This is a genomic window from Pseudomonas sp. TNT2022 ID642 (assembly GCF_028656995.1).
Taxonomy (GTDB): Bacteria; Pseudomonadota; Gammaproteobacteria; order Pseudomonadales; family Pseudomonadaceae; genus Aquipseudomonas.
The window spans coordinates 342,473-513,985 of record NZ_JAMDGW010000019.1 but is presented as its reverse complement, the minus strand read 5'-3'; the positions used below and the strand labels follow the sequence as shown (position 1 = coordinate 513,985).

Sequence of the window (171,513 nt, the reverse complement as noted above, 5' to 3'; positions counted from 1 at the left end):
CGCGGGCGCAAATAGAGCAGATTTTCCGTAAGGGATACTTGGGTAAATCTGCCTCCCCCGCAAACCTGAATGACTCAAGGAAGAACACATTGAACCGTTTTGTTTTTACCCTGCTAGCCGCGCTACTACTGCCAGTTTCAGCTGCCTATTCGCAGGACGACTGCAGCCATATCACCTCAAGTCTGGAAATGGTGCCCTGCTCGGAGGCGGTGAAGAAGGCTGCCGATACGCAGTTGAATGTCAGCTACAAGCAGCTGATGACGCGACTTGAGTCTGACTATCGAGCAGATCCGGCATTGGGCGCGGAGTACGCCGCGAAGGTCAAAGAGTCGCAACGTGCGTGGTTGAAGTTGCGCGATGCGAACTGCCCTTTGGAGGCATTCGAGATCGAGACGGGGATGCCAGCGCATGTGTTTGCCGTTAACTCGTGTATCGCCAGAATGAGTCGTGAGCGTTCGGCGTACCTGGACAAGATTGTCCCTGCTCTTGCATCCGACAAGAACGCTTCGATGGCTCCCACCAGCGACGCTTGCCCCTCGGAGGAGTTCGCGCCTTTCCTGACTGCGTTTTCCGCCAACAGCGAATCACAACGCCGTCTCACTGCAATGACGGTCAAGTCGCTGGTGTTGAAACCGGTAGCCGGGAAGGATCGAAGTACCTTTGAGCCTTCGACCTCGGGAGTTAGTGGAACAACGTTCACCTATCCGCTGATGGCTGCAATCACACCCGGTAAGACACCTGGAGTCGAGATCGAAGAGGTCGACGACAGTCACGTCAACGTTGTGGATAAACGGGCGGGTAACAGCAATGTGAAAATCTTCAACTTCTCTCGTCAGGCGTGCTGGGTGCTTGAGGGGATTGAGGATTGGTCGATCAGTGAGAAGGATCTTGTCGCAACAGATAACCCGGGAATGAGCCGCGCCGAGAACTTCTGTTATCAACGTGCAGAAGCGTTGGGCGGGCTAGGGTTTCTTGAGCAATACCCGCTGACGGTGGAGTTGATTGAAGCGTCGCTGGAAAATTTTGTCTGTGCTGCAGAGTCGGGTGACGCGCAGGCGAGCCTGTCGGCGGCAAGCCTGAGCCTTTCGCAAATGGCGTCTCAGTTGGAAACGAGCAAGGTAGAGGCGTTGTTCAAAGCGGCCTCGAAAATACCGAGTGGCGCGTTGGCCTATGCCACGTTTTTTTGCGTCGGAAACTCCACCGACTATAGCGGCCCTTGCCTCCATCCCGAGCAGGCAAAAGAGCAGGTTATTCGTGCTATTTCCATGGGCTCCGCTGATGCGATGAATTATCTGGCCTCGACCTTTGAAGGTGGCGAGTTTGGAACGAAGGATATGTCCCGGGCGTTAGCCTGTTATCAGATGGCGGCTGACAAAGGTAATCAGTTGGGCATCTTCAACGTGGGGCGATTGGGATCGCAGGGCGCTGAACCTATCAAGGCCAGTCACTGCATCTGAAATGCCGGGTCATGTCTGATGCGTTTTCGCAGTCGTTGAGTCTGAATACGTCCGGTAAAACGTTTAGTTTTTGAGCATCTGACGACCACCATTTTCCTTTAAACTCCCCACCCCCAAGGAATGCGCTCAGGACACGGAATGCCAGCCCCTTCGATCTCCCTTCGCCCAGCGCTAGTGCTCTGGCTATACGCCGCCGCAATCGTGCACATTCTCGCCGGTCTCACCCTGACCTGGGCCGGTCACTCCGGCTTACTCGACGGCTATCTGCACACCCTCGAACTCACATTCTGGGGCGCCGACCCGGTGCCCGTCGCCGGCCACGACCAACAAGTCTGGTGGCTCGCGCTGTTCGGCGCGACGTTGCAAAGTTATTCGCTGTACATGCTCGCGCTGGTGCACTTGGGCAATCGCTCGAAAGCCCCGGCAGTGTGGGTCTGGTTGATCGCCGGCATCCTGTTATGGGCGCCGCAGGACATGTGGCTCTCGGCGCAACAACAGGTCTGGTCGCACCTGTGGCTCGACGGTTTTGCGTTGCTGGTGTTGTTGCCGCCGCTGTTCTGGTTGTATCGGCATGACCGCCGAAAATCCCCTTCAGTAAAGGCACCGAGCCAATCCAACCCGTTTGCCGATGGCGCTTTCAAGCGTGTGCTGATCACCGGCGGCACCGGGTTCATCGGCGAAGCCTTGGTCAATCAATTACTCGACGCGGGCCACTCGGTCAGCGTCCTGACGCGCGATCCGTTGAACGCGGCCAATCTATTCAATGGCCGCGTCCGCTGTGTGCATTCGCTCAGCGAACTCAGTCATGACGAAGCTTTCGACGTGGTGATCAATCTCGCCGGCGCCCCTGTCGCCGGCCCACGCTGGACTCCCAAACGTCAGGCGCAACTGCTCGCCAGTCGAGTCGGCACCACCGAAGCGCTGATGACCTGGTTGCAGAACACCAAGCAAAAACCGGCGCTGTGGATTCAAGCCTCGGCCATCGGCTTCTACGGCGTGCGCGACGCCAGTGAAAACCTCGACGAAAGCGCCAGCAAGGGCGACGGCTTCATGGCCGAACTCTGCGCGCGTTGGGAAGCCGCCGCGCAACCGGCCACTGAGTTTGGCGTGCGTCAGGTGGTGCTGCGCCTAGGCGTAGTGTTCGGCCCGGGTGGTGCGTTGACGCCGTTGCTGCTGCCGTTCCGCCTGGGTTTCGGCGGGCGCATGGGCGATGGTCGGCAGATCATGAGTTGGGTGCATCGCGACGATGTGCTTCAGGTGATCGCGCGGGCTTTCAACGACGACACTCTGCGTGGCACCTACAACATGGTCGCGCCGGAAACGGTCAGTCAGGCAGCGTTTGCCGAGCAGGCCGGCAAGGTCCTCAAGCGTCCGGTGTGGTTGCACATTCCCGCCGCGCCAGTGCGTGCATTGGCGGGAGAGATGGCGCAGTTGTTCTTCGACGGTCAGCGCGTGGTGCCGCAGCGTTTGACCGAGGCCGGTTACACATTCCGTTATCCAACCCTCGACGCCGCTCTGCGCGATCTGACCTGAGGATCGTCCATGAGCAAGCCGTTGATGTACCTGCTGGCCGGCAACGGCAGCGCCGCCGATTGGTGGGACGACGCACTGCCGCACTTCCAGCGTTACGAAGTCGTGCCGATGGAGTTGCCGGGCTTCGGCGCGAATCCACAACCGCCCTGCGAGGATCTGGCGGACTACGCGCAGACCTTGTTGGCGATGACGCAGAAGGGCAGCGCGATCATGGCAGTCGGGGTCAATGCGTTGCTGGTGTTGCATGCGTTGCAACGTTGGCCCGGGCACTTTTCCCGCAGTGTTTTGCTGGCGCCGGTCGGGGCGTTTCTGTGGCAGCGGCGCTTGCCGGCACTGATGTCGCCGCTGCCGATTCGCAAGACCATTCATTGGCTGCTGTCGAACAAACCCACGCTGTTCGCCCGCAAGTTCTCCAACCAGACCTGGACGCCCGCGCAGTACCAGCGCATGGGCGCCGGCTATGCGCGCTGTCGTGCATTCGTGCCGCACTGGGATCTGATTCGTGCCGATACTGCGCTGCCGCTGCTGGAGTGGATCAGCGATCCGGTCGAGTTGGTTTGGGGTGATCAGGACGCGGTGCTCGGCATCGAGCAAGCGGCGGCGTGGTCGGCGATTCTAGCCCGCGCCGATCTGAGCATCAGCCTGAAACCCGGTTGGGGTCATTACCCGTGGATCGACTCGCCCGCGCAGTTCGCGCAGTGGCTGGAGTCGGGCGAGCGTGGGTTTGTCGCCCACACCAAGGGCGGTCGTTTGCGCCTGGCTGAACTGGCGCGGCAAGCGGTGCCGGCGGCGCTGACTCTCAACGATTGCACTGACCCGCGTCTGCCGGCATTTCTCGCCGCCCAACCTGATGTGACCTGGGCGGTGCGCTCCTCCAGTTATGGCGAAGATCAGGCCGACTCCGCGAATGCCGGTTTGAGCACCACCTATCTGCGCGAGCCGACCGCCAACGTGCCAACACGCATCGCCGAACTGACGGCCGAAGGTGTCGAGGAAGTGGTGGTGCAGCGCTTCATCACGCCGGTCGTTTCCGGCATCGCTTTCGTGCGCCATCTCTCGGTAGAACTTGAGTGGGTGGAAGGCCATCTCGAATCGCTGGCCGACGGTCACGTCAGCCCCTCGCAGGCAACGCTTTCGCGGCTCGGCGATGCCTGGCGCAGCGGCATGTTCACGTCGTCCCATGGTTTGACCGAAGACCTGCTCTGGCGCTTTCTGCAAGACGTACTGCGCGTGTTCCACTACGTGCCCGGCGATGTCGAATGGGCCTGGGACGGCTCACAGCTGTGGCTGCTGCAATACCGGCCGATCAGCGATTACGGCTGGCGCCGCCACCTGACCGCCGCCAATATCGCCGAGATCCTGCCGCCGCAACCGAGCGTGTTGGTGGAATACGCCCAGCGCCGCGCGGCAGCGAGTATCCCGGCGATCATGGCGCGTTGGGATGCGCGGGTGTTGCAGGACAACGAACCGTTCACCGCGGTGTTCGGCGGCGCGTCCTACATCAACAATGACCTGTTTCTCGCTAGGCTGGCCGACTGGGGCATCAGCGCCAGCAACTACGCCGGTGAAGTTGGCGGGGCGACTCCGCATCTGCCGTGGCAACCGCTGAAGATGCTGCGTTCGTTGCCGCTGTTTTTGCGTATGCAACGCAAGGCTCGCGGCCATTTGCTGAATCTTGAAAGCGGCTTGCAGCGCTTCGATCGGGAACTGGCCGAACTCGTCGCCCAAACTGCCGATGGCCAACAACTCGCGGACTGGTTCACCCGGTTTTACGTGTTCGTGGTGCAAGGCAATCTGTGCATCGCCACGGCGCTGGCCAGCAGCGGCGGTGATTGGCTGGGCCGCCCGCCGACCGCTTACGACAATCTTGAAAACAGTCCGCATCGATTGCCGTGGGAAACTGATCCGGCCACCCCTCGACCCGCGTCGAGCGAACTGCCGCTACAGCCATTCCCGCAATGGTCAGGGCTGATCCGCTTCGCGCATTCGACCGGCCTGCCGGGCCTGCGCGGCTACTACCTGCAAGTGCGCGAGTGGTACCGCGACAACCTGATGCGCATCTTCTTCCGCCTGCACCACGCCACGCCGTTGGCCGACCGCGAACACTGGTTCGCGCCGCATCCGGATGTGCGCGCCCGCGACGGCAGCTTCTGGCAGGACGGTCGCGAAGGTGCTGAGCAGGCCACCGGGTTCATGATTTATCCGGGGCAGGTGCAAGGCATCCTCGGCGAGGACATCTTGCTCGAAGATACCCTCGATCCGGGGCGACATGCGCATTACCAAACCGCGCGGGCAGTGATTGCGCGGATGGGCGGACGCTTGTCGCATGGCTCGACGTTGCTGCGGGAGCTGCGCAAGCCATCGGCGGTGATACCGCAGGTGGATTCGGCGTGGGTGGGGTGTGAGGTGGTGTATCGGGATGGTGAGTTGGAATTGATCAATTCGAAGGATGCGAAGTGAAACGACTGTTGTTGATGTGTTTGGCCTGGTTGCCGATGGTGAGCATGGCAACGGATCTGTGCAATTCGGAGACCGATACGAAGAATTTTCTCTCGCAATGGGTGGAAAGACCCGATTACGTCCTGGACATACATTCAAGTTTTCAAACTGATGGATTCAGTCTGGAGGAGGGCAAGGTGGTGTATCGCGGCGATCTCAACGGCGACGGTCAGGAGGACTTCATTTTCACCTCCTACTCAAGCCGTGGTTCAGCGGGTGACTCGACCTTCGCCTTCCTTATCCAGTGCCACGGTTACTTGAAGCATGTCGGCGGCGATTACTTCGCCGAGGTCAAGGTACTGGACGGACCGCCCAAGAACGGCGGCGATGTAAAAGACATCGAGATCTACTCCTACATCCGCGATAAGCGCGACCAGATCCGCTACAAGGGCAAAGAGGCCATGACCCGGCCCCATCTGTGGCAATTCAATCCGCAGACACAGCTTTATGAAGGGCAGTCTGAGTAAGTCGACGGTCCCCACTGCATTTACGGAGTTATTACGTGAAAGGATTTTCAGTTCTTCTCGGCAGCTTGATATTGGCTGCCGCGTCCATGGCATTCGCTGCCGATCCAGCCTTCAAGGATTACACCGTCACGCCAGTTTTCACGGGCCCCAACCATAAACTGGTGCCGCAGGAAAACAGCAGCCCAATGATGGATCAGGCACGGGTGCTAGCCCTGAAAGGCAAGGTCAACTTCGCCGGCCATTACATCCTGCACAGGCTCGGCTGTGGCGGTAGCGCCATTTGCGGCGAAGTGCTGGACGCTCAGACCGGTGAGGTTGTTGGCGGTCTGCCGAATGCTTACGACGGCAGCACGTTCGGCATGGTTTACCAGCCCGACAGCAGCTTGATCATCGTCTCCGGCATCACGCTCGACGGCGAAGAAGATGCGCAGGGGAATGCTTTGGAAAGTGGTAATCGGGATCGTTACTACGAGTTTGTGAACAATGAGTTTCGGCTGCTGAGCATGACCGACGTGGAATCGTCGCCGATGGATGAGGAGTGAGTGGATGAACTGGTTTTTCATTCGGCCTGTGCTGATTGCGTTTTCGCTTTTACCTCATTCACTGCCCGCGACTGCCAGTGAAGGGAGTTGCTACGGCTACCTTACTGAGCTTGTCAGGAGCAGCGATTTTCCGTTTCGTTATGACGGCAAGGACAAGGTCAACCTGCTGATCGACGAGGACGACGGTGAAGTAGTGCGCGCTCAGCTGTTTTTCGACACCGACGGCACCGGCACGATTGGCTGGATCAAATACACCCCGGCTACTCACAAATTGCTCAACACCTCGGCCGAGCTGGATGAACCGGTGGCGTTGTCATTCGATGCCAAGTTTGCGGACGGCTATGCAAAGTGCCTGACAAAACAAAAGGCCGGCTAACGGCAAAAAGGATTAGCTATGGCCAGCCTTAAGTGGATGTTGATGATTGGCAGTTTGTTCAGCGCTACCAATGTCTTTGCCGTTGACCCGCCAATAGTGGGAGCCGCCGGAAACACAGTTACGTTCCAGGCAAAAAAATGGACATCACCCGTCGTGGAATCTACCACTGCCTGGTTCAACGCGAATGGAAAAACGTTCCCGTTGTTTCATGCCGGCATTGGTGCCCAGGCTTATCCTGAATGGCTCAGCCCTGACAAAAAATTTCTACTGGCGACTGCGGTGGAGTACGGCGTAGTCATAGGTGAGAACGGTGAGGAAATAGCGACATCACAAGGGCATTGCGATGTGATCTCGATGGAAACCGGTTGCGTGCTTGCTGAGAGTTACGAGCGGTTTTGTGAGGGAAAATGGGTAGGCAAGCAATGGGTTTCCGAAGAGGGCGGGGTGCTCAATCCTGTCTTGGAGACTAAGTCACCCAAGGACCTGCTGAAAAATGCTTCGAGTATCGAGCCGGTACAGTCCCGCGCAGAGTCCATCGAATCGAGCCTGAACTTTCTAAGTCCAGAGTCCTACATGGCGTGCCATCCCCCGGCGCAAAATATTCGGGTCTACAACGACCTCGGTTTTTATCTGGCCGAGGGCGGTAGAGATGAGCTGGCGCTGAAGTTTTATCGCGGCGTTGAGGCCGTTGGTAAACGCACGGTACTGATGTTGAACATTGCCGACTCGCTCTGGCGCCTTGATCGGAAAGGCGAAGCGCAGCGCTATTACAGCCAATACCGCGACGCAATGAGTGCCGCCGGCAAGGCGCAGAAAATACCTCAACGTGTCGTTGAGCGATCCGTCATTCAGGGAATGAAAAATTGAACATGTTTGCGCGTTTTATCGCGTTGTCCTTTGGATGCCTGTTTGCCTCCTGCGCGATGGCCGAGGACGACTGCAAAGAAATCACCGTGAGCGCCCAGGTCGATCGGTGTGTGGAGGCGGCCCGCAAGGAAGCCGACACGCTACTCAATGCCAACTACAAGAAACTGTTGGGACGGTTTGAGGCTCAACAGCGGCGCGACCCTGAGCAGGGTAAGGCGCTGGTCGCCATGGCCAGAGAATCCCAGCGCGCCTGGATCAAGCTACGCGACACCACGTGCCCGCTTGAAGCCACGGAAATCGAGCCAGGAGTGGCAGCGCATGTCACGACGATCAACAACTGCATGGCCAGAATGAGTCTGGAGCGTGCGGCTTATCTGGACACGATCGTCGCTGATGAGCCGGGTAATGTGGTTGATCTCAACAAGGTGTACCTGTCCGGCTCCCAGCGCTTCGGCGATGTCGTGGCACGTTATGTCAGCACCTTTGGCAGCCCATGTCTGACGGTCCAAATACTGGCGCCCAACGGCGGTTGGAGGGTGCTGTCCTCCAAGCGGTTCTGCCGTTTCGAGGGCAAGGCATTTTGGACGGATTATGCCGATGCCGGGTTTGAGGATCATGTGTTTGCCGAGGATGGGTTGCACGTGACGCTCAGTTTGACGGAGCTTCGTGGGCTCGGAGAGAAGCGCCTTGCATGTGTGGTTCCGATTCAGCGTGAGCAAATCAAAGAGCTGAAGTGCGGCGCGCTTGAGCCTGGGGCATAACAGGCCAGAGTAATTTGCTGATACCCCTGAAACCGCTAAAGGAATGTTCGGTTTGAAATTTTCGTCTGCATTGTTTTCCGCGTTGCTCGTTTTCGTTCCTCTGGCGGCTCATAGCGAGGTCACGACCGAGGTTTTTTGCTTCCGCTCCTACGAAGGCAAACCCATAAATTTTGAATTCCGAACCTATTACGACTCTGTCGCCAAGTGGAGCGGTGCTGGCGTCAAATACAGCAAGTCAAAAAAGGCTATTGGGCTGGTTCATCGCAGTACTGAACAAGAAGAACTCGTGTATGGCCGGCCCTACCAGTACACGACAACTTGGGTTGAAGTAGTTGATGGTGCACTGACAGGTGAGTATCAGATGGTCACTCAGGGTGGCCGGGTTGATGCGATGTCGTATACGAATTACAAATCCGCAAAGAAGTATTCGTTTGAAAACGATTACAACGTGGATTCGAAACCTGAAACAGGTTGCCAGTGGTGAGGCAGAGAATATTCAGGAAGGGGACTTAACGTCCCTTTATGGGTAGTCAATCCCGTCTCGCCGATGTGTGATGAGTCAGCGACAGGGATAGAGCCTGCGGTTTGCTTCGATCAGATAATCAATGTCGGAGTGTTTCCGGCGGCTATTCAAGAGCTTTCAAATATCGCTACTCTCTCGACCTTCAAAATTGCCATTGATTATCTATGTCCAAGAATCAAGGGGGCGGGTGGCGCCGGAAGACAGGGCGAACCAGTCAAATTTCGAGACCCGAGAGGTTTCCATGAAAAAGTCCAAACATGAACCCAAGCCTATGATGGCTGCCCGGTTCCAGGCCGAAGCTCGTGAAGTTTTGGCCAAGCGCTCTGGTAAGCGCAGCCGCTTTCTGGATGTTGCTCTGTCCAATGGCAGTGACTTCGAGCCAGTCGGTCGACTGGCTGGCTGAAGGTTTCGGATTCTCAAAAAAGCTGCCGTGATTAGCAGCTTTTTTGTGTCTGGATTTCTACAGGTAGTTGCAGAAAGGGGACTTAACGTCCCCTTTTTTCATCCACAGACTTCGCTACGGCTTGGCCGCCACGCTTCGCACTTCAATCTGGTCGAGCGTCCCTTCCACCATCAATCTCACGCCGTCCGCCATTCTGCTCAGGGCCAGCGCCACCGAGCGGCGGGAGCCGTGGAGGTCGTCGGCGAGGTCGCAGGCGATGACGCTGATGGACAGGAGGTCTTCGGAGGCGTTGGCCATGAGGGCTTCGGCGTCGGTGCCGGGGGAGAGTTTGAAGAGGCCGTTCTCGCGTTTGGGGTGTGGTTCGACGGCTGGTTTGAAATGGTGGTCGAGGGCGCGTTCGGCGGCTTCGTGGAATTTCTTTGATTCCAGAGATTCGTAGGGCGAAATATCCGGGTTTTCTGGGGGATTGGGTGTTGGTTTGATCATTCGGTCTTACTCCAGTTTAAGGAGCCGACACCGTTTCGCTCGCACTTCGAAAGTGGTGGCAGCTGTGCATAGGTGTGCAAGACCGGTGGAGTAACCCGGCAGACCCGAAGGCCTCCCATACACAGCCGCCATAACGATCCGCGAGCATAGGAAAACGCTCGGCGAATTGCCATAACCAATGTGTACTCCAACCGGACTTGCACGTCCGTATCGCCAATCTGCGGCGACACACAGAGCCTATCGATAGCCAGCCAACTCGCCTAGTTCATGGACAGCACCGCACTTTGCAGGAAATTTCCCATAGATTCGCGGGGCGGAAGATCAAAAGATCGCAGGCTTCGCCAGCTCCTACAGGGATGTGTTTCAACAGGTGTAGGAAAGGTGAGTGGTGAGACGCGGAGCGTCTCGGGATGCATTCCCACGCGGAGCGGGGGAACGATCAGTGGGCGAGCGCTGAATCGTGACTTGGCGGTCATCGTGCGGGAAATTGGCTGCATCATCTTCCAATAACGTCAGATACTGGCGTTATCGTCCGAATCCCTTACACTGCCCCGGCCGTTCATTTTCCTTTTGAGGCTGTGCGCATGAAATTTCGTTTTCTTCTGTGGATGATGGGTTTGTTGATGGGTAAGGCCAGCCGGACAAATCCTGCGTTCCAGCAGCAGTTGGGTGACAAGGATCTGGTGTTTCAGCTGCAGACGCTGGACGGGAAAGTGGCGCGGCATTTTGTGGTCAAGGATCAGCGCATCACCAGCAAGTCTGGCGTGGTGGCAGAGCCGGCGTTTGCGATTGCGTTTAAAGATGCCGGTTATGGCTTTGCCACGATGCAGGCGAAGAACAAGCAGTTGGCGTTTATGCAGGGGATTCAGGACAAGTCGATCCAGCTCAAGGGCAATCCGGCGCTGGTGATGTGGTTTCAAGGGTTGATGAAGTATTTGAAGCCGAGGAAGGCAAAGCCGAATAAGGCCTGAAATTCTTGAAGTCATTCAGTTGATGAAGCTGGCCCGCAAAGCCACTGATTTGGCTCTATACACCATACGTACCTGTCATAAGTGACAGGTGTTTTTATTTGCATTGTGGTGCTCCATGGAAAAGGTCCAGCGATAAAGGACTTAACCCGTTTGGAGAATAATCATCATGACATTACTGCCCGGTACATTAGATCCCGCTTTCGCCGATGCCGGCGTACTCAATTGGGATTTTCCTGAGTTCGCCAGCATTGCCCCTCAAGCTGTTCTTTCTTTACCCGACGGCAAGTTGATTGCCGTAGCGACTGAGCCGGGCTCTCCCCGTGGTTTCGTAGTTGCACGCCTTACTGAAAAAGGACGTCTCGATGTGGGCACCGGCTTCGGAGAAGGCCAACAAGGCTTTGTGCGGATACTTACCCCAGAAAAACACGTGGCTGAGATTTCAGGTGCCAGCCTGCTGAGTGATGACGGGATGCTGATTATCGTCACTTATATATGGCCACCCGATAAAAGTGGTTTTATTGTCGTTCGTCTACTTGAAGACGGTCGTCTCAATAATGGGTTTGGCAAGGGTGGTGTACTGGATTTCCCATACGGTGCAATTCCCGCGACTCTAAGTGGTCGGACAATGAACGGTATTCCCGCGAGCCGAAGTGCGGGCCAGCAGTCGGAGCCTGTTGTTCAGGGCGGTGCCAATTCGGGGATGTCCGGTATCGAGTTGCCAGACAAAAAAATCGCCTTGGCCAGTTTTGGATATGTTCCTTCCACAGGACAAACCAGGGGCTTGATCACGCGCCTCAATCCTGATGGCAGCTTTGACAAGGATTTTAACCAGACAGGTTCGGCCAGCGTTGATTTGGGAATAGCGGGTGATAGCCTTGCGCGTGGGGTGGCAGCTCACACGGAGGGTGGTTTGCTGGTCTACGGTGACTTCCATGATGAAGGTATTTTTGGCTCCTATGCCGTGCGCTTCACGAAGGATGGCGCGCAGGACAACACGTTCAAGACTGTGAAGTTTTCTTCTGATCGGTTCCCGGCTTTTTACGATGTTGCCGTGAGGAAAAGGGACGGAATAATTGCGCTGGCAGGAGGTCAGGCCGGTGAAGGTGCCTTCCATGGTGTCGGTATTATTTTCGTGCTCAAGGGCGACGGTTCGAATCATCCGCTTTTCAATAACGGCCAACCGTTAATCAAAAATGTTTTGCCCGAGACTGGTCAGCTTTGGACGTCTTGCGCCTTTGGCGGAAAGGATGAAGACACGTTAATCGTGTCCGGTACCAGTGGCGACGTGTTTCTTACCGACGATACGCATGCGGTCTGTGCACGCTATTCACTGACCGGCGAGCTTGATACGTCATTCAACGGTCAGGGATGGGTGATTTTTGATCAGTCTGATCGGCTGGAAGTGGCGCGTGATATGACCGTCACGGCACAGAACCGTATCGTCATCTGCGGTGATTTTCATAAAGACCGGCAAAGCTTCGCCAATAGCGGTTGGATCGCACGCTACCTTGCTTGAGAGATGAGCAACAGGCTAATGAACACCCGCTCTCACAGATCGAACTGATCCAGTGAGCGCGGGTTTTTTAGGCCTGGCTGAACTGCGAGGCCAGTTCACGCAGCAGCACTTCAGCCTCAAGCACTTTGCTGACAACGTCGTTGGCTTTGTCGCGAGTCAGGCCCACACGTTCAAGCAGCGCATCCGGAATGTCTTCATCCGGCCCAGAGCCAATCCCGCGGCTGCGCAGCAGACGCACGGCCAAACACACGAGGTTCGGGTATTCGGCGTAGGCGCCGTCGTAGCTTGGGTCGTGCTGGAAGCGCAGGGCGGTGGCCAGTTCATCGGGCATGTCCCAGTAGCGCATCAGCCACGAGCCGATCTGTTCGCGGCTGATACCGAGCAGGTGTTGCTCGATGTAGCTGTGGCACAGGTGCGGGTTGACCTCCAGGTGGCGGCAGATCAGCGAGAAGTGCGGCGGGAACACGTGGGCCAGCAGCAGGTAACCGAAGTTGTGCAGCAGACCGGCCAGATAGGTCAGGCCGGCTTCCGGGCGCTGGGCGCGCGGCATGGCGCGGGTCAGGCCTTCGATGACGGCGGCGGTGTAGATCGACTGCTGCCAGTACGGCGTGGTGTGTTGCGGGTGGTCTTTGGGCAGGCTCAGGGTCTTGCCGAGGGCCAGGCCCAGCGCGAGGTTGATCACCAGATCGAAACCCAGCACGCGAACGATCGCGTCTTCCACCGAACGAATCTTGCCCGGCGAGGCGTAGTACGGCGACGCCGCCCAGCTCACCACTTGTGCGGCCAGTGCCGGGTCGGTTTCAACCACGCCGGTGATGTCGTCGATGGTGGCGTTGGGATCGACACGCAGCTTGATGATTTTTTGCGCGGTTTCGGCCAGCGGCGGAATCTCGATGGTCGCTTCCAGACGCTGCTGAATGCGCCGCGCGGTGAACGCTTGCATGGCCTGGGTGATTTCCTCGCGGTCATCGTCCGGGCGGTCGAGGTTCGGGCGGATGCTGCTCAGGGCTTCGCCGAAGTTGGCGGCGCTGGCCTTGGTCAGCATGGTCTTGAAGTCTTCGCTGGCGATTTCCAGCAGCAGGCCCGGCTCGCCGGAGTTGATCAGCAGCTTCGGTTCGCGCAGCAGGCTTTCTTCGTATAGGCACGGCGAGCTGGTCAGCGCCGGCAGGCCTGGCAGCAGGCTCAGGCTGTGTTTGCCGAGCATCTTTTCCAGGCGCTCGGTGGACACGGCGGTCAGGCGACGGCCAGTCAGTTCGGCGAGGCGGTTGAGGTCGAGCAATTGGCTCTGCGGAAACAGCACCATCAGCGCGCCGACGGCGTCGTCCAGCAACACGGCTTGTACCTTGCGCGATGCATTGAGGCCGTGGTGGTCGAGCACTTCTTCGTAGGCGATCCCGAGTTTGCCTAGCAGCAGCCGAATGACAGACGGCGCGTGCGGGGATTCGGGGGCGAGAGCGGCTTCGGTCATGATCTGTATCCGTTTTTGAAACAATGGCAGGAGTATAACCAGCTTGATCAGAACGATCTGTCAGAAACTGCGACGGTGCTCACACTTGGCCGTATTGCTGCCCGTGACGCAACCAGCGATCGAGTAATGGACTGACGTGGGTTGGCCAGCGCTCCAGCAGGGCTTGCGCGGCGTCGCGGACGGCGGGCAGCAGGTCGGCGTCGCGCATCAGGTCGGCGACTTTGAATTGCAGCAGGCCGGTCTGGCGAGTGCCGAGCATTTCCCCGGGGCCGCGCAGTTCGAGGTCTTTTTCGGCGATGACGAAACCGTCGTTGGTCTCGCGCATGATGCCCAGGCGCTGGCGACCGATCTGCGACAGCGGCGGATGGTAGAGCAGCACGCAATGGCTGGCGGCGCTGCCCCGGCCAACGCGGCCGCGCAACTGGTGCAGTTGCGCGAGACCGAGGCGCTCGGGGTTTTCGATGATCATCAGGCTGGCGTTGGGCACGTCGACGCCGACTTCGATCACCGTGGTGGCGACCAGCAGTTGCAGGTTGCCGGCCTTGAATTCGGCCATGACGGCGGCCTTCTCGACGGGCTTCATGCGCCCGTGAATCAGCCCGACTTTCAACTCGCCGAGGGCAAGAGTGAGGTCTTCGAAGGTGGTTTCGGCGGCCTGGCAGGTCAGCTCTTCGGATTCTTCAATCAGCGTGCACACCCAATAGGCCTGACGGCCCTCGGCGCAGGCACCACGTACGCGTTCGATGACTTCGACGCGGCGGGTGTCGGTGACCAGCACGGTGTTAACCGGCGTTCGTCCGGGTGGCAGTTCGTCGAGGATCGAGGTGTCGAGGTCGGCGTAGGCGCTCATCGCCAATGTTCGTGGAATCGGCGTGGCGGTCATGATCAGCTGGTGCGGGCACATGCGCCCGCCGACGCCTTTCTGCCGCAGCGCCAGACGCTGCTGCACGCCGAAGCGGTGCTGCTCGTCGATGATCACCAGCGCCAGATTCTTGAACTGCACTTCGTCCTGGAACAGCGCGTGAGTGCCGACCACCATCGGCGCGCCGCTGGCGATCTGTTCCAGCGCGGTAACGCGGTTCTTGCCCTTGAGCTTGCCGGCCAGCCATGCGACTTCAATGCCCAGCGGCTCGAGCCAGCGCTTGAAGGTGATGAAGTGTTGCTCGGCGAGGATCTCGGTCGGCGCCATCAGTGCGACCTGATAACCCGCCTCCAGCGCTTGCAGGGCGGCGAGGGCGGCGACCACGGTTTTACCCGCGCCGACGTCGCCCTGAATCAGTCGCAGCATCGGTTCGTGCTGACTGAGGTCGTAGGCGATTTCATTGCCGACGCGCTGTTGCGCACCGGTCGGGTTGAAGCCGAGGTTGGCCAGATATTTCGGCGGCAGCTTTTTCGCTTTCGGCATGGCTGGCGCGCGCAGCGAACGCATGCTTTCGCGCAGACGTTGCTGTGAAAGTTGGTGCGTCAGCAGTTCCTCGAAAGCCAGACGATGCTGCGCCCAGTGATGGCCGAGGGCGAGTTCATCGACGTCGGCATCGGCGGGCGGGTTGTGCAGATAGCGAATCGCATCGGCCAGTGGCGCCAGTTGGTAGTCGCGGGCCAGTTCGGTCGGCAGCCAGTCGGGCAGGGTGTCTGGCTTGAGCATCGTCAGCGTCTGCAGACACAGCTGGCGCAGACGCGCTTGGGTCAGGCCTTCGGTGAGCGGATAGACCGGGGTCAGGGTTTCATCGACTGGCGGCGGTTCGTCACCGGTGATGGCGCGGTATTCCGGGTGGTAGATTTCCAGGCCGGACGCACCGGGCCGGGCTTCGCCGTAGCAGCGAACCCGCGTGCCGCGCTTGAGGCCTTCTTTCTGCGCGTTGCTGAAATGGTAGAAGCGCAGGCTGAGACCACCGGTGCCGTCCTGCAAGCGCACAACAAGGCTGCGCCGGCGGCCCATGACCACATCGGCGCCGCTGACGGTGCCTTCGACCACGGCGTCCTGTCCCGGCCGCAGCGCGCCGATCGGCACCACGCGGGTGCGATCCTGATAGCGCAGCGGCAGGTGAAACAGCACGTCCTGCAGATTCTCCAGACCGACCTTGGCCAATTTCTCGGCCATGGCTTCGCCGACACCCTTGAGTGCCGTCACCGACACTTGCGACAACTCCGTCATGACGCTCGCTTAACCGGCCGTAACCGGTGCCGCTGGCTTGGCCACCGAACACAGGCGAATGGAGTCGGCGAGGATCTCGATGGCTTTCGGCCGTGGGAAGCTCGCGCGCCAGGCAATGGCCACGGTGCGGAACGGCACCGGCGGCGACAGTGGGCGCACTTCGATCACGCCCGGGGCGTAGTGATGGCTGTCGACCGCCGACAACGGCAGGATCGAGATGCCCAGACCGGAGGCGACCATGTGGCGGATGGTTTCCAGCGAGCTGGATTCGACCGTGGTGTGTTTGGCGCCGTCGTTGCCCTTGGTCAGGGTCGGGCAGGCTTCCAGCACTTGGTCGCGGAAGCAGTGGCCCTCGCCGAGCAGCAGCAGGCTCTTGTCGTTGAGCAGGCCAGCGTCGATGGTTTCTTTTTGCGTCCACGGGTGCTGGGCCGGCATCAAGACGTAGAACGGCTCATCGTAGAGTGGCAGGGTCAGCACGTCGGCTTCGTTGAACGGCAGGGCGATGATGATCGCGTCGAGCTCGCCGTTGCGCAGTTTGTCGCGCAGCACGTGGGTGAAGTTTTCTTCGATGTACAACGGCATCTGCGGGGCGACCCGGTGCAGTTGCGGAATCAGGTGCGGGAACAGGTACGGGCCGACGGTGTAGATCGCGCCGACTTTCAGCGGCGCAGTCAGCTGGTTCTTGCCGGCCTGGGCCAGTTCGCGGATGCCTTGGGCCTGCTCAAGGACTTTCTGCGCCTGGGCGACGATGCCTTCGCCGACCGGGGTCAGGCGCACGGCGCTTTTGCTGCGTTCGAAAATCAGCACACCGAGTTCGTCTTCAAGTTTCTTCACGCCCACCGACAGGGTCGGCTGGCTGACGTGGCAACGTTCGGCGGCGTGGCCGAAATGCTGCTCTTGGGCGAGGGTAACGATGTAGCGTAATTCTGTGAGGGTCATAGCAAGCGTCCATGAAGATGCGGGCCAAGCATACCGGCTGCAATCGATAGACGCACGTTATCAGACTGAGTGCTCAATGCGACTACTGCAAAAAGCAAAAGATCGCAGCCTTCGGCAGCTCCTACAGGGAAGTACATTCCAATGTAGGAGCTGCCGAAGGCTGCGATCTTTTGATCTTGCTACTTAACGGCGGCGTTCGAGGGAGTAAACAAACGGCGCAACAATTTCGATCGAGCCGTTGTTCAGCATGTCGGCCGGTGGCTTGGGCAGCGGTTGTGCGCGGCGGATCATTTCCAGGGTCGCCCGGTCCAGATCGGCGTTGCCGGAGCGGCCCACCAGTTCGAACGACAGCACATTACCTTCGGCATCCACCACGAAGCGCAGTCGGTTCAAGCCTTCCTTGCCCCGTGCCTGAGCACTGGCCGGGTACTTTTTGTACTTGGCCAAATGCGCGAGCAGGGTGCCTTGCCAACTGGCCTTGGCAGCCATCTGAGCAGGCGACGGACCCGGTGCAGGCTGGGCGGATTTCTCCGTTGGTGCCTGAGTCGGTTGGGTGTCGGCCGGTTTCTCCTCGGAAGGTTTTTCCTTCGGTGGATCAGGCAGCTTCTTCTCGACCGGCTTCGGCGGTTTAGGCTTGGGCTTCGGCTTGGGTTTCTGCACCGCGATTTCCGCTTTCGGTGCTTCGGCCAGCTTCGGAATCGGCAACTCTTCCACCGGAGCCGGTGGCTGCGGCGGTGTGACGACTTTCGGCGGAGCAGGCGGTGGCGGGGCCGGAACCGGGGCCAGCTCGACCATCATTGCCTGCGGCGGCAATTCGATGGGCGGGCGGGCGGTCCAGTTCAGCGCCAGCGCGATGGCCAGCGCGTGAACGCCCAGCACCACGGCCAGGCTACCGCTGTAACGCGTCAGCTTATGGCGCGTCGTGATCATTTCTTGGCTGCCGTCTCAAGTCCGACCAGACCGACCTTCAGGTAACCGGCGCCGCGCAGCTTGTCCATCACGCTCATGAGGTCGCCGTAATCCACGCCTTTATCGGCCTGGAAGAAGATGGTGGTGTCTTTCTTGCCCTGAGTCTTGGCGTCGAGCACGGCGCCAAGGGTTTCGGCTTTGACTTCCTCGTCGCCGATGTAGAGGCGCTGGTCAGCCTTGACGCTGAGGAACACCGGTTTCTCTGGCCGCGGCGCCGGTTTGGCGGTCGAGGCGGGCAGGTCGACTTTGATGTCCACGGTGGCCAATGGAGCCGCCACCATGAAGATGATCAACAGCACCAGCATCACGTCGATGAACGGCGTGACGTTGATTTCGTGGTTCTCGGCCAGATCGTCGTCTGCGCCTTCTTTCAAATGCAGGCCCATGGCCGATTACCCCACTTTCACCATGTGCGGTTGCGAGCTGCGCTCAGGCTGGTGGTCGAGGTCACGGCTGACCAGCAGCAGCACTTCTGCCGAGGCGTCGGAAACCTGCGCCTTGTAACCGGCGATGGAGCGGGCGAAGACGTTGTAGATCACCACGGCTGGAATCGCGGCAACCAGACCCAGTGCGGTGGCCAGCAGTGCTTCAGCGATACCCGGTGCCACGACGGCAAGGTTGGTGGTCTGGGTTTTGGCGATGCCGATGAAGGAGTTCATGATGCCCCACACGGTGCCGAACAGACCCACGAACGGCGCGGTGGAACCGATGGTGGCGAGGACGCCGGTGCCGCTGCTCATGTTGCGACCGCAGGCTGCAACCAGGCGCTCGAGACGGAAGCTGACGCGTTCCTTGATGCCTTCTTTCTCGCGGCTGTTGACCGACAGGCGCATCTCTTCGAGCGCGTCGTGCACCAGCAGGTTGGCGAGGGTGCCTTCCTTGCCGGCGGTGGCGCTGGCTTCTTTAAGGGTAGTGGCCTTTTTCAGCGCGGCGATTTCGCCTCGCAGACGACGCTTGGCGCCCATCAGCTCGAAGCCTTTGGCGATCCAGATGGTCCAGGTGATGATGGAAGCGATGGCCAGACCGATCATCACGATTTTCACGATGATGTCGGCGTTCTGGTACATGCCCCACGGCGACAGGTCGTGGGCCATGCCCAGGCTGTTGTCGGCTTCGAGAACTTCAGGGACGTCGGCAGCGTCAACCGCTTGCACCGGATCGGTAGCGGCCGGGGCAGCCGGAGCGGCGGCCGGTGCGCTTTGCTCGGTGGCGGCTGGCGTTGCAGGCGCCTGGGCGTCGGCGAATGCAGCGGTCGGCGCCAGCATCAGGCTGAGCAGCAGTGCCGCCACTGCGCTCCAGGCGCGAGGTCGATTGGTTGGCGAAGCGGAGGTTTGATTACGTGTCATGCTGGCCGGACCTGAGATAGAAAAACGTTGATGCTCTTCCAGGCCTCGTGAGGCCGAGAACAAAAGTGGCGTGCATTATTGCAAGTAATTCTTGTTAACAAAAGTAATAGAGTATCTTTTTTTCCTGCATTGCTAGCCGCTCGTCCTGTCCCGAGGCTAGTCTGTGTCTTTCCGATGGGAGTTTTTTAATGTCCGCGCCTTCTGTTTTGATTGCCGGTTGTGGTGATGTCGGCAGTCGTCTGGCCAAGCAATTGCTGGCGGCTGGCTGGGAAGTTCATGGCCTGCGCCGGGACGTTTCGAAGCTGCCTGATGGTGTGATCGGCGTTGCCGGCGACCTGTTCAACGAAGAGTGCCCGGCGACCTGGCCGGTAGGCGCCGTGGACTATCTGGTGTATTGCGCCGCAGCCACTGATCACGATGAAGCCGGTTATCGCGCGGCTTATGTGCAGGGTTTGCAGAATGTCCTGAGCTGGCTGGATGACTACGGGCAGGTGCCTGAGCGGCTGATCTTCGTTTCCAGCAGCAGCGTTTATGGACAGCAGGAGGGTGAGTGGGTCGATGAGAACTCAGAGACCATCGCTGCCGGTTATTCCGGGCGATTGATGCTGGAGGCTGAGCAGGTCGCGCTCAACAGCGGTATTCCGGCAAGCATTCTGCGTTTGACCGGCATCTATGGACCGGGCCGCGAGTGGCTGCTGACTCAAGTGCGTCGCGGCTATCGCGTGGCGGTCGAGCCGCCGCTGTATGGCAACCGGATTCATGCTGACGACGCGGCAGGGTTGCTGGCGTTCCTGTTGGAGAGAGATCGGCAGGGCGTGAAACTGGAGGATTTCTACATCGGCGTCGACGACGCGCCAGCACCCTTGGCCGAGGTGGTGGGCTGGTTGCGTGAGTATCTGGGCGTGACCGAATGGTCGGAAGACGCCAGCGTGCGCCGAACCGGCAGCAAGCGCTGCAGTAATGCGCGGGTGAAGGCGTTGGGCTGGACGCCAACGTACCCAAGTTACCGCGAAGGTTACGCCGCGATCCTTGAAGGTAAATGCTGACTTCCTGACACCCCAAAACAACTGTAGGAGTGAGCCTGCTCGCGATGAGGTCATAACATTCAACACTTGTGCTGACTGTTACACCGCTATCGCGAGCAGGCTCACTCCTACAGGGGATATCTGCGAATTCAGAAGCGGGTTACTGCTTCTCCAGCAACCACTTGCGCTCGCCCGGCGTGTATTGCGGCATTTCATCTGCCAGCGCGGTGTTCACCGCCTGGAAAATCTCCAGCTCCTTGCCCTTGCGCGCAAAGATGTAGGCATTGCCCTGACCGTTGAGCTGCAACCACATGTTGTCGTTGGTGCTGCTCATCGAAGCGCAATCACCTGCCAGGCACAAGGCATAACGGTCGGCCCCCGGCAAACCGGAAACCTGGCCATCAGCCTGGAACTGCACGGTGCTGCCTTCGCCTTGACCACTGGCGATTGTCCAGCTGCCGCCCATGTACGCGGAATACAGTGCACGTTCGAAACTGGCGCCAATCGGTGCGCCTTCCGGCACCGGAATTTGTGCGCGGTCGAACACCTGCTCGGGTTCGTTCTCGCTGGCGGCTTGCTGCAGTTGCCCGCCGTCGCGTTTCAGCTCGCTGGCAGAACTGCCATAGAAGTCGACTTTCCAGGCGCCGGATTTTTCACCCAGCAGCCGTCCTTCGACGTTCTCAAAACCGTTGGTGTAGCGGGCCTGACTGGCCTTGGTGTTGACGTCCCACTCAAGGTTCGGGCCGTAGGCCTGAAGCGCTTCGCGCAGGGGGCCGCCCTTGGCTGCGGCATCGATCGCCACCTGATTGATCCAGGTGCCGCTGATGTCACGGTCGGCAGGGTTGCTGGCGCAGCCGCCGAGGAAAATGGCGAGCAGCGGGAGAGCTAGCGCTTTGCGCATGGTGGAATCCTTTCAAAACCTTTTCTTGCAGCAACCGGCGCGGCGTTTGAAGGCCGCGCCGTGCGCATCACTCGATGACCAGAATGGCATCCATTTCAACCTGCGAACCCTTTGGCAGGGCAGCCACGCCGATGGCGGCGCGGGCCGGGTATGGCTGGTCGAAGTACTTGCCCATGATCTCGTTGACCTTGGCGAAGTGGCTCAGGTCGGTGAGGAAGATGTTCAGTTTGACGATGTCCTTGAACGAACCGCCAGCGGCTTCAGCCACGGCTTTGAGGTTCTCGAACACCTGGACGGTCTGGGCTTCGAAGCCTTCAACCAGTTCCATGGTTTTTGGGTCCAGAGGAATCTGGCCCGACATGTAAACGGTGTTGCCTGCCTTGATCGCCTGGGAGTAGGTGCCGATGGCGGCCGGGGCCTTGTCGCTGGTGATAACAGTCTTGGTCATGTATGACTCCTTGTAATGGTTGAGTTATGCACGCATGCGGGTGATGCGAATCACCCCGGTCAAGGCGCGCAGCTTCTTGATCACGCGGGCCAGGTGCACACGGTCGTGGACGCTGACCACCAACTGGACCACGCTGATGCGACCATCGCGTTCGTCCATGCTGATTTTCTCGATATTGCCGTCGGCTGCGTTGACGCTACTGGCCAGCAGGGCGATCAGGCCGCGCTGGTGTTCCAGCTCGACACGCAGTTCGACGTTGAATTCGCCGGTGACATCCTTGGCCCACGAGAGCTGGATGCATTTTTCCGGGTTGTGCCGGATTTCGCTGATGTTGCGGCAGTTGTCGAGGTGCACGACCATGCCTTTGCCTGCCGACAGGTGCCCGACGATCGGGTCGCCCGGGATCGGCGTGCAGCATTTGGCGTAGCTGAGCACCAGACCTTCGGTGCCGCGAATCGCCAGAGGGCCTTCCGGGCTTGGCAATTGTTCGCCTTCGCCGAGCAGGCGGCGGGCGACCACGTAAGCCATGCGGTTGCCCAGGCCAATGTCTTCAAGCAAATCTTCGATCAGTTCGAGGCGGTATTCGGTGAGCATGGCTTTGACGCGTTCGGCCTGGATCTTCTCCAGCGAACTGTCGAAACCATTGAGAACCTTGTTCAGCAGACGTTCGCCGAGGCTGATGGACTCGGAGCGGCGTTGCAGTTTCAGCGCATGACGGATGTGCGTGCGCGCCTTGCCGGTGACCACGAAATTGAGCCACGCCGGATTCGGTCGCGCGCCGGGAGCACTGACGATCTCGACCGTGGAACCGCTTTGCAGCGGCTCGGACAGCGGTGCGAGGCGACGGTTGATCCGGCAGGCAATGCAGCTGTTGCCGACATCGGTGTGGACCGCGTAGGCAAAGTCGACCGCCGTGGAGCCTTTCGGCAGCTCCATGATCCGGCCTTTGGGCGTGAACACGTAGACCTCGTCCGGGAACAGGTCGATCTTCACGCTTTCGATGAATTCCAGCGAGTTGCCGGCACGCTGCTGCATTTCCAGCACGCCTTTGACCCATTGGCGGGCACGGGCGTGAGTGCCTTTCGGCTGCTCGTCACCGCTGGATTTGTACAGCCAATGGGCGGCGATGCCGTTGTTGGCCATCTCTTCCATTTCGCGGGTGCGGATCTGGATCTCGATCGGTACGCCGTGCATGCCGAACAGGGTGGTGTGCAGCGACTGATAGCCGTTGGCCTTGGGGATGGCGATGTAATCCTTGAAGCGCCCCGGCAACGGTTTGTACAAATTATGTACAGCACCCAGCACGCGGTAGCAGGTATCGACCTTGTCGACGATGATCCGGAACGCGTAGACGTCCATGATCTCGTTGAAGGCTCGACGCTTGCCGCGCATTTTCTTGTAGATGCCGTAGAGGTGTTTCTGGCGACCGCTGACTTCACCCTGGATGCCGTCGATAGCGAGGCAATGGCCGAGGGATTCTTCGATCTTGTTGACGATTTCCTTGCGGTTGCCCCGGGCGCGTTTGACCGCCTGGTAGATCCGCGCGGAGCGCATCGGGTGCATGGCCTTGAAGCCGAGGTCTTCGAATTCGATGCGGATCGCATGCATGCCCAGCCGGTTGGCAATGGGCGCGTAGATTTCCAGGGTTTCCTTGGCGATCCGACGGCGTTTTTCGCCGGATAGCACTTCCAGCGTGCGCATGTTGTGCAGGCGGTCGGCGAGTTTGACCAGGATCACGCGAATGTCGCGCGCCATGGCCATGGCCATTTTCTGGAAGTTTTCGGCTTGGGCTTCGGCCTTGGTCTCGAAATTCATCTGAGTCAGTTTGCTGACCCCGTCGACCAGTTCGGCCACGGTTTCACCGAACTGCGCTTGCAGCGCTTCTTTGGCGATACCGGTGTCTTCGATCACGTCATGCAGCATCGCGGCCATCAGGCTCTGATGGTCCATGTGCATGTCGGCAAGAATATTGGCCACGGCAAGAGGATGCGTGACGTACGCCTCACCGCTGCGACGGCGCTGACCGTCGTGGGCTTGTTCGGCGTAGAAATACGCTCGGCGGACCAGGTTTACCTGGTCGTTGCCGAGGTAGGTCGATAAGCGATCGGCGAGGGCGTCTATGCTCGGCATGATGATTCCTGCCGTAGGTTGTGACCCCGCGCCGTGCTACGTCGACCAGGCATAGGCTTAGACGGCCTCGTTGGACTCGTCCTCGAACGCTGCGAACAGCGGCTCATCCTGGACGATTTCCTGCTCGGCGATGAACTCGTAGCTCATCAGGCCTTCAGCGATTTCACGCAGCGCTACAACGGTAGGCTTGTCGTTTTCCCACTGAACCAGTGGCTCTTTGCCGCCGGTGGCCAGTTGACGGGCACGCTTGGTAGAGAGCATGACCAGCTCAAAGCGGTTTTCCACGTGGTTCAGGCAGTCTTCAACGGTTACGCGGGCCATGGTATTCCTCGGAGCGAATGCAATATGCGCGCTGCCCGGTTGGGCGAGCGGACTGAACAGTTTAAAAAATCACCAGCGATTAGGGAAGCGCTGATTTTTTGACCAAGCCCTTCAACGCGCTGCAAGCACCAATGTAAAGCGCTTGCAGCTGTTTTGGGAAGTGCTGTTTTACCCGAGCAATTCGGCCAGCAATTTGCCGAAACGTACTTGCTGACGTTTCTGTTGGAGTTGATTGGCGCGGAAAATCGCCTTCAGATCGTCCAGTGCGTGAGCAAAATCGTCGTTGATGATCAGATAGTCGTACTCGACATAGTGACTCATCTCGCTGACCGCTTCGCGCATGCGGCCGTCAATGATCTCGTCGCTGTCCTGCCCGCGGTTGGTCAGGCGCTGGTGCAGGGCTTGAAGCGACGGCGGCAGGATAAAGATCGAGCGTGCTTGCGGCATCAGCTTGCGCACTTGCTCGGCGCCCTGCCAGTCGATTTCCAGAATCAGGTCGTGACCTTCGTCCAGCGTCTGCTGCAGGCGGCTTTGCGAGGTGCCGTAGAAGTTGCCAAAGACTTCGGCGCGTTCGAGGAAGTCGCCGTGCTCGCCCATCTTCACAAACTCTTCGCGGGTCACGAAGTGATAGTTCACGCCGTCCACTTCACCCGGACGCATGGCACGAGTGGTGTGGGAAACCGAAACGCGAATTTCCGGGATGGCGTCGGTCAACGCCTTGACCAGACTGCTCTTGCCCGCGCCCGATGGCGCGGAAATGATGTACAGGGTGCCGGTGCTGTGGGTCATGTCAGGGGTAGCCTTACTCAATATTCTGCACTTGTTCGCGCATCTGCTCGATCAACACCTTGAGGTTGACGGCGGCTTGGGTGCTGCGCGGGTCGAAGGCCTTGGAGCCCAGTGTGTTGGCTTCGCGGTTGAGTTCCTGCATCAGGAAATCGAGGCGGCGTCCGGCCGCACCGCCGGATTTGAGCACCCGGCGCACTTCAATGATGTGGGTACTCAGGCGATCCAGTTCTTCGGCCACGTCGCTTTTTTGCGCGAGGATGACCATTTCCTGTTCGAGGCGCTGCGGGTCCAGTTCGGCCTTCATGTCGGCGAAGCGGTCGAGGACTTTCTGGCGCTGGGTTGCAAGCATTTGCGGCACCAGTTCACGCAGGGTCACGACGTCTTCTTCGATAGAGGTCAGACGCTCGTTGATCAGGCGTGCCAGCTCTGCGCCTTCGCGCTCGCGGCCAGCCTTCAACTCTTTCAGGCCTTGATTGAATAACGCCAGTGCGTCGGCATTCAGCGCCTGCGGGTCGCTCGCATCGCCCACCAGCACGCCGGGCCAGGCCAGCACTTCCAGTGGGTTTAGAGCGGCAGGGTTTTTGATCAGGCCGGCAACGGTCTCGGCTGCTGCGACCAACTGCGCGGCGCGCTCGCGATCGACTTGCAGGGTTTTGCCGGTGCTTTCTTCGGTGAAGCGCAGGGTGCATTCGAGTTTGCCCCGCGACAGGCCCTGACGCAGCGCCTCACGCACTGCGCCCTCGAGGTCGCGAAACGACTCCGGCAGGCGCAGGTGGGGTTCCAGATAGCGGCTGTTGACCGAGCGCAGTTCCCAGCTCAGGGTGCCCTGTGCGCCGGCTTTTTCGACGCGGGCGAAGGCGGTCATGCTGTGCACCATGGCGGTGACCTCGCAAATGCAGATCGGCGCGAAACCTGTGTTCCGCAGGCGCGATATGTATGAATTTAAGCCGACTGGCAGCAAAGGCGCAGGATTGTAGCGCAGTGCGGCGAATGCGCCCAAACACACGGTGTGACAAAGGGCTGCAGCCCGTCGGTAATGGGTGTTTCAGAGCCTTCGGTCGTCGCCCGGGATTTTTAACGAGTGCCCAGGTGCGGTGCAGCGCTCTATAATGCTCGGCAGTTTTCCGTCCCCAGTACAGGTATTCCCTATGAAACGTCCAAGTGGTCGCGCTGCCGATCAGCTCCGCTCGATCCGCATTACCCGCAACTACACCAAACACGCCGAGGGATCCGTACTGGTCGAATTCGGTGATACCAAAGTCATCTGCACCGTCAGCGTCGAAAACGGCGTGCCGCGCTTCCTCAAAGGTCAGGGCCAAGGTTGGTTGACTGCCGAGTACGGCATGCTGCCACGCGCCACTGGCGAGCGTAACCAGCGTGAAGCGAGCCGTGGCAAGCAGGGCGGTCGCACCCTGGAAATCCAGCGTCTGATCGGTCGTTCCCTGCGCGCTGCGCTGGACATGTCCAAGCTGGGCGACGTGACCCTGTACGTCGACTGCGACGTGATCCAGGCTGACGGTGGTACTCGTACAGCTTCGATCACCGGCGCCATGGTTGCGCTGGTTGATGCATTGAAAGTGATCAAGAAGCGTGGCGGCCTGAAGGGCGGCGATCCGCTCAAGCAAATGATCGGTGCCGTATCGGTCGGCATGTATCAGGGCGAGGCCGTGCTGGATCTGGACTATCTTGAAGATTCCGCTGCCGAGACTGACCTCAACGTAGTGATGACCAGCACCGGTGGTTTCATCGAAGTGCAGGGCACTGCCGAGGGCGCGCCGTTCCAGCCTGAAGACTTGAACGCCATGCTGGAACTGGCCAAGCAAGGCATGAACGAAATCTTCGAACTGCAAAAGGCTGCACTGGCCGACTGAGCAGGTTCATAACCGCAAGGAGGACGCGATGAGTGACGAGCAAGAGCTGCTGCCCAAACCGAGCCAGGAGGTTCGCCAATGGGCGATGTTTTGTCACTTGTCCGCCTTGCTGGGGATCTGGATTCCGTTTGGCAATCTGATCGGACCGTTGATCCTCTGGCAGATGAAGCGCGAAACGGACCCGTTCATCGATGCTCAAGGTAAAGAGGCGCTGAATTTTCAGATCACCGTCGCTATCGCATCGTTGATCTGCTTCCTGCTGATGGTGCTGATCATCGGGTTCTTTCTGCTGGGAATACTGGCTATCGGCGCACTGGTTTTGACGATCATTGCGGGGGTGAAGGCTAATGAAGGCTTCCCGTACCGATATCCGTTTACCTGGCGGTTGATCAAATAAAAGCTCGCCAAGTTTAAAAAATGCCCTGAAATGTCAGGGCATTTTTATTTACGCAACTAAAGTTATCTCTTCGGTATGTAGGAATAATCTTGTTGCGATGAGTGGCAAGTAACATTTTATATCAATGGCGTAATTACACTTTTGGTCACAACTGTTGTGCCTTGGTTCTGGTTCATATCCTTGGAATCACAGATGGCGATTGTTAAAGTTGCCGGGCTAATATTTCTTCTGAAATATTAAGATATATTCAAGCCATCGAAGGCTCTTGAATTCCACAGTAATCAGTGTTGAGACAATCAGCCGGTTCATGAGGCGGGTGCAGGTAAAAAGCGCGCCTCTGAATATATAGCCAAGAATAATCCCAATGATTCAGCTCGATTTTTACGGAACACTTGTGGCCGCTTCCTTAGTGCTTCTATTAGGGCGCGGGCTCGTTACGCGTGTTGGTTTCATGCGAAGTTACAATATCCCTGAGCCTGTAGCGGGTGGTCTGGTAGTTGCCTTGCTGTTGTTGCTGCTGCGAACGTTCGATATTGAAATTCGTTTCGATACTTCTCTGCAGACACCTTTGATGCTGGCCTTTTTTGCCACCATTGGTCTTAGCGCAGACTTTGCCAGCTTGAAGAAAGGTGGCCGGATAGTGGGGATATTTCTCCTGGCGGTCACGGGGCTGTTGGTGGTCCAGAATGCGATGGGGATCGGGCTGGCAAAAATGCTCGGTCTCGATCCATTGATGGGGCTGCTGACCGGCTCGATCACCCTGGCGGGCGGTCACGGTACCGGTGCTGCGTGGGGCACGGTATTCAGTGAGAAGTATGGTCTGGCCTCTGCCTCCGAACTGGCGATGGCCTCTGCGACGTTTGGTCTGGTACTGGGTGGTTTGATTGGCGGGCCGGTCGCGCGGTTGCTCATCAAGCGAGTGAAAGTGCCCGGCGGCCAGCAACTGGATGCGCCACGATTGCCAAAAGGTTTTGAGCAGCCGAACAAGGAGCGCTCAATCACGCCATTTTCGTTTGTCGAAACCCTCGCGTTGATTGCAGTGAGTCTGCTGGTCGGTAATCTATTGAATGGCCTGCTGCAAGGAACCGCGTTCGAGTTGCCGACGTTTGTTTGTGTCCTGTTTATAGGCGTGGTGCTGCGCAACGGTCTTTCCGCGTTGGGCTTGTACCAAGTGTTTGAGCGTGAAGTCTCGGTGCTGGGCAATGTCAGCCTTTCGCTGTTTCTGGCGATCGCCCTGATGTCGCTCAAGTTGTGGGATCTGGCCGCACTGGCGTTACCGATCTTCATCATTCTGGCGGTGCAGGCACTGGTCATGGCGCTGTTCGCGATTTTCGTGACGTTCCGGGTGATGGGCCGCAACTACGATGCCGCCGTGCTGGCAGCAGGGCATTGTGGTTTCGGATTAGGTGCGACGCCCACGGCCATCGCCAACATGCAGGCGGTAACCCAGCGTTACGGCCCTTCGCAGATCGCGTTTCTGGTGGTGCCGATGGTCGGAGCGTTTTTCATCGATATCATCAATGTCATCGTGATCAAGCTGTATCTGGCGTTGCCGTTCTTTGTCGCGCTCTGAGGCTCGAGTTGCTTAAAACACGCGCACAAAAAATGCCCGTATCTTGCGATACGGGCATTTTTTAACTCCGACACGACGCTTAGATGGTCAGCGTCCAGTCGTAGTCGACAATCAGCGGCGCATGCTGCGAGAACCGTGGCTGACGCGGCAGGCGTGCGCTGCGCACGAAGCGCCGCAGGCCCGGGGTCAGGATCTGGTAGTCGAAGCGCCAGCCCAGATTGAGCATCTCGGCCTGTTCGTTGTCCGGCCACCAGCTGTACTGATCGCCTTCGCGGCTGACTTCGCGCAGGGCATCAACATAGCCCATGTTGCCGACAATCTCGTCCATCCAGGCACGTTCAGGCGCCAGGAAGCCCGGGGATTGCTGGCTGTCGCGCCAGTTCTTGATGTCGAGCTTCTGCTGCGCCACGTACAGCGAGCCACAATAAATGTACTCGCGACGTTTGCGTCGCTGTTTGTCCAGATACTTGCCGAAGTCGTCCATGAGCTTGAACTTCTGGTTCAAGTCCTCATCGCCGTTCATCCCCGAAGGGAGCAGCAAGGTGGCAATACTGACTTTGTCGAAATCTGCTTGCAGGTAGCGCCCGTAGCGGTCGGCCGTCTCGAAACCGAGACCGCTGATGACAGCCTTCGGTTGCAACCGCGAGTACAAAGCCACGCCACCTTGGGCGGGGACTTCAGCATCGCAGGCATAAAGGAAGTAGCCATCCAGTTGGAAGGCTGGGTCATCCAGTTCAAAGGCGGAGGCACGGGTGTCCTGCAGGCAGATGACGTCGGCATTCTGTGCTTGCAGCCAACTGAGCAAACCACGCTCGACTGCAGCCTGAATACCATTGACGTTCACACTGATGATCCGCATAAATGGCCCCAAAAATCGCGTGCGTGTATGATACACGGCGTCAAGCTAATTAGCTAAATCCGTGGTATTTGGGGTTTTTTTCATGCAAGCGTATCAGCGCGATTTCATTCGTTTTGCCATCGATCGCGGCGTTTTGCGCTTCGGTGAGTTCACCCTGAAGTCCGGGCGCACCAGTCCTTACTTCTTCAACGCCGGCCTGTTCAACTCGGGTTCGGCTCTGGCGCAGCTGGGGCGTTTCTACGCGGCAGCCATTGCCGAGAGCGGCATTCCTTTCGACGTTCTGTTCGGTCCGGCCTACAAAGGCATCCCGCTGGCGGCCACTACCGCCGTCGCGCTGGCCGAGCATCACGACCGTGATCTGCCATGGTGCTTTAACCGCAAGGAAGCCAAGGCCCACGGCGAAGGCGGCAGTCTGGTCGGCGCACCGCTGACCGGTGACGTGCTGATCATTGATGACGTGATTACCGCCGGTACGGCAATCCGCGAAGTGATGCAAATCATCGCTTCGCAGGATGGCGCCAAAGCTGCGGGCGTGCTGATCGCGCTGAACCGTCAGGAGCGTGGCAACGGTGAGTTGTCGGCGATTCAAGAAGTCGAGCGCGACTTCGGCATCCCCGTCATCAGCATTGTTTCTCTGAACCAGGTGCTGGAATTCCTCGCTGACGACCCGCAACTCAAGCAGCACCTGCCAGCCGTGGAAGCCTACCGCGCCCAATTCGGCGTCTGACACACCTTCTCTGTAGGAGCTGCCGAAGGCTGCGATCTTTTGATTTTGGCATTTGCGAGCAAGATCAAAAGATCGCAGCCTTCGGCAGCTCCTACACAGGAGAGGTGCAGAAGTCTGAGGTTGCAGGCAAAAAAAGACCCCGCTCAGTCAGGCTGAGCGGGGTCTTTTTGTTTGCGTCTGCGCTTACGGACGCTTGCGATTGCTGATCAGCGTGCCAACACCGGTGTCGGTGAAGATTTCCAGCAGGATCGCGTTCGGCACGCGACCGTCGATGATCAGCGAGCTGCCCACGCCGCCCTGTACCGCTTCCAGCGCGCAACGGATCTTCGGCAGCATGCCGCCGTAGATAGTGCCGTCGGCGATCAGGTCGTCGACCTGCTGGGTGCTCAGGCCGGTCAGTACGGTGCCCGACTTGTCCATCAGGCCGGCGATGTTGGTCAGCAGCATCAGCTTCTCGGCTTTCAGCGCCTCGGCGACTTTACCGGCCACCAGATCCGCGTTGATGTTGTACGACTCGCCGTTCTCACCCACGCCAATCGGTGCAATCACCGGAATGAAGTTGCCTTTGACCAGCAGGTTCAGCAGTTCGGTGTTGATCCCGACCACTTCGCCCACCTGACCGATGTCGATGATTTCCGGCTGGGTCATCTCCGGTGTCTGGCGGGTGACGGTGAGCTTCTTCGCACGAATCAGCCCGGCATCTTTACCGGTCAGGCCGATGGCGCTGCCGCCATGGCGGTTGATCAGGTTGACGATGCTTTTGTTGACCTGGCCGCCGAGGACCATTTCCACCACGTCCATGGTTGCTGCGTCGGTAACACGCATGCCATCGACGAAGTGGCTTTCGATCGACAGGCGCTTGAGCAGATCACCGATCTGCGGGCCACCACCGTGCACGACCACCGGGTTGATGCCCACAGCTTTCATCAAGACGATGTCGCGGGCGAAGCCGGTTTTCAGCTCCTCGCTTTCCATCGCGTTGCCGCCGTATTTGATCACCAGGGTCTTGCCGACATAACGTCGGATGTAAGGCAACGCTTCGGACAGGACCTGGGCGGTATGGGCGGCGGCTTCGCGTTCGAGGGTCATTCAGGGCTCCGGGTGGATCAGAACGGTAGTTGGAGATCAGGTGCAACACGTTTCAATTGGGCGTGGAACACATCCTTGATGCGTTGCAATTCAGCCTCGTCATCGGCCTCGAAGCGCAGCACCAGCACCGGTGTGGTGTTGGACGCGCGCACCAGGCCCCAGCCTTTGGCGTAATCGACTCGCACGCCGTCGATGGTGGTCAGGTCAGCGCCTGCGCCCCACTGTGCGTCGTGCAGTGCATCAATGATGCTGAATTTGCTCTCTTCGGTCACATGGATATTGATTTCCGGCGTAGAAATATCGTTCGGGAAGGTCGCAAACAGCTCTTCCGCAGTGGATTTTTCCTTGCTGAGGATCTCCAGCAGCCGTGCGGCGCTGTAGATACCGTCGTCGAAACCGAACCAGCGCTCCTTGAAGAAGATGTGCCCGCTCATTTCACCGGCCAATAGCGCACCGGATTGTTTCATTTTCTTTTTGATCAACGAATGACCGGTCTTCCACATTAGCGGACGACCACCGTATTCCTTGATCAGCGGCACCAGGCGGCGGGTGCATTTGACGTCGAAGATGATTTCCGCGTCCGGGTTGCGCGCCACCACGTCACGGGCGAACAGCATCAGCAGGCGATCGGGGTAAACGATGCTGCCGGTGTTGGTCACCACGCCGACACGGTCGCCGTCGCCGTCGAACGCCAGGCCGATGTCGGCGTTGGTTTCCTTGACCTTGGCGATCAGATCGACGAGGTTTTCAGGCTTGCCCGGATCCGGGTGGTGGTTCGGGAAGTTGCCGTCGACTTCGCAGAACAGCGGGATGACCTCGCAGTTCAGCGCTTCGATCAATTGCGGGGCGATCACGCCGGCCGCGCCGTTGCCGCAGTCGACCACGACCTTCAGGCGACGGGCCAGTTTGATGTCCTGAACGATTTCGGTGTTGTAGCGGTCGAGGATCTCGACCTGGGTGACGCTGCCGGTGCCGCTGCTCAGGTTGTTGGTCTTGAGGCGCTCGTGCAGGGCCTGGATCTGTTCGTTGGCGAGGGTGTCGCCGGCGATGACGATCTTGAAGCCGTTGTAGTTCGACGGGTTGTGACTGCCGGTGAGCATTACCCCGGACTTACCGGCCAGGACGTTGGCGGCGTAATACAGTGCCGGCGTCGGCACCAGGCCAACGTCGCTGACGTGGCAGCCGCTTTCGGCGATACCGCGAATCAGTTCTGCAACCAGCTCCGGACCGGACAAACGGCCGTCGCGGCCGACGGATACGTTCGGCTCACCTTGGGCCAGGCTCTGCGAACCGATGGCGCGGCCGATCCAGTAAGCGGTCTCGGCATTAAGGAATTCCGGCACAGTGCCACGAATGTCATAGGCGCGGAAAATGCTGTCAGGCAGCTTCGGGGCAATCTTGGCTGGGGTGCTCATCTACGGAAATGCTCCATCTCGAAAGTGGCGGGACAGACCGACGAATCGTTCGACGGCAGGCTCAAACTGAAGGGTATGACGGCGTTTTCCACAGAGAGTTCGTGGTATGAAAGGGCCATGATGCCTCGGCGGGCGTGGCTTTCGGCCGGCAAAACCTTGATTTTCGGTGTTAAAACCTGCCGCTGAAAATGCACAAATTTCTCCTGTAGGAGCTGCCGAAGGCTGCGATCCTTTGACTTGGTTTTTTAAGATCAAGATCAAAAGATCGCAGCCTTCGGCAGCTCCTACAGAAGATGACTCCGGTTACTTGGTGCCGGTATGGCCAAACCCGCCGGTGCCGCGTTCGGTTTCAACGAACTCTTCAACCATTTCGAAGTGCGCCTGCACCACCGGTACCAGCACCAGTTGCGCCAGACGTTCGCCGACGGTCATGGTGAAATCGGTCTGGCCACGGTTCCAGCAGGACACCATCAGCGGGCCCTGGTAATCCGAATCGATCAGGCCGACGAGATTGCCCAGCACGATCCCGTGTTTATGGCCCATGCCCGAGCGCGGCAGGATCAGCGCGGCGAGGTTCGGGTCGCCGATGTAAACCGACAGACCGGTCGGGATCAGCACGGTTTCACCCGGTTTGATCACAATGTCCTGATCCAGCATGGCGCGCAGGTCGAGGCCGGCGGAGCCTGGCGTGGCGTATTGCGGCAGCGGGAATTCGGTGCCGATGCGTGGGTCGAGGATCTTGGCTTGCAAAGCGTGCATGTAAATTAAACCTGGTTCAGACGTTCGGCGATAAAAGTGACCAGTTGGCGAGCGATCTTGCTCTTGCTGGTCTGGGCGAAAACCGTGGCGTGCAGCTCACGGTCAATCACGCTGCAGGCGTTTTCTTCACTGTTGAAACCGATGCTCGGGTTGGCGACGTCGTTGGCGACGATCAAATCGAGATTCTTGTCCTTCAGCTTGCGTGCAGCGTAGTCGAGCAGGTGTTCGGTCTCGGCGGCAAAGCCGACACTGAACGGACGGTCGGGACGGGTCGCGATGGTGGCCAGGATGTCCGGGTTACGCACCATTTGCAGGACGAAGCCGTCACCGCTCGTAGGATCTTTCTTGAGTTTTTGCGGGGCAACGACTTCCGGGCGGTAGTCCGCGACCGCTGCAGAGGCGATGAACACGTCGCACGGGATCGCCGACTCACAGGCCGCGAGCATGTCGCGGGCACTGACCACGTCGATACGGGTGACGCGATCCGGCGTCGGCAGGTGCACCGGGCCGCTGATCAATGTGACACGGGCGCCGGCTTCTACCGCTGCTTCGGCGAGGGCAAAGCCCATTTTGCCGGAGCTGTGGTTGGTGATGTAGCGCACCGGGTCGATATTTTCCTGGGTCGGGCCAGCGGTAATCACCACGTGTTTACCGGTCAGCGCCTGCCGCTGGAAGCAATCCGCCGCGCATTGCGCCAGATCGGTGGCTTCCATCATGCGGCCCATGCCGACGTCGCCGCAGGCTTGGCTGCCGGAGGCCGGGCCAAAGGTCTTCAGGCCACGGCTTTCGAGGAGTTGCAGGTTGGCCTGGGTCGCCGGATCGCGCCACATCGCCTGATTCATTGCCGGAGCAACGGCGACGACCGCGTCGGTGGCCAGCACCAGCGTGGTCAGCAAATCGTTGGCAATGCCTTGGGCCAGGCGGGCGAGCAGGTCGGCGGTGGCCGGGGCGATCAGCACCAGATCAGCCCACTTGGCCAGCTCGATATGGCCCATCGCGGCTTCTGCGGCCGGGTCGAGCAGGTCGAGGTGCACAGGGTGGCCGGACAGCGCCTGCATGGTCAGCGGGGTGATGAACTCGGCGCCACCGTGGGTCATGACCACACGCACTTCGGCGCCCTGGTCGATCAGGCGACGAACCAGATCAGCGCTCTTGTAGGCCGCGATGCCGCCGCCGACGCCCAGAACGATGCGTTTCCGATACAGCCGCTGCATAGGTCTGCCTTTCATTTCGTTGATGACTGCGATGCGATGCCCCTCCCCAGGGTTGAATCGACCGCAAAAAAGATGGGCTACGATATCACAGCGACCGCTACGGAACAGCGGCGCCCACAGACAGGGAATGTGTATGAGTATTCGCGATTGGCCTGCGGCGGAACGGCCGCGGGAAAGGTTGTTGGAACACGGGGCAGCGAGTCTTTCGGACGCTGAGTTACTGGCGATTTTTCTGCGCACCGGATTGCCCGGAATAAGCGCTGTGGACCTGGCGCGCAATCTGTTGACTCAATTCGGCAGCCTGCGTTTGCTGCTTGAGGCCGATCAGGACGCATTCAGCAAACAATTAGGGCTCGGGCCGGCGAAGTTTGCGCAACTGCAGGCGGCTCAGGAAATGAACAGGCGGCATTTGGCTGAGAAATCACGGCAGAAACCAGCCTTGGAAAACCCTCAGGTCGTTCGCGATTATCTGAAAGCGATGCTGCGTCACGAGCCGCATGAGGTGTTTGGTTGCCTGTTTCTTGACTCCAAACATCAAGTCCTGAATTTCGAGATACTGTTTCGCGGCTCGATCGACAACACCAGCGTGCATCCGCGCGAGGTTGTGAAGCGATGTCTGGCCAATAACGCGGCGGCGTTGATCCTGTGCCACAACCATCCATCGGGGAACACTGACCCCAGTCAGGCTGATCGATTACTGACCAAGCGTCTGCAAAAGGCGCTGGAGCTGATTGACGTGCGGGTGCTCGATCACTTCATCGTTGGCGATGGAGAGCCGCTGTCGATGGCGGAGTGTGGCTGGATGTAAAGTTCAGGGGAAAAACGCTAAACCCCTGTAGGAGTGAGCCTGCTCGCGATAGCAATTTTCCAGTCACCGAGTGGGTTGACTGAAATGACGCCATCGCGAGCAGGCTCACTCCTACACGTTATGTGCAGGGCAGGTTATTTCAGGTTTACCTTCGAATAGTCCTGGCGGCCAAACGGGCTGACGGAGTAACCCTGCACGTCTTTGCGTGTGAGCGCATAGGCGGTCGGGTGCGCCAACGGCAGCCACAGCGCCTGCTGCTGAATCTGCGTCTGCGCCTGTTCGTACAGCTTGGTGCGCACACCTTGCTCACTGGTGGTCTTGCCGGCACTGATCAGCTTGTCCAGATCGGCGTTGCAGTACCGCGCGAAGTTGGTGCCCGATTTGACCGCCGCGCAGGAAAACTGCGGTGTGAGGAAGTTGTCCGGGTCGCCGTTATCGCCGGCCCAGCCCATGAACAACAGGTCATGCTCGCCGGCTTTGGCGCGGCGAATCAGTTCGCCCCACTCGATCACGCGGATTTCCGCCTGAATGCCGATTTCCGCCAGATCTGACTGCAACATCTGCGCACCCAGGCTTGGGTTCGGATTCAGCAGGCTGCCGGAAGGACGCGTCCAGATGGTGGTCTGGAAACCGTCCTTCAACCCGGCCTTGGCCAGCAATGTCTTGGCTTTGGCGACATCGTGCGGGTAGCCCGGCAGGTTCTTCGCGTAGCTCCAGGTGTTCGGCGGGTAAGGGCCATTGGCCGCTTCGGCGGTGTCTTCAAACACAGCCTTGATGTAGTTGGCCTTGTCGAACGCGAGGTTGATCGCCTGACGCACTTCCGGCTTGTCCAGCGGCGGATGCTGGCTGTTGATGCCAACGAAAGCGGTCATGAATGCGTCAGTTTTTTCGACTTTTAGCGTCGGCTCTTTCAGCGCGGCCTGTACGTCCAAAGGTTTTGGCGACAGGGCAATCTGGCATTCATTGCGTCGCAGCTTTTGCAGGCGCACGTTGGCGTCCGGCGTGATGGCGAAGATCAACGGGTCAACCGAAGGCTTGCCGCGGAAGTAATCCGGGTTGGCCTTGTAGCGGATGGCTGCATCTTTCTGAAAGCGGTTGAACACGAACGGGCCGGTGCCGATTGGCTGGCTGTTGAGCTTGTCCGTGGCATTGGCTTTCATCAGTTTGTCGGCGTATTCGGCGGAGTAGATCGATGCGAAGCCCATGCTCAAGGTTGCCAAAAACGTCGAATCTGGATGATCAAGGGTGAAACGTACGGTCAGCGGATCGAGCGCGTCGATCTTCTTGATCAGCGCGGGCAACTGCATCGATTGCGCATGGGGGAAGCCGCTCTGGGCGACCTTGTGCCACGGGTTGGCCGGGTCGAGCATGCGGTCGAAGCTGAATTTGACGTCTTCGGCGGTCAGTTCGCGGCTCGGCTTGAAGTAGTCGGTCGTGTGAAACTTCACCTGCGGGTGCAGCTTGAACACGTAAGTCAGGCCATCGGTGCTGACTTCCCAGCTGTCGGCCAGGCTCGGCACGACTTTGCCGCTGGCGGTGTCGAAGTCCACCAAACGGTTCATCAGCACGTCGGCCGAGGCGTTGGTGGTGGTCAGTGAGTTGTATTGCACCACGTCGAACCCTTCCGGGCTGGCCTCGGTGCAGACGCTCAGCGCGGCGGCCTGGGCCAGGGGGCTCAGCAGGAGCGGGGCGAGCAACAGGGGTAGGGCAGCGAGGCGCATGGTCGGTTTCCTTTTACAGATCGAAGGCCCATCTGCAAGTGCAGTCTGGAAAAGGCCTACCCTAGAGGTCTGGATTACAAATGACTATCCCCTTTTTGCTTTTTCGGGGCACAGTGATGGCCGTTTTTCAGACTGCGGCGCGCGGTAAAAAGTCTGGATTGCCTGTAAGGACGATTTTCTGCGACGAGTGGTAAAAATCGATGCCAGCCTTTATCCAAGGCGTTCGCAGGCTGAAAAAGCACCTTTTTGTGGATTGATTGCACACCGATTGTTGTTGCTCCGAAGTCTTTCTGGTATAAAGCAGCGCTCTTTTCTAGGGGCCCGGTTCCTTCACTGTAGGTGTAGCCGGTAAGACCTCTAAAGAAACGCGGCGCCTGGCGCCAAATGACTGAGAGATTAAGCGGCCAACCCATGCCGGGTTGGGCATGTGGTTTTAGAGGGCTGAGGCATGTCGAGAGTATGTCAAGTTACCGGTAAGGGTCCGGTGACTGGGAATAACATTTCCCACGCAAACAACAAAACCCGTCGTCGTTTCCTGCCGAACCTGCAGCATCACCGCTTCTGGGTTGAAGAAGAGAAACGTTTTGTGCGTCTGCGCGTATCTGCCAAAGGCATGCGTATCATCGACAAGCGTGGCATCACTGTCGTGCTCGCCGAACTTCGCCGCGATGGCAAGATTTAAGGGAGCTAATCATGCGTGAATTGATTCGTTTGATCTCGAGCGCCGGTACTGGTCACTTCTACACTACCGACAAGAACAAGCGTACTACCCCGGACAAAATCGAGATCAAGAAATATGATCCGGTTGTTCGCAAGCACGTGATCTACAAGGAAGGCAAAATCAAGTAATTGATTTTTCCCGACTTACGAAAAAGGCCCGTATCTCACGATACGGGCCTTTTTTGTTGCCCCGATATCTGCACGCGGTCTGTGTAGGAGCTGCCGAAGGCTGCGATCTTTTGATCTTGTTTTTAAGGATCAAGGGCAAAAGATCGCAGCCTTCGGCAGCTCCTACAGGGGTCGTTCGATCAAGTCTTTTGCTCGAAGATCACATAGACCTTGCGGCAAGCCTCCAGCACTTCCCAGGTACCACGGAAACCCGCCGGAATCACAAACCGGTCGCCAACACGCAACGTCTTGGCATTGCCATCGCTGTCACGCAGTACCGACACACCTTGCAGAATCTCGCAGTACTCATGCTCGGTGTAATTCACCGTCCACTGCCCGACCGCACCTTCCCACACGCCAACGCCCATTTGCCCACACGGGCTGTCGTACTGATGGAACACAGCTTGTTCAGGGTCGCCCTTGAGCACTTTCGCCGGATCCGGGCGATAGCGTTCGGCTTCGCTGCTGGTCAGGCTGATGTCGACGACGTTCTGGATGTTCATTGTTGTTATCCCCCGTGAATACGGCGCGATTGGCTGGAAAGGGCCAAAGTCTATGTTGATTAAAATCAACACCGCAAGGCCGTATGGCCACCTTATGTCAAATATATTGAAACAACCCCGGCCGCTGGTTTAGGGTGGCGGGTGCCTCTGGCCGAAAAACCGGCTGGCCGGGCAGAATTCTTGAGGACGCTGGCGAAGATCGCGCGGCGCTCGTATTCAACAAGCGGAGGACACTCGAAATGACCACCCTGACTCGTGCCGACTGGGAACAACGCGCCCGCGACCTGAAAATCGAAGGCCGCGCCTACCTCAATGGCGAATACACCGACGCCGTCTCCGGCGAGACCTTCGAGTGCATCAGCCCGGTCGATGGCCGTCTGCTTGGCAAGATCGCCAGCTGTGACGCCGCCGACGCCCAGCGCGCCGTGGAAAACGCCCGCGCCACCTTCAATTCCGGCGTCTGGTCGCGCCTGGCGCCAACCAAGCGCAAAGCCACCATGATCCGTTTTGCCGGCCTGCTGAAGCAGCACGCCGAAGAACTGGCCCTGCTCGAAACCCTCGACATGGGCAAGCCGATCAGCGATTCGCTGTACATCGACGTCCCGGGCGCGGCGCAAGCGCTGAGCTGGAGCGGTGAAGCGATCGACAAGATTTACGACGAAGTCGCGGCGACTCCGCACGATCAACTGGGTCTGGTGACCCGCGAGCCAGTCGGTGTAGTCGGTGCCATCGTGCCGTGGAACTTCCCACTGATGATGGCCTGCTGGAAACTCGGCCCGGCGCTGTCGACCGGTAACTCGGTGATTCTCAAGCCGTCGGAAAAATCCCCGCTGACCGCCATCCGCATCGCTGCGCTGGCCGTTGAGGCCGGTATTCCGAAAGGCGTGCTCAACGTGCTGCCGGGCTACGGTCACACCGTCGGCAAGGCGCTGGCCCTGCACAACGATGTCGATACGCTGGTGTTCACCGGTTCGACCAAAATCGCCAAGCAACTGATGATCTACTCCGGCGAATCGAACATGAAACGCGTCTGGCTGGAAGCCGGCGGCAAGAGCCCGAATATCGTCTTCGCCGATGCGCCGGATTTGCAAGCCGCTGCCGAATCTGCCGCCAGCGCCATCGCCTTCAACCAGGGCGAAGTCTGCACCGCCGGTTCGCGTCTGCTGGTCGAGCGTTCGATCAAGGACACATTCCTGCCGATGGTGATCGAGGCGCTGAAAACCTGGAAACCGGGCAATCCGCTGGATCCGGCGACCAACGTCGGTGCACTGGTCGACACTCAGCAGATGAACACCGTGCTGTCTTACATCGAATCCGGGCATACCGATGGCGCCAAACTGGTCGCTGGCGGCAAGCGCATTCTGCAGGAAACCGGTGGCACCTACGTTGAGCCGACGATTTTCGACGGTGTGAGCAACGCGATGAAGATCGCTCAGGAAGAGATTTTCGGGCCGGTATTGTCGGTTATCGCCTTCGATACTGCCGAGGAAGCTATCCAGATCGCCAACGACACGCCTTACGGCTTGGCCGCTGCGGTCTGGACCCAGGATATCTCCAAGGCACACCTGACCGCCAAGGCTCTGCGTGCCGGCAGTGTGTGGGTCAACCAGTACGACGGCGGCGACATGACCGCACCGTTTGGCGGCTTCAAGCAGTCGGGCAACGGCCGCGACAAGTCGCTGCACGCGTTCGACAAGTACACCGAGCTGAAAGCGACGTGGATCAAGCTGTAAGCCGTTAGCGAGGGTCTGGTCGCGAGAGCAGATCCTCCAGACGAAGCAGATCCCCTGTGGGAGCGAGCCTGCTCGCGAAAGCGGTGTATCAGTCAGCCCATGTGCTGAATGTGCAGCCGTATTCGCGAGCAGGCTCGCTCCCACATTTGTTTGATGTGGCCTCTAAAAATAATTATCCACAGGAGCGTGGAACATGCGGTGGGCGACGTATTTCGCTGTGTTGGCGTCTGTCTTGAGTGTCGGCCTGGCCCTGGGAGTCAGCATGCCGTTGGTGTCGCTGCGTCTGGAGGGTTGGGGTTATGGCGCCTTCGCCATCGGCGTGATGGCGGCGATGCCGGCGATTGGCGTGTTGTTGGGCGCGAAAATTTCCAGCCATCTGGCGGCACGTTTCGGCACGGCGAACCTGATGCGCCTGTGCCTGTGGGCTGGGGCATTGTCGATCGGTTTGCTGGCGCTGTTGCCGAGCTATCCGATCTGGCTGGTGCTGCGCCTGATGATCGGGGTGATCCTGACCATCGTGTTCATCCTCGGCGAGAGCTGGATCAATCAGTTGGTGGTCGAGCACTGGCGCGGACGATTGGTGGCGCTGTATGGCAGCAGCTATGCGTTGAGCCAACTGTCGGGTCCGTTGCTGTTGGGCGCGTTGGGCACTGAACATGATTACGGTTTCTGGGTCGGTGTCGGTTTGCTGTTGGTGTCGCCACTGTTGCTACTGGGCCGCAGTGGTGCGCCAAGCAGTGAAGCGAGCAGCGTGACGTTCCGCGACCTCTGGGGCTTCGCTCGCGAGCTGCCGGCAATTGCCTGGGCGGTGTCGTTGTTCGCCGCGTTCGAGGCTATGATCCTGACGTTGCTACCGGTGTATTGCCTGCAACAGGGCTTCACCGCTGAGATCGCCCTAGCGATGGTCAGCACCGTGGTGGTCGGCGATGCGTTGCTGCAGTTGCCGATTGGCGCGTTGGCCGATTACCTGTCGCGGCGTACGTTGTTTGCGGGTTGCGCGGTGGTGTTGATGGTGTCGAGTCTGGCGATTCCGTTGTTGCTCGATACGCTGCTGATCTGGCCGTTGTGGGTGCTGTTCGGGGCGAGTGCCGGTGGTTTGTTTACGCTGTCGCTGATTCTGATCGGCGAGCGTTATCGCGACGATGCGCTGGTGCGGGCGAATGCGCATATTGCGCAGCTGTGGGGCGTGGGATGTCTGGTCGGGCCGCTCGCGGCCGGGGCGGGCAGCCAGTGGATCAATGGGCATGCGTTGCCGTTGTTGATGGCGATTGGGGCGTTTGGTTTGGTGATTCTGCTCTTGCGCCAAGGGGCATTCGGACCGATAACCGAGCCTGCCTAAGATCAAAAGATCGCAGCCTTCGGCAGCTCCTACAGTTGAAATGCATTCGTTCTGTAGGAGCTGCCGAAGGCTGCGATCCTTTGCTTTTTTAAAGCATTCGCTCAAGCCCTACCGTGGTGCTGAACCACGCGTTGAACCGCCGCCACCAACTCCCCGGCTCTTTGGTCAGGGTATGCATCTGGCCGTTGTCTTCGGTGACCCAGACGATCTGGCCATCCTGTAATTTCGCCTGATAACTCAACGCTGGCGCCATGCCTTGCAGGGCCAGTTCACGCACATGTTCGGCCAGCTCAGGGCTGTCGACCAACACCCCGACTTCGGTGTTCCACAGTACCGAGCGCGGGTCGAAGTTGAATGAGCCGATAAACGATTTCTGCCGATCAAAGATCATTGCTTTGCTGTGCAGGCTTGAGTCCGAGCCACGAAACGACTTGCTGTAAAACACATGCGGGCCGCTGCCATAGTTATCCCCAGGCTGACGGCGCAGTTCATACAACTTCACGCCATGCTCCAGCAACGCTTTGCGATACGGCGCATAGCCGCCATGCACCGCCGGTACATCGGTGGCCTCCAGCGCGTTGGTCAGCAGGCTCACCGAGACGCCCGCATCGGCGCGACCGGTCAGGTAAACCAGCCCCGGCTGGCCCGGCACGAAGTACGCCGAAATCATGATCAGCTCTTTGCTCACGCCTCTGAGCTCGGGTGCCAGTTGCGTGGTCAGCAGCAATTGCGGATCCGGCTCGCCCTTGGCCAAGACCTTGCTCGGCGCGTCCCACAGCGCCTGATTCCATGCCCAGATCAGCTCTTTGCGCCAGATGTCCATGCGCGGCGCAGTCTTGAACGTCATCAACTGTTGATACAGCGCATGATTCTGTTTGCGCGTGTCTTCCAGCGATTCTTCCAGGCGCGTGCGGGTGTTCTGCAGGTCCTTGGCGGTTGGTTGGCTGGTGAGGAACTCGTCGATCGGTTTGCTCAGCGCGCTGTTCCAGTACTGGTCGAAACTGTGGCCCAGTTGCTCGGCCACCGGGCCGACGCTGAGCATGTCGATGTCGGTGAAATTCAGGTTTGGCTCGGCGTCGAAATACTCGTCCCCCAGATTGCGCCCGCCGACGATGGCCATGCTGTTGTCCGCCAGCCACAGCTTGTTGTGCATGCGCCGGTGTTGCAGCGACAGATTGAACAAGCGGCCTGCCGCACGGGTGACGCCGGTGCTACGGCCCAGGTGCAGTGGATTGAACAGGCGAATCTGGATCTGCGGATGCGCCGCCAGTGTCGCGATGATCTGGTCGAGGCCATCGCTGGTGGTGTCGTCGAGCAAGATGCGCACGCGCACGCCGCGATCAGCGGCCTTGAGCAGTTCCTCCACCAGCATCCGCGTGCTGATGCCGTCGTGGACGATGTAGTACTGCAGATCGAGACTGGTCTGGGCGTTGCGGATCAGTTCGGCGCGTGCCGTGAATGCCTCGCTGCTGTTGGACAGCAGGCGAAAACCCGAACGGCCCTGATAGGGCGCCGCTTGCGCCTGAATCGAACGGCCGAAGCTGGAATCGGAAGCCGGCAACGCCTGACTCGGCTCGCGCGGGACATCGAAACTGGCACAGCCGCTCAGGAACGAGGCGAGTAACAGCAAAGCGAGAAGGGGCTGTCTGAAGCTCACGTAGGATCATTCCGATTGGCGGCTAGGGTCGGCATATGGACGCGGTTCTCTGGAAAAAGGTCAGTCGGCTTCGGCCAGCAATCTGACGGCTGTCTCGCCGACTTTGCGCACCGCCTCTTCGATCTGCGCTGTCGGTTTGGCAGCGTAGTTCATCCGCAGGCAGTTGCGGTATTTGCCCGAAGCGGAAAAGATGCTGCCGACGGCAATCTGTACGCCTTGGTCGTGCAACTCACGATTCAGTTTCAGGGTGTCGAAACCTTCCGGCAATTCGACCCACAACATGAAGCTGCCTTGCGGCCGGCTGGCGCGGGTACCTGCCGGGAAATAGCGGGTCACCCAATCGATCATCAGGTCGCGGCTGCGCTGATATTGCGTGCGCATGCGCCGCAAGTGCGGTTCGAAGTGGCCGGCCTTGAGGAATTCGGCGATGGCGATCTGTGGCTGCGGTGCGGTCGATCCGGTGCTGATGTATTTCATGTGCAGCACGCGCTCGAGGTAGCGGCCCGGCGCTACCCAGCCAATACGCAGCCCTGGCGCCAGGGTCTTGGAAAACGAACTGCACAGCAATACGCGGCCGTCTTCGTCGAAGGATTTGATCGTGCGCGGACGCGGGTAGGTGTAGGCCAGTTCGCCATACACATCGTCCTCGATGATCGCCACGTCGAAGCGCTGCGCGAGGGTGAGCAGGGCGCGTTTGCGCGACTCCGGCATGATGTAGCCGAGCGGGTTGTTGCAGTTCGGGGTGAGCTGGATGACTTTGATCGGCCATTGTTCGAGCGCCAGTTCCAGCGCTTCGAGGCTGATCCCGGTGAGCGGGTCGGTGGGGATTTCCAGGGCTTTCATGCCCAGGCCCTTGAGGGTCTGCATGGCGCCGTGGAAGCTTGGCGAATCGACCGCGACGATGTCGCCCGGCTCGCAGATCGCGTGGATGCTGGTGGACAGCGCTTCGTGACAACCGGTGGTGATCACCAGGTCGCTGGCGCTCAACTGGCAGCCGGAGTCGAGCATCAGTCGAGCGATCTGTTCGCGCAGCTCGAGGGTGCCGTGAATGTTGTCGTAATACAGACCGGGCATGTCCTGACGGCGGCTGATTCGTGCCAAGCCGCGCAGCAACGGTTTCATGGTCGGCGAGCTGATGTCGGGCATGCCGCGACCCAGTTGCACGACATCCTTGCGCGGCACCGCGCGAATCAATTCCAGCACTTGATCCCATTGCGAAATCTCCACCGGCCGCTGGGCCGGGCGGCCAACCGCGGGCAGCTCGGGCAGTTCGCGCCCGACCGGTACGAAGTAGCCGGATTTGGGTTTCGGCGTGGCCAGGCCACCGTCTTCAAGCACGCGATAAGCCTGCTGCACCGTGCTCAGGCTGACGCCGTGTTCGACGCTCAAGGCGCGCACCGATGGCAACCGATCGCCGGGACGATAGAAACCTTGTTCGATGCGCGTGCCGAGCAATTCGGCGAGGTTTACGTAGAGGGTCATGGCACAGCCTCGATGCAGGGATTCGATAAACCAGTACAGATACGGCAGAAATCGACAATTCAGTCTTCAAAGCGGTAAATCTGTATGGAATTAATACAGCTGCTTTGAATCTGTAACGATTTTGTCCGTCCGCGCATCATGGAATCTCTGGCTACCCAAGTAAACAGGAGCATTGAAAAATGAACGGCTTGAGCGATGTGCGGCTGACGTTACACAGTCAGGAACTGGAGGCAGGGCAGAAGGATCGTGCGCGCAATGAGACTCTGCGTAATGCACCGTCCGACCTGAGCCACTGGGATCTGTTCTGGCATCGTCTGCACACGCGCAGGGCGTTGCTGGCGCTGACGGCGGATCAGCTCAAGGACATCGGACTGACCCGTGAGCAAGCGCAGGAGGAGGGGTTGAAGCCGTTCTGGCGGATCTGACAACCACTGATCGTTCCCACGCTCTGCGTGGTAACGCCGCCCCGGACGCTCCGCGTCCGCTGTGACGCAGAGCGTCACTGGATGCATTCCCACGCAGAGCGTGGGAACGATCAATCAGACCAGCTCTTTCATCCGGTGCCACAGCATCCCCAGCGCCAACAACGGCGAACGCAAATGTTTGCCGCCCGGGAAGGTGATGTGCGGCACCTTGGCAAACAGATCAAAGCCACCGCTGTGCTGCCCGCTGATCGCCTCGGCCAATAATTTGCCCGCCAGGTGCGTGGCATTCACCCCGTGCCCGGAGTACGCCTGGGCGTAATACACGTTCGGCTGATCATTGAGCCGGCCGATCTGCGGCAAGCGGTTGGCACCGATGCCGATCATGCCGCCCCACTGATAATCGATCTTCACCCCGGCCAGTTGCGGAAACACTTCGAGCATCTTCGGTTGCATGTACGCGGCGATGTCTTTCGGATCACGCCCCGAATAATGGCAGGCACCGCCAAACAACAAGCGCCGATCCGCCGAGAGCCGGTAGTAATCCAGCGCGACACGCTGGTCGCAGACCGCCATGTTCTGCGGCAGCAGGTTGTGCGCCTGTTCTTTGCTCAACGGTTCGGTGGCGATGATGTAGCTGCCGGCGGGCAGAACCTTACCGCTGAGCTGTGAATTCAGATCGTTGAGATAGGCGTTGCAACCGAGCACCAATGTTTTGGCGCGCACCGAACCCTGAGCTGTGTGGACTTTCACTTCAGGGCCGTAGTCGATGCGAGTCACTGCCGAATGTTCGAACAGCTTCACGCCCAACTGCTGCGCCGCTGCCGCTTCGCCTAATGCGAGGTTCAGCGGATGCAGATGCCCCGAACCCATGTCGATCAAACCACCGACATAGCGCTTGGAACCGACCACCGTGTGCATTTCGTGGGCTTGCAGCAGACGGGTTTCGTAACGATAACCGAGGCCCCGCAGTTCCTCGGCGTCTTCGGCGAAACCTTCAAGGTCGGCGGGCTTGTTGGCGAGGTCGCAGTAGCCCCAGGTCAGATCGCAGGCAATCTGAAAGTGCTCGACGCGCTGGCGGACGATTTCCACCGCTTCCAGGCCCATGAGTTTCATCTCGCGCACGCCGTCGCTGCCGATGACATTGGCGAACTGATCGAGACCGTGACCGACGCCGCGAATCAACTGCCCGCCGTTGCGGCCGCTGGCGCCCCAGCCGATCTTGTGCGCTTCCAGCAGCACCACGCTGAGGCCACGTTCAGCCAGTTCCAACGCCGTGTTCAACCCGGAAAAGCCACCGCCGACCACGCAGACGTCGGCCAGCACTTCACCTTGCAGCACTGGATGGTCGGGCTGCGGCAGGCTGCTGGCGGCGTAATAAGAGTCAACGTGGGGTTGGCTCGCGGAAGTGAAGGCGCGGGCAGTCATGGGCGTCATCCAACGGCTAAGGTGTCGAGAAAATTTGACGGAGCATAAGCCGCACGCCCGAACGTGGGCAACATTGGTCGGCCTGCGGTGTCTGGATCACGGCTTTTGCGGCACAATTGGTGCCTATTCCACCTTGGTCACCGTTTCGATGAGCTGCAATAGCCAGACAGTCCGCACCTTGCGTCAGCAGATCCCCTCGTTCGAGTGTGTGCCCGGCTGCCACGATTGCTGTGGACCGGTGACCACCTCGCCGGAAGAAATGGCCCGCCTGCCGCGCAAGACCCGCGCCGAGCAGGATGCGGCGATGGAGGAGCTGAACTGTGTGCATCTGGGGCCGAATGGCTGCACGGTGTATGAAGAGCGACCGCTGATTTGCCGGTTGTTCGGTACGACCAAAACCTTGCCTTGCCCGAATGAGCGGCGGCCGGTGGAGCTGATTCATCCGCGCGTGGAGAAGCAGATATTCGAGTACATGGCGGCGAATCGGCAGGTGTTGGTTTAAAAGATCGCAGCCTTCGGCAGTTCCTACAGAGATATGCATTCCCATGTAGGAGCTGCCGAAGGCTGCGATCTTTTGATCTTCAAAAACTCAATCCGGAATAGGTAAGCTCAAGCTCTCCTTCACCTCTTCCATCACGATATAACTCTTCGACTCGCGCACATGCGGCAGTTTCAACAAAATGTCGCCCAGCAGCTTGCGGTACGAGGCCATCTCGGAAATCCGCGCCTTCACCAGGTAGTCGAAGTCCCCTGACACCAGATGACATTCCAGCACGTGCGGCAACTTCAGCACCGCGCGTCGGAACTCCTCGAAAGTGTCGCCGGATTTGTAGTCGAGGCTGATCTCGACAAACACCAGCAAGCTACCCTTCAAGTGCTGCGGATTCAGCCGGGCGTTGTAGCCCATGATGATTCCTTCGCGCTCCAGACGTCGCACGCGCTCGGTGCACGGCGTGGTGGATAGACCGACCTTTTCGCCCAGTTCGGTAAAGGAAATCCGCCCGTCCGCCTGCAGGATCCGCAAGATGTTGCGGTCGATCTTGTCCAGCTCACGTTTGGTCTGAGTGTTGGTACGCATAGGGGATGCGCCTCCGTGAAAAGGGTTTTTGCCGAGAATTGTCGCCAAATATAGGCGCTTATATAGTGAAAAGCACTGGCATTTCTTTTTTACACTGCGCGCATCATTGCTCTAACAACAGACGTACGCGGCCCTGCCGCGATGAGGGATACAAAAATGCGCGTAATGGTCTTGGGTAGCGGCGTCATCGGTACCGCCAGTGCTTACTATCTGGCCCGTGCCGGGTTTGAAGTGGTGGTGGTCGACCGGCAGCCCGCTGCGGCCATGGAGACCAGTTTCGCCAACGCCGGCCAGGTCTCGCCGGGCTACGCCTCGCCGTGGGCCGCGCCGGGCGTGCCGCTGAAGGCGATCAAGTGGCTGCTGCAACGCCACGCCCCTCTCGCGATCAAGGCCACTGCCGACATCGACCAGTACCTGTGGATGGCGCAGATGCTCCGCAACTGCACCGCCAGCCGTTACGCGGTGAACAAGGAGCGCATGGTGCGTCTGTCCGAGTACAGCCGCGACTGCCTCGATGAATTGCGCGCCGAAACCGGCATCGCCTACGAAGGCCGCAGCCTCGGCACGACTCAGCTGTTCCGCACCCAGGCACAACTGGATAACGCTGCCAAAGACATTGCCGTGCTGAAAGAATCCGGCGTGCCGTTTGAAGTCCTCGACCGCGCCGGCATTGCCCGCGTTGAGCCAGCGCTGGCAGGTGTCACTGACATCCTCGCCGGTGCCCTGCGCCTGCCAAATGACCAGACCGGCGACTGCCAGATCTTCACCACCCGTCTCGCCGAAATGGCCGTGAAACTCGGCGTCGAATTCCGCTTCGGCCAGGACATTCAGAAACTCGACTTCGCCGGTGATCGCATCAACGGTGTGTGGATCGACGGCAAGCTGGAAACCGCTGACCGCTACGTACTGGCGCTCGGCAGCTACTCGCCGCAACTGCTCAAACCGCTGGGCATCAAGGCCCCGGTGTATCCGCTCAAGGGTTACTCGCTGACCGTGCCGATCACTAACCCGGCAATGGCCCCGACCTCGACCATTCTCGACGAGACCTACAAGGTCGCGATCACCCGTTTCGACAACCGCATCCGCGTCGGTGGCATGGCCGAGATCGCCGGTTTTGACCTGTCGCTGAACCCGCGCCGCCGCGAAACCCTGGAGATGATCGTCAACGACCTTTATCCTCAGGGCGGTAATCTGGCCGAGGCGAGTTTCTGGACCGGTCTGCGTCCGACCACCCCGGACGGCACGCCGATCGTCGGTGCCACACCATTCAAGAACCTGTTCCTCAACACCGGTCACGGCACGCTCGGTTGGACCATGGCGTGCGGTTCCGGTCGTTTGCTGGCCGACCTGATGGCGAAGAAAAAGCCACAGATCAGCGCCGAAGGCCTCGATATTTCCCGTTACGGCAACAAAATTCAGGAGTCCGCAAAACATGGCAATCCAGCGCCAGCTCACCAATGAGCGCATGAGTCAGATCGTCAGCCACAACGGCACCGTGTATCTGGCCGGGCAGGTCGGCGACGACTTCGACGCCGGGATTGAACAGCAGACTCGCGAAGTCCTTGCCAATATCGAGCGTTTGCTTGATCTGGCCGGCACTGACAAACAACACCTGCTGTCGGCGACGATTTACCTGAACGACATCGAGGCGCACTTTGCCGGGATGAACTCGGTGTGGGACCAGTGGCTGCCAAAAGGTGCTGCCCCGGCCCGTGCCACCGTCGAAGCGAAAATGGCCAAGCCGAGCATTCTGGTGGAGATCTCCATCGTCGCCGCGCTGCCGTAAGCCGTTGTAAAGATCCCTCTCCCGGCGCTGTTGGCGGTTCACGTCGTCAGTCGGCGCCGGTTTTTCTTCCCATGACCGCCTAGAAGTCTGCCGCCATGCGTCCTGCCCGTGCCCTGATCGACCTAGAAGCCCTGCGCCACAACTACCGAATTGCCCGCGAAGTCACCGGCGCCAAGGCGCTTGCGGTGATCAAGGCCGATGCCTACGGCCATGGCGCGGTGCGTTGCGCGCAGGCGCTGGAAGCCGAGGCCGACGGGTTTGCCGTTGCCTGCATCGAGGAGGCTTTGGAGCTGCGCGCCGCGGGCATTCGTGCGCCGGTGTTGCTGCTCGAAGGTTTCTTCGAGGCCGATGAGCTGGCGTTGATCGTCGAACATGATTTCTGGACGGTGGTGCATTCGCTGTGGCAGCTCGAAGCGATCGAGCAGGCAACACTGAGCAAACCGATTACCGTGTGGCTGAAGCTCGATTCCGGCATGCACCGCGTCGGTTTGCATCCAAAGGATTATCCGGCGGCTTACCAGCGTCTGCTGGCCAGCGGCAAAGTGGCAAAGATCGTCTTGATGAGCCATTTCGCCCGCGCCGATGAGTTGCACGCGCAGAGCAGCACCGAGCAGGTCGCGGTGTTTGAAGCGGCGCGTCAGGGTTTGGCCGCTGAAGTCAGCCTGCGCAACTCGCCGGCGGTGCTCGGTTGGCCGCAGATTCACAGCGACTGGGTGCGTCCGGGCATCATGCTTTACGGCGCCACGCCGTTCGAAGAAGCCAACGCCGTCGCCGATCGTTTGCAACCGGTGATGACCCTCGAATCGAAAGTCATCAGCGTGCGCGAACTACCGGCCGGTGAGCCTGTGGGTTATGGCGCCAAATTCATCACCGACAAGCCGATGCGCATCGGCGTGGTCGCCATGGGTTACGCCGACGGCTACCCGCGTCAGGCGCCGACCGGTACGCCGGTTTTGGTGGCGGGTAAACGCAGTCGCATTCTCGGTCGCGTGTCGATGGACATGCTCTGCATCGATCTCACCGATGTGCCGGAAGCAGGCGTCGGTTCGAGCGTCGAACTGTGGGGCAAAAACATCCTCGCCAGCGAAGTGGCGCAGTGGGCGGACACCATTCCGTACCAGATCTTCTGCAACCTGCGTCGAGTGCCAAGGCTCTATTCCGAGGGTTGACGCCACTGCGGGGGCCAAGTGTTGTAAATACTGAACGCTGTCGCCATGATAACGCTCAATATTCTTACAACATCAGGAGGCTCCCGCCTTGGACGTCGGTGAACGACTGCAATCGATCCGCAAGCTCAAAGGGCTTTCCCAGCGTGAACTCGCCAAACGCGCGGGCGTCACCAACAGCACCATTTCGATGATCGAAAAGAATAGCGTCAGCCCCTCGATCAGTTCGTTGAGGAAGGTGCTCGGCGGCATTCCCATGTCCATGGTCGAGTTCTTTTCCGAAGAAATCCTGCAGGAAGTCCCGACCCAGATCGTCTACAAGGCCAACGAGCTGATCGACATTTCCGACGGCGCCGTGACCATGAAACTGGTCGGCCGCGCGCACCCCAGCCGCGCCATCGCGTTCCTCAACGAAATTTACCCGCCGGGCGCCGATACTGGCGAAGAAATGCTCACCCATGAAGGCGAAGAAACCGGGATTCTGGTGGAAGGTCGTCTGGAACTGGTGGTGGGTCTGGAAACTTTTATTCTCGAAGCCGGCGACAGCTACTACTTTGAAAGTACCAAGCCGCATCGTTTCCGTAATCCGTTCGACGCACCTGCGCGACTAATCAGCGCAGCCACGCCGGCGAATTTCTAGATCAAGAGGCGCCAGGCCATTACGGCGAAGGCACCCGGACTGTTTTACCGATGCGCAACAAGACCCCTTTAAAAATGGGGTTGTTTCAGTGTGGCGGGCTACCCGCTATACTTGCGCCCGCCTGCGAACCGTGGCCGCAGGCGTGAATAGCCACCATTGAGGGTGAACGCGTGAATCTAATTATGAAAATGCTGGCTGCACCAGCAACCGTACTGGCCCTCTGGGCTGTCAGCGCTCAAGCTGCGACGAATGACGACATTGCCAAACGCCTCGAGCCTGTCGGCCAGGTGTGTGTTCAAGGGCAGGAATGCAAAGGGATGGAAGTTGCCGCTTCCGCAGGTGGTGGTGGCGGGGCGAAAACCCCGGACGAAGTGATTGCCAAACATTGCAACGCTTGCCACGGCACCGGTCTGTTGGGTGCGCCGAAAATTGGTGACGCGGCAGCCTGGAAAGAACGCGCCGATCACCAGGGCGGCCTCGACGGCATCCTGGCCAAGGCCATCACCGGTATCAACGCCATGCCGCCTAAAGGCACCTGTGCCGATTGCTCGGATGATGAGTTGAAGGGCGCGATCCAGAAGATGTCCGGCCTGAAATAAGCCGCGTCTCTGACCAAAAAAACCGTCTTCGGACGGTTTTTTTGTGCCTGCGATTCAAGAGCCCCTCACCCCAGCCCTCTCCCAGAGGGAGAGGGGGCCGACCGAGGTGTCTGACGCTCTACATCGACCTGAAAGACCTTAGCGATTATGGATTCAGCACATCACTTTCACGTCGGCGTATCTTCACAGCAACCCCCAATCAGTCCCCTCTACCTACGGGCGGTCCGACGTTTCGGGAGGGCTAGGGTGAGGGCAACAATTTCAAGTCGGAAAAACATTTCAAGAACAGCGCACACTCACTCTGAAGCTGTTCATTGCAGCAAACTCAAGGCAATCTCGGTCTACCCCTATTCACGGAACGGGCAGGAGGCTTCAGATGGTGCAGTTGTGTTCGATCGAACAGGCAGTGGACGACGTGCTGGCGCGCTTGCCGGCGCATATCCACATGGGCATGCCGCTGGGCCTGGGCAAACCCAATCACTTCGTCAACGCGCTGTACCGGCGGATCAAAGGCCTGCCCCAGCGGCAACTGACGGTCTACACCGCGCTGTGCCTCGGCCGCCCGGCGTTGGGCGATGGTTTGCAGAAGCGCTTCATCGAACCCTTCGTCGAGCGCGTCTTCGGTGACTATCCGGAATTCGATTTCCTCGCCGACCTGCACCGCGACAGCCTGCCCGCCAACATCCGCATCGAACAGTTCTTCATGCAACCCGGCAGCCTGCTCAACAGCGCGCCGGCCCAGCAGGATTACGTCAGCAGCAACTACAGCCACGCCGCCCGCGACATCAACGCCGCCGGGCTGAACCTGGTGGCGCAATTGCTCGCCAGCAGCAGCGAACACCCGGATCGCCTGAGTCTGAGCTGCAACCCGGACATCACCCTCGACCTGTTGCCGATGATCGCCAAGCGCCGCGACGCCGGGGAGACCATTTTGCTGGTGGGCCAGGTGCACACCGATCTGCCGTATATGCCCGGCGATGCCGAAGTCGACATCGACACCTTCGACCTGCTGATAGACGCGAAGGACAGCAGTACGCTGTTCTCCACGCCGAACATGCCGGTGGGGTTTCAGGACCACTTCATTGGTTTGCACGCGAGTACGCTGGTGCGCGACGGCGGCACATTGCAGATCGGCATCGGCTCGATGGGCGATGCGCTGACCGCTGCGTTGCTTGCTCGTCAGGCGGATAACGCCGGTTACAAGGCGTTGCTCGACGACATCAACCTCAGCCAATGGGCGCAATTGATCAACCGCGAGGGCGGCACCGGGCCATTCGCCAAAGGCCTTTACGGCTGCAGCGAAATGTTCGTCAACGGTCTGCTGGTGCTGGCAGATGCCGGGATCATCCGGCGCAAGGTCTACCCCGATGTGCTGACGCAGGAACAGGCCAACGCCGGCACCCTCGACGAGTCGGCGCAGACCGACGGCATCTCGGTGCACGGCGGCTTCTTCCTCGGTCCGCGCAGTTTCTACGAGCGCCTGCGTGAGTTACCGCAGAGCAAACGCCTTGAATTCAACATGACCCGCATCAGCTACATCAATGAGCTGTACGGGCAGGAAGAGCTCAAACGCTTGCAGCGACTGGATGCGCGATTCATCAACACCGTGTTCACCATGACGTTGCTGGGTGCAGGCGTGGCGGATCAGTTGGAGGATGGTCGGGTGCTCAGCGGTGTCGGCGGGCAGTACAACTTTGTTGCCCAGGGGCATGCGTTGCACGATGCCCGTTCGATTCTGATTCTGCGCAGTTGGCGTGAGTCCGGTGGTGACGTCAGTTCCAACATCGTCTGGGAGTACGGCCACTGCACGATCCCACGGCACCTGCGCGACATCGTCGTGACCGAATACGGCATCGCCGATCTGCGCGGTAAATCCGACGCGGTGGTGATCGAGTCGCTGCTGAACATCAGTGACTCCCGCTTCCAGCAAGGCTTGATCGAGCAAGCGCAAAAGGTCGGCAAGCTGCCAAAGGATTTCCGCCTCGACCCACGCTTCGCCGAGAACACACCACAGCGTTTGCAAGCGATCGCCGCACGGCATCCGAACCTGTTTCCGGAGTATCCGCTGGGCTGTGATTTCACCGCGATCGAACGGGATCTGCTGCGGGCGCTGAACTGGCTGAAGAGCAAATTCAAGCTGACCGAAATCCTCGAGCTCGGCAAAGCCGCCCTCGACGCCCCCGAGGCATCGCTATACCCCGAACACCTCGAGCGCATGCAACTCACAAACCCGGAAGGCCTGAAAGAAGACCTCTTCCAACGCCTGCTCCTCACCGGCCTGAAAGCCACCCCCCAATAACCCCCTGACCCAAAACAACTGTAGGAGTGAGCCTGCTCGCGATGGCGGTGTTTCAGCCGACGAATATACCGACTGACACTACGCTATCGCGAGCAGGCTCACTCCTACATATTAAGCGCATTCTAGCGAATGAGTTGGATGGACGCTCACGGATGGGCTAAGAAAATCTATGTGGTAGCCAGAGGAACCATCACCAATAGCTAAATGAACACCGCTGACTCCCTCGTTCATTTGGGAGTTGATTTTGTAATCGATTTTGTTCGAGATGGATTCGTTAACACCGATGGCAAATTCCGTAAGTTTCAGTCCGCGTTTGCCTGCAGCCAGATCCAGAAGCTTTATATGTTCTTCGTTATTTATTCTTAATGAGGTTATATTGTTTTCTTCTATTGTGAGCAAGGTCTCTTCGTTTGATATCCGATCGCTTAGCCATTTTAGAGATGTTTTTACACCGGCAGGTAATTCGGGGTTAGGCTTTCTGAGTACAGTCAGTATTCCGGAAATATTCAACGTGCCTGAGAATATAAAAGGGCAGGGCTCTAATGGGTTCATATGTGCGTAATGAACTTCAAAAAATTCTGCGACGGACTGTACGAAGTTTTCGGTCACATCTTCGCCAAGTAATGCATAAGGCTGTGCATGGGGAAGAATAGATACGGTTGCATTGGATTCGTTGCCAGATAACGAAAAGGTCCGGTGGGAGTTAAGCATATTCAATACAGCTCGCTGCGAGCAGAGCGATTGCTGAAAATCGCTGCCCATCAGAAGCCTTAGGCTGTATAGCGCGGCGGCTAAGGATGGCTCAAATACTTGGGTTGCGCAGAAGATGATTTTTTTGCGCTCTGTTTTTTTGGCGATCTCAAATGTCATTTTTGCAGCTTCGTTGCTGAAAGAAAAAACGATGCTGTTTTGTGGGAATGTCTCTAACTGAGCAATATTGGCCGTTGCGAAACCCAAGAACTCGCATTCTCTAAGGAATTCATTCGAGTCGGCGATAATCGAAAATTTTTCATGATTGAAGAGCGTCGACGCTATATTTGGCGGTGACATAAAACCCTCCTTATTCTGAAGTGCGCGGCATGGGCGGTTGCCGCGCGGTGCTTTCAATTAATCTTCAGTGTGCGCCCAAGCTAACGGTGCCCACCCGAAATTTTCCGGGCCAGAAGTGATTCGATTAAGATTTTCTTTTATGGTTTTTTCAGTTTGCATTTTATTTTCCTTTTTCTGATTTTGTTGTGAACCCCGATGTTGCATGGGGTGAGCGGATTAATGCATGAGTTTGTGATCGTGTTAAATAATTATTTTTGCTTTTTAAGAATCATTTCATCTGTCTTGTTTTGTGAGGTGTGTGGTTCGGTTATTTGAGTGGATTGCGTCTGTAGGCCTAATCTGAAAATTGTAAATTCAAGGTTTTTAAATTGTGGTGAGAGGTCTTGTCTGGTTAGGTTTTATTTATGGGTCTTGTTTTTTTGGGGTTCATGACAATCATAAATACAGGGGTACAAAGTGCATATATCAAAGAAATACCTGACAGATGTATCTGTCCATCAAGCCTTACTTCTGACTGACTTAACCGAAAAGAACCAACCCGACCACGCTGTCCGACTAATACTGAATGAAGTCCTTCAGGGACTCGAAGAAAAGGGCTGGCCCCGAGCCCAGTTGCAGGTTGGACCAAGGATCGTATCTGCCGAAGAAAACTACGGTTTGCTCGGTTACGACCCGGCAGAAATCACCCTCGGCAGTGAGCACACCCGTTGGGTCGATGAGCATTCGCTTTTGCGAACACAGACCACTAGCCAGATTCCTGCGGTGCTTCAGCAGGCCGCCGAGGTTCGTCAGCCGGGACAAACCATTTTGCTGGCAGCGCCGGGCATTACCTTCAGGCGTGATAGCCGAGATCGTTGGCATTGCGCCGAGCCGCATCAAATGGACATTTGGGTGTTGGGCGACCCGGAGTTGGCATCCCATGAGCATTTGCTGCGTCTTGTTGGCGATATTTTGCAGTTGGCCGTTCCTGAAAAATCCTGGGTTTATAGCGATAGTCCACATCACTACACCGAGGGCGGGATTGAAGTGAATGTGTTGAATGATGGCGTGCCGGTCGAGGTTCTTGAGTGCGGGCGTATCGCGAAGTCGCTATTGCAGCGTTTGCAGATTGATCCTCTGCGCCATGGCGGGCTGGCTTTAGGGATGGGGCTGGATCGCCTGACGATGTTGCGTAAAGGCATTCCTGATATTCGTTTGTTGCGTGATCAGAATGTGCGCGTGCAGGCGCAGATGCATGATCTGGATCCTTGGACTGCGGTATCTCGTATGCCGTCGATTGCCCGCGATATCTCGTTGGCGGTAACGCCGGGATTGAGTGAAGAGGTATTGACCGAGAGGATGTTGCAGGCGGCAGGGGATTGTTCTGGATGGATTGAGGAGATGCGAATCAAGGGGCGTTGGCAGCGTTCGGATTTACCGGCGCAAGCCATTGAGCGACTCGGAATGTTGCCGGGTCAGGAGAACGTGCTTTTGCATGTGGTGCTACGGGATTGTTCGCGCTCGATTACTACCGGCGAGGCGAATGCCTTGTACGCGGATATTCAAGCTGCGATGCATGAGGGAGTGCCGGGGGCAGGGTACAGAATGGATTTGTCGAAGGCTTGAGACTTACCTGTGGGAGCGGGCTTGCTCGCGAACGCGGTGTGTCAGTCAAAGAATGTATCGACTGACACGACGCGTTCGCGAGCAGGCTCACTCCTACAGGGGGACTGCGGTGCGGTTGGCTTATTCGATGAAGGTGACTACGCCACCTGTCAGCGATTTCACGCGGGCCAGCGATTCAACACGGTAGCCTTGCGAATCCAGTTCGGCGCGGCCGCCCTGGAACGACTTCTCGATGACGATGCCCAGACCGGCGACGGTCGCGCCGGCCTGTTTGATGATCGAGATCAGTGCTTGCGAGGCCTTACCGTTGGCCAGGAAGTCGTCGATGATCAGCACGCGGTCGCTGCTGGTCAGGTGACGCGGGGAGATGGCCACGGTGCTTTCGGTCTTTTTGGTGAACGAGTAAACGGTCGCCGACAGCAGGTTTTCAGTCAGGGTCAGGGACTGTTGCTTGCGGGCGAAGATCACCGGCACGCCGAGGTTCAGACCGGTCATGATCGCTGGGGCGATGCCCGAGGCTTCGATGGTGACGATCTTGGTGATGCCCGAATCCTTGAACAGCGAGGCGAATTCGTCGCCGATCAGCTTCATCAGGGCCGGGTCGATCTGGTGGTTCAGGAAGGCGTCGACCTTCAGGACCTGGTCGGAAAGCACAATGCCTTGTTCGCGGATTTTCTGGTGCAATGCTTCCATGAAGCTGTCCTCTTTTGGCGCTTTGTGCGCCGAAGGTCTAGTAAAAAAAGTGGTCAATTCTAGCGCTTTAACATCGCGCGTATATCAGCCAATGCGCTATTGCCGCGCACGGCTTTGACTTCGGTCGGTGTGTCGTCGTTGCCTTCCCAGGCCAGATCGTCCGGCGGCAGCTCATCGAGGAAGCGGCTCGGCGCGCAGTCAATGATCTCGCCGTACTGCTTGCGCTTGGCGGCGAAGGTGAAGGCCAGGGTCTGGCGCGCGCGGGTGATGCCCACGTAGGCCAGGCGGCGTTCTTCTTCGATGGTGTCGGCTTCGATGCTGGAACGGTGCGGGAGGATTTCCTCTTCCATGCCCATGATGAACACGTAGGGGAATTCCAGCCCCTTGGACGCATGCAGGGTCATCATCTGCACGCCTTCGGCGCCGTCCTCTTCTTCCTGCTGACGCTCGAGCATGTCACGCAGGACCAGCTTGCCGATGGCGTCCTCGACGGTCATTTCGCCTTCTTCGTCCTTCTCGAGGGTGTTTTTCAACGCCTCGATCAGGAACCAGACGTTGCTCATCCGGTAGTCGGCAGCCTTGTCGCTGGAGCTATTGGTGCGCAGCCAGTTCTCGTAGTCGATGTCCATGACCATGCTGCGCAGCGCCGAGATCGGATCCTCGCCGGCGCACTGTTCGCGGACCTTGTCCATAAAGCGCTTGAAGCGCCCCAGGCGATCGGTGAAGCGGCTGTCCAGATGCTCGCCGAGACCGATTTCGTCGGTGGCGGCGTACATCGAGATCTTGCGTTCGGTGGCGTAGTTGCCGAGTTTTTCCAGGGTGGTCGAGCCGATTTCCCGGCGCGGCACGTTGATCACCCGCAGGAAGGCGTTGTCATCGTCCGGGTTGACGATCAGGCGGAAGTAGGCCATCAGATCCTTCACTTCCTGGCGACCGAAGAAGCTGTTGCCGCCGCTCAAGCGGTACGGCACCTGGTGGTGCTGCAGCTTCAGTTCGATCAGCTTGGCCTGGTAGTTACCGCGATAGAGAATCGCGAAATCGCTGTACGGGCGGTCGGTGCGCAAGTGCAGGCTGAGGATTTCCATGGCCACGCGCTCGGCTTCGGCGTCCTCGTTGCGGCAGCGGATCACGCGGATCTCGTCGCCGTGGCCCATCTCGCTCCACAGCTGCTTTTCGAACTCGTGCGGGTTGTTCGAGATCAGCACGTTGGCGCAGCGCAGGATGCGGCTGGTGGAGCGGTAGTTCTGCTCGAGCATCACCACTTTCAGGGACGGATAGTCGTCCTTGAGCAGCATCAGGTTTTCCGGCCGCGCGCCGCGCCAGGCGTAGATCGACTGGTCGTCGTCGCCTACCACGGTGAACTGGTTGCGCTTGCCGATGAGCATTTTTACCAGCAGGTATTGGCTGGCGTTGGTGTCCTGATATTCGTCGACCAGCAGGTAGCGCACCTTGTTCTGCCACTTTTCGAGAATGTCGGCGTGTTCTTCGAAAAGCTTTACCGGCAGCAGGATCAGGTCGTCGAAGTCCACCGCGTTGAACGCTTTCAGCGTGCGCTGATAGTGGGTGTAGACGATGGCGGCAGTCTGTTCCTTGGGATTACGCGCGTTCTCCAGCGCCTGAGGCGGCAGGATCAGGTCGTTTTTCCAGGCACCGATCATGTTCTTGATCTCGTCGACGCCGTCGTCGCCCGCGTATTCCTTCTGCATGATGTCGGTCATCAGGGCTTTTACATCGGTCTCGTCAAAAATCGAGAAACCGGGCTTGTAGCCCAACCGCACGTGTTCCTTGCGGATGATGTTCAGACCGAGGTTGTGGAACGTGCAGACGGTCAGGCCGCGACCTTCGCCGGCGCGCAGCAGGGTGCCGACCCGCTCTTTCATCTCGCGCGCGGCCTTGTTGGTAAAGGTCATGGCGACGATGTACTGGGCGCGGATGCCGCAGTTCTGGATCAGGTGCGCGATTTTGCGCGTGATCACGCTGGTCTTGCCGGAGCCAGCACCGGCGAGCACCAATAGAGGGCCGCCGACGTAGTTCACGGCTTCTTGCTGCCGGGGATTGAGTCGGGACATACGAAAATTCGGGAGTCGTTGACGAAATGGGCCGGCATTTTAACAGGCTCAGCGATTTGTGCTGCTCTCTCCGACTTGTGACGTACCACGCGATTCAAATTTGCCGGTTTTGTTACTTTCGCGGAGGATGCGCGGTGATTTTGCGGCTAATGTTCTCATTCGTGACACAAAATAACGTTTTGATAACCGTTGTCATTTGGTCATTGAACGGCGCAACGGCATAATGCCCCGCCCACATCATTGCAGAGTCTAGGGAGCTAGCTTGTCTACGCCTGTCGAACCCTTGCGTTTGCTGCTATTGGCCGAAGAGCCAGCGTGGACAGCGTTATTGCGCGAGTGTCTGGCTCCGATGGGGAGCGCGGCGGTGCTGATCAGCGCGCCGAGCTGGGACTCGGTCAGCAGTTTGTTCGAAGACAACCGCCACGCGGTGTTGTTGACGATTCCGGCGTTGCAACCGGCACCGGGCCGTTGCAGCCTGCCGACGGTCTTGCTGCTGGAACACGAACCGGACACCGCACCGGTTGGCGTCAGCGACTGGCTGGTGTTCGATGCCCTCGACGCCGGCATGCTGCGCCGTTGCCTGCGCCATGTGCGCGAACGCGGCGTTCTCGAAAACACCCTGCAACGCCTCGCCGAACAGGATCCGTTGACCGGCATCGCCAATCGCCAGGGCTTCCAGACCTTGCTCGCCGCCCGTCTCGCCGAAAACGACGGACGCGGCCTGGCCCTCGGGCATCTTGACCTCGATAACTTCCGTCACGCCAACGATGCCCTCGGCCACCAGGCCGGCGACCGCTTGATCCTGCAAGTCGTCGCGCGGCTGAAAAGTCAGCTGGAGGCCGGTGATCAACTGGCGCGGCTGGGCAGCGACGAATTCGCTCTGTTGATAGACACCCGCCGTGCGCCGCAGCGCGCCGAGTGGATGGCTGAACGCATCACCGAAGCCCTTGCCGAACCTTACTGGGTTGATGGCGAAAGCCTGCTGATCGGCTCCAGCCTCGGCATCGCCCATGCCCGTGCGCAGGGCGGTGCCGATCCGTTGATGTGGCACGCGCACATCGCCATGCAGCAGGCCAAAAGTACCCAGGGCTGCACCTTTCATATCTTCAACGAACGTATCAACCGCAACGCGCGGAGCATGGCTGATCTGGAAAGCGAGCTGCGCCGGGCCTTGCGTCGCGATGAGCTGGAGCTGCATTACCAGCCACGCCTGAATCTTGCGGACGGCCAGATCGTCGGCCTCGAAGCGCTGGTGCGCTGGCGTCATGGCGAGCGCGGCTTGCTGCCACCGAGCGAATTCGTGCCGCTGGCTGAGCAGAGCGGGTTGATCGTGCCGCTGGGCTATTGGGTGATCTCGCGGGCCCTGCGTGACATGCAGGCGCTGCGCGAGCGCGGGTTGCCGGCGCTGCACATGGCCATCAACTTGTCATTTCGCCAGTTTCAGGACAGCCAGTTGTTGCCGACGCTCAGCCGCTTGATCGCCGAGCGCGGTGTTGAAGCGCAGTGGCTGGAATTCGAACTGACGGAAACGGCGGTGATGCGCCGCAGCGATCTGGTCAAGCAGACCATGGATGCGCTCGGCCGCCTCGGTGTGCGCTTCTCGCTGGACGACTTCGGCACCGGGTTCTCGTCGTTCGTGCACCTCAACAGCCTGCCGATCACTTTGCTGAAGATCGACAAGAGCTTCGTCGGCGGCATGGAGCAGCGCGAAGAGAACCGCAAACTGGTACACGCGATGATCAATCTTGCGCACAACCTGCATCTGGAAGTGGTCGCCGAAGGGGTCGAGACACCGGAGCAACTGGAACTGCTGCGCGGGTTTGGCTGCGATCAGGTGCAGGGGTATCTGATCAGCCGGCCGTTGCCGTTGGCGGAGTTGGTTGAATACCTGACGTTTGGCTCAAGCCAACAGGTTTCTGTGGAGGCTGTTTAAAAGATCGCAGCCTGCGGCAGCTCCTACACCGATTCATGTAGGAACTGCCGAAGGCTGCGATCTTTTGATCTTAATCCGCGCGAACAGCCTCGAACCTCGGTGACACAGGCTCCAGCCGAATCATCCGCTTCATCTTCCACTCGAACGCCAGCGTCAGACTCACCGCCGCACACGCCAGGCCCAGCGCCAACCCCCACCACACGCCCGTCGGCCCCCAGTTCAAGTGGAACGCCATCCACCACGCTGCCGGCGCACCAATCAGCCAATAGCAACCGAGCCCGACCAGAAATGTGGTTTTCGCATCCTTGAGCCCACGGATGCAGCCCATGGCAATCGTCTGTGTGCCATCGAACAACTCGAACCATGCCGCCACTGCCAGCAGGCTCACCGCCAAACGAATCACCTCGGCAAATGCCGGATCATTGTGATCGAGGAACAACCCCACCAACTGGTTCGGCAACAGCCAGAACACCATGGCGAAACCCAGCATCACCACCGCGCCAAAGACGATCCCGACCCGCCCGGACATCCGCGCATCGTTCAATTGCCCGGCGCCGTAATGCTGGCCGACGCGCATGGTGATCGCGTACGACATACCCGCCGGCACCATGAACGCCACCGAGACGATTTGCAGAGCAATCTGGTGTGCACCCAACTGCGTGCTGCCCATGGTGCCCATGCACAGCGCCGCGAAGGCGAACAAACCGACCTCCACCGCGTAGGTACCGCCAATTGGCAGGCCGAGGCGCCACAGCTCTTTCAGGTACTGCCGATTCGGCCGTGACAGGCCCGCGCGCAAAGGGTAAGCGTCATAAGCCGGATGCCGACGGATGTGCCAGGCCAATGCCAACGCCATGCAGTTGGCGACAATCGCCGTGACCAGGCCGATGCCCGTCAGGCCCATTTTCGGCAGACCGAACATTCCAGTGATCAGCGCATAGTTGAGCAGGAAGTTGGCCACGGTGCCGGCCAGGCTGATGACCATCACCGGCGTCGCTCGGCCAATTGCACTGGTGAAGCCGCGCAGGGCCATAAAGCTCAAATAGCCGGGCAGGGCGAAGGGCAGGGCGATGAGGAATTGCCCGGCGGCGTTGACGTTGGTTTCGGTCTGGCCGAACAGCAGCAACACCGGTTTCAGGTTCCACAGCAATAAGCCGGCGCCCAGCGCCATCAGCCACGCCAGCCACAACCCGGCCTGAGTCAGCCGTGCAGCGCCGATGATGTCGCCGGCACCCTTGCGAATCGCCACCAGGGTGCCGACGGCCGCAATCACGCCGATGCAGAAAATCGATACGAACGAATAGGTCGCCGCCCCCAGTCCGCCCCCGGCCAGCGCCTCGGGACTCAGGCGCGCCATCATCAGGGTGTCGGTCAGCACCATCAACATGTGCGCCAACTGTGAAGCAATCAGCGGCCCTGCCAGCCGCAGGATGGCCCAGAGTTCGGTACGCACAGGATGCTGCATGGTCATCACCACTCGATTTTCAGAGGGAACAAGAGAGCGTCGATTCTCGGCGCTTGGCAGGCTTAGCACAAAGGGATAAAAAGGATGGGTGGCATGAGTAAAACTCATCCTTGATTGAATTTGTCCATTTCGCTGGATCCCGCTGCAGGAGCCTTGTGCATGTCCCGTCGACTTCCTCCGTTGTATGCCCTGCGCGCATTCGAAGCTGCAGCACGGCACAGCTCTTTCACGCGTGCGGCCGAGGAGTTGTCGATCACCCAGAGTGCGGTGAGCCGGCATATTCGTACGCTCGAAGATCACTTTGCCTGCAAGCTGTTTCACCGCAGCGGTCGCCACTTGCAGTTGACCGAATCGGCCCGCCTGCTATTGCCGGGCATTCGCGAGGGCTTCACGGCGCTGGAGCGAGCCTGCAATACCTTGCGCGCCGAAGACGACATCCTGCGCATGAAAGCCCCATCGACCCTGACCATGCGCTGGCTGCTGGCGCGATTGAGTCGCTTCCGCCATTTACAGCCAGGCAACGAAGTGCAACTGACCAGCGCGTGGATGGACGTCGATTCGGTGGACTTCAACGATGAGCCTTTCGACTGCGCGGTGCTATTGAGTGACGGCCATTTTCCGCCGGACTGGGAAGCGAGTCTGTTGTTTCCCGAGGAGCTGATTCCGGTCGGCGCCGCGAATCTGCTGAACGATCAGCCGTGGGACGTGGCACGGCTGGCCAGCGCCGAGTTGCTGCACCCGACGCCGGATCGCCGCGACTGGCGCAGTTGGCTGGAATGCATGGGGCTGTCCGATCAGGTGTCGCTAAAGGGGGGGCAGGTGTTCGATACCCTCGAACTGGGCATGATCGCGGCGGCACGCGGTTACGGGGTGTCGATGGGCGATCTGTTGATGGTCGCCGAAGATGTCGCGCAAGGACGGCTGAGCCTGCCGTGGCCGACCGCCGTCGCCAGCGGACTGAATTATTACCTGGTGTGGCCAAAAACCCGTCCGGGAGGTGAACGTTTGCGCCGCCTCAGCGACTTCCTGCAAGGCGAAGTCCGCGCCATGGAACTTCCGGCTGTAACACGCTTGAGCTGAAACGTTCGAGCCGCCACAATGCCGGCCTTGTGCCATAACCCTGCTGCTCGCTCAAGTATTCCGCTTTACCGCCGAATACGTGCATGTGGAACCGTCGTGCCGGTATCCACGATTCACCCCCACTATTAAAAATTATCCGAGCTGCGATCAAGGAGGATCGGAAAGTTCGGCCAGGAGCTGTCATGTCTCAACCTCGCGCTCGGATCGCCTCACAGTTAGGCCTCGCCCTCGCCGTGATACTGGCGATAGTTATCAGTGGCAGTACGGTGTTCGCCCTGCGTTCGCTGGATTCCGCCAACCTCGCCACCCGTGAAGAGCATCTGGCCAGTGAGGCGCGGCTGTTGGCCGACCAACTGAGCACCTTTCACGGCACGCTGCGTGAAAGCACCCAACGCCTGAGCGGGTTGTTCGAAAAGCGCTTCAGCGCGGGTTTGAGCATTCACCCGAGTGAACCGGTGGCCGTGGCAGGCACCCAGACCCCGGGCCTGCACCTGGGCAGCGAAGTGCTGAACAACAACTTCAAGGAAGTCGACGAGTTCAAGCAAATGACTGCCGGCGTCGCCACGTTGTTTGTGCGCAGCGGCGAAGACTTCGTGCGCGTCAGCACCTCGCTGACCAAACAGGACGGCACTCGCGCCATCGGCACCTTGCTCGATCACGCGCACCCGGCCTACGCGAAGCTGATGGCAGGACAAAGCTACGTCGGTCGCGCCTTGTTGTTCGAACGCTCCTACATGACCCAATACACCCCGGTGCGCGATGGCAGCGGCAAGGTGATTGCGGTGCTGTTCGTGGGTTTCGATTACACCGACGCGCAGAACGCCCAGTTCGACAACCTCAAGCGCTTCCGCATCGGCCAGACCGGTTCGCTGGCGTTGCTTGATGAACAGAACAAATGGCTGGTTGCGCCGGCGGGTGTGCAGGCGGTGGATCAGGCGATTCCAGTGATCAATGGTCTGGCCAAGACGCCGGGCAAAGGTCAGTTCTGGGACGACAAGTCCGAGGATTTCTACAGCGTTGCCGTGCCTTTCGACGGCGGGCCGTGGTCGGTCGTGGCGAGCATGCCGAAAGCCGAGATCCGCGCGGTGACCTGGAGCGTCGGTACGCAACTGGCCATTGGCAGCTTGCTGGCGATGTTGCTGGCGGTCGGTTCGGTGGTCTGGCTGCTGCGCAGCAAACTGGCGCCACTGAGCGATCTGGTACGTCAGGCCGAAGCCTTGGGCGCTGGCGATCTGAGCGTGCGCCTGAACGTGTCGAGCAATGACGAGATCGGCCAGTTGTCGCGCGCGTTCAACCAGATGAGTCAGGCTTTATCGACCATGGTCGAGCACATCCGTCGCGCCTCGCAAGAAGTTAACAGCCGTGCGCAGGCGTTGTCCGGTTTGTCCGGCGGTGCGTACGAAGGCATGGAACAGCAGTCCGGCGAAATCACCAGCATGGCCGGTGCGGTGGAAGAGTTCAGCGCTACGTCGTTGAACATTGCCGACAACATGGGCGCGACCCAGCGTCTGGCCCAGGAAAATGCTCAGCAAACGCAGATTGGCCGCAGCTCGATGGAAGAAGCGTCGTCCTCGCTTGAGCAAATCGCTGGCGCTCTGAACAGTACCGCGACCGTGATCAACACTCTCGGTCAGCGCTCCCAGGAAATCGGCGGCATCGTCGGCGTGATTACTTCGATTGCCGAACAAACCAACTTGCTGGCGCTCAACGCCGCTATTGAAGCCGCCCGTGCCGGCGAACAAGGTCGCGGCTTTGCCGTGGTAGCGGATGAAGTGCGCAGCCTGGCCTCGCGCACTCGTCAGGCCACGGATGAAATTTCCAGCATGATCCACAGCATCCAGCAGGAAACCGGCAACGCGATCAGCACCATGGAACAGGGCAATGTGCTGATGCAGGAAGGTCTGTCGCGTAACGCCAATGTCGCCTCGGCGTTGGCGCGCATCGATGAGCAGAGCCGTTCGGCGGGTCAGCAGTTTGCCGCGATTACCACAGCGACTCAGGAGCAGAGCAGCACAGCGACCTTGCTGAGCAGCAACCTGCAAAGCATTGCCATGGCTAACAGTGAGCAGCGCGAAGTGGTGTCGAATCTGGCCGTGACCGCCAAGGAGCTGGAAAGCCTGGCGGCCGAACTGCGTCAGGAGGTTGACCGGTTCCGTTAAGGCGCCGGTGCCTTATTGATACACCGAGAGGTCTTCACTGGAGTCGACCTCTCCCCATTCGCCGGTGTAGGCGACCGCTTCAATCGGCACACGACCGGCATCGATAACGCGTTGCAGGGTGTTGGTCATGTGCATGCTGTCGCGTTGCTGCGGCGACAGTTCGGCGCGCAGCCGCACGACTTCCGACCAGCCTTCGGGAGTGAAACGCAAAAGCCCCATGTACTGCCCCTGAACATCGTCCACCGATTGCGGCTTGTTGCCGATTTCGGCCAGCGTGTGCGCGGCGGTCAGGCGAAAGGTTTCGGCATCCAGCAACGGGTCGCCGAAGCGTTCGGTCCACAGCTGCAACCAGTTGGGGTCGTAGGTGACGGCCAGCGTTGCGTCGCTGTTGATCAACGACTGTACGGCCACAGGGCTGTAGAAAATATCCGAATAACTGACGATGCACGGCTCGCCCTGAAGCCAGGACTCGGCGCAGGCCAGTGACGAAACCATGTTGGTCTCGGCCCAGCGCGGGTTGTGAAACTCGCTCAAACCACGCTCTGCCAGCAGCTCGCGCTTGTAGCCGGTGACCACCGCGATGTCGCTGATACCCGCTGCACGCAACGACTCCAGCTGCCATTCCAGCAGCGGTTTACCGCGCAATTCGACCAGACATTTTGGACGTTCATCAGTGAGGCTTTTCATGCGACTGCCACGTCCGGCAGCCAGAATAATGGCTTTCACAACAGGTCTATCCCGTGAGTTCTTCAGTGGATTCGGCTTCGCCAAACAGTTGCTGCAGACGCTGAAGGTCGTGCGCTGCGAAATCGCTCTCGCGCTCCGGGTGCCACATCCAGCCCTGCCACGGTAGTTGAAGGTGGCGGATCGCTTCGATTTCGCCGTCCTCGCTGCGCGCCAGCACTTCGAACCCGGGCGGGCAATCGGCGAGGGCGAGGGTGTGATAGCTGTTGACCTCGGCGGCGATCTGCCCGGACAACTGATGCCGGGTGCGTACATGGCCGGTGACCGGTTTCAACGAGATACCGAACCCGTGCGCCAGCATCTGCATACCCCGGCAAATTCCCACCAGCGGCAGATGGCGCGCACGGGCGTGTTCCAGCAGTCTGCTTTCAGTCAGATCACGGGCCGGGCACTGACCGATGTCATTGCCACCCGACAGCATGATCGCTTGCGGGTTAACCGCTGCCAGCCAGCGATCGAGGTCATCCGGGGTTTGCCAACGGTTGGGGACCGGCACGGGGATAAAGCCTGCCGCCAGCACAAACGCGATCAGGCGCTGATCCAGCGCATCACGGCTTTCGCCGCGCTCAGGGTGGGTGTCGACACGCTGACTGATCACGACCACTTTCATGACATCAACTCCACACGGCGACCCGGGCAATCGAGGTGAAGAATATCCGCTGTCGACCAACGCCGGTAGAGTACTTCGCCCGCGCCAATGACCGCCGGCAGGCCAAGCTCACCGGCACGGATCGCCATGTGCGAATTGGCGCCGCCCCACGCGGTGATCAGCCCGGCAATCGGGTAGGCGAACAGCCAGTCAAACCCCGGATCGGCATTGGGAATACAGACGATCGCCCCAGCGAGCTTTTCCCTGTCATCACACAGCACCACCGGCGCGGTCACGCGTTTTTGCGTGATGAAGTTGGGCGCCGTTTCCGGCCACTCGAAACACCAGACATCTTCCGGGCAGGTGATCACCGGCGGTAGCGACACCTTCAGCGTTTCGGCGTAACGCGCCTTGCCCTGTTCGATGCTGCGCATCAGCACTTCCTTCGGATCTGCTGCGGCTACATGCAGTTCCTGGAAGGCGCTGATGTCGCAATAGGCCAGATCCTCGCGATCAATGCCGTACTGCGCACCGACCTGGGCGATCAGGGCCAAGGCATCGGAAAGGTTACGCGTGAAGTGAAACTTGGCCAGCTCGCGCAGCTCGATGCCGTTCTGCAGGAAGTCCAGCAGCCCCACCGGATCAGGCTGCAGGCCATGGGCTTCGAGCTGTTTGACGATTTCGCGCATCTGCGGCAGCGTCAGGGAAAACGGTCGCAGCGGTTCCGGCGCGGCGGGGCTTTGCGTCCAGTCGAAATACAGCTCTGGCGCCTCGTCGTAACGCGGCGAGAGGATGTCGTAAGTGCCCGGTCGCAAATGCCCGTAACGGGCGAGGAAGGTGGTTTTGTCGAGGGTGGCGCGGTCACGCGCCAACTGCCCGCTGACCGTGGAAACCCCGGCCATGAACGCATCGTAATCCGCCTGCGAAAACACGCCGACGTTGACCAGCGATCGAAGCATCTGCACGGCAACAAACCCGGCGCGGGCCAGGCCGGCGAAGGGCAGGGTGCCGTAACGCTTGGCATCCTCAAGCAGCCAGTAGATGCGTTCGAGCGGATCGGCATTGGAGGCCAGCAGCTCTTCGCGACGAGCGTTGAGCACCTCGAGCTTGTTGGCATCGCTGCGCCACAAACCGTCCTTGGGGTGCACGATGCGGTTGGTCAGCTTGCGCAGGCTGGTGCTGATGGCGTCCAGTTCATGCTCAAGAAAACCGGCACTGCGCAAACGCTCCAGTTGCTGCGACAAATCGAGGGTGTAGCAGGAGAAAACGATCTCGAACTCTACCTTGTCGTGCAGCGTCGGTTCCGCGAGCAAGCGATCGATGTAGTAGTCGACCAAACGCCCCGCCAGTCCTTCATCAAGATCGGCCGGGATAAACGAGTTGAACGACAGACGCACGTCGATATACGGCAGACCGAAAAAGTGCGGCATCAGCGGGAAGCTGCGCAAGTTACGGTAGCCATAGTTATGACGCTGGTAGGCCCAGATCGAGTCAGTGACCAGATCCCGATACAGCGAAAGCGCCAGCGGTTTGGGCCGGATGCCGATGATCTCGGCCGGGTTCCAGTCGGGCATCACGCCGTACACCGTGCGCTGACCGATCAGAAATGGGTGCGGGCGCATGCCCCGTTCGACTTTGTTCTGAATGCTTTGCAGGCGAGCGAACTGAGTGGCCGCAGACTCAGGCACCGTCGGCAGAATCAGTGGCCGGGCTTGCAGCAGCCAGAGTGTCTCGCCTTCAGCATCGCGGGTGACCGCGAACTCGCAGTCGATCGGCCGATCACCAAACAGGCTGAGCAATTCCTCGAGCAAGGCCACCACCGGTGCGAGCGACGCGGGCGCTGCCACTTCACTGTGCGCCGCCTGCTGCCAGAGCCGTCCACCCATGCCGCCAGTGACTGCGGCGGTGTCATCGCCCTCCGACCAATTCACCACGCGATACGGTGCGCAGGTGTTGGGGTCGTGGGAGAAGGCTACGCCGGAGCGCGCCACATTGCCGAGCATTGGCTGAATCAGAATCTCGTCGGTCAGGTACACGTCGCCGTAACTGGCAATGACCTGTTCGATCGCCGAGACCAGTCCAGCCTCATCGACATTCGGCACCGACAGGAAGGCGCCGGCGAACGACGCCTGCGCACTGTCCTCGCGCCCGCAACTGGAGCGTACGATCCACGGAGCGGCTGGCAGCCGACGCTGGATGTTCTCAACGCAGGCGCGCTGATCCAGTTGCCAGTCCGCCACAGTGAACGCCAGCAACGGCGCAATGTGCGCCGAGGCGAGTCGCCCTTGCAGGCTGGTCAGGGTGCCGGCCTTGGTTGAGAAATGCAGGGCCATCAGCGGTTATCTCAGTTGAGCAACCCAGATGTTGGTCGAGTAAGGGATCTGGATCGACGGCGTCTGCAGGCTTTTCAGGTAGTCGTCGATGGCGGCGATCACTTCATGGAAGCTGGCGCCAGCCTGACGTTCCAGCGTGGCGTGCGAGCGCCAGGCTTCGAGGCATTCTTCGATCGACTGCTGGTGAATCACGCGGGCATCCAGATGCACGACCGGGCCGAACAATTCGCTGGCATCGATCACGGCGGTCTGGTCTTCGCGACGGGTGCCGTAGCCATAACCGGCCACGCGCTCTTTGATGATCGCTTCGATGCGCGCCTGGATCGGATCTTCCAGGTTGCGGTGGTTCCACATGCAGGCGAACCAGCCGCGCGGCTTGAGAATGCGCGCGGTTTCCTTGAGGGCCTGCTGACGGTCGCAGACGTTGAAGGAGCTGCCGAACGTGACCATGTCGAACGCTTGCGCCGACTGGCCGGTGGCTTCACCGGTGCCTTCGTGCCATTTGACGTTTTGCAGTTCTGCGGTGCGCTTGATGCCATTGCCGCGCATCGCATCGTTGGGTTCTACCGCTGTGACATCAAGGCCGCGGGCGGCCAGCATCAGCGTCAAGTGCGCAACACCCGCGCCGACGTCGCAGAACTTGTCGCCTTGCTCGGCACCGGCAATCGACAGCATGGCGTCGATGGCCGCGTCGGCGTAGTCAGGGCGCTTCAAATAGGCATCGGCCAGGGTGGTGTAGTCCCATTCGGTTTTCATAGTCAGTTCCTTCGAAGAATTTTAGGGAGCAAATCATCGGCCAGGCGTTGGCTGGAGCGTTCGCGATCGAACTCAACCAGGCAGTCGGCGGCCAGCGGTTCATCAATGGCCAGGTCGAGCCCGGCAACGTTGTGCAGTTCGCCTGCATCGAAACGGCGATAGATGTCCTTGGGGTCGCGGCGACGCAACTCCTCGACGGGCACCTTCAGATAAATCTCGAAATATTTGGGCAGTTGGGCGCGGTTCCACTCGTGAACCTCGCGAAACAGCGAAATCGTGGCGATCACCACGGTTTGTCCCTGTGCTGCGATCATTTTGCACAGACGAGCGTATTGCAGAGCGAGGGCCAGGCGACCTTCGCGGCCATGGTTCTGTGAGTTGGCAGTGGCTGCGCCGAACACTTCGCGCAATTCATCGCCATCGAGCATGACCACCGATCGTCCTTCCGCACGGAGTCTGGCAACCAATTCACCGGCCAGCGTTGATTTGCCCGCTCCTGAAAGGCCCGTAATCCAGATTACCTGTCCACCCGCATCACATTTCATAGTGTTCTGACTTGTGTTCGATTCGAGTGTATCGGCAGGCTGTTTCCTCGCATGAGGTCAGGCCTGCGTTATTTTAATGTTTGTCCCGCTCGTAAATGTCCCCGAAAGAGTCAATCGACAGCGGGCAATACTTCGATTCGTGCCGGTATTCAATCAGGTCGTGGAACACTTCCTGTGGCAGGGGCAAGTCGCTGTATTGTGCCTGGTAGAACTTGTTGTATATGTAATAGCTGTCTTCTGGTTTCAGCAGGCTGAATCCCAGTGCCATGTCTCTGAGCTCATTGCTGCTTCTGGCAATTGGCAACAGGTTGTCCATTTGCTTTAGCCAGGCGTCGACCGTGAGATTGCTCTCTTCGGTGAAGGGCACATAATAAATCGGCAGCTTGCAGGTGTTGAGCATGAACGAAACGCCACCGGTGGATGCATCGGTGATGACCGTGTCGCATTGTGCGTAGAAAACCGTGCTGCTGGTCCCGGCCTTGTCGATGGTTATCCAGTCATGGGCAGACAGTTGTTCGCACAGATCCTTCACGGTCGGATGGGAAAGTTCGGCCATGTACGGGCGCAAGATGAAGGTTGCGTGGGGAATTTGCGACTTGACTGCATTGATGACGGTCTGCAGGTTTTCATACAGTGTCGCCCCGTTCGGGCAGATACCCACTTGGGTCGGCAGAAGCCCTACGACATAGTCGTCCGAGGTTTTTTTCGAAGGCGGTGATGATTCAAAGATGCCGGGAACCTTCACGGGCAGCGTAGCCACCGGGCTGGTGATGCGCATGTCCGAACGCAAGGCCAGCCCATCGATCAACATTGTTTTCAGGGCCTTTCTGTCGCGACGGTAGGCCTGCAGCCCGGCCGTCATCAAATCAAAACCCGACCGGGAGGAAGAGATGATCGCATCCCAGTAAGAGGTCAGCTCAGCGTAGTAATACTTGTCTTTGGTCGGCATCCCGACATTGCCGTGGCTGATAAAGATGCCAAAATTTGAATGGTCCAGCAGACGCCCGGCGTAGGCATCATTTGAGATGACAACCTGCGATTTCAGACTCGCAATGAAGTCATTGCCAACCTGCTTTACCGGGTAGTCGAGGACGGCTTCGACTTCCTCTCGGCTTGAGCCGGTGCGATCAGTATTGAGGACGACACAGTTATATTTTTCTCGAAGCGAGTTGAGCGCCGGGATCAGATACTCGAGATATGTTTTGCCACCGTCCGCTACGTTGCTGAGCAAATAAACTGTTTTCATGATGAAGTTTTGCTTTTTTAGTTGTTTAAATAAGGCCAATGTCAAACGGAGTAATAACGTTGGGCAAGGGCTTTTTAGTTGTCTGGATTTAAACTAATGACCAGATACACGCACCCAGGCCAGATTCGGCTTGGGTTATCAATACGCTGGTTGATTGAGCAGTTTTGCCCGGTGAACAGTCGAAATATTGTCCATGATGTCCCGCCTCCATTTTCACGCTGAAAAATGCTCGATGTCTTGACGATAGACGGATATGTAGAAAAAAGAGCGCCGTCGTTATATCACATGTCGGTCAATGGCCAGCAGCGCTTGGAGGTTATTTTCGCAGCAGTCCGTTGCGCGTAGCGCTGTCGTTTTCATTGTGTTGCCGGGCGATACTGCAAAGCCTCCGCCAAGTGTTCGCGCGTGATGTCTTTTTCCTGGCTCAAATCGGCCAACGTCCTGGCGACCTTGAGCAACCTGTGCGCCGAGCGCAGTGACAGGGTCAGCCGTTCACAGGCTGATTCCAGCCAGGTCTCATCGGCTGTGGATAACTTGCAGTGGCGACGCAGGCCTGGCAGATCAAGAAACGCGTTGGCACATCCCTGGCGTTTCTGTTGTCGCTCGCGGGCCTCGGCTACCAGCGAGGCCGCACTGGCGCTGTCTTCTCCTGGCTTTACCGCAGGATTCAGCGCTGTCGCCTCTCGCGCTACCGTCAGATGTAAGTCGATCCGGTCCAACAGGGGCCCCGACAACTTGTTGCGATAGCGTTGGACCATGTCCGGCGTACACGAGCATTTGCCGCTGGGCTCGCCAAGATATCCACAGGGGCACGGGTTCATTGCTGCAACCAACTGAAAGCGCGCTGGAAAACGCACGCGATCCTTGGCCCGGGCGATGACGATATGCCCGGACTCCAAAGGCTCGCGCAGGACCTCCAGGACCTTGCGATCAAACTCCGGCAGTTCGTCGAGAAACAATACACCGTGATGGGCCAGGGTGATTTCGCCGGGTTGCGGTTTTGAGCTGCCACCGACCAGTGCCGGCCCGGATGCCGAATGGTGCGGTTGCCGGAAGGGACGCTGCGGCCAATGGGTCAGTGGCGCGCCACTGGCAACTGACTGAATCGCCGCGACCTCCAGCGCTTCACTTTCGGTCAGCGGCGGCAACAGTCCCGGTAATCGGCTGGCCAACAAGGTCTTCCCCGTTCCCGGAGGCCCGCTGAACAACAGGTTATGCGCCCCCGCAGCAGCAATCAGCAACGCTCGTTTCGCCGCCAGTTGTCCCTGCACTTCATTCAAGTCCGGATAGGGCTTGCTGGCATGCATCAACCCGTCAGATACATAGGGCTCAACCGGCGTATGCCCGTTGAAATGCGCCACCGCCTCCAGCAAATGATCCACAGCAATCACCTTCAACCCCGAAGCCAGGCACGCCTCCTCGGCATTCGCCCGCGGCACCACTAAGGCACGGCCGGCCTTGCGCGCTGCCAGTGCAGCCGGCAACACGCCGCGCACCGCTCGTACGGCGCCGGACAACGCCAACTCACCCAGACATTCCACATCATCCAGCGTCAGACACGGCACCTGCACACTCGCCGACAGAATCCCCAAGGCAATCGCCAGATCAAACCGCCCACCGTCCTTGGGCAGATCTGCCGGGGCCAGATTCAAGGTGATCCGCCGCGCCGGAAACTGCAGCCCGGAATTGATGATCGCACTGCGCACGCGATCCTTGCTCTCCTTTACCGCCGCCTCGGGCAGCCCGACCATGGTCAGCGACGGCAGACCGTTGGCCAGATGAACTTCGACGGTGACAGCGGGGGCTTCCACGCCAATCTGGGCGCGGCTGTGGACGATGGAGAGGGACATGGTCGTTCCTTGAGCTGAATCGGGAGCCGCTTCCTGCGGGTTTTTGAAGGGTAGTCGGGGGAGGGGATGTTGGTAGGTGGGTTCTATGAGCGAATTTTCACCGGATGTTGCAGGAGACAATAACCTGCAGGCATAAAAAACCGCCTGTCAGGCGGTTATTTTGGCGGTACTCAGGTTCCACCACCGGCGAGCCAGCCATCGGGCTCCATTTCCTTGCCATAGGTCGCGGCCACTTTCAGAAAATGCCGCTGACTGGCTGAAACTCTGTCCGGCAAACCGAGTGTCTCGGTACCTGGTTTGGAAACCCGTGCCGGTTGGGTTTTCTGCTTCTTCTGCTTCATAAACACCTCACGTGCCGGGATGCTTGATTCGATCTTATTGGTCGTCCAATGGAAAGACAAGGCGGCCGGTTGTATCAAAATAAAATCCCAGCGTTTGATAGTAAGGGATGGCGCCTGAGTCTGGCTCTTGTACTTCGATTTGCGTGCACCCCAGCTTCCGGGCGTAGAATTCTGTTGTCAGCAATGCCATCGGAGCGATCCAGCCCCGCAAGGTATTTGTCTTGCAGGTGTGTCCCTGCAAAAGGACGATTTTTATGCAGATCGTGCTTCTTCGCGGCGTTGCGTAGCACAGTCCGCACAGTTCTTCTTCGTACCAGAACGCCAAGTCCAGCCCTTTTGCATCTTTGGTCTTCCAGTCCAACACAGCGTCCCATGGATACCCAACGGGGCCGGTCCACTGGTGGAATGCGTTGATTGCTACTGGAGTAATCGGATCGATCCTGAGTGATAGAGCATCAACTCCAGCCGCCAGGGCTTCTGGGTCCATGGACATTGTTTGATGTGCGAGTTTTCGGGATTCAGATTTGAGTGTCTGATTTCGAAGTTCGGTACCTTTGCCTTTTCTTCGCATCGTCTTGTTCTGTGGGATCAATCTGCAGACGATATCGAAGGCATTGATGCTTACGTAATCAGACGTAGGGGACGGTCCTTGTAGGACAGTGCTTGCGTTAGTGAAGGACGTTGGAGATGGCCAGTTCAGATTGTGAGAGGGCGGAGAGGCAATACTTTATACCGGCATGGATGAGGGTTTTGCGCTGCTCTCGATCGTAAATGAGCTTTGACTCCTGAGCGGTACTGAAGGATCCTCACGCTCGAGGACTGCAACTGCGCATTCGTCGGGACTGGGCACCAGTAAAAGCTCCCCCGCATTTTTGGCAGCAGAGAAAGCGGGTTTCTCTGAAGTAATGACGACGGGCTAGCCTGTCGGATTCTGAACCCAAGGCCGTAAAGTCGGGAGCTAAAGAATCGCTGCGACTACTCCTCCGAACACAAAAAAAGGCGTCCTATGGACGCCTTTTTTATTTTTCACTCAGGCCTTCTACCGGCCAGCGCGCCGCTTGGCTCAAGCGCTGGCCCACATGTAACAGCAACTTCAATAAATCGCCGTTGGTTGGCTGACATATCCCCAGCCAAACGGAGTGCTTCGAGGTGCAAATCAACAATCTGAAATAGCTTTTCCTTCCTCTTCTTATCCTTCACAGATACCTCCATCTTGATGGGCGTATTTCGTTTGCCAATGTAATGACATGCGTAAGGGCTGCGTAACTGGGCGCAGACGCTGATGTTTGTAGGGCCATGCCCTAATAGGTGTAGGACGCCGGCGAAAGGGGTGTGAAGGTCTTGTATCCAGGAGTCGGATGCTCCAGTTTGGTCACTCAACGCAGCCTCTGGAGGCGAAAAATGGACCGCAATGGTATGCGCCCGATTCATCCGGGCGAGGTTCTGAGTAAGTAATTCATGGAGCCGTTGGGCATGACTGTCATGGATCTGGCCATGCCCACGAACTGGCCCGAAAGTGAGATCGAAAAGCTTGTGAAATGCCAGCTCAGGATCTGCGCCGATCTGGCAATCAGCCTTGCCACTCATCTCAACACTAAGCCTGAGTTCTGGATGAATCTTCAGTCGACTTACGATTTGCGCAGGGCCCAGCTTCGGCATGCGGGTTTATAGCGATTGCAGCATCCGCGAAGCTCTTTTCCACCATGGCCCCGTCATTGGGCGCTTGGTCTGTTCCCGTTCCACCATCATCTGTGGCACATCCTGCAACCGTATCCACGGCTGATTATTCCAATGCAACAAACTCAACGTCATGTCCGGCCAGTTGAGCAAGCTGAGGTGTGGACGTTCGCTTGTGGTGGGGTGTTGGGCGTCGCGCAGGGTGGGGATGACCTGGTGGGTGAGCCATTCGCGTAGCGCTCGGTATTCGGGGCAGTAGTGGTAGACGAGGAGGGCGTAGATGCCGGATTCGCTGATCAGAAGGGTGTTTTCGATTTGGTTGTGGATGAGGGTTTTACGGGTTTGGTGTTGGTCGGGGTCGAGTTTTCGCAGCATGCGTTCGTTGAGGTAGATGTGCAGCATGCGGCTCAGGTCTCGGGCGCAGAACCAGGGTTGGTTCTGGATGAGAAGGGCGTGGAGGGGGAGTTTGTGGCGGGTGAAGATGCTAGGTGTCAGGTAGTTTTCGTCCATGGTTCAGTTCTCGAATTCAAGTGAAGAAAACTGCTTCTGTTCGTCGCCAAACGAAAAGGGTGGCAGCTATGCGCGGGTTGGCGAACCGGTGAATTCGAAACCGGCAGACCCTGAGGTCTCCCACGCAAAGCTGCCATAACTCGTTGAGAGAAAAAACCTCTCTGTGAATTTAGTTGCATTGCGTCAAATTCGATCCAAGTCGCCAAACCCGGTGCTGAACATTCAGCATCGGGTGAGCTTAGAAACTTGGGCTTTTCGGCGCAATCGGACGGCGGTGGTGCAGGTTGTAGGAGGTTGCCGGGATGGTTGAAGGACTGAGGATCAAAAGATCGCAGCCTTCGGCAGCTCCTACAGGGGGATGCGTTATTCGGCTGGCGGTGTCAGCTTGGCTTCCATCTCGGCGACTTTGGCTTCGAGGCTTTCGAGGCGAGCGCGAGTTCGGGCCAGAACGACCATCTGACTATCAAACTCTTCACGGCTCACCAAATCGAGTTTGCTGAAGGCACTTTGCAGCAGCATCTTGAACTGGCTTTCGATTTCGGCTTTTGGCAGCGGGGTGTCGCCGCTGAACAGGCGGGAGGCGGTGCCGCTCAGGGCGTCGAGGAAGTCTTTGGGCGCGAGCATGGTGGATGTCCTGGAAACAATGGCCGGCAGTGTATCACGCAGTGTCTATAGTCAATCTCGTGGTCAGGGATGCACGCTTTTCGCGCAGGCGGACGGACGGCGACGCACCGTTGTTGTGCGTATCCGGATGGCGTTTTGCACGAGATGGCTTGCGGCAGCGGCCAAGGGATTGAAATCAGGGGATTTTGGCGAGATGGCAAGGTTTCTGCTTAGTCACCTTCGACCCATGCACTGATGCAGTCGCTGTGACGAATGCAGTGCGGCAGACGGAGCGGGGAGTTTCGTTAGCAGCGGTTAGCTGGCGTCAGTCGGGCAGGTAAGGCCGACGATGCGTTACAAAGCCAGGCACTGCGCTTAGACTTGAGTCGGGTTTGTTTTCCTGGGGCAAGTCCACCAATTCGGGAGAGAGTTTCATGAAGCTAGTCACTGCCATCATCAAGCCGTTCAAGTTGGACGACGTGCGCGAGTCGCTGTCCGAAATCGGCGTGCAGGGCATTACCGTTACTGAAGTCAAAGGCTTCGGCCGGCAGAAGGGTCACACCGAGCTGTATCGCGGCGCGGAATATGTGGTCGATTTTCTGCCCAAGGTGAAAATCGACGTGGCCATCGACGACAAGGATCTGGATCGGGTTATCGAGGCGATAACCAAGGCGGCCAACACCGGCAAGATCGGTGACGGCAAGATCTTCGTGGTCAATCTGGAACAGGCGATCCGCATCCGTACCGGCGAAACCGATACCGACGCGATCTAACGCCGCCACAAACCCCAACGCCCCAGGAGAAAACAATATGACTCTGCGTAAATTCGCAGGGCTAGGAGCCCTGTTGTCCATCGTAATGCCAAGCCTTGCAATGGCGGCAGACGAAGTGGCGGCCCCAGTCCTCAATTCCGGCGACACTGCCTGGATGCTCACCTCGACGGCACTCGTGCTGTTCATGACCATCCCGGGCCTGGCGCTGTTCTACGGCGGCATGGTTCGCTCGAAAAACATTCTTTCCGTGATGATGCAGTGCTTCGCCATTACCGGTCTGATCAGCATCCTGTGGGTCATTTATGGCTACAGCATTGCGTTCGACACCACCGGCATGGAGCAGGGCGTCGTCAACTTCAACTCGTTCTTCGGCGGCATGGGCAAGGCGTTCCTCGCCGGTGTCACGCCTTCGAGCCTGACCGGCCCAGCGGCGCTGTTCCCTGAGGCGGTGTTCATCACCTTCCAGATGACCTTCGCGATCATCACTCCGGCGCTGATCGTCGGTGCGTTCGCCGAGCGGATGAAGTTCTCCGCGATGCTGATCTTCATGGCTATCTGGTTCACCCTGGTTTATGCACCGATCGCGCACATGGTCTGGTCCGGCAACGGCGGCCTGATGTGGGACTGGGGCGTACTCGACTTCGCGGGCGGCACCGTGGTGCACATCAACGCCGGTGTCGCCGGTCTGATTGCCTGCCTGGTGTTGGGCAAGCGTAAAGGCTTCCCGACCACCCCGATGGCTCCGCACAATCTGGGTTACACCCTGATGGGCGCGGCGATGCTGTGGGTCGGCTGGTTCGGCTTCAACGCCGGTTCCGCTGCGGCGGCCAACGGCACCGCCGGTATGGCGATGCTGGTCACTCAGATTGCTACCGCTGCTGCGGCACTGGGCTGGATGTTTGCCGAGTGGGTCACCCACGGCAAGCCAAGCGCACTGGGTATCGCATCGGGTGTGGTTGCCGGTCTGGTAGCGATTACTCCAGCTGCCGGCACCGTAGGCCCGATGGGCGCACTGGTGATCGGTCTGGCTGCAGGCGTGGTGTGCTTCTTCTGCGCCACCACCCTGAAACGCAAACTCGGTTATGACGATTCCCTGGACGCGTTCGGCGTACACGGTATCGGCGGTATCCTCGGCGCGATCCTCACCGGTGTGTTCGCTGCGCCGGCGCTGGGTGGCTTCGGCACCGTTACCGATATCGGTGCGCAAGTCTGGATTCAGGTTAAAGGCGTGGGCTTCACGGTGATCTACACCGCGATCGTCACCTTCATCATCCTCAAGGTCCTCGACGCCGTCATGGGTCTGCGTGTGACCGAGGAAGAAGAGTCGGTTGGCCTCGATCTGGCACAACACAACGAACGCGGCTACAACCTGTAAGTACGCGCATTAAAAAACTTGCCCGGTTCGCCGGGCATTTTTTTGTCTGGAATTTGTCGCAGAGAGAACAGCTGAAAGGATTTTTCGTACGGCTTTGGTCGTGTTTACGACGAGCGTTTTTCTGCGGCCAATGGCTTACATCATTGCAGGAATATTAGGGCCTTTGTTTTTTCCCAGAGCGCGCTAGAATGCGCCCCGAACGTGCGGAGAACTGTATGTGGCAACAGACTCTGATAACCCTGCGGGCACGGCCCCGGGGCTTTCATCTGGTAACGGACGAGTTGATCAAAGGCCTGCCTGAACTCAGGGAGTGCCGGGTCGGTCTGTTGCATTTGTGGCTGCAGCATACCTCGGCGTCGTTGACCATCAACGAGAACGCCGATCCGGCGGTACGTCGCGACTTCGAACGATTTTTCAATCGTCTGATCCCACAAGGAACAGACGGCTATGAGCATAACGACGAAGGCCTGGACGACCTCCCGGCGCACTTCAAGGCCAGCGTGCTTGGCTGCCAGATCAGTCTGCCGGTTTCGGCAGGTCGCCTGGCACTGGGGACCTGGCAAGGCGTTTATCTGGGCGAGCACCGTGATCATGGCGGTGCTCGAAAAGTCCTCGCCACCTTGCACGGTGAAGGGGCATAAACCGTTGGTCACCAATGGTTACTGATTTTTTAACGGCAACTTTCGACAGTTGCCAAAGCTGGTCTATAACTAATCTGCTTTTCGCAAGTCATGAGGTAGAACATGAGCGACGATGATCTGGAAAACGACGACCTCGAAGTAGGCGACGAAGACGAGGCCGAGGAAGGCCTGGAAGCAGCAGCGGAAGACGTTGCTGACGACGATGGCGGTGACGATACGCCGGCCCCGGCTGCCAAAGGCAAAGCCAAGGCTGCGGTGTCGGTAGACGAGTTGCCGAGCATTGAAGCCAAGAACAAGGAGCGCGACGCCCTGGCCAAGGCCATGGAAGAGTTCCTGTCGCGCGGCGGAAAAGTGCAGGAAGTGGAGGCCAATGTGGTCGCCGATCCGCCGAAGAAGCCGGACAACAAGTACGGCAGCCGCCCTATCTGAGGCGTGCCGCTGGCTTGCTGAAAAGGCCCGCCGTCGCTGCGGGCTTTTTCATGGGTGATGAAAAGATCAAAAGATCGCAGCCTTCGGCAGCTCCTACATTGGAATGCGTTTCCCTGTAGGAGCTGCCGAAGGCTGCGATCTTTTCAGCGGTTCCAGCGTGCGAGAACGGCTGGCAAATCGCTCAGGCTACGAATCTCGGCATCCGGCAGGCGATCCGCCTCCCAGACCTTGCCTGCCGGGTTAAACCAGATCGCCCGCAACCCGGCCTGCTGCGCCCCGGCAATGTCATCGCCCGGATGATCGCCGATATGTACGGCGGTTTCGGCCGTGGCGCCACCGCGCTGCAAGGCTTCGTGGAACAACCGGGCATCCGGTTTGGCGATGCCGATGTCTTCCGCACACAAGGCAAACTTGAAGTAGTCCGCCAGGCCCAATCGACGCACATCGGCATTGCCATTGGTGACCACCCCAAGCGCATAGTGATTGGCGAGAACCTCCAGCACTGGCTCGACTTCAGGGAACACTTCGATCTGATGCCGCGCATGCAGAAACACTTCAAAGCCCTTGTCTGCCAGGTCGGTTGCTTCTCCATGGGCGTACCCAGCGTCTTCCATCGCATGAAACAACACCCGCCGACGTAGCGCGCTGATGCGGTGTTTCAGCCCCGGTTCGTTAGCCAGTACACGCTCACGAATCGCCCATAAATGCTCCACCGGCACCGCGCCCAGATTTGGCGCATGTTCGCTCAGCCATTCGCGCAATACCGCTTCGGCGCTGACGATTACCGGGGCGGTGTCCCAGAGGGTGTCGTCGAGGTCGAAGGTGATCAACTGGATGCTCATGAATCATCGCCTTTCATGCGTTTGGCCCGTGGATGGGCGCTGTCGTAGACCGCCGCCAGGTGCTGGAAGTCCAGATGGGTATAGATCTGCGTGGTCTTGATGTCGGAGTGGCCGAGCAATTCCTGCACCGCGCGCAGGTCTTGCGAGGATTCCAGCAAGTGGCTGGCGAAGGAGTGCCGCAACATATGCGGGTGCAGGTTCTGCCCCAACTCGCGCTCGCCGGCCAGTTTGACTCGTACCTGGATCGCTCGCGGGCCGAGGCGCCGGCCTTGCTGGCTGACGAACACGGCGTCATCAGCCGGGTTGGTCATGGCCCGCAGAGGCAGCCATTGTTCGATCGCTTCGCGGGCCTTTCTGCCCACCGGCAGCAAACGGGTTTTGCTGCCCTTGCCGAGCACTTGCACCATGCCATCGGCCAGATCAAGTTGATCAAGATTGAGCCCGGTCAATTCGGAAAGACGCAGGCCGGAGGAATAGAACAACTCCAGAATCGCCTGATCGCGCCGCGCGAGAAAATCATCCTCGACTGCTCCTTCAAGCAATTGCAGTGCACGGTCGGTATCCAGGGTTTTCGGCAGGCGACGCTCGCCTTTCGGCGGTGCCAGACCGGTCGCCGGATCATGGTCGCAGAGGCCTTCGCGATTCAGATAGTGATAAAGCCCGCGCACTGCCGACAGCAGTCGGGCGAGGCTGCGCGAGGATTGACCTTGCGCATGCAGGCGAGCGATCAGGCTGCGCAGGCGCTGAATATCCAGCGCTGCCCAGCTGCCGATGTTCTGTTTGACGCACCAGCCAAGGACTTTGTCGAGGTCGCGGCGGTAGGCTGACAGCGTGTGCGGCGACACCTGTCGCTCACTGCGCAGGTGTTCGCAGTAAGCGTCCAGTTGCCGTTCCATGCTCAGCGTACCGAGCGCAGGGAGCTGTTGACCCGTGGCAGCACGCGGCCCATGACTTCGGCGATGTAGCTCAAGAACAGCGTGCCGACCGAACTCTTGTAGTGCTGCGGATCACGGCTGGCGATTGCCAGAATGCCGTGGATGCCTTGATGGCTGACCGCGACCACGGCGGTGGAGCCGATCTGTTTGCGCTGTTCTTCGCCGAAGAGGAAGTCCAGTTCGTGCTCGCGCAGGGTGCCGCTGACGCTTTTGCCTTCGGTGAGCAAGCCGCCGATGGCGACTTGGGCGTCAGCGTGGGTCACCCAACGGCCGACTGGCGCCGGATTGTCGCCAAGCAGGATCAGGCTGACAAAAGGCACCTGGAAGTCCTGACGCAGACTGTCTTCGACGCTGATCACCACGTCTTCCAGGCTGCTGGCGTCCATCAGGGACAGGATCAAGCGACGAGTCTTGTCGAACAGGCGATCGTTGTCGCGGGCGACGTCCATCAAATGCGAGAGGCGGTGACGCATCTCGATGTTGCGGTCGCGCAGGATAGTCATCTGCCGCTCGACCAGCGAAACGGTGTCACCGCGCTGGTGAGGAATGCGCAAGGCGGGCAGCAGTTCTTCGTGCTCGACGAAGAAGTCCGGATGCGCCTCGAGGTATGCGGCAACCGCTGCCGCCTCCAGGCTCTCGGACGCTGATTCGTCGGACTGTCGGGCGGGTACCTGAGGCTTATCGGTCATGATTTCTGCTCACTCAAAGACGTACTTGTCCTTCATATACACGCACTGCCGGACCGGTCATCAGCACCGGTTGGCCAGGGCCTGCCCACTCAATGGACAGACGCCCGCCGGGCAGGTCGATCAATAGCGGCGAATCCATCCACCCCTGGCTGATCGCAGCGACAGCCGCTGCACACGCGCCGGTGCCGCAGGCCTGGGTTTCCCCGGCACCGCGTTCCCACACGCGCAACTGCGCGCGGTTGCGGTCGATGACCTGGAGAAAACCGACATTGACCCGCGCCGGGAAGCGCGGATGGTGCTCGATTTTCGGCCCCAGTTCATGCACCGGTGCGCTGTTGATGTCCTGCACGCGCAATACCGCGTGCGGGTTGCCCATCGACACGGCGGCCAGTTCGACCGTGGTGCCGTCGACTTCCAGCTGATAGCTGCTGGCCTGTGCAGGCGCGTCGAACGGAATGTCCGCCGGCACCAGACGCGGAGCACCCATGTTCACGCCGATCTGGCCGTCGTTACGCACGTCCAGTTCGATGATGCCGCCCTTGGTCTCGACGCGGATCTGCCGTTTGGCGGTCAGACGCTTGTCGAGCACGAAACGGGCGAAGCAGCGCGCACCGTTGCCGCACTGCTCAACTTCGGATCCGTCGGAGTTGAAAATCCGATAACGGAAATCCACGTCCGGGTTGCTCGGCGCTTCGACGATCAGCAGTTGGTCGAAACCGATGCCGGTGTGCCGATCGCCCCATTGCTTGGCGTGCTTTGGCTGAATATGCGCGTGCTGGCTGACCAGGTCGAGAACCATGAAGTCATTGCCCAAGCCGTGCATTTTGGTAAAACGCAGCAGCATGGGTTACTCCGGCAGCAGGCTTTCGCCGGCAAACAGCTCGGCCACGGTTTCGCGGCGGCGCACTTCAAAAACCTGGTCACCGTCTACCAACACTTCGGCCGCACGGCCACGGGTGTTGTAGTTGGAACTCATTACAAAACCGTAGGCACCGGCCGAATGCACGGCCAGCAGATCGCCTTCGGCCAGGGCCAATTCACGGTCCTTGGCGAGGAAGTCACCGGTTTCGCAGATCGGGCCGACGATGTCGTATTTACGCGCAGCGGTGTCACGCGGTTTGACCGCGGTAACGTCCATCCACGCCTGATACAGCGCCGGGCGGATCAGGTCGTTCATCGCCGCGTCGACGATGGCGAAGTCTTTGTGCTCGGTGTGCTTGAGGTACTCGACCTGAGTCAGCAGCACGCCGGCGTTGGCAACGATGAAACGGCCCGGCTCGAACACCAACGCCAGATCACGACCGTTGAGACGCTCGCGCACGGCTTTGATGTAGTCGGCAGCCAATGGCGGCTCTTCATCGCGATAACGCACGCCCAAACCACCACCAAGATCGATGTGGCGCAGGTGAATGCCGCAGTCGCCGAGGCGATCGACCAGATCCAGCAGGCGATCAAGTGCGTCGAGGAATGGCGGCAGCGTGGTCAGTTGCGAACCGATGTGGCAGTCAACGCCCACTACTTCCAGGTTCGGCAGATGCGCGGCACGCACGTACACGTCTTCGGCGTCGGCGATGGCGATGCCGAACTTGTTCTCTTTGAGACCGGTGGAAATGTACGGGTGGGTGCCGGCATCGACGTCCGGGTTCACGCGTAGCGAAACCGGTGCGCGAACGCCCAGTTCGGCGGCGACCACTTGCAGGCGCTCGAGCTCGTCGGTGGATTCGACGTTGAAGCAGTGCACGCCGACTTCCAGCGCGCGACGCATGTCGTCACGGGTCTTGCCGACACCGGAGAAGACGATCTTGTCAGGGCTGCCGCCAGCGGCAAGGACGCGCTCCAGTTCACCACGGGAAACGATGTCGAAACCGGCACCGAGACGGGCCAGGACATTCAGTACGCCGAGGTTGGAGTTGGCTTTGACCGCAAAGCAGACCAGGTGCGGCATGCCGGCCAGCGCATCGGCGTAGGCCAGATACTGGGCTTCGATGTGTGCGCGTGAGTAAACATAGGTGGGCGTGCCGAAACGGTCGGCGATGGCGGACAGCGCCACACCTTCCGCGAACAGCTCCCCGCCACGGTAGTTAAAAGCGTCCATGGCGATCCCTTATTGGTAAACGTCGTGCTTGTGTGCTTTGGACGGTTGCTTCTGCGAAGACTGGGCTTGCTCGGCCGGGTCCTGATCATCATCGGGCAGGTACAGCGGGCCTTTTTGACCGCAGGCCGAAACAAGGCAGGCAACCGCGACGAGCGCAGCAAGGGAAGAGATCAGGCGCTTCATGGCGAAATCCTTGAAAATGCGTTAATTGCGCCGGAGTATACCGGCCACCCGGCGGCTTGCCTATGTGATGGGGTTCCCGTCCGGCGGGGCTCTCTAAATGCACCAATATCTCTGTGGGAGCGAGCCTGCTCGCGAATGCGGCGGGTCAGCCAGCAATAATGTTGAATGTGCCGGCCATTCGCGAGCAGGCTCGCTCCCACAGGTCGTTAATCTTTGCAATCGGCCAGCAGCGTCCGTATCTTTCGGCGCTTGAGCCTGATCAGAACATTTTTTGAGGTTGCCGCAATGAGTTTGTCCGAAGCCCGTTTCCACGATCTGGTCGATGAAACCCAGGAAAAACTGGAAGACATTTTTGATGAAAGCGACCTGGATATCGACATGGAGAACTCGGCCGGTGTGCTTACCGTCAAGTTCGAAAACGGCTCGCAGCTGATCTTCAGCCGCCAGGAGCCGCTGCGTCAGCTGTGGCTGGCGGCGGTGTCCGGTGGTTTCCACTTCGACTATGACGAAGAAAGCGAGCGCTGGATGTGCGACAAGAGCGAAGAGCAACTGGGCGAAATGCTCGAGCGCATCGTCAAGCAACAGGCTGGCGCTGAATTCGACTTCGAAGGTCTGTGATTCCGTGACTGACACCGCTCCTGTTCGTCCACCCAAGCCGCTTTACAGCAACATCAGCCCTGCCGTGCCGTCGCCGTGCAGCGGCGTGTGCCGACTGGACGAACAAAAGGTCTGCCTCGGCTGCTTCCGCCATGTCGAAGACATTCGCGAATGGCGTTCGGCGGACGATCAACGCCGTCGGGTCATCTGCGCCCAAGCCGCAGACCGCCGCAACTCCTCAATGTAGGAGCTGCCGGGTGGGTGACTTGTATATTTTTTGAGCTGTGATAGTGTCCGAACACGCCTCAACCCATCGAGGCTTGGTGAAAACCCCGTCTTTTTTGGCGGGGTTTTGCTTTTTTTGTGTGCAGAAGAAAGGAGTCTGCCCGGATCATGACCGCACCTTCCATCACCCTTACCCGTCTGGACGTGCAACGTCTGGAGCGCCTGATCGATAGCCTGAACGATAAAGACCAGGCTGCGCCGGGCGTGATTGCGCTGCAAACCGAGCTGGACCGCGCCGATACCGTGGTCGGCCACGATGAAGTGCCCGCCGATGTCGTGACGATGAATTCCCGTGTGCATTGCCGCGAAGAAGGCAGTGGCAAGGACTATCACCTGACGCTGGTCTATCCGAAGGATGCCAACGCCGATGAAGGCAAGATCTCGATCCTGGCTCCGGTCGGCAGCGCGTTGCTGGGCCTGAAAGTCGGTCAGCACATCGACTGGCCGGCACCCGGTGGCAAGACCCTCAAACTGACTTTGCTGGAAGTCGAATCGCAACCAGCCAACGGTGGCGCGTTTCCCGAGTAATCCGCCTCAGACCTGTTCGAGCGCCTCGTTCAGGGCGCGCTCCAGGTCAGCCTTGTAGCGCAGATACAGATTGCTTGAACTTTGCCCGTCACCGAGCAGACCCGACAGGTCGAGGTCGGTGATGTAGCAGCGATAGCGTTCGCTCTCGCGGCGCTGCTCGACGATCTCCCGGGCGACCACGCTGAACAGCTGGTCGCCATGTTCCAGCTCGCTGAATTCCCGTTGATTGCAATACAGGGTGACCTGCACTTCGCCCGGTGCGGCTTTGCCGACGATCGCCTGCACGTCATAGAACGGTTTGTTCACCGGCGTTTGCGGTGCCGGCCGCGCTTCAACCCGACGCGCGCGCCCCGGACCCGAAGGCAATAACTGGTAATACAAAGTGTCGAGACGGGCATCCGGGCTGGCGTCCATCGGTAGCACGGCTTCACGGCGGAACAGGATTGATTGCAGGAATCGCTGCAACGGCACCAGCAAACTCTGCTCGTCGTGATAAGGCAAATGCTGCTGCCACAGTGCGTTGAACTCATCCAGCACGTACAGTTCGGCCTGCTGCTCGGTGATCCGGTAGAACACCTGAATGCATTCCGGCTGACCCATCGGCAGGATCAATGCGAGGTCGTGATCTTCCAGCGCCATCGGATCCAGGTGCAGCGGGCTGTAGCGCGGCTGTTCTTCACCAAGGTAATCCAGCAACGCTGGCAATGTCGCAAGCGCGACATGGTTGACCTGGCCCGGCACTAACTCCAGCACGTGATAGTGCTGCTGTACCTGAATCAGGTAGCGATGATTCAACTCGCTGAGCAACAGATTCTGCGCGGTGTCGATGATTTCCTCGACGCGACGGGCGATGAACTGTGCACGGTTGTGGCAGAAGCAGCGCACCTTCAACGACGGCTGCAAAGCCCCGCGTGGCAGGTTGTTGAGGTAATCGCGCAGGCAGTCGAGCAGGGCGTGGGGGCCGTCGAAACGGTTGACCAGCACTTCGTTCCAGCTGTTGAGCGTAACCTGATCCAGGGTCAGCACGAGGTTTTCGCGCACCCCGGCATAGCTCAGCGAGTCGGTGCGCTCGGTGGTCATCAGGATGTTCAGGTCGCGGTGATGTTTGAGCGGATCAATGCCGACGTTGACCAGAATCAGCACTTCGCTCGGCACCGCGGCGCGCAGCAGCGGCTCTTCGGCCACCGTGGGCAGGGGCAGGGCGATGCACTGTTGCAGGCTGCCGAGCAGGTTGAACAGCTCGAACTCGCTCAGGTCGCTGGTGCCGGGATGCAGGGCCAGACGCGTGCTGCTGTCGATCACGCCGTTGCGGTGGCACCAGGTCAGCAATTCAAGCAATTCGCGGCTGCGCTTGATCGGCGCGAAGTGCTCCCATTCCAGTGCGGTAAGGCTGCCGTTATACAGGCCCCACTGGGTTTGCCCCGGTTCCTTTTTGTTGCGCGACTGCACCAGTGTCAGGGTGTCTTCAGCCAGATCCGGGGCGATGCCGGGGTTGATGAACTCGACCTTGTCGGCCTTGCGTTCGAAGGCGGCATAGAGCCGGCGGCCGAGCACATTGAGGTCACGCTTGTTGATCAGGCTGACGGTTTGCTCGGTGCGGGCGAACTGGGTGAGGAAGCGATAGCTGTAGTTCAGCTCATTGACCAGCGCCCGGCGTTCGGCGCTGACCTGGCGGACTTTCCACTGGCTGCGGCTGTCGAGCAGCGTCAGTTGTCGCTGATCCCAATGCCATTCGCTGGCCAGCCGTTCCAGCAGCGAGCGTTGCCAGCTCTGGGTGCGGCTGTTGCCGGTGAGCTTGCGGTTGACCTTCAGGTACAACGCGCGGCGCACCAGTTCCAGGCGTTCCGGTTCGTTGCGCGCCGTGAGGTATTCCTCAATGCGCCGGTACACGACCATGTACGGATCCAGTTCATCCAGATCCAGCTGATTGGCGAACACGGCTTTCTTGAAGCGCAGGCTCAGGCACTGCACCTGCGGGTGTTCGCTGGCGTAGACCTCGGTCAACAGCAGCTTGAGTACCGACTTGTACGGTGACTCGATGCCTTTGAACAACTGCCACAACCCTGCGCCGATGAACTCGCCTGGCGGGATTCTCGCCAGATGGCCAAGGTCGAGGGTTTCGTCTGCGCGGATAAAGCGCTTGGACAGCAGGGTATGGGTGTAAAGGTCGTAAGCGGTTTCTTCGTAAACCGGCACCAGCCACCAGATCGGCGTGCGCCCGGCCAGCCAGATCGCGGTGCGGTAAAACTCGTCTAGCAGCAGATAGTGCTGAGTGCTGCCGCAGTTTTCCGAGCTGAGTTGGGCGTCGCGTTCGCCTTTGACGAAGCGCTCCGGGTCGATCAGAAAGAAATGCGCCTCGGCGCCCTGGCTGGCCGCCCAGGCTTCCAGCAACTGACATTTCTTGCCCAGTTCAGCGAGTTCGCTTTCGCTAAGGTCCGGTGCGTGGCAGACCCACACGTCCATGTCGCTCTGATCGGCCTGCGCCAGCGTGCCGAGGCTGCCCATCAGGAACAGGCCGTGAATCGGTCGCGGTGGATTGCTGCCGTGGCGTGGTTTGTAGGAGAACGAACGGGTCAGGCGTTGCGCTTCGGCAAGGGTGTTGGTGTCCGGCTCGTAATTCGACAGGCCGGCCGGTGTACTGCCCGAGACATAGCCCGGCAGCAGCGGATGGTTGACGTGGAAGAACAACGGCAACAACGTCAACACGCTCTGTTGGCGTGTCGACAGGCCTTCGAGGGCGCGGCCGAGGCGGCCTTCATTGAGTTTGAGAAAACGCGCGCGCAGCTGGCTGAGGACCTTGCGGTCAATGCCTTCATCCAGGTCGGGGCGGATTTCGTGGGTGCGCGTCATGTCAGCTCAAACCGGCTCGCGGGCTCGGACGTAGAGGGTCTCGGATTGTCAGGCAGTTTAGCCTTAGCGCAGCGGGACTTTTAGCTGAATTTGTTTTTTGACGTCAGATTTCTATCGCGGGCGACCGGGCAGGCCCGCGGAAATCCCGTGGCAGGAGTTCCCGTGGGCAAAGTCAGGGGGGATCAGGCGGTTTCTTGCTCTCTCAGAATGGTCAGCACGGTTTGCACATTTTGTGCGGCATCGCGACCGAGGCTGGTCAGATACCCGCCATCGGGCTGATCGGTCAGGTCTTTTTCAAAGAGGCGTTTGGCGGCAGAAATATGTTTCGGGGCAGCGGTCTGATGAATTTTCAAACCTTCCTGGGAACTGTCCAGGGGAAAGAGTGCGAGGACTTCCAGTTCGGCAACCAACTCAGGGGTAAGCGACATAAGGACTCCAGACTTTCTAGGAATTGGACGACAGCGTCCCTAAGGTGAACCCGCTTTTGCGGCATGTCCAGTGCTCAGATCAGGGATTTTGTCTTGAGGCGGATTCCAGTGTAGTCGGGGCCCGGCAGTTGGCTGGATGGATGGGTGACAAATTGTGTGGGAGCGAGCCTGTTCGCGAAAGCGCTGTGTCATTTAGCGTTGTTTTTGCTGATACACAGCATTCGCGAGCAGGCTCGCTCCCACAGGGGAATGTGTTTGGCTTACTGCTTTTCGGGTGGCAGCTCTGGCAGTGCACGCAGCGCCGCTTCGTACCATTCGGTATTGAACGCGCGGTCTTCATCGAGCATCGCGTCAATCTCGTAGGCCAGTACATGCGCCATCAGGTTGAGGATCTCTTCACGCTCGGTTCCGACCAGTGTCAGCTTGTTGAAAGTTGCTTTGGCCGCTGGCGGGTTGTCGCTTTCGATCTGGTTCTCGATGGCTTCGATCAAAGTAGCCTCGGCGAACTCTTCTTCGTCGTTGTCGATGTCTGTCGGCTCGCTCATGGCAGGCTCCTTAAGGAAAGGCGCCAGTTTACCCGCATTCAGCGGGATGATGCTGCTGGCGCGATTGGCCTGCGCGATCTATAAACAGGCACTGCCCACCCCGCACGGCCTGGAGGCTATGTGATGCTCAAGCTCTACGGATTCTCAGTCAGCAACTACTACAACATGGTCAAACTGGCGTTGCTGGAAAAAGGCCTGCCGTTCGAAGAAGTCACCTTTTATCCGGCGCAAACCGCGGAATCGCTGGTTATCAGCCCGCGCGGCAAAGTGCCGGTGCTCGGCGTGGACGCCGGCTTCATCAACGAAACCGCGATCATTCTTGAATACCTCGAGCAGACGCAGAAAGGCACACCACTGCTGCCGAGCGATCCGTTCGAGCGCGCGCAGGTATTGGCGATTGCCAAGGAAATCGAGCTGTACATCGAGTTGCCGGGGCGCGCTTGTTACGGCGAGGCGTTCTTCGGCACGGCCCTGCCGGAGGCGATCAAGGAAAAGACCAAAACCGAATTGCTGCTGGGTTTTGCCGCGCTGGGCCGACATGGCAAATTCGCCCCGTACGTGGCGGGTGACAGCCTGAGCATTGCCGATTTGTACTTCCTTTACAGCGTGCCACTGGCCTGTGCGGTCGGGCAGAAGCTGTTCGGAATTGATTTGCTGGCTGAGATGCCGCAGGCGAAGGCGTTGCTGGAGCGGTTGGAGCAGAATCCGCATGTGCAGAAGATTGCGGCGGACAAGGAAGCGGCGATGCCGGCTTTTTTGGCGATGATCGCTGCCAAGAAATAAGGTTTTGTAGCGTTTTGAAGTCAGTCATCGCTGGCAAGCCAGCTCCCACAGGTCTTTGGGTCGAACGCAAAATTGTGTTCCAACAAAGAACCCTGTGGGAGCTGGCTTGCCAGCGATGCTTTTAGCGGCTGGCGATCAGCGCCTGGCCGCGCACCACAGCTGCCTTGACCTGCGCCGGCGCAGTCCCACCGATATGATCACGGGCATTCACCGAGCCTTCCAGAGTCAGCACGGCAAACACGTCCTGCTCGATCTGATCGCTGAACTGACGCAGTTCTTCCAGGCTCATCTCGGCCAGATCCTTGCCGGTGTCCACGCCGTACTTCACGGCGTGGCCGACGATTTCATGGCAATCACGGAACGGCAGACCACGACGCACCAGATAATCCGCCAGATCGGTCGCGGTGGAGAAACCACGCAGCGCCGCTTCACGCATGATCGCGTGCTTCGGTTTGATCGCCGGGATCATGTCGGCAAAGGCCCGCAGCGAGTCGCGCAGGGTGTCGGCGGCGTCGAACAGCGGCTCTTTGTCTTCCTGGTTGTCCTTGTTGTAGGCCAGCGGTTGGCCTTTCATCAAAGTCAGCAGGCCCATCAGTGCACCGAACACGCGACCGGTCTTGCCACGCACCAGCTCTGGCACGTCAGGGTTTTTCTTTTGCGGCATGATCGAGCTGCCGGTGCAGAAACGGTCCGGCAGATCGATGAACTGGAACTGCGCGCTGGTCCACAGCACCAGCTCTTCGGAGAAGCGCGACAAGTGCATCATCGCGATGCTCGCGGCCGAGCAGAATTCGATGGCGAAGTCGCGATCGGAGACGTTGTCCAGCGAGTTGCCGCCGACAGCGTCGAAGCCCAGCAGTTGCGCGGTGTATTCGCGGTCGATCGGGTAGGTGGTGCCGGCCAGCGCGGCGCTGCCCAGTGGCATGCGGTTGGTGCGCTTGCGGCAGTCGACCAGCCGCTCGTAGTCGCGGCTGAGCATTTCGAACCAGGCCAGCATGTGGTGCCCGAAAGTCACCGGCTGCGCGGTCTGCAGATGGGTGAAGCCCGGCATGATGCTCGCGGCTTCGCGCTCGGCTTGCTCCAGCAGGCCTTTTTGCAGACGGGTGATTTCAGCGAGGATCAGGTCGATTTCGTCACGCAGCCACAAGCGGATGTCGGTCGCGACCTGGTCGTTACGGCTGCGCCCGGTGTGCAGCTTTTTACCGGTCACACCGATGCGATCGGTCAGGCGTGCTTCGATGTTCATGTGTACGTCTTCGAGGTCGATGCGCCAGTCGAACTGGCCGGCCTCGATTTCGCCCTGAATGGTCTTCAGGCCGTCGATGATGCTGTCGCGCTCGGCATCGGTCAGCACGCCGACCTTGGCCAGCATGGTGGCGTGGGCGATCGAGCCCATGATGTCGTGGCGATACAGGCGCTGGTCGAAAGTGACGGAGGCGGTGAAGCGGGCGACGAAGGCGTCGACGGGTTCACTGAAGCGGCCGCCCCAGGACTGATTGGTCTTGTCAGTGCTCATGAATTCGCTCGTATCGGCTTGAAGAAAAAAGGCGTGAAACGCTGGCGCGGATAATAACAGGGTTGCCAATCCTGTCGCTGACACTGGTCGATACGTTTTTTTCTCATTGTGTACGCCATAGTCGGCGCTGGCCCCGAAGGTTTTGCGCAAGGATATTTTTCGATTGAGCAATATCGGCCCGGCAAGCGTCTACAGTTGGACATAAGGGTCGGTGTGACTTGGATCGGGCGAAGGTCTGGACGCCGACTATAAGAAGAGGAGATGGGTGTAATTGTCCTTCGGCAATCCCCGTGAAAAACGCAGGAAACAGCGGGCTTTGAGCAGTACGACCCGGACACTGGCAAATATTGCTGGCCGACGTACGGCACTTTTTGGCGCTCGGGCTAGTCTTAGCGTGGATCGCGGTGACGGACGTCACTTCACCTGTCTACGCTATCCTTGTGCGAGACTCACGCAGGAATCCAGCGCAATATGAATGTCCTGATCGTTGATGACGAACCACTGGCTCGCGAGCGCCTCAGCCGAATGGTGAGCGAGCTCGAGGGTTATACAGTTCTGGAGCCCAGCGCCACGAATGGCGAAGAGGCGTTGGCACTGATCGACAGCCACAAGCCGGATATCGTGCTGCTCGATATCCGTATGCCAGGCCTCGATGGCCTGCAGGTTGCTGCCCGTCTGTGCGAACGCGAAACGCCGCCGGCCGTGGTGTTTTGTACCAGCCCCGATGAATTTGCCGTGGAAGCCCTGCAGGCCAGCGCCGTGGGCTATGTGGTGAAACCCGTGCGAACCGAACATCTGCATGACGCCCTGAAACGGGCTGAACGTCCCAACCGGGCGCAACTTTCGGCCCTGACCCGTCCCGCTGCCGAAAGTGGCACCGGCCCGCGCAGCCACATCAGCGCCCGCACCCGCAAAGGCATCGAGCTGATCCCGCTGGATCAGGTGGTCTACTTTATCGCCGACCACAAATACGTGACCTTGCGTCACGAGGCTGGCGAGGTGCTGCTCGACGAACCGCTCAAAGCCCTCGAGGACGAATTCGGCGAGCGCTTTGTGCGTATCCACCGCAACGCGCTGGTCGCCCGCGATCGCATCGAGCGTTTACAGCGCACACCGCTGGGGCATTTCCAGTTGTTCCTTAAAGGGCTCAATGGCGATGCGCTGATCGTCAGCCGTCGGCATGTCGCCGGTGTGCGCAAGATGATGCAGGGCCTGTAAACCGGTCTTTTCCGCCGGTTCAGAGTTTATTTCATCAGGCATCCAAGGCCAGGGAGGCCGTGCCGACTCTGATTCAAGTCAAAGTGGATTTGGCTGAGCTGTTATTATCCGCCGTATCTATTCAGTACGGATTGATCCATGTCCTCTCGCGAAATCCGCATCGCCACCCGTAAAAGTGCGCTGGCCCTCTGGCAGGCCGAATACGTCAAAGCCCGTCTGGAGGCGGCCCATCCGGGCTTGCTGGTGACGCTGGTGCCCATGGTCAGTCGCGGCGACAAGCTGCTTGATTCGCCACTGTCGAAGATCGGCGGCAAGGGTCTGTTCGTCAAAGAACTGGAAACCGCGCTGCTGGAAAACGAAGCCGACATCGCCGTGCATTCGATGAAAGACGTGCCAATGGATTTCCCTGAAGGCCTCGGTCTGTTCTGCATTTGCGAGCGCGAAGATCCGCGCGATGCCTTCGTTTCCAATACTTACGCCAGTCTCGATGCGTTGCCTGCCGGCGCGATCGTCGGCACCTCGAGCCTGCGCCGACAGGCGCAACTGCTGACGCGTCGTCCGGATCTGCAGATCCGCTTCCTGCGCGGCAACGTCAACACCCGCCTGGCCAAGCTTGATGCCGGCGAGTACGACGCGATCATCCTCGCGGCGGCTGGCCTAATACGCCTGGGTTTCGAAGACCGCATCACTTCGGCGATCAGCGTCGACGACAGCCTGCCGGCCGGTGGCCAAGGTGCAGTCGGCATCGAATGCCGCAGCGCCGACACTGAAATCCACGCCTTGCTCGCACCGCTGCATCACGCCGATACCACTTCGCGTGTGACCGCCGAACGTGCCCTCAACAAACATTTGAATGGCGGCTGCCAAGTGCCGATCGCCTGCTATGCCGTGCTCGAAGGCGAGCAGTTGTGGCTGCGCGGTCTGGTCGGTGAGCCGAGTGGCGGCATACTGCTCAGCGCCGAAGCCCGGGCACCGCGTGCCGAGGCCGAAGCGCTGGGTGTGCAAGTTGCCGAAGACCTGCTGCGCCAGGGTGCGGATGACATTCTCAAAGCGGTCTACGGCGAGGCAGGTCACGAGTGACCGGTTGGCGCCTGCTGCTGACGCGCCCTGCGGAAGACTGTGCGGCGCTGGCGCAGACGTTGGCCGAGCAAGGCGTTTTCAGTAGCTGTTTGCCGCTTCTGGACATTGTCCCGCTGCCGGTCTCTGAGAAAATTCGTCAGGCGATTGCGCGGTTGCCGCGTTGCAACGCGGTGATCGTGGTCAGCAAACCCGCGGCGCGCATTGCGCTGGATCTGCTCGGTAATTCGTCTTCGCTGGCGATGCCGTGGTTCAGCGTCGGCGCGGCAACCGCGCAGATTCTTAGCGATCATGGTCTGGACGCGAACTTCCCGGCCGCCGGCGATGACAGCGAAGCATTGCTGCAATTACCGCGTCTGCGTGAGGCGGTCAGCCAGACCGGTGCACAGGTGTTGATCCTGCGCGGGGAGGGCGGTCGCGAGTTGCTCGCCGAGCGCCTGCGCGAGCTAGGTGCTAGTGTCGAGTATCTGGAGTTGTATCGACGCGACCTGCCAGCCTACGCCCCGGATGAGCTGCCACGGCGGATCGCAGCGGAACGCTTGAACGGGCTGGTGGTCAGCAGTGGACAGGGTTTCGAGCACCTGCGAAAAATGGCCGGTGATATCTGGCCAACCATCGCGCGGTTGCCGTTGTTTGTACCAAGCCCAAGGGTCGCCGAGCTGGCACGTGCCGCCGGGGCTCAAACAGTTGTGGATTGCCGCGGCGCGAGTGCCGCGGCTTTGCTGACGGCGTTGCGGGAGCATCCCGAACCCGTTTTCTAATGCAAAGGATGGATACGTGAGCGAAGCAGCCTTGCCTAAAGATGACGTCCAGCCTGTGATTGAATCTCAGGTTGAAACTCCACCGCCGGCCACAGAGCCGCGCCGAGGCAATGGACTGGCCATCGTCGCCCTGTTGCTCGGCGCTGCCGGCGTTGCGATCGGTGGCTGGGGTGTCTGGCAGGTCCGCCACCTGCAGACCAATACTCAGCAGCAGTCCGGTGAAGTACAGGCATTGAACGATCAGGCGCAGAGCCTGAAGCTCAATGAACAGCGTCTGACCGAGCGCCTCGCGCAACTGCCCGGTGCCGACGAACTTGCCGAACGCCAGCGTCTGGTGACGCAGCTTCAGGGCGATCAACAGCGCCTCAATCAACGCCTGGAAACGGTGCTTGGCGCCAGTCGCAAGGACTGGCGTCTGGCCGAGGCCGAGCATCTGCTGCGTCTGGCCAGCCTGCGTCTATCGGCGTTGCAGGACATCAGCAGCGCTCAGGCGCTGGTGCAGGGCGCTGACGAAATCCTTCGCGAGCAAAACGACCCCGGTTCCTTCGCCGCCCGCGAGCAAGTGGCGAAAACCCTGGTGGCGCTGCGCAGCACCGCGCAGCCGGATCGCACCGGTCTGTTCCTGCGTCTCGGCGCGCTGCGTGATCAAGTCATCGACCTCACCGAGCTGGCGCCGGAGTACAAGGATCGCGGCGAATCACTGCTGGGCCTGACCGCCGACGGTGATGGCGCCAGTCGTTGGGCGCAGTGGTGGGATCAGGTCTCGCGCTACATCCGTATCGATTTCAACGCCGACAAAAATGTGCGCCCGCTGCTGGCCGGGCAGAGTCTGAGTCAGGTTCGTCTGGCCCTGAGCCTTGCGCTTGAACAGGCGCAGTGGGCAGCGCTCAACGGGCAGGCGCCGGTCTACACCCAGGCACTGGCCGAAGCACGTGATGTGCTCAAGGGCAATTTCAATCCGGACAATCCGCAAAGCAAAGTGATGCTGGAACAGGTCGGCGAGCTCAGCAAGGAACCGGTTACGGTCGTGACTCCGGATCTGGCCGGCACGCTGAGTGCGGTGCAAGCCTATCTTGAGCGGCGCAACGTCAACGCCGAAGAGTCGGTGAAACCCTTCGCCAAACCTGCCGCCAACACCGCGCAGGAGACCACGCCATGAAACGCCTGTATGTGATCGTGTTTCTGGTGATCGCGGCGACGGCGGCGCTGGGCTTTGCAGTGGCACAGCATTCTGGCTACGTGCTGATTGCCTACAAGAGCTTCCGTTACGAAGCGAGTCTATGGGCGACACTGGCGGTGATCGCGGTGTTGTGGCTGCTGATCTGGGGTATCAAGGCGCTGGTTGAGTTGGTGATGACCTCCAGTGGCGTGGTCAATCCATGGTCACGGCGCAACCGCAGTCGTCGCGTGCAGGTAGCGATCGAGCACGGCCAACTGGATCTGGCCGAAGGTCGCTGGGCCAGCGCGCAGCGTCATCTGTATCGAGCGGCTGAAGCCGAGCGCCAGCCGCTGCTGTACTACCTCGGCGCAGCCCGCGCGGCCAATGAGCAAGGAAATTACGAGGAGTGCGATCGATTGCTGGAGCGCGCGCTGGAGCGTCAGCCGCAAGCGGAACTGGCAATTGCTCTGAGCCATGCGCAACTGCAGACCGACCGTGGTGACACCGACGGTGCCTTGGTGACCCTGCAAGCGATGCACGATCGCCATCCACACAATGCGCAGACGCTGCGTCAGTTGCAGCGTTTGTATCAGCAGCGCGGCGAATGGTCGGCGGTGATTCGTTTGCTGCCGGAATTGCGCAAGGACAAAGTCCTGCCGCGCGCCGAACTGGCCGAACTCGAGCGCCGCGCCTGGGGTGAAAACCTCTCGCTGGCTGCGCAACGTGAAGAGGATGGCAGCGTTGGTTTGCAGTCGCTCACGCGCGCCTGGGAACAGCTCACCTCGGCGCAACGGCAGGAGCCGCCGCTGGTGTTGGCGTACGCCGAACAGTTGCGTCAGTTGGGCGCTCAGGTCGAAGCCGAAGAAGTGCTGCGCACCGCCCTCAAGCGCAAATACGACAGCCATCTGGCGCGTCTCTACGGTCTGGTGCGCGGCAGCGATCCGGCCCGTCAGTTGCAAACCGCCGAAGGCTGGCTGAAAGATCATCCGAACGATCCGAGCTTGCTATTGACCCTCGGCCGCCTGTGTCTGCAAACCAGTCTGTGGGGCAAGGCGCGGGATTATCTGGAAAGCAGCTTGCGTGTGCAGCGCAATCCGGAAGCCTGTGCGGAACTGGCGCGTCTGCTCGCCCAGTTGGGCGATACCGAACGCAGCAATCAGTTGTTCCAGGAAGGCCTCGGTCTGCTCGACGAACGTCTGCTGGCCGCGCCTTTGCCGGTTGCTGCTCACGTCTGAAGTGGCGAGGGAGTTCGCTCCCTCGCGTGTCTTTTGTGACGGGAATTTCAACTTCAGTGAGTGTCTGGGGCAAATTCCTACAGCGGGTTACATCTATTCCTCTCGAACCTGTCGGGTTTTCCCTACACCTCTGGTGAACTGTCGGCAGGGCCTTGCCTTGAAAGGCTGACACGCTTTCCTCTACCGTAACCGTCTGTCTCTACTGGTACGGAAAAGCCATGTCGTTGGCCTGCTCACGCTCCTTGTTCTTCATGGCTTTCACTGCGGGGGCCTTTGCTCTGGGAGCTTCCTATTATCTTGAATACGCTGTCGGTCTGACCCCATGCAGCCTGTGTCTGGTGCAACGGCTGTTCCTCACGCTGCTGTGCGTTTCCAGCGGTGTGGCGGCGGTGCACGGCCCCATGCGTGTCGGTTTGTGGTTCTACTGGCTGTTGACGCTGGGCGCGAGCCTTGGCGGCACTACGGCTGCCTGGCGGCAGGTGCTGATCCAGAGTGATCCGCTGCTGCATCTGCTCAATTGTTCGCCAGCTCCCGAGACATTGTTCAGTGGTCTGCCGTGGATCTGTGCGCTGCAAAGTATGTTTAACGGTGGCGCCGACTGTGCGGAAATTTCCTGGACCCTGTTCGATCTGAGCATCCCGGAGTGGAGCCTGTTGTTCTTTGTCGCCGTCTCGATTCTGGCGGTGTATCAAATGTTGCGACTGGTCTGGAGTGCTCTGCAGCGCCCGCTCAGCGGCGAAGCGTCGCACCCGGTGCTGCTGCGGGATTAAACACTTGTATGAACTTTATCTCCTGCGTACCTTGAAGCCATAGGCGTGCGGGCATAATCTGGCCCGCACGTGTCATTGGATTTATGTTGCTCGATGACGCTCTGCCCGGCCGACCCCCAAGGCAAAATCAAAAGAGGGGCGCGGGTGTAGAGCAGCATGACCCACAAGGGAAGAGAGATCGCCATGCTCGAAAGTTGTCAGAATGCTCAGGAACGTTGGGGTGGAGTTCATCTGCTGATCGACCGCTGGTTGCAAGAGCGTGAAGAGCTGATCGGCGCCTACGACAAACTCGGTGCGCAGCCGGAGTCGCTGGCCGAGAGCCGCAAGCCTTTGCAGGAGTTCTGCGGCGTGCTGGTCGATTACGTCTCGGCCGGGCACTTCGAAATCTACGAACAGCTGACTGGCGAAGCCAAGGCGTTCAACGACAAGCGTGGTCTGGAACTCGCCGAGACGATCTATCCGCGCATCGACGTCATCACCGAGAAGCTGCTCGCCTTCAACGATCTGTGCGATGAAGGCAAGTGCGTAGCGGAGAAGTTCAAGGAACTCGGTGGCCTGCTGCACGAGCGCTTCGAACTCGAAGACTGCCTGATTGAAGTGCTGCACACAGCACACAAGGAAGAGGATCCGGTTCAGGCCTGATCCGAACCCTGATCAAAAAAAACGGTGCGCCCCAAGCGCACCGTTTTTTATTGCGTGCTCAACTGCTCGCGCCGCGCAAATCCACTTCGAACACCAACGGTGTGAACGGGGCGATCAGGTCGCCGGCACCGTCGGCGCCATAGGCCTGATCCGATGGAATCACCAGGCGCCATTTCGCGCCCACCGGCATGTTCTGCAACGCGGTGCGCCAACCGGCAATCACGCTGTCGAGGTTGAACCATTGCGGCTGAGTGTTCTGATCGAACACGGTGCCGTCGGGTAGTCGACCGACATACAACACCTGCACTTTCCCATCGGGACCGGCTCGGGTGCCAGTGCCCGGTGTCAGTTCGGTCAACAGGATGCCATCGGCCAATTCCTTCACGCCTGGCTTGGCTTTTTCTGCGGTGAGAAAACGCTGCTCGTTTTCCATCGCGGCGTCGCTCGAAGGCTGCGCGGAGTGTTCGGCATTTTGCGCTTCATGATCGGCCAGAATCTGCTCGATACGTGCTTCGCTCAGTGCCAGCGGCTTGCCTTGATAGGCTTGTTGCAAACCGTCGACCAGCGCCTGAATCTGCAATTGCGGGACTTCCTGACGCAGCCGTTCACCGAGGCTGGCACCGAGGCTGTAGGCCAGATCGTGAGCATCATTCGCGGTGGTTTTTTCGTCCGCATGAGCGGCCGAAAAAATCATCCAGAGGGATAAAAAAAAGTAGCGCGACATAGGCACTCTCCGTCCTGAGATGCGGTGGATTATGCCAGCGCGAACGTCTGCAACGGTGAACTGCTTTTGACTTCGCGCAGAACATTTTCGATTCGGTGCAACGCAACGCAATCGATACTGTCAAGATGCCCTAGCGGCGGTAACTGCAGAGGTCTAGTATGAGCCGCACTCACGTCAGCCAGGAGGTAAACCATGTCGGCCACCAAGAAGCCTGTAAATACTCCGTTGCACTTACTCCAACAACTCTCGGGCAGCTTGCTCGAGCATCTGGAAAACGCTTGCTCCCAAGCCTTGGCTGATGCTGAAAAACTGCTCGCCAAACTGGAAAAGCAACGCGGCAAGGCGCAAGAAAAACTGCACAAATCCCGCACCAAATTGCAGGACGCAGCCACTGCCGGTAAAGCCAAGGCGCAGAACAAAGCCAAGGCCGCAGTGAAAGAACTGGAAGACCTGCTCGATGCCTTGAAGGATCGTCAGTCCGACACCCGCAGCTACATTCTGCAACTCAAGCGCGATGCCCAGGAAAGCCTGAAGCTGGCCCAGGGTGTTGGTCGCGTTCAAGAAGCCGTGGGCAAAGTGTTGTCCTCGCGCGCAGCCAAACCGGCAGCGGCACCGGCGAAGAAAGCAGCTGCCAAACCTGCTGCTGCAAAAGCTCCAGCGAAAACCGCAGCGGCCAAGCCTGCTGCTAAAACCGCTGCCAAGCCAACTGCAAAAACAGCGGTGAAAGCCGCTGCAAAACCAGTTGCCAAAGCGGCCGCAAAACCTGCAGCGAAGAAACCTGCTGCGGCGAGCGCTGCAAAACCAGCGGCTAAAACCACGACGGCAAAACCTGCTGCGCGTACTGCCGCTGCCAAGCCGGCTACCCGTGCCGCCGCTGCTAAACCAGCCGCCAAACCAGCTGCTGCCAAAGCTGCTCCAGCGAAAACCGCCGCAGCCAAACCGGCCGCTAAACCTGCTGCCAAAGCTGCCGCAAAACCTGCTGCTAAAACTGCTGCTGCAAAACCAGCTGCCAAGACTGCCGCTAAACCAGCTGCCGCCAAACCTGCTGCAAAAGCACCAGCAAAAGCTGCTGCCAAACCAGCCGTGAATGCCGCCGCCAAACCGGTAGCCAAGCCAGCCGCTAAACCGGCCGCTGCTGCCAAACCAGCGACTGCTGCTGCCAAGCCTGTTGCTGCAAAACCAGCCGCCAAGCCAGCTGCGAAACCTGCCGCAAAACCAGCCGTTAAAAAGCCAGCCGCTGCCAAACCGGCTGCCGCTAAACCGGCTACCGCGCCTGCCGCTAAGCCTGCCGCACCGGCAGCGTCGTCTGCGCCATCGGCACCTGCTCCAGCCGCTACTGCCTCGACTCCTTCGACTGCGCCATCGCCAGCCGCTGTGTCGAGCACCAGCAACAACCCAACCAGCGCTTCCTAAACGCCGGTCGCCGCGACGCGCAGCACTTGCAGCGCGTCGCGGTTCGGGCTGGCCGCCGTGCCGGCCAACTCTTCAAGCCAGGTTGTTGAACCAGCATCGTTTCGCGTCCACTCCTGCGCCACCCCCTCAAGCCGTGACAGCAACGCTCGCTCAGCTTCCAGCTCCAGTGATTTGATCTGCTCGCGCATGCCTTTCAAAACCGCATCATCCACCGCCCGCGCTTTCCATTGCATGCGCAGGGTTCGCAGCGGCTGCACCACCTCGATATCCCACTGTCCGGTCAGCGCCTGAAGCTGCCTTACGCGTTGTTCGTCGCAGGTTGCGCCACGTTGTTCCAGCCATAAGCCGCACAGCAGCAGGCAGACATTGGCCCCCGCCGTTTGCAGTTGCAGGCAGGCGTCTTCCACGCCCGGACGGGCGTAGGTGGCAAGGGAAAAGCTCCATAGGTCAGAGGACATCGTGCTACTCGCGCCAGTTGTGAGCGAAGCTGGTAGACTCCGCCGCCATTATGATCCGACTTCAGAACCTGACTTTACAGCGTGGCCCGCAACGTCTGCTAGAAGACGCCGAGCTGACCCTGCACGCCGGCCACAAAGCCGGCCTCATCGGTGCCAACGGCGCCGGCAAATCGAGCCTGTTCGCCCTGATTCGGGGTGAGCTGCACCCCGACTCGGGTGATTGCTTCCTGCCGGCTGACTGGCGCATCGCCCACATGCGCCAGGAAATCGAGACGCTCGAGCGCCTTGCCGTCGACTATGTGCTCGATGGCGACCTGCGTCTACGCGAGGTGCAACGTGACCTCGCCGCCGCTGAAGCGGCGCACGACGGTGCCGCTCAGGCCCGTCTGCACTCGGAACTCGACAGCGCCGACGGTTACACCGCTGACGCACGAGCGCGCAAGCTGCTGGCCGGTCTCGGTTTCACCAACGAGCAGATGGATCGCCAGGTGGGAGATTTCTCCGGCGGCTGGCGGATGCGTCTGAACCTGGCGCAGGCCTTGATGTGCCCGTCGGATTTGTTGCTGCTCGACGAACCGACCAACCACTTGGATCTCGACGCGATCATCTGGCTCGAAGAATGGCTGAAAAGCTACCCGGGCACCTTGCTGCTGATCTCCCACGACCGTGATTTCCTCGATGAAGTCGTCGATCACGTCGCGCATGTCGATCAGCGCAAAATCACCCTGTATCGCGGCGGCTATACCGCGTTCGAACGCGCCCGTGCCGAGCGTCTGGCCCAGCAGCAACAGGCCTATGAGAAGCAGCAGGCGCAACGTGCGCACATGGAAAGCTACATCGCCCGCTTCAAGGCGCAAGCGACCAAGGCCCGTCAGGCGCAGAGCCGGATCAAGGCGCTGGAGCGGATGGAAGAGCTGTCGGCGGCCCACGTTGATTCGCCGTTCGACTTCGTCTTCCGCGAGTCGACCAAGATCTCCAGCCCGCTGATCGACCTGTCGGATGCGCGTCTGGGCTATGGCGAAAAAACCATCCTGGAGAAGGTCAAGCTGCAACTGACCCCGGGTGCGCGGATCGGCCTGCTCGGCCCGAACGGCGCGGGTAAATCGACCCTGATCAAGAACCTCGCCGGCGAGCTGTCACCGCTCGGTGGGCGCCTGACCCGTGGCGAGAACACCGTGGTCGGCTACTTCGCCCAGCATCAACTCGATTCGCTGGACGCCAAGGCCAGCCCGTTGCTGCACTTGCAGCGTCTGGCGCCGACCGAACGTGAGCAGACCCTGCGTGATTTCCTTGGTGGTTTCGACTTCCGTGGTGCGCGCATCGACGAGCCAGTGCTGAATTTCTCCGGTGGCGAAAAAGCGCGTCTGGCCCTGGCGTTGATTGCCTGGGAGCGCCCGAACCTGCTGCTGCTCGACGAACCGACCAACCACCTCGACCTGGAAATGCGTCTGGCGCTGACCATGGCGCTGCAGGAATTCAGCGGCGCGGTATTGGTGGTTTCTCACGATCGGCATTTGCTCAAGAGCACCACCGACAATTTCTACCTGGTCGCTGATGGCAAGGTCGAAGAGTTCGATGGCGACCTCGAAGACTACGCACGCTGGCTGGTGGAATACCGTCAGCGCAACGCGCCAGTCAGCAACACCCCGGTCAACCCGGACAAGACCGACAAGAAGGCTCAGCGTCAGGCGGCGGCTGCGTTGCGTCAGCAACTGGCCCCGCACAAGCGTGAAGCCGACAAGCTCGAAGCCGAACTGGGCAAGCTTCACGAGAAACTCGCCAAGGTCGACGCCAGCCTCGGTGACAGCGACATCTACGAGCCGGCGCGCAAGAACGAACTGCGTGATCTGCTCGCCGAGCAGGCCAAATTGAAGGTTCGCGAAGGCGAGCTGGAAGAAGCGTGGATGGAAGCCCTCGAGGTGCTGGAAAGCATGCAGGCGGAGCTGGAGGCGCTGTCCTGATGGAAGCGTTCAAGCTGCCGCTTCCGGCGGTGTGGGTCGAGCCGATCTGGTTTACGGTGCAGATTCTGCTGATCCTGCTGGCCGGTTACCTCACTCAGCGCTTCGTTGCCAAAGGCCTGACCCGGTTGGGCGAGCGCTATCCGTTCCCGCCGCAGTTGCTGATGCCGCTGCGTGGCGTGCTGCGTTGGCTGATCATGGGCAGCGCGCTGATCTTCGTATTGGAGCGCCTCGGCGTCTCGGCTACAGTGTTGTGGACGGCGCTGTCAGGGTTCGTCGCGGTGGCAGCGGTCGCGTTCTTCGCGATGTGGAGTGTGTTGTCGAATTTGCTTTGCGCGATTCTGATCTTCACGGTCGGGCCGTTTCGGCTGGGCGATATCGTTGAGCTGGTGGACACCACCGACAAGCCCGGCGTGAAGGGTCGAGTGGTGGCGATCAATCTGCTCTACACCACGTTGATCGAGGCTGAGGAATTGGGCACTGGCAGCGCGATGGTGCAGGTGCCGAACAGCTTGTTTTTCCAGCGCTCGGTGCGGCGTTGGCGCGGGACGGATGTGTTTCCTTCCAGCGGATTCGAGAAGTAGATTTTCCAAGCAAGATCAAAAGATCGCAGCCTTCGGCAGCTCCTACAGGGTGAACGTCAATCCAGTGTAGGAGCTGCCGCAGGCTGCGATCTTTTGCTTTTAGCCCCAATCCGCATTAGCTTGAGCGTCTGTCACGATTCAGATGCGAGGTGTGCGATGGAGCTTCAAACATGGCTGGCGTTTTTTGCTGCCTGCTGGGTGATCAGTCTGTCCCCGGGCGCCGGCGCCATTGCGTCGATGTCCAGCGGTCTGCAATACGGGTTCTGGCGCGGTTACTGGAACGCCCTCGGCCTGCAAATCGGTCTGGCGGTGCAGATCGCGATTGTCGGCGCCGGTGTGGGTGCGATCCTGACCGCTTCGGCCACGGCCTTCCACGCGATCAAATGGTTCGGTGTCGCTTATCTGGTGTATCTGGCTATCAAGCAATGGCGCGCGCTGCCCATGGACATGAGCGATGACGCGGCGGTGCGGCCGATCGGTAAGCCGCTGGCGCTGATATTCCGTGGCTTTCTCGTGAACATCAGCAACCCCAAGGCGCTGGTGTTCATGCTCGCGGTGCTGCCGCAGTTCATCAACCCGCATGCGCCGTTGCTGATTCAGTATCTGGTGATTGGCGTGACCATGATCTGCGTCGACCTGATCGTGATGGCGGGCTACACCGGTCTGGCGTCGAAGGTCCTGCGTCTGTTGCGCACACCGCAGCAGCAGAAGCGCATGAACCGCACGTTTGCCGGGCTGTTCATTGGTGCGGCGGCGTTTATGGCGACGTTGCGTAAAGCGGCGGCGTAAAGCTTCCAGACACAAAAAAGGCGACCTTTACGGGTCGCCTTTTTTTTGGCTGGGACGCAGAGCTTCCCGGGATGCATTCCCACGCGGAGCATGGGAATGATCAGGGTCCAGTCATCAGCGCAAAATCACCGGCGCGGTATCACGCGGCAGATTGTTGCGCTGCGGTGCTTCGCGCGGCTGCTCGTAACTGCCACCACCGAGCTGCATGCTCAGTTGCCCGGCCACGTCTTCGCCCAGGGCCTTCGACACGTCACGCACCACCCGTGGGCGGTTCAGCGAGATCTTGATATCGCGATGGTTCACCAGTTTGGTGTCCTGCGCTTCGCCCATCGCCGTGAAGGCCGAGGTGATTTCGAAGGTCTTGGTGTTGATCAGGCTGAAGTCCGCCACCAGCGTCAGGCCCAGTACCGCCGAATAGCTGTCGGTGTTCGCCAGCTCGTTGACGTCCTGAGTGAAGTCGATGTCCGACACCGTACCAAACAGCACATAGTCGGCGCCTTTGAAGTTGCCGGCCTTGATGCGCTTGATCACGTCGTAGACGTCACCCTTGGACGACGCGGTGTACGGCGTGCCCTGCACCAGCTGGAACATGCCGGTGCGCAGGATTTCACCCTTGATGTCGCCGGTGAATTTGCGCAACTCGCCTTGCTCGATGTAGCTGGTGCTCGCTTCGATCTCGTTGTAGCTCGACGAGCCGCTGGAGCTGTAGTAACCCTCGCGATGATTGCTCTGGGCGGAAACGATGTGGATGTATTGCTCCACACGTTCCTGGTAAGCCAGATCCGTCACCGCGACTTTCGGGGCCGCTTGCACGCTGAACGCGCAAGCCAGGGCCATCATGCCAATCCATGCGCGCATCAATTAACGCTCCGTGGTTTTGCGGATCTCTTTTTCGTCCATCCACTCGGCCAGACCGCTTTCAACGTCGATCAGTTGCAGGCTGAATTTGTAGAAGACGTCCTTGTAGTCGCTGCTGCGCTTGACGATCGAGCTGATCGAACCTTCGATGCGGTACTTGGCGGCAACCATGTTGCCGGTCTTGGCCACGGTGCTCTTCTTGTACAGGCCGCTCTGGTTTTGCAGCTTGAGCTGATCAACCTGGCTTTGCATGGCGTTATTGTCGCTGGCGAAACGCGCAACACCGGTCTTCATCAGCTGAGTCTTGATGCTGGTGGTGATTTCGCGGGTGTCGATGTACTCGCTGGTCTTGTTCTTCACGTCGTAGACCTGAACCACCGGACGGCCCTGCAGAATGCCGGACTGGGCCAGCGAGCGGGTCATCGACTCGGCGATCATTTGCAGGTCGGTCGAACCGAATTCGTTGGTCACGGTTTCAACCGCTTTGGTGTCGCCGTAGCTGATGTTCTTGCTGCCCAGGGTCGGCGAAGTGTTGGCGCAACCGGAGGCCAGCAGGGCGATGACAGCGATGCAGGAAAAGCGTGCAAACATGGGAATGCTCTCTAAAACAGGAATAGGGTGACAGGCTTACGGCGTCTTGATTTCCAGACGGAAGTCCACGGCTTTCGGAGTCGGGGCAATGCCCTGAATGAAGCTGGTCTGGGCGCCGTACATCATTTGGCTTTTCCACACTTCTTCTCCGGCAATCGGGAAGCCTTCCGCGCCGAGCCAGGCGAAGCGGTAGTAGAAAATCTTGTTGCTGTTGAGGGTGTTGCTCAACTGCACATTGACCGTCATGAAGCCGTTTTCGCGAGCGACGCGCATGGCGCCGACGACGATGTGTTTCTGCGGACCCATGGCCACGACTTTGCTCGCGGCGCTGCCCGGCTCCGGTGGTGGCGGGGTGGCGCAGCCGCTCGCCAGCAAGGCGAGGGCGGCGACGGCGATGAGGTTGAAGCGCATGCAAAGACTCCGTTCTTAAGGTTGTTTGAGGCTGGCGACGTTGGTCGCGCCGGCGCTCGGGATGACGTGTGCGGCGAGACCACCGGCGAACACCTGGTTGCCCACGGCGCGCAGAGTGATCACTTGATAACGCTGATCGACAGTCACCTTGACCACCGAACCGCCCACGGCGCTTGGCAGGGTAACCTGATGCTCACCCTTTTTCAGGCGCAGACGCACCACTTGGGTGTTGTCAGGCAGGGTGCGCCACGTACGGGTATCGGCACCTTCGAGCACAGCTGAAGAGATACCGACGGCGAGACCTGCCAGCGGGTTGGTTTCGTTGATCTGCTTCTGCGCAACACCCTTGGTGATTGCCCGCACGGTGGTGCGCAGGATGATCCCCGGCATGTCGTCACGCAGGGCGCGGCGGGACATTGCGGTGGTGCTGTTGAGTGCGGTCAGATCGACCTGCTGACCGTCGACGCCGATTTGCGCGAAAGTCGCCGTGGAGGTGTCAGGCTTGATGATCGGGAACGACAGCGGCGTGATCACCACATTATTTGAGATCGGCAATGGCAGCGGCACGCGGATCGAGTCGCGGGCTGGCGCCAGACCGCTTTGCACCACGATCAGAATGTCGCTGTCGTCGGACTTGCTCGGTTTGTCGAGGTTGACCAGCGCCTGTTCCAGCAGCGGCGTGTTCGGACGCAATTCGGCAGCCTTGCGGTAGCCCGGTGCAGCCAGGCCTTTTTCGCCCAAAGCTTCGTAGACGAAACCGGACAGGTAATGGCTGAACGCACTCTGGTAGCTGTTTTTCAGGCCAACCACTTCCGGTGCGTCGAGGCTGGCAACCGGATAACCCTGCAAGTCTTTGTACTGAGTCTTGATGCCTTCTTTCTCGGCCTCTTCTTCGCTCTTGAGGTATTCCTTGTCACGCAGCTCGGCGATCACCGCTTCGCGCTCGTGAGTCTTCTTGATCGCGGTACGCGCGCCGTCGAAGTCATTGACCGCCAGCAGGTTCAGGGCCATCTGGGTGGTCAGCATGACTTTTTCGTAGTCGTAGCCTTCGTAGCGACGCACCTTGTCGTTGACCAGGAAACTGCCGAACTGAGCCAGGTACTTGTCGGTGTCGAGCTTGACCGAGTCTTCCCACTTGCCAACCACCTGGTCGGCGCTGGTCCAGGCATTCTGGCTGCCGGACAGGTCGCCCTTGGCGCGCAGCAATTCACCTTTCTCGAAGTAATAGAGCAGGTCTTTGTCAGGGCCGGTGTTGTTCTTTTCCAGCAGGGTCAGCGCGGCGTCGACGTTGCCGGTGGCCAGTTGCTGGTTGGTCTGTGCCAGTTCGGAGTCGTAGTTGCGAAACGCCGAACAGCCGGAGAGTAGAGTGACGGCGCTGAGCGCGATCAAGGTGGGAGCGCGGAAAACCATGGGGTACTTCTTCCCTGAGTAGCTGATTTAACTGCAGCCGCGTGTGCTGGTCGGGCTGATGTGACCCATCGACAGGGCGTTGGCCTCCTGCCAATTCCTCGTTACCGGAGGAGCTTTTGTGCCGGCTCGCATGGCGAGGGCGCGGCATTATAGGCGTGACGTAGTGGCTATGTAATTGCTTTTTGATTGCACTGGTTTAGTGGTGTGCCATTACCTGGCAGGCGTCGGCGTTTTTTCCGGCAACGGAGTGTCCCGCGGGACGAAAGCCGAACCCACCGTATACGTCTGATCCCGGAACACTCGCAGGTGCAGAATCTGGTGGTCCTGGTCGACGCGTAATTGAAACGGGTAGTCAGTCGGTGGGATTGGCAATCGAAACGTATGCAAACCTTTTTTCAGGCGCAGGCGGGCGATCAGTGTTTTGTCCGGCAGCGCCCGCCAGGTTCGCGTGTCAGCTTCTTCAAACGGGTCATGCTGGGTGACTGTCAGCGAAGCCTTGGCCGGATTGCGCTCGTTCTCCTGAGCCTGACTGATGGCGGCCATGTTGGCGCGGAACAGCGCCCGCGAGATGATTGCCGGCATGTCATCGCGTAATGTGCGGATGGACATGTCGGTGACGCTGTTGATCACGGTCAGCGGCTGTTTTCGACCATCCACCGTGACATGACTGAAGCCGGGGGTCACGGTGTCCGGCACCATGACCGGAAAAGAAATCGGCGCGACGATGACCAGATTTTCGTTCAGGCGCACAGGAATAGGCACTTGCACCGAACTGCGGGCAGGCGCCAGGCCACTCTGGATAATGATCAACACATCGCTTTCATCGGTTTTCGCGATGGGCTTGTCGAGATTGCGCAAGGCTTTTTGCAGAAAGGGCAGGTCCGGGCGCAATTCGATCGCTTGGCGATAGCCGGGCGCCGCGAGGTCTCGCTCGCCCAAGGCCTCGTAAGTGAAGCCAGCCAGATAATGGCTGAAAGCACTCTGATAGCCGTTCTTCAGCTCTACCACATTCGGCGCGTCAAGAATGGCCACGGGGTAGCCTTGCAGGTCCTTGTAACGCAAGACGATGCCTTGGGTCTTGGCTTGTTCTTCGGCTTCTTCGTATTGTTTTTCCCGCTGCCGGGCGATCAGTGCTTCGCGTTCGTGGGTTTTCTTGATGTCGGCGCGTGCCCCATCGAAATCGTTGACGGACAACTGATTGAGGGCCATTTGCGTGGTCAGCATGACCTTTTCGTAATCGTAGCCTTCGTAGCGCCGCAACTTGTCGTTGACCAGCATGGTGCCCATTTCATCGCCGAACCGCGCCAGCAACTTCATGGCGCCTGACGGGTTGAGTTCTTCACGCTGGAAGATCATCCGGTCAGCACTGCGCCAGGCTTGCTGACTTTCGGGCAGGGCGCTGCCAGCGCTGAGGATGGCGCCTGTTTCCAGGTAATACAGCAGATCCTTGTCTTCCCACGGGTTGTGCATCTCGACCAGTGCCAGTGCGCCGGTGAGGTTGCCCTTGGTCATCTCGTCGGTGGTTTGCTGCATTTCCTGATCGTAATTGCGGTAAGCCGCGCAGCTGTTCAATAAAAGAGCAGTGGCGAACAGGACGAACAACGGGATGATCCGCATAAACGGGGGTGTCTCCTTGAGCCGAAATGTTGAGGGCGCGCGCAGTATAGTGGCGGATGCTGGCCAATGGCTGCGATTCAGGTGGGGGGGCCGATGTGCGCCGATCAAGGACCCTGTCACTGCGGCAATCCTCGGCGATATTGCGGTGTTCGTCTGCCGGGTATATCCGCCCAATAAAAGCGAAAAACCGACAAAGCTTGAGAGAAAAGTCCGCGAAGTGAACAATATGTAACTTCGCATTTCCATTTGAGATCCGTTCATGACTGCCTCGTCCCGAATTCTGGCCTGGCTGGTGTTCCCGTTGTTTGCCCTGAGCAGCTTCAATCTGCTGGCCGATACCGTGGAAGGCGCGCCGCAAGCGCTGCACCTGCTCGATTACATCAGTGCGGATTACCCGCCGACGGTAGCGGCGGGCAAGGTTGTCGATGACTCCGAATACCGCGAGCAACTGGAGTTCACGCGGGCGCTGCAAGGCTTGATCGCCGGCATGCCGGCCAAATCTGAAAAAGCTGCGCTGGAGCAAGGTGTCAGCGCATTGAAGGCAGCGATCACCGCGAAGCAGGACGGCGCCGAAGTGGCCCGTCAGGCGCGGCAACTGGGCGCGCAACTGGCGGTGGCGTATGAAGTCAGCCAGGCACCGATCATCACTCCGGATCCGACTCGCGGCGCACCGCTCTATGCGCAGAATTGCTCGGTGTGCCACGGTGACAGCGGCGCCGGTGACGGCCCGGCGGGACTCGGCATGACCCCGGCACCGGCCAATCTGCGTGATGCGGCGCGGTTGGATCACCTGAGCCTGTACGCGATCTACAACACCCTCGGCCAAGGCGTCGAAGGCACCGATATGCCGGCGTTTGCCGATCAGCTTGACGATCGCCAGCGTTGGGATCTGGCGACTTACATCGCCGGCTTCAGCGCCGATCCGGCGGCGGCCAAAGCCGAGAAGACCTATAACATCGCCGATCTGGCGCGCCAGACCCCGGCCGAAGTGCAGGCCGCCGATGGCCCGCAAGCCGCAGCGACCTTCCGTGCACAACGCGCGCAGCCGCCGCAGGTCAAGCGTGGCCCGGCGCAGTTGCTCGACTACACCGCCGCAACGCTGGACAAGAGTCTGGCCGCGTATCGCGCCGGAGAGCACGATCAGGCTTACGACCTGTCGGTAGCGGCCTATCTGGAGGGCTTCGAGCTGGTCGAGAGCTCGCTGGATAACGTCGACGCCAATGTGCGCAAGGACACCGAAAAATCCCTGATGGCTTATCGGCAATCGTTGCAGGACGGTTTGCCGGTCGAGCAGGCCGAGCAGCGTCTGGACGCGGCCAAGGCGAAGTTGAAAGAGTCCGCCGGGTTGCTCGGCAGTGATGGCTTGAGCTGGTCGCTGAGCTACATCTCCGGTCTGTTGATTCTGCTGCGCGAAGGGCTGGAAGCGATTCTGGTGCTGGCGGCGATCCTCGCCTTCCTGCGTAACACCGGCCAGCAATCGGCGGTGCGCAGCGTCAACGTCGGTTGGGGTCTGGCGCTGCTGGCCGGCCTCGGCACCTGGGCGCTGGCGGCGTATGTGATCGACGTTAGCGGCTCGCAGCGTGAACTGCTCGAAGGGGCCACGGCGCTGTTTGCCAGCGTCATGGTCTTGTGGCTCGGTGTATGGATGCACGACCGTCGTCACGCTGCGGCCTGGCAGGATTACATCAAGAGCAGTCTGGTTGGCGGCGGCGGGCGTTTCGGCTTCGCGATTCTGGCGTTCTTCTCGGTGTATCGCGAGTTGTTCGAAGTGATCCTGTTTTACGAAACCCTGTGGCTGCAAGCCGGCCCGGCCGGGCATGACGCGGTGCTCGCGGGTGGCGCCACGGCGCTGGTGCTGCTGGTCGGTCTGGCGTGGGTGATTCTGCGCGGTTCGGCGAAACTGCCGCTGACGCTGTTCTTCAGCATCAACGCGGCGCTGCTCTGCGCGTTGTCGGTGGTATTTGCCGGGCATGGCGTGAAGGCGTTGCAGGAAGCCGGGATCTTCGGCACGCGGCCGGTGGCGTTCTTTGAATTCGATTGGCTGGGGATTCATGCCGATGCCTATTCGCTGACGGCGCAGGCGGTGGCGATTCTGGCGATTGCTGTGTTGTATGGGCGTAGTTGGATGGCGGAAAAACGGCGGGTTTCGGCTGCTTGATTGAGTGCTCCCTTAAAAGATCGCAGCCTTCGGCAGCTCCTACAGGGGCGTAGCATGTCGCAATATTGCGGCGCGACGCGCACTCTGCAGGAGTTGCCGAAGGCTGCGATCTTTTGCTTTTAGAGGTAAAGAAAATGCGTGTGTGGATCGATGCCGACGCCTGCCCACGGGCGGCGAAGGATCTGGTGGTGAAGTTCGCCCTCAAGCGTCAGTTTGAAGTGGTGCTGGTGGCCGGGCAGCCGCAGATCAAGCCGGGGCTGGCCATCGTCAAACTGATCGTGGTGCCGAGCGGCCCGGATGCGGCAGACGATTATCTGGTCGAGCACGCGGTACCGGGTGAGCTGGTGATTTGCAGCGATATTCCATTGGCCGATCGTTTGGTGAAGAAGGGCGTCGCGGCGCTGGATCCGCGCGGCAAGGAGTTCGATGCGCAGAACATGGGCGAGCGGCTGGCTGTGCGCAACCTGTTCACCGATCTGCGCGAACAAGGCCAGATGAGCGGCGGACCTGCGCCGTTCGGCGATCGCGAGAAACAGGCGTTTGCCAATGCGCTGGACCGGATCCTCACCCGACTGACGCGCAAACCTTAAGCCCTACACAAATCCTCTGTGGGAGCGAGCCTGCTCGCGAATGCGTTGTATCAGACAACATAGAGTTGAATGACACACCGCCTTCGCGAGCAGGCTCGCTCCCACCTTTGGTTTTGTACGCAGATGGGGATCAGGCGTCGTTTTCGTGGGTCAGTTCGAGGACGCGATCCACGAGCTTGTTGATCCCCGAAGCCGCCTCACTGATGTTCTGCGCCAGCATGTAAGCCGGGGTCGTCACCAGTTTGCGCGCCTTGTCTTCGATAATCTCCGTCACCGCACAGTCTTCGTGAGTGGCGCCCATCTTGTTCATCGCTGTGGCCGTGTCGGCATCATTGCCGATAGTGCAGGTCACGCCCGGGCCATAGATCTTCGCCGCCAGTGCCGGGGAAATACACATCAGGCCCACCGGTTTGCCCGCTTCGGCAAACGCCTCGGCCAGCGCCAGCACTTCCGGCTGCACGCTGCAGCCAGCGCCTTCAACAGCAAAGTTCGAAAGGTTCTTCGCCGCACCAAACCCACCCGGCACGATCAGCGCGTCGAAGTCGTCGACGTCGGCCTCGCGGATGTCCTTGATGTTGCCGCGGGCAATCCGCGCCGATTCCACCAGGACGTTGCGCGACTCGGGCATTTCTTCGCCGGTCAGGTGGTTGATCACGTGCAATTGCGCGATGTTCGGGGCGAAGCACTGCACCTGCGCGCCACGTTGGTCGAGGCGCAGCAGGGTGATGACGCTTTCATGGATCTCGGCGCCGTCGTACACGCCACTGCCGGACAGGATCACTGCAACTTTTTTGCTCATGGGTTTCTCTCCAGATTCATGGCGCTAAATGTCCACTAAATTGTCGCGCGTTGCCATAGGCTCAAGTGGTGGCGGCACCTGCATGGAACGCTTTCTACATGGATCGCAACAACGGCGGGGTGTTCATTATTTGCGGTTGCCTGCTGCGTAACGAGCGGGAGATTTTTGGCGTGAGAACGCCGCTGGCGAACGGGAGTCCGCTAGCGCAGAGGGGGCAAATGACTGAGAGAGGCGGCCAGCCCACGCTGTGCGCAGGGCTGTACGCCAGTCGCCAGCGAGTTACTCGGCTGGCGTCTTCGGTTCGGCAGGTTTGGCCACTTCGGCTTGATTCAGCAGTGCAGCTTTCGCGGCTTGCTCGTCGGCGTAGACCTGTTTGGCCAGCCGCGCATTCTTGAAGCGGCGGCGCAGCCACAGGCCGACGCCAAGAATCAGCAGCGCACCGAGTACCCACAGCTCGTATTTCTTGATGCTGCCGAGCATGCCTTCCAGCACCGCGCCGAAGTGGTAAGCCGCAGCGGCCAGCGCCGTGGCCCAGATCGCTGCACCGATGCCGTTGAGCAGCAGATAACGTCCCGGCGGATAGCCCGACAGACCGATCGCCACCGGCATCACCGTGCGCAGACCGTAAACGAAACGGAAGCTCAACACCCAGATGTCCGGATGCTTGCGAATGTGCTCCAGCGCGCGGTCGCCCATCAACTGCCAGCGCGGTTTACGCGCAAGCAATTTGCGCCCGTGCTTGCGTCCCAGGAAGTACCACAGCTGATCGCCGGCATAGCTGCCGAAAAACGCCACGACCACCACCAGGTTGATGTCCATGTATCCACGGAACGCGAGGAAGCCCGCGAGCACCAGAATGGTTTCGCCTTCGAAGAACGTGCCGAGAAACAAGGCAAAGTAGCCAAAGTCATGCAGAAATTGTTGGAGCATTGTCTGGGTGCTGGCGAAATGAACGCGCAGCCTAACCCTTCGGACACATTCATGAAAGTGTCCAAATGTGTCTCGACGTGAACAATTCCTACACTGACAATGGAATGCGGCTACATGTCACGGGGCACACATAACTGTCATCTGTTCGTCATAATGGCCGTCTATAACTGTCACGCTCGCCCGTTTGCGCGGGCTCAGGAGTCCGCCGTGAGCTTTACCCCTGCCAATCGTCTGTTCCCTGCCACTCGCCTGCGTCGCAACCGTCGTGATGATTTTTCGCGTCGGCTGGTGCGGGAAAATGTGCTGACGGTCGATGACCTGATCCTGCCGGTGTTCGTGCTTGACGGTGAAAACCGCCGTGAAGCCGTGGCTTCGATGCCCGGGGTAGAGCGGCTGACTATCGACTTGCTGCTGGAAGAAGCGGCGAAGTGGGTCGAGCTGGGGATTCCGGCGCTGGCGCTGTTCCCGGTCACCCCTTCTGAACTTAAATCCCTCGACGCCGCCGAAGCCTGGAACCCCGAAGGCATCGCTCAGCGCGCCACCCGCGCCCTGCGTGAACGTTTTCCGGAGCTGGGGGTGATCACCGACGTCGCGCTCGATCCGTTCACCACCCACGGTCAGGACGGCATCCTCGACGAAGAAGGCTACGTGCAGAACGACGTTACCGTCGACGCACTGGTCCGCCAGGCCTTGTCCCATGCCGAAGCCGGCGCGCAAGTCGTTGCGCCGTCAGACATGATGGATGGTCGCATTCAGGCGATTCGCGAAGCGCTGGAAGTCGCCGGTTACGTCAACGTACGGATCATGGCCTACTCGGCCAAGTACGCCAGCGCCTATTACGGTCCGTTCCGCGATGCGGTCGGTTCGGCGTCGAACCTTGGCAAGGCCAACAAGGCCTCCTATCAGATGGACCCGGCCAACAGCGACGAAGCGCTGCACGAAGTCGGAGCGGACTTGTCTGAAGGCGCGGACATGGTCATGGTCAAACCGGGCATGCCCTACCTGGACATTCTTTTCCGGGTAAAAGATGCCTTCAAAGTGCCGACCTTCGTCTATCAGGTCAGCGGCGAATACGCCATGCACATGGCGGCGATCCAGAATGGCTGGTTGAGCGAGGCGGTGATTCTCGAATCACTGACCGCCTTTAAACGTGCCGGCGCTGATGGCATCCTGACTTACTTTGCTGTCCGCGCCGCTCAATTGTTACGAGAGCAGAAATAGCCCTCCCAGGAACATTCAATGAATACCGAAGGACTCACGGAAGTTGCAGTAAAAGAAGCTCAACCGGTGGTCGAGCAAATCACCGAGACCCCGCCGGAACTGGAGCCTGCGCCACCCGCGCCAGTCGCCGAACCTGTCGCGGCGGCGCCAGTGATTGCCATACCGGGCCTGGATGACAGCAGCCTGTACATCCACCGTGAGCTTTCGCAACTGCAATTCAACATCCGCGTGCTGGAACAGGCGCTGGACGAGTCCTATCCGTTGCTGGAACGCTTGAAGTTCCTGCTGATCTTCTCCAGCAACCTCGATGAATTCTTTGAAATCCGCGTCGCCGGTCTGAAGAAGCAGATCACCTTTGCCCGTGAGCAGGCCGGAGCTGATGGCTTGCAACCGCATCAGGCGCTGGCGCGGATCAGCGAGCTGGTCCATGGTCACGTTGACCGTCAGTACGCGATCCTCAACGACATTCTGTTGCCGGAGCTGGAAAAGCATCAGGTGCGCTTCATCCGTCGCCGCCACTGGACGGTCAAGATCAAAACCTGGGTGCGCCGCTATTTCCGCGACGAGATCGCACCGATCATCACCCCGATCGGCCTCGATCCGACGCACCCGTTCCCGTTGCTGGTGAACAAGAGCCTGAACTTCATCGTCGAGCTGGAAGGCATCGACGCCTTTGGTCGCGACTCCGGTCTGGCGATCATCCCGGCGCCGCGCCTGCTGCCACGGATCATCAAGGTGCCGGAAGAAGTCGGCGGCCCCGGCGACAACTATGTGTTCCTGTCGTCGATGATCCACGCTCACGCCGATGACCTGTTCCAGGGCATGAAGGTAAAAGGCTGCTACCAGTTCCGTCTGACCCGAAACGCCGACCTGGCGCTCGACTCCGAAGATGTAGAAGACCTGGCCCGCGCCCTGCGTGGCGAGTTGTTCTCGCGTCGTTACGGTGATGCGGTGCGTCTGGAAGTCGCTGACACTTGCCCGAAACACCTCTCGGATTACCTGCTCAAGCAGTTCAACCTGAGCGAGAGCGAGCTGTATCAGGTCAACGGCCCGGTCAACCTGACGCGGCTGTTCAGTATCACCGGGCTCGACAGCCATCCGGAGCTGCAATACACGCCGTTCACCCCGCAGATCCCGAAACTGCTGCAGAACAGTGAAAACATCTTCAGCGTGGTCAGCAAGCAGGACATCCTCTTGCTGCACCCGTTCGAGTCGTTCACCCCGGTGGTCGACCTGCTGCGTCAGGCGGCGAAAGACCCGCACGTTCTCGCTGTGCGTCAGACCCTGTACCGTTCCGGCGCCAACTCCGAAATCGTCGATGCGCTGGTGGATGCCGCGCGTAACGGCAAGGAAGTGACGGCGGTCATCGAACTGCGTGCGCGGTTCGACGAAGAGTCCAACCTGCAACTGGCCAGCCGTCTGCAAGCGGCCGGTGCGGTGGTGATCTACGGCGTGGTCGGCTTCAAGACCCACGCCAAGATGATGCTGATCCTGCGTCGCGAGGCCGGCGAGATCGTCCGTTACGCGCACCTCGGCACCGGTAACTACCACGCCGGCAACGCCAAGCTGTACACCGACTACAGCCTGCTGACCTCCGACGACGCTTTGTGCGAAGACGTCGGCAAACTGTTCAGCCAACTGATCGGTATGGGTAAAACCCTGCGCATGAAGAAACTGCTGCATGCGCCGTTTACCCTGAAGAAGGGCATGCTCGACATGATTGCCCGCGAGACCCAGTTCGCTGTTGAAGGCAAGCCGGCGCACATCATTGCCAAGTTCAACTCGCTGACCGATCCGAAGATCATTCGCGCGCTGTACAAGGCCAGCCAGTCCGGTGTGCGTATCGACCTGGTGGTGCGCGGCATGTGCTGTCTGCGTCCGGGGATTGCCGGGGTTTCGCACAACATTCATGTGCGCTCGATCATTGGTCGCTTCCTCGAGCACACGCGGGTGTTCTACTTCCTCAATGGCGGCGACGAGCAGATGTTCCTCTCCAGCGCCGACTGGATGGAGCGCAACCTCGACAAGCGTGTCGAGACTTGCTTCCCGGTGGAAGGCAAGAAGCTGCTGACCCGGGTGAAGAAAGAGCTGGAGTTGTATTTGACTGACAACACTCATAGCTGGAGCTTGCAGTCGGATGGCCGTTACATCCGCAACACGCCGACCGGCAACCAGAACCCGAGGAGTGCGCAGGCGACGTTGCTGGAGCGCTTGGGTAGCCCGATCTTGCCGGTGAGCAGCTGAGAGCTGAAAGTCAAAAGCCCCTCACCCTAACCCTCTCCCAGAGGGAGAGGGGACTGACCGAGGTGAATGTCAGGGTTACGCCGACTTGCAATACCGAGTCGAACTCAGGCTTCGAAGCCAACGGAGATCGGCTCCCTCTCCCTCGGGAGAGGGCTGGGGTGAGGGGCATCGATCTCACGCACACCACTAAATCCCAGCCGAACACCCAATAAAAAAGGCGATCCAGAAGGATCGCCTTTTTTATGCCCAATCGAGGCTCAGTGGACCGTAAGCACAATCCCCACCCGCGTCAGCCAATCCGCCTCAAGCCCGAAATCTGCCTGAGTCAGCTGATTCTCATCCAGCCAGTTCTCCGGGAATTCCACATCCAGGGTGTTGCCCTTGGCGTGCAGCACCACCTGCGGCATCGCCTGGGTGCCACGAATATGGTGGAACAGGATCGCAAAGCGCAGCAATACGCACAGGCGAATCAGCTTGTCGCCGTCGTCACCGAAATCGGCAAACTTGTCCTTGGGAATGTTGCGGCGGTGGCCGCGCACCAATAGCGCGAGCATCTGTTGGTCTTCACGGGAGAACCCGGCGAGGTCCGAGTGCTCTATCAGGTAGGCGCCGTGTTTGTGGTAGTGATAGTGCGCGATGTCGAGGCCGACTTCGTGCACTTTCGCTGCCCAACCGAGGAGTTCGCGCCAGATGCCGTCATCCAGTTCCCAGTCCGCCGCCACTTGATCGAATGCGTGCAAGGCTTTGCGTTCAACCCGCGCGGCCTGCTCCAGATCGACGTGGTAGCGCTCCATCAGCGAGGTCAGGGTGCGTTCGCGCACGTCTTCATGATGATGGCGACCGAGCAGGTCGTAGAGCACGCCCTCACGCAGGGCGCCGTCACAGTGATCCATGCGTTGCAGTTCGAGGGCGTCGAAAATCGCTTCGAGAATCGCCAGACCTGCCGGGAAAATAGTCCGGCGATCCGGCTTGATGCCTTCAAAATCGATCTTGTCGACGTCACCGAGCTTGAACAGGCGACGCTTGAGCCAGGCCAGACCTTCGGCATTCACCTCGCCGGTGCCATGACCGCCAGCCTTCAGGGCCAGGCCGATGGCGCGGATGGTGCCCGAGGAACCGATGGCTTCATCCCAGGTCAGCCGATGCAGGGCATGTTCGATGCTCATGATCTCCAGTCGCGCCGCCGTGTACGCCTGGGCGTAGCGGGCCGGGGTGATCTTGCCGTCCTTGAAATAGCGCTGGGTGAAGCTGACGCAGCCCATCTGCAGGCTTTCGCGCAGCAGCGGCTCGAAACGCTGGCCGATGATGAACTCGGTACTGCCGCCGCCGATGTCGGCGACCAGACGTTTGCCCGGGGTGTCGGCGAGGGTGTGCGACACGCCCAGATAGATCAGACGCGCTTCTTCACGGCCGGAAATCACTTCCACCGGGTGGCCGAGGATTTCTTCGGCGCGGTGGATGAATTCGAGGCGGTTGCGCGCTTCACGCAGGGCGTTGGTGCCGACGATGCGCACGGCGCCGAGCGGCATACCGTTGATCAGTTGGGCAAAGCGCTTGAGGCAATCGAGGCCACGCTGCATCGATTCTTCGTTGAGATGGCGCTCATCGTCGATGCCGGCGGCGAGCTGAACCTTCTCCCCGAGGCGTTCGAGAATACGGATCTCACCGTTCTGGGCCTTGGCCACGACCATGTGAAAGCTGTTCGAGCCCAGGTCGATTGCGGCGATCAGGGACAGATTCTTGGCTTGGGATTGCGGCATGGTCAGGGGGTCTCGGTCGATAACCTCGACATCGTGCCACGATCAAACGCTGGCGCCAACGCGCACGGTTCAAACCGCCGGAGCGCGCACCCCGAACCTGATCGTTCCCACGCTCTGCGTGGGAATGCCTCACCGGACGCTCTGCGTCCGCTTTTGGGACGCGGAGCGTCCCTGGCTGTATTCCCACGCGGAGCGTGGGAACGATCAGGATGAGGCAGATTCAGGCTGTCGCTTCTACCGTGCCAATGAAGTTCGCCAACTCCGCCGTCTGCGGGTTGGCAAACAACACCTTCGGATCCCCCACCTCATGCACCTTGCCATGGTGCATGAACACCAGTTTGTCGCCGACCTCGCGGGCAAAGCGCATTTCGTGGGTGACCATGATCAGCGTCATGCCTTCCTTGGCCAACTGGCGCACCACGCTGAGCACTTCATTGACCAGTTCCGGATCGAGCGCCGAGGTGATCTCGTCGCAGAGCAAAACCTTCGGCGACATCGCCAGCGCCCGGGCAATCGCCACGCGCTGTTGCTGGCCGCCGGACAAGCGATCCGGGAAGGCATCGAATTTTTCCCCGAGACCAACCCGTTCGAGCATCTCGCGCGCCAGTTCCGCTGCCTTGGCTTTTGGCACTTTCTGCACCACTTGCGGCGCGAGCATGACGTTTTCGCCCACGGTCAGGTGCGGGAACAGGTTGAACTGCTGAAACACCATGCCGACCTTCTGCCGCAAGCTGCGCAAATCAGCGCGGGCAGCGTCGAGGTATTCGCCGTCGACTTCGATCACGCCGTCGTTGATCGACTCCAGACCATTAAGCGTGCGCAGCAGGGTGGATTTGCCCGAGCCGCTGCGGCCGATGATCGCCACCACCTGGCCTTCCTCGACGCTGAGGTCGATGCCTTTGAGTACGTGGTGATCGCCGTAGTATTTATGCAGGGCGGAAATTCTAAGCAGAGGCATGCAGTCTCCTTTCCAGGTAGCGCGCACTGAGGGACAAGGGGTAGCAGAGCAGGAAGTAGCCGAGGGCGACGAGGCCGTAGACCATGAACGGTTCGAATGTGGCGTTGGCGAGCATGCCGCCGGTCTTGGTCAGCTCGGTGAAGCCAATGATCGAGGTCACGGCGGTGCCCTTGACCACTTGCACCGAGAAACCCACGGTCGGCGCTACGGCGATGCGCAGTGCCTGCGGCAGGATCACGTAGCGCAGCTGTTCCAGTGGATTGAGCGCCAGACTCGCCGAGGCTTCCCACTGGCCATGGGCGATCGACTCGACGCAGCCGCGCCAGATCTCTGCCAGATAGGCACTGGTAAACAAGGTCAGCGCAATCGCTGCGGCCATCCACGGCGAGATTTCGATCCCGGCCAAGGCTACGCCGAAGAACACCAGAAACAGCTGCATCAACAGCGGCGTGCCCTGGAACAGCTCGATCCAGGTGCGGGCGATGCTGCTCGACAGCGTGTTTTTCGAGATGCGCATGATCAGGATCAGCAGCCCGACGAGGCCGCCGCCGATAAACGCCACCAGCGACAACGCGAGCGTCCATTGCAGGCCGACGAGCAGGTTGCGCAGGATGTCCCAGAAGGTGAAATCGCTCATGCGCGGCTCCTGCTGATGTAGCGCCGGCCGATCCAGTTCAGCAACTGGCGGATCAGCAGCGCCATGCACAGGTAGATCAGCGTGGTCAGCGCGTAGGTTTCAAAGGCGCGGAAGTTGCGCGACTGAATGAAGTTGGCGGCGAAGCTCAGCTCCTCGGTGGCGATCTGCGAACACACCGCCGAGCCGAGCATGACGATGATGATCTGGCTGCTCAGCGCCGGCCAGACCTTGCCCAGCGCCGGCAACAGCACCACATGGCGGAACGCCTCGAAACGCGTCATCGCCAACGCTGCGGCGGCTTCCAACTGCCCGCGCGGGATCGCCTGAATGCCGGCACGAATAATCTCGGTCGAATAGGCGCCGAGGTTGATCACCATCGCCAACACCGCTGCCTGCCACTCGGAAATCTGCACGCCCAGCGACGGCAGCCCGAAGAAGATAAAGAACAACTGCACCAGAAACGGCGTGTTGCGGATCAACTCGACGTAGACACCGAAGATTGCCGAGAACGGGCGAATGTTCCACGCCCGCACCAGCGCCCCGACAATCCCGACGCCGACCCCGAGCAACGCGCCGATGGCCGTCAGCTCAAGGGTGAACAGCGCCCCGCGCAGCAACAGGTCGGTGTTTTCCACCACCGGCATGAAATCGAACTGATAAGCCATGAAGGTCTCCCGCGCAGTCGATCAGAGATCGGCCGGCAGCGGCTCTTTCAGCCAGGTCTGCGAGTTTTTCTCCAGCGCGCCGTCAGCCTTGGCGGTGGTCAGGATGTCGTTGACCTTGGCCAGCAGCGCCGCTTCGTTCTTGTTCACGCCGACGTAGACCGGCGAATCCTTGAGCTTCACTTTCAACGCCGGCACGCGTTTCGGGTTCTTCTCGCTGATCGCGACCATGACCACGTTGCCGCTGGCGATCAGGTCGACCTGGCCGGCGAGGTAGGCGGCGATGGTCGAGTTGTTGTCCTCGAAGCGCTTGATGGTCACGCCTTCTGGGGCGACTTTGGTCAACTCGATGTCTTCGATGGCGCCACGAGTGACACTGATGGTTTTGCCCTTGAGGTCGTCCAGGTTAGCAATGGCGGCGTCTGGCGGGCCGAACACGGCGAGATAGAAAGGTGCGTAGGCGCGGGAGAAGTCGATGACTTTCTCGCGCTCGGGGTTTTTGCCGAGGCTGGAAATCACCAGATCGACCTTGCCGGTGGTCAGGAAAGGAATGCGGTTGGTGCTGTTGACCGGGGTCAGCTCGAGTTTGACCTTGAGCTGGTCGGCCAGCAGTTTCGCCGTGTCGATATCCAGGCCACGCGGTTTCATGTCCGGGCCGACCGAGCCGAACGGCGGGAAGTCCTGGGGCACGGCGACTTTCAGCGTGCCGCGTTTGACCACGTCGTCCAGACCGTCGGCGTGAGCGGGAGCCTGGCTGAGCAACAGAGAGGAAAACAGGGCTGCGAGGAGGGCGCTGTAACGCTTGGTCATGGACAATCTCCGGATCGGCGGGAAATGATTTCTGCGATCGGACAGAGCATGCGCCGTGCCAATACGCGGTTTTCATCCCGGCAGGCCATGGTTTTAGCGGGTTTGTTCGGTCTTACTGGTCTGAACAGTCAGGTTGTTTTTCGCACTGCCATGGCGCACCGGCGTGGTTCACCGAACCCCGCTGGGGCACGACTTGCCGGACTCGACGAATAGCTTTACAACTAGCCGCACATTGGCCTGGCGCGTCTGAAAAACCATGAACTCGATTTCCCGTGCGGTACCCGAAGTGGCGCTGCAAGCGATCCGCAAACTGATTACCGAACAGGGCTTCGGTGCGGGTGATGCTTTGCCTTCGCAGCGGGACCTGGCGCTGCAGTTGGGCGTGAGTCGGGCGTCGTTGCGTGAGGCGTTGTCGTCGCTGAGCGCGTTGGGTGTGGTCAGTATTCAGCCGGGCAAAGGCGTGTTTGTGCAGTCGCCGGTGGCGTTGTCGTCCGGCGAAAGCACGCCCGGTTGGGCGTTCGCGGCGCAGGCCTCACCGCTGGATATCTTTCAATTGCGCTATGCGCTGGAAGGGTTTGCCGCCGGGCTGGCGGCGGTGACGTTAAGCACGTTCGATCTGGATGCGCTGGAAGACAACGTTGCGGCCATGCGTGATCAATTGAAGGCCGGCGACTTCGAAGCGGCGGCGAAACTGGACTTCGAGTTTCATCGGCGAATCCTGCTGGCCAGCGGCAATCAGGCGATGTTGAGCATCCTCACCGCCAGCGCTGAGATCTTCCTTGAGAGTCAGAAATTACCGTTCATCCGCGCCGAACGCGCCATGGAAACCTGGCAGGAACATCGCAAGATTCTTCGTGCCCTCGCACGCCGGGCGTCCGCTGCGGCGCAAAAAGCCATGCAGGAACACGTGCGCAACGCCGCCCTGCGCACCGGAATTGCCTTCATCGCCCCCGCCACGGCGTGACTTGAGCTATACCCAAACTCATCGAGTGTCATAGCAAGACTCAATCAACTGCGGCTTCCTGAACAGGGGAAGGGCGGCTATGATGGGCCACGTTTTTTTGCTTACAACCTGGAGAATTCCATGAGCAGCGATCTTATCAAACACGTTAGCGACGCTAGCTTCGAAGCCGACGTACTCAAGGCCGAAGGCGCTGTCCTGGTCGATTACTGGGCTGAATGGTGCGGTCCTTGCAAAATGATCGCTCCGGTTCTGGACGAGATTGCCGAGACTTACAAAGGCAAGCTGACCGTTGCCAAACTGAACATCGACGAAAACCAGGAAACCCCGGCCAAGCACGGCGTGCGTGGTATCCCGACGCTGATGCTGTTCAAGAACGGCAACGTTGAAGCGACCAAAGTCGGCGCCCTGTCGAAGTCGCAACTGGCTGCTTTCCTCGACGCCAACATCTAAGCGTCGCTGTAAAGTGCCTGAAAAAAAGCCCCGCAAAATAGCGGGGCTTTTTGCGTATTCAGGGCTAGACGCTCCGAAACTCAGGTGGTACATTCGGCCCCGCACTGGTTTCTCCATTGCCCCCTGCTAGCCGTCGCCGACGCACTCCTTTTCGAATTAGTTCGCGATCCTGTCGCCTTCTCCGCGGCGCGGCCTCATTAAGCCAAAAGCTTAATTTCCCCCCCCTCCATAAATGATTACGTCATTCCTATATGAATCTGACTGAACTCAAGCAAAAGCCGATTACCGAACTGCTCGAATTGGCCGAACAGATGGGCATAGAAAATATGGCCCGTTCGCGCAAGCAGGACGTGATTTTCTCCCTGCTGAAAAAGCACGCGAAAAGCGGCGAGGAAATCTCCGGTGATGGCGTGCTGGAGATTCTCCAGGACGGCTTCGGCTTCCTGCGCTCCGCTGACGCTTCCTACCTGGCCGGCCCCGACGATATCTACGTCTCGCCAAGCCAGATCCGCCGCTTCAACTTGCGCACCGGTGACACCATCGTTGGCAAGATTCGCCCTCCAAAGGAAGGCGAGCGGTATTTCGCCCTGCTCAAGGTCGATACGATCAACTTCGATCGTCCTGAGAACGCGAAAAACAAGATTCTCTTCGAGAACCTGACCCCGCTGTTCCCGACCGTGCGCATGAAGATGGAAGCCGGTAACGGTTCCACCGAAGACTTGACCGGTCGTGTAATCGACCTGTGCGCCCCGATCGGCAAAGGCCAGCGTGGTCTGATCGTTGCACCGCCGAAAGCCGGTAAAACGATCATGCTGCAAAACATTGCAGCGAACATCGCCCGTAACAACCCTGAAGTTCACCTGATCGTGCTGCTGATCGACGAACGTCCGGAAGAAGTAACCGAAATGCAGCGCACCGTGCGCGGCGAAGTGGTTGCCTCGACCTTCGACGAGCCGCCGACCCGTCACGTCCAGGTGGCTGAAATGGTGATCGAGAAGGCCAAGCGCCTTGTTGAACACAAGAAAGACGTGGTGATCCTGCTCGACTCCATCACTCGTCTGGCCCGTGCCTACAACACTGTGATCCCGAGCTCCGGCAAGGTATTGACCGGTGGTGTCGATGCCCACGCTCTGGAGAAGCCAAAGCGTTTCTTCGGTGCCGCGCGGAACATCGAAGAAGGCGGCTCGCTGACCATTATCGCCACCGCGCTGGTTGAAACCGGCTCGAAGATGGACGAAGTGATCTACGAAGAGTTCAAGGGTACCGGCAACATGGAACTGCCTCTGGATCGCAAGATCGCCGAGAAGCGTGTGTTCCCGGCCATCAACATCAACCGCTCCGGCACCCGCCGCGAAGAGTTGCTGACGGCCGACGACGAACTGCAGCGTATGTGGATCCTGCGCAAGCTGCTGCACCCGATGGACGAAGTGGCTGCCATCGAGTTCCTGGTCGACAAGCTGAAAACGACCAAGACCAACGACGAGTTCTTCTTGTCGATGAAGCGCAAGTAATACGCAGCTGTATAAAAGAACGCTCCCGAAAGGGGGCGTTTTTTTTTGCTTTTGTGGTGCATGATTTTGCTGATGCGGCAGTGTCCTTGTTTGATCGGCAGGTATCCATAAGGGCAAGAAGCGTTTTGCATCCGTTTGGCAATCGACGGATTAAGGACGCTGACGGGCTGCTGTTTGCCCGTCAGAGCAGGTAGGATGTACGCCTATTTTGAGGGTGCCATCGTCAATGAAATTCAAGGATCTTCGGGATTTCGTGCAGCAGCTTGAGCAGCGCGGAGAGTTGAAACGCATCCAGATTCCCGTCTCGCCGGTGCTGGAAATGACCGAGGTATGCGACCGCACGCTGCGGGCCAAGGGCCCGGCGCTGTTGTTCGAAAAGCCCACCGGCTATGACATTCCGGTGCTCGGCAACCTGTTTGGCACCCCTGAGCGGGTGGCCATGGGCATGGGCGCCGAGTCGGTCAGTGAGCTGCGCGAAATCGGCAAGCTGCTGGCGTTCCTCAAGGAACCGGAGCCGCCGAAGGGCTTGAAAGACGCGTGGTCGAAGCTGCCGATCTTCCGCAAGATCATCTCGATGGCGCCGAAAGTCGTCAAAGACGCGGTGTGCCAGGAAGTGGTCATCGAAGGCGACGATGTCGATCTGGCCATGCTGCCGGTGCAGACCTGCTGGCCCGGCGACGTCGGCCCGCTGATCACCTGGGGCCTGACCGTCACCAAAGGCCCGAACAAGGAACGCCAGAACCTCGGCATCTACCGTCAGCAAGTGATCGGCCGCAATAAGGTGATCATGCGCTGGCTCAGCCACCGTGGCGGCGCCCTCGACTTCCGTGAGTGGTGCGAGAAGCATCCGGGTCAGCCGTTCCCGGTGTCGGTGGCCCTTGGCGCGGATCCGGCGACCATCCTTGGCGCCGTGACGCCAGTGCCGGACAGTCTTTCCGAATACGCTTTCGCAGGTCTCTTGCGCGGTAACCGTACCGAACTGGTCAAGTGCCGTGGCAACGACCTGCAAGTGCCGGCCACCGCCGAAATCATCCTCGAAGGCGTGATCCACCCGGGCGAAATGGCCGATGAAGGCCCGTACGGCGATCACACCGGTTACTACAACGAAGTCGACAGCTTCCCGGTGTTCACCGTCGAACGCATCACCCACCGGATCAAACCGATCTACCACAGCACCTACACCGGCCGTCCGCCGGATGAGCCGGCGATTCTCGGCGTAGCGCTGAACGAAGTGTTCGTGCCGATCCTGCAGAAGCAGTTCCCGGAGATCACCGACTTCTACCTGCCGCCGGAAGGCTGTTCGTACCGCATGGCCATCGTGACGATGAAGAAGTCGTATCCGGGGCATGCCAAGCGCGTGATGCTCGGAGTCTGGTCGTTTTTGCGACAGTTCATGTACACCAAGTTCGTTATCGTCACCGACGACGATATCAACGCCCGCGACTGGAACGACGTGATCTGGGCCATCACCACGCGCATGGACCCCAAGCGTGACACGGTGATGATCGACAATACGCCGATCGACTACCTCGACTTCGCCTCGCCGATCTCTGGTCTGGGTTCGAAAATGGGCCTCGATGCCACCCACAAGTGGCCAGGCGAAACCACTCGCGAGTGGGGGCGCGTGATCGTCAAGGACGACGCCGTCACCCAACGGATCGATGCCATCTGGAATCAGTTAGGAATAGATTGATGCGTGTAACCCTGCAGCCCTCCGGAGCAGTGCTTGAGATACAGCCCGGTGAGCGGATTCTCGATGGTGCGCGGCGCCTGGGCTACGAATGCCCGCAAAGCTGCCGCAACGGCAATTGTCATGTGTGCGCGGCGCTGCTGGTTGAAGGCCGCGTCGCCCAGGACGGCAAGGTGCACGACCACGGCGAGTTCTACACTTGCATAGCCGAGCCGCTGGAAGACTGCATCCTGCTGTGGGATGGCGTGCTCGCGCTGGGAGAACTGCCGGTGCGCAGCCTGTCATGTCAGGTCATCGAATGCCGTGACGTCGGTGGCGACACCTGGCGCGTGCGTCTGCGTGCGCCGGCGGGCAAGCCACCGCGTTATCACGCCGGGCAGTACTTGATGATCGAGCGTGAGAATGGCGAAAAGTCGGCGTTCTCCATGGCTTCGGCACCGCACGGCGGGCGTGATCTGGAAATCCATGTGCTGGCGCGCGAAGCCAGTGCACTGAGCCTGATCGAGCAGCTGCAACGCAACTCGATGGTGCGCGTCGAGCTGCCGTTTGGCGATACCCATTTGGCCGAGCTGCCCGACGGGCCGCTGGTGCTGGTCGCCGCCGGTACCGGCATGGGCCAGATTCATGCGCTGATCGAGCACTGCCGCGCCAACGGCTTCAAACACCCGGTGCATCTGTACTGGGGCGTGCGCCGCCCAGAAGATTTCTATGAGATCGAACACTGGGACGAATGGCTGAAGTTGCCGAACCTGTTCCTGCACAAAGTCGTCAGCGATCAATGCGGTTGGGAAGGGCGCTGCGGCATGCTGCACGAGGCGGTCTGTGAAGATTTTCCCGATCTGAAACCGCTGCACGTCTACGCCAGCGGCTCACCGGCCATGGTCTACGGCACCCTCGACGCCTTGGTCGAAGCCGGGATGGATGCCCATCAAATGCGTGCCGACGTGTTCGCCTACGCGCCGCGCTCTTGAGCCGCGCTCTTGAGCCGTTATAACTCGCTATATAGCCGATCGGTATTTATGTAATTGCATAAATACCGCTAGGTTATATATCACTCAGGCAATCAATTAAGAACTGTGCCATGGCACTCAAATTGCCTTAAAACATATGTGCCTTATTGTTACAGCGGTGCGTTCTATTAAGTAATTCTTTACCCGCGGGGAGCTGAACGCTATTCGCCATGAGCGCCATTGAAAACGCTTTTCTGAATTTGAATTACCCTCCGCGGCTCGATCTTGGGCCGCAGCTGACGCACGAACAACTTCTCGCCTCCATGCAATCGACCATGGCGCGCCACAAGGGCGGGCCAGTGTGGCTGTTCGCCTATGGTTCGCTGATCTGGCGGCCGGAATGTTCGGCCGTGGAGCGCGTACGGGGGCGCGTGCATGGCTACCATCGTGGCTTGTACCTGTGGTCGCACGAGCACCGTGGTACGCCGGAAATGCCCGGTCTGGTATTTGGTCTGGATCGTGGCGGTTCGTGCAGCGGCTTCGCCTATCGCTTGCCGGAAGACAATATCGATGCGGCGCTGTACGCACTGTGGAAACGCGAGATGCCGGTGCCTTCCTACCGGCCACACTGGCTCAACTGCCGGCTCGAAGACGGCACTCAAGTGCAGGCGTTGGGATTCGTTTTGGAGCGACACCTGCCCAGCTATGCCGGCAACTTGCCGGATCACGTGCTGAGCCAGGTGTTCGAAAGCGCCAGCGGGCGTTACGGCACCACTCGCGATTATGTCGAGCAGACCGCACACGCCCTGCGCAGCCACGCCATGCCAGACCGCAATCTGGAGGCGCGGCTCAAGCGCTGTAAATCACAGTCGGATCAAGCGACTGCTTCACGGCTCTGACTGGCGACTTGCTTGTGCCACAGCGTCGGGGCCAGGAAGGCCATCGACAGCAGGCAAGCGCCCACCAGCAGCACAAAACCACCGTCCCAGCCGAAATGGTCCACGGTGTAGCCCATCGCCGCACTGGCCGCGACCGAGCCACCCAGATAACCGAACAGACCCGTGAAGCCTGCGGCAGTGCCGGCGGCTTTCTTCGGTGCCAGCTCCAGCGCTTGCAGGCCGATCAGCATGACCGGACCGTAGATCAGAAAGCCGATCGAGAACAGCGCGATCATGTCGACGGTCGGGTTGCCGGCCGGGTTCAGCCAGTAAACCAGCGTTGCCACGGTCACCAGTGCCATGAACACCATGCCGGTCAGGCCACGGTTGCCACGGAAAATCTTGTCCGACATCCAGCCGCACAGCAGCGTGCCCGGAATCCCCGCCCACTCATAGAAGAAGTAAGCCCACGAGGTTTTATCCACGGTGAAACCCTTGGCTTCTTTCAGGTAGGTCGGCGCCCAGTCCAGCACGCCGTAACGCAGCAGGTAGACGAAGACGTTGGCCAGGGCGATGTACCAGAGCATTTTGTTGCGCAGCACGTATTTGACGAAGATCTCTTTCGCGCTGAATTCGTCTTCGTGGCTGGCGTCGTAGCCTTCCGGGTAATCGTTCTTGTACTTCTCGATTGGCGGCAGGCCGACCGATTGCGGGGTGTCACGCATGGTGATGAACGCGAACACCGCGACGCCCAGCGCCACCGCTGCCGGTACGTAGAACGCTGCATGCCAGTCGTTGAACAAGCCCATGCCGAGCAGGAACAGCGGGCCGATCAGACCGCCGCCGACGTTATGCGCCACGTTCCATACGGACACCACGCCACCACGTTCCTTCTGCGACCACCAGTGCACCATGGTCCGGCCACTTGGCGGCCAGCCCATGCCCTGGGCCCAACCGTTGATGAACAGAAGGATGAACATCATGGTCACGCTGGACGTTGCCCACGGCGCGAAACCGAAAATGAACATCACCCCGGCCGACACCAGCAGGCCGAACGGCAGGAAGTAGCGTGGATTGGAGCGGTCGGACACCAGGCCCATGAGGAATTTCGACAAACCATAAGCAATGGCGATCGCCGACATCGCCAGGCCCAGATCGCCGCGACTGTAACCCTCGTCGATCAGATACGGCATGGCCAGCGAGAAGTTTTTGCGCAGCAGGTAATAACCCGCGTAGCCAAAGAAAATACCGGCGAAGATCTGCCAGCGCAGGCGTCGGTACGTGCTGTCTATTTTTTCTTCAGGCAATGGAGCCTGATGTGCGGCAGGACGAAAGAAAGCAAACATTCAAGAGCTCCAGATTTCTTGTTTTGACTGCGGATGCGAATGTTACAGTTTCGTTACCGAAAATAGCACCGGTTCGCATCGACCAAACAGCGGAAAATGTTGGAAGTCGCATGTTCTTTTACGAACCTGTCGCTCAGCTGTAAGAACGGGGCGTTTTTGTCGCGCTCGGGACGTTGTGACTTAGACTCGCGATCTACAGATCGACTGATATCTCGAGATAAACGATGACCCCGAAAGTTCGCAGGCTATTGCCCAGACTGTTGATGGTCGCAGCGGTGACTGTTTCAGTGTTGGCACTGAGCTTCGCCCAAGGTTCTCCAGCACCAGGCCTGCGCAATGTCACCGTATTGATCGTCCGCCATGCGGAAAAGCCTGATGTCGGCCGAGAACTCAATGCCCGGGGCGAACAGCGCGCCGCAGCTTACGCGGACTATTTCACCTCTTTGCAGTTGGACGACCAGACACTCACACCCCAACGTCTGATCGCTACCGCCGACAGCCCGGAAAGCATCCGCCCGCGACAGACGCTGATTCCACTGTCCCAGCGCCTGCAACTGCCGATCGAGCAGCCCTACGCCAATAACGACGTCGACAAACTGGTCAGCTCGCTGCGCAAGAATAATCAGGCGAAAACCGTGCTGATCGCCTGGCATCACGGCCACATCAATAAGCTGATTGCCGCTTTCGGCGGCGATGGCCCGGCTTTGATCGGTCAGCCAAAATGGCCGGTGGATGTCTACGACTGGCTGATTGTTTTGCGCTTCGACGACAGGGGGCAGTTGATCCAGTCGCGAAGCGAGAAGGTTCAGGAACATCTGATGCCAGGCGATATTGCAGGCTGAAACGGTAATAGGGTCCGTCAGAAAAGTTACCTTTGAGCATTCGCGTGGTGCGTTCGCCCGATTTACCGTTGTGTCTTGGGAAACGTCCTGCGTCCAAAGCAGAAGTTGCGCCATTCAGTTAAACGTCATAGCTCCGTAACCTTTGTGCTGTTGCCGGGATCGGCATTCGGGTGCTTAGGGAGCGGATCATGCGGTGGATTGTGGCGTTGCTTTTGTTGCTGGTCGGCGGTGTCGTGCAAGCGGCGGGGGCGCTGTTGATTCCCGAAGACAACCCCCGACCAATTTATCCACTGGCATTGTCCAGGGCCGGGATTACGGGAGAGGTTAAGGCTCGTTTCATCGTCAGGGCGGATGGCTCGGTCAGCGAAATCAGCATTCTGAAAAGCGACCACCCCGATCTGGCTGAAGCGGTCAGAGTTGCGCTGGTGCAGTGGCGTTTCAAGCCTTGGGCTGTAGAGGAGGACAAACCCGAAAAGCAGGAAGTCGTCGCGCCGATAGTCTTTCGGCTCGATCTGGATCAACCCATTCACGTCAACCGGCAACTGAAAGTCTTGCGATGCCGAACGGTCAACGAAAACCTCGCCAACATTGCCGAGTATTCATGGATCGATTCGGCGGCGTTCGCACAAACCCGCGCCTATCTGTCGAACGTCTTTCATAAAACCCAGCTTCCGGATGAACAGCGTCTGGCGATGATCGCCAGGATGAATCGGCAGGTTGAGAAGATCGTCAAGGCTTGTCGAGAGAGCCCCACGCGCAAATTCATAAGCCTGTTGCCCACGGAGATTCGTGAGTTGCTCTGATAACAAAAGCCAGTATGACCGAGCCGGACATTCTGGCCTTTATCGAAAGGTTACTAGCGCACCTGCACCACCACCTTGCCCACCGCCTTGCGCTGGCCAAGATCATTGATCGCCTGCGCCGCATTGCTCAGCGGATAGACCTGCGACACCAGCGGTTTCAACTTGCCCTCGGCAAACCAGCCGAATAACTGCTGAAAGTTCGCCGCGTTGTCTTGTGGCTGACGCTGGGCAAAAGACCCCCAAAACACACCCAGTACAGCCGCGCCTTTGAGCAGGGCGAGGTTGACCGGCAGTTCGGGGATCCGGCCGCTGGCGAAGCCGACTACCAGCAAGCGACCGTTCCAGGCGATGGCGCGGATGGCTTGATCGAACAGGTCACCGCCGACCGGGTCGTAAATCACATCGGCGCCCTGGCCATCGGTGAGGCGTTTGATTTCGTCTTTGAGGCTGGTTTCGCTGTAGTTGATCAGCTCGTCGGCGCCGGCTGCCTTGGCTACTGCGAGTTTCTCGGCACTGCTGGCGGCAGCGATCACGCGGGCGCCCATGGCTTTGCCGATTTCGACTGCAGCCAGGCCGACCCCGCCGGAAGCACCGAGTACCAGCAGGGTTTCGCCCGGTTGCAAGTTGGCGCGTTGCTTGAGCGCGTGCATCGAGGTGCCGTAGGTCATGCTGAAGGCGGCAGCGATATTGAAATCCATCGACGGCGGAATCGGCAGCACGTTATAGCCCGGCACCGCGACCTGCTCGGCGAAGCTGCCCCAACCGGTCAGGGCCATGACCCGGTCACCAACCTTGAGGTGACTGACTTTTTCGCCAACTTCGCGCACTACTCCAGCCGCCTCGCCACCCGGCGAGAACGGGAAGGGCGGCTTGAATTGATACTTGCCCTCGATGATCAGCGTGTCCGGGAAGTTGACCCCGGCGGCGTGCACGTCCAGCAGGATTTCATTCTTCTTCGCGACAGGGCTGGCGACGTCTTCCAGCACCAGCGATTCGGCAGGGCCGAAGGCTTTGCACAGCACGGCTTTCATCAGGGCTATTCCTTTGGGAGTGATGGCCGATAAGTGTAGGTGTGTCAGTCAACGGGTCAACGAGCATGCCCGGCCCTGATAGTCAGCCATAAGCTTGTGCTTGCGCGGCGGGTCGTTATGCTAGGCCGCAAACCGGATAAGGAGCGAATTGTGAAAGCGTGGATCATGTTGTTGCTGGCCCTGTCTCTGCCTATGGCAGCGCTGGCCGAAGAAGCCAAAGAAGGCGAGGCGCCGAAGGTCAACTACATCACCCTGAGCCCGCCGTTCGTGGGCAACTACGGGCTGGACGGCACACCGAAGCTCAAGGTCTACAAGGCCGATGTGGCATTGCGCGTGACGGGCGAAGAGGCGACCAAACTGGTCAAGGCCAACGAGCCACTGATCCGCAATCAACTGGTGGCGCTGTTCACTCAGCAGACCTCTGATGCGATGGCCAGCATCGAAGGTAAAGAGAAGCTGCGTCAGGAAGCGTTGAAGCAGACCCAGCAAGTGATGAATGACGAGACCGGCAAGCCGGTGGTTGAAGATCTGTTGTTCAACAACCTGATCATTCAATAAATCTTCTGTTGTCCGGGCCGGCCTCATCGCTGGCAAGCCAGCTCCCACAGTATTTGCGGTGAAACACAATAATGTGATCGCCGCAGAACCCTGTGGGAGCTGGCTTGCCAGCGATTGCATTTTTGCAGGCGCCAATGAATCAGGGTTTCAGCGCAATCACCGCCACCCATTGCTCCGCCGTAACGGGCATCACCGACAACCGCGACCCCTTCTGCACCAACGGCATCTCCGCCAATGCGCTCTGCTGTTTCAGATAATCCAGCTTCAACACCCGCGCAAACGTCTCGACGTGTTCAACGTCAATCGCGCTCCAGGCATTTTTCTCCGCTGTAGCCTTCGGATCAAAGTAATGGCTCTCCGGCTCCAGTGCGGTGGGATCCGGGTACGCCGCTTCGATTATTTTGCCGATTCCGGCAATTCCCGGCTCCGGGCAGCTGGAATGATAGAAAAAGAACTCATCGCCCACCGCCATCGCTCGCAGGAAGTTGCGTGCTTGATAGTTGCGAACCCCGTCCCAGCGCGCTTTGCCGAGTTTTTCCAGACCTTTGATTGAAAGCTCGTCGGGCTCGGACTTCATCAGCCAATAGGCCATGGTTTTGTGCTCCTGAAACGGTCATTGGGCAGGTTGTCGGGCAATTTTATGACAAACCGACAGTCGGTTGACGTCAGCGTTTGCGCGCAGGTTCACGTTGTCGCAAAATGCCGGCCTTTAAAGCTTGACGCTGCTGCACGGCCTACAAACGGAAACCGCTGCTGTCATCGTGATGATGTGCCTTGAGGGGGGCAATCGATGAAACGCAAACCGGATTTACTATGGACTTTGGTAATTTTGTTCGGCCTGGGCGTCGTGACCACCGGTTACGCGCAGAGCCTGTGGGCGAACAAGGCCGACGCGCCGATCGAAGTTGCGCAGCAAGTACAACAGTCGACAGCCTTCAAGCGCTGAAACGGCTTTTTCGACGCCGCTGATCTGCGCGGCGTCCTATCCTGCGAAATACCACGCCTTGTCGCTGACCGTGCCCTGTAACGGTACATCCCAGCTCGCCTGCGCCAACCGCTCGACCTTCTGACATTCATGGGCCAGCCCCAGCAACGTCGGCTTGCGCCAGCTTTTGCGTCGAGCCAGATACGCCAGGCTGCGATCATAAAAGCCGCCGCCCATCCCCAGGCGTCCGCCGACATCGTCAAACCCTACCAATGGCAACAACACCAGATCCAGCGCCCAGACCTTGCGCTGCTGCGCCAGATTGGCTCGCGGCTCGAGAATGCGGAAACGATTGGGTTTGAGTTTTTCGCCGGGACGAATGCGCTGGAAAACCATTTTGGTTCGCGGCCAGGCACTCAGCACCGGCAGGTAAGTCGCTTTGCCCCGACGCTGGGCTTCGCGCAGCAGCAGGCGCGGATCGATTTCACCGTCGGTGGGCAGGTACAGAGAGATATGTTTGGCCCGGCGAAAGTGCGGGTCTTGCGCCAGTTGCCGGTACAGGCCCTTGGCGGCCTGGCGTTGTTCGCTCTTGGTCAGCGCACGACGCGCCTTGCGTAGCAGGCGGCGGAGTTGCGGGCGGGGCAGCAGCGCGGGTTCGGTCATGGTTCGGCTTCAGCAGGGTGGGTGCAAAAACGTACGCATAAAAAATCCGATGGCGGTTTTCACCGACATCGGATTCGAATCAGGCTCCCCGGATGAACCGCTGTCAACTTAGCCCTTGAACCCGAAAGTTCAAGGTGGAAGATGCAGTAGACTTTAAGGCTTTCCGTCTAGCGGACATGCACACCAGCCCAACGTGCAACTTCCAGGGTAGTGCGAATCGGCTCAGGGACATCGTCAACTGGCAAGCACCCCAGGGAGTGCTGCGAGTATACCGCAAGCGGCCGGTTGAATCAGCCCTTGGTGGTGTTCTGATCGTCGGCGAGGACCAGATCGACACGATCGAGCAAGTCACGCACCTGTTCGCGGGTCGAGCCGCTTGCCTGGATGTCCGGGCGCTCTTCTTTGTGCAAGAGGTCATGGGTGATGTTCAACGCGGCCATCACGGCAATGCGGTCGGCGCCGATGACTTTGCCGCTGCTGCGGATTTCGCGCATCTTGCCATCCAGATAACGGGCGGCACTGACCAGATTGCTGCGTTCTTCCTGCGGGCAGATGATCGAATACTCTTTGTCGAGGATCTGCACGGTGACGCTATTGCTTGAACTCATGAGTCTTGCTCCAGGGCCTTGAGGCGCGAAATCATCGATTCGACCTTACGCCGGGCGATTTCGTTTTTTTCAATGAGGTGAGCGCGTTCCTCGCGCCAGGTTTTTTCCTGAGCTAGTAAGAGTGCGTTTTGACTCTTTAGTTGCTCGACTCGGCCAATCAGCAGTTCGAGTCTGGCCATCAGCGCTTGCAGGTCGGTGTCTTCCATTGTGTCCACTGGGTCGGAGTCTGTCTGATGGGATAGCTGGCGGACAGCCTTTAATAGTCTTGGCGAGTCTGTCGATGTAGGATACAAGGCCTTCATTCTAGACATAGCGCCGTCTGGCGCCTAGCTGCCCATGACCATTGCGAATTCCCCGTACCAAGCCTTTGCCACCCTGCTGACTGCCAGCGGCCACAACGTCTCGCCTGCCGAACTGCATGGCGTGCTGCTCGGACGCAGTTGCGCCGGTGCCGGCTTCGATAACGAAGGCTGGTTGATCGACGCCGCCGAACTGCTCGAAGGTGACATCCAGGACAACGTCCGCAACGCCCTGATCGGCCTGCAAGAGATGGTCAAAGGCGAGCTGACCGGCGACGACGTCACCGTCGTTCTGCTGCTGCCAACCGACGACGCGCCGCTGGCCGACCGCGCCGCTGCACTGGGCGAGTGGTGCCAGGGCTTCCTCAGCGGTTTCGGCCTGAACTGCCGCGACAGCAGCATGCTCAGCACTGAAGCCACCGAAGTGCTGCAGGATCTGGCAGCGATCTCCCAGGTGCAAGACGCCCTGGAAGAATCCGATGACGGCGAAAACGACTACATGGAAGTCATGGAGTATCTGCGCGTCGCGCCGCTGCTGCTGTTCTCGGAAACCAAGAAAACCGACGTGCCGCCAGCCGCCAAGCCGTCGCTGCATTAATCGCGTGCCAGGGAAAGCCATCTGCCCATGACCCATATCCCGAAAGCGGAATACAGCCGTCGCCGCAAGGCCCTGATGGCGCAGATGGAACCCAACAGCATCGCGATCCTGCCGGCCGCCGCGGTGGCTATTCGCAACCGCGACGTCGAGCACGTCTACCGTCAGGACAGCGATTTCCAGTACCTCAGCGGGTTTCCCGAGCCGCAAGCCGTCATCGTCTTGATGCCCGGCCGCGAGCACGGCGAGTACGTACTGTTCTGCCGTGAACGCAATGCCGAACGCGAGTTGTGGGACGGTTTGCGCGCCGGGCAAGAAGGCGCGATCCGCGACTTCGGTGCCGACGACGCCTTCCCGATTACCGACATCGACGACATCCTCCCGGGCCTGATCGAAGGCCGCGACCGGGTGTATTCGGCGATGGGCAGCAACCCGGAATTCGATCGTCACCTGATGGACTGGATCAACGTGATCCGCTCCAAGGCGCACCTTGGCGCGCAGCCGCCGAACGAATTCGTTGCCCTGGATCATCTGCTGCACGACATGCGTCTGTATAAATCGGCGGCAGAAGTGAAGGTGATGCGCGAAGCCGCACGGATCTCGGCGCAAGCCCACATCCGCGCGATGCAAGCCAGTCGGGCCGGGCTTTACGAATACAGCCTCGAAGCCGAACTCGATTACGAATTCCGCAAGGGCGGGGCAAAGATGCCGGCCTATGGTTCGATCGTCGCCGCCGGGCGCAACAGCTGCATCCTGCATTACCAGCAGAATGACGCGCTGCTCAAGGACGGCGACCTGGTGTTGATCGACGCCGGGTGCGAAATCGACTGCTACGCCAGCGACATCACCCGCACCTGGCCGGTCAACGGCAAGTTTTCGCCCGAGCAGAAAGCGATCTATGAGTTGGTACTGGCCTCGCAGGAAGCCGCGTTCGCTGAAATCGCCCCGAACAAGCACTGGAATCAGGCGCACGAAGCCACGGTTCGAGTGATTACCACAGGGCTGGTGAAACTCGGTTTGCTGCAAGGCGAGGTCGACGAGTTGATTGCGAGCGAAGCCTACAAAGCTTTCTATATGCACCGCGCCGGTCACTGGCTGGGCATGGATGTACACGACGTCGGCGAATACAAGGTCGGCGGCGAATGGCGCGTGCTGGAAGTCGGCATGGCGCTCACCGTGGAGCCGGGCATCTACATCGCCCCGGACAATCAGAACGTCGCGAAGAAATGGCGCGGCATTGGCGTGCGTATCGAGGATGACGTGGTGGTGACCAAAACCGGTTGTGAAATCCTCACCCACGGCGTGCCGAAAACCGTCGCCGAGATTGAAGCGCTGATGGCGCAAGCAAGGACACACGCGGCATGAGTCGAGTCAATCTGGCAATCATCGGTGGCGGTCTGGTCGGCGCCAGTCTGGCGTTGGCCTTGCAGGCCGGAGCCAAGGCGCGTGGCTGGAAGATCGTGCTGATCGAGCCGTTCGCCCCCGGCGACAGCTGGCAGCCGAGCTACGACGCACGTTCCTCGGCGTTGTCCTTCGGCTCGCGACAGATTTATCAACGGCTGGGCGTGTGGCAGGAAATCTCCCGCCGCGCCGAGCCGATCAAACAGATTCACGTCTCCGACCGTGGCCGCTTCTCTACCGCGCGTTTGTCAGCGATGGAAGAGGGTGTGCCAGCGCTCGGTTACGTGGTGGAAAACGCCTGGCTCGGCCAGTGCCTGTGGCAGCACATCGACAAAGACGTAATCAGTTGGCGCTGCCCGGCGGAAGTCACGCGCATGGAGCCGCTGCCCGATGGCTATCGCCTGACCCTCAACGATGAAACCACGCTTGAATGCGACCTTGCGGTGCTTGCCGATGGCGGTCGCTCCGGTCTGCGCGAGCAGTTGGGCATCAACGTGCGCAAGCGTCCGTACAACCAGAGTGCGCTGATCGCCAACATCACCCCGAGCGAAGCGCACAACGGCATGGCCTTCGAGCGTTTCACCGACGAAGGCCCGATGGCCTTGCTGCCACTGCCGGAAAACCGCTGCGCTCTGGTCTGGACCCGTTTGGGCATGGACGCGCAGCGTCTGGCCGATTTGAGCGAACGCGATTTCCTCAGCGAATTGCAGGGCGTGTTCGGTTATCGCCTCGGCACCCTGAAACAGGTGGGCGCGCGGCATCTTTATCCGCTGACGCTGGTCGAGGCCGAAGAACAAGTGCGTTCGCATCTGGCTGTGCTCGGCAACGCGGCGCATAGCCTGCACCCGATTGCCGGCCAGGGTTTCAACCTGTCGCTGCGGGATGCCGACGCATTGGCCGCTGCGTTGTTGTCCAGTGAAAAGCCGCTGGGCGACTTCGCCACGTTGCAGGCTTATCGCGAGCGTCAGCGTCTCGATCAGGACCTCACCGTCGGTTTTTCCGATCAGGTCACGCGGCTGTTCGGCAGCACGCAGCCATTGGTGTCACTGGGCCGCAACATCGGTTTGCTCGGTCTCGATCTGTTGCCGCCGGCCAAGCGCTGGTTTGCCCGTCAGGCCATGGGTTTGGGAACACGACCGGATGCTTAAGTGGTTGACCGGCAAATTCGGTAAAGCACGATTGATGCGCTGGGTGATGACGTTCTACCCGCCGTATCTTGGCGCCGGTGTTCGGGTTCGGCACATCAGCGATGATTTTCGCGACGTGCAGGTGTCGATGGGCCTCGGTTGGTACAACCGCAACTACGTCGGCACGCAGTTTGGCGGCAGTCTGTATTCGATGGTCGATCCGTTCTTCATGCTGATGCTCATGGAAAACCTTGGCTCGCGCTACATCGTTTGGGACAAGGCTGCCGACATCGATTTCATCGCGCCGGGCAAAGGCCCGGTGTTCGCCCGCTTCACTATCGACGAGACCTTGCTCGCCGAGATTCGCCGGCAGACCGCCAATGGCGAGAAATACCTGCCGCAGTTGCAGGTCGACATTCATGACGGCGCCGGCAATCTGGTGGCGCGGGTCGGTAAAACCCTTTACGTGCGGCTCAAGCCGCAAGCGAGACAGGCTTAAGCATGGAAATGCGCGCAGATCTGCTGATTGTCGGGGCCGGAATGGTCGGCAGCGCCCTGGCGTTGGCGTTGCAGGACAGCGGCCTCGAAGTCCTGCTGCTTGACGGCAGCCCGTTGAGCGTCAAACCGTTCGACGCCGAAGCCGCGTTTGAGCCGCGAGTGAGCGCCTTGTCGGCCGCCAGTCAGCGAATCCTCGAACGCCTTGGCGTGTGGGAAGGCATCGCCAAACGCCGCAGCAGCCCATACACCGACATGCACGTGTGGGATGGCAGCGGCACCGGGCAGATCCATTTCTCGGCGAGCAGTGTGCACGCCGAAGTGCTTGGCCATATCGTCGAGAACCGCGTGGTGCAGGATGCCTTGCTCGACCGCTTGCACGATTGTGATCTGGGCATGCTGGCCAATGCGCGGCTGGAACAGATGCGTCGCTCCGGCGATGACTGGCTGCTGACGCTGGCCGATGGTCGACAGTTGCGCGCACCGCTGGTGATTGCCGCTGACGGTGCCAACTCGGCCGTGCGACGTCTGACCGGTGTAGCGACGCGTGAGTGGGATTATCTGCACCACGCCATCGTCACCAGTGTGCGCAGCAGTAAACCGCACCAGATGACCGCGTGGCAGCGTTTTACCGATCACGGGCCGCTGGCGTTTCTGCCGCTGGAACGCGATGGGCAGCAGGATTGGTGTTCGATTGTCTGGTCAACCACGCCGAGCGAGGCTGAACGCCTGATGGCGCTGGATGAAGCGGATTTCTGCCGTGAGCTGGAACGTGCCTTTGAAGGTCGTCTCGGCGAAGTCATCTGTGCCGATCCGCGACTGTGCGTGCCGCTGCGTCAGCGCCACGCCAAGCGTTACGTGGCGGAAGGTCTGGCGCTGATCGGCGATGCGGCGCACACCATTCACCCGTTGGCGGGGCAGGGTGTGAACCTCGGTTTCCTCGATGCGGCGGTGCTGGCGGAGGTGCTGTTGCAGGCAGCCGAGCGCGGTGAGCGTTTGGCCGATGTGAAAGTGCTGAGTCGTTACGAGCGTCGGCGCATGCCGCACAACCTGGCGCTGATGGCGGCGATGGAAGGGTTTGAGCGGTTGTTCCAGGCCGACCCGTTGCCGGTGCGCTGGTTAAGGAATGCCGGGTTGAAGCTGGTGGAGCAGATGCCGGAGGCGAAGGCTTTGTTTGTGCGGGAGGCCCTCGGGTTGACGGGTGATCTTCCGACTCTCGCCAAAGCCTGACATCTTCATTAAGGCTGATGGCCTCTTCGCGAGCAGGCTCGCTCCCACATTTGAAATGCATTCCCCTGTAGGAGCTGCCGCAGGCTGCGATCTTTTGATGTTGTTTTTAAGATCAAGATCGCAGCCGTCGGCAGCTCCTACAGGGGTGGCGGTCAATCATGCAACATCTGGTAACTCCTTCAAAAAGAGTTCGATTGAGGTGGTAAATGTGAGTCCTTATCATTTGGCCCACATTTCCCGACCGAGAGACCACTCCCATGTTGGCACCCAAGCGCATTCTGACCGCACTGGCCCTGACCCTGATCGGCAGTACAACCGCTCAGGCCGCTGATGAGGTGGTGGTTTACTCGTCGCGCATCGATGAGCTGATCAAACCGGTGTTCGATGCCTACACCGCCAAGACCGGGGTGAAGATCAAGTTCATCACCGACAAGGAAGCGCCGCTGATGCAGCGCATCAAGGCCGAAGGTGAAAACGCCACTGCCGACCTGTTGCTCACGGTCGATGCCGGCAACCTCTGGCAAGCCGAGCAGATGGGCATCCTCCAGCCGTTCACCTCGAAAACCATCGACGCCAACATCCCCCTGCAATATCGCTCGTCCAGCCACGCCTGGACCGGCCTGAGCCTGCGCGCGCGGACCATCGCTTACTCCACCGAGCGGGTGAAGCCGGGCGAACTGACCACCTACGAAGCACTGGCCGACAAGAACTGGGAAGGGCGCCTGTGCCTGCGCACGGCGAAGAAGGTCTACAACCAGTCGCTGACCGCGACCATGATCGAAGTCCATGGCGCCGAGAAGACCGAGAAGATCCTCAAGGGCTGGGTCAACAACCTGTCCACCGACGTGTTCTCCGATGACGTTGCGGTGCTCGAAGCGATCAATGCCGGGCAGTGCGACGTTGGCATCGTCAACACGTACTACTACGGTCGCCTGCACAAGCAGAAGCCGGAGTTGCCGGTGAAACTGTTCTGGCCGAATCAGGCTGATCGCGGTGTGCACGTCAATCTGTCGGGCATCGGCCTGACCAAGCATGCGCCGCACCCGGAAGCGGCCAAGGCTTTGGTCGAGTGGATGACCACGCCTGAAGCGCAGAAGATTTTTGCTGACGTGAACCAGGAATTCCCGGCCAACCCGGCGGTGGCACCTTCGGAAGAAGTGGCGGCGTGGGGCAAGTTCATTGCCGATACCTTGCCGGTGGAAGTGGCGGGCAAGCGTCAGGCTGAGGCGATCCGGATGATGGATCGGGCGGGTTGGAATTGAGGCTTTTTCGATAGACTTGTCTGCTTCAAGATCGCTGCCCCTCACCCCAGTCCTCTCCCGGAGGGAGAGGGAGCCGATCTTTGTTGGATTCAAATACAGAGTTCGACTCAATGTTTCAGGTCGACGTAAATCGACGGAGCACCTCGGTCAGTCTCCTCTTCCTCCGGGAGAGGGAGTCGATCTATGTTGAATTCAAATCCTGAATTCGGCTCGATGTTTCAGGTCGGCGTAATTCCCATAAACTACGCGGTCAGTCCCCTCTCCCTCCGGGCGGTCCGACGTTTCGGGAGGGCTAGGGTGAGGGCAACAATTTCAACTTGAAACCCTAATCCCAAAAACACCCCCAATCCCCCAGAGAACCAAAAGTGGCCCACCCCGCCCAACGCCGCTGGTACCCCATCGTCTTCGCCATCGCCGCGCTGGTGCTGTTGCCCCTGAGCGTTCTGCTGCTGTCCTGGCAGACCATCGATCAGCAGATCTGGGCGCACCTGTGGGAAACCCAGATGCCGCGCCTGCTCGGCAACACCCTGACGCTGGTCGTAGGCGTCGGCGTCGGCGTAACGCTGCTCGGTGTCAGCCTGGCCTGGCTTACCAGCCTCTGCGAATTCCCCGGACGGCGCTGGCTCGACTGGGCGCTGATGCTGCCCTTCGCCATCCCCGCGTACGTGCTGGCCTTCGTTTTCGTCGGCCTGCTGGATTTCGCCGGCCCGGTGCAGACACTGCTCAGGGAATGGTTCGGCACCGGTCTGCGCCTGCCGCGAGTGCGCTCCACCGGCGGGGTGATCATCGTGCTGGTGCTGGTCTTCTATCCCTATGTTTACCTGCTGGCGCGCACCGCGTTCCTCGCGCAGGGCAAGGGCTTGATGGAAGCGGCACGGGTACTCGGGCAATCGCCGTGGCAAGCGTTCTGGCGCGTGGCATTGCCGATGGCGCGGCCGGCTATCGGTGCGGGTGTGGCGCTGGCGCTGATGGAAACCCTGGCGGATTTTGGCGCGGTGTCGGTGTTCAACTTTGACACCTTCACCACTGCAATTTACAAAACCTGGTACGGCTTCTTCAGCCTGCCGAGCGCAGCGCAACTGGCCAGCCTGTTGCTGCTGGTGGTGATGCTGGTGCTGTACGGCGAGCGCCGTGCGCGCGGGGCGAATCGAGCGAGTAACGAACGCCCGCGGGTGAAAGCGCTGTATCACCTGCGCGGGCTCAAGGCCTTTGCGGCGATGAGCTGGTGCGGCCTGGTGTTCGCCTGCGCCTTCGTCATTCCGGTGCTGCAATTGATTGTCTGGTTTTGGCAGCGCGGGCGGTTCGATCTCGATGAGCGCTACGCCGGGCTGATCATGCACACCTTGTATCTGGGCGGCATGGCGGCGCTGATTACCGTAAGCGTTGCGTTGCTGCTGGCGTTTGCCCGGCGCTTGGCACCCACGCAGGCGATCAACTCCGGCGTCGGCCTGGCCAATCTTGGCTACGCCTTGCCGGGTTCGGTGCTGGCGGTGTCGATCATGCTGGCGTTCAGTTATCTGGATCGTGAACTGGTGATTCCGCTTTCCAGTTGGCTTGGCGGCGCCGGCAAGCCGTTGCTGCTCGGCAGTCTGGCGGCATTGCTGATGGCTTACCTGGTGCGTTTCGTTGCGGTGGCGTATGGCCCATTGGAAAGCAGTCTGGCGCGTATACGGCCATCTTTGCCCGAAGCGGCACGTAGCCTGGGTGTCAGTGGGCCGCGACTGTTTTTCAAAGTGTATCTGCCGTTGTTGCTGCCCGGCACGCTGAGCGCGGCGTTGCTGGTGTTCGTCGATGTGCTCAAGGAAATGCCCGCGACCCTGCTGATGCGCCCGTTTGGCTGGGATACGCTGGCCGTACGCATCTTTGAAATGACCAGCGAAGGCGAATGGGCGCGGGCGTCTCTGCCGGCGCTGACCCTGGTTCTGGTCGGACTGTTACCGGTTATCGGCCTGATTCGCCGCTCCGCCCATCGAAACACTTAGTAGTGAGTCCTGAATCATGCGGCTACAATGCGCGGCATTCGGTGCGGTTCGTCTGACAGATCTTTTCGCTGAGATTGGCTGAAAGCCTTCTATTACAAGGCTTTCACGCTGTGCAGCGACTGTCCGCACCTTCGCCACGCCCGGAAGGAGAAACCCATGGGACAGCGTACGCCTCTGTATGACCTGCATCTCGCCCTCGGCGCGAAGATGGTCGATTTTGGCGGTTGGGACATGCCCCTGCATTATGGCTCGCAGGTCGAGGAGCACCATGAGGTGCGCCGCGATTGCGGGGTGTTCGATGTATCCCACATGACCGTGATCGATGTCACCGGCACGCAGGCCAAAGCCTGGCTTCAGCATTTACTGGCCAATGATGTCGACCGCCTGCACCGCCCTGGCCGTGCGTTGTACAGCACCATGCTCAACGAGCGCGGCGGCATCGTCGATGACATGATCGTCTATCGTCTCGATGACTGTTATCGCCTGGTGTTCAACGCCTCCACCCGTGATCAGGATCTGGCGTGGATGAACGCGCAGCGCGGCGATTACGACGTGCAACTGCACGAACGCGTCGAGCTGGCGATGCTCGCCATTCAAGGACCGCAGGCCCGGCACAAGATTGCCGAACTGGTGACCCAGTCCCGCGCCACGCTGATCCAGCACCTCAAACCCTTCGAAGGCTACACCGACGGTGACTGGTTCATCGCGCGTACCGGTTATACCGGCGAAGATGGCCTGGAAATCTGCCTGCCGGCCAGTCAGGCGCCGGGTTTCTTCAACGATCTGGTTGGCGCCGGCATTTCCCCGATCGGCCTCGGCGCCCGTGACACGCTACGCGTCGAAGCAGGGATGAACCTTTACGGTCAGGACATTCATCAGGATGTTTCGCCGCTGGCGTCGAACATGGCCTGGAGCATTGCCTGGGAACCGGCCGCGCGCCAGTTCATCGGTCGCGCTGCTCTGGAGGCGGAAAAAGCCGCTGGCGTTGCGCACAAACTGGTCGGTCTGGTGCTGGAAGAGCGCGGTGTTTTGCGCGCTCATCAAGTGGTTCGTATCGCCGATGTTGGCGAAGGGGAGATCACCAGTGGTAGTTTCTCTCCTACGCTAAGCAAATCGATTGCCCTGGCGCGTGTTCCGATGGCCACCGCCGACCGCGCCGAAGTGGAAATCCGTGGCAAGTGGTACCCGGTACGAGTGGTCAAACCGACCTTCGTACGCCATGGCAAAACTTTGATCTAACCTTTTTTGGCGGGCATGACCGCTGACCCAATTTCCGAGGACACCGAAGATGAGCAATATCCCCGCTGAACTGCGTTTTGCCGAAAGTCATGAATGGGCACGTCTGGAAGCCGACGGCACCGTCACCGTGGGCATCAGCGATCACGCGCAGGAAGCGCTGGGCGATGTGGTGTTTGTCGAGCTGACTGAAGTGGACAAGGTGTTCGCCGCGCAAGATCAGGCCGGTGTGGTTGAGTCGGTGAAGGCCGCTTCCGATATCTATTCGCCGATCAGCGGTGAAGTCATCGCAATCAACGAAGAGCTGGGCGCCTCGCCCGAGCTGCTGAACTCCGACCCGTATGGCGCGTGGATCTTCAAGCTCAAGCCAAGCGACAAGGCTGAGCTGGACAAGCTGCTGGATGCTGCGGCGTATAAGGCTGCTATCGGCGAGTAAGCTCTAAGCAATACCCAAAGCCCCGACTTGTCGGGGCTTTTTTTTAGGATCAAAAGATCGCAGCCTTCGGCAGCTCCTACAGGAGGATGGTGTACATCTTGTAGGAGCTGCCGAAGGCTGCGATCTTTTGATCTTCAAGGGCACTGCTATGCTGGTTTGACCGTGTTGCATTGACGCCGAGCGCCAGCCAGGAGAGAGCCCGTCATGTCCCAGTTGCCGTCCCTGAGCCAGTTACGCGATCCCGACGCTTTTCTGCGCCGCCACCTCGGTCCCGACGCCGCCGAACAGCAGGCGATGCTCGACAGCCTCGGCCTCGGCAGCCGGGTCGAACTGATCGAGCAGACCGTGCCGCCGGGCATTCGCTTCAATCGCGGACTGGATCTGCCGCCCGCCCTCGATGAACAGGCCGCGCTGGCCAAACTGCGCGGTTACGCCGAGCAGAACCAGGTCTGGACCAGCCTGATCGGTATGGGCTACCACGGCACCCTCACGCCGACCGTCATTCTGCGCAACGTGCTGGAAAATCCCGGCTGGTACACCGCGTACACGCCCTATCAACCGGAGATCGCTCAAGGACGGCTCGAAGCGCTGCTGAATTTTCAGCAATTGACCATCGACCTCACCGGCCTCGAACTGGCCAATGCATCGCTGCTCGATGAGGCTACGGCGGCGGCCGAAGCCATGGCGTTGGCCAAGCGTGTGGCGAAGTCGAAGAGCAATCTGTTTTTCGTCGATGAGAACTGCCACCCGCAAACCATTTCCGTGGTGCAGACCCGCGCCGAAGGCTTCGGCTTCGAGCTGATCATCGACGCTGTGGATAACTTGAAACAACATCAGGTATTCGGCGCACTGCTGCAGTATCCCGACACCCATGGCGAGATTCGCGATCTGCGTCCACTGATCGATCACCTGCATGCGCAACAGGCACTGGCCTGCGTCGCGACGGATTTTTTGAGTCTGCTGTTGCTGACGCCGCCGGGCGAATTGGGCGCGGATGTGGTGTTCGGTTCGTCTCAGCGATTCGGCGTGCCGATGGGGTACGGCGGCCCGCATGCGGCGTTCTTTGCCAGCCGTGAGGAATACAAACGGGCGATTCCGGGGCGGATCATCGGCGTGTCGAAGGACGCTCGGGGTAACGTCGCATTGCGCATGGCCCTGCAAACCCGTGAGCAACATATCCGCCGTGAGAAGGCCAATTCGAACATCTGCACGGCGCAGGTGCTGCTGGCCAACATCGCCAGTTTCTACGCGGTGTATCACGGCCCGGAAGGTTTGAAACGCATCGCCCAGCGTGTGCACAGGCTGACCTGCATTCTGGCGGCAGCGCTTGAGCGCAAAGGGATCAACCGGATCAATGCGCAGTTCTTCGACACGCTGACGCTGGACGTCGGCGGTGCGCAAACGGCGATCATCGAGAGTGCTCAGGCTGCGCAGATCAACCTGCGAATTCTTGGCCGTGGGCGGGTAGGGCTGAGCCTCGACGAAACCTGCGATGAAACCACCGTCGCCAAACTGTTCGATGTATTGCTCGGAGCTGATCACGGGTTGACCGTCGCCGATCTCGACGCCGAGGCGCTGACCTCAGGCATCCCCGACAACCTTCAGCGCCAAACACCGTATCTGCGTCATCCGGTATTCAACGCCCACCACAGCGAAACCGAGATGCTGCGCTATCTCAAACAACTGGAGAACAAGGATCTGGCGCTCAACCAGTCAATGATCCCGCTGGGCTCCTGCACCATGAAACTCAACGCCACCAGCGAGATGATCCCGATCACCTGGCCGCAATTCGCCAATCTGCATCCGTTTGCGCCCCGCGAGCAGGCCGTCGGTTACACATTGATGATCGAGGAGCTGGAGCGCTGGCTGTGCGCAATCACCGGGTTCGATGCTATTTGCATGCAGCCCAACTCCGGCGCCCAGGGCGAGTACGCCGGGTTGCTGGCGATCCGCAAATACCACGAAAGCCGTCAGCAGGGCGCGCGGGAGATCTGCCTGATTCCGTCCTCGGCCCATGGCACCAACCCGGCCTCGGCGCAAATGGCCGGGATGCGTGTGGTGATCGTCGAGTGCGACGAGGCGGGCAACGTCGATCTGGAGGATCTGAAAGCGAAAGCCGCCGAGGCTGGGGATAAGTTGTCGTGCCTGATGGCGACCTATCCGTCGACCCACGGGGTGTACGAGGAGGGCATCAGCGAGATCTGCGAGGTTATCCACAAGTACGGCGGTCAGGTTTACATGGACGGCGCCAACCTCAATGCGCAGGTCGGGCTGGCGCGGCCGGCGGACATCGGCGCCGACGTGTCGCACATGAATTTGCACAAGACCTTCTGCATCCCCCACGGCGGTGGCGGCCCGGGCATGGGGCCGATCGGCATTCGCACGCATCTGGCGCCGTTCGTCGCCAATCATCCGGTGGTGCCAATCGATGGGCCGTTGGCGCAGAACGGCGCCGTCAGCGCGGCGCCATGGGGCAGCGCAAGCATATTGCCGATCAGTTGGATGTACATCGCCATGATGGGGCCGCAATTGGCGGACGCCAGCGAGGTGGCGATTCTGGCGGCGAATTACCTGGCGCAGCATTTATCCGGCGCGTTCCCGGTGCTGTATACCGGGCGCAACGGGCGCGTGGCCCACGAATGCATTCTCGATCTGCGGCCATTGAAGGCGCTGACCGGTATCAGCGAAGAGGACGTAGCCAAGCGTTTGATGGATTACGGTTTCCATGCGCCGACCATGTCCTTCCCGGTGCCGGGGACCTTGATGGTCGAGCCGACCGAGAGTGAATCCAAAGCAGAGCTGGACCGATTTATTGGTGCAATGTTGAGTATTCGCGCGGAAATCACTGAGGTGCAGAACGGCAACTGGCCGGCCGAGGACAATCCGCTGAAGCGGGCACCGCATACCTTGGCGGATGTCACCGGAGTCTGGGAGCGGCCGTACAGCATCGAGCAAGGCATTACCCCGGATGCGCACACGAAGGCGCACAAGTATTGGCCGGCGGTGAATCGGGTGGATAACGTTTACGGCGATCGCAATCTGTTCTGCGCCTGTGTCCCGGTGGACGATTACCGCTGATACTCAGGTTTACACAGTTCCCCTGTAGGAGTGAGCCTGCTCGCGATAGCGGTGTATCAGGCAAATTCTCCGGTGACTGATTCACCGCTATCGCGAGCAGGCTCACTCCTACAAAGGATTGTGGTGAATCTGAAATCCGGGCAAAAAAATGCCGCTCATATGAGCGGCATTTGTGCTTCTGCGAAAGGCTTACTCGGAAGCCACGGCGTTCTTCGCCAGGATCGCATTCGCCAATTCCATATCGGTCGCCTGCAGGCCCGGATTGTCGGCGCGGACTTTCTGCATCGCCGCTTCCAGATACGGCCCGCGAATGCCGCCGTCACTGGCAACGAAACTGCCGGCATCGTCCTGTGCGGCGATGATCAGCTTGTGATCCTTGAAGGTCAGGTAGGTCGAACCGGTGGTGGCGCCGGACGAGATGACGTTACGCCAAAAGCTGTCCGCCATGGCCGAACCAACGGGAAGGGACAGCAAGGCCAGAGTGGCGACAGCAAGTTTGAGACGCATGATGAGATGACTCCTGGGGGTTAACTGAGGCGTTGGATCGCCATTTCCCCGATCCGGTTCCGTGACGGCTTATTTCTGCTCGCTCTGCGGCGTCACCCGTAGCACTTCCTCAACAGTGGTCAGCCCCGCGGCGACTTTTTGCGCACCGGACAAACGCAAGCTGCGCATGCCTTCCTTGAACGCCTGCCGGCGAATGGCAGTGAGGTCGGTGTCCGGGGTGATGAAGGCTTTGAGGCTGTCGCTCAGTTGCATGATTTCGTAGACTCCGGCGCGGCCGCGATAGCCGGTGTCGCGGCATTCCACGCAACCAATGGCACGTTGCGCGTTGCCCGGCAACGGCGCCTGCCACGGGCGGGTCAGGGTTTGCCAGTCTTCGTCTTCGAGGGTCAGCGGCGCCTTGCAATGCGGACACAAGGTGCGCACCAGACGCTGAGCCATAACGCCGAGCACGGTGGCTTTGATCAGGTAATGCGGCACGCCGAGTTCGAGCAGGCGGCTGATCGCGCTGGGGGCGTCGTTGGTGTGCAGCGTCGACAGCACCAAGTGCCCGGTGAGCGCCGCCTGAATCGCCATTTCAGCGGTTTCCAGGTCGCGGATCTCGCCGATCATGATGATGTCCGGGTCTTGCCGCATCAGTGCGCGCACCCCAGCGGCGAAGCTCAGGTCGATGTTGTGCTGCACCTGCATCTGGTTGAACGCCGGCTCGACCATTTCGATCGGGTCTTCGATGGTGCAGAGGTTGACCTCAGGCGTCGCCAGTTTTTTCAGCGTGGTGTACAGCGTGGTGGTCTTGCCCGAGCCGGTCGGCCCGGTGACCAGAATGATGCCGTTGGGCTGACGTGTCATGTCCTGCCAGCGCCGCAAGTCATCGGCGCTGAAACCCAACTGGTCGAAATCCTTGAGCAGCACTTCCGGATCGAAAATCCGCATGACCATTTTTTCGCCGAACGCGGTGGGCAGCGTTGAAAGCCGTAGCTCCACTTCGCCGCCATCCGGGGTCTTGGTCTTGACCCGGCCGTCCTGGGGTTTGCGTTTTTCGGCGACGTTCATCCGCCCGAGGCTTTTCAGGCGACTGACTATCGCCATGGTCACCTGCGGCGGAAATTGATAGACGTTGTGCAGCACACCGTCGATGCGAAAACGCACGGTGCCTTGCTCGCGGCGCGGTTCGATGTGGATATCGCTGGCGCGCTGCTGGAAGGCGTACTGGAACAGCCAGTCGACAATGTTGACGATGTGCGCGTCGTTGGCGTCCGGCTCCTGATCGCTGGCGCCGAGGTTGAGCAGCTGTTCGAAATTGCCGAGATTGCCGCCCTGAGCGTCGGCATTGCTGGCGCCGCTGACCGATTTGGCCAGGCGGAAAAACTCGACACTGAAGCGCTGGATATCCGCCGGGTTGGCCACCACTCGCTTGATCGGCAGTTTCAATACGTGGGTGAGATCGGCCTCCCAGCCGGTGACATAAGGCTGGCCGCTGGCGACAGTCACCGCGTCACGGTCGACCGCTACGGCGAGAATCTTGTGCCGTTGCGCAAAGGCGTAAGACATCAACGGCGTGATCGCGGCGACGTTGATTTTCAACGGATCGATGCGCAGATACGGCTGACCGGCCTGCTGCGCCAGCCACAGGGTCAGACTTTCCAGGTCGAGGTGTTTGCCCGGACGGCTAAGGTCGTCGAGTTGCTGGCTGGCGATGAATTCCAGCGGATGCATCTGACCGTGGGCTGCATGGCGGCGGCGGGCATTCAGTGCCTGCTCCGCCGAGTCCTGGCAGATAAAGCCTTGGGCGACGAGTTCACGCAGCACCTCGTTGAGTTCCAGCCAGCGGTCCTGAGTGGCGAGTTGAACGGACATGCGGGCTTCCTTTTGAGCGACAGTGCGCAAAAGGATAGTCGTGGCCCCGCAGACCGTTGGGCCACTACCCGACGAAGCCGTTGCCGGATCTGTCAGCCGGCCGCTTGTGCCGGCGCATCCCAAGCGCTGTCGGCGTTTTGCAGATTGACCGAGCAGACGCTGATCAGGTTGCGAAGTTTTTCTGCGATCACTTGCGCGCGATGCCAACTGAGACCGCCCATGACCAGGTCGATCGACAGCAGATCGTCCATGCGCTGCACGTTGACTTGCTCGGGTGTGAGGAATTGCAGTGCGAACAGGTTGAGCACCCGCACCAGCAAGTCCGGCTCAGCCTCGGCGAGAATCTGATACTGCGCCAGGCAATGGGCGTTGCTGACGTTCCAGACATCGGCGCGGGTTGGCGCGGTGGTTACGGCTTCGAGGTGCGGCATGGCGGGTCTCCAAAATCACTGGAGGAATTTTTACATTCGGCGCGGGGTATTTCTTGGCTATGATCGGCGTTAATGACGGCTGATCGAAAAGATCAATTCGCATAATCCGGTTATTGAGGTTTTTCTATGCACAGCGAGTTGGACAGCTACGACCGCAAGATTCTCGCCCTGCTGCAAGAGGACGCATCGCTCTCGAGTGCGCAGATCGCCGAGCAGGTCGGACTGTCGCAATCGCCGTGCTGGCGGCGGATTCAGCGGATGAAGGAGGAGGGGATCATTCGTGGTCAGGTGACTTTGCTCGATCGCAAGAAGATCGGCCTTAACACGCAGATCTTTGCCGAGATCAAACTCAATGCGCACGGGCGTTCGAACTTCACTGAGTTCACCGAAGCGATTCGCGGCTTTCCGGAAGTGCTGGAGTGTTATGTGCTGATGGGCGCGGTGGACTTTTTACTGCGCATTGTCGCGGCGGACATCGAGGCGTATGAGCGGTTTTTCTTCGAGAAGCTGTCGCTGGTGCCGGGGATACAGGAAGTGAATTCGATTGTGGCGCTGTCGGAGATCAAATCCACCACCAGTTTGCCTGTCTTGCGATAAAGCAAAAGATCGCAGCCTGCGGCAGCTCCTACATGGGGCGGGTGTACACCCTGTAGGAGCTGCCGAAGGCTGCGATCTTTTAGCGGTATTACATGCGCAGGAGCATTTTCCATGCGCGATTCTGGTAAACCGCAATCGCCTGCTGCTTGCGTGCATCGAGCAGTTCGTCAGTGATCGTCGGTTCGTTGGCCAGTTGCGCCAGCTTGTTCAGCTCGCCGTACAAGCGATCCATTTCCGGGATCTCCAGCACATTACGGGCGTGGTGCAGCCAGACCTGAATGCGCTCGATACGCGGCAATTGTTCGGCCAGATCTTCCGGCTGTTGCTGATAGCGCTGCAATTGCAGGGCTGTGGCTTCTTCGCCCAAGGTACGCGGCAGCCAGCTGTGCAACTGCGCACCACCCTGACGGTTGCCACGCACGTTGCGCTCGGCGGTCCAGGTGCGGGCCAGCAACCAACGCGAAGTGTTCAGCGAGAACAAGCCCCAGCGCGGGTCTTCGAGTTCTTCGAGGAACTGCTCCGGTGCGGCTTTGCGCACGTCTTCGTCTTCGATACCGGCCTGCACCAGCGGGCGCCAGTCTTCCAGCAATGCATCCAGGGCAACGCGCAAGTCGTGGGTCGACTGACGCGGCGCGGCCTGGCCGAGGCTGCTGAGCAGGGCGCGCATTTCCGCGAGGTTCTCGACCCAGTCGAGCAACAGGCGCCAGTGGCCGTTGAAGCGATATTGTTCAGCCAGACGCTGGCTGCTGCCGAGTAAGTGCCAGCTCAGCGCGGCGAAGGCGTCGTCGAGTTGGGTTTCCGCGGTCAGTTCTGGCGCCGCCAGGCTCAGCGAGTAGCTGTTGGCGTCGTACAGACGATAACCGCGCTCAGCCTTGCTGATGTCGCACGGCATCAGCGCCAGGGTTTCCGCCAGTTCGGCAGCCAGTTCCAGCAGCGCGGCAGGCTCGCCTTCGCGCAATTCCAGTTCCAGTTCGCAGATTTCTTCTTTCTGTTTGCCGACCACTACGTGGCCGAGATCCAGCGCGGCCTCGATAACCACTTTGCTCTTGCCACGACCCCAGGCGATTTCGGCGCGTTCGCGGACGAAATCGGTGGTGAAGATCGGCTTGAGGGTTTTCTTGTCCAGTTCGGCCAGCGACTCGGGCCAGCATTCGCCGTCGAGTTTCTTCACGTCGAGCTTGGCTTTGGGCAATTTCCAGTCGTATTCATTACGCTCGGACAGACCGGCGACGCTCTGGCCTCGGGTCTTGAGGGTCTGAATCACTTCGTCACCGTCCTTGCGCAGGCGCAGGGCGACTTTGGCCTGGGCCAGGTCGCGCTCGGGGGTGTCGAAATACTGGTTCATCAACTCACGGCGTTCCCAGCCACTTTTGTTGCGTTTTTTCAGTAACGGGTGCTCGCGCAGTGCGGCGAGGGTTTCGCGGCTGACGCGGAGTTTGATTTCGGTTTCTTTCTGCATGGCCGGAAAATCCAGGATCGGGAGCGCAGCCGGGGAATATGTGGCTGCCAAGGCCGTGCAGTGTACAGGACTGATTCGTCCTACGCCCTGCGGCGGTTTATTCCTGACGCCGGATGGTTCTATGATGGACGTCAATTCGGGAGTTGGAGTCAGCGATGCCTTTGCCGTCCATGCAAGACCAGTTCGCTGCGCTGATCGCCGCGCCATCGGTCAGCTGTACCCAACCGAACCTCGACCAATCCAACCGCGCGGTGATCGATTTGCTCGCCGGCTGGCTGAGCGACCTGGGTTTCAGCTGCGATATCCAGCAGGTCAGCCCCGGCAAATTCAACCTGCTCGCCAGTTTCGGCAGCGGCCCCGGCGGGCTGGTGCTGGCCGGGCACAGCGACACGGTGCCGTACGACGATGCGTTGTGGCAGACCGACCCGCTGAAACTCACCGAAGTCGATGGCCGCTGGGTTGGCCTGGGCAGTTGCGACATGAAAGGTTTCTTCGCGCTGATCATCGAAGCGGTGCTGCCGCTGCTCGATCAGCCGTTCAAGCAGCCACTGCTGATCCTCGCCACTTGCGATGAAGAAAGCTCGATGTCCGGCGCCCGTGCACTGGCCGAGGCCGGGCGCCCGCTGGGTCGCGCAGCGGTGATCGGCGAGCCGACCGGGCTCAAGCCGATCCGCATGCATAAAGGCATCATGATGGAGCGCATCGACATCCTCGGGCAGAGCGGCCATTCGTCGGATCCGCGCCTTGGGCACAGCGCCCTCGAAGCCATGCATGATGCGATCGGCGAACTGCGCGGTTTGCGCCTGTTGTGGCAGCGTGAATTCAACAATCCGCAGTTCAGCGTGCCGCAGCCGACGATGAATTTCGGCTGCATTCATGGCGGCGACAACCCCAACCGCATCTGCGGCCAGTGTTCGCTGGAGTTTGATCTGCGGCCGTTGCCCGGCATGGACCCGAAAGTCCTGCGCGCGGAGATTCTGCGCAAGCTCAACCCGGTGGCCGAACGGCATCAGGTGAAGATCGATTACAAACCGCTGTTCCCGGAAGTGCCGTCGTTCGAGCAGTCGGAAGACGCCGAACTGGTGCGCATCGCCGAAAAGCTCACCGGTCATAGCGCCGAAGCAGTAGCGTTTGGTACCGAAGCGCCTTATCTTCAGCGCCTTGGTTGCGAAACCATTGTGCTCGGCCCTGGCGACATCGCCTGTGCGCATCAGCCCGGCGAGTACCTTGAAATGTCACGTTTGCAGCCTACCGTGCATCTATTACGGCAACTGATTGAACATTACTGCCTGACCGCTGACGAACGATGATCCACACCTGTGGGAGCGAGCCTGCTCGCGAAAGCGCCATTCCAGACACCTCAATGTCTACAGATACACCGCTTTCGCGAGCAGGCTCGCTCCCACAGGAGGTATGTGTTTTATCCGATCGAACGCTGTAAATTGCCAACACCCCAACCCGTATTCATGAGGAGAGCGCGCGTGTCGCCAAGCCTGTTCCGACGATAACCATCAGCCCGCTGTGCGTTTTCCGTTCCGCCCCTTTTTCGGCTGCTATTTATTACAGGCCCAGGTTCATGCCCGAATACGTTAACTGGCTTCGTCACGCGTCCCCTTACATCAATGCCCACCGCGACTGCACCTTCGTCGTCATGCTGCCCGGCGATGGCGTGGAGCATCCGAACTTCGGCAACATCGTCCACGACATCGTTCTGCTGCACAGCCTTGGCGTGCGTCTGGTGCTGGTGCACGGTTCGCGTCCACAGATCGAAACCCGCCTCGCCGCCCGAGGCCTGACCCCGCATTACCACCACGGCATGCGCATCACTGATGCTGCAACGCTGGAATGTGTGATCGACGCGGTCGGCCAATTGCGCATCGCCATCGAAGCACGCCTGTCGATGGACATGGCTTCGTCGCCGATGCAAGGCTCGCGTCTGCGCGTGGCCAGCGGCAACCTTGTTACCGCGCGGCCGATCGGCGTGTTGGAAGGCGTCGACTATCACCACACCGGCGAAGTGCGCCGGGTCGACCGCAAAGGCATCAACCGCCTGCTCGACGAGCGTTCGATCGTGCTGTTGTCGCCGCTGGGTTATTCGCCGACCGGTGAAATCTTCAACCTCGCCTGCGAAGACGTCGCCACCCGCGCAGCTATCGATCTGGGCGCTGACAAGTTGCTGCTGTTTGGCGCCGACCTCGGTCTTATCGACGAAAACGGCAAACTGGTACGTGAACTGCGGCCGCAGCAAGTACCGGCGCATTTGCAGCGTCTGGGCAGCAACTATCAGGCAGAACTGCTCGATGCCGCTGCCGAAGCTTGCCGTGGCGGCGTGGCGCGTAGCCATATCGTCAGTTACGCCGAGGATGGCGCACTGCTGACCGAACTGTTTACCCGTGACGGTGGCGGTACGCTGGTGGCGCAGGAGCAATTCGAACTGGTGCGCGAGGCGGCAATTGAAGACGTCGGTGGTTTGCTCGACTTGATCAGTCCGCTGGAAGAACAGGGGATTCTGGTGCGTCGTTCGCGCGAAGTGCTGGAACGCGAGATCGAGCAGTTCAGCGTGGTCGAGCGTGAAGGCATGATCATCGCCTGTGCGGCGCTGTATCAGATTGCCGATTCCGATGCCGGTGAGCTGGCGTGCCTGGCGGTGAATCCGGAATACCGCCATGGCGGTCGCGGCGATGAACTGCTGGAGCGCATTGAAACCCGAGCGCGGGCGCAGGGTTTGAAGACCTTGTTCGTCCTCACCACACGCACCGCACACTGGTTCCGTGAGCGTGGTTTCGAGCCGAGCAGCGTTGAGCGCCTGCCGGCGGCGCGGGCTTCGCTGTACAACTTTCAGCGTAATTCGAAGATCTTCGAAAAGACCCTTTAAGAAAAAGCCCCGGTGCGGGGGCTGAATGGGACCTGTGTAGGAGCTGCCGAAGGCTGCGATCTTTTGATCTTGTTTTTGAGACCAAAATCAAAAGATCGCAGCCTTCGGCAGCTCCTACATTGGGTTATGCGTTACTGCACAAACTTCGCGCTGACATACGGCGAATAATCCGGCAGCACTGTCTCGACCTTGCCCTGTTCCTTCAAAAACTTCGCCGTCTCGCCAATCGCCTTCGCCGTGCCGCCCTCCAGCAGCGCTGTGGTTTGCTGCGCCTTGGCGTCCGGGAACGCTGAACCTGCCAGCAATTCCGGGACATCGGCGGCATTGGCACCGGTCAGTTTGGCGATTTTCTGTACCGGCACCGAGTCAGCCGTCCAGCTGTCTTTATGTGCGGCGTAATCGGCGAATGAGTCGAGCGTGACCTTGGCGAACTTCGCGACAACCTCAGGATGCTTCTCGGCAAAATCCTTGCGCGCGACCCAGACTTCGAAGGTTGGCGCGCCCCACTGACCAACCTGCGCGGCATCGGTCAGGGTCTTACCGGTCTTGCGGATTTCCCCCAGCGCCGGCGACCAGACAAACGCGCCATCGATATCGCCACGCTTCCACGCCGCTGCAATCTCTGCCGGTTGCAGGTTCACCACTTTGACCTTCGAGCTATCCAGCCCCCAATGCTTGAGCGCGCCGAGCAGGCTGTAGTGGGAGGTGGAAACGAAAGGTGTGGCGATGGTTTTGCCGACCAGGTCCTGCGGTGTGTTGATGCCGCTGCCATTGCGCACCACCAGGGCTTCGGCGGCATTGATCTGTGCTGAAACGATGAACGCCACAATCGGCAGATTGCGCGAAGCGGCGGCCGCCAACGGGCTGGAGCCGAGGTTGCCGATCTGCACGTCACCCGAAGCAATGGCAGTCACAACTTCCGGACCACTGTTGAAGCGGCGCCAGTCGATTTTCTCGCCGATGGTTTTCTCGTAGACGCCGTCGGCCTGGGGGACTTTGCTCGGGTCGATACCCGTTTGATAACCCACGGTGAGGTTGGCGGCATGGGCGGAAAAACTAATCATCGCCGACACACAAACTGTAACAAATTGACTAGATAGTGCGCGTTTGGCCATCATGGCGTCGCCTTTTCGATAGGGTTTGACGATTCGGGGTTGCGCCAAAGCTAATCGATATAAAAAAAGGCTAACAAATACCATTTAGGAATGAGCTTAGTCGCCGATACGCTGTTTCCCGGCGGAGGTGGCACGATACTGGCCATATTCCGAAATGGTATGAAAAAGAATGAATAAATTCTTTTTGGGTTTATCAGGAAATCTTTACTCTGCACGGACCAAATCACTGCGATTAGACCTTGGTCGTAGACACACAAGGTTACGATTGACTTGTCAGTCACGGTCTGGCGCTAATCGCGCATCTTAGGACCCAGGGCATCAGACCCAGGGCCAGGAACACAAGAATTAGAAACGAGAGGAGCTTTACATGAACAAGTCCACCTTGGCCCTGGCTGTGGCCGTAGGGGTTATGGCGCAGCAGGCAGGCGCCGCCGGTTTCATCGAAGACAGCAAAGCTACTTTGGGGCTGCGTAACTTCTACATCAACACTGACAACCGTGATGGCGATACCAAAGCCGCCGGTGCTCAGAACAAGCAGGAAGAGTGGGGCCAAGGCTTCGACCTGCGCTTCACCTCCGGTTACACCCAAGGCACCGTAGGCTTCGGTATCGATGCTATCGGCCTGCTGGGCGTGCGTCTGGATTCAGGTGGCGGCACCAACGGTGCTACGTCGACTTCCTATGGCGGCACTGTATTCCCGAGCAAGTCCAACGGTGAAGCGGTCGACAACTACTCCAGCCTGGGTCTGACTGCCAAAGCCAAGATCTCCCAGACCGAACTGAAGCTCGGTACCCTGCAGCCAAAACTGCCGGTCATCGTGACCAACGACGGTCGTCTGTTGCCGCAAACCTTTCAAGGTGGTCAGATTACCTCGAACGAGATCAAGGACCTGACACTGGTTGCTGGTCAGATCGAGCACGCCAAGGGCCGTAACTCGAGCAACAACGAAGAGTTGTCGATCGCGGGTTCCAACGCTCACACCGCTGCCGGTCGTGACAGCAACAAGTTCATCTACGGTGGTGGTGACTACAAAATCACCAAAGACCTGACTGCCCAGTACTACTACGGCAACTTGCAGGATTACTACAAGCAGCACTTCCTGGGTCTGGTGCACAACTGGGCAATCGGCCCGGGTGTGTTGAAGTCTGACTTCCGTTACTTCAACAGCCGTGACGATGGCGCCAACGGTAACGATCCGGCCTACTACACCACGGGTGACTACGGTACCGGCATCACCAAAGGTAAAGTCGACAACAACCTGTACAGCGGCTTGTTCCTGTACACCGTTGAAGGTCACACCTTCGGTGGTGGCTATCAGGTCAGCAACGGCAACAGCGACTTCCCTTGGCTGAACCAGGGTGACGGCTCGTCGGCGTACATCACCACCGACATGCAGATTGCCAAATTCGCCCGCGCTGGCGAGCGTACCTGGCAAGCTCGCTACTCGTACGACTTCGCCAAAGTTGGCGTACCTGGCCTGACCGCCGGTGTGGTTTACCTGCGTGGCGATAACATCGACACCACTGGTAAAGTCGGCGACCGCCAAGTCAGCACCAACGCGACCGGCCGTTCCGAGTGGGAACGCGACCTGACCATCGGTTACGTCGTACCGGAAGGCCCGCTGAAAAACGTTGGCGTGATGTGGAAAAACGCCATGTGGCGCAACGACATCCCAGGTCAGCGTGACCAGGATGAGAACCGCCTGATCGTCAGCTACTCGATCCCGCTGCTGTAATAGCGCGTTTCGATTCGTTGATGTAAAAAAAGCCCCGTCCGGCATCGCGCCGGACGGGGCTTTTGCGTTTTCGAGTCCGGCTCACCCCCGTAAGCCATCCCCGATTTCCCTCTTTACAGCAACTCAAGGCCTTCTCGAACCTTGCGAACGATGTTCGTCGGGTTGCCTGCCAGCGTCCAGTGAATAGATGTTTAATATTCACTTATGATCTAGATATCTCATTATTTATTCTTTTTCACGATCGCAAATCCCGGGCTACAGTTGAGGTCTCGAACAACTCATCAGGAGCAGCACCATGAGCCTCAGACTCGGCGACATCGCCCCCGATTTCGAACAGGATTCCAGCGCCGGCAAGATTCGTTTCCACGAATGGCTGGGCGATAGCTGGGGCGTGCTGTTCTCCCACCCCGCGGACTTTACGCCGGTGTGCACCACGGAGCTGGGCTTCACCGCCAAGCTCAAGGATGAGTTCAGCAAACGTGGCGTCAAAGCCATCGCGCTGTCGGTCGACCCGGTGGATTCGCACCACAAGTGGATCGAAGACATCAACGAAACCCAGAACACTGTCGTCAACTTCCCGATCCTGGCTGATGCCGATCGCAAGGTGTCCGATCTGTATGACCTGATCCACCCGAATGCCAACGACACGCTGACCGTGCGTTCGCTTTTCGTCATCGATCCGAATAAGAAGATTCGCCTGACCATCACGTATCCGGCGAGCACCGGGCGTAATTTCCACGAGATTCTGCGGGTGATCGATTCGCTGCAGCTCACCGACAACTACAAGGTGGCCACCCCGGCCAACTGGCAGGACGGTGAAGAGGTGGTGATCGTGCCGTCGCTCAAGGATGAAGACGAAATCAAAAAGCGCTTTCCGAAGGGCTATCGCGCGGTGAAACCGTACCTGCGCCTGACGCCACAGCCGAATCGTTAAGATCAAAAGATCGCAGCCTGCGGCAGCTCCTACAGGGGGATTTCGGTCCGTGTAGGAGCTGCCGAAGGCTGCGATCTTTTCGAGGCATCCACATAGCAGGGGATTTCAGGCCGTTTCGACGGCCTTTTTTTTCGCCCGCAGTTTGTTGAAATGTATATCTCCAAAACGCATAACCAAATGAATAAATATGATTTATGGATATATAAATCAGCTGGTAAGGTCACTCCCATCGAAGCGAGATCGCAACCCGCGAATCGCCTGCAACGCTTAAGGAATTGTCTCGATGCTGGTCGTCTCACTCGGTGGCAGTCCCAGCCTGCGCTCCCGTTCCGGGGTGCTGCTGGAACGCTCGCAACGCTGGTTGCAGGCACAAGGGGTGGAAGTGGTGAGTTATCAGGTGCGCGACTTTCCCGCTGAAGACCTGCTCCATGCCCGCTTTGACAGCCCGAAGGTGCTCGACCTGCTGCAACAGATTGAAAACGCCGACGGCCTGCTGATCGCCACGCCGGTGTACAAGGCCTCGTTTTCCGGCGCGTTGAAGACGCTGCTGGATCTGCTGCCCGAGCGCGCCCTGAACCACAAGATTGTCTTGCCGATGGCCACGGGCGGCAGCATCGCCCACATGCTGGTGGTTGATTACGCGCTCAAGCCTGTGCTGTCGGCGTTGAAAGCCCAGGAAATGCTTCAGGGGATTTTCGCCGAGGACAGCCAGATCGCTTACGGCGAAGGCAGTGCCGCAGCACAACTGGCACCGGCGCTGGAGCAGCGACTGCATGAAGCGCTGGATCAGTTTGTCGGTGCCATGGCGCGCCGGCCAAAACCGCTGGAGCCGGGCGTGTTGAACGAACGTTTGTTGAGTGCTCGCTGGAGCATTTAAGCCTCACCGAAATTTGAAGTACTGGCCTTACTCGCCCGCCAACGGGCAAGCAGGTGCAGCCAAAACCCAACAGCAAAAAGGAGAGCGCTATGCGCACTGTATTTTTGCGTCGTGGTCTGGTCGCTCTGTTTGCTGCGGCTGTCACCTTCGGCGCCATCACTCAAGCTCAAGCCGAGACATTGCGGATCGGTTATCAGAAGTACGGCACGCTGGTGCTGCTCAAAGCCAAAGGGACTTTGGAGAAGCGTCTGGCCGCCCAAGGCGTCGACGTGCAATGGACTGAGTTCCCCGGTGGCCCGCAACTGCTCGAAGGCCTGAACGTCGGCTCGATCGACTTCGGCGTCACTGGCGAAACCCCGCCAGTCTTCGCTCAGGCTGCCGGCGCCGATTTGCTTTACGTCGCCTATGAACCACCAGCGCCCAACAGCGAAGCGATCCTTGTGCCGAAAGACTCGGCGATCAAGTCGGTGGCTGATCTCAAGGGCAAGAAAGTCGCGCTGAACAAAGGCTCCAACGTCCACTACCTGCTGGTGCGTGCACTGGAAGACGCCGGCCTCAAATACACCGACATTCAAACCGTCTTCCTGCCGCCCGCCGATGCTCGCGCCGCGTTCGAACGTGGCAGCGTCGACGCCTGGGTCATCTGGGATCCGTACCAGGCTGCCGCCGAGAAACAACTGCAAGCGCACACCCTGCGCGACGGCAAAGGCATCGTCGACAACCACCAGTTCTACCTCGCGACCAAGCCTTACGCCGAGAAAAATCCTCAGGTGATCAAAACCCTCGTTGAGGAAGTGCGCGCGGTCGGCGAATGGTCGAAAGCCAATCCTGAAGACGTCACCCAACAAGTTGCGCCACTGCTCGGTCTACCGGCGGACATCACCCTGACCTCGGTGAAACGCCAGGGCTACGGCGCGCTGTTCCTGACCCCGGAAGTGGTCGCCGCGCAGCAGAAAATCGCTGACACGTTCTTCCAGCTCAAGCTGATTCCGAAGCCGCTGAGCATCAAGGATGTGATCTGGACACCACCGGCCGCTGTGGCTAAAGCGCAGTAATTCGAATTCCTAAGGAGACCACTCCATGAGCCTCAATATCTTCTGGTTCCTGCCAACCCACGGCGACGGCCATTACCTTGGCACCGCCGAAGGCGCTCGCGCCGTCGACCACGGTTATCTGCAACAGGTCGCGCAAGCGGCGGATCGTCTGGGTTTCGGCGGTGTGCTGATTCCTACCGGCCGCTCCTGCGAAGACTCGTGGCTGGTGGCAGCGTCGCTGATCCCGGTGACCCAGCGCCTGAAATTCCTCGTGGCCCTGCGCCCAGGGATCATTTCCCCGACTGTGGCGGCGCGGCAGGCAGCCACGCTGGATCGTCTGTCCGGCGGGCGTGCGCTGTTCAATCTGGTCACTGGTGGTGACCCGGAAGAATTGGCCGGCGACGGTCTGTTCCTCAGCCACGAAGAACGCTATCAGGCCTCGGTGGAATTCACTCGTATCTGGCGTCGTGTGCTGGAAGGCGAAACCGTCGATTACGACGGTCAGCACATCAGCGTGAAAGGCGCCAAGTTGCTCTACCCGCCGATTCAGCAACCGCGTCCGCCGCTGTACTTCGGTGGCTCGTCGGAAGCGGCGCAGGACTTGGCTGCTGAACAAGTGGAAATGGTCCTGACCTGGGGCGAGCCGCCAGCAGCGGTGGCCGAGAAGATTGCCCAAGTTCGCGCCAAAGCCGCCAAGCTCGGCCGCACCGTGCGCTTCGGCATTCGTCTGCACGTGATCGTTCGTGAAACCAACGCTGAAGCGTGGCAAGCGGCGGATCGGCTGATCTCGCATCTGGACGACGACACCATCGCTCGCGCTCAGGCTTCGCTGGCGCGTTTCGATTCGGTCGGCCAGCAACGCATGGCCGCGTTGCACGGTGGCAGTCGCGACAATCTCGAAGTCAGCCCGAACCTGTGGGCCGGTGTTGGCCTGGTACGCGGTGGTGCGGGGACCGCGCTGGTCGGTGACGGTCCAACCGTGGCGGCGCGGGTGAAGGAATACGCCGATCTGGGCATCGACACCTTCATCTTCTCCGGTTATCCACACCTTGAAGAGTCGTATCGCGTCGCTGAACTGCTGTTCCCGCACCTCGACATCGAGCGTCCGGAACTGCCGAAAAGCGCCGGTTACGTCAGCCCGTTCGGCGAGATGGTGGCCAACGACATTCTTCCCAAAGCCGCGTCGCAGAGCTGAGGCGCGCCATGAAGAAAATCATCCACAGCCTCGCGCCTTGGGCGTTGCCGGTGTTGTTGCTGGCGGTGTGGCAGTTGTCGGTGTCGGCCGGTTGGTTGTCGACACGGATTCTGCCGGCACCGGTGGCGGTGATCGAAGCCGGCGTGAGCCTGGTGCGCAGCGGCGAAATCTGGACGCACCTGGCGATCAGCGGCTGGCGCGCGGCGCTCGGTTTCACCATCGGCGGCAGCATCGGTCTGATCCTGGGTTTCATCACCGGCCTGTCGAAATGGGGCGAACGCCTGCTCGACAGTTCGGTGCAGATGATCCGCAACGTGCCGCATCTGGCGCTGATTCCGCTGGTGATCCTGTGGTTCGGCATCGACGAGTCGGCGAAGATTTTTCTGGTGGCGTTGGGCACGTTGTTCCCGATCTACCTCAACACCTATCACGGCATCCGCAACGTCGACCCGGCGCTGGTGGAGATGGCCCGCAGTTATGGCCTCTCCGGTTTCAGCCTGTTCTGGCAGGTGATTCTGCCGGGTGCACTGCCTTCGATTCTGGTCGGCGTGCGCTTCGCCCTGGGCTTTATGTGGCTGACGCTGATCGTCGCCGAAACCATCTCCGCCAGTTCGGGCATCGGCTATCTTGCGATGAACGCCCGCGAGTTTTTGCAGACCGACGTGGTGGTGCTGGCGATCCTGCTTTACGCGGTACTCGGCAAACTCGCCGACCTCGCCGCCCGTGGACTTGAACGTGTGTGGTTGCGTTGGCACCCGGCTTATCAGGTTGCCAAAGGAGGTGCGGCATGACTGCTCAACAACCTCCACGCCTGCTGCGCGGGATTCCGCTGGCGGTGCGCAATCTGCAGAAAACCTTCGGCGCGCGGCAGGTGCTGCGTGACATCGATCTGCACATTCCGGCAGGGCAATTCGTCGCCGTGGTCGGTCGCAGTGGCTGCGGCAAAAGTACCTTGCTGCGCTTGCTCGCCGGCCTCGATCAACCGACTGGCGGCGAATTGCTCGCCGGTTCGGCGCCGCTCAGCGATGCGCGGGAAGACACCCGACTGATGTTCCAGGAAGCACGTCTGCTGCCGTGGAAGAAGATCATCGACAACGTCGGTCTCGGCCTTAAAGGCAACTGGCGTCCCAAGGCTCTTGAAGCACTGGACGCGGTGGGTCTGGCGGATCGCGCCAATGAGTGGCCGGCGGCGTTGTCCGGCGGGCAGAAACAACGCGTCGCACTGGCACGCGCACTGATCCATCAACCACGTCTGCTGTTGCTCGATGAACCGCTTGGCGCGCTGGATGCGCTGACCCGGATTGAAATGCAGCAATTGATCGAACGTCTCTGGCAGCAACACGGCTTCACGGTGCTGCTGGTGACCCACGACGTCAGCGAAGCGGTGGCGATTGCCGACCGGGTGATTCTGATCGAGGACGGCGAAGTCGGCCTCGACCTGCATGTGGAACTGCCGCGGCCGCGAGTGCGTGGTTCGCATCGCCTGGCGGCGCTGGAAACCGAAGTGCTTAACCGTGTTCTCTCCCTGCCCGGCGAACCGCCGGCGCCGGAACCTGTTTCACCACTGCCTACGCAACTGCGTTGGGCTCAATAACTCAAGCAAACGACAGGAATCATTGCCATGACTATCAAAGCCATCAACGTCCGTAACCAGTTCAAAGGCTCGATCAAGGAAATCGTCCTTGGCGACGTGCTGTCGGAAATCGACGTGCAGACCGCTTCCGGCATCGTTACTTCGGTGATCACCACCCGCTCGGTCAAAGAGCTGGAACTGGTGGTCGGTAGCGAAGTGATCGCCTTTGTGAAATCCACCGAGGTGTCGATCGCCAAGTTGTAAACCGGTGAGTAAAAAACAACCCCGGAGGGCGTGAGCCCTTCGGGGTTTTTTGTGCCTGGCGATCGTTCCCATGCTCCGCGTGGGAATGCCTCTTGGGACGCTCCGCGTCCAGTGGCGCGGAGCGTCACGGGCTGCATTCCCACGCAGAGCGTGGGAACGATCATGGCTCAACGCTTGGGCAGATACGGTGGCAGATACAGCCCGATATAAGCATCAAACACGCGCATCCCTTCCTCGGCCATGCGCGATGTGATCTGCCCATGCTGCTGCACCGAACGCGCATAAACCCGGTCGCCCAATTCCATCGCCAAGGCAAACACATCGACATCTTCCGGCAGCCTCGGCAATTCGAAGTGATGATCGAAGAGCTTGTGCATCAGGTCGCCCAATTCGATGTCGTGCTGACGGTCAGCCTGAGTCACTTCGGTCAGACCATGTTGCGCGAGGATCAACTGCCGTGCGGCGGCGTCTTCGTCGTAGATCTCCAGCATGCGCTGTTCGACCAGTCGCGACAGATCACGCCAGTCACGCAAAGCTTCATGATCGATCGGCGCTTGCAGGCAAGCGCGAAACGCGGCGTGCACATCTGCCGTCAGCGCTTCGAGTAATGCCGGGACGCTGGCGAAGAAGTGGTACACGGAGGAGGGCGGAATCTGCGCGCGCTCGGCAACACTGTAGATCGACAGACTGGCCACGCCCTCGGCGGCCAGCAGCGTGCGTGCGGCGTCGAGTATCGAATCGATGCGCGCCTGGCTGCGGGCACGGGGTTTGCGGGCGGGGGCGGGTCGCGTCATGGAAGTCTCCTGCGGGGCTGCGGGCATTGTACGAGCCGGTTCCTGTGTTGTCTTGTCGGCCGCCATCGCTGGCAAGCCAGCTCCCACAGTGATCTTCAGTGAACCGGGATTTATGTGCGCAGAAAATCCCTGTGGGAGCTGGCTTGCCAGCGATCCGCCGCAGGCGGCCATAAAAAAACGCCGTTGGCTAAATCAGCCAACGGCGTTCTTTCCTGAAGCTACAACCGCTTAAACGGTATGCAGATACCAGTTGTACTCAAGGTCGGAGATGGAGTGTTCGAACTCCTCCAGCTCGCTTTCCTTGCAGGCGACGAAGATATCGATGTACTTCGGATCGATGTACTTGGCCATCACCTCGCTGTCGTCCAGCTCGCGCAGGGCATCGCGCAAGTTGTTCGGCAGGCTTTGCTCGTTCTGTTCGTAGCTGTTGCCTTCGACTGGCGCGCCCGGTTCGATCTTGTTGGTCAGACCGTGGTGTACACCAGCCAGAACCGACGCCATCAACAGATACGGGTTGGCATCGGCACCGGCTACGCGGTGTTCGATACGCACGGCATCGGCAGAGCCGGTCGGTACGCGAATCGCTACGGTACGGTTGTCCAGGCCCCAGCACGGCGAGTTCGGCACGTAGAACTGTGCGCCGAAACGACGGTAGGAGTTGACGTTCGGGCAGAGGAAAGCCATCTGCGCGGGCAGGGTCTCGAGCACACCGCCGATCGCGTGACGCAGCGCGGCGTTCTGCTCGGGATCCTCGCTGGCAAAAATGTTTTTGCCTTCTTTATCCAGAATCGAAATGTGTACGTGCAGACCATTACCTGCCTGGCCCGGGTACGGCTTGGCCATGAAGGTAGTGTCCATTTCATGGTCGTAGGCAATGTTCTTGATCAGACGCTTGAGCAGTACCGCGTAGTCGCACGCCTTGATCGGGTCGGCGACGTGGTGCAGGTTCACTTCGAACTGCGCCGGGGCACTTTCCTTGACGATGGCGTCGGCCGGGATGCCTTGCTCTTTGGCACCTTCCAGAATGTCCTGGAGGCAGTCGACGTATTCGTCGAGGTCGTCGATCAGGTAGACCTGCGTCGAGTGCGGGCGTTTGCCGGAGATCGGCGAGCGTGGCGGCTGTGGACGGCCGTTCACGTTTTCCTGGTCGATCAGGTAGAACTCGAGTTCGAAGGCGGCGCAGATGGTCAGGCCCAGCTCGTCAAACTTTGCAACAACTTGACGGAGCACTTCGCGCGGATCGGCGAAAAACGGGTCGCCTTCGAGTTCGTGCATGGTCATCAACAGCTGCGCGGTCGGGCGCTTCTGCCATGGCTCGTTGCACAGGGTATCGGGGATTGGATAGCAGATACGATCGGCGTCGCCGATGTCCAGGCCCAGGCCGGTGCTTTCTACCGTGGAACCGTTGATATCCAGAGCAAATAGAGAGGCCGGCAGGTTGATGCCTTTCTCGTAAACCTTGTGGAGGCTGGTGCGTTCAATGCGCTTGCCGCGCACCACACCATTCATATCCGCAATCAGAAGGTCAACGTACAGAACCTCAGGATGTTCCTTAAGGAACGCGTTCGCTTCGTTAAGCTGAACGGCACGCGGGGGTACCGACATGATGCAACACCTTTGTTGTTAAAAATATCAATCATTGATCTTTTCTGGTTTCAGTCAACCCGAACGGCCTGCCGAAGTCAAGCGAGGCCTTTTTTGCCCTAAAAAAGCGCTGCAAGGGCATTTATGGGGCACTTTGGGGCGGTTTTTAGTCCTTGTGACGCTGGGCACCCGCGGGCTTGAGCAGGCCGTGTTGTATTTTTTACGGGGGTGTTGTGTAAAAAAATGAACAAGGCTAAGCTCCGATCAAACCCATAACAGCAATAATACCGGGGTGCTTCATGTCTCGCCTGCCGTTAATCGGCATCACCGACTGCTCGCAACAGTCCGGTCTGCATGCTCATCACATCAGTGGCGACCAATCCGTCCGTAGCGCAGCCAGCATGGCTGACAAGTTGCCGACGATGTTCCCGTCCATGACCGTTCAAGCGTCAGCGTCCGATATTCTGGACGTACGGGAAAGCATCCTGTTTATGGCGTCTCCTTCCAATATAGATCGCTTTCACCCTCAAAGCCTGTGCCGCTTGCCCAGCCGTGCTCATGATTCTGCACGCCTTGAGTGTGCACAGGAAATGCAACGCCAGCGTAAAGGGCAGGTAAGCTCCTCTTTCATTGTCTATGCGCGGTGCCAGGCGTAAGCCGGCACTGCGCGAGCAAGCCCCCCCTTTAACGCGACGCTCAAAGCGTCAAACTTTGCCTGACATCATGTCAGGAGACTCAGCCCAGAGGCATTTATGAGTAACAACCTCGACCAGCTCACCGATTGGTTGAAAGACCACAAGATCACAGAAGTCGAATGCATGATCGCCGACTTGACCGGTATCACCCGGGGCAAGATCTCGCCGACCAACAAGTTCATCGCCGAAAAAGGCATGCGCCTGCCCGAGAGCGTGCTGTTGCAGACCGTGACCGGCGACTACGTCGAAGACGACATCTATTACGAACTGCTCGACCCGGCCGACATCGACATGATCTGCCGCCCCGACCAGAACGCTGTGTACATGGTGCCGTGGGCCATCGAACCAACCGCGCAAGTGATCCACGACACCTACGACAAGCAAGGCAACCCGATCGAGCTGTCGCCGCGCAACGTCCTCAAGAAAGTCCTCAAACTCTATGCCGACAAAGGCTGGCAGCCGATCGTGGCGCCGGAAATGGAGTTCTACCTGACCAAGCGCAGCGACGACCCAGATTATCCGTTGCAGCCGCCGATTGGCCGTTCGGGCCGTCCGGAAATCGGTCGTCAGTCGTTCTCCATTGAAGCGGCAAACGAATTCGACCCGCTGTTCGAAGACGTCTACGACTGGTGCGAACTGCAGGAACTGGATCTCGACACGCTGATCCACGAGGACGGCACAGCGCAGATGGAAATCAACTTCCGTCACGGCGATGCACTGTCGCTGGCCGACCAGATCCTGGTGTTCAAGCGCACCATGCGCGAAGCCGCGCTCAAGCACGACGTGGCCGCCACCTTTATGGCCAAGCCGATGACCGGCGAGCCGGGCAGTGCGATGCACTTGCACCAGAGCATCATCGACATCGAGACCGGCAAAAACGTCTTCTCTAATGAAGACGGGACCATGAGCCAGTTGTTCCTGCACCACATCGGTGGTTTGCAGAAGCTGATTCCGGAATTGCTGCCGCTGTTCGCGCCGAACGTCAACTCGTTCCGCCGCTTCCTGCCGGACACCTCGGCACCGGTGAACGTCGAGTGGGGCGAAGAAAACCGTACCGTCGGCCTGCGCGTACCGGATGCCGGCCCGCAGAACCGTCGCGTCGAAAACCGCCTGCCGGGCGCTGACGCCAACCCATACCTGGCGATTGCCGCGAGCCTGCTCTGCGGTTACATCGGCATGGTTGAAGGCCTCAACCCGAGCGCGCCGGTGGTGGGCCGTGGTTATGAGCGCCGCAACCTGCGCCTGCCGCTGACCATCGAAGATGCGCTGGAGCGTATGGAAAACAGCGCGACCATCGAGAAGTACCTGGGCAAAACCTTCATCACAGGCTACGTCGCGGTAAAACGGGCCGAGCATGAAAACTTCAAGCGCGTGATCAGTTCCTGGGAGCGTGAGTACCTGCTCTTCGCCGTCTGATACGCCGGGCGCGGTCCTCACCGGCCGCGCCTTCACCGATAACAAGGAGAATTGGCATGACCAGCAACAACCCGCAAACCCGCGAGTGGCAAGCACTCAGCAATGATCATCACCTGGCCCCGTTCAGCGACTTCAAGCAGCTGAAAGAGAAAGGCCCGCGGATCATCACCAACGCCAAGGGCGTTTACCTGTGGGACAGCGAAGGCAACAAGATTCTCGACGGCATGGCCGGTCTGTGGTGTGTGGCCATCGGTTATGGTCGCGATGAGCTGGCCGATGCGGCCGCCAAACAGATGCGCGAACTGCCGTACTACAACCTGTTCTTCCAGACCGCGCACCCGCCAGCTCTGGAACTGGCCAAGGCAATCGCCGACGTTGCACCGGAAGGCATGAACCATGTGTTCTTCACCGGTTCCGGCTCCGAAGGCAACGACACCATGCTGCGCATGGTCCGCCACTACTGGGCGATCAAAGGCCAGCCAAACAAGAAAGTCATCATCAGCCGCAAGAACGGTTATCACGGTTCGACCGTGGCCGGCGCGAGCCTCGGTGGCATGACTTACATGCACGAGCAAGGCGACTTGCCGATCCCGGGCATCGTCCACATCGCGCAACCGTACTGGTTCGCCGAAGGCGGCGATATGTCCCCGGAAGAGTTCGGCATCTGGGCGGCCAATCAGTTG

The 171,513-nt window shown here is 59.6% G+C and carries 167 protein-coding genes, 1 other RNA gene and 1 pseudogene (1 of these 169 running past the window's edge); 92 read left to right on the top strand and 77 right to left on the bottom strand.

Annotation, left to right across the window (positions count from 1 at the left end):
* The first annotated feature begins 89 nt into the window (after positions 1 to 89).
* From M5G26_RS20605 to M5G26_RS20560, 10 genes are all read left to right on the top strand, one after another.
* A complete protein-coding gene (locus tag M5G26_RS20605) occupies positions 90 to 1,457 on the top strand; it encodes a lysozyme inhibitor LprI family protein (protein WP_273916335.1) in 1,368 nt (455 codons plus the stop codon).
* A 138-nt stretch (positions 1,458 to 1,595) separates the two neighbouring features.
* Positions 1,596 to 2,990, top strand: a complete 1,395-nt coding sequence (locus M5G26_RS20600; RefSeq protein WP_273916327.1) for a TIGR01777 family oxidoreductase — start codon at positions 1,596 to 1,598, stop codon at positions 2,988 to 2,990.
* 9 nt (positions 2,991 to 2,999) lie between these two features.
* A complete protein-coding gene (locus M5G26_RS20595; RefSeq protein WP_273916326.1) occupies positions 3,000 to 5,450 on the top strand; it encodes an alpha/beta fold hydrolase in 2,451 nt (816 codons plus the stop codon).
* A complete protein-coding gene (locus M5G26_RS20590; RefSeq protein ID WP_224796879.1) occupies positions 5,447 to 5,956 on the top strand; it encodes a hypothetical protein in 510 nt (169 codons plus the stop codon). The genes M5G26_RS20595 and M5G26_RS20590 overlap by 4 nt, the downstream gene beginning before the upstream one ends.
* An 86-nt stretch (positions 5,957 to 6,042) precedes the next feature.
* Positions 6,043 to 6,498, top strand: a complete 456-nt coding sequence (locus M5G26_RS20585; protein WP_273916334.1) for a hypothetical protein — start codon at positions 6,043 to 6,045, stop codon at positions 6,496 to 6,498.
* Between the two features lie 4 nt (positions 6,499 to 6,502).
* Positions 6,503 to 6,874, top strand: a complete 372-nt coding sequence (locus tag M5G26_RS20580; protein ID WP_273916325.1) for a hypothetical protein — start codon at positions 6,503 to 6,505, stop codon at positions 6,872 to 6,874.
* 18 nt (positions 6,875 to 6,892) lie between these two features.
* Positions 6,893 to 7,741 (top strand): tetratricopeptide repeat protein, encoded by an 849-nt coding sequence (locus M5G26_RS20575; RefSeq protein WP_273916324.1) that lies wholly within the window; start codon positions 6,893 to 6,895, stop codon positions 7,739 to 7,741.
* A 2-nt stretch (positions 7,742 to 7,743) separates the two neighbouring features.
* Positions 7,744 to 8,502 carry a lysozyme inhibitor LprI family protein gene (locus M5G26_RS20570; protein ID WP_273916323.1) on the top strand — a complete coding sequence of 253 codons (759 nt, stop codon included), beginning with the start codon at positions 7,744 to 7,746 and terminating at the stop codon, positions 8,500 to 8,502.
* Between the two features lie 43 nt (positions 8,503 to 8,545).
* The gene (locus M5G26_RS20565) at positions 8,546 to 8,986 is read left to right on the top strand and encodes a hypothetical protein (protein ID WP_163004676.1); all 441 of its coding nucleotides are present in this window, start codon (positions 8,546 to 8,548) and stop codon (positions 8,984 to 8,986) included.
* Positions 8,987 to 9,266: 280 nt separating this feature from the next.
* Positions 9,267 to 9,428 carry a hypothetical protein gene (locus tag M5G26_RS20560; RefSeq protein WP_194935780.1) on the top strand — a complete coding sequence of 54 codons (162 nt, stop codon included), beginning with the start codon at positions 9,267 to 9,269 and terminating at the stop codon, positions 9,426 to 9,428.
* A gap of 114 nt (positions 9,429 to 9,542) precedes the next feature.
* Here the strand turns inward: M5G26_RS20560 and M5G26_RS20555 are convergent, their stop codons facing one another.
* Positions 9,543 to 9,914 carry a DUF6124 family protein gene (locus tag M5G26_RS20555; protein WP_016985802.1) on the bottom strand — a complete coding sequence of 124 codons (372 nt, stop codon included), beginning with the start codon at positions 9,912 to 9,914 and terminating at the stop codon, positions 9,543 to 9,545.
* A gap of 584 nt (positions 9,915 to 10,498) precedes the next feature.
* Here M5G26_RS20555 and M5G26_RS20550 point away from each other — a divergent pair.
* Complete coding sequence (locus M5G26_RS20550) at positions 10,499 to 10,885, top strand: helicase (protein ID WP_122612761.1); 387 nt, start codon at positions 10,499 to 10,501, stop codon at positions 10,883 to 10,885.
* Positions 10,886 to 11,051: 166 nt separating this feature from the next.
* Positions 11,052 to 12,401: a hypothetical protein gene (locus M5G26_RS20545; RefSeq protein ID WP_273916322.1), complete on the top strand. Its 1,350-nt coding sequence runs from the start codon at positions 11,052 to 11,054 to the stop codon at positions 12,399 to 12,401.
* A 67-nt stretch (positions 12,402 to 12,468) separates the two neighbouring features.
* On the opposite strand, the gene M5G26_RS20540 is transcribed toward M5G26_RS20545, so the two are convergent.
* The 6 genes from M5G26_RS20540 to exbB form a co-directional block, all read right to left on the bottom strand.
* Complete coding sequence (locus M5G26_RS20540; RefSeq protein ID WP_273916321.1) at positions 12,469 to 13,869, bottom strand: aminoacyl-tRNA deacylase and HDOD domain-containing protein; 1,401 nt, start codon at positions 13,867 to 13,869, stop codon at positions 12,469 to 12,471.
* A 79-nt stretch (positions 13,870 to 13,948) separates the two neighbouring features.
* Positions 13,949 to 16,024, bottom strand: a complete 2,076-nt coding sequence (recG, locus tag M5G26_RS20535) for an ATP-dependent DNA helicase RecG (protein ID WP_095119801.1) — start codon at positions 16,022 to 16,024, stop codon at positions 13,949 to 13,951.
* Between the two features lie 9 nt (positions 16,025 to 16,033).
* Positions 16,034 to 16,963 (bottom strand): hydrogen peroxide-inducible genes activator, encoded by a 930-nt coding sequence (locus M5G26_RS20530; protein WP_007920331.1) that lies wholly within the window; start codon positions 16,961 to 16,963, stop codon positions 16,034 to 16,036.
* Positions 16,964 to 17,146: 183 nt separating this feature from the next.
* A complete protein-coding gene (locus M5G26_RS20525; RefSeq protein ID WP_038359287.1) occupies positions 17,147 to 17,893 on the bottom strand; it encodes a TonB family protein in 747 nt (248 codons plus the stop codon).
* Positions 17,890 to 18,318, bottom strand: coding sequence for a TonB system transport protein ExbD (gene exbD / locus M5G26_RS20520; RefSeq protein WP_134178450.1), 429 nt, complete (start codon positions 18,316 to 18,318; stop codon positions 17,890 to 17,892). Before exbD ends, M5G26_RS20525 begins: the two co-directional genes overlap by 4 nt.
* Before the next feature lie 6 nt (positions 18,319 to 18,324).
* On the bottom strand, positions 18,325 to 19,278 hold the full coding sequence (exbB, locus tag M5G26_RS20515) for a tonB-system energizer ExbB (RefSeq protein ID WP_134178449.1): 954 nt from the start codon (positions 19,276 to 19,278) through the stop codon (positions 18,325 to 18,327).
* Positions 19,279 to 19,466: 188 nt separating this feature from the next.
* On the opposite strand from exbB, the gene M5G26_RS20510 reads away from it, so the two are divergent.
* Complete coding sequence (locus tag M5G26_RS20510) at positions 19,467 to 20,324, top strand: SDR family oxidoreductase (protein WP_273916320.1); 858 nt, start codon at positions 19,467 to 19,469, stop codon at positions 20,322 to 20,324.
* 139 nt (positions 20,325 to 20,463) lie between these two features.
* On the opposite strand, the gene M5G26_RS20505 is transcribed toward M5G26_RS20510, so the two are convergent.
* The 6 genes from M5G26_RS20505 to M5G26_RS20480 form a co-directional block, all read right to left on the bottom strand.
* A complete protein-coding gene (locus tag M5G26_RS20505; RefSeq protein WP_123593522.1) occupies positions 20,464 to 21,204 on the bottom strand; it encodes a hypothetical protein in 741 nt (246 codons plus the stop codon).
* A gap of 67 nt (positions 21,205 to 21,271) precedes the next feature.
* Positions 21,272 to 21,652 (bottom strand): RidA family protein, encoded by a 381-nt coding sequence (locus tag M5G26_RS20500; RefSeq protein ID WP_003229509.1) that lies wholly within the window; start codon positions 21,650 to 21,652, stop codon positions 21,272 to 21,274.
* A 24-nt stretch (positions 21,653 to 21,676) separates the two neighbouring features.
* Complete coding sequence (spoT, locus tag M5G26_RS20495; RefSeq protein WP_102901460.1) at positions 21,677 to 23,782, bottom strand: bifunctional GTP diphosphokinase/guanosine-3',5'-bis pyrophosphate 3'-pyrophosphohydrolase; 2,106 nt, start codon at positions 23,780 to 23,782, stop codon at positions 21,677 to 21,679.
* Positions 23,783 to 23,839: 57 nt separating this feature from the next.
* Positions 23,840 to 24,103, bottom strand: a complete 264-nt coding sequence (gene rpoZ / locus M5G26_RS20490) for a DNA-directed RNA polymerase subunit omega (RefSeq protein WP_016985812.1) — start codon at positions 24,101 to 24,103, stop codon at positions 23,840 to 23,842.
* Positions 24,104 to 24,271: 168 nt separating this feature from the next.
* Positions 24,272 to 24,892: a guanylate kinase gene (gmk, locus tag M5G26_RS20485; protein WP_008078609.1), complete on the bottom strand. Its 621-nt coding sequence runs from the start codon at positions 24,890 to 24,892 to the stop codon at positions 24,272 to 24,274.
* Between the two features lie 13 nt (positions 24,893 to 24,905).
* Positions 24,906 to 25,769: a YicC/YloC family endoribonuclease gene (locus M5G26_RS20480; RefSeq protein ID WP_093429970.1), complete on the bottom strand. Its 864-nt coding sequence runs from the start codon at positions 25,767 to 25,769 to the stop codon at positions 24,906 to 24,908.
* Between the two features lie 271 nt (positions 25,770 to 26,040).
* On the opposite strand from M5G26_RS20480, the gene rph reads away from it, so the two are divergent.
* The 3 genes from rph to gltS all read left to right on the top strand — a co-directional run bounded on the left by rph (position 26,041) and on the right by gltS (position 28,733).
* Positions 26,041 to 26,763 (top strand): ribonuclease PH, encoded by a 723-nt coding sequence (rph, locus tag M5G26_RS20475; protein WP_016985814.1) that lies wholly within the window; start codon positions 26,041 to 26,043, stop codon positions 26,761 to 26,763.
* Between the two features lie 28 nt (positions 26,764 to 26,791).
* On the top strand, positions 26,792 to 27,160 hold the full coding sequence (locus M5G26_RS20470; RefSeq protein ID WP_007920344.1) for a DUF4870 domain-containing protein: 369 nt from the start codon (positions 26,792 to 26,794) through the stop codon (positions 27,158 to 27,160).
* A gap of 364 nt (positions 27,161 to 27,524) precedes the next feature.
* Positions 27,525 to 28,733, top strand: coding sequence for a sodium/glutamate symporter (gene gltS, locus M5G26_RS20465; protein ID WP_134178445.1), 1,209 nt, complete (start codon positions 27,525 to 27,527; stop codon positions 28,731 to 28,733).
* A gap of 79 nt (positions 28,734 to 28,812) precedes the next feature.
* Here the strand turns inward: gltS and M5G26_RS20460 are convergent, their stop codons facing one another.
* On the bottom strand, positions 28,813 to 29,592 hold the full coding sequence (locus tag M5G26_RS20460) for an exodeoxyribonuclease III (protein ID WP_007920349.1): 780 nt from the start codon (positions 29,590 to 29,592) through the stop codon (positions 28,813 to 28,815).
* Positions 29,593 to 29,674: 82 nt separating this feature from the next.
* Between M5G26_RS20460 and pyrE the strand changes: the two genes are divergently transcribed.
* Positions 29,675 to 30,319, top strand: coding sequence for an orotate phosphoribosyltransferase (pyrE, locus tag M5G26_RS20455; protein WP_008078597.1), 645 nt, complete (start codon positions 29,675 to 29,677; stop codon positions 30,317 to 30,319).
* Positions 30,320 to 30,502: 183 nt separating this feature from the next.
* Here pyrE and argB read toward each other — a convergent pair whose 3' ends face one another.
* From argB to coaBC, 4 genes and pseudogenes are all read right to left on the bottom strand, one after another.
* Complete coding sequence (gene argB / locus M5G26_RS20450; protein WP_003229488.1) at positions 30,503 to 31,408, bottom strand: acetylglutamate kinase; 906 nt, start codon at positions 31,406 to 31,408, stop codon at positions 30,503 to 30,505.
* Positions 31,409 to 31,425: 17 nt separating this feature from the next.
* A pseudogene (locus M5G26_RS20445) lies at positions 31,426 to 32,802 on the bottom strand (phosphomannomutase/phosphoglucomutase); the annotation flags it as partial.
* A 324-nt stretch (positions 32,803 to 33,126) separates the two neighbouring features.
* Positions 33,127 to 33,582, bottom strand: coding sequence for a dUTP diphosphatase (gene dut / locus M5G26_RS20440; RefSeq protein WP_095049326.1), 456 nt, complete (start codon positions 33,580 to 33,582; stop codon positions 33,127 to 33,129).
* A gap of 5 nt (positions 33,583 to 33,587) precedes the next feature.
* On the bottom strand, positions 33,588 to 34,796 hold the full coding sequence (coaBC, locus tag M5G26_RS20435; protein ID WP_122604565.1) for a bifunctional phosphopantothenoylcysteine decarboxylase/phosphopantothenate--cysteine ligase CoaBC: 1,209 nt from the start codon (positions 34,794 to 34,796) through the stop codon (positions 33,588 to 33,590).
* 133 nt (positions 34,797 to 34,929) lie between these two features.
* Here coaBC and radC point away from each other — a divergent pair, with 133 nt between their 5' ends.
* Positions 34,930 to 35,604, top strand: coding sequence for a RadC family protein (gene radC / locus M5G26_RS20430; protein WP_038359238.1), 675 nt, complete (start codon positions 34,930 to 34,932; stop codon positions 35,602 to 35,604).
* Between the two features lie 134 nt (positions 35,605 to 35,738).
* Here the strand turns inward: radC and M5G26_RS20425 are convergent, their stop codons facing one another.
* Complete coding sequence (locus tag M5G26_RS20425; protein ID WP_273916319.1) at positions 35,739 to 37,325, bottom strand: ABC transporter substrate-binding protein; 1,587 nt, start codon at positions 37,323 to 37,325, stop codon at positions 35,739 to 35,741.
* A gap of 448 nt (positions 37,326 to 37,773) precedes the next feature.
* Here M5G26_RS20425 and rpmB point away from each other — a divergent pair, with 448 nt between their 5' ends.
* Positions 37,774 to 38,007, top strand: a complete 234-nt coding sequence (gene rpmB / locus M5G26_RS20420; RefSeq protein WP_007920377.1) for a 50S ribosomal protein L28 — start codon at positions 37,774 to 37,776, stop codon at positions 38,005 to 38,007.
* Between the two features lie 11 nt (positions 38,008 to 38,018).
* Positions 38,019 to 38,174: a 50S ribosomal protein L33 gene (gene rpmG / locus M5G26_RS20415; protein WP_003177274.1), complete on the top strand. Its 156-nt coding sequence runs from the start codon at positions 38,019 to 38,021 to the stop codon at positions 38,172 to 38,174.
* Between the two features lie 179 nt (positions 38,175 to 38,353).
* On the opposite strand, the gene M5G26_RS20410 is transcribed toward rpmG, so the two are convergent.
* Entirely contained in the window at positions 38,354 to 38,716 is a 363-nt protein-coding gene (locus tag M5G26_RS20410) for a cupin domain-containing protein (protein ID WP_150694262.1), read from the bottom strand.
* Between the two features lie 239 nt (positions 38,717 to 38,955).
* Between M5G26_RS20410 and M5G26_RS20405 the strand changes: the two genes are divergently transcribed.
* The gene (locus tag M5G26_RS20405; protein WP_016985821.1) at positions 38,956 to 40,449 is read left to right on the top strand and encodes an aldehyde dehydrogenase; all 1,494 of its coding nucleotides are present in this window, start codon (positions 38,956 to 38,958) and stop codon (positions 40,447 to 40,449) included.
* A 193-nt stretch (positions 40,450 to 40,642) separates the two neighbouring features.
* Positions 40,643 to 41,788, top strand: coding sequence for an MFS transporter (locus tag M5G26_RS20400; RefSeq protein WP_273916318.1), 1,146 nt, complete (start codon positions 40,643 to 40,645; stop codon positions 41,786 to 41,788).
* 88 nt (positions 41,789 to 41,876) lie between these two features.
* Here the strand turns inward: M5G26_RS20400 and M5G26_RS20395 are convergent, their stop codons facing one another.
* The gene (locus M5G26_RS20395; protein WP_273916317.1) at positions 41,877 to 43,445 is read right to left on the bottom strand and encodes a phospholipase D family protein; all 1,569 of its coding nucleotides are present in this window, start codon (positions 43,443 to 43,445) and stop codon (positions 41,877 to 41,879) included.
* 60 nt (positions 43,446 to 43,505) lie between these two features.
* On the bottom strand, positions 43,506 to 44,927 hold the full coding sequence (locus M5G26_RS20390; RefSeq protein ID WP_134178440.1) for an aminotransferase-like domain-containing protein: 1,422 nt from the start codon (positions 44,925 to 44,927) through the stop codon (positions 43,506 to 43,508).
* A gap of 179 nt (positions 44,928 to 45,106) precedes the next feature.
* Between M5G26_RS20390 and M5G26_RS20385 the strand changes: the two genes are divergently transcribed.
* Positions 45,107 to 45,352, top strand: coding sequence for a DUF1127 domain-containing protein (locus M5G26_RS20385; RefSeq protein WP_273916316.1), 246 nt, complete (start codon positions 45,107 to 45,109; stop codon positions 45,350 to 45,352).
* A gap of 114 nt (positions 45,353 to 45,466) precedes the next feature.
* Here the strand turns inward: M5G26_RS20385 and M5G26_RS20380 are convergent, their stop codons facing one another.
* Positions 45,467 to 46,777: an NAD(P)/FAD-dependent oxidoreductase gene (locus M5G26_RS20380; protein WP_273916315.1), complete on the bottom strand. Its 1,311-nt coding sequence runs from the start codon at positions 46,775 to 46,777 to the stop codon at positions 45,467 to 45,469.
* Between the two features lie 148 nt (positions 46,778 to 46,925).
* Here M5G26_RS20380 and M5G26_RS20375 point away from each other — a divergent pair, with 148 nt between their 5' ends.
* Entirely contained in the window at positions 46,926 to 47,279 is a 354-nt protein-coding gene (locus tag M5G26_RS20375) for a YkgJ family cysteine cluster protein (RefSeq protein ID WP_038359217.1), read from the top strand.
* Positions 47,280 to 47,366: 87 nt separating this feature from the next.
* Here M5G26_RS20375 and M5G26_RS20370 read toward each other — a convergent pair whose 3' ends face one another.
* Complete coding sequence (locus tag M5G26_RS20370; RefSeq protein WP_003177284.1) at positions 47,367 to 47,855, bottom strand: Lrp/AsnC ligand binding domain-containing protein; 489 nt, start codon at positions 47,853 to 47,855, stop codon at positions 47,367 to 47,369.
* A gap of 156 nt (positions 47,856 to 48,011) precedes the next feature.
* Here M5G26_RS20370 and dadA point away from each other — a divergent pair, with 156 nt between their 5' ends.
* The 6 genes from dadA to M5G26_RS20340 all read left to right on the top strand — a co-directional run bounded on the left by dadA (position 48,012) and on the right by M5G26_RS20340 (position 54,345).
* The gene (gene dadA / locus M5G26_RS20365; protein ID WP_150694257.1) at positions 48,012 to 49,316 is read left to right on the top strand and encodes a D-amino acid dehydrogenase; all 1,305 of its coding nucleotides are present in this window, start codon (positions 48,012 to 48,014) and stop codon (positions 49,314 to 49,316) included.
* Positions 49,288 to 49,641, top strand: a complete 354-nt coding sequence (locus M5G26_RS20360) for a RidA family protein (RefSeq protein ID WP_042561737.1) — start codon at positions 49,288 to 49,290, stop codon at positions 49,639 to 49,641. Before dadA ends, M5G26_RS20360 begins: the two co-directional genes overlap by 29 nt.
* A gap of 95 nt (positions 49,642 to 49,736) precedes the next feature.
* Positions 49,737 to 50,810: an alanine racemase gene (alr, locus tag M5G26_RS20355; protein WP_273916314.1), complete on the top strand. Its 1,074-nt coding sequence runs from the start codon at positions 49,737 to 49,739 to the stop codon at positions 50,808 to 50,810.
* Positions 50,811 to 50,898: 88 nt separating this feature from the next.
* Positions 50,899 to 51,447, top strand: coding sequence for a cupin domain-containing protein (locus M5G26_RS20350; protein ID WP_007920393.1), 549 nt, complete (start codon positions 50,899 to 50,901; stop codon positions 51,445 to 51,447).
* Positions 51,448 to 51,629: 182 nt separating this feature from the next.
* Positions 51,630 to 52,046: a c-type cytochrome gene (locus tag M5G26_RS20345; RefSeq protein ID WP_085606091.1), complete on the top strand. Its 417-nt coding sequence runs from the start codon at positions 51,630 to 51,632 to the stop codon at positions 52,044 to 52,046.
* Between the two features lie 376 nt (positions 52,047 to 52,422).
* On the top strand, positions 52,423 to 54,345 hold the full coding sequence (locus M5G26_RS20340) for an acetyl-CoA hydrolase/transferase C-terminal domain-containing protein (protein ID WP_273916313.1): 1,923 nt from the start codon (positions 52,423 to 52,425) through the stop codon (positions 54,343 to 54,345).
* Positions 54,346 to 54,456: 111 nt separating this feature from the next.
* Here M5G26_RS20340 and M5G26_RS20335 read toward each other — a convergent pair whose 3' ends face one another.
* Entirely contained in the window at positions 54,457 to 55,395 is a 939-nt protein-coding gene (locus M5G26_RS20335; protein ID WP_273916312.1) for a hypothetical protein, read from the bottom strand.
* A 456-nt stretch (positions 55,396 to 55,851) separates the two neighbouring features.
* Between M5G26_RS20335 and srmL the strand changes: the two genes are divergently transcribed.
* Complete coding sequence (gene srmL, locus M5G26_RS20330; protein ID WP_273916311.1) at positions 55,852 to 57,000, top strand: PheS-related mystery ligase SrmL; 1,149 nt, start codon at positions 55,852 to 55,854, stop codon at positions 56,998 to 57,000.
* Between the two features lie 120 nt (positions 57,001 to 57,120).
* On the opposite strand, the gene M5G26_RS20325 is transcribed toward srmL, so the two are convergent.
* Both M5G26_RS20325 and rep read right to left on the bottom strand, forming a co-directional pair.
* Positions 57,121 to 57,693, bottom strand: coding sequence for a xanthine phosphoribosyltransferase (locus M5G26_RS20325; protein WP_102901445.1), 573 nt, complete (start codon positions 57,691 to 57,693; stop codon positions 57,121 to 57,123).
* Between the two features lie 59 nt (positions 57,694 to 57,752).
* Positions 57,753 to 59,762, bottom strand: a complete 2,010-nt coding sequence (gene rep, locus M5G26_RS20320; protein WP_034152040.1) for a DNA helicase Rep — start codon at positions 59,760 to 59,762, stop codon at positions 57,753 to 57,755.
* Positions 59,763 to 60,024: 262 nt separating this feature from the next.
* Here rep and M5G26_RS20315 point away from each other — a divergent pair, with 262 nt between their 5' ends.
* Positions 60,025 to 61,695 (top strand): putative bifunctional diguanylate cyclase/phosphodiesterase, encoded by a 1,671-nt coding sequence (locus tag M5G26_RS20315; protein ID WP_150694254.1) that lies wholly within the window; start codon positions 60,025 to 60,027, stop codon positions 61,693 to 61,695.
* A 70-nt stretch (positions 61,696 to 61,765) separates the two neighbouring features.
* On the opposite strand, the gene M5G26_RS20310 is transcribed toward M5G26_RS20315, so the two are convergent.
* Positions 61,766 to 63,160 (bottom strand): NorM family multidrug efflux MATE transporter, encoded by a 1,395-nt coding sequence (locus tag M5G26_RS20310; protein WP_038359621.1) that lies wholly within the window; start codon positions 63,158 to 63,160, stop codon positions 61,766 to 61,768.
* A gap of 159 nt (positions 63,161 to 63,319) precedes the next feature.
* Here M5G26_RS20310 and M5G26_RS20305 point away from each other — a divergent pair, with 159 nt between their 5' ends.
* Complete coding sequence (locus M5G26_RS20305) at positions 63,320 to 64,240, top strand: LysR substrate-binding domain-containing protein (protein WP_134175944.1); 921 nt, start codon at positions 63,320 to 63,322, stop codon at positions 64,238 to 64,240.
* Between the two features lie 182 nt (positions 64,241 to 64,422).
* Positions 64,423 to 66,399, top strand: a complete 1,977-nt coding sequence (locus tag M5G26_RS20300; protein ID WP_273916310.1) for a methyl-accepting chemotaxis protein — start codon at positions 64,423 to 64,425, stop codon at positions 66,397 to 66,399.
* Positions 66,400 to 66,411: 12 nt separating this feature from the next.
* On the opposite strand, the gene M5G26_RS20295 is transcribed toward M5G26_RS20300, so the two are convergent.
* The 9 genes from M5G26_RS20295 to M5G26_RS20255 all read right to left on the bottom strand — a co-directional run bounded on the left by M5G26_RS20295 (position 66,412) and on the right by M5G26_RS20255 (position 75,290).
* Positions 66,412 to 67,125 carry a phosphocholine cytidylyltransferase family protein gene (locus tag M5G26_RS20295; RefSeq protein WP_273916309.1) on the bottom strand — a complete coding sequence of 238 codons (714 nt, stop codon included), beginning with the start codon at positions 67,123 to 67,125 and terminating at the stop codon, positions 66,412 to 66,414.
* A gap of 7 nt (positions 67,126 to 67,132) precedes the next feature.
* On the bottom strand, positions 67,133 to 67,753 hold the full coding sequence (locus M5G26_RS20290; RefSeq protein WP_273916308.1) for a gamma-glutamyl-gamma-aminobutyrate hydrolase family protein: 621 nt from the start codon (positions 67,751 to 67,753) through the stop codon (positions 67,133 to 67,135).
* The gene (locus M5G26_RS20285) at positions 67,750 to 70,065 is read right to left on the bottom strand and encodes a PEP-utilizing enzyme (protein WP_273916307.1); all 2,316 of its coding nucleotides are present in this window, start codon (positions 70,063 to 70,065) and stop codon (positions 67,750 to 67,752) included. The genes M5G26_RS20290 and M5G26_RS20285 overlap by 4 nt, the downstream gene beginning before the upstream one ends.
* Before the next feature lie 6 nt (positions 70,066 to 70,071).
* Positions 70,072 to 70,821: a class I SAM-dependent methyltransferase gene (locus M5G26_RS20280; RefSeq protein ID WP_273916306.1), complete on the bottom strand. Its 750-nt coding sequence runs from the start codon at positions 70,819 to 70,821 to the stop codon at positions 70,072 to 70,074.
* Between the two features lie 2 nt (positions 70,822 to 70,823).
* Entirely contained in the window at positions 70,824 to 71,366 is a 543-nt protein-coding gene (locus M5G26_RS20275) for an adenylyl-sulfate kinase (protein WP_273916305.1), read from the bottom strand.
* Positions 71,367 to 71,439: 73 nt separating this feature from the next.
* A complete protein-coding gene (locus M5G26_RS20270; RefSeq protein ID WP_273916304.1) occupies positions 71,440 to 72,612 on the bottom strand; it encodes a hypothetical protein in 1,173 nt (390 codons plus the stop codon).
* Between the two features lie 356 nt (positions 72,613 to 72,968).
* The gene (locus tag M5G26_RS20265; RefSeq protein ID WP_273916303.1) at positions 72,969 to 74,462 is read right to left on the bottom strand and encodes a YifB family Mg chelatase-like AAA ATPase; all 1,494 of its coding nucleotides are present in this window, start codon (positions 74,460 to 74,462) and stop codon (positions 72,969 to 72,971) included.
* Positions 74,463 to 74,632: 170 nt separating this feature from the next.
* A complete protein-coding gene (locus M5G26_RS20260) occupies positions 74,633 to 74,803 on the bottom strand; it encodes a hypothetical protein (protein WP_167351291.1) in 171 nt (56 codons plus the stop codon).
* A 34-nt stretch (positions 74,804 to 74,837) separates the two neighbouring features.
* Positions 74,838 to 75,290: an N-acetyltransferase gene (locus M5G26_RS20255; protein WP_337993678.1), complete on the bottom strand. Its 453-nt coding sequence runs from the start codon at positions 75,288 to 75,290 to the stop codon at positions 74,838 to 74,840.
* Positions 75,291 to 76,261: 971 nt separating this feature from the next.
* On the opposite strand from M5G26_RS20255, the gene M5G26_RS20250 reads away from it, so the two are divergent.
* Entirely contained in the window at positions 76,262 to 76,474 is a 213-nt protein-coding gene (locus tag M5G26_RS20250) for a HigA family addiction module antitoxin (protein ID WP_337993677.1), read from the top strand.
* On the opposite strand, the gene M5G26_RS20245 is transcribed toward M5G26_RS20250, so the two are convergent.
* Positions 76,469 to 76,990 (bottom strand): BRO-N domain-containing protein, encoded by a 522-nt coding sequence (locus M5G26_RS20245; protein WP_273916301.1) that lies wholly within the window; start codon positions 76,988 to 76,990, stop codon positions 76,469 to 76,471. The genes M5G26_RS20250 and M5G26_RS20245 overlap by 6 nt on opposite strands.
* A 363-nt stretch (positions 76,991 to 77,353) precedes the next feature.
* Positions 77,354 to 77,614, bottom strand: coding sequence for an accessory factor UbiK family protein (locus M5G26_RS20240; RefSeq protein WP_007920416.1), 261 nt, complete (start codon positions 77,612 to 77,614; stop codon positions 77,354 to 77,356).
* A 413-nt stretch (positions 77,615 to 78,027) separates the two neighbouring features.
* Between M5G26_RS20240 and glnK the strand changes: the two genes are divergently transcribed.
* The 4 genes from glnK to sutA all read left to right on the top strand — a co-directional run bounded on the left by glnK (position 78,028) and on the right by sutA (position 80,811).
* Complete coding sequence (gene glnK / locus M5G26_RS20235) at positions 78,028 to 78,366, top strand: P-II family nitrogen regulator (protein WP_002555808.1); 339 nt, start codon at positions 78,028 to 78,030, stop codon at positions 78,364 to 78,366.
* A gap of 37 nt (positions 78,367 to 78,403) precedes the next feature.
* A complete protein-coding gene (locus tag M5G26_RS20230) occupies positions 78,404 to 79,741 on the top strand; it encodes an ammonium transporter (RefSeq protein ID WP_038359173.1) in 1,338 nt (445 codons plus the stop codon).
* Between the two features lie 215 nt (positions 79,742 to 79,956).
* A complete protein-coding gene (locus M5G26_RS20225; protein WP_102901435.1) occupies positions 79,957 to 80,382 on the top strand; it encodes a secondary thiamine-phosphate synthase enzyme YjbQ in 426 nt (141 codons plus the stop codon).
* Between the two features lie 102 nt (positions 80,383 to 80,484).
* Positions 80,485 to 80,811 (top strand): transcriptional regulator SutA, encoded by a 327-nt coding sequence (sutA, locus tag M5G26_RS20220; protein ID WP_007920420.1) that lies wholly within the window; start codon positions 80,485 to 80,487, stop codon positions 80,809 to 80,811.
* A 143-nt stretch (positions 80,812 to 80,954) separates the two neighbouring features.
* Here sutA and M5G26_RS20215 read toward each other — a convergent pair whose 3' ends face one another.
* From M5G26_RS20215 to lptM, 6 genes are read right to left on the bottom strand one after another with little or no spacing between them, the layout of a single operon-like run.
* Entirely contained in the window at positions 80,955 to 81,653 is a 699-nt protein-coding gene (locus M5G26_RS20215) for an HAD family hydrolase (RefSeq protein ID WP_273916300.1), read from the bottom strand.
* Positions 81,650 to 82,549 (bottom strand): tyrosine recombinase XerC, encoded by a 900-nt coding sequence (xerC, locus tag M5G26_RS20210; protein ID WP_273916299.1) that lies wholly within the window; start codon positions 82,547 to 82,549, stop codon positions 81,650 to 81,652. The genes M5G26_RS20215 and xerC overlap by 4 nt, the downstream gene beginning before the upstream one ends.
* 2 nt (positions 82,550 to 82,551) lie before the next feature.
* The gene (locus M5G26_RS20205) at positions 82,552 to 83,277 is read right to left on the bottom strand and encodes a DUF484 family protein (protein ID WP_122604533.1); all 726 of its coding nucleotides are present in this window, start codon (positions 83,275 to 83,277) and stop codon (positions 82,552 to 82,554) included.
* A 13-nt stretch (positions 83,278 to 83,290) separates the two neighbouring features.
* On the bottom strand, positions 83,291 to 84,121 hold the full coding sequence (gene dapF / locus M5G26_RS20200; RefSeq protein ID WP_110718098.1) for a diaminopimelate epimerase: 831 nt from the start codon (positions 84,119 to 84,121) through the stop codon (positions 83,291 to 83,293).
* A 3-nt stretch (positions 84,122 to 84,124) separates the two neighbouring features.
* A complete protein-coding gene (gene lysA / locus M5G26_RS20195; RefSeq protein WP_077575015.1) occupies positions 84,125 to 85,372 on the bottom strand; it encodes a diaminopimelate decarboxylase in 1,248 nt (415 codons plus the stop codon).
* Between the two features lie 9 nt (positions 85,373 to 85,381).
* On the bottom strand, positions 85,382 to 85,555 hold the full coding sequence (lptM, locus tag M5G26_RS20190) for an LPS translocon maturation chaperone LptM (RefSeq protein ID WP_007911098.1): 174 nt from the start codon (positions 85,553 to 85,555) through the stop codon (positions 85,382 to 85,384).
* Between the two features lie 285 nt (positions 85,556 to 85,840).
* Here lptM and cyaY point away from each other — a divergent pair, with 285 nt between their 5' ends.
* The 3 genes from cyaY to rnk all read left to right on the top strand — a co-directional run bounded on the left by cyaY (position 85,841) and on the right by rnk (position 86,965).
* Positions 85,841 to 86,173, top strand: a complete 333-nt coding sequence (cyaY, locus tag M5G26_RS20185) for an iron donor protein CyaY (protein WP_007911100.1) — start codon at positions 85,841 to 85,843, stop codon at positions 86,171 to 86,173.
* 4 nt (positions 86,174 to 86,177) lie between these two features.
* Positions 86,178 to 86,399, top strand: coding sequence for a DUF1289 domain-containing protein (locus M5G26_RS20180; protein WP_134175979.1), 222 nt, complete (start codon positions 86,178 to 86,180; stop codon positions 86,397 to 86,399).
* Between the two features lie 146 nt (positions 86,400 to 86,545).
* Positions 86,546 to 86,965, top strand: coding sequence for a nucleoside diphosphate kinase regulator (rnk, locus tag M5G26_RS20175; RefSeq protein WP_016985881.1), 420 nt, complete (start codon positions 86,546 to 86,548; stop codon positions 86,963 to 86,965).
* 6 nt (positions 86,966 to 86,971) lie between these two features.
* Here the strand turns inward: rnk and M5G26_RS20170 are convergent, their stop codons facing one another.
* From M5G26_RS20170 to M5G26_RS20160, 3 genes are all read right to left on the bottom strand, one after another.
* The gene (locus M5G26_RS20170) at positions 86,972 to 89,815 is read right to left on the bottom strand and encodes a class I adenylate cyclase (protein ID WP_273916298.1); all 2,844 of its coding nucleotides are present in this window, start codon (positions 89,813 to 89,815) and stop codon (positions 86,972 to 86,974) included.
* 182 nt (positions 89,816 to 89,997) lie between these two features.
* Positions 89,998 to 90,243, bottom strand: coding sequence for a TIGR02647 family protein (locus M5G26_RS20165; RefSeq protein ID WP_008084565.1), 246 nt, complete (start codon positions 90,241 to 90,243; stop codon positions 89,998 to 90,000).
* A gap of 260 nt (positions 90,244 to 90,503) precedes the next feature.
* On the bottom strand, positions 90,504 to 90,788 hold the full coding sequence (locus M5G26_RS20160) for a hypothetical protein (protein WP_273916297.1): 285 nt from the start codon (positions 90,786 to 90,788) through the stop codon (positions 90,504 to 90,506).
* Positions 90,789 to 90,911: 123 nt separating this feature from the next.
* Here M5G26_RS20160 and M5G26_RS20155 point away from each other — a divergent pair, with 123 nt between their 5' ends.
* Positions 90,912 to 91,571 carry a glutathione S-transferase family protein gene (locus M5G26_RS20155; RefSeq protein ID WP_273916296.1) on the top strand — a complete coding sequence of 220 codons (660 nt, stop codon included), beginning with the start codon at positions 90,912 to 90,914 and terminating at the stop codon, positions 91,569 to 91,571.
* 121 nt (positions 91,572 to 91,692) lie between these two features.
* Here the strand turns inward: M5G26_RS20155 and argH are convergent, their stop codons facing one another.
* Positions 91,693 to 93,087: an argininosuccinate lyase gene (gene argH / locus M5G26_RS20150; protein ID WP_007911110.1), complete on the bottom strand. Its 1,395-nt coding sequence runs from the start codon at positions 93,085 to 93,087 to the stop codon at positions 91,693 to 91,695.
* Positions 93,088 to 93,558: 471 nt separating this feature from the next.
* Here argH and M5G26_RS20145 point away from each other — a divergent pair, with 471 nt between their 5' ends.
* The 7 genes from M5G26_RS20145 (at position 93,559) to M5G26_RS20115 (ending at position 99,949) form a co-directional block, all read left to right on the top strand.
* Positions 93,559 to 94,305 (top strand): LytR/AlgR family response regulator transcription factor, encoded by a 747-nt coding sequence (locus M5G26_RS20145; RefSeq protein ID WP_007911111.1) that lies wholly within the window; start codon positions 93,559 to 93,561, stop codon positions 94,303 to 94,305.
* Positions 94,306 to 94,443: 138 nt separating this feature from the next.
* Entirely contained in the window at positions 94,444 to 95,385 is a 942-nt protein-coding gene (gene hemC, locus M5G26_RS20140) for a hydroxymethylbilane synthase (protein ID WP_134175984.1), read from the top strand.
* Complete coding sequence (locus M5G26_RS20135; RefSeq protein ID WP_273916295.1) at positions 95,382 to 96,143, top strand: uroporphyrinogen-III synthase; 762 nt, start codon at positions 95,382 to 95,384, stop codon at positions 96,141 to 96,143. The genes hemC and M5G26_RS20135 overlap by 4 nt, the downstream gene beginning before the upstream one ends.
* Before the next feature lie 16 nt (positions 96,144 to 96,159).
* Positions 96,160 to 97,302 (top strand): uroporphyrinogen-III C-methyltransferase, encoded by a 1,143-nt coding sequence (locus tag M5G26_RS20130; RefSeq protein WP_134175986.1) that lies wholly within the window; start codon positions 96,160 to 96,162, stop codon positions 97,300 to 97,302.
* Entirely contained in the window at positions 97,299 to 98,537 is a 1,239-nt protein-coding gene (locus M5G26_RS20125; RefSeq protein WP_150693661.1) for a heme biosynthesis protein HemY, read from the top strand. The genes M5G26_RS20130 and M5G26_RS20125 overlap by 4 nt, the downstream gene beginning before the upstream one ends.
* A 218-nt stretch (positions 98,538 to 98,755) precedes the next feature.
* Positions 98,756 to 99,307 (top strand): disulfide bond formation protein B, encoded by a 552-nt coding sequence (locus tag M5G26_RS20120; RefSeq protein WP_134175988.1) that lies wholly within the window; start codon positions 98,756 to 98,758, stop codon positions 99,305 to 99,307.
* 183 nt (positions 99,308 to 99,490) lie between these two features.
* Entirely contained in the window at positions 99,491 to 99,949 is a 459-nt protein-coding gene (locus tag M5G26_RS20115; RefSeq protein WP_038359126.1) for an Rsd/AlgQ family anti-sigma factor, read from the top strand.
* 58 nt (positions 99,950 to 100,007) lie between these two features.
* On the opposite strand, the gene M5G26_RS20110 is transcribed toward M5G26_RS20115, so the two are convergent.
* Positions 100,008 to 100,673 (bottom strand): FKBP-type peptidyl-prolyl cis-trans isomerase, encoded by a 666-nt coding sequence (locus M5G26_RS20110; RefSeq protein WP_273916294.1) that lies wholly within the window; start codon positions 100,671 to 100,673, stop codon positions 100,008 to 100,010.
* Positions 100,674 to 100,865: 192 nt separating this feature from the next.
* Here M5G26_RS20110 and M5G26_RS20105 point away from each other — a divergent pair, with 192 nt between their 5' ends.
* The gene (locus M5G26_RS20105; protein WP_273916293.1) at positions 100,866 to 102,086 is read left to right on the top strand and encodes an AlgP family protein; all 1,221 of its coding nucleotides are present in this window, start codon (positions 100,866 to 100,868) and stop codon (positions 102,084 to 102,086) included.
* On the opposite strand, the gene M5G26_RS20100 is transcribed toward M5G26_RS20105, so the two are convergent.
* The gene (locus tag M5G26_RS20100; protein ID WP_273916292.1) at positions 102,083 to 102,544 is read right to left on the bottom strand and encodes a TIGR02444 family protein; all 462 of its coding nucleotides are present in this window, start codon (positions 102,542 to 102,544) and stop codon (positions 102,083 to 102,085) included. The two genes, M5G26_RS20105 and M5G26_RS20100, sit on opposite strands and share 4 nt — an antisense overlap.
* 50 nt (positions 102,545 to 102,594) lie before the next feature.
* Here M5G26_RS20100 and M5G26_RS20095 point away from each other — a divergent pair, with 50 nt between their 5' ends.
* The 3 genes from M5G26_RS20095 to rhtB all read left to right on the top strand — a co-directional run bounded on the left by M5G26_RS20095 (position 102,595) and on the right by rhtB (position 105,875).
* A complete protein-coding gene (locus M5G26_RS20095; protein ID WP_134175992.1) occupies positions 102,595 to 104,505 on the top strand; it encodes an ATP-binding cassette domain-containing protein in 1,911 nt (636 codons plus the stop codon).
* Complete coding sequence (locus tag M5G26_RS20090; RefSeq protein WP_016985893.1) at positions 104,505 to 105,086, top strand: mechanosensitive ion channel family protein; 582 nt, start codon at positions 104,505 to 104,507, stop codon at positions 105,084 to 105,086. Before M5G26_RS20095 ends, M5G26_RS20090 begins: the two co-directional genes overlap by 1 nt.
* A 156-nt stretch (positions 105,087 to 105,242) precedes the next feature.
* The gene (rhtB, locus tag M5G26_RS20085; RefSeq protein ID WP_038359113.1) at positions 105,243 to 105,875 is read left to right on the top strand and encodes a homoserine/homoserine lactone efflux protein; all 633 of its coding nucleotides are present in this window, start codon (positions 105,243 to 105,245) and stop codon (positions 105,873 to 105,875) included.
* A gap of 114 nt (positions 105,876 to 105,989) precedes the next feature.
* Here the strand turns inward: rhtB and M5G26_RS20080 are convergent, their stop codons facing one another.
* The 5 genes from M5G26_RS20080 to M5G26_RS20060 all read right to left on the bottom strand — a co-directional run bounded on the left by M5G26_RS20080 (position 105,990) and on the right by M5G26_RS20060 (position 110,762).
* The gene (locus M5G26_RS20080; protein ID WP_150693665.1) at positions 105,990 to 106,733 is read right to left on the bottom strand and encodes a penicillin-binding protein activator LpoB; all 744 of its coding nucleotides are present in this window, start codon (positions 106,731 to 106,733) and stop codon (positions 105,990 to 105,992) included.
* A 3-nt stretch (positions 106,734 to 106,736) separates the two neighbouring features.
* A complete protein-coding gene (gene lpoB, locus M5G26_RS20075; protein WP_016772610.1) occupies positions 106,737 to 107,324 on the bottom strand; it encodes a penicillin-binding protein activator LpoB in 588 nt (195 codons plus the stop codon).
* A 36-nt stretch (positions 107,325 to 107,360) separates the two neighbouring features.
* Entirely contained in the window at positions 107,361 to 107,735 is a 375-nt protein-coding gene (locus M5G26_RS20070) for a YcfL family protein (RefSeq protein WP_273916291.1), read from the bottom strand.
* A gap of 15 nt (positions 107,736 to 107,750) precedes the next feature.
* Positions 107,751 to 109,145 (bottom strand): COG3014 family protein, encoded by a 1,395-nt coding sequence (locus tag M5G26_RS20065; RefSeq protein WP_273916290.1) that lies wholly within the window; start codon positions 109,143 to 109,145, stop codon positions 107,751 to 107,753.
* Between the two features lie 210 nt (positions 109,146 to 109,355).
* On the bottom strand, positions 109,356 to 110,762 hold the full coding sequence (locus M5G26_RS20060; RefSeq protein WP_273916289.1) for a COG3014 family protein: 1,407 nt from the start codon (positions 110,760 to 110,762) through the stop codon (positions 109,356 to 109,358).
* Between the two features lie 259 nt (positions 110,763 to 111,021).
* Between M5G26_RS20060 and M5G26_RS20055 the strand changes: the two genes are divergently transcribed.
* Together M5G26_RS20055 and M5G26_RS20050 are read left to right on the top strand one after the other, a co-directional pair.
* Positions 111,022 to 112,920 (top strand): FTR1 family protein, encoded by a 1,899-nt coding sequence (locus M5G26_RS20055; protein ID WP_134175995.1) that lies wholly within the window; start codon positions 111,022 to 111,024, stop codon positions 112,918 to 112,920.
* 134 nt (positions 112,921 to 113,054) lie between these two features.
* Positions 113,055 to 113,510 carry a YaiI/YqxD family protein gene (locus tag M5G26_RS20050; RefSeq protein ID WP_007911138.1) on the top strand — a complete coding sequence of 152 codons (456 nt, stop codon included), beginning with the start codon at positions 113,055 to 113,057 and terminating at the stop codon, positions 113,508 to 113,510.
* 130 nt (positions 113,511 to 113,640) lie between these two features.
* Here the strand turns inward: M5G26_RS20050 and elbB are convergent, their stop codons facing one another.
* Both elbB and M5G26_RS20040 read right to left on the bottom strand, forming a co-directional pair.
* Positions 113,641 to 114,309 carry an isoprenoid biosynthesis glyoxalase ElbB gene (elbB, locus tag M5G26_RS20045; protein WP_038359087.1) on the bottom strand — a complete coding sequence of 223 codons (669 nt, stop codon included), beginning with the start codon at positions 114,307 to 114,309 and terminating at the stop codon, positions 113,641 to 113,643.
* A 279-nt stretch (positions 114,310 to 114,588) separates the two neighbouring features.
* Positions 114,589 to 115,239, bottom strand: a complete 651-nt coding sequence (locus M5G26_RS20040; RefSeq protein ID WP_134175996.1) for a DedA family protein — start codon at positions 115,237 to 115,239, stop codon at positions 114,589 to 114,591.
* Between the two features lie 207 nt (positions 115,240 to 115,446).
* Between M5G26_RS20040 and hemB the strand changes: the two genes are divergently transcribed.
* Both hemB and ppk1 read left to right on the top strand, forming a co-directional pair.
* Positions 115,447 to 116,460 carry a porphobilinogen synthase gene (gene hemB, locus M5G26_RS20035; protein ID WP_273916288.1) on the top strand — a complete coding sequence of 338 codons (1,014 nt, stop codon included), beginning with the start codon at positions 115,447 to 115,449 and terminating at the stop codon, positions 116,458 to 116,460.
* A gap of 18 nt (positions 116,461 to 116,478) precedes the next feature.
* Positions 116,479 to 118,704 carry a polyphosphate kinase 1 gene (gene ppk1, locus M5G26_RS20030; protein WP_038359078.1) on the top strand — a complete coding sequence of 742 codons (2,226 nt, stop codon included), beginning with the start codon at positions 116,479 to 116,481 and terminating at the stop codon, positions 118,702 to 118,704.
* A 257-nt stretch (positions 118,705 to 118,961) separates the two neighbouring features.
* Here ppk1 and ppx read toward each other — a convergent pair whose 3' ends face one another.
* The 5 genes from ppx to M5G26_RS20005 all read right to left on the bottom strand — a co-directional run bounded on the left by ppx (position 118,962) and on the right by M5G26_RS20005 (position 123,531).
* Complete coding sequence (gene ppx, locus M5G26_RS20025) at positions 118,962 to 120,464, bottom strand: exopolyphosphatase (RefSeq protein WP_134175998.1); 1,503 nt, start codon at positions 120,462 to 120,464, stop codon at positions 118,962 to 118,964.
* A gap of 220 nt (positions 120,465 to 120,684) precedes the next feature.
* Entirely contained in the window at positions 120,685 to 121,422 is a 738-nt protein-coding gene (locus M5G26_RS20020; protein WP_007911148.1) for an amino acid ABC transporter ATP-binding protein, read from the bottom strand.
* Positions 121,409 to 122,059: an amino acid ABC transporter permease gene (locus M5G26_RS20015; RefSeq protein ID WP_064116365.1), complete on the bottom strand. Its 651-nt coding sequence runs from the start codon at positions 122,057 to 122,059 to the stop codon at positions 121,409 to 121,411. Before M5G26_RS20015 ends, M5G26_RS20020 begins: the two co-directional genes overlap by 14 nt.
* A complete protein-coding gene (locus M5G26_RS20010) occupies positions 122,056 to 122,724 on the bottom strand; it encodes an amino acid ABC transporter permease (RefSeq protein WP_007911165.1) in 669 nt (222 codons plus the stop codon). Before M5G26_RS20010 ends, M5G26_RS20015 begins: the two co-directional genes overlap by 4 nt.
* Before the next feature lie 21 nt (positions 122,725 to 122,745).
* Positions 122,746 to 123,531, bottom strand: coding sequence for a transporter substrate-binding domain-containing protein (locus tag M5G26_RS20005; protein WP_103302521.1), 786 nt, complete (start codon positions 123,529 to 123,531; stop codon positions 122,746 to 122,748).
* A gap of 256 nt (positions 123,532 to 123,787) precedes the next feature.
* Between M5G26_RS20005 and M5G26_RS20000 the strand changes: the two genes are divergently transcribed.
* From M5G26_RS20000 to M5G26_RS19975, 6 genes are all read left to right on the top strand, one after another.
* The gene (locus M5G26_RS20000) at positions 123,788 to 124,495 is read left to right on the top strand and encodes a FadR/GntR family transcriptional regulator (RefSeq protein WP_273916287.1); all 708 of its coding nucleotides are present in this window, start codon (positions 123,788 to 123,790) and stop codon (positions 124,493 to 124,495) included.
* A 120-nt stretch (positions 124,496 to 124,615) separates the two neighbouring features.
* Complete coding sequence (gene trxA / locus M5G26_RS19995) at positions 124,616 to 124,945, top strand: thioredoxin TrxA (RefSeq protein WP_003206727.1); 330 nt, start codon at positions 124,616 to 124,618, stop codon at positions 124,943 to 124,945.
* A 251-nt stretch (positions 124,946 to 125,196) separates the two neighbouring features.
* Positions 125,197 to 126,456: a transcription termination factor Rho gene (gene rho, locus M5G26_RS19990; protein WP_003229334.1), complete on the top strand. Its 1,260-nt coding sequence runs from the start codon at positions 125,197 to 125,199 to the stop codon at positions 126,454 to 126,456.
* A gap of 226 nt (positions 126,457 to 126,682) precedes the next feature.
* Positions 126,683 to 128,149 (top strand): 4-hydroxy-3-polyprenylbenzoate decarboxylase, encoded by a 1,467-nt coding sequence (ubiD, locus tag M5G26_RS19985; RefSeq protein WP_008081413.1) that lies wholly within the window; start codon positions 126,683 to 126,685, stop codon positions 128,147 to 128,149.
* The gene (locus M5G26_RS19980; protein ID WP_134176000.1) at positions 128,149 to 129,117 is read left to right on the top strand and encodes a CDP-6-deoxy-delta-3,4-glucoseen reductase; all 969 of its coding nucleotides are present in this window, start codon (positions 128,149 to 128,151) and stop codon (positions 129,115 to 129,117) included. Before ubiD ends, M5G26_RS19980 begins: the two co-directional genes overlap by 1 nt.
* Positions 129,118 to 129,326: 209 nt before the next feature.
* Complete coding sequence (locus tag M5G26_RS19975) at positions 129,327 to 129,995, top strand: gamma-glutamylcyclotransferase (protein WP_134176001.1); 669 nt, start codon at positions 129,327 to 129,329, stop codon at positions 129,993 to 129,995.
* Here the strand turns inward: M5G26_RS19975 and glpT are convergent.
* Positions 129,971 to 131,320, bottom strand: a complete 1,350-nt coding sequence (glpT, locus tag M5G26_RS19970) for a glycerol-3-phosphate transporter (protein ID WP_122596666.1) — start codon at positions 131,318 to 131,320, stop codon at positions 129,971 to 129,973. The two genes, M5G26_RS19975 and glpT, sit on opposite strands and share 25 nt — an antisense overlap.
* A gap of 224 nt (positions 131,321 to 131,544) precedes the next feature.
* On the opposite strand from glpT, the gene M5G26_RS19965 reads away from it, so the two are divergent.
* Complete coding sequence (locus tag M5G26_RS19965) at positions 131,545 to 132,162, top strand: flagellar basal body-associated protein FliL (RefSeq protein ID WP_273916286.1); 618 nt, start codon at positions 131,545 to 131,547, stop codon at positions 132,160 to 132,162.
* A 188-nt stretch (positions 132,163 to 132,350) separates the two neighbouring features.
* Positions 132,351 to 132,965 (top strand): energy transducer TonB, encoded by a 615-nt coding sequence (locus M5G26_RS19960; protein WP_273916285.1) that lies wholly within the window; start codon positions 132,351 to 132,353, stop codon positions 132,963 to 132,965.
* A gap of 53 nt (positions 132,966 to 133,018) precedes the next feature.
* Here the strand turns inward: M5G26_RS19960 and M5G26_RS19955 are convergent, their stop codons facing one another.
* On the bottom strand, positions 133,019 to 133,996 hold the full coding sequence (locus tag M5G26_RS19955; protein ID WP_273916284.1) for an NADPH:quinone oxidoreductase family protein: 978 nt from the start codon (positions 133,994 to 133,996) through the stop codon (positions 133,019 to 133,021).
* Positions 133,997 to 134,146: 150 nt separating this feature from the next.
* On the opposite strand from M5G26_RS19955, the gene M5G26_RS19950 reads away from it, so the two are divergent.
* Complete coding sequence (locus M5G26_RS19950; protein WP_166674966.1) at positions 134,147 to 134,554, top strand: flagellar basal body-associated protein FliL; 408 nt, start codon at positions 134,147 to 134,149, stop codon at positions 134,552 to 134,554.
* Between the two features lie 139 nt (positions 134,555 to 134,693).
* Here the strand turns inward: M5G26_RS19950 and M5G26_RS19945 are convergent, their stop codons facing one another.
* Positions 134,694 to 135,146, bottom strand: a complete 453-nt coding sequence (locus M5G26_RS19945; protein ID WP_273916283.1) for an EVE domain-containing protein — start codon at positions 135,144 to 135,146, stop codon at positions 134,694 to 134,696.
* A gap of 198 nt (positions 135,147 to 135,344) precedes the next feature.
* Here M5G26_RS19945 and M5G26_RS19940 point away from each other — a divergent pair, with 198 nt between their 5' ends.
* Positions 135,345 to 135,500 carry a hypothetical protein gene (locus tag M5G26_RS19940; protein WP_007911192.1) on the top strand — a complete coding sequence of 52 codons (156 nt, stop codon included), beginning with the start codon at positions 135,345 to 135,347 and terminating at the stop codon, positions 135,498 to 135,500.
* A 36-nt stretch (positions 135,501 to 135,536) separates the two neighbouring features.
* Here M5G26_RS19940 and M5G26_RS19935 read toward each other — a convergent pair whose 3' ends face one another.
* The 4 genes from M5G26_RS19935 to M5G26_RS19920 all read right to left on the bottom strand — a co-directional run bounded on the left by M5G26_RS19935 (position 135,537) and on the right by M5G26_RS19920 (position 136,956).
* The gene (locus tag M5G26_RS19935; RefSeq protein WP_150693677.1) at positions 135,537 to 136,142 is read right to left on the bottom strand and encodes a 5-formyltetrahydrofolate cyclo-ligase; all 606 of its coding nucleotides are present in this window, start codon (positions 136,140 to 136,142) and stop codon (positions 135,537 to 135,539) included.
* An 81-nt stretch (positions 136,143 to 136,223) separates the two neighbouring features.
* A non-coding RNA gene (ssrS, locus tag M5G26_RS19930) (6S RNA) lies at positions 136,224 to 136,402 on the bottom strand.
* Positions 136,403 to 136,432: 30 nt separating this feature from the next.
* A complete protein-coding gene (locus M5G26_RS19925; protein WP_034151990.1) occupies positions 136,433 to 136,750 on the bottom strand; it encodes a cell division protein ZapA in 318 nt (105 codons plus the stop codon).
* Positions 136,747 to 136,956 carry a TIGR02449 family protein gene (locus M5G26_RS19920; RefSeq protein ID WP_007911197.1) on the bottom strand — a complete coding sequence of 70 codons (210 nt, stop codon included), beginning with the start codon at positions 136,954 to 136,956 and terminating at the stop codon, positions 136,747 to 136,749. Before M5G26_RS19920 ends, M5G26_RS19925 begins: the two co-directional genes overlap by 4 nt.
* Before the next feature lie 130 nt (positions 136,957 to 137,086).
* Between M5G26_RS19920 and M5G26_RS19915 the strand changes: the two genes are divergently transcribed.
* The 10 genes from M5G26_RS19915 (at position 137,087) to gcvP (ending at position 149,891) form a co-directional block, all read left to right on the top strand.
* Entirely contained in the window at positions 137,087 to 137,647 is a 561-nt protein-coding gene (locus M5G26_RS19915; RefSeq protein WP_150693678.1) for a YecA/YgfB family protein, read from the top strand.
* 27 nt (positions 137,648 to 137,674) lie between these two features.
* Complete coding sequence (pepP, locus tag M5G26_RS19910; protein WP_273916282.1) at positions 137,675 to 139,009, top strand: Xaa-Pro aminopeptidase; 1,335 nt, start codon at positions 137,675 to 137,677, stop codon at positions 139,007 to 139,009.
* The gene (ubiH, locus tag M5G26_RS19905; RefSeq protein WP_095049392.1) at positions 139,006 to 140,193 is read left to right on the top strand and encodes a 2-octaprenyl-6-methoxyphenyl hydroxylase; all 1,188 of its coding nucleotides are present in this window, start codon (positions 139,006 to 139,008) and stop codon (positions 140,191 to 140,193) included. Before pepP ends, ubiH begins: the two co-directional genes overlap by 4 nt.
* Entirely contained in the window at positions 140,186 to 140,671 is a 486-nt protein-coding gene (locus tag M5G26_RS19900) for a DUF4442 domain-containing protein (RefSeq protein WP_083367602.1), read from the top strand. The genes ubiH and M5G26_RS19900 overlap by 8 nt, the downstream gene beginning before the upstream one ends.
* A gap of 8 nt (positions 140,672 to 140,679) precedes the next feature.
* Positions 140,680 to 141,897, top strand: a complete 1,218-nt coding sequence (locus M5G26_RS19895; protein WP_273916332.1) for a 2-octaprenyl-3-methyl-6-methoxy-1,4-benzoquinol hydroxylase — start codon at positions 140,680 to 140,682, stop codon at positions 141,895 to 141,897.
* A 257-nt stretch (positions 141,898 to 142,154) separates the two neighbouring features.
* The gene (locus M5G26_RS19890) at positions 142,155 to 143,159 is read left to right on the top strand and encodes an extracellular solute-binding protein (protein WP_273916281.1); all 1,005 of its coding nucleotides are present in this window, start codon (positions 142,155 to 142,157) and stop codon (positions 143,157 to 143,159) included.
* Positions 143,160 to 143,524: 365 nt separating this feature from the next.
* A complete protein-coding gene (locus M5G26_RS19885; protein WP_273916280.1) occupies positions 143,525 to 145,141 on the top strand; it encodes an ABC transporter permease in 1,617 nt (538 codons plus the stop codon).
* Between the two features lie 156 nt (positions 145,142 to 145,297).
* Positions 145,298 to 146,380, top strand: coding sequence for a glycine cleavage system aminomethyltransferase GcvT (gene gcvT, locus M5G26_RS19880; protein WP_273916279.1), 1,083 nt, complete (start codon positions 145,298 to 145,300; stop codon positions 146,378 to 146,380).
* Positions 146,381 to 146,429: 49 nt separating this feature from the next.
* On the top strand, positions 146,430 to 146,813 hold the full coding sequence (gcvH, locus tag M5G26_RS19875; RefSeq protein WP_273916278.1) for a glycine cleavage system protein GcvH: 384 nt from the start codon (positions 146,430 to 146,432) through the stop codon (positions 146,811 to 146,813).
* A 204-nt stretch (positions 146,814 to 147,017) separates the two neighbouring features.
* On the top strand, positions 147,018 to 149,891 hold the full coding sequence (gcvP, locus tag M5G26_RS19870; protein ID WP_273916277.1) for an aminomethyl-transferring glycine dehydrogenase: 2,874 nt from the start codon (positions 147,018 to 147,020) through the stop codon (positions 149,889 to 149,891).
* A 189-nt stretch (positions 149,892 to 150,080) separates the two neighbouring features.
* Here the strand turns inward: gcvP and M5G26_RS19865 are convergent, their stop codons facing one another.
* The 3 genes from M5G26_RS19865 to M5G26_RS19855 all read right to left on the bottom strand — a co-directional run bounded on the left by M5G26_RS19865 (position 150,081) and on the right by M5G26_RS19855 (position 152,683).
* On the bottom strand, positions 150,081 to 150,401 hold the full coding sequence (locus tag M5G26_RS19865; protein ID WP_171057234.1) for a DUF2388 domain-containing protein: 321 nt from the start codon (positions 150,399 to 150,401) through the stop codon (positions 150,081 to 150,083).
* A gap of 66 nt (positions 150,402 to 150,467) precedes the next feature.
* On the bottom strand, positions 150,468 to 152,252 hold the full coding sequence (locus tag M5G26_RS19860) for a GspE/PulE family protein (RefSeq protein ID WP_122596651.1): 1,785 nt from the start codon (positions 152,250 to 152,252) through the stop codon (positions 150,468 to 150,470).
* Between the two features lie 92 nt (positions 152,253 to 152,344).
* Positions 152,345 to 152,683, bottom strand: a complete 339-nt coding sequence (locus tag M5G26_RS19855; protein ID WP_038359010.1) for a hypothetical protein — start codon at positions 152,681 to 152,683, stop codon at positions 152,345 to 152,347.
* A 126-nt stretch (positions 152,684 to 152,809) separates the two neighbouring features.
* Here M5G26_RS19855 and M5G26_RS19850 point away from each other — a divergent pair, with 126 nt between their 5' ends.
* A complete protein-coding gene (locus M5G26_RS19850; protein ID WP_007913818.1) occupies positions 152,810 to 153,280 on the top strand; it encodes an Lrp/AsnC family transcriptional regulator in 471 nt (156 codons plus the stop codon).
* 88 nt (positions 153,281 to 153,368) lie between these two features.
* On the opposite strand, the gene M5G26_RS19845 is transcribed toward M5G26_RS19850, so the two are convergent.
* The gene (locus M5G26_RS19845) at positions 153,369 to 154,739 is read right to left on the bottom strand and encodes a CYTH domain-containing protein (RefSeq protein ID WP_134176022.1); all 1,371 of its coding nucleotides are present in this window, start codon (positions 154,737 to 154,739) and stop codon (positions 153,369 to 153,371) included.
* A 155-nt stretch (positions 154,740 to 154,894) separates the two neighbouring features.
* Here M5G26_RS19845 and argE point away from each other — a divergent pair, with 155 nt between their 5' ends.
* Together argE and argA are read left to right on the top strand one after the other, a co-directional pair.
* Complete coding sequence (gene argE, locus M5G26_RS19840) at positions 154,895 to 156,049, top strand: acetylornithine deacetylase (protein WP_273916276.1); 1,155 nt, start codon at positions 154,895 to 154,897, stop codon at positions 156,047 to 156,049.
* A gap of 266 nt (positions 156,050 to 156,315) precedes the next feature.
* Entirely contained in the window at positions 156,316 to 157,614 is a 1,299-nt protein-coding gene (gene argA / locus M5G26_RS19835) for an amino-acid N-acetyltransferase (protein WP_007913824.1), read from the top strand.
* Positions 157,615 to 157,745: 131 nt separating this feature from the next.
* Here argA and tauA read toward each other — a convergent pair whose 3' ends face one another.
* A complete protein-coding gene (tauA, locus tag M5G26_RS19830; RefSeq protein WP_443218393.1) occupies positions 157,746 to 158,678 on the bottom strand; it encodes a taurine ABC transporter substrate-binding protein in 933 nt (310 codons plus the stop codon).
* A gap of 418 nt (positions 158,679 to 159,096) precedes the next feature.
* On the opposite strand from tauA, the gene M5G26_RS19825 reads away from it, so the two are divergent.
* The 8 genes from M5G26_RS19825 to M5G26_RS19790 all read left to right on the top strand — a co-directional run bounded on the left by M5G26_RS19825 (position 159,097) and on the right by M5G26_RS19790 (position 166,341).
* The gene (locus M5G26_RS19825) at positions 159,097 to 160,464 is read left to right on the top strand and encodes an OprD family porin (protein WP_273916275.1); all 1,368 of its coding nucleotides are present in this window, start codon (positions 159,097 to 159,099) and stop codon (positions 160,462 to 160,464) included.
* Positions 160,465 to 160,759: 295 nt separating this feature from the next.
* Positions 160,760 to 161,398 carry a peroxiredoxin gene (locus M5G26_RS19820; RefSeq protein WP_134176025.1) on the top strand — a complete coding sequence of 213 codons (639 nt, stop codon included), beginning with the start codon at positions 160,760 to 160,762 and terminating at the stop codon, positions 161,396 to 161,398.
* A 283-nt stretch (positions 161,399 to 161,681) separates the two neighbouring features.
* Positions 161,682 to 162,275 carry an NADPH-dependent FMN reductase gene (ssuE, locus tag M5G26_RS19815; protein WP_273916274.1) on the top strand — a complete coding sequence of 198 codons (594 nt, stop codon included), beginning with the start codon at positions 161,682 to 161,684 and terminating at the stop codon, positions 162,273 to 162,275.
* A gap of 89 nt (positions 162,276 to 162,364) precedes the next feature.
* On the top strand, positions 162,365 to 163,330 hold the full coding sequence (locus M5G26_RS19810; protein WP_273916273.1) for a sulfonate ABC transporter substrate-binding protein: 966 nt from the start codon (positions 162,365 to 162,367) through the stop codon (positions 163,328 to 163,330).
* A 25-nt stretch (positions 163,331 to 163,355) separates the two neighbouring features.
* Complete coding sequence (ssuD, locus tag M5G26_RS19805; RefSeq protein ID WP_018928626.1) at positions 163,356 to 164,504, top strand: FMNH2-dependent alkanesulfonate monooxygenase; 1,149 nt, start codon at positions 163,356 to 163,358, stop codon at positions 164,502 to 164,504.
* 8 nt (positions 164,505 to 164,512) lie between these two features.
* Positions 164,513 to 165,295: an aliphatic sulfonate ABC transporter permease SsuC gene (gene ssuC, locus M5G26_RS19800; RefSeq protein WP_150706325.1), complete on the top strand. Its 783-nt coding sequence runs from the start codon at positions 164,513 to 164,515 to the stop codon at positions 165,293 to 165,295.
* Positions 165,292 to 166,098, top strand: a complete 807-nt coding sequence (gene ssuB / locus M5G26_RS19795; protein ID WP_038358990.1) for an aliphatic sulfonates ABC transporter ATP-binding protein — start codon at positions 165,292 to 165,294, stop codon at positions 166,096 to 166,098. The genes ssuC and ssuB overlap by 4 nt, the downstream gene beginning before the upstream one ends.
* A 27-nt stretch (positions 166,099 to 166,125) precedes the next feature.
* Positions 166,126 to 166,341 carry a TOBE domain-containing protein gene (locus tag M5G26_RS19790; RefSeq protein WP_003229256.1) on the top strand — a complete coding sequence of 72 codons (216 nt, stop codon included), beginning with the start codon at positions 166,126 to 166,128 and terminating at the stop codon, positions 166,339 to 166,341.
* 167 nt (positions 166,342 to 166,508) lie between these two features.
* Here the strand turns inward: M5G26_RS19790 and M5G26_RS19785 are convergent, their stop codons facing one another.
* Positions 166,509 to 167,135 carry a TetR/AcrR family transcriptional regulator gene (locus M5G26_RS19785; RefSeq protein ID WP_273916272.1) on the bottom strand — a complete coding sequence of 209 codons (627 nt, stop codon included), beginning with the start codon at positions 167,133 to 167,135 and terminating at the stop codon, positions 166,509 to 166,511.
* A 228-nt stretch (positions 167,136 to 167,363) separates the two neighbouring features.
* Positions 167,364 to 168,740, bottom strand: coding sequence for a glutamine synthetase family protein (locus M5G26_RS19780; RefSeq protein WP_038358985.1), 1,377 nt, complete (start codon positions 168,738 to 168,740; stop codon positions 167,364 to 167,366).
* 278 nt (positions 168,741 to 169,018) lie between these two features.
* On the opposite strand from M5G26_RS19780, the gene M5G26_RS19775 reads away from it, so the two are divergent.
* The 3 genes from M5G26_RS19775 to M5G26_RS19765 form a co-directional block, all read left to right on the top strand.
* The gene (locus M5G26_RS19775) at positions 169,019 to 169,375 is read left to right on the top strand and encodes a glutamine amidotransferase (RefSeq protein WP_273916271.1); all 357 of its coding nucleotides are present in this window, start codon (positions 169,019 to 169,021) and stop codon (positions 169,373 to 169,375) included.
* A gap of 96 nt (positions 169,376 to 169,471) precedes the next feature.
* Entirely contained in the window at positions 169,472 to 170,830 is a 1,359-nt protein-coding gene (locus M5G26_RS19770; protein WP_007913846.1) for a glutamine synthetase family protein, read from the top strand.
* 56 nt (positions 170,831 to 170,886) lie between these two features.
* A protein-coding gene (locus M5G26_RS19765; protein ID WP_034151967.1) for an aspartate aminotransferase family protein crosses the window boundary here: on the top strand, positions 170,887 to 171,513 show its 5' portion. The gene runs 738 nt beyond the window's last position; only the first 627 of its 1,365 coding nucleotides appear in the window; its start codon is at positions 170,887 to 170,889; the stop codon falls past the right edge of the window.

Excerpts from the sequence above, each read along its gene's own strand:
- M5G26_RS20240 (WP_007920416.1), bottom strand. The coding sequence starts at position 77,614 with ATGCTCGCGCCCAAAGACTTCCTCGACGCCCTGAGCGGCACCGCCTCC.
- M5G26_RS20510 (WP_273916320.1), top strand. The coding sequence starts at position 19,467 with ATGTCCGCGCCTTCTGTTTTGATTGCCGGTTGTGGTGATGTCGGCAGT.
- dapF (WP_110718098.1), bottom strand. The coding sequence starts at position 84,121 with ATGCTGCTGCGTTTTACCAAAATGCACGGCTTGGGCAATGACTTCATG.
- rhtB (WP_038359113.1), top strand. The coding sequence starts at position 105,243 with ATGGAGCTTCAAACATGGCTGGCGTTTTTTGCTGCCTGCTGGGTGATC.
- M5G26_RS20055 (WP_134175995.1), top strand. The coding sequence starts at position 111,022 with ATGACTGCCTCGTCCCGAATTCTGGCCTGGCTGGTGTTCCCGTTGTTT.
- rpmG (WP_003177274.1), top strand. The coding sequence starts at position 38,019 with ATGCGTGAATTGATTCGTTTGATCTCGAGCGCCGGTACTGGTCACTTC.
- M5G26_RS19860 (WP_122596651.1), bottom strand. The coding sequence starts at position 152,252 with ATGTCCGTTCAACTCGCCACTCAGGACCGCTGGCTGGAACTCAACGAG.
- M5G26_RS20400 (WP_273916318.1), top strand. The coding sequence starts at position 40,643 with ATGCGGTGGGCGACGTATTTCGCTGTGTTGGCGTCTGTCTTGAGTGTC.
- ppk1 (WP_038359078.1), top strand. The coding sequence starts at position 116,479 with ATGAATACCGAAGGACTCACGGAAGTTGCAGTAAAAGAAGCTCAACCG.
- M5G26_RS20335 (WP_273916312.1), bottom strand. The coding sequence starts at position 55,395 with ATGTCACCGCCAAATATAGCGTCGACGCTCTTCAATCATGAAAAATTT.
- lptM (WP_007911098.1), bottom strand. The coding sequence starts at position 85,555 with ATGAAGCGCCTGATCTCTTCCCTTGCTGCGCTCGTCGCGGTTGCCTGC.
- M5G26_RS19980 (WP_134176000.1), top strand. The coding sequence starts at position 128,149 with ATGCGTGTAACCCTGCAGCCCTCCGGAGCAGTGCTTGAGATACAGCCC.
- M5G26_RS19770 (WP_007913846.1), top strand. The coding sequence starts at position 169,472 with ATGAGTAACAACCTCGACCAGCTCACCGATTGGTTGAAAGACCACAAG.
- M5G26_RS20340 (WP_273916313.1), top strand. The coding sequence starts at position 52,423 with ATGGTGCAGTTGTGTTCGATCGAACAGGCAGTGGACGACGTGCTGGCG.
- M5G26_RS20580 (WP_273916325.1), top strand. The coding sequence starts at position 6,503 with ATGAACTGGTTTTTCATTCGGCCTGTGCTGATTGCGTTTTCGCTTTTA.
- rpoZ (WP_016985812.1), bottom strand. The coding sequence starts at position 24,103 with ATGGCCCGCGTAACCGTTGAAGACTGCCTGAACCACGTGGAAAACCGC.
- M5G26_RS19915 (WP_150693678.1), top strand. The coding sequence starts at position 137,087 with ATGACCATTGCGAATTCCCCGTACCAAGCCTTTGCCACCCTGCTGACT.
- M5G26_RS20460 (WP_007920349.1), bottom strand. The coding sequence starts at position 29,592 with ATGCGGATCATCAGTGTGAACGTCAATGGTATTCAGGCTGCAGTCGAG.
- M5G26_RS20080 (WP_150693665.1), bottom strand. The coding sequence starts at position 106,733 with ATGCGCGCATGGATTGGCATGATGGCCCTGGCTTGCGCGTTCAGCGTG.
- glnK (WP_002555808.1), top strand. The coding sequence starts at position 78,028 with ATGAAGCTAGTCACTGCCATCATCAAGCCGTTCAAGTTGGACGACGTG.
- M5G26_RS20265 (WP_273916303.1), bottom strand. The coding sequence starts at position 74,462 with ATGTCCCTCTCCATCGTCCACAGCCGCGCCCAGATTGGCGTGGAAGCC.
- M5G26_RS20550 (WP_122612761.1), top strand. The coding sequence starts at position 10,499 with ATGAAATTTCGTTTTCTTCTGTGGATGATGGGTTTGTTGATGGGTAAG.
- M5G26_RS20570 (WP_273916323.1), top strand. The coding sequence starts at position 7,744 with ATGTTTGCGCGTTTTATCGCGTTGTCCTTTGGATGCCTGTTTGCCTCC.
- M5G26_RS19790 (WP_003229256.1), top strand. The coding sequence starts at position 166,126 with ATGACTATCAAAGCCATCAACGTCCGTAACCAGTTCAAAGGCTCGATC.
- M5G26_RS20525 (WP_038359287.1), bottom strand. The coding sequence starts at position 17,893 with ATGATCACGACGCGCCATAAGCTGACGCGTTACAGCGGTAGCCTGGCC.
- recG (WP_095119801.1), bottom strand. The coding sequence starts at position 16,024 with ATGACGGAGTTGTCGCAAGTGTCGGTGACGGCACTCAAGGGTGTCGGC.
- radC (WP_038359238.1), top strand. The coding sequence starts at position 34,930 with ATGAGTATTCGCGATTGGCCTGCGGCGGAACGGCCGCGGGAAAGGTTG.
- M5G26_RS20225 (WP_102901435.1), top strand. The coding sequence starts at position 79,957 with ATGTGGCAACAGACTCTGATAACCCTGCGGGCACGGCCCCGGGGCTTT.
- M5G26_RS20345 (WP_085606091.1), top strand. The coding sequence starts at position 51,630 with ATGAAAATGCTGGCTGCACCAGCAACCGTACTGGCCCTCTGGGCTGTC.
- M5G26_RS20040 (WP_134175996.1), bottom strand. The coding sequence starts at position 115,239 with ATGCTCCAACAATTTCTGCATGACTTTGGCTACTTTGCCTTGTTTCTC.
- M5G26_RS20325 (WP_102901445.1), bottom strand. The coding sequence starts at position 57,693 with ATGGAAGCATTGCACCAGAAAATCCGCGAACAAGGCATTGTGCTTTCC.
- M5G26_RS20500 (WP_003229509.1), bottom strand. The coding sequence starts at position 21,652 with ATGACCAAGACTGTTATCACCAGCGACAAGGCCCCGGCCGCCATCGGC.
- M5G26_RS20275 (WP_273916305.1), bottom strand. The coding sequence starts at position 71,366 with ATGAAATGTGATGCGGGTGGACAGGTAATCTGGATTACGGGCCTTTCA.
- M5G26_RS19890 (WP_273916281.1), top strand. The coding sequence starts at position 142,155 with ATGTTGGCACCCAAGCGCATTCTGACCGCACTGGCCCTGACCCTGATC.
- M5G26_RS19785 (WP_273916272.1), bottom strand. The coding sequence starts at position 167,135 with ATGACGCGACCCGCCCCCGCCCGCAAACCCCGTGCCCGCAGCCAGGCG.
- gcvT (WP_273916279.1), top strand. The coding sequence starts at position 145,298 with ATGGGACAGCGTACGCCTCTGTATGACCTGCATCTCGCCCTCGGCGCG.
- M5G26_RS19895 (WP_273916332.1), top strand. The coding sequence starts at position 140,680 with ATGCGCGCAGATCTGCTGATTGTCGGGGCCGGAATGGTCGGCAGCGCC.
- argE (WP_273916276.1), top strand. The coding sequence starts at position 154,895 with ATGCCTTTGCCGTCCATGCAAGACCAGTTCGCTGCGCTGATCGCCGCG.
- M5G26_RS20470 (WP_007920344.1), top strand. The coding sequence starts at position 26,792 with ATGAGTGACGAGCAAGAGCTGCTGCCCAAACCGAGCCAGGAGGTTCGC.
- M5G26_RS20380 (WP_273916315.1), bottom strand. The coding sequence starts at position 46,777 with ATGACTGCCCGCGCCTTCACTTCCGCGAGCCAACCCCACGTTGACTCT.
- M5G26_RS20250 (WP_337993677.1), top strand. The coding sequence starts at position 76,262 with ATGGAGCCGTTGGGCATGACTGTCATGGATCTGGCCATGCCCACGAAC.
- argA (WP_007913824.1), top strand. The coding sequence starts at position 156,316 with ATGCCCGAATACGTTAACTGGCTTCGTCACGCGTCCCCTTACATCAAT.
- M5G26_RS20005 (WP_103302521.1), bottom strand. The coding sequence starts at position 123,531 with ATGACCAAGCGTTACAGCGCCCTCCTCGCAGCCCTGTTTTCCTCTCTG.
- M5G26_RS20545 (WP_273916322.1), top strand. The coding sequence starts at position 11,052 with ATGACATTACTGCCCGGTACATTAGATCCCGCTTTCGCCGATGCCGGC.
- argH (WP_007911110.1), bottom strand. The coding sequence starts at position 93,087 with ATGAGCACTGACAAGACCAATCAGTCCTGGGGCGGCCGCTTCAGTGAA.
- M5G26_RS20390 (WP_134178440.1), bottom strand. The coding sequence starts at position 44,927 with ATGACCCTCTACGTAAACCTCGCCGAATTGCTCGGCACGCGCATCGAA.
- M5G26_RS20230 (WP_038359173.1), top strand. The coding sequence starts at position 78,404 with ATGACTCTGCGTAAATTCGCAGGGCTAGGAGCCCTGTTGTCCATCGTA.
- rnk (WP_016985881.1), top strand. The coding sequence starts at position 86,546 with ATGACCGCACCTTCCATCACCCTTACCCGTCTGGACGTGCAACGTCTG.
- M5G26_RS20120 (WP_134175988.1), top strand. The coding sequence starts at position 98,756 with ATGTCGTTGGCCTGCTCACGCTCCTTGTTCTTCATGGCTTTCACTGCG.
- M5G26_RS19955 (WP_273916284.1), bottom strand. The coding sequence starts at position 133,996 with ATGAAAGCCGTGCTGTGCAAAGCCTTCGGCCCTGCCGAATCGCTGGTG.
- rph (WP_016985814.1), top strand. The coding sequence starts at position 26,041 with ATGAAACGTCCAAGTGGTCGCGCTGCCGATCAGCTCCGCTCGATCCGC.
- dadA (WP_150694257.1), top strand. The coding sequence starts at position 48,012 with ATGCGCGTAATGGTCTTGGGTAGCGGCGTCATCGGTACCGCCAGTGCT.
- tauA (WP_443218393.1), bottom strand. The coding sequence starts at position 158,678 with ATGATTAGTTTTTCCGCCCATGCCGCCAACCTCACCGTGGGTTATCAA.
- M5G26_RS20010 (WP_007911165.1), bottom strand. The coding sequence starts at position 122,724 with ATGGCTTATCAGTTCGATTTCATGCCGGTGGTGGAAAACACCGACCTG.
- M5G26_RS20065 (WP_273916290.1), bottom strand. The coding sequence starts at position 109,145 with ATGGTTTTCCGCGCTCCCACCTTGATCGCGCTCAGCGCCGTCACTCTA.
- rpmB (WP_007920377.1), top strand. The coding sequence starts at position 37,774 with ATGTCGAGAGTATGTCAAGTTACCGGTAAGGGTCCGGTGACTGGGAAT.
- M5G26_RS20555 (WP_016985802.1), bottom strand. The coding sequence starts at position 9,914 with ATGATCAAACCAACACCCAATCCCCCAGAAAACCCGGATATTTCGCCC.
- M5G26_RS20360 (WP_042561737.1), top strand. The coding sequence starts at position 49,288 with ATGGCAATCCAGCGCCAGCTCACCAATGAGCGCATGAGTCAGATCGTC.
- M5G26_RS19820 (WP_134176025.1), top strand. The coding sequence starts at position 160,760 with ATGAGCCTCAGACTCGGCGACATCGCCCCCGATTTCGAACAGGATTCC.
- M5G26_RS20020 (WP_007911148.1), bottom strand. The coding sequence starts at position 121,422 with ATGCCTCTGCTTAGAATTTCCGCCCTGCATAAATACTACGGCGATCAC.
- M5G26_RS20125 (WP_150693661.1), top strand. The coding sequence starts at position 97,299 with ATGAAACGCCTGTATGTGATCGTGTTTCTGGTGATCGCGGCGACGGCG.
- M5G26_RS19925 (WP_034151990.1), bottom strand. The coding sequence starts at position 136,750 with ATGAGTTCAAGCAATAGCGTCACCGTGCAGATCCTCGACAAAGAGTAT.
- M5G26_RS20300 (WP_273916310.1), top strand. The coding sequence starts at position 64,423 with ATGTCTCAACCTCGCGCTCGGATCGCCTCACAGTTAGGCCTCGCCCTC.
- M5G26_RS19965 (WP_273916286.1), top strand. The coding sequence starts at position 131,545 with ATGACCCCGAAAGTTCGCAGGCTATTGCCCAGACTGTTGATGGTCGCA.
- M5G26_RS20410 (WP_150694262.1), bottom strand. The coding sequence starts at position 38,716 with ATGAACATCCAGAACGTCGTCGACATCAGCCTGACCAGCAGCGAAGCC.
- M5G26_RS20480 (WP_093429970.1), bottom strand. The coding sequence starts at position 25,769 with ATGGTGCACAGCATGACCGCCTTCGCCCGCGTCGAAAAAGCCGGCGCA.
- coaBC (WP_122604565.1), bottom strand. The coding sequence starts at position 34,796 with ATGCAGCGGCTGTATCGGAAACGCATCGTTCTGGGCGTCGGCGGCGGC.
- ssuB (WP_038358990.1), top strand. The coding sequence starts at position 165,292 with ATGACTGCTCAACAACCTCCACGCCTGCTGCGCGGGATTCCGCTGGCG.
- lysA (WP_077575015.1), bottom strand. The coding sequence starts at position 85,372 with ATGGACGCTTTTAACTACCGTGGCGGGGAGCTGTTCGCGGAAGGTGTG.
- xerC (WP_273916299.1), bottom strand. The coding sequence starts at position 82,549 with ATGGAACGGCAACTGGACGCTTACTGCGAACACCTGCGCAGTGAGCGA.
- M5G26_RS20600 (WP_273916327.1), top strand. The coding sequence starts at position 1,596 with ATGCCAGCCCCTTCGATCTCCCTTCGCCCAGCGCTAGTGCTCTGGCTA.
- M5G26_RS19935 (WP_150693677.1), bottom strand. The coding sequence starts at position 136,142 with ATGACCGAACCCGCGCTGCTGCCCCGCCCGCAACTCCGCCGCCTGCTA.
- M5G26_RS20145 (WP_007911111.1), top strand. The coding sequence starts at position 93,559 with ATGAATGTCCTGATCGTTGATGACGAACCACTGGCTCGCGAGCGCCTC.
- M5G26_RS19945 (WP_273916283.1), bottom strand. The coding sequence starts at position 135,146 with ATGGCCTATTGGCTGATGAAGTCCGAGCCCGACGAGCTTTCAATCAAA.
- M5G26_RS19810 (WP_273916273.1), top strand. The coding sequence starts at position 162,365 with ATGCGCACTGTATTTTTGCGTCGTGGTCTGGTCGCTCTGTTTGCTGCG.
- M5G26_RS19780 (WP_038358985.1), bottom strand. The coding sequence starts at position 168,740 with ATGTCGGTACCCCCGCGTGCCGTTCAGCTTAACGAAGCGAACGCGTTC.
- M5G26_RS20565 (WP_163004676.1), top strand. The coding sequence starts at position 8,546 with ATGTTCGGTTTGAAATTTTCGTCTGCATTGTTTTCCGCGTTGCTCGTT.
- argB (WP_003229488.1), bottom strand. The coding sequence starts at position 31,408 with ATGACCCTCGAACGCGAAGCCGCCGCCCATACCGCCCAGGTCCTGTCC.
- M5G26_RS20575 (WP_273916324.1), top strand. The coding sequence starts at position 6,893 with ATGGCCAGCCTTAAGTGGATGTTGATGATTGGCAGTTTGTTCAGCGCT.
- M5G26_RS20270 (WP_273916304.1), bottom strand. The coding sequence starts at position 72,612 with ATGAAAACAGTTTATTTGCTCAGCAACGTAGCGGACGGTGGCAAAACA.
- gmk (WP_008078609.1), bottom strand. The coding sequence starts at position 24,892 with ATGACCCACAGCACCGGCACCCTGTACATCATTTCCGCGCCATCGGGC.
- M5G26_RS20095 (WP_134175992.1), top strand. The coding sequence starts at position 102,595 with ATGATCCGACTTCAGAACCTGACTTTACAGCGTGGCCCGCAACGTCTG.
- M5G26_RS19825 (WP_273916275.1), top strand. The coding sequence starts at position 159,097 with ATGAACAAGTCCACCTTGGCCCTGGCTGTGGCCGTAGGGGTTATGGCG.
- ppx (WP_134175998.1), bottom strand. The coding sequence starts at position 120,464 with ATGCCGCAATCCCAAGCCAAGAATCTGTCCCTGATCGCCGCAATCGAC.
- M5G26_RS20255 (WP_337993678.1), bottom strand. The coding sequence starts at position 75,290 with ATGGACCCAGAAGCCCTGGCGGCTGGAGTTGATGCTCTATCACTCAGG.
- M5G26_RS20090 (WP_016985893.1), top strand. The coding sequence starts at position 104,505 with ATGGAAGCGTTCAAGCTGCCGCTTCCGGCGGTGTGGGTCGAGCCGATC.
- M5G26_RS20530 (WP_007920331.1), bottom strand. The coding sequence starts at position 16,963 with ATGACCCTCACAGAATTACGCTACATCGTTACCCTCGCCCAAGAGCAG.
- sutA (WP_007920420.1), top strand. The coding sequence starts at position 80,485 with ATGAGCGACGATGATCTGGAAAACGACGACCTCGAAGTAGGCGACGAA.
- ssuD (WP_018928626.1), top strand. The coding sequence starts at position 163,356 with ATGAGCCTCAATATCTTCTGGTTCCTGCCAACCCACGGCGACGGCCAT.
- M5G26_RS20290 (WP_273916308.1), bottom strand. The coding sequence starts at position 67,753 with ATGAAAGTGGTCGTGATCAGTCAGCGTGTCGACACCCACCCTGAGCGC.
- M5G26_RS20105 (WP_273916293.1), top strand. The coding sequence starts at position 100,866 with ATGTCGGCCACCAAGAAGCCTGTAAATACTCCGTTGCACTTACTCCAA.
- M5G26_RS20165 (WP_008084565.1), bottom strand. The coding sequence starts at position 90,243 with ATGTCGCTTACCCCTGAGTTGGTTGCCGAACTGGAAGTCCTCGCACTC.
- ubiH (WP_095049392.1), top strand. The coding sequence starts at position 139,006 with ATGAGTCGAGTCAATCTGGCAATCATCGGTGGCGGTCTGGTCGGCGCC.
- M5G26_RS20370 (WP_003177284.1), bottom strand. The coding sequence starts at position 47,855 with ATGCGTACCAACACTCAGACCAAACGTGAGCTGGACAAGATCGACCGC.
- M5G26_RS20285 (WP_273916307.1), bottom strand. The coding sequence starts at position 70,065 with ATGGCCCTGCATTTCTCAACCAAGGCCGGCACCCTGACCAGCCTGCAA.
- dut (WP_095049326.1), bottom strand. The coding sequence starts at position 33,582 with ATGCACGCTTTGCAAGCCAAGATCCTCGACCCACGCATCGGCACCGAA.
- glpT (WP_122596666.1), bottom strand. The coding sequence starts at position 131,320 with ATGTTTGCTTTCTTTCGTCCTGCCGCACATCAGGCTCCATTGCCTGAA.
- M5G26_RS20000 (WP_273916287.1), top strand. The coding sequence starts at position 123,788 with ATGAACTCGATTTCCCGTGCGGTACCCGAAGTGGCGCTGCAAGCGATC.
- M5G26_RS20375 (WP_038359217.1), top strand. The coding sequence starts at position 46,926 with ATGAGCTGCAATAGCCAGACAGTCCGCACCTTGCGTCAGCAGATCCCC.
- M5G26_RS20310 (WP_038359621.1), bottom strand. The coding sequence starts at position 63,160 with ATGCAGCATCCTGTGCGTACCGAACTCTGGGCCATCCTGCGGCTGGCA.
- spoT (WP_102901460.1), bottom strand. The coding sequence starts at position 23,782 with ATGCCGAGCATAGACGCCCTCGCCGATCGCTTATCGACCTACCTCGGC.
- M5G26_RS20215 (WP_273916300.1), bottom strand. The coding sequence starts at position 81,653 with ATGAGCATCCAGTTGATCACCTTCGACCTCGACGACACCCTCTGGGAC.
- exbD (WP_134178450.1), bottom strand. The coding sequence starts at position 18,318 with ATGGGCCTGCATTTGAAAGAAGGCGCAGACGACGATCTGGCCGAGAAC.
- lpoB (WP_016772610.1), bottom strand. The coding sequence starts at position 107,324 with ATGTTTGCACGCTTTTCCTGCATCGCTGTCATCGCCCTGCTGGCCTCC.
- M5G26_RS20050 (WP_007911138.1), top strand. The coding sequence starts at position 113,055 with ATGCGTGTGTGGATCGATGCCGACGCCTGCCCACGGGCGGCGAAGGAT.
- M5G26_RS20160 (WP_273916297.1), bottom strand. The coding sequence starts at position 90,788 with ATGAGCGAGCCGACAGACATCGACAACGACGAAGAAGAGTTCGCCGAG.
- M5G26_RS20280 (WP_273916306.1), bottom strand. The coding sequence starts at position 70,821 with ATGAAAACCGAATGGGACTACACCACCCTGGCCGATGCCTATTTGAAG.
- M5G26_RS19775 (WP_273916271.1), top strand. The coding sequence starts at position 169,019 with ATGTCTCGCCTGCCGTTAATCGGCATCACCGACTGCTCGCAACAGTCC.
- M5G26_RS20115 (WP_038359126.1), top strand. The coding sequence starts at position 99,491 with ATGCTCGAAAGTTGTCAGAATGCTCAGGAACGTTGGGGTGGAGTTCAT.
- M5G26_RS19960 (WP_273916285.1), top strand. The coding sequence starts at position 132,351 with ATGCGGTGGATTGTGGCGTTGCTTTTGTTGCTGGTCGGCGGTGTCGTG.
- gcvP (WP_273916277.1), top strand. The coding sequence starts at position 147,018 with ATGTCCCAGTTGCCGTCCCTGAGCCAGTTACGCGATCCCGACGCTTTT.
- elbB (WP_038359087.1), bottom strand. The coding sequence starts at position 114,309 with ATGAGCAAAAAAGTTGCAGTGATCCTGTCCGGCAGTGGCGTGTACGAC.
- cyaY (WP_007911100.1), top strand. The coding sequence starts at position 85,841 with ATGAGTTTGTCCGAAGCCCGTTTCCACGATCTGGTCGATGAAACCCAG.
- exbB (WP_134178449.1), bottom strand. The coding sequence starts at position 19,278 with ATGACACGTAATCAAACCTCCGCTTCGCCAACCAATCGACCTCGCGCC.
- M5G26_RS20305 (WP_134175944.1), top strand. The coding sequence starts at position 63,320 with ATGTCCCGTCGACTTCCTCCGTTGTATGCCCTGCGCGCATTCGAAGCT.
- M5G26_RS19975 (WP_134176001.1), top strand. The coding sequence starts at position 129,327 with ATGAGCGCCATTGAAAACGCTTTTCTGAATTTGAATTACCCTCCGCGG.
- alr (WP_273916314.1), top strand. The coding sequence starts at position 49,737 with ATGCGTCCTGCCCGTGCCCTGATCGACCTAGAAGCCCTGCGCCACAAC.
- M5G26_RS19855 (WP_038359010.1), bottom strand. The coding sequence starts at position 152,683 with ATGCCGCACCTCGAAGCCGTAACCACCGCGCCAACCCGCGCCGATGTC.
- hemC (WP_134175984.1), top strand. The coding sequence starts at position 94,444 with ATGTCCTCTCGCGAAATCCGCATCGCCACCCGTAAAAGTGCGCTGGCC.
- M5G26_RS20260 (WP_167351291.1), bottom strand. The coding sequence starts at position 74,803 with ATGAAGCAGAAGAAGCAGAAAACCCAACCGGCACGGGTTTCCAAACCA.
- rep (WP_034152040.1), bottom strand. The coding sequence starts at position 59,762 with ATGTCCCGACTCAATCCCCGGCAGCAAGAAGCCGTGAACTACGTCGGC.
- M5G26_RS20405 (WP_016985821.1), top strand. The coding sequence starts at position 38,956 with ATGACCACCCTGACTCGTGCCGACTGGGAACAACGCGCCCGCGACCTG.
- M5G26_RS20385 (WP_273916316.1), top strand. The coding sequence starts at position 45,107 with ATGAACGGCTTGAGCGATGTGCGGCTGACGTTACACAGTCAGGAACTG.
- M5G26_RS20560 (WP_194935780.1), top strand. The coding sequence starts at position 9,267 with ATGAAAAAGTCCAAACATGAACCCAAGCCTATGATGGCTGCCCGGTTC.
- pyrE (WP_008078597.1), top strand. The coding sequence starts at position 29,675 with ATGCAAGCGTATCAGCGCGATTTCATTCGTTTTGCCATCGATCGCGGC.
- M5G26_RS20155 (WP_273916296.1), top strand. The coding sequence starts at position 90,912 with ATGCTCAAGCTCTACGGATTCTCAGTCAGCAACTACTACAACATGGTC.
- M5G26_RS20170 (WP_273916298.1), bottom strand. The coding sequence starts at position 89,815 with ATGACGCGCACCCACGAAATCCGCCCCGACCTGGATGAAGGCATTGAC.
- M5G26_RS20100 (WP_273916292.1), bottom strand. The coding sequence starts at position 102,544 with ATGTCCTCTGACCTATGGAGCTTTTCCCTTGCCACCTACGCCCGTCCG.
- gcvH (WP_273916278.1), top strand. The coding sequence starts at position 146,430 with ATGAGCAATATCCCCGCTGAACTGCGTTTTGCCGAAAGTCATGAATGG.
- M5G26_RS20505 (WP_123593522.1), bottom strand. The coding sequence starts at position 21,204 with ATGCGCAAAGCGCTAGCTCTCCCGCTGCTCGCCATTTTCCTCGGCGGC.
- ssuC (WP_150706325.1), top strand. The coding sequence starts at position 164,513 with ATGAAGAAAATCATCCACAGCCTCGCGCCTTGGGCGTTGCCGGTGTTG.
- M5G26_RS20110 (WP_273916294.1), bottom strand. The coding sequence starts at position 100,673 with ATGTCGCGCTACTTTTTTTTATCCCTCTGGATGATTTTTTCGGCCGCT.
- ubiD (WP_008081413.1), top strand. The coding sequence starts at position 126,683 with ATGAAATTCAAGGATCTTCGGGATTTCGTGCAGCAGCTTGAGCAGCGC.
- M5G26_RS19900 (WP_083367602.1), top strand. The coding sequence starts at position 140,186 with ATGCTTAAGTGGTTGACCGGCAAATTCGGTAAAGCACGATTGATGCGC.
- M5G26_RS20060 (WP_273916289.1), bottom strand. The coding sequence starts at position 110,762 with ATGCGGATCATCCCGTTGTTCGTCCTGTTCGCCACTGCTCTTTTATTG.
- M5G26_RS19845 (WP_134176022.1), bottom strand. The coding sequence starts at position 154,739 with ATGCAGAAAGAAACCGAAATCAAACTCCGCGTCAGCCGCGAAACCCTC.
- rho (WP_003229334.1), top strand. The coding sequence starts at position 125,197 with ATGAATCTGACTGAACTCAAGCAAAAGCCGATTACCGAACTGCTCGAA.
- M5G26_RS20425 (WP_273916319.1), bottom strand. The coding sequence starts at position 37,325 with ATGCGCCTCGCTGCCCTACCCCTGTTGCTCGCCCCGCTCCTGCTGAGC.
- trxA (WP_003206727.1), top strand. The coding sequence starts at position 124,616 with ATGAGCAGCGATCTTATCAAACACGTTAGCGACGCTAGCTTCGAAGCC.
- M5G26_RS20595 (WP_273916326.1), top strand. The coding sequence starts at position 3,000 with ATGAGCAAGCCGTTGATGTACCTGCTGGCCGGCAACGGCAGCGCCGCC.
- M5G26_RS19920 (WP_007911197.1), bottom strand. The coding sequence starts at position 136,956 with ATGGAAGACACCGACCTGCAAGCGCTGATGGCCAGACTCGAACTGCTG.
- M5G26_RS20070 (WP_273916291.1), bottom strand. The coding sequence starts at position 107,735 with ATGCGCTTCAACCTCATCGCCGTCGCCGCCCTCGCCTTGCTGGCGAGC.
- M5G26_RS19850 (WP_007913818.1), top strand. The coding sequence starts at position 152,810 with ATGCACAGCGAGTTGGACAGCTACGACCGCAAGATTCTCGCCCTGCTG.
- M5G26_RS19940 (WP_007911192.1), top strand. The coding sequence starts at position 135,345 with ATGAAACGCAAACCGGATTTACTATGGACTTTGGTAATTTTGTTCGGC.
- M5G26_RS20205 (WP_122604533.1), bottom strand. The coding sequence starts at position 83,277 with ATGACCGATAAGCCTCAGGTACCCGCCCGACAGTCCGACGAATCAGCG.
- ssuE (WP_273916274.1), top strand. The coding sequence starts at position 161,682 with ATGCTGGTCGTCTCACTCGGTGGCAGTCCCAGCCTGCGCTCCCGTTCC.
- M5G26_RS20585 (WP_273916334.1), top strand. The coding sequence starts at position 6,043 with ATGGCATTCGCTGCCGATCCAGCCTTCAAGGATTACACCGTCACGCCA.
- gltS (WP_134178445.1), top strand. The coding sequence starts at position 27,525 with ATGATTCAGCTCGATTTTTACGGAACACTTGTGGCCGCTTCCTTAGTG.
- M5G26_RS20015 (WP_064116365.1), bottom strand. The coding sequence starts at position 122,059 with ATGAGCGATTTCACCTTCTGGGACATCCTGCGCAACCTGCTCGTCGGC.
- pepP (WP_273916282.1), top strand. The coding sequence starts at position 137,675 with ATGACCCATATCCCGAAAGCGGAATACAGCCGTCGCCGCAAGGCCCTG.
- M5G26_RS20245 (WP_273916301.1), bottom strand. The coding sequence starts at position 76,990 with ATGGACGAAAACTACCTGACACCTAGCATCTTCACCCGCCACAAACTC.
- M5G26_RS20540 (WP_273916321.1), bottom strand. The coding sequence starts at position 13,869 with ATGACCGAAGCCGCTCTCGCCCCCGAATCCCCGCACGCGCCGTCTGTC.